Here is a 224660-nt window from a genome sequence, read left to right on the forward strand (position 1 = left end):
TGCAGAAGCAGCAGCGTAAACGGTGCGAAAAGAAGCTGCCCCATCACATTGCCAAACCACCATGAAAGCAGCGATTTCAGGAACTCTGCAGAATCTATGATTCCTCCCGCAAGCAGTGACAGGTTGCCGACAAGCGCACTGAAAGGCTGCAGCACCAAAACCACGATCAGCGTAAGCCCTGTCACATCCCTGAGTCTGCGAAGTTTCGTATCTATGCCGTAGAAATTGAAGAGCGATACAGCCATGACCGCTTCGATCGAATTGCCTGCCGAAATACCCAGTGCAGGGACCAGCCCAAGCCCGTTACTAAGCGCTACGGCAAGCTGTCCGAGAAAGATACCGGGCCATACTCTCTTGCCAAAATAGAGTACCGAACCCAGCGCTATACCTTCCGCTGCAAAAATGACGATTGTCACGACAGAGTGTTCCATAGAAACGGCAAAACTGAACTTGGCTGAGACAAGATAGAGCAGCGCTATCGAAAGTACAAGCAACCAATAGTGCATATGGGACAAGTTGTCACGCTTCATTGTGCCGATAATAGTTTTCATCATTTCAACCCTTCATGAGTACCGCTACCTAATCATACAATAGAAATCTCAACTAAATTACACTAAAATCTGTTAAATCTGTATTTTACCCTAAATGGCAATACAGCATCAATATCGGAGAATCACTAAGTATGCGAAAAATAAAAATACTTCTCATCGAAGATGATGAAGATGCAGCCAATATAATATGCGAATATTTCGAAAATTACGGTTTTAAGATAACGGCCGTTTTCAGTGTAAGTGACGGATTGTCTTATCTGAACAACGATGCATTCGATGTTTTGCTGCTTGATTTGAGCCTACCCGATTTCGACGGATATGAAGTGCTCAAAAACATCAAAGACCGTATCGCCGTACCGGTGATCGTGGTCAGTGCATACAGCGACAAACATACCAAACTGACAGCATTCAGATATGGTGCTTCCGACTATATGGTAAAACCGCTGGACCTGGACGAACTTGAAGCCAGAATATGGGTACACACAGGCAGAAGCAGAGGTATAGATATCGAAGAAAAAAAGAAGATATTCGAAATTAGGGAAAACAGCATACTGTACAAGGGTAAAAGACTAGATCTTACTTCGACTGAATACGGCATACTCTCCATGCTGGTGAAGAATATAAACACCACTGTCAGCAGAGAAAAACTGATGGCATCCGTCTCCGCTGTCAGTTCACACAGATCCCTCGACAACCACATCAAAAATATCAGAAAAAAGATTGAAGACAACGGGAATAGACCGAAATATTTGAAAACGGAATATGGTGTGGGATATAAACTGGCAGAAAATTAAAAATTAAAAGTTAGAAATTGTAGAAAATTTCTGATTTGCAGTAAATTTGAGGATTGTTGAGAGGGAGCATACGATCAAGTATACCCCACTTACGCTTTAGCGACAGGGGTATCGGCATTTAGTACCAGATGTGACCGAACAAACTCCCTCAAAGATGCGGTAAAGCAGGAGTTTTATGCCATTTGCTTGGCTACTTCAGCTGCGAAATCCTCTTCTTCAACCTCAATACCTTCACCCACTTCAAGTCTCACGAAGTGTACGATCTCAGCAGAACCGCCGGCTGCTTTTGCTTTCTCCTGAACATACTCAAGTACTGTCTTGCTGTCATCCATAACGAATTTCTGGTCAAGCAGACACTGTTCCTGATCCAGGGTAGTATTGTCAGAGATAAATCTTGCCAGTTTGCCGGGAAGGATCCTGTCCCAGATCTTTTCAGGTTTTCCTTCGGCAGCGAGTTCTGCTTTAAGCACCTCTTCGGCAGCAGCCATGACTTCATCAGTCAATTGACTCATAGAGATATACTGCGGAATATTCTTTTCTGTTTTACCCAAACGTCTAAGCTCTTCATTCTCTTTTTCAATCGCTACAATTCTTCCTTTGGTCTCTTCCTCTACAAATTGAGGATCAAAGTCTTTATAGGAAAGTGTACTTGGAGACATCGCAGCTGCATGCATTGCTATTTCTTTGAGTACAGGAGTCATCGCTTCCGCTGTTTTTTCCGAATCACACTTCGCTTCGATGATCACACCGTTCTGTGCGTTTGAGTGAACATAACCGTTTACCGCAGTCGTTTCATCTCCAACGAGAAGAGCTGCTCTTCTTACCACAAGTTTTTCACCGATAACCGCAATTTGCTGGGAAAGAAAATCAGCGAACGGCTCACCGTTGATCGTTGAATTGTTGATCGCTTCCGCATCAGCAAGATTGTTCTCGAACGCATGGTTTACAACGGTATCCATCAATGCTTTGAATTTGTCGTTCTGTGCAACGAAGTCCGTCTGTGAATTGATCTCGACGATTACGGCTTTATGCCCTTCGACTTTTACACCGATCGCACCTTCCGCCGCTACTTTTCCTGCTTTTTTAGCCGCAGCACCCATACCCTGGTCTCTCAACCATTCAACGGCTTTGTCCATATCGCCGTCCGCTTCGGTCAATGCCTTTTTACAGTCCATCATTCCTGCATCGGTCATTTCTCTGAGTTTTTTGATATCTTTAGGTCCAAAGTTTGCCATGATTACGCCTCCGCCAATTCTTTTGCAGATGCTACTGCATCTCTGAAGTTTCCTTTGAAACTGTACTTCTCTTCCATCACGTTGATCTGCTCATCCGTCATGTTCGCTACATCACTGAATGTGTAGAAACCTTCGTCATTGAGTTTGCCTGCATAGACTTTGCCGACACCTGCGATCTTGGTAAGATCATCACCTTTTTTTTCTGCCGCTTCTGCTTTGGGTGCTGCTTTCTCTTCAGCGAGTTTTTCTACTTCAGCTTCTGTCGCCGGTGCTGCTTTTTCTTCTGCCGCTGCTTCAGCCATGACTGCTTCCATCTCGCCTGCACTCACTTCTTCTGCTTCACCGCCGTTTGCTTCTGCGTATGCCGCTTTACCTTCAATGATCGCTTCAGCCATCTCTTTACAGAAAAGGTTGATAGATCTAATCGCATCGTCGTTTCCGGGGATAGGATAGTCGATCACATCAGGATCACAGTTCGTATCAAGCGGTGCAACCACTTTCATTCCCATTCTTTTTGCCTCTTTGACGGCAATATTTTCTTTAACAGCATCAATAACGAACATCATATCCGGAAGTTTTTTCATATGTCTGAAACCTTCGAGATATGAGCTCAGTTTTTCTTTCTTTCTCAAAAGCATCAATGCTTCTTTTTTAGTCAGCATATCAAGCTGGCCGTTCTCTTCCATTTGCTCGATGATCTCAAGTTTTCTGATAGACTTTTTCATAGTCGGGTAGTTTGTCAGCATACCGCCGAGCCATCTTGTCGCCACGTAAGGCATACCACATCTTTCGGCATGCTCTTTTACTGCCTGTCGCGCCTGTTTTTTGGTCCCCACGAAAAGAACTGTTTGTCCCTGGGCAGCTGCATCTCTTACTACATTGTATGTATATTTGAAATATCTAAGTGTTTTTTGAAGGTCGATAATATAAATGTTCTTTCTTGCACCGAAAATGAATTTCTTCATTTTTGGATTCCATCTTCTTGTCTGGTGTCCGAAGTGTACTCCACACTCCAATAAGTCTTTCATTGTTACCATTTTGTCTCCTTGGTATAATCATAATAGAATATTTACGCTGTAAATACTCAGTTAAAAGCATCGCTTCATCACTTGGTTTGATCCGCTGTAGTCCTCAATGTTCATCCTGAATGATCAGGATCACACAACCGTGCAAGGAATAACTACATGTGTTTTGCTTACCCTCATCAGAGAATAAGGAACGCGATTATACCGAAATGTTTTTGAAGATTGTTTGAAACGGGTGAAATTCGTTCTCTGATATGTGGTGCCGCCGGGAGACGGTCACCCTGTACGACATTCACTATGCACGGTAGGGTGCTGTACCCCTACAGCACCATTTTGCGTATGAAGAGCAATTAATGCTTCTGCAGTTCTTCAAGCTTCACTTTCACTTCATCTACATGCCCTTTAACCTTGACCTTCTCCCACTTTGCGGCTATCTTGCCGTCAGGATCGATAATAAATGTAGAACGGACCACGCCCATATACTCACGTCCGTAATTCTTTTTCAGCTGCCAGACACCAAATGTCTGGCAAAGTTCTTTCTCTTCATCGGAGAGAAGCGTGATCTTGAGATCTTTTTTCTCTATAAAATTTCTGTGTTTCCGGGGAGAATCCGGACTGACACCCAGAACAATGGCTTTCAGCCCTTCAAAATCAGGCAGGGCAGCGGTAAAATCACACGCTTCTGTTGTACAGCCCGGGGTATTGTCCTTCGGGTAAAAGTAAAGTACGATCCATCTTCCTTTGATATCTCTCAGACAAATCTCTTCTTCATCCTGGTTCGGCAGACAGAAATCAGGTACAGTATCACCAATATTTAACATGTTTTTCCTTTTATTTTTAATTTTTAACTGTTCACTTGTAATTCATCTGGTAGTATAACAAAAATGAAATGTAGGGTGGATTGTATGACCGCACCAGCCACATAACAAGGCAGCCAATGAACAAAACAAAAAAAGAACTGCTTGCAGAAATAGAAAAACTGATCGCATACGGCAAGGAAGACCCCGCCATCAACCCCGATCTGCTCGCCTACCTCTCTGAAGAAGACCTCATCTCCATCAAAAAAACACTTTTACAGCGCGTGGGGAACCTTTCTGAAGAAGACAAAACCTGGCTGGAGCAGTTCAGGAAGTATGAATAGCCGATACATCGTCCCATAATGCATGCTTCATGGCATCGATACTCTTTACATACATCTCATCTTCGTCAAACAGAGGGAACCCGGGCTGTTGCCTCAACTGGTGGTACAGTTTTTCTTCCGGAATATGCTCCAGAATGATTTCCTCCTTCAAATAAAGTTTTGAGAGAAACCACAGCATGACAAAACCGCTGCTGAGCGGTGCAAGACGATGCAGGGAAAACGCTTCAAAATCATTCTCCCCGCTGTTCTCAAACTCTTCAATGACCGCTTCGATCAGTCCCTTGAGATAAATCAGAGGAACTACAGGGAAAATAAGTCGCGCAGGTGATCCGCACCGGCTGTATATCCCGCCGATAAAAACCCTTGCCGCTTTCTGTGTCTCTCCAAATACATTGGTACGCAGCCCCACCAGCCCGATATCGGCATGATGATGTCTGCCGCAGCCTTTCAGACATCCGCTGAATCCGATCTGTATCTGGTATTTTTCTATCTTCTCCAGCGGAAGATATGAAACATCCGACTTGACATCCCACAGAGAAAGTGCACAGTAGTGGCTTCCTGCACATGCCGTTACGTTGGATGCACCCTTTATGGTTTCAAAAGGCACCCGTTTCTCTTTGAGTCCCAGAAGATACAGGTTCTGGTCCGTACCGATCCGCAATGCAAGTGCCTCTTTCTCTGCATAGGCCAGTACTGCCTTCAGTACCTTGATGTCAAGGACACCGAATCTGCTCTGACAGCAGTAGCCGTATGTGCCGTTTTTCAGTTCCCGGTAGGCAGAGGGTGCATTTTTCTGTATTTGAAGCGTACCGCCTTTGGAAATCTTTTTGGGATAAAATTCGGCGATACGGGCTGCAAATACTTCCAGGCCGATCTCTTCAAGCAGGTGGTAGAGCCTGGTCTTTGAACGGCTTCCCCTCAGTCCGTACTTCCTGTAGGCACGGGCAACAGCTTCAAACATCAGCGGGACATCTTCGGGCAGAACAAACATATCGGCATGCTGCGCCGTTTCAGAATTTTTGCCGCCAAGGTAAAGATTGAACCCCTGCATCCCGTCTTTTTCTGCAAGCCCGAAAAAAAGATCATTCGAAAAGAATGAAACATGTGTACTCTGTGTACCGCAAATAGCCGTATTGAATTTTCGGGGCAGCATCCCCATCCATTCCCGACGGTTCAGAAAGATATTCTGCATCTGCTCTATCATTGCATATGTCTCTATTTGGCTGTTTTTTTCCAGTCCGTCATAGGGATCGGTGACGATATTCCGAAAATTGTCTGTCAAAGTTTGCAACGTGGTGATATCGGCCTTTTGAAGCAACTCCCACACTTCCAGAACATTGTCGGCAGCAAGCCCGTGCAGTTCCAGCTGCGCCCGTGCGGTAATGAGAAGTTCCAGCTTATACCGCTCTGCCGTATCTGCAAGGACATGCAATACTTTCCGGCTGACCCTTCCTCCTGCAATACGCATACGCAACATAAATTTTTCAGGATTCAGTTTGATATTGTAGATCCCGTAGTTTTTGAGGTAAAACCGTGTTTCTTCATTTAAGTCTGAAAGATCAAGGCTTTCGAGTTTCTCGCGAAAATCATACGGCAAAAGAAGCGTTTTGGCTCTTTCTATTTTATTTTGTTTCATTTCGAAGGTCGATCGATCTGTCATACTCGATATTGTACTTTTGCAGTATATCTGCCTGTTTTTTCTGTGCATCTTCCCTGTCAATCACCATACGTACCCCGTCTTTGTCTTCGAGAATAATATATTTTCCCTGATCGGTACTGAGTCTTTCAAAAAAGGTTTGAAAGCTGTCAAAAGTCTCACCGTTGAGCTTCTCTATGGGCCACATGCCGACATTGTTGTTCCCGCGGCTGATATCCGAAGCAAGCACCTTTAGGAGTACTACCACTTCTTTTTTCTTTTTGGTGGGCCACTGTGTCGCAAAATAACTCAGGGCCAGCCTGTTCCTGTTGGTAGAAAGCAGCAGGTTCCTTGTCAAAGGAGAAAAGACATATCCTCCGTAAATATAATAGGTCGGCATCACATCATAACGGGTGGTCTTCACCAGGAGAATATCATCTGCCGTATGGGTCAAGTTGGCATCTATCTGCATTTTTTTTCCTTGACGCACAATATCGAGCTTTACTGTCTGAAACATTTGATCTCTATCCACATAATAGTTAAAGTCCGTATATTCATGCGGCCGGAAAGCGATTGTTCCGTCATTTTCAATTTTGTGACCGTCAATAGCCGTAAGGATGTCTCCCTTCCGGGCCACACCGTTAAGCGAGGAGTTGTAAACGATCTCTGCGATCAATTTGCCCGTTTCATTTTCATCCAGGTGATAATAGTGCCTGAGTGCCGGATTCTCCATATTTTGTGTTGTCAAACCAAGATCGGCAAATCCGTCACACTTCCCGTCTTTGACATCTTTCAGAAAATGTTTGACCATAATAACCGGTACCAGATAGCCAATATTCTGCGATCGCCTGATCACCTGCATGACCACACCGATGATCTTGCCGTTTGACAGTGCCGGTCCGCCGCTGTTGCCGGGGTTGACTGCCGCATCGACCTGGATCGCAAGGAACGATTCTCCGCTGTGTGCATACCGGTGGTGTTCTATGCGTGATACCACACCGATGGTCGCAGAGAGCGTACTGCCTCCCATCGGATAACCGTACACAACGATCTTCTGCTCTATATTGGGCAGTTTTCCGAACTGCAGCGGCGTCACTCCCTTGAAAAATGCTTCATCTTTCACCTCAAGCAGTGCAAGGTCCGCCTGATGTGACACAAATTTAACCTTGGCGATATAGCGCTTTCTCTGTCCGTAGCGCTCAACCTCTATAAAAGTATGGTTCTCTACGACATGGGCATTGGTTAAAATACGGTGACCCGAAATAATGGCACCTGAACCTGTTGAACTTCTGGTGGAACTGTTCCAGGGCTCCTGATAGTTGAGCACCTTGGAAACCGTATAAATTTTGACAATTGCCTGCTTGGTAATGTCTTCCTGTTGAAGACTGGCTGTCAGAGACAAGGTACTTAACAATACCGCTAAAATCATTTTTATCATTTTTTTTCCTTGCATGGGTGGGTGACAAATACTTCCGCATCAACGGATTCAATACCTCTTCTGAGTGCCTCTTTTGCCATAAGTCCCGCTTCTTTGTCACTGACAAGCACTTTGTCTCTGTTATAAAGCTTTGCAGAGCATACCCCGCAGCTCGGACTCCTGTCTTTTCCGACAAAAAGTGCAATATCGGGATGTTCATTGAAAAAATGTTCGGCATATGCTTCCACTTCACAGCCAAGATCCGTACCGTCTCTGTTGGAAAGTGCTTTTATCCCCCTGGGTGTCTCGGTCAGATCCATCGTTGGCCGGGGGCTTCCAAACGCAAAATCTTCGGGGCAGAAGGGTATGACTTCATCTCCTTCCAGTTTTTTGATAACGGCATCATTACGGTTGTCTGTCGCATCATAACGGCATTTTTTTCCCAGCAGACAGGCTGAAACGGCAACTTTTTTCATCGCTTAGAACACAAACAGCAGCAGGTAGACCCAGATTCCCGTGAGAGAAGTCAGGGAAATACCTATGAACGTACGTATACCGGCCCGTTTGTGCACATAGGAATCCACACCCGGAAGCAGCCCTCCGCGCCTGTAGCTTTTTTGTGCCGCAAGCAGTGTACTCGACCATATGCCCAGTGTCACTACAGCAATAACAATATGGAGCACCAGCACTGCCAGCAGATAATGATGTGACACATGTGTACCTTGTACCAGTGCTTCATATCCGCCTGCCAGACGCACACCATATTCAAAATATCCCACTACGATCAGAGAGAGCACAAAAATAGTACTCTGCATTATCCTGTGCAGCGTATAATGATGGTATCTGGCAACAAAGATTGCCAGACCGACAAGCAGTGGCAGAAGTGCCACGATCAGTGTAACAAAATCCATAAAGAAGGGAGCTCTGGTCCCTAAAAATCCGGGTTGAAACATATAGTCCATATCCATCCTTTAGCAAATCACAACGGATTTGATCTCTGTAAATTCTTCCAGGGCCCATTTCGGACCTTCGCGTCCCACACCGGAGAATTTGGATCCGCCGTAAGGCTGTACATCAAAACGCAGGGTCGGGATATCATTGATCACCACACCCCCGCACTGTGCCTCGTCAATAAAAGTCCGTGTCATTTTCAGGTCGTTCGTAAAAATGGAAAACTGCAGTCCGTAGGGAGAATCATTCATCTTCTCTACCGCTGTCTCATAATCGGGTACAGCCACCAGGCTGACGATAGGGGCAAACACTTCTTCGCAAATAATCTTCATCTCATCTGTTACATCTGCCATGACCGTGGGAGGGAAGAGACCGTCGACTTCTTTTCCTCCTGCAATGACCCTTGCCCCTTCCGCTTTGGCTGATGCTATCCAGTTCCCGGCTCTTTCTTTGGATTCACTGTCGATCAACGGCCCCATGAACGTATCCTCTTCATAAGGTGAGCCCACTTTGAGTTTTGCCGTCTCCTCTGCAATGAGCGTCGCGAACTCTCCATACACTTCCGCATTGACATATATCCTCTGCAGAGAAATACAGACCTGTCCGGAATTATAGAAAGCACCAAAGGCACAGCGCTGTGCTGCCAGTTTAAGATCGGCACTTTTATCAATATATGTCGCGGCATTCCCTCCCAGTTCAAGACTGACCTTTTTAATACCCGCCTGGGACATGATAATGTGGCCGACCGGTACAGAACCCGTAAAAGAAATAACCCGCGGAATACTGCTTTTCACCAGGGTGGAACCGACCTCTGCATCACCATAAACAACAGACAAAGCATCTTTGACCGCATAGGGTGATGTCACAAAAAGTCTGGCCAGCATATACGCAGTCATCGGTGCTTCAGGGGTAGGTTTGAGTACAACCGTGTTTCCCGCTCCCAATGCCGGTGCAATTTTGTGTGCGACAAGGTTCAAAGGGAAATTAAACGGAGTGATACAGGCAACAACGCCTACAGGTTCGCGTTTAAAATAGGCAAGTGTCTTCTTTCCGCTTGGCATAATATCTGTAGGAATGGTCTCTCCGGAAAGACCGGCAAGTTCAAGAACCGTCAGTTTGATCGTCTCGATACACCGATCTACTTCTATACGCGAAAAAGCAATGGGTTTTGCCACTTCTTTTGTCAGTGTCAAGGCAAAAGCCTCTTTGTTCTCGTGAAGTTTTTCTGCCACATCTTCCAGCCAGAGGATACGCTGTGAAAGCGGTGTTCCTGCTGCTGTTTTCGCTGCATTTCGGGCAATCTTCAGTGCCCGTGTCGTATCGTCTGCTGTACATGCCTGCGCGATGCTTACAACATTATTGTCATAGGGACTGCGGCGCTCTGTCTTGTCCGTTTTTGTCTCTTCCGTTGAACCGAAAAATATTTTTGCTTCATCAAACATTGCATCACCTCTAAGATAAATTAGTTTGATTATAGCAAAAAAAAATGTAGGGTCGATTGACAGATTGGGGATTACTTCTTTTTTGTCGTGTGACTGCAGGATGCACTGTCGCGGTAGCTCTTCTTCAGTACAAATTTGTGAATCATATCTTTGATCATCAGTAACAGACAGTAGACCCAGAGGATATCAATAATGATATTGTCTTTGTAGTCCAGTCCGAAACGGAGCACCGGCCATCCTATCAGGATAAGATACTTCATATAATAGAAGAAAAGGATGCCTACCCCGTAAATCTCCCTCAGAATCTTTAACATTTTACTCCTCCCAAAATGCGACCAGTCGCATGAGCTAACTGCTGAAGTTGACACAGTGTCAGCGTAGTCTTTTGGACTTTGTTCAAAAGGCGTCCTATTCAGATGAAAAGTTCGGTGTTCCGTCAGGCATATGGGCTTCACCGTCTTTTTGGGCTTCCTGTTCAGCTTCATAGGCATTCATCTGCATGCGCACCTCATTGATCTGCTCAGGAGTGACATTGTCGTCACTTGACCAGATCACTTCCACTGCACCGCCATACTCTTTGCCCAATTCTTCTATCTTGTCTGCATATTCATACACATCCAGACAGATCTCCGGTTCTGCATTTTCTTTCATGGTATCTGTCACTTCAATGTACCATCTTCCCAGGGGGCTTGTCCTGATCACCGATTCAAATATGCCTGCCATCTTAGAAGCCCAACTTTTTATGTCTCAGGTCACCGTGGTATTCAACATCTCTGACATCGATCTCTTCATCCTGAAGCACATCCGGTACCGGATTTTCCGCTTCGAGTTTTTTCACTTCCGCATCCAATTCATCTTCCTGGTATGTCATCATCATATCAGCTGCGATCACATACGCAAGCCGCTGTATCTTTATCAGCTTTTCAATCTCTTCTTCTACCCCTTTGCCTTCAACCGTGACAATGATCTTTCCCTTTTCTTTGTCGTGCAGATGATAGTCCGCATAATCCGCCTCCTTAAAAACCTCTACCAGGTCATCAATGTGTTTCGGCAGAGCTTGCACTACAATACTTGATACATTCATTTGTTCTCCTTTTTATTGCTTCATATCCCACACCATAACATGCGTATCATCACTGGCGGAATAAAGTCTGTTTTCATTTTGAAAAATAATAACATTAAGTGTACTCTTTTGACCTTTAAGCACAGCCAATTTTGACTTGCTGAAAGTGTTATATATGGAAATATCGTTATTTTCATCCATGGCAAAGGCCACTTTTCTTGCACTGGGGCTCAGTGCCGTAGCGTAGATAAAAAAATCTCCAAGAATATACGACCCTTTCCCTGTCTGCACATCATAAATGGCTCCTCTTCTGTCTTTGCCCGCTGCGGCAACCGTACCTTTTTTAAAAGCTACCTTATACACATTGTCAAGGTTTTGTCCCTGCAGGGTTTTTATTATTTTTCCGCTTTTGACATCAATGACTGTCAGTATTCCGCTCTCACAGGCAAAAACAGCCTTCGACCTGTCTTCATCCAATGCAAAGTCAGAAAATTTTGATTCACCAAGTACGACGCGATACAGTTCTTTGTTGCTTGTCGTATCCAACAGTGCCGCTTCATCTCCCAGGTATCCGAGTAAAATATGGGTTTTATCAACAAAACGGGCCTTAATAATGACTTTTTGATCCTTGGGAGAAAATAACTGTTTCAGTTTTCCGTCATAAAGAAACAGATTGGAATAACCGCCTTTTCCACTGTCACTAAGCAGCAGGTATTCATCACCGATACGATCTGCACTCAGAATCCTTGCAGGGATCACATCTCCCATAAAGTCTTTTATATCGGGAATAGAAATCTCTTTAATCTTTTTGTATTCCGGCACACTGTATACTTCAATATGGCCATTGTCAGTGGCAATAACCAGACTGTTCTCCGAAAGTACCATATCTTTTGCCAAACCGTTGATCTTGATCTCATGGACAGGTGTGAATGTCGGCACCGCCCATAGCGCCACTGCAATCAGCCATAGGAGCAGATGGCGTATCATACCATCCCCTCAACCATATCCAGTATCAATGCCGCGATCTCATCACCATTCAGGTTAGACTTGACTCCGTACAGGTCATGTTCGGAAGCCACAAAGTTTTCAAAAGCGTCATTTGCTTCAAGCTTTTCAATAAGGGGGGCCATCTTCTCTTCGCCCAAAGCATTCTGCACAGGTTCAGCAATATAGATAATAAAATTATAGTCTTCAAAATCAAACTCAAACTCTTCTGAATCATAATCTTCTTCATTTTCGTCAACATTTAACAAATGTCGTATCTCAATATCTTTATCTTCCAGTTTTTCAAATAATTTCGGGTATTGCTCTTCTAAATTCATACTAAATCCTCTTCATTTTTTAATGCATACACGCTATAACTTATTGCCTGTGTCGGACAACGCGATATACAGAACCCGCAGGCACTGCACTTTTCATTATCGATCACGGGATTGAATAATCCGTTAAATAAAATAGCATCATCAATACACGGTTCCTTGCAGGCATAGCAGATCACACCATCATGTGCCACACATGCTTCTGTAGAAATGCGAAATACCGCATTCAAATAGGCAGAGGTCCCTTCATTTTCCAATGAAAGAACCCCTGCATCACAGGCTTCGGCACACGCATCACAGAAAGTACAGCCATTCTGCCTGAATGTCAGCGCAGGTATACCGTCCTCCGCTATAAAAATGATCTTTTCATCACAGGAAGTAACACAGGCTTGGCTTTCGCAGCCAGGACACTCGCTCTGAAAAAGAGATTCACTGCTTCCATAAGGCGGCCGTACCCAAAGAGGAGTTTCCTCCCTGGTCTGCCGCAGCGGTTTGACAAAAGACTTAAAAAAATCTCTTCTGTCTGCCACTATTTTACACCTTCATCCATCATATTGGCAAGATTGGAATGTGATTTGAATTTACCGGTAAGTCCAGCCGGTTTAAATGTATTTCCTACAGCTGTTTTCACATCAGCCTGCGGTGCATGGCATTGAGTACAATTGTATCTTCCCTGATAAAGGTGGTTCAGTTTTTTGACTTTGGCCAGTTTGATATCTCCGACATTACCCATATCACCTTTTGCAATACCGACTACTTTGCCTTCTTTGACCAATTCTCCGTTTTTGTAGACAGTGGTCGGTCTGTAGTTCGTGAAGTGAGACGGAGGAATAGGCGTAGCCCCTACACTTTTGGCAACATCCGGCATATGACATCCAAGACACTGGTTATTTTTTCTGGTGATCGGAAGCATTCCGTCTACAGAGTGGGGAATCATTGGCGGTGCATTGACATAGGCCCGCTCAAACTTTGGTGCAGCACCCGGTGCAGGCCTGTCATATTTGATCTTTGCCGGTTCAATATTTTCATTGAACAGTGTAGATTTTCTCAAACCAAGAGTTGTAGTACTGACCACTTTCTTGTTGCCGAGATCTTCTTTTTTCAATCTTTGGGGAGTACATACTTTGGCATTAATGTCGATCACTTTTGCCTGTGCAACCGCTGCTGCCGATGCATGTGCTGTCGCTTTGTCCGTTGCTGTTCCGGCACCGCTTTTAATAGCATCGGCAATGGCTTTCATATCTGCATTGGATAAAGAAGCGACCTGCCCTTTCATAAGACCTTTCATCGCTCCGCCGTACGTACCGGCTTTATAGCCTTTCAAAGCAACCAGAATATCTGCCTTGCTCATATCTTTTACGATCTTTGATTTTCCCATTGCGTGTTTTTCAAAATGCTGTCCGTGACAGCCTGCACACGCTGCAGTACTTACTGCATAAGATGCAGAAGATGCAAGCAGTGAACCAAGCGCAATTACCTTTATAACTTTTGTCATTTCTTCTCCTTTAATGTTTCGTTTTATTTGTAAAACTTCTAATTCCAAATCCCAAAGCATCATCGTTACAGACATCGATGCACCGACCGCAGTTGGTACACTCACCGTCTGTGACTGAAATGCTCTCTTTGTTTATCATATGCAAAACCTGATTTTCGGGACAGACGATTTTACATTCCATGCATGCCGTACAGGCTTCATGGTCGTGTTTCACCCTGATAATGCTTGTTTTGCCTATGAGTGAATAGGTCGCTCCCAAAGGACACAGGTGTCCGCACCAGCCGTTCTTGACCCCGAAGAGGTCAAACAGGAAGATCGCAATCACCACTGAGATCCCTGCACCGAAACCAAAGATAATACCTCTTTGCATAATAGTGATAGGGCTCAGCACTTCAAATGCTGCAACACCCACTATGGCAGAAACGATCAATCCCAGCACCATGATCCAGTAGCGTGCCCGTCTTTTGAGGAAACGGTAGTTCACTTCTTCTTTATCTAAATTCAGTTTACGTCTAAGCCAGTTGGCCAGGTCCGTCACCATATTGATGGGACATACCCAGCTGCAAAAAGCTCTTCCTCCCACTACCATATAGAAAAGGGTAATGATCAATGCTCCCAAAAGCACATCGGACCCCAACACAAAACCTGTGGCTAAAACCTGCAGGGTCGTATAGGGATCAGCCAGAGGGATCACACCAAAAAGCAGAGAGGATCCGAACGTACCTTTCAAAATAGTCCAACCATAGGCATTTGCCCCAAAATAAAGCACCAAAAGCCCGATCTGAGTTACCCGTCTGAGGAGTAGATACTTTATATTTTTCATTAGTACTCTACTCCTTTGTTCAAATAATCCATTGGCGATTCTTCGCTTCGTTTTGTTTTAGTCTCTATTTTGTTCAGGTTGCGTTCACCTACCCGCTGCTGGTCTTTTTTGTCCCAGCCTTTGACATAGTGGTCACCCGCTCTTCCCATAGAGTACTCCCGGGGGAGTACAAAGATAGCCGGTTTTTCCGTCACGCATGCTTTTTCGCACAGTCCGCATCCCGTACAGACATCAGAATGAACGATCGGCAGCAAAAATGCATGTTTGCCCGTACGATCGTTTTTCTGATAATCCAGTGTCAGTGCCTCATCGAGCAATGGACAGGCTCTGTAGCAGGCATCGCACTGCAATCCCCAGTAGGCGATACAGGATTCTTTGTGCACTATGGCCAATCCCATCCTGGCTTTATTGATGTCAAGCTCTTTTTTCGCATTAAGCAGGCTCGGCATATCCAGTGCACCAGAGGGGCAGACAGGTACACACGGTATGTCATCGCACATATAGCAGGGGACATCTCTTGGCGCAAAAAAAGGCGTTCCGATCAGTTTGTTGTCACCGCCTTTTGCCATTTTCAATGTTCCCGGCCTCTGCTTGCCTGTCTCTTTGTCAATATTGGTATCACGGTTAACACATGCCTCGGCACACATACCACACTTGATACATGCCTTGAGGAAATCTTCTTCAGGCAGTGCTCCGGGCGGTCTGAGTATCAGTTTTGCCGCCTTTGCTTCATCAGTATATCCACTCCACAACAATCCACCAAGAGCTGTCAGGCCTACACTTTGAAGGGTTGTTGCCATGAACTTTCGTCTATTGTTGCTGGAGTTTGCCATCTAATTACGCCTTTGTGATTTTAACTGCACATTTTTTGTAGTCTGTCTGTTTGGACATTGGACATGTTGCATCCAGACATACTTTGTTGATAAAGACTTTTTCATCGAACCACGGTACAAATACCAGCCCTTGAGGCGGTCTGTTACGTCCACGAGTCTCAACTCTTGCTTTCACTTTACCTCTTCTTGATTCAACCCAGGCAAGCTCACCTCTTTTGAGACCTTTTGCTTTGGCATCCTTTGGATTCATGTAGCAAAGTGCTTCAGGAACCGCACGGTAGAGTTCAGGGACTCTCATCGTCATCGTACCAGAGTGCCAGTGCTCAAGTACACGTCCGGTACATAACCATGTGTCATACGTTTCATCCGGCATTTCCGGCGGATCCATATATGGTCTTGCAAAGATCTTCGCTTTATTAGGCAGCGGTTTTTTCTTTTTGTTCTTAATACCCATAAGGTCACCTTTTGGCAACGCTTTCGCCAATGGGCCGTAGAAGGCAAAATCACCACCCGGATTTGCTTTTGCCGCATACGGATCGTACTTGACATTATAACGCCACTGCGTCTCTTTGCCGTCAACCACCGGCCATTTGAGCCCTCTTACTCTCTGATACACTACGAACGGTGCCAGGTCGTGCCCGTGTCCTCTACCGAAGCTTGCATATTCTTCCCAGAGATACTGGTGGATCATGAAGCCATACCCTTTGAATACTTTTCCGTCTGAACCGACCACATTTCTGCTGTCCCCGAGACATTCAGAGTTATCATACCCTTTTTGCGGGAATTTATTGAGGTCGATCGGATATTTCTTCTTCGCTCTCGCATTGGCATAAAGGATCTCATACATCGTTGTATTGTCATTGTAACCGAGTTTTTTGGCATCTTTGCGGACATCAGGCAGTTTCTTTCCGTTTCTGAGTGTATATGGTCCCCACAGATCTTTGACGGTAAATCTTTTTGAGAACTCCACCCACTGCCAGGTATCTGACATTGCATGACCAACCGGCAGTACCTGCTGTCTCCAGTGCTGTGTACGTCTTTCGGCATTTCCGTACGCACCCCACTTCTCATAGATCATTGCTGAAGGAAGTACAAGGTCGGAAACCATTGCAGAAATACCCGGATATCCGTCAGAAGTAACGATAAAGTTGTCCATCTCACGCGCTGCTTTGATCCAGTGCTTTGCAGAAGCGGAATCCTGGTAGGCATTACAGACGTTGACCCATGCGAACTTGACGACACCGTCTTCGATATCTCTGTGGATCTTCATAATATGCTGGTTTCCTACAGGGTTAAGTGTTCCTGGAGGAACATGCCATGTTTTTTCTGCATGCGCTCTGTGTTTAGGGTTTTTCACCATCATATCCGCAGGCAGTCTGTGACAGAAAGTACCTACTTCTCTTGCTGTACCGCACGCTGAAGGCTGACCTGTCAGAGAGAAAGCTCCAGAACCCGGTTTCGCCTGTTTGTTCAGCATGAAGTGTACATTGTAAGAGAGTGTATTATCCCATGATCCTCTGGTATGCTGGTTCATACCCATCGTCCAGAAGGAAACAACCTTTCTGTCTTTTTCAAGGTAGAGGTCTGCCAGCATTTGAAGCTTTTTCTTAAAGCTTTCAAGTGATTCGTTCGGATCACCTTTGCAGATCTTGGCTACATAGTCAAGGGTATAGGGTTCAAGTGATTTCTTATAATCCTCAAATGAGATCTCCCAGTGTTTGAGGGTACCGGCAGTGTTTTTCATCACTTCACCCTCTTTTTTACCGTACGGTGCCAATGCAGGAGCTTCTTTTGCAGAGATTTTTTTCGCCATTTCTTTATTGATGGTCTGCATTTCAAGCGCACTGTATTTTCCGGCACTGCCGTCAGCTCTTACAGGTGTAAGTGATTTTTCACCCGCTCGCCTCATACCATAACCGATATTGACCGGTCCAACAGCAAAAACCATATGCTTATTGACAAAATCCCAATCAATAATATCTTCTGTTCCGCCACCTTTTTTATCGCGGTAGACGATCTCTCTGGCAAGATAGTTCCACAGAGCGAGGTCTGTGTTCGGAGAGAAAATAATATTGAAGTCACTAAGATCACAGCTTCGGTGTGTATACGTTTGGATATTGACTACTTTTACTTTGTCCGGGTTGGAAAGTTTTCTGTCCGTAACCCGTGACCAGAGGATCGGGTGCATTTCTGCCATGTTTGATCCCCATGCTACGATAGTATCTGTGATTTCGATATCGTCATAACATCCTGAAGGCTCATCCATACCGAAGGTTTGGTAGAACCCGACAACCGCTGATGCCATACAGTGACGTGCGTTCGGATCGATCGCGTTGGATCTGAATCCGCCTTTCATCATTTTCTGGGCTGCATATCCTTCCATGATCGTATATTGACCCGAAGCAAATACCGCTACACCCTCCGGACCTTTTTCTTTCAATGCTTTTTTGGCATATTTTTCCATTTCATCAAACGCACGTTTCCATGAAACAGGTCTGAATTTGCCGTGTTTGTCAAACTCACCTTTGTCATTCATTCTGAGAAGCGGTGTTTTCAGTCTGTCAGCACCATACATGATCTTTGCATTAAAATACCCCTTAATACAGTTAAGACCCCTGTTGACAGGCGCTGCCGGGTCACCCTTGACCGCTACGATTCTACCTTCTTTGGTTGCAAGCATGATCCCGCATCCTGTACCACAGAAACGACATGCTGCCTTATCCCATCTCCAATCCTTCTGCGCATCTGTCGCTGCAGCTTCAAGACTGGACGGAACAGCGATTCCAACAGCGCTGGCCGCAGATGCTGCCGCTGCACTTTTTAGAAATTCTCTTCTATTCAAAGCCATATTACTTCCTCCGTAAATTGATTTTTGGTTCTGCGTCAAAAACCCTCTCAATATCCCGGATTGCCGAAATATTAAGAGAGCTTTCACGCACAACTACGTATATAGTTTATCACAGCATCGTTGCGAAAAAAGATGATTTATATCAAGAGAAGTAAATAATGTGATAAATCTGACACATAAGTAACGATTTAATTGGGAGTAAAACTATCTTAGATAAATTATAAAGATGGAGTTTGAAATAAGTGTAAAATATATTGATGAAAACAGGAGAAAAAGACTCCTCTTTTCATGCGGCTAATCATGTCTACATCCCGCCCAGGGCCTGTTTGACATTGTCGTGTGCCATTGAAATATTCCATGCCGGTTCCCAGACAACTTCAACCTCAACTTCACCCACATCTTCTATGCGTTCTACCGCTTCTTTTACCCAGGTAGTGATCATTTGATGCAGGGGACATCCCTGCGTAGAAAGGGTCATGATGACATGTACGTTGCAATTCTCATCAATGATCGCATCATAAATAAGTCCCATTTCTACCAGGTTGAATCCCACTTCAGGGTCGATGACTGTAGAGATCGCATCAAAAACCACTTCTTTTGTAATACTGCACATATCTTTTTCCTTTGTTTCTTGAGGGAATCAAGTGATTTATCATTCATTGTCCTGCAACAAATTACAAATCATCAGACCCTTCTATATTATTAACTACCTGTAGGTTGGGGTGAGACACCCCGACCTACGCATTATTTTCCGTATGCCAGCATTTTTCTCATAGTTATGAAGAGAAAAATCGCTCCGGCAAAGAGGAAACTTGCTCCGCCTTTAAAAAGCATGTCACTTTCAAAAAGCAATCCAAGTCCTCCCAGTACCACACCTGAAGCCGTAAACCAGAACATCATGGATGCTCCCTCTTTGGAATACATTTCATGCAGCATAGGTACTTTTTCTTTTCCTACCAGAGGGGCAAAACGTTCAAACCAGACCAGGAACGGCACGATCTTGTAAAGATGCCCTGTGATCATAGAAGCAATGAAACCCAGCAGAATAAACCATACTGATGCATGCAGGATGCTCTCTTTTCCGCTCATAAAATAGACCAGCCCGAGCACAATGGAAACTATCAGTGTACCAAAAGCGAAGATCATTGACTTCGCCCAGATATCCATCTCTTTTCGTACGGTCAGTCTGGCAATGATATAAATTTGCCAGATATAGAAAAAAACACCCAGCATATTGAGAGCATAGCCAATATACATGAGCCACTCCTGAGCAAAGAGCGCCCCTGCGAAAACAATACCGACACCGGTAATGACCAGCTTGAATGCCCTGTTTATCGCTGTTTCTTCAAAACCGTGTGCCAGTGAGAACATAGGTATGAGGATCAGCGACAAGCCGATGATCGTCAGCACAACATAGCCCCCAAGTACGGCATAAACATGGGCTTTGAGCATCAGTGGCACATTGATGCCAAGGTCTCCGCTCAGGCCCAGTGCAATGGCAAAGCCGGTAAGAATACCCAGCAGCAGATAGCCGTTGCTCCAGGCAACTGTCTTGATCGTCAGTGTACGAATGGTTGTTTTCCTGAGCGTAGCTACATTCTCCACTGCAAAAATGATCATGGCAACGAGTACCAGCAACCCTCCGTAGGGAAGAATACCCGGCATAAGCCAGAAGCCCGCCACCATCAGCGAAGCACCGACCAGCAGCAGAGGAAAAATAACATAATAGACATCCACAACCGCGTGCCCCGCTTCAAGCACTACGGGAATAAGCTGCGCCATGGCACCAAAAATGATCATCATCACGAAACCCAGCAGAAAAAGATGGATCCACCCTGCTACATTCATTTGTGCATAAGAGAATGTCGGCTCAAAAAAGAGCAGTGCCAACATCGAGAGCAGATAAAAGATCACACCGGCACTGAAAAAGGGAGATATCAGCTTTAACGGCGGCGCAAAATCACTGGAAATAGCTTTCATCTAACCTACCCGTGACAAGCAGCATCATTGAGGTCTGCGTTTTCACTCTCTCCCGATTTATACGAAAAGATCAGTTTTACACGCCCATCGTCCATTTTTTCTGTTGCTATATCGTAATTCTCACCGATCTTGTCAAGCAGTCCCATTGGTTTTTTATGATTGATCATCACTACTTTTTTGTTGGGACCATCTATCATTTTAAGTCCTGCCATGGCATTGACCATCGGTTCAGGCGGTCCGCATTTGGAAGTATCGAATTCAAAATACTGTGTTTCACCTATGGTATAAGTAAAGAAAGGTACTGTTGCACCGGGTACTTCTATGGATTGTTTGTTTAATTCAGACATAATTACTCCTATTTGGTTTTTGTCATTGTAATGACTTATGTTTAAAATAATCTTGATTTATATCAAGATTATGTCAAATAATGTCAAAATCATTTAAAATTCTTTTTGAAGTATTCTTCCGCCAGTGTATCAAAATACTTCATGCGTTCTTTGCCCTTGGGCATCGTCTTGCGCAACGCTTTCATCTTTTTAAGAAAGTCACCGACAGAATCGGGAATGATCCTCTCAAAATGACGGCGGATATATTTGGCGAATGCCGGTGAAGCTCCCCCTGTCGAGAAAGCGATGGTCAGATCATCCTTCTTCACATAGGAAGGGAAAATAAAATCACAATAGTCCGTATTGTCCACGGAATTCACCAGTATTCTGCTGCCTCGAGACTCTTCGTAGACCGCTTTATGCAGATCTACCGTATCGGTCGCTACAATGACAATATCAAAACCCTGAATATCCCCTTCTTTATATGCCCGCGGGTAAAATGTCAGGCAGTGGTCCTTTATAAGAATGCTCGCCTCTGTACTGACCTCGGATGCGATCAGAGTGATCTCTTTGGTAAAATCCAGCAGTTTTTCAAGTTTTTCGACAGCGATAGTACCGCCGCCTACGACCAGAACTTTGAGATCCTGCATATCCATGAACATGGGGAAGTAAGACATTGTGTTCCTTTACGTCAATTGTGTATCATAATTTAACAGAAGTTTAGCACATTTGCTTTGATATGTATCAATCTTTGCTACACTAATACTCACTATATCTATATCCGGAGATTTTAACCCCTATGCAAGACGAATTACTATACCAAATGCAAAATGCTTTTCCCATGACACAGCAGCCTTTTAAAGAGATCGCAGCTGCCATGAATACGACTGAAGAAGAAGTGCTTTCCACTGTACAGAGACTCAAAGATGAAAAAATCATCCGCCAGACTTCCGCTATTTTCGATACCAAGCGTCTCGGATACAAGTCATCACTGGTTGCTTTCAAAGTCGCTGAAGAAAAAATAGATGAAGCCGCACAGACCATCAATGCCCACCCCGGGGTCAGCCACAATTACCTCAGGAACCATGACTACAATATCTGGTTCACCATGGCCGTCGCACCCGACAGCACACTGGGGCTGGAGAAGACCATCGAGATCCTCAAAGAGCAGACAGGGGCGGACGATGCCATCATTCTGCCGACGCTGAAGATGTTCAAGATCTCAGTCAAGATGGACACCACGGGGAAACGCGCCAAGAAAGAAAAGGTCAAAAAAACGGCACACAAAGCCATTGAACTGACACCCCGGCACATCGCCGTCATCAAAGAACTGCAAAAAGATATTGCCGTCACTTCCGAACCCTACAAAGAGGCAACGGAAAAACTGGATTTGAGCTATGACGAGTTCTTCGGGATCGCCAACGAGCTGAAAGAGAGTGGTGTCATGCGCCGTTTCGCCACCATTCTCAACCACAGAAAAGCCGGTTTCGGCGCCAACGCCATGTCCGTCTGGTCCGTACCAGAGGAGAAAGGAGAGGAGATCGGCCGGCAAATGGCGGAATTCTCGGCCGTCAGCCATTGCTACCTCCGCCCCTCCTACCCCGACTGGCCCTACAACCTCTTCGCCATGGTTCATGCCAAAACACAGGAAGAGTGCGACACCCTCATAGAAGAAATGGCCAAAGAGAGCGGCCTGAGCGAGTACGGAAAACTCTATTCAACGGTAGAATTCAAAAAACAGCGTCTGGTCTATTTTGACGATGCGTTCAGGGAGTGGGAAGAAAGCGTGTGATCTAATATTTATATTGGATTCGTAGGTTTGGCCATGCCAAACGTCAAAAGAAAATCCAAATCTATATCTCAATATTCAATCATCAAGCATTCAAACCGGGATTTGACGTTTGGTGAGACCAAACCTACAAAAAACCGATACAACGGAAAGGAAATAGGCATTCCCGCGCAGGGTGCGTAGTCACGCACCCTGCGAAAACACAAAAGGTTAGCGATGTTATCTCCCCCGATAACACCAAAACAGTCAACCTCTGTTCTACTCTTTATACCCTATCTGCTCTTTAAAATGTGCAATACAGTTCGTACAATCTTTGATCGTATTGGTTTCAACGATAGTATAGAGTGCTTCCTCATGTTCAACAATGACCTTCTGGTCTTTCACGCTGATGATTCCCTCTTTTTTAAACTTGGTCAAAATACGCGAAAAGGTTTCAGGGGTCAGGTTGAGCATCGAAGCGATCTCATTGTTTTTCAGTCTGTGAAAAAGCGGAAGCTTCTGCATCATCAGATCAGCCACTTTTGCTTCTGAGGAGAGTACGGTCTCTTTATGTACCAAAGCAGAAAGCAGTGCCACTTTCCCGGTAAGCGATTTGATGATCTCAAGGGAAAAAGCCGGATTGTTCAAGTGTTTGTAGACAAAGTCAAAGGGTAAAAGCCCCATCGTGCCATCGGTAAGGAATTCACAGGTTGCAGGAAAAGGCTGGTTTTCAAAACAGGCATATTCACCGATCATTGCAGGAGCACTCAGACGGTTTATCTGTATTTGCGTTCCTTTGGGTGTCGTTTTGTAGAGTTTGATACTCCCGTCCAATAAAATATGCAGATACTTGCTTTCATCCCCTTCATAAAAAACAATACTGTCTTTGGAGTATTGTTTCATATGTGTCTGATCATAGAGCTCTTTGAGGTTAGACTCAGACAGGGATGCAAACATCTCTATCTCTTCAAGTTTATACATATTATGTACCTCTTTCGTTTCACTTAGAGGCTACTATACTGTAAAAAGATAAAATTTGTCCCATATAAAAAATATACTGTAGAAAAAATGCCCGCCTATGCCTTTTCGAACCAGCTGAGCTGTTCACGCAGTTTGACGACCTCGCCTACGACTATGAGTGCCGGGGTAGGAAGGTCTTTGGCTTTTTCATAAATGTCTTCCAGTGTTCCGACCACCGTTTTCGCCTCTGCTGTCGTTCCCTTGCTGATGACTGCCACAGGATATTCTTTGGGTTTTCCGATACCGATGAGTTTTCTGCAGATCACTTTGAGCCGGTGCAGTCCCATAAGAAAGATGATCGTATCGTCACTTTTGTAATTTTCCCAGGGGATCTGTGACTGATCTTTGTTTTTTGACTCATGTCCCGTCACTACCCTGAACGAAACCGTAATACCGCGGTGTGTGACCGGGATGCCGGCATATTCCGGTACAGCGATCGCCGATGTCACTCCCGGAATGAACTCGAACCTGATGTTCCTTTCCCGCAGATATATTCCCTCTTCACCGCCGCGTCCGAATACAAAAGGGTCTCCGCCCTTCAAGCGTACGACATTTTCATACTTGAGCGCCGCCTGATAGATCGCTTCGTTGATCTCTTCCTGGGGAAGCGTATGATGGGAATCTTCTTTCCCCACATAAATGAATTCACATCCGTTTTTTGCCTCTTTGAGAATTTCAGGATTGGCCAGTCTGTCATAAATGATCACATCCGCTTCTTTCACCACACGAAGCGCTTTGACAGTCAATAATTCAATATCGCCCGGACCTGCTCCCGTTAAATAGACTTTACCCATCTTCATCCTTTTCGGTGCGTGATGACGCACCCTGCCTGTTTATTTTTCATCTTCATCCTTCGTCAATTGTCAACTGCTGTCTGTTCTTCAGTCAAATAGCACGACGGGTCTTCCGCCCACATGTCTCCGTATATTGCGTAGGCACGGCTTCGTGAGCCACCGTTGCAAATATCGATATAGCGGCATTCAGCACATTTCCCGCCAAGCTCCCTGGGGTGGATACGCAGTTTTTGCAGCAGTTCCGTCGGTTCGTTCGTCCAGATATCCGAGAAATCCTGCGTGAGGATATTGCCGATCTTCAGAGGGAAGAAAGGATCAGGTTTTACAAAACCTTCAGAGTCGATATTCAGCAGCTTTCGTCCCGCAGAATTGCCTCCCCATGCGATCAGCCTTTGTTTCATCTCATCTGCATACTGCGGATATTTTTGGGCGAACCTGTCGTAAAACAGAATCGCATCCATTTCCATGTTGCCTGTCACAATTTCAATATCTCTGCCGCTTTCGTGGTATTCAAACGCTTTGTCCAAAATATAATTGACTGCTGTGATACGCTGCTCTTTACTGAGGTCCATTTCGAGGTTTTCGAGTCCACGTCCGCTGTAAACCAGGTGCGAAATATACACTTTGGGAATATTGTGCTGTTCGGCAAGTTCAAAAATGAACGGCAGGTCATCATAGGTATCTTTGGTAATGGTGAACCGGATACCCACTTTGGTCTTGCCAAAGGAATTGAGCAGATCGACCGCTTTCATCGATTCGACAAAAGAACCTTTAAGTCCTCTGAAAGTGTCATGTACCTCCGGCGAACCGTCAATACTGATACCCACATAATCGAATGTATCGAGGATTTTTTCTGCATTGCTCTGTTTGACATACAGCCCGTTTGTCGACAAATAAGTCACGATACCCAGTTCTTTACAGCGTGCGGCAATGTCAAACAAGTCTTTTCTCGTCAGAGGCTCACCCCCGGAAAAAATAAGAAATTTGACGCCATTGGCTTTCAGTTTTGGCAGCGTCTCCATAATATTCCCGGTGGTCAAAGTATCTACGGCATCAAGATCCGCCTTGGAATAGCAGTGCAGACAGGAGAGATTGCATCGGTTGGTAAAGTTCCAGATGGCAATACTGCCGTCAAGCACCCGTGCAGGTTTCTCTTCGGTAACAGACTTCAGCAGGTTGGATAGTCTAAACATTATTTGCTCTCTTTGTGGCTAGGTTTGTAGGACAAAATATACGCTGTGATCGCTTTGAGTTCTTCGGGAGTCAGTTTGAAGGGAGGCATTGCATTGCGTTTGTATCCGAATATTTTGGAAACCGCTGCGGGGTCGGCGATCATTGCCTGGATCTCTTCGGCATTCCTTTTGGAAGCAATTTCTGCAAACGGCGGCCCGAAAGCCACGGCAGTCTGGTGATGGCATCCCCAGCAGTATGTTTCAAAAACTTTTTTACCGCTCTGTGCATATGCAGAAGAAGAGAGCGCCAGGACGGTTAAAAATACTATGATGCTTTTTGTCATCTTTTTATCCTTCATTCATGTGATAGAATCATAAGATAATAACAGTTTTTTAATGCTTAAAAGTTGATTTAACGCAAGAAGTATCAGTGATTATTGTCATCATCCATCACAAAGCCGACAACAAGCAGTCCTATCACAAAAGCGATCACCAGTCCAATATACAAATATGCCATTTGCTATTCTGCCATTTTGCGGTGTGCTTTTGCCATTTTTTTAAACCGGCTTTTATCTTCAATAGAATGAAAACCACTGTCGGGAATATAGTGAAAATAGGGATATTTGTAAAGCATCATGGCATTATCCAGTACAATGATTTCATCGATCTCGTCCCAGGGCCACTGTACGCGCCCTTCTTTTCCTTTGATCTCAAAGCCCTCATCACTGACATCAATAAAGATCGTTTTGTCTCTGAAAGAAGATGTTTCAAAAGCGCTTTCGGCCCGTTTTCTGGCAATGATCTTTTTACCGTAATACCAGTATACAAGTACGATAGAAGAGAACAACAGAAGAGAAAAATCGCCTTTTTTGAGTGCGGCTACCACACCAAACTGCAATATAGCGATAAACAGCCATCCGATATAGCGTTTGGCAGAGTGCTCAAACTGGTATTTGTAGGAAGATTCAAACAGTTTTTTGACATTTTCCCTGTTCCAGGTATAGCGTATGTGTATCGGTTCAGACATGTTCGTCACACTCCTCTATGAGAAGATCGGACTTTCGGATACATCCTTCTTTTTCCAGGCGGGAGAGCATCTCCAGGGTCTCTTCATACATTTTTTCATAGATCGCTTTGTTTCTGGCGAATTTTTTCTGTTCTTTCTTCCCGTACCAGTACGCCACGGCAACAGAAGAAGCGAATATGCCGTAGATCAGCCCCTGCCAGGCTTTAAGATTTAGCAGTACGATGAAGTACTGTACGGAAAAGAGTACAAAGAATTCGATTGAAAAGATGATCACAAGTATGGCGCTTTGTTCAAAATCAAGGGTGTATTTTTCCAGCTCTCTGAGTTGTGCCAGATTGGTATTGATCTTGTCTGCCGTGTTCATGCACTCATCTTTTAAATCACCGGTCTCTATATCTCTGAGGTGAATATTGCTTAAATTGTATTCGACATTGGTCTGCATATAATCCTGAAGGAGTTGGGGGTGTGTTCCGAGAATATCAAGGATCTCTGTTTCGCTGACCCTGTTTTTGCCTGCGATCTTCTGAACGTCCTGCAGTACAAGGTCGTAAAGACCTACCGTTCTGATTTCGCGGGCAACTCTGTCTAAATGTATCAACTGCTTTTCCCTTATTGCTCACAGCAGAAAAGTTCTGCTGTGGTTTTTTACCTTAATTGTTTGCAAAGGCAGGATCGTCTGCCGGTTCAAGCTCTTCCTCAATGCCGTAAGAGGCTGTCGGGTCTTTTGCCGGAGAAAAGATGCCTATCAAGCCTTTGAGACCGACACTCATGATAATATTGTACAGGAAGAGTGCCCAGGCAAGCAGCAGCATGGAACCGAAGATAGCTGCAAACACCATGTCCGGGTTAAACTGTCCGTTTACATAAAGGTGACGTCTTAACATTCCGTCAAGCCCTGCCATCCCCATAAAGGCACCCATACCGATACCACCGATGAGATGAAGCCAGAAGTGTGCATTTGAGAGTTTATGCGAATAGAGCTTCGTATTGTTTGTCACCAGCGGCCACAGGACATATACGGCACTGTAAAGTGTCATATACAGTCCGACGATCAGAGCAATGTGCACATGTGCACCGATGATCCACTGGGTATTGTGCAGTACCCTGTTCATTCCCATATCTGCCTGAATGATAGCTGCCGGAACAGCCAGACCAAAACCGACCATACCGCCAAGCAGATACTTGAGTTCCATTGTCATTTTAAGCGGCCTTGCTTTCCAGAGTGTTACCAGAGTAATGAAAAGTGCCAATCCCTGCGTCAGCAATTCAAAAGCAGTCACCATTTCACCGGAGATCAGTTTCATCATTTCCGGCTGTCCCTGGTCTCCCAGCAGGTGGTGGGACCAGACCATCCAGGAGACGAGCAGTTCAAGCATCAGCGCCGCTCTTGCCACGTTCTCCATAAAGAGCTTCTGCCCTGTGATCAGCATCGCAAGCAAATACCATGAACCCGCTACATAAATAAGTACCAGACCGTCGGCGACAAGGTCAAGCCCCCACCAGAAAAAGTTCTTGTAGAGCAGTGCATCGATTGCAGTGACATCAAGCGCATGTCCGCTGGCATCAAAAACCAGATAGATCAAAATCAGAATACCTGCCCCCAGGATCACCAGGGCATCAAGGAAGGTATCGACCGTACCGCGGAAGATCGCCACAACAGGAAGTGCCAGGGCCGGCTCTTTGCTGTACGGCTGTTTCCCGCGTAACTTGTTGACCAGGTTGAGCATACCGTCAATACCGAAACCGGAGATAAGCAGTTCTTTGAGTGTTTTGTTCTTATGAATACCGACACGGGCAAAAATCGTCGCATAAATATTGTAGATAAACCCTAAAGTTCCTACCATGATCAAAGCAACACCGATGATAAATACGATCCCTCCGACTACTTTGAACTGGTGGGTATCTGCAGGAAGCGGCCAGTAGAGTGTATAGAGCGGTGCATATTGCCATACGAAGGCTGCAATCCAGGCAAGTGCTGTTCCGATCGTGATCAGAAGCCAGACAAAATTGGCAAGCTTAATGCTGTAAAGCGGCTTCTTTGTCAGATACGGCACTAGGAACATGAAAGCCCCGAAAACAAGCTGATACGTCGAACCGAAGATACCGACGATCGGGTGTACGGTCATGATGGAAAAGAAATGCTCCGGATGGAAAAACTGTCCCGGCAGCGGGTTGAGCGGTACCTTCCCTACTTCCACCATTCTCATGATCATCCCTTCAAGTGCAACCAGACCATAAAAGAGGAATGCCATAACTACTGAACGAAGTGTCACTTTTTGGAGTGCATTCAGACTGTTATGGTCAAAATTCGTCCCCTCTTTAAGATTATGCATAAAACTCATTTCCCACCTCCTTTTTTACAGCCTACAACTTGAACAAGATTTTTTACCAGCATCAAGTCCTTTCCGTCTTCCGTATATTGTTTAGGCCCGGAATATTCTGTAGATGTCAGATCAAATGAACCGTTATGGTTAAAGGTCCATAGAATATCATTTGAATCCAGAATTCCATTGACGTCCGTTCCCGGATTGACCTGCATTTGCATCACCATGGAACCATCCTGCCTGAAAAGTCCGAAACCGTACACCAGGTCCCTGCTGTGCACATCGAATCTGATCGTCTGTCCACACTGTACTACGATCTTTTTGGGCAGACCGATCCACTTGTGGTTTTCTACCTCAAATTCATACTTGGCATCCGCTTTGATGTTTTGCCTGTCTATATCCTGTGAAACCCACGGAATAGTATTGTATGTAAAAATATGGTGTCCGACACCGCCTGCGACCAAAAATGCCATATACCAGTAAAACGGTATTCTAAAGACTGATTTTGCTTCTTTTCTGGTCAGGTTGTACCCGAACCATGCCACAACAGAAATAATCATTGCTGCATAGATCGTATATGCTACCCAGTGAAAAGACAATAACTCAGCCGAGTTTGTAAATGTCATTTTTCCCCTCCTCTTGTATTTTTATCTGTAATGCTAATTATAGTAAGCTCTTATAGGAAAAAATTGATTCAAATCAAGTATCTATACAGGATATTGATTATTTTTTATACAATTAGTGGATTTATTATTAATCTAAATTATGATTATGGTTAAAAATTGACCATGCCTGTTTTTACGTTCTATTGATACAGTTTATTTTTATTGTGCTGTTTTTGCTGTCCGCGACTGCACAGTATCCAGACAAGGGTGGTCCAGAAAATTCCGAGTCCCGCCCCGCCAAGGACATCACTGAGCCAATGTATATTCAGGTAGATACGCGTAAAGGCAATGGTCACAGGCCAGAGAATACAGGCAAACAAAAGAAATATACGCGGCAATCCCGTATCGACTCTGTTGACAAAAACAACATAAAGGGAAAAAGCCAGTACCGTTGCCATAGTCGCATGTCCGGAAGGGAACGAATACGTCATCAGGTCAAGAAGTCTTGTATCGGGACGGGCCCTCTGAACACTGAATTTAAAGACATTGAACAGCAGTACGGCACCGGCAAAGGAGTACAGAAAGAAACGAAGCTCACTATACCATTTTCTGTACCACAGAAAGGTACTGACAGCTGCAAAAACAATTGTACTTGCAAACAAGCCGTTAAGATCGGTCACAAAGATGATAAGCTTTGTCCATGCAGGGGTTTGCAGTTCAGACATATGCAGACTGACCCATTTGTCCGCCTTGAGTATCGGACCGTTGTTAAGGACATTCGTCAGCATGTACACAAAAAGGACAAATCCTGACAGGCTGAAAAGTATGCGCCATCTGTTTTTGTGCAGGAATGCTTTTCGCTCTGTTTTCATTTCAGCGCTTTTCCAAATGCTCTCTGGCGATCAGCCTTCCCAGCTGTATCAGTTCATATGCTTTGTTGAATTCGTAAAAACCGCAGGCATTGTTCGGAATGCCGATGATGATATCGGGGGCATAGCCTGCCATTTTGCTTTCCATAATGGCATTCTGCATAATATCGATCGTATGTCCCATTATGTCAAACATATCCATTTCATCAAAATCATTGGTCTTCTCTCTGGCGAACAGCTCTTCCGCCTTTCTGGCCATCTGTAAAAAAATATCCTGCATGCCGCTTGCTTTTTCCTGTTCTTTCTCGGGAATATCGAGCTGGTACTTTTTGGAGATATTGGCGGAAAGGTTCACCGCAATGGTCATCTGGGTATCATCCGCTACCGTAGGGGCAATAGGCAGAGGATTGAGTATCCCGCCGTCTACCAGATGACGCGCACCGATCTGCTTGGGAGTAAAGATCGTCGGAATGGCGATCGAAGCTCTGAGTGCTTCTACGAGTTTCCCTTTCTGCAGCCAGACTTCTTTCTGCCTGATAAGATCTGTCGCTACCGCGGTAAAAGGGATGGGAAGCTCTTCTATAAGTACATCTCCCACCATCTCTTCGATCACGTCAAATACTTTCTCTCCCTGTATGATACCTGTTCCCGTGAAAGAAAAATCAACCAGTTTCGCCACATCGAACAGATCAAGTCCCAATACCCACTTTTTGTAGGCATCCAGCTTGCCGCAGGCATACAGCCCGCCGATAAGCGCTCCCATGGAAGAACCCGAAACCGACTTGATATTGTAACCGTATTTGAGCAGTTCCTCTATGACACCTATGTGCGCATACCCCCTCGCACCGCCGCTTCCAAGGACCAGTGATATTGTTTCTTTTTTTGACATATACTTTTTCCTTTTTAAACCCGGGTTTAAGTATTGTATCACAATATACTGTACTGAAAACTGCCCTTCAAATGAAAATTGTTTAAAACAGTTTCCCGATCTTTCTGAACCCGTACCAGTATAAAAGCACTCCCAAAACCAAAACACCGCCAAAATAGGGAAGAAGATCTACAAATGCCGTACCTCTGAAAAAGATGCTCTCACTCCCTTCAATATAGTAGCGCAGCGGTGAAAACAGGGAAAGGAACTGCAATATCGGATGCATGGCATAGATCGGAGTCCAGGCACCGCTGAGGAAGATCAGGGGCATCATGATGATAATGGAGAGCTGTGCGACCTGCATCGTGCTTTTGGAGACCGCTGCAACGAAAAGACCGATACCTGCACTGGAAAAAGAGTAGAAGAAGGTCAGCAGTATAAATGCCCAGAACGAACCGTTCATCGGCGTATTGAAAGCACCGAATATCACAAAACCGAGTGCCAGAATCACACCGGCCATTACGATCATCACCTGTGAGAGCGATTTGGCCAGAATGATCAGCTTGGGGTCTACCGGCATCAGCAGCATAATATCCCAGGTTCCCTCTTCTTTCTCGCGGACAAAGACCACCGCTGTGAGTATGACGATCAGCAGGGTCGTGACAGAGAGCATTTCGGTCAGAGCCATAAAAGTATGGTTATCCGCATTTTGATTAAAGAGTTTATGGGACTTGATGACGACGGGAAAATTCGGTTTGGAAAAATCCATCACGATATTTTGAAGATAACCGAGCGTTGTAAAGCTTTGGCTTGCCGCTGTCGCATCGAGCAGAAGATTGAGCTGTGCCTTCCTGCCCTGGCGGAAATCTTTTTCAAAATCCTGGTCGAAGAGTATACCGACCAGAATTTCCTTGTTGAAGATGGCCCGGCTGAGCGCTTTCTGTGAATTGAAACGCCGGGGCTTGAGAAACTCAGGTCTGTGCAGGTGCGAGAGTATCTTCCGGCTGATACCTCCTCCGGTATCATCCACATACCCTATTTTCACGTTTCGGGGTTTGATCTGGATCCCTTTTCCTGCAATATAGATATCTGCTGTAAAGGCATAGAGCACCACTGCTACCAGTCCGGCAGAACGCAAAAAGCCAAAGATCTCTTTGCCGAAGACCACCCAGAAAACACGGTTCATTTCAGCTCCTTTTTCAGCAAAGCAGTTCCCAGAAGAAGCAGGATCACGGCATAAAGGATAAGAATTCCCAGATATTCAGCCGTTTTGGCGGAAGCAAGCCCTTTCCCGGCCAGAAAGCAGTCATAGACGATATGGTTGAAATACATGACCGGAAAGAGATGCGCTTCGATATAGGATCCGCCTGCCATGGAAGAGATCGGCATCAGGATACCCGAATAGAGAAACCCCGGAATGATCGTAATAATGATCGTCAGTACCACGGCAACGATCTGCCGGCTGGTAATAACCGAGATCAGCATACCGATAGAAAGGCTGATCAGGATATAAATCTCGGCTGCGAACCAATAGAGCGAAAAACTTCCCCGAAAAGGTACATCAAAAACTTCTGTCGCCCAGAGAAAAAGAATGAAGATATTGAGCGAATGCAGCAGAAATGCTGGTATCAGTTTTGCTGCGAGAAATTCGCTCCTGCTCAGCGGTGAAGCATAAAAATTGAATATCGTACCCCGTTCTTTCTCTTTGACGATCATCAGTGCTGAAAGTATCGCCGGCGCCACCAGCAATACCAGGCCTATCAGACCGGGAACAATGGCATTCTCGTCACGCATCGCCTGATTGAACAGGTTGCGGCTGTTGATACTGATCAGTCCGCCATGGCTGCCCAGCGATCCGGCCACACTCTGTGCGGCATTGAGAACGACTCCTTGAACATAATTTTCCATCGTCATTCCTCTGTTTGGAAATGCCCCGTCAACAAAAACACCGATCTCGCTCTTCTGTCCATGCAGCAGGCGTTTTTCGAACGACGCAGGGATAATGACGATAATATCCGTTTTAGCCTGCTTGATGCGGTGCAGAGCTTCAGCTTCGCTCATCTGTGTAACCGTTGTATCGAAGTATTTCGAATGCTCGAATTTGGCTGTCAGCATCCTCGAAAAATGGCTCTGGTCGTTATCGATGACTAAGGTACGGGCATGAGTCACTTCCATGCGGATCCCGTACCCGAAAAGCAGCAGGATCATACTGGGAAGCAGATAGACCATTATAATCATCTTCGTCCGGAGCAATTCCGTGAACTCTTTGAGCATATAAGCTTTGACGACAGAAAGGTTCATGTTTCGCTCCTGTAGTAGCTCAGAAAAATATCTTCAAAATTTTTCGCATCCGGGTGCCCGGCATAGAGCGCTTCGACTGTATCATCCGCGATCTTCCTGCCCTGGCGCATGAGAACAACACGGTCACAGTACTCTGCTTCACTCATATAATGCGTCGTGATCAAAATGGAAATACCCCAGGACGCTTTGAGCCTGTGCAGCATTTCCCAGAACTGGGCTCGCGCGATCGTATCGACACCCGATGTCGGCTCATCCAAAAAAAGAACGACCGGCTCATGCAGCAGTGCCGCTGCTACGGAAAAACGCTGGTTGATCCCCAACGGCAGTTCATTCGGCGAATGGTCCATGTAGTCATTGAAACCAAGTTCACGCGCATATCGGTTGATACGTTTGATCGCTGTGGAGAGGGGAATACGGTGCATATTGGCAAAATAGATCAGGTTTTCCCTGACTGTCATATCTTTGTAAAGGGCGAAATGCTGGCTGACATACCCTATCTTAGCTTTGAGTGCCTGGCGGTCATCACTGCTGCGGATGCTTTTTCCCAGCAGTGTCAGCCCACCTTCATCTATGGGATAGAGCCCCAGAAGCATCTTGATAAAAGTCGTTTTGCCCGCACCGTTGGCCCCCAGAAGTCCCACGATTTCTCCGCCTTTGAGTCTCATATCGATATGATCGTTCGCCGTAAAATCACCAAAACGTTTTGTCAGCCCTCTGGCCTCCATCACCGTTTCCGGAATTTCGGTTTTGCTTTCCCGTGCCTCTATCTCCAGCCTGGGCAGTGTGCGCTTTTTTCTGAGTGCATTGACAAAAAAGAGAGCTTCGAGCGTCGGTTCAACATGGGGAGAGGGCAGAGGATCAAGACTGTAGCTTCGTTTATCGAAACTGAAGCAGGCTGTATCTGAACTGCTTTTTTCAGGACACTTTCCCGCTTCGAAGGTATACTCCCTGACTGAATCTATCAGTGTCTCTCCCGTTCCCATGGCGATGATCTCCCCCTCGTCAAAAAGCAGTATCCGGTCCATTTTGGCCGCCTCCTGCATATAGGCTGTACTGACCAGAGCGATCGTCCCTTCCTCTTTGCGTATGCTGTCGAGAATATCCCACAGCTCCAGACGGCTAAGCGGATCGACCCCGGTGGTAGGCTCGTCAAGTATCAGCAGTTTCGGACGGTGCAGCAGGGTACAAATGAGGGAAAGTTTCTGCATCATTCCACCGCTGAGTTTGCCTGCCTGACGGTCAGCAAAATCCGAAAGTCCCGCCATATGCAGCAATTTCTGACGATAGTCCCTGAATGCCGCATCCTGCCGGAGACTTCGTATGTGGGCAAAAAAGTCCAGGTGTTCAGCCACGGTAAGCGTCTCATAGAGTACCAGACCGATCCCCTGCGGCATAAGACCGAATTCTGTTTTAAGGGCTTCTGCTTCTTTGGGAGAACGATAAACCCTGCCCCCGTAGCTGACTTCCCCTTCAAAACGAAGCACTCCGGCAACAGCATGCATCAAAGAGCTTTTCCCCGCACCGTCCGCACCGATCATTCCAATGATCTCACCGGCTTTGGCGTCAAAGGAAACTTTTCTGATCGCCACCTTTTTTTTGTAGGAGACGGTAACATCCCGTACTTCAAGACCGGCCATAGCGGCTCCCTATGAAGATCAAAGCCAAAAGCGAAGTCCCTGTCAGAGAAAAAAGCAGGGCTGCCTGCATACTGAAATGTTCCCAGATCAGCCCGCTCAGATAGGCACCTGCTGCACCAAAAAGCGCCACACCTGCATAGAAAACACCATAAACTGATCCTCGGTTGTCAGCCTGCTGTGAAATAAAAGCACGGTTGGCATTGAGAGAAGCAACAGTAAATAGTCCGAGAAAAGCGTAGGCGACCCAGGTGAAAACGGGGTCTTGAAAGTACAACAGACCCTGTGCGACCACCCCACAGGTATAGGCAAATGCCAGCACACGTTTCGCACCTGTTTTGTCAATAAAAACACCGAAAGTATAGCTGGTCAGGGTCTGTGTCGCAGTCGAAACGACAAAGAGCAGCGGAATCACAGTTGTTGCTATGCCTATCTCTTTTGCCTGCATCGTAAAAAATGCATCACTGAAAGCAAAAAGCAGAAAAAGAAAATAGAAAAGCAGAGAGCCAATGGTTTTCCTGTCTTTCTGTGTCAGGGTGAATGCCTGCGTCGAAAACGACTCGGATCGGGGGATATCCCGCACGAAGAATGCTACCAGCACAAGCCCTATGAGTCCCGGTATCAGAGTCGCGTAGAAGATGGTCCGCATCACTGTTTCACTCTGGCCAAAATACCACAGGAGGCTAAAAAGGATCAGTGTTCCGCTGAGTTCACCGGCAATATCCATCGTTTTGTGAAACCCGAAAGTCTTGCCTGAAGCATTGGCTTTGCTGTAGCTTGAGATCATCAGGTCTTTGGGAGCGGAACGAAGTCCTTTGCCCACTCTTTCAAATGCCTTGAGCAAAGCAATACTTTTATAGCCGTGTGTCGCTCCGATGAGCGGTTTGCTCACAGCCGAAAGGGCATACCCTCCGACAACCAGCGGTTTGACGATACCATACCTGTCCGAGACATAACCCGAAACGAGACGCAGCGCATAGGAAACAAAAGTCGCAATGGCAACGATCAGCCCCAGTTTGTCCATCCCTTCATGCAGCACTACTACGACAAAAATAGGCAAAATAGGATTGATCATGGCCGATGCCATGTCGGTAAAGAAACTTACCCATCCCAGCATCACCACATTTTTGTCGATGTTTTTCATAAGACCGGTATCTCATCCAGTGATTTCGGCAACCCTTTGCCGTCTATGGTGACGACACCGATAGCGGGTATCCCCAGTTTCAGAAGCGGATCGACTTTCAGCGGCTTGAGATGGACGGCAAAAACCCGCTGTATGCGGTCTGAACGCACGCTTACCTCTTTGGGTGTGAACTCCGCCTGCTGTGCCACATTGACCACACTGGCTTCGATGGGTCTGTCAGGGTAGGCATCGAGGAAGATCACCGCTTTGTCGCCCAGCTTGATCCGGCCGTTCTGCAGGGTATCGACAAAGATCTTCAGATAGAGCGAATGCGGGTCGATCAGCGTCGCTACCGGCATCCCTGCACCGACCACTTCTCCCACGCTGGCGATCTTCTCTACCGTAAAACCGTCTATCGGCGATCGGAGTGTCAACGAGGCGATAATGGCATCCACCTGTGCTTTCGATGCTTCTTCTGCCTTGATCGTATCTTTGAATGCCTCAATGGAAGATTCAAGGGAAAATATCTTCTTTTGCGATGCTTCTGCTTCTGCTACAGCACTTTGGGCAACCGCAATCGCTGCTGTAAGCTCATTGCGCTCCAGCAGCAGCGCTTTGTATTTGTCATGTTCGGTATCGACTTTGAGTTTGGAAATTTCAAAGGCATGGGGATCGATCGCCTTGCTTTTGTAAAGAAAAACCGAACGTTTATGGTCTTTTTCGGCCTGGGCCAGTACTTTCTGCTGTGCTTTGATGTTCTCTTCAAGGACTTTCTGCTTCGTTTGTGCAGATTTCAACTGTTCCTTTGCTTTTTTGAGCCCGGCAGGTACAGCTGTTCTGGCGATCTCCAATTCGATCTTTTTGGCTTCAAGTGTTTTTTTCAGTGCTTCTATCTGTGCCTCTATTTGTGCTTTTTGCGCTTGATATTCTTTGCTCGAAAGTATGGCTATGACCATTCCCTTTGTCACGGCCACCCCGTCACTGACATAAATCTTTTCGATGCGGCCGGGATACTTGGTATTGAGATTGATCAAATCACCATCGATCCGCCCGGTACCCTCCACCAGATTTGAAGGCAGTACTTTGGGATGCAGCTTCTGATAGATCATCACTGCGGCAACAGCAATGAGCGCAACAGCCAAAAACCCTATCCAGTATTTTTTAATGATTTGCATTTTGGTCCTTCTTAGAGTATGGGCTCTTCCATCGTGTACAATGTTTCTTTCATAGCCTCAGTCTGCAACTCGATGACCCTGGCTGCATCCTGCAACCCCTGGTTGTAGTAGTATGCACCGATCTCGCTGCCGAAGAATTCCAGGAGGAACTCTGCATCGAACTGGCCTATCTCTTCTCCGAGTTCACGGTTGAAATAGGCTTTGATCCTGCCGACAAGCACTTTTTTCTCTTCCGGGCCGAATACTCTCTGTTCCATCTAATCTACCTTTCCTACTTCATAGAATTTTCTAAACCACCTGTCCAGAGGGATAATCATTCTGTACATGACCGGTACGACCAGCAGGGTCAGAAGCATCGAACTTAAAAGTCCGCCGATAATGGCGATGGACATCGGTGCTTTGGTTTCACTCCCCAAGCCGTTTCCGAGTGCCAGAGGCAGCATGGCGAAAACCATGGCGATCGTGGTCATAAGGATCGGCCGGAGTCTCTTTTCTCCTGCCTCGATCAGAGCATTGTCTGCATCTTTTCCGTGCTGCATGGCATGGTTGGCAAAATCGACCAGCAATACAGCGTTTTTTCCTACCATACCCATCAGGAGCATAAACCCTATCATAACAAAAAGACTGAACTGCAATCCGCTAAGATAGAGTGCCAGCATTACCCCGATGATACTCAAGGGCAGAGCTATCATAATAATAACCGGCTGGATCAAAGATTCATACAGGATTGCCAGGATGATGAACATCAGGATGACAGAAAGTCCTATGGCCATACCAAATGCCTTGCCTGTTTTTTCCATTTCTTCGGCAAATCCGGTAAAGCGGTAGCTTACACCCTGCGGCAGCAGTTTTTGGATACCTGCACGGGTATAGTTCACTGCACCGCCAAGATCCAGTCCGAAAAGATCGGAGAACACGGTCACCTGACGCTGACGGTCGTAGTGGTTGATCGTCGCCAGTGATTTTGACTTGGTGAACTTCACCAGTCCGTCAAGGTAGACCAGCTTGCCGTTGGCTGCACGAAGCTGTATCTTTTTGATATCAGCAAGAGAAACACGTTCTTTGTCTGGAAAACGCAATGTAATGTTATACTGCTTTCCTTTCTGTTCAAAGTAGGAGATCTCCAGATCACTTGAAAAAGCTGTGGCAATGGCATTGGCGATCTGTGAAGCAGAGATACCCAGTCTGTTGGCATTTTCTCTGAGTATATTGATATCTATTTCAGGTTTTCCGCTATCCAGGTTGGTATCGATATCTACAAAACCTTTTTTCTTTGCCAGATAGTCCGTCAGGTTCTTCGCTGCTGTTTTGAGCTCTTTGAAAGAATCCGATTTCAGAACGATCTGATACGGCACCGTTACCCCGGCCCCTTTGATGGAAGGGATGGCCGCAGCGGTAATGAACATCTTTTTTTTGTAAGGTTCCAGTTTTTTTCTAAACTGCTGAATGATCTCTTCCTGGTTAAGCTTTCTTTTGCTCTTGTCTGTCAGTTTCACATAGATTTTTGCTTTATTTTTTTCCTGTGCCGTGTTGTAGCCCACACTCAGTGTAGTGTAAACAACATTCGGATTTTTTTTGACCAGGTTTTCTATTTCTTTTGACTCCCTGATCATCTGTGCCAGACTGATACCCGCATCTGCCTTCATTTTGATTTCAAATTCCGATTTGTCTTCTTTGGGAATGAAATCCATACCGATCTTCGGAAAAAGTGCCAGTGAGGCAAAAAAGATAAGAAATACTAATAGGAGTGTCACTGTTTTGAAACGCAGTACCAAACGCAGAATACGCTCATAAATCCGTTCCATTGCTTTAAAGAACGGCTCGGTAATATCATAGAATCTGCTCTCTCCCTTTTTCAGGGTACGCGCACTCAGACTCGGAATGAAGCTCAATGCGACAGAATAGGAGATAATGATCGCAAAACCGACGGTCATCGCAAAACTTTCAAAGAATTTACCCACGATACCACTCATGAAGGAGACCGGGATGAAAACAGCCAGAAGCATTGCGGAAATCGCCATAATGGTAAAGGCCATCTCTTTGGTCCCTTCATATGCTGCCTGGAATTTGCCCATGCCGGCTTCCATCTTCTTATAAATATTTTCAATGACAACGATGGCATCATCAATAATGATACCGATTGCAAGCGTCAGCCCGATCAGTGTCATTTTGTTCAGATCGAATCCCATATAGTCCATCAGTGCAAACGTACCGAAGATAGATGTGGGAATAGAAAGTGCCGAAACAAAAGTGATGGTGAAGTTACGCAGGAAAAGAAAGATGATAAGCACGGCAAGAATAGAACCGTAGATAAGGTCGAACTTGACATCTTCAAGCGAATTGATAATAAAAGGCGAAGTATCGTTCAGCACTTTTACTTCAAAATTATCCCCGGCCATTTTTCTGAGTTCAGGTACTGTTTCTTTCACTTTTTTGGTAATGTCAATGGTATTGGTACCCGATATTTTCTGTACTTCGAGCATGACACCCTGTTTGCCGTTGTAGGAGGCATAACTCTTTGCGTCACTGAGCGTATCAACCACTTTCGCAATATCTTTCAGTCTGATATTGTCTTTAATGAAAATATTTTTCAGCTGCTCCACGCTCAAAGCATCCGCTTTAGTCTTGAGTACATACTCCCTGGTCTTTGTGATCAGCTTTCCGCCTCCGACTTTTACATTCTCACGTTTGACGATCGCATTGAGCTCGCTGACAGTGATACCGAATTTGTTCAGCAGGTCAGGATTGGGAAAGATTTTGATCTCACGGTCTTTGTACCCGATGATATTAATGGCACCCACGCCGTTGATCTTCTGCAGTTCGGGTTTGACTTTCTCATCGGCAAAACGCATGACTTCTCTGATGTTGTGCTTTTTGGCAGCCACAAAGATATTGATGATAGGAGCCCCGCCAATATCGAGCTTGCTTACCAGAGGCATCTTGGCATCCATAGGCAGAAGTACTGCGGCTACTTTATCCCGTACATCGTTGGTCGCTTCATTAATGTCACGTTCCAGAAAAAACTTTACCATAACCACGGAAACACCTTCCGAACTGGTAGAGGTAATGCTGTCAATCCCCCCGATACGGGAAATGGCTTCTTCTATCTTATCTGTAACCTGTGACTCAATAGTGCTTGATTCTGCACCCGGATAGACCGTTTTAATGGTGACAATGGGAAAATCGATATTGGGGAAGAGTGCCGAAGGCATCGATTTGAAACTCATCCATCCAAATATGATCAGAGTCGCCACATACATCAGTGTGGTAATGGGTCTGTTGATGGCTAATTTATACATCTGCCTGCCCTATTTTGCATCGGGAAGGATAATGTATCCGTCCCCAAACAGTCCCGGGGTGAAATCTTTCGCTTCTATTTCCGCCCTGATCTTTCTATTCGCATTGTCCGCATACGGATACACCTTGCTGATCTTGCCTGTATAGACAGTTGCATCACCATCTACACTGTACCTGAACGTCAGGCCCGGTTTCAACACTCTCCAGTATTTCTGGTCGACAGAAAGTATCAGTTTTCTCTCCCTGAGACTTTGTATTTTCATAACCGTTCTGATCATTGCACCGCTGACTGCATCTCCGGCTTCCACACTTTTTGCATAGATCACGCCGTCGAAAGGTGCCCTCAGAAGAGTCTTCTCATAAAGTGCCTGATGATAATCAAGCTGTGCCTTGGCCTGTTCGTATTTAAAAGCATACTGGTCGAACTTTGCTGCATCAACCAGTTTCCTTACTTCAACCTGACGACCATAATCACGTTTGGCATACTTAAGTACCGTCCGGGCAATGGCAAGCGATGCTTTAAAATCACTGTTTTCCAGGGAAACCAGTACATCCCCCTTTTTCACCACTGAAGCTACATCCGCATTTACTTTATCGACAATACCTGTTGCCGTAAATGCCAGATCGGCATGATGTTTGGCTTCCACATTGAATGTCGCATAGATCTCTTTTGCCTGAAGGCTCAAGGCCAGCAACATTAGACTCAACAGTATTTTTGTCATCGTATAAACTCCCTGGGATCTTTCCCTGCATAATAGTAATAGATTGATTTCTTGACTTCGTAATCATAGACTGTATCTTTGTAGCGTGCCTCTGCCAGTGTTTTGGTAGCAAGAGCATCCAAAAAGGCGATATCATCGGCCAGCCCGACTTCAAATTTCTCTTTCAAAACGCTATAAGTGCTTGTCGCTGCCTTGAGAGCAGATTTGGCACTTTTCATTTTTTCTTTGGTTGTATTCATGCCTTTTCGCGCCAGTCTGAAATTCATCTTCTGTTCCCGTTTGGCCTGATCCAGCTGTGAAAGCAGTGCCATTTTTCTGTACTTGACCGCTTCACTCTCTTTTGACATTTTACCCTTGTCAAAAAGTCGCATATTCACCGATACGCCTATCTTGTTCTGATGATCCACCAAAAATCCGTCTCCGCTGAATCCGGGCAGCGGAATATTGACCTGGTCATCAAAATGCGACCGGTGATATGTGTCTGAAAGATTGACCTGCGGCAGATAGCCCGCATCGATGGCTTTGGCATTTTCACCGACAGCATTGGCATTTGCCTGAAGTATTTTAATGGTTTCAAACCATTCAAAATGCACTTTTCCCGGTTCAAGAAAATAATTTCGTTTCAAATGCCTGGCGGGTAGGCCGCTGATCAGCTTCAGGTTCTCTTCGCTGGTCTCGATGGAGAGTTTTGTATTTTCAATGCTATACTGGTTGTTCTCGTAGACCGACTGGAGTTTGTCGACCTGTTCCTCTGTTGCCAAACCTGTCAGTTTGAATTTCTTGACACGGATGATCTGCGCTTTGAGCTCTCTGGAACGCTCTTGCAGGGCATGCAGTGTCGCCTTGAGACTCTTGATACCGTAGTAGTGCCGTGTTATTTCAAGCGTGATGCTTTTCTCAAATGCCGTTTTTTCAAACAGTGAAGCTTCATGTTCAAAACCCTTGCTTCTTAAAATAGCATCTTTCCTTCCGCCGTCATACAGGTTCAGGTTTGCAGAAATAAACGCATTTCCCGTCTGTCCCGGACTTACGATATAGTTGGGAGACAGGAAACTGTAGTCCGCCCCGATATCCACAGTAGGCCAGTAGGCACTTTTTGCCGCCTCTATCTCCTGTTCTTTTGATTTGACATTGAGGGCTTTGGCCTTGATCAGACCGTTGGTCCTTCCCGCCTGGTCGATAAAGTTCTTCAAGCCGTAACTTTGTGCCAGCACAAACAGCGGCAGGCACAGCAGTAATATGATTCTCATTTGCACTCCTTGACTATGATAATATCCAGTAAATGATCGATCTCCTGTTTCACATCGCAGGTCTTCAAACGTGAATCCACAATAACCCCTGTCGCGAACAGTACCAGCGAACCGGCAGAACCGGACATCTGGGCATTCAACTCCCCGGAACGTACACCGGCTTCAAGAATGTTGTTCAGTATGAACAAAAAGCGCTCTCTGCACGCTTCACTGAAATCCAGCATTGCTCTGGTCTCCTGCATCAGAGAAATGGCAAGAAACTCTTTATAGATGCCGAGGTGCTTCCGTGCTGTTTCATTCTCGAACAGCAAATAGAAAAAATGGAACAGTTTTTCTTTTGTGGACATTTCCGACCGGCTGATCTCTTCAAGTCTCTTTTCATGCTCAACGATAAAAGTCTGCATGATCTCAAAAACGATATCTTCCTTGTTCTCAAAATATTCGTAGATCGTTCCTTTGCCCACACCGGCGGTTTTGGCGATCTGTGAAATGGTCAGTTCGCCTATGCCGTGCTCAAGCAGCAGTGCCCTGCAGGAAAGTGCAATATTCCTGCGTTTTTCCTCTTTGTTTACAATAATTGCCATCTGTATCCTTTTGACTGACCGTCGGTCAATTTAAAAATTATAGTGACTTTTGCTTTAGAAAATCTGAAGTAAGATTTTAAATTTTCGGGGACTTATAGAGAAGAACGGGGGAAACAGGCATATCCGGAAGGTCAGAAACGCCAGCCCAGTGTCATACCGCCCCAGCGTTTATGACGCTGCCCGTTGACATGGGTGGACTTGATCGTATAGGCATAGATAAAAGAGCCGTACATCAAGTGGAAAGCCCCCTGCCATCCGGTACTTCCATGCATCGGTTTCAGGTGGTAGCCCTCATCGATCCCCTCATCAACAATGTAATAGTTATGTATAGCACTGGCAAAGACACCAAAAGAGATATCCCAGTTAAAACCTTCCGAACCGCCTTCATTCAGCAGATAACTCTCGTCGCCCACCGTAAAACTTCCTGCCGTCATAAAACTTTTTTGCACCACACTGCTCAGCCTCAGCGTTACCGAGGTCAATGCTCCCGTATAGAAATTGCCAAGTTCCCCCCGGACATTCCCAATGGCATCCCATTTGTATCCATACAACAGGTCGTAGGGATCTGTTTTGTAGGCGAACTGGTACGACACACCGGCCGTCACTTGATTGCCGAGCTGGGTATCCCAGCCTTTGAAAGGGTCATTTCCCCAGATATGGTGAAAAAATGTCTGAAGCTGCTCGGCATGTGTCACGGGCCCTACCGCACCGAAATTGATACCGAATTCATGAAAATAATTGTCCGTTGATTTATAGAGGAGAAAGTTGAATCTGGCATAGCCGGCATAGGGCAGATCATCCCATTGGGGTGTTGTGATCTCACCATTGACGGGGGTAAACATTTGATGGGTAAAAGAGACTGCCAGATTGCTTTGTTCTTCGGGGAAAAAAGTATCCAGAAAGTCTGTTGCATTGGCATCACTCATATAGGTCAGGAAGATCCCGTCTGTATAGTGGCTGTCCTCGTCTTTCGTGCCGAAAAAATCGTTTTCCAGGGTAAAAGCAAGCGTTCCGGCATAGAGCATATGTACAAATAACAGGCAGGTATAAAATATTTTTTTCAGCATGTACGATCCTCCATGACTTAAGATAAACCCAAATTATATCCCCGTCTGCTTAAACAGGCATGCTTTATTTGATCTTATACGGGACAGGATCCCCTTCAAGCGTCTTCAGAAAGGCCACCACATCATCTATCTGCTCGGGAGTGAATTCGTTGCCCAGCTGGTATTTGCTCATGATGCGCACCGCTTCTTCTATCTTGTCTACTGCACCATTATGAAAATAGGGGGCTGTCCGGGTGATATTCCGCAAAATGGGCACTCTGAACCTCAAATTGTCGTTACGTCCCAGAAAACCGCCTTTGTTCGCAAAAGGAAAAGGACTGGTCCGAATGGAAAGACGGGGTTCAAAAAGCAGCCCCAAATAGTCTCCTGCATAATGCCTGAGCGGAAATTTCTGTATGCTCTGCCCGCCGACGCTCATACCGGTATGGCATCCGCTGCACCCTTGGGTGACAAAAAGGGTCATTCCGCGTTTGGCTGCAGGGGAAATGGCCTGGTCATCACCTTCGAGAAAACGGTCGTAGGCACCGCGTGTCAGCAGCGTACGCTCATAGGCACCGATAGCTTTTCGCACATTCTCAAACGTAATATTGCTGTCACCAAAGACCGTTTCAAACTGCTGCCGCATTGCAGCATCGACATTGAGCCGTGCCTCTACCTCTCGGGGTGTCATATTCATCTCGAACGGGGCCTGCACCGGTCCGCCCGCCTGCTCCTCGACATCTTTGGCCCGACCATTCCAGAATTGTGCTTTTGCCAAGGCAGCATTGAACACGGTCGGGGAGTTCAGGTGATGCGGGTTTGCTCTGCCGTGATAACCGATAGCCGTCGGCAGATTGTCATCACCGCCTTCATTCAAAATGTGGCAGCTCGCACAGTTGATGGTATTGTCACGTGAAAGACGGGTATCGAAGAAAAGCTGTTTTCCCAGTGCGATTTTTGCTTTGCCCAAAGGGTTTTTCGGATTATCCGAAGCTTTCAGCATCCCTTCATACGTCTTGGGTACAGACACAAGGTTGTGGTTTGCCGCTGCCTTTCTGAGCTGTGCATCGGTCAGCCTGACAGTGTGTTTATGTAGCATAAACGGCAGAGATATAATGAACATCAGTACCAAAAACGTGATCGTCACCGGATGAAGTAATTTTTTCATAGTATATCCTCGTATCTAAATACCGAAAGTCTTTTTTACTTTCTGTTCAAATGCTTTGTCACTTAATTTTTTTCTTAACGGTACAAAATGCTCTGCTTCCGTACCAACCGGTACGAAGATATCCACATTTTCATCTTCTATAATTTTTTTGACTGCTTCAGCGATAGGCTGCGGATCCGGCCCGTCATTGATTGCCTGTGCTACTATAGGTACAAAATGTGTTACCAACTCTTTGTAGGGTGAATTTCCCGCTGTTGTAGCCACATTTGCAACCAGTCCTTCTTTAACGAAATTCGTACCAAAAAGTCCCGATTGGATAGAGTGTACCCTGACATTATAAGGCAAAGTCTCAAAACGCAAGGAATCTACAATCCCTTCCACAGCATATTTGCTTGCATTATAGTGTGACAGAAGAGGTAATCCCATTTTACCTAAAAATGAAGAGATATTAATCACAACACCCGATTTTGCTGTCCTCATGTGAGGCAACACTTCTCGTGTTGTCCTGAGAAGGCCAAAAACATTGACATTGAACTGGTCAAACATCTCTTCATCTGTACCATCCTCTACAGTTGAGAGCAGTCCATATCCTGCATTATTGACCAGTACATCAATTCTGCCTTCGTTTTCAATCATCATTTCAACTGCCTGTTTGATAGAATCTGTTTTTGTTACATCCAAATAGATTGGCTTCAAATTAGCTTTCGATCTTAGACTTTTAGCCTTTCTGCTGCCTGCATAAACAATATATCCATTCTCTGAAAGAAACTCCGATATACGTTTTCCCATCCCAGAACTTGATCCAGTTACCAACACTACTTTTGACATATGACATCCTTTTTTATCATTTTGATAAGTTCAGTATATAAAATGTGAGAATACAAATCAAGATGTTTTTAGCATAAAAAGAATTTTCTTTTAGCACAAAAAGATTTTTATGCTGATTTAGTGCATCAAATCCTTGGGATAAACACCATAATTTAAAAAAAAGAGTTTTGAGAAATATCCCTGATGCCTGTAGCCTACTTTTTTTGCAATTTCGCCAATGGTAAGGTCTTCTTCTTTTAAAAGAATATTTGCTTCCTCCAGCCGCAGTTTCTGTACATAGGCGTGGATAGTAGTATTGTATACTTTTTTAAAAACTTTTTTGAGTTTGGAGGCATTGGTTGCACAGAGATGCGCCAAGCCCTCGACCGTGGGAGGATCAATAAAATCTTTCAGCAATATTGACTTTGCTTTACGGGCCAATGCCAATGTCTCTTCCGTAACGTCATCAACAATATCAAGCAAAGAGAACCGGTGTATCATGAATTCGATCACCTGATGTTCAGCACGTATACTCTGCATCGTATCTTTGTGTGACACATGCAGTATTCTATTGATTCTGTAAAGTGCCAAAGCATCTATCGGTAGAGTATTGATACGCTCCAGAGAAACGTCATACTGCATTTTGTCATAAAGAAAATCAATCGGCTCCTGTCTGTTTCCGCTCAAATAGCGTTTTAGAAAAAAATCTGCAATAAACAGAATGAAAATATCCGATGTTTTCTGCTCTGCTATATAGAGAAGCATATCCTGTCTTGATGAAGAAAAGATGACAATATTTCCCTCTTTGACACTCTCCTGACGGTCAGACAAATGGTCTTCTATCATCAGTGTTCCCTGTTTGGCCATTACGATCATCACCATCCTGTCAAGGTTCTTCAGTCTCAGTACTTCTGTGCACTCTTCTGATCTGTTTTCAAGAAAAACAATCCCGTTGGAGATGTCTACCCTCTGTCTATAGGTATTTCTGCTTTTGCATATCTCTGTGACTTTATAGCGCCTTTCCGTAATATTAAAAAAGAAACTGTCCATCCATTTTTCCTAAAGGTTATAACAAGCTCTTACTCTGCGCTCAAAATCTTCATCGCTCAACTCTCTTTTCATAGGAATAAATTTTTTGGCTTTATCTCCTGCTGTTCTGCGCGCAGGAAAATCACTTTTTTCTATAATGTCCAAAATCATTTGCGCTATTTCCACTGTATTATTACCACTGTTTATCTGCTCTACGATCAAAGGAGCCAAAGTAGCTACCATGTGGGCATAAGGTGAATCTTCTTTAAAGGTCTCAGGGTTGGTCACAAGGTTATCTCTAGCAAAATTAGTATTAAAAAACCCGGGCATAATTGAATGTACACGAATATTGAAATCTTTCAATTCATACCTCAGAGAATCCGTTATCCCCTCTACTGCATATTTGCTGGCATTGTAAAAAGTGAAAAGGGGCAACCCGATCTTTCCCAAAAAAGAGCTGATATTGATAATTATCCCTTCATTTTGTATGCGCATTTTCGGAATGACTGCCTTGCAGACACGCAAAACACCAAAAACATTAACATTGAACTGATCAAACATTTCCTGCTCTGTAGCATCTTCCACCGTTGAGACCAGTCCATACCCTGCATTGTTCACAAGGACATCAATACGTTCTATAAATCCGATACTTTCGGCAATACTTTTTGGATCAGTGATATCCAAATGTACCGGACGTATCTTCTTCGACTGGATATCAAAAAGTTTGTGCGGTGTTCTTGAACCTGCATAGACAATAAAACCTTTTTTTGCCAAAGCAATCACTGATGCTCTTCCCATACCGCTGCTGGATCCTGTAACAAGAACTGTTTTTTGTTCATTTAACATAGATCGATTATAATCAAAAGCACACATTAAAGTCTTGATAAACATCAAACACGATCTTTTCGTACAATATGCTATCACTCTTTACATGCTTTGTGGCATAATTAGAATACTCTGATTATGGACATACTATTATGATACGAAAACACATCACAGAACAGACAGCTATTTTCTTCAGTGTTACCAAATGGGTATTTTTATCTTCCGTTGTCGGTGTCATCATTGGTGCCGTTGTGACACTTTTTCTCAATATTCTGGGGTATGCGGAAGACTCCCGTTCTTTTCTGCCGTTCCACTACTATTATGTACTTCCTTTTGCACTGCTGCTCACGGTATGGTTAGTGAATACTTTTGCCCCTTCTGCGGAAGGACACGGTACGGAAAAAGTGATTGAAGCCGTACATAAACAGGATGGAAAGATCAATTTAGCGGTGATCCCCATTAAGCTTTTTGCCACGGTGGTCAGTATTTTTGCCGGTGCCTCTGTCGGTAAAGAGGGTCCCGGAGCACAGATTGGTGCAGGTGTGGCCTCTGCACTTTCCGATCTTTTCAGGTTTACCAAACAGGACCGCAAAAAACTCGTCATCTGCGGTATCAGCGCAGGCTTTGCCACTGTTTTCGGTACCCCTGTGGCAGGAGCGATCTTCGGGGTGGAAGTACTCATTATCGGTGTGATCCTCTATGATGTACTGCTCCCTTCCTTCATTGCAGGTTTTGCCGCATTCACCACTGCACAGTTCCTCGGGATCAAATATACTTATTATAATCTGCACTTTTATCAGAATATCTCTCTTGATATGGGACTGATCGCCAAAGTTATTCTTGCCGCACTCTTTTTCGGTTTTGTTTCCGACCTTGTGATCACTTCCGTCTCCCTGACTGCCTCATATATCAAAAAGATCAAGGTCAGTGCCTATACAAAGGCATTTGTGGGAGGGGTGATCATTGTCGTGTTGACACTGATATTCGGTGAAGAATATATTGGCCTCGGGCTTGATACCATCAGCGATGTGATCAACCCTGACCCGCTTTTCGGCACAGATGTACACTGGTATACTTTTTTGCTCAAAACCGTATTCACTTCCCTCTCCCTGGGTGCCGGAGGAAGCGGCGGTATTATTACTCCCATATTCTACATCGGTGCGACCAGCGGCCATGCTTTCGGAGCACTGCTTGCCCCGGAACATGTTGTGCTCTTCTCTGCACTCGGATTTGTCAGTGTACTTTCTGCTACGACCAACACACCCATTGCATCAACGATCATGGCAGTTGAACTCTTTGGGATCGATATCGCGCACTATGCTGCACTCGGTGCCGTAATCAGCTTTTTGATCTCCGGGCATCGAAGTATCTTCTCTTCCCAGATACTGGCAATGAAAAAATCTGAAATGCTCTCGGTAAAAATCGGTGAGGAAGTGGAACACATCAATATAGACCTCGAAGACAGTGAAAGGCATAAGATCAGCAAACTCAAAGACAGGCTGCATATCAAACGGGAAATACTGAAAAACCGCAAACGGGCAAAAAAAGACTAAAACGGTTTTTTGCTAAAAACGCTTCTTCATATGCACGATGGGCTTCGTATCTTCAAGCAGGAGATTGGGCTCTATAAAAGGAGCCAGCTGCGCTATAAAATTCATCAGTGACATCACAGGACTGGCATAAAAGAATTTGATCTTGTTATTGTACTGCCAAAGCCGGTCGGCATACTGGTAGATACGATAGGGTGTATCACCGATATTATCTCCGTTTTTGTCAAATCCCTCATAGCGGTCCCAGTAATTGTATGCGATACGGTTTTCTCCGTTCCCTGTTCCCTTGATATCTTTGACCACATCATCTATATTCCCGAATATTCTGTTTCCTGTCATGGTATTGTTCCGGATGGTCGAGTGAAAATGAAATGCTTCTTTGTTGTAAGAGATGGTATTGTTCCGGAAATAACGCTTCATCCCTTTTTCATGTCCTTTGGTATCAATATAAAATGCTTTGGCATTGAAACTGACTTTATTATGTATGAACCTGACAGAACCGCCGCCCTGAATGACCACGGCTATACCGGCCACTCCTCTGCAGCTGAGTATTTCATTGTCTGAAATATTCGTCTCCTGTGAAGCTTCCAACATTATACCGGTTGCATTGTAGGCAAAATGGTTGTTTTCAATGGTTGTCCGTCTGCTTCTTTCTATCGCCAGTCCGTGTCTGCTTTGAGAGATACTGTTCCCGCTGAACAGTATCTCCTGCGAAAATGCCAGGGTGATATCTCTGCTCTTTTCAACAGTGTTGTTTCGGATTTCAATACGGCTGCTGTTCCATACTTTAAGTGCATTGCCCCGCAACGGAACGGGGTTGCCGTTGGATGTGATGAAATTGTAGGTAATATTGCTGTCTCTGACACTCTGCATATTGATCCCGTAGAGGCTGTTGCGTATTGTACATTTTGTGACATGGCAGTGATCGGCCTGCTTCAGGGTAATCGCAGCATCAAGTGTCGTCATCCGGGTACCGCTGTCGGTGACGGTAAGGTTGTCAAGTGTCACCTGTGACCCTGTAATGCTGATCACATTGCCCTGCTTGTCACCCTGAATGATGACACCAGGTTCTTTTCCCCGAAGGGTAAGAGGCTTGTCAATACTGATATTTCCCCGGTACGTGCCTGCCGCCAAGGTGATGGTTGCGTAAGGTGCAGTACGATCTATGGCGTCCTGGAGAACATTCGCATACACAGGACATACAGTAAAAAACAGCCCGGAAAGAAAAAATATCAAACTTTTTTGTATCATATAAAAGTATATTTATTTTGATATTTGATATGGTTGATTTCAAGCAAGCCGAACAGGAAAAAGTTTCGGCCTGTTCTAAATTTTTCTTAAAAATGCCAAAAATCCCCGGATAATATCAATCGGTTCCGGAGGACATCCCGGAATATGGTGTGCAATGGGGAGGTGCTCTCCTGCCGGTGCGTTAATGGCAAAAGTCTTTTCAAAAGGTGCCTCCATCACGGGACAGGCACCAAGAGAAATCACCCATTTGGGTTCAGGTATCTGCCTGTAGGCATCAAGGACATGAGGAGTCATATTGAACGTTGTGACACCGCTGAGCAGCATCACATCTGCATGCCTCGGACTGGCAACGAAGTAAATGCCCAGCCTCTCCAGATCATAGTAGGGATTGGAGAGCGCATTGCATTCGGCTTCGCAGGCATTGCAGCTGCCGCTGTCCACCATACGGATCGCCAGAGAGCCGGCAAACTTCTTCTTTACAAGATTTTTCATCTCTTTACGAATAATCCGGAGTTCTTTGTCGATCTCCGGGTTTTCTGTCAAAGTACCTGTTTTAAAGCGTCGGTTCCAAAATCGTATCATAAGTCATATTCCATTACAAGTCAATTTTCATTACAGGTCGTTCCCTGCATAACTGAGATCACAGCTCTTGTTGATAAGAGGAAAATCAGCAATAATGTTTCCCGGCATCATCAGATGAAGGGCCTGCCAGTTGACAAAGCTCGGGTCACGAACAAAGAAACGCTCGATCACTCCCTCTTTGATCTCTATACTCATGAAAAGCTCACCGATGGAACTCTCTGCAAAGCTGAAATACTCTCCGTCTGTTACCGTACCCACATTCATGCTTTCACATGTTTCCACGGTAAAATTCTGCATCATTTCCAGTGTATTCTTCATCTCTTCCAGTCTGATTTTGAACCGGGCTGAAACATCACCGCTTTTTTGCGTCTGCAACGCAAAACCGTGTTCAAGATAGAACGGCTCATTCCTTTGGTCAAGTGCAAGACCGGAAGCACGTGCCACAATGCCTACCGTATCGTACTTAACAGCTTTTTTAAGCTTGAGGATACCGGTAGTATCGAATCTGTCCCAGAGGGAAGGGATATCGATAATCCATGCTTCAAAGAATGCGATGGCTTCATTTAGCGTGTCAAGGTACGCTTTCATTGCTTCATTGTCAAGGCTGTGGCTTTCGAAGTCTATGGCACCAAAGCCGAAACGGTGTCCGGTGATTTTCTTGAGTTCGCGTCTTGCCTCTTCGGAAAGTTTGGAACCAAAGGCAAGTGCCGCACCGAAACCGGCATCATTGGGGATAAAACCAAGATCAGTCAAGTGGTGGACAGTACGTTCAAGCTCCAGCAGCAGGGCATGGTATTTTCTGTTGTCCAGGGGGAGTTCTCTGTCTGTCGCCTGAAGCACAATATCTCTCCAAGCCGTCTGGTAGGCAATGCTCTCATTGCCGCTGATACGTTCTATGACCGGTTTTGCCTCAAAAAGTGTCTTGCCCTCCAGCATTTTTTCGATAGCACGGTACTTGTAAAAATGCCGTACTTCCTGGTGAAGCATATCTTCCCCTGCCTGTGAAAACTGGAAATGGCCCGGCTCAATAATACCCGCATGAATGGGACCTACGGCCACTTCAAAAACGCCATCGCCGCCTATAGCTTCATATTTATAGGGTTTGTAGTCATCCGGCTCCAGGGTTCTCTCGCGAAAATCTTTCCGCATCGGGTAAATATCTCCGGGAAAGCGTTCCTGATGGACAAGCGGACGGTTGTCAAAGGCATCTTCGATAATGATGCCGTAGTCATCATGCATCTTACGCTCGAACCAGATGGCGGCAGGATGGGTTTTGGTAAGGGTTTTGATACGCGGATCACGTTTGGATACCTGTTCTCTATGTATTTCTTCATCCCATACGGTAACGATCTCAAAGTTATTTTCAGCTTCTTTGGCATAACGGGCGATCAGTCTCATGTGATACTCCTCAGGTAATCAAGTGATGACGGTAAAAGCAGGGCAGCAAGACAAAGTGCAAAAATGACCAGTGCAAAGAGTTCACTGGCATATACTTTTTTCTCCTCCTCTTTGCCTTCATATTTCATCGACTGATAGATCGCCACAAAGCGGTAGAAGATCACAGAAAGGAGGATCAGCAGCAACAGGATCGCTCCGATCATCGCCAACATATGGTCACTGTGCTTGGCTGTCTCGATCATGGCGCCAAATCCGTACAATTCACTGAAAAACATAGGGCTTGGCGGTAACGAAATGATTGCCAGCAAAAAAAGTGAAACAAGTACCCAGAAGAGCTGTCCTTTTTTACCTTTGTATCCCCTCAAAGCACCGGCAATACGGTATTTTCCATTGGATTCCAATACACCGGTAGAAAGAAAAAGTGCCGGTTTCAAAAAGGCATGCGCCCCAAAATGAAGCAGGGCGGCAAACGTACCGCCACTCACCCAGAAAAGTGCGATCAGTGCCATATGCTCAATACCCGAAAGAGAGAAAAGGCGCATGAAATCCTTGGCACGGAAAATGAGAAAGGAAACAATAAAAATAGTCAGAAGCGTATAGACAAAAACAAACCCGAAAAGATGTGTATAGTTAACTTCCATGGCAATTTGGCTGAAACGAAAAAATCCAATGATCACCGCAGATTCCAAAATACCGCTGAAAAGTGCTGCCACAGGGTAAAAAGAGGCACGTTCAATATTTGCCAGCCAGAGGTTCATAGGGAAAAAGCCCATTTTGACGAACATACCGACCGTTGCAATGGCAAAGCCCATTTCAAACAGAAACGGCGAGGGAATCTCTTTGGCATGGGAAAGCAGGAGATCGAACTGCATGGCATCTTCTCCTAAAATGGGTTTGGCACTTGCATACATAAGAATAATGCCGAAAAGTACCAGAGAAATGGCAATGGCACCGACGATCATATAATTCCACGCCTCTTTGTGGGCAGCACGGGTATGGTTGGTTTTGATCATATACACCGTTGAGAGCGTAGCAAGTTCCAGTCCTATCCAGTAGACACCCATATGGTTGGAGAGAATGGAAACCGTCAGCCCTACCCAGAAAATGGCAAAAAACCGGTAAAAGCGACGGTAGGCATTGGCTGAGACTTTCACATGCTTGTCCAGTGTCAAAAGAGCCAATGTCACTCCAATACCGACAATGGATGAAACCAGCAATATATACGTGTCCAGTTTGTCCGCAACCAGGTAACTGCCTATAAGTGCATAGGGTTTAGGCAGCATAAAGAGCTTGATGATCGGCAGCAGGATCGCAAAAGAGCTGACCGGCAACAGGAACTTCGCTTTTTTGTTTTTAAAAAAGCTGACGATGAACATAATCAGTGCAGGCAGCACAAGCAGCGTAAGCATCATGAGTGCATCTCCTCTCCATGGAACAACAGGTTGATGACCACGATCGCCATGAGCAGGTCAAAGAAAATACCCAGTTCGACCAGCATCGGCATACCGTCTGTAGCAGTAATCCCCAGTAGAAAAAGGGCATTTTCCATACTGAGAAAACCGATGATCTTGGGTGCGACATTGCGGTGTTCCATCATCAGCAGCAGAGAAAGGAAAAGCGAGGAGATACTGATGGCAACATAATTGGCATTGCCGTGGATCATATGCGTGATCGGTTCCGCAAGGTAAAAGGTAAAGACCAGGATCGCCGGAATCAGAATGATGGCATACTGTACTTTGATCTCCGGCTGTATCTGGCGGACAAAGTTGAATTTATGGCTGAGGTTCTTCAGCAGATAGGGAATACCGATCGACTTGATAAGAATGGTGACAGCACCGGTAATAAGCATCGCCCTGTCATCAAGTTCCTGTCCTATCAGCAAAGCGAGAATGCCAAGCATCAGTGAATTGAGCGAATACCAGAGTATGAGACGGTACAGCCTTGACGTAAACAGTGCAACGATCAGTGTTGCCAAAAAAAGTCCTATGAGAAAATCAACACTCATTCCTACGCTCCGAGTACATAAAAGGTGATCAGTGATAAAAAGGCAAAGACAATAGCAATGCCGAGCAGGTTGGGCACTTTAAAGAGCCTCAGTTTTGCCGTATTGACTTCGATAAGTGCTACTGCGGCAGCAATGGCAAAGAGTTTGAAAAAGAAAACAGCCACTGCTGCAGGTATACTGTACTGAAGCCCGAAAGGCAGGAACAAAGAAGCAAAAAGAGAGGCAAAGATCACAAATTTTACCGATGCCGCCGTTTCTATGATCGCCAGGTAAACCCCCGTAATGTCGAGGATCATCGCTTCATGTACCATGGTCAGTTCAAGATGCGTTTCCGGATTGTCCACAGGGATACGCCCGTTCTCGGCAATAAGCAGGATAAAAAAACTGATCGCGGCAAAAAGAAAACTTGCCATATGCTCTTTCGGAAAGTGTGCTGCCAGGTTGACCCCTGCTTGTCCGACACCCAAATCACCCGCCATCATCGAAACGCTGAAAACCGTCAATATCATAGCCGGTTCCACCAGTGCCGCAATGAAAGCTTCGCGGGAACTGCCCATACCGCCAAAAGCACTGGCACTGTCCAGTCCGAGCAGCATTAAAAAGAACGTTGACAGGGCAAGCAGACCTGTAATGGTAAAAGCATCGACAAAACTGACATAAAAAGCACCGTGAACAATGGGTGGCAGGAAAAAGAGTGTGACCAGCAGCGGCGAGAGTACCAAAAACGGAGCTACCCGCGTAATATTGCTTGCCTCCTGGGAAATCAGGGTCTCTTTCTGTATCAGTTTGGCAAAATTTCTGTACCCCTGAAAAAGAGAGACAGGTTTTTTATACAACAGTTGCATTTTTAATGCCTTGATAAAAGAAAGCAATATCGGTGCGATCAGCAGCAGCGCCGCAATGGTGAGCAGATAGGCAATCATTTTTTATCTCCTATAATCAGTACTTTGATTGAGATGATCATCACCGTTCCTTCCAGTACCAGCGTCGCCCAGGAGAATTCATGGGCAAAAATACGATAGCTGAACAATACAGTCAGCATCAGGTTGAAGATCATTGCTGCATAACGGGTCTGTTCAAAATGGGACAGACGGTAGACCCAGTAGCTGATGAGGTTTGCCGTTTTGGCCACACTGCTGTACAGGCTTGCTTCAAAAAGCGGTTTGACATGTACTTCATAGTGGGAATCACTGAATTTGCTGCTGTATCCCTCAATACTCTCTTTGGAAAAATGTTCATCTGGTTTGTAGAGCCAGTTGAAAAACCGTCTGATCGGCCCGGCAAAACCTGTAGCAGAGTACTGGGTACGTGCCGAGGTACGGTAGCCGCAGCTCCATGTGTGATGAATACGTTCTTTGACATTCAGTACCTTGTATCCGACCATCATAAGTACCGTTACCCCAAGGAGTGCTGCAAGCAGAATAAGCGGCGAGACAACACCGCCGTTAATGCCTGCGGAGTGCATATGCCAGATACCGTCCGGAAATATCTTTGCATAAACAGAAGCATGCCCCAAACCACTCAGTACTTTGTCAAACCAGCCAATGTAAAATGGCGTAAAGAGCATCAGGGAGATCACTACCAGGGCCATGAGTATCATGCCAAAACGCATAAGAAAATTGACTTCATGGGCATGTTTGGCATTGGTACTTCTATGAAGACCAAGAAAGGAAATGCCGTAAGCTTTGACAAAACAGGCGATCGCCAGTCCCCCGGTCATCGCCAGTGCAAAAACAGCAAAAGGGATTGCCAGTTTGAGCGAAGTGTTGTCCATGTGACTTGAGCTCAGCATGGACTGAAAGATCATCCATTCACTCAGAAAGCCGTTGGTAGGCGGCAGTGCGGAAATGGAAATGGAAGCAAGCAGAAACGTCAAAGCGGTCACCGGCATCGATTTGATAAGCCCACCGTACTTTTCGATGTTTTTGGTATGGGTCTGGTGCAGTACACTCCCTGCTCCCATAAAAAGCAGCGATTTGAAACTCATATGGTTAAAGGTATGGAAAAGTGCCGCAATAAAGGCAAAAGAACTCAACACCTTTAGCCCCATACTCTCAAAGATCATTCCCATCCCAAAACCGATCAGAATAATACCGATATTTTCAATGGAGTGATTGGCAAGCAGTGCTTTGATATCATGTTCACTCAGGGCATAGAGCACCCCGATGAGCGATGAAAGTGATCCGATAACAAGAATAAGCACGCCCCACTCCAGCGGCCAGGGATACAGCACATCAAACAAAAAGCGGAACATCCCGTAAATTGCCACCTTGAGCATCACCCCGCTCATCAAGGCAGAAACGGGGCTAGGTGCCGCAGGGTGGGCATAGGGCAGCCAGACATGCAGAGGTACGGCACCGGCTTTACTTAAAAAACCCAGTACCATAAAGAAAAACAGCAGTGTCGGATAGGCAAATTTCGCAGCCATATCGTGCATCGCTGAAAATCCGAGCTCCAGATCACCGTCTGTAATAATGAGAAAGAAGAGCAACAGAAAAACAAACCCAAAATGGGTCATAAAAAAGTAGAACCGTGCTGCATCAATGGTTTTTTTTTCTTTGGCTTCCGTCAATATCAGCTGCCAGCTGGTCAAACTCATCAACTCCCAGAAAAACAGGAATACCAATGCATTGGCAGAAACAACCACACCGAGCATGGAAAGAATAAACGTAAAATAATGCAGCTGATAATGTGCTTTACGTTCAATATGGGGAAGGTACCCGGAGGAGTAAAAAAGGTTGGGGACTGCACCCAACAGGATAAGCGCAACAAATACCAAAGAGAGGGTGTCAAACTGAAACATAAGGGTTCCGCTCCAAACAATGCAAATTAAACTATGGGTTCGGTGGGAGTACCATCGGACGGGGAGGGCTTTTGTGAGTCCTGAAAATTTGATGTATTATACCGGATAAGCGCTTAAAGAAATTCTTTTCACAAATAGGAGTAATTTTATCCTATTATTGATCCATATCAAGAAAACATACTTTCAATTCCGATATATTTCGAGAAATATTAACTAGGACTATATTTATCTTAATTAAACCAAATAGAAGGAATCTGTTTATGAAACGAATGCTGTTGCTACTCACATTTTTAATAAGTGTACACCTGCAAGCCAATGTAGAAAAAGGAAAAGCCGTCTATGCCGCGAATTGTGCGATCTGCCATACTGTAAACGGCGGACGGGCGTTGGGGCCGGACTTTAATATCGTCTCCTACACCAGAAGAAAAGCAGAGATAGCACAATATGCAAAAGACCCCTATTCGATGTATAAAAAATTCGGATACAGTGCCAATGCCATGCCCACACTTCCGCTGGAAGATAGCGAATTTAAAGATGTCGCTGACTATATCAGTTCTTTGCAGCCTTTTAAAAAATGGATGATAAAGAAAAAGAATTAATGCTTCGTAAGACTCTTGAATAGGGCGTAAACGGAACACACCTTCTGAAACTATGCCCGCCAAACTACGTTCAGCCCAGAAGAAAGCTGTGATCTGTCAAGGGAAGTTTTTTCTTCCTTCACTTTTCCTATTGTATGTTCCGTAAAAACGAATGGCTGCAGATAATATGTACCCCGGTATCCTCTTTTGAGCAAATCTTTGATGATCCTGTTGATCTCTGTTACTCTTAACAGATTACTGTGAACTGTTGTTCTCACCTCAAAATCAAACTGCTTTTGTATCAAAAGATTCAGTGTCTTTGAAAAACGGTCAAAATGTTTGTTTTTTGTTATCTCATAATATTTCTCTTTGGGTGCTTTATAATCAAGTGCAATATAATCCACCAGTTCGTTCTCTACCAATACTTTGACCATTTCGGGATTTAATCCATTGGTATCCAGCTTGATCTTGAAGTTTAACTGCTTGATCTTTTTGCAGAATTCTACGAGACCATCAAAAAGTGTAGCTTCTCCTCCGGAAAGGACCACTGCTTCCAAAAGCCCTATTCTGCTTTGCAAAAATGCTATAGCTTCCTCTTCAGTACGCTTCCCTTCACCCAATACAATCTCTTTATTGTAGCAATAGACACAGCGCATATTGCACCTGGCAAACCAGAAAATGGCTGCCAGATGATCCGGGTAGTCCAAAGCGGTAAAAGGTGTAATGTCATAAAGTGGTTTATGCGACATTGTTGTGTGATTTTTTTTCAAGAAAAAATTTTCTCTCCTGATGTTCACCTTTTTTGCCGATATTAAAACTCTCAACCGGTCTGTGGTAACCCATTACCCTCGTATAAACAATACATTTTGTTCGTTCTTCTCTGTGTTTGTCAAGTATTTCAATCTGTTTCATTGCTTCTCCTTAAAAATATATCTACGCATTTCTGTGCATGATCCACTAAAATATCGATCTCTTCTTTGCCGGCATGATCTATATGCATGCCGCAAACTACCGGAAGATCCTTCCCCTGCACTGATCATCAGCTTGCCTTTTGCAGAATTTCTTCATCACATTTGGGACAATACTCATATTCCCCCGAAAGGTAACCATGTTTTTCACAAATGGAAAATGTCGGTGTCACCGTAATATACGGCAATCTGAAATTGCTGATGACATTCCTCACCAGTTTTCTGGCTGCTTCCGGTGAGCTGATCTTTTCTCTCATATACAAATGCAGCACGGTTCCGCCTGTATATTTGCACTGCAGGTCATCCTGCAGCATCAATGCTTCAAAAGGATCATCCGTATAGAATACAGGAATTTGGGAAGAATTGGTATAGTAATTGTTCTCTCTGCTCCCAGCCTGAATGATATCCGGATACCTTTTGATGTCTTCTCTGGCAAAACGGTATGTCGTACCTTCTGCCGGTGTAGCTTCCAGATTATAAAGATTACCGGATCGTTCCTGGAACTCTTTGAGCTGATCTCTCATAAAATCAAGGATCCTCAGTGCCAGCTCTTCTCCAAAGGTATCGGCTATCGTATGCTTGTCATCAGAGAAATTTCGTATCATTTCATTCATCCCGTTGACCCCGATAGTAGAAAAGTGATTGTTAAACCCCGGAAGGTACCTTGCTGTATAGGGGTAAAGACCTCTATCGTACATTTCCTGGATGAATATCCTTTTTTTCTCAAGTGTTGAGTAGGCATATTCCATCAGTTTGGTGAGCTTTGCAAAAAGTTTCTCTTCATCTCCCGCATACAGATATCCCAGTCGTGCCATGTTGAGGGTCACAACACCGATACTCCCCGTCATTTCGGCACTCCCGAACAGGCCTCCGCCTCTTTTGAGCAATTCGCGAAGATCAAGCTGCAGCCTGCAGCACATACTTCGTACATGCCCGGGTTTATATGCCTCTTCATTGGGTATCAATGCTCCCTCTTCATTTCTCACATACTGACTGCCTATAAAGTTTTGAAAATAAGACGATCCTATCTTTGCTGTATTTTCAAAAAGAATATCGGTATTTTCTCCATACCAGTCAAACTCTTCAGTGATGTTTACGGTAGGAATAGGAAAGGTGAAAGGCTGTCCGCTCTTGTCTCCTTCAGTCATCACCTCATAATAGGCTTTGTTGACAAGATTCATCTCAGCTTGAAAATCTTTATAGGTCATACTTTCCAGAGAACTTATATTTTCATTTCTTTGTTTTGCACTCTGCAGCAAATCTTCATCCTCCAATCCATAAAAGAGATGCTTTTGGTTTCTTGTCGGTATTTGATCTTTCAGGTCAGAGGGAACTGTCCAGTCTATGGTAATATTGGTAAAAGGACTCTGCCCCCATCGTGCCGGAACATTGAGGTTGTACACAAAGCTTCTTATGGCTTTTTTGATCTCATCGTAAGTAAGCCTGTCTTTAAACACATAAGGTGCCAGATAAGTATCAAAGGAAGAAAAGGCCTGTGCCCCGGCCCATTCGCTCTGTAGAATACCCAGAAAATTTGCCATTTGTCCCAGTGCCTCCCTGAAATGGGAGGGGGCCCTGCTCTCTACTCTCCCCCGTACACCGTTAAATCCTTCATCCAAAAGCACTCGCAGGCTCCATCCTGCACAATATCCGGTCAGACAATCCAGGTCATGGATATGATAATCCCCGTCCCGGTGTGCATAACCCTCTTCTTTGGAGTAGATCGTGTCCAGCCAAAAATTGGCGATCACCTTGCCTGCCGTATTATTGACAAGTCCGGCATTGGAATAGCCTGTATTGGAGTTGGCATTGATCCTCCAGTCTGCTTTATCGATATACTCTTTGATCGTCTGTGTGGAGTTGACATAAGTCGTATCTTCATCCAGTCCCAGAATCTGTTCTCTTTGGATCTTGTGCATATGGCGGTAGAGCATAAATGATTTCATCACTTCAAAATACCCATGCTCATAAAGTACTTTTTCTATGTTGTCCTGAACCTCTTCGACAGAAATTTCATCTCTCTCTTTAATCCTATCCATTAATTCCGAAAAAACACTCTTGTCATACGCTTTTACTTCACTTTCAAATGCTTTTTTAATGGCATCCTCAATTTTGAAAGGTACGAATTTTTGAGAATTCCCATCCCTTTTTATAATTGTTTTTATCATATATACGGCTCCCGGCTTAACGTTCAGACATTATAATAGAAGCTGGGGAAAAAGGCTTTGACAATTGTCAATAAATGAAGGAATTTTATTTTAAACCTGTTGATTTTATTTTTTTTTGATTGAGATCAATCAATTTATTTGTATATTAGGCTATGGATTTTGCCATATCAACCAGTCTTTTGGCATATCCATACTCATTATCCTGCCATGCCGATACTCGCAGAAGGTCTTCTCCTGCCATAGCAGTAAAAGGGAGGTTGACCACTGCACTGTAGGGGTTCTGTATATAGCTGTCCGAACCGATAGGGCTATGTGTAGTACCTAGTATCGTTTCATAGCCTGACCTTGCCTCTGTCTCAAACCGCTGATTGACCTCATCTTCAGTAGAATGCCCCTCCAATCGGATACTCAAATCATAGAGTGTCACAGCCGGTATGGGAACACGTATGCTTTTAGCTTGCATTTTATCCCTTAAATGCGGAAAAAAATAAGCCGTTGCCCGGGCAGCACTGCTCATAAGGGGAATCGTATTTAGCGTAGCAGATCGTGTTCTGCGTATATCCCGGGAATAGTGTTTGTTGTCAAGCAGGTTTTGATAGCTCGTATAACTGTGATACATACTCATTATAGCCCCCTGTATCCCAAAATGTTTATCCACTATTTGAAACAGTGGGACAATAGCATTTGCAGAACAACTGGAGTTTGAGATTATGGATTCCCCGTTATAACGCTTATGGTTCACTCCGTAAATATAGGTTGGCATATCATCTGATGCAGGTGCAGACACGATCACTTTTTTTGCCCCATTTTTGATCAAAGGCATATTAGACTCTGCCGTTAAGAACATCCCGCTGCATTGCAGCACCACATCTACCTCGAGTGATCGCATGTCCATCTTCTCAGAATTTGATTCGGAAAAAAGTTTCACTTCTTTTTCATCCACAAAGAGTGTATTGTCCTCTACTTTTATCGTATATGGCAAGGTAGGGTAAATAGAGTCATATTTTAAAAGATATGCCATCTGTTCATAGCTGTAGAGATCATTAATACCAACCAGTTCCACACTGCTCTCTTCAAGTATGATACGTGCAGCACTTCTGCCTATTCGCCCAAATCCATTGATAAAAATCCGCACTTTCCTCTCATTCATTATCTCTTCCTTCCCTCTTCTTCACTGCTTTTCTCATAATTCGAGTATAGTCAACAATATTATTTTTGTTCTTGATACTTGTCAAAACTTGACACTTATCAACGGATTTAAAAATCTAACAGGATAAAATGATAGACTTACACATTACAGGAGAACTTCATGGATGTCAAACACTATTACAACCCCCACGGTGAAGAGATACTCGACGAAAAGATTTATGGCGGTTCCCCCACGGGATTTGTCGATTTCAACCGTTCCAAATACCGATGGGACAGCAATATTTATGACCTGATGAATGCCAACACCTGGTTCCCCAGCGAAGTCAATACTTCTACAGAAAAGAAGAACTTCGAAGGCCTTACAGAGAATGAACAGTCCATCTACAAAATGACCTTTGCACAGTTGAGCTTCAACGATTCGGCACAGGAGGAGTACCTCAGCGACTTCAGACGCCTGGCAAACAACCGTCTGGTTAAGTCGGTGATCTCCCTTCAGATCATGCAGGAGGTCAACCACTCCAAATCGTATGCGGTACTGCTCGATGCCTGCGGGAATTCCGAAGAAGTCTTCAACCTGTACAAATATGATGCCGCCCTTAACAAAAAGAACCAGCAGGTTGCCGAACAGTTTGCCAAATATATCGACGGGGGTTCTGCGGACAAGATGCTGCTCTCTGCTATGGCAAGTGTGAATCTCGAAGGAATCTACTTCCTGCTCGGTTTCTCCTATATCTACCTGCTGGGAGACAAAGTACCCGGTGCAAGAGATATGATCAAGTTCATCGCCCGGGACGAACTCAATACACACCTGCCCCTTTTTGCCAACATCTTCAAGACCATACAGAAAGAGAACAATATTGCGGCATCCACCATAGATGCAGCTTACAGGATGATCGGAGATGCCGTCAAGATCGAATTGGAATACGGACACTACCTTCTCGACCAGTTCCCCATTATGGGAGTGACGCATGAACTCATGGAGCAGACGGTATACAACTACGCCAATGACCGCCTTAAAAAAATAGGACTCGATCCTGTTTTTGATGAGAGTGCAACAACCTATCTTCAGAAACTGGTCACCAAACATCTGGAAATGAACGAAGTCAAAAGCAATTTCTTCGAAAGCAACGTATCGAACTATGCCAAATCAAGCATTGACCTGAACGACTTCTGATGATGACACCCGAAGCATTCCTTCCCTACCTCAAATGTGTAGGTACCGGCCCGAAACGAAATCGCGACTTGAGCAAAGAAGAGATGAAAACCGTTATCCGCGCTTTTCTGAAACAGGAGGTCATTCCCGAACAGATCGCTGCTTTCATGCTGGGCTGGAGGGTCAAAGGAGAAAGTATCGATGAGTTTGCAGGAGCCATCGAAGTCTTTGACGAATTCATCAAACATGACCCCCTGCCAAACACTATCGAATTTGGCTACCCCTATGACGGCAAAGTAAAGAACCCCTATCTGCTTCCGCTTACGGCAAAGTATCTCCAGGAACTCGACATCCCGATTTCACTGCATGGCGGATTGCTGCAGCCGGCCAAAGGCGGCATCACGCTCAAAGAGGTCTGCGACCGTGTCAGCCTGCCCTCCAATGTACATTTCTATGACAGGAAAACATACTTCCCGGAACTCTACACATTCAGTGACATCCGGGAAAAACTGGGGCTGCGTTCTTCCTTCAATACCATCGAAAAACTACTGGGCATCACCCAAAGCAATACTGCCATTATCGGAGCATTTCACAAACCTTTCATTGAAAAGTACATTGCACTCTACAAAGACCGCTATAAGAAACTGATCATCATCAAGGGCAATGAAGGCACACCGGAAATTTTCAGCAAATGCAGTATTACCATTGTACAGAACGATACAGTGGAAGAGATCAAAGTCGATCCCCGGGAGTTCGGTATTTCCTATCAGAAATCCAGGGAGCCGCTCTCCCTTGAAAAATCCCTGGAACGCATACAAAACCCCAGTGACGAACTTCTGAAACTGGCCAAACTCAATGCTGCGGTCATTCATTTTCTGCATCATTCCGACAAGAGTATAAAAGATGTCTATCATCGTTTAAAACCCTGAATTTCCATTTCGGGATTTAGCTTACAGCAAACTGTGAGCATTTTATTCTATAATACTTTAATCTCTGACCTCAAAGGAAACATCATGGAACAATTCAATCGTTACTTTTTAGACACCATTAAAAACAGGTATGCCCAATTTGGCGGCAGGGCTTCGCGCAGTGAATTTTGGTACTTTACACTTTTTTATTTCCTTGCCGACATTGTTGCTGCTGTCATCGATGCGTTTGTCCTGGGCCCTATACTGGGCATGACACCGGAACAAGTCTCGCAAGGCGGTTATTTACAAATGATTCTGGTACTGGGACTGTTCATTCCTTCCATTGCGTTAGCTGTCAGAAGGCTGCATGACATCGGTAAAAGCGGATGGTGGTACTTGCTTGTATTCATCCCTTTTATTGGATGGGTTGTACTGATTTACTTCTATGTACTGGACTCTCAGCCGGGAACAAACGAGTACGGAGAAAACCCTAAAGGGTTCTGATCCTTCCCTGCTCTTTGTCTTTGGAGAGCAGATCAATACATGCAGGCTGTTGCTTTCATCTGCTTCAATCCAAAATTTCATTCAAATATTTTTCCACTGCTTCCCCGTTGATCTCTTGGCCGTATAAAGGCTGTTTGAATATAATCTCTTTCCTGCTGTCAACAAAAAAAAGTGTAGGAAAAACCGTTGTGTAGTACATCTCTGACGGGTAGGAAGCTTCCCCTTCGTAAGTCACAATCACCGCAACCGTCTTCTTGTTGATAGTCTTCACATATTTCCGGTTCATAAAAACTGTTTTAATGATATGGTTTGAATCGGGTGAGTTTTGTTTCAGAACAAGTACAAGCAGGGGCTTATGTGCTTTTAACGCTCTTGCATGAGCCGTGTCGTAGTCACCCAGCCAATGTACAAAATCGGCTGACAGGAAAAGAGGGATCAGCCAAAGCCAAAGAAGCTTTAACGGCTGTATGTGCATATGCTATTTTTTCTTTTTGGACTCATAGAGGAAAATACCGGAAGGATGTTCTATCTGGAAGATATCGCGCTCAAGCTTCCAGTTCCGTGTATCGATCACGCTGACCTGATTGGCATCATTTACTGAAACGTAAAGATCAGGGTACTCTTTTGACCATCTCACATGCAGTACTTTTCCCGGGAAGGTGAATGTTTTGATGATCTTGAGTGTTTTGGTATCAATAATCTGGATCGTCGGAAAATTTTTGCCGGAAAACGTTACGGCAAGGTATTTCTGGTCAGGACTCAACGAGGTAAAGACAGGCAAACCTTTGACATCTATATTCTTGATGAAATGGAATTTCTTGTCATACACAAGTACTTTGTTGTCTCCTACTGCCGGAATGAATGTTTTGTCATGGCTGAGACTCCAGAAACCGAAATGCGGTACTTTCAGTACCGGCTTGTTGCCTTCGGCTGTTACTTTGATCAGTTTATATTTCATCGTATCAAGATTGATCACACCGAAGCCTTTTGTCAGAAAGAACCCTACGATGTAGGTATGCCCCTGTATCATAGCATCAAAAGGCATTTTTCCGACATTGAACTCTTTGAATATTTTGAATTTCGGCAAACCTTTTCCCTGGTTTTCATTTTTCAGGACAGCTACTTTGTCATTGTCCATCTCTGCAAAAATGATCATATTCTTATAGATTTTGATACCCACATTTTTTGAACCTGTCACGATCTTCTGTATCGGTTTGAGATCACGGGTAAGGATATCGACCGATTTGTCATCATAATTGGCCACAGCCACATAATTCTTCCCTATTACGAATCCGATGGCAGATTTGCTTGTTTTATACTCTGCTTCTTTCTTTTCCGTCTTGGGATCGAACTTTACCACATATCCGTCACGACTGATCAGATAGGCATCTTTGCCGGCAAACTTGATGATACCGTGGTTCATATTGTGCATGTGCCTCATATGCCGTTTGGCAAGTCCGTCTTCTATGACAGCCACAGACTCATTCTCCCGTTCCACCACAAAGTACTTCTCTTTCGCACTCAGTGTCATGGTAAAAAATGTTGTACCCAAAAGCAGCACAGACAGTAAAACTTTCATTCATTTATCCTTCATGTGTTATTTGGCACTATTGTACTCAAAAAGATATAACAGCTCGACATATGTCAAATTAAAACTTTTTCCAAAAGCTTCTGCTGAAGAGCAGAAAGACTGTATAGAATTCAAGTCTTCCGATGATCATGGCAAACGAAAGTATCACTTTGTCCACATCAGCAAAAAAAGCATAATTATGCGCCGGACCGGTCAGGGAAAACCCCGGACCGATATTCCCCACCGTTGCCAATGCCGTCGAGATCGCCGTCAAAGCATCAAATCCCCTGGCAAAGAGATAAAGTGTTACGAACATATTGGTCATGATAAAAAGAAAAATAAACCCTGTGGTCGAACTGATGATTTGCCCCGAAATCTTCTGTCCGTCAATAAAAACCCCTATAATAGCACTGGGGTGCAGGGTTTTTTTCATCTGCAGCGCAAGGTTTTTGAACAAAACAATATAACGGATCACTTTGACACCGCCCGCAGTCGAACCGGCATTGCCGCCTACAAGCATGGCTATAAAAATGATACTGACAGCAATAGGCCCCCACTGCTCATAATTGAGTGTGGCAAACCCCGTGGTCGTCAGTACCGAAGCGATCGTGAAAAACGAATGGGTGAAGCCGTGAAAAACCGTATCATGGTCAAAGAACATGTCTACACTGCTCAGAAGCAGAGAAAGCACCACAAAGATCAGCAGATACACCAGGACTTCTTCGCGTTTGTATCCCCCGCTGTCTCCCGTACTCAGAAATTTAAGATGTGCCAGAAAGTTGATGCCCGAAATCAGCATGAAAAAGGTGGTAATCCAAATGATCAGGTCGGAATGGTAATACCCCAAAGAAGCATTTTTGGTTGAAAAGCCCCCGGTAGAGATGGTTGAGAAGGCATGATTGACCGCATCAAACACTGTCATGCCCGACATTTTCAAGGCAATGGCATCAAGCACGGTAAAAAGCAGATAGACCCCCCAGAGTCTGAGAGCCGTATCTTTGACCTTGGGCGTGATCTTCTCCATTTTAATACCCGTGGATTCTGCTTTGAAAAGTGCCATCGAGCCACTCGGGTTGATAAGTGAAAAAAGCCCTACGCCAAGAACAATAATACCCATACCTCCCAGCCAGTGTGTAAGGCTTCTGAGATAGAGTATTGCTTTGGGCAGTGATTCTATATCAGTATAGATCGTTGCACCTGTTGTGGTAAAACCGCTGATCGATTCAAAAAAAGCATCTGCCGGCGTCACATGAGTATACAGCAGCAGCGGTATTGCACCGGCAACACCGAGCAGTATCCAGATAAGATTGACAGAGAGGATGCCCCCCTTGATGCTCAGCTTCATCGTATGCCCCCTCAGCAGTAAAAAAGGAATGGCATTAAAAAGGAACAAACCTGCGTCAAACATAAGAAATGCCGACATGTCTTCATGATAGATCCACCCGACAACAATGGCACTGAACAGGAACAGGCTCAGGGCAACCCCTATGACAGAGACAAATTTGACAATATTTTTTAAAGCGTGTATATCCACTGCTGTATCTCTTCTTTCTCTTCAATTTTTCCAAATACGACAAGAATATCACCCTGTTCGACCGTTTCTATTTCATTAAGCATGTACTGGGTTTCTTCTCTCAAAAGCATAGAAATGGTACGTATGGCATCCGGTGCTTTGATGCTACGCCCTATCAGTGCAGATGCAGCATAAATCTTGCGCATGAACAACACACCTCTCCCTCCGCAGAAATGTCTTTGTGTTACAATGGAACTTGAAGAAATATTTTCCAAAATGGCATAATGTGCTCCTGCTTTGCTTCCCCTGACCACCACTATACCCAGCTTATGCATCAAATTGTAGTAATCTTTGTCATTGTTCACCGCAACCACTTTTTCAACACCGTACTCTTTTGCTTCGATACATTTGACAATATTTTTTTCATCATTCTGTCCTGCCGCTATGATCATATCTGCACTTTTGAGCCCCTCCTCCTCGAAAAGACGATGATCTTCATACGCAGAATTGATCACCGTTACCTTTCCCTGCAGAAAGTTTGAAGCTGTTTGGCAGTGTGCAAGATCTTTTTCAATCATTTTGATTTCCAGATTCTTATCGAGCAATGCTTTGGCAATCTTCTGTGCCAGAGTATTGGCGCCGAAGATCACAACTCTTTTAATGGAAGTAGGCATTTTTGTATCAAATTTTTCAGAAAGCGCTTCAATGTCATCAACGCGGCCGAAAAGATAGACAAGGTCATCCTGGTGTATTTCATCATCCATAGAGGGAATAAAAAAAGCTTTTTCCCTTTCTATTCCGACGACAGAAACGTGTCCGTTGCTGAACTCACCTGCACGATACAGGACTTCGCTGTCATACTGTACCCTGATGGAAATCATTTTGTGTTTCGTCTGATGAAAAGTTTTCACATTGTTCGCCCGGGGGAAGGTAAAAAGCGATTTGATCTTGTTTGCTGTTGTGATATCGGGGAAAACAGCATAGTCAATGGCAAGTTTGTCGATCACCCGGCTTGTAAGAAAACCGTCATTTTTCAGCCTGATGATCTTTCGATCGACCTCTACCACATCTTCTACGATCAGTGTGGAAAGCAGATTCGCTTCATCCGAATCGGTCACAGCAATAAAAAGATCTACGCTGTCAAAGTTGAAAGACTGGTATGTTTTGGGATTTTCTATATCTCCATGCAGTACCATAATGTCTATATCTTCGTCCAGCTTGTTCAGTTTGCTGATATCTTTGTCTATAACGATCACATTGTGTTTGTAGGAAAGTGTCTGGGCAAGAGAATATCCTACCGTTCCCGCACCTGCTATCATAATATCCATAATATAGATTCCTTTGTTTAAAGACAGAGAAAAGATTACTCTTTTATAACTTTAATATTTCTTGTTTCATGAGCTGAGGCTCTACCAGTAATCTGTTTTTCAAATCGATCACCCTGGCACAGTCACTCTTTGCCAGGCGGACATAGAGTGACACGACAATCCTGTCTCCTTTTTTCAGGGGAGGCATATCGTAAATCAGTGTTTGCTTTTCTTTGCTGTCAAGGTTGTGTACACTGCCTTGCGTAGCCGTTGCCGGAATAACGATCTTTTTTCCGTTTTTTTTGAAACTGTAGGCAAAGTATCCCTGGGCATCTTCTTTCGGTGATTTCCTGTAGTTTTTCCAAATACATTTTCCGTCTCTCAAGACTTCTATTTTCAGAAATTTTGCCCGTGCTGGCTGGATGATGAGCGGGTGCCCCATTTTATTGGCAAGTACAACAGTGAGTTTTCGGTGTTTTACAGAAATATTGATATCAACCCCTGTTTTTCTGAATGCTTTGTCATGAATGCCGAGAAATTTGTGGCTGGCATGGTGCCCTCTGGCCCTTTTGTCCATTTTCTCCGCCCCGCCCTCCGTTTCCGGCATATGGCATTTGATACATCCCAGACTGTTCTGATTTTCTTTCATTGCCCGGAAAATAGTGACATTGTTGTCATTGAGTTTATGGGAGTGACACCCCATACAGACTTTTTTTGCATACACAGGGTTGGAAGCCGAAGAATGCTTATCGCTTTCGTCGGGATGATTCAGTCTTCCGTACAGTGTGGGTTTGTAATGTTCTGCCTGTCTCGCTTTGGTATTGATATTGAATTTGTGTGCTTTTTTAACATAGGCGATCGTATGACAAAAATAACAGCTTATCGCATCTGTCTGGGTCACATTGTTTTTGTCCGGCCTTGCCTTGCCTGACAGCAGTGCTTTCAAATTGTCAGCCATCGGCATATGGCAGGTGGCACATTCATACTTTTTCCTGCTGGCGGCATTAGCGACTTTCCTGTGCAGCTCATCGTTGAAATAACTTTTGGAATGCATGGAACCTTGGTATTCATTGTAAATACCTTCATGACACTCTTTACAGGAATGGTTGTCGAGGTATTTTGCCTCAAGCGTTGTAAAAAGGAGGGGAAACAGAAAAAAGAGTTGCAGATAAAATAAACGGTTCATAGTTTCTCTTTGGTAGCTTATGGGGATCATTTTTAAATGACCCCCATAAACAACCACCCTCTTCCAAAAAGGAAGAAGAGCGATATTCCCATTAAGCACCGGGGATATGCTGTCTGTGCTCAACAGAATAAGTAAATGTAGGTGTTGTCAAGTTTTCAATATACTTAACAAATTTACCAGTCTCAGATTCATAAATTCCAATACGTCCGGTTGTCCACTCAGAGATCATTGTCCACTTGCCGTGGTTCGCAGGCTCAGCGTGAAGCAGTCTCGGCTGTACAGGATGCTTCACTGCTTTACCAATGTGATCAGGTACCGGCATAATTTTTTCTTTGCCGAATTTTTTCTCATTGACAGGTACTCTTTTATGCTGTGTAGCATCCCATGTCTGGAGTACTTTTCCTGTCTTCGCATCGATCAGTTTACCCTCTTTTTTACCGACTTCAATAATACGGTCAGTCTCAAGTGTCTGCTTGTTGATAAGGTAGACTTTATTGTAATTCTTCGGTTTGCCGAGAACACAGTCAGACCAGATCCAAGGTGTATCTTCCCCGGTTCCTACAAACAGACCGCCACCGGCAGTTTTAACCTTTTTGATAACCTTCCAGCCCGGAGAATCCCAGATAACAACCGAACCAAAGTTCATAGAGTTCGTTGCATTCAGCTGTTTGTCAAGTTTTTTGTTGAACCAGCTTGAACCCTGTCCAGGGTGCGGTTTGGACTTTTCACCGGTATAGACTTTGGCTGCCAGTTTCTTTGTCTTGAAGTCAACGATACCCATCAGGTCAGACCCCTGGGAAGCGATCATAAAGTATCTACCGAAATTTTCGCCTTTGTTTTCATTTTCGAAACAGTCATGCAGAATCTTACCGATATTCGGTACATCGCCCACAATAGGGAAGTCAGGCTTGCTGTAATCAATAATATACACACGTCCTGCATCTTTCAGTGCCATAGCAAAATATGGTCCGTACGGTGTATCGGCAATACCTGCAACTCTTGACGGTCCGATCTGTCCGTCTATATCAATCACACGGCTGGTGTCATACACTTTGAGCGGCTCAAGTGTATGTGCATCACACAATACTGCACCACCCGGGTTGTAGTTACCGGCAAGGATGTATTTACCATCAGGAGAAACTGCAAGACCGCGTGATTCCTGACCTACCTGTACCGATGCCAGTGCCGGCTGTCCTGGAGCAGCAATGTCAAACATTGTCAATTTTCCTGAACGTGAAATAGAATACGCATATCTTGGTTCAAATTTATTGGTCACGGTTACGTGTACCGCAAATCCGGCTTTATGGCGAGACAGTACTTTACCTGTTGTTGAGTCAATAAAGTCAACCAGGGAAGCATCTCTTTCTGTGGCAAATGTAATATCTTTTACATTCTTGACAGCGCCGCCATCATATTTGAGTTTACCGTCTGCCGATACAGGGTATACTTTTGCCAAACCCTCTCTGTCAGCCAGCTTTGTCCATGACTTATGCACCTGATCAAAAGAAAGCGTCAGTTCAACTGTATTTTTCCAGTCCATCAGCCAATCAACCATACCCGTAGCATCATCTTTGCTGAATTTTGCTTTCCAGGAAGGCATTGCTGTATTTTCTCTACCGTTGAGAATTGTTTCCGCAAGGAATTCACGGTTTTTCTTTTTCAGTGCTTTTGGTCTGAGGTCTGACCCGACACCACCCTGGTGAATCGGCCCGTGACAGCCCTGACACTCTTTTTCGTACATTTTGGCAAAGTCCATCTTCGATGTCCCCGCTATTGCCAGTGTTGCTACAAGACTTGTTGCAGCGGCTAACCCTAAAATTCTATTTAGTTTCATTTTCTCTCCTTTTTTAAAAACGTCAAATCTTTCCCAAGATTTTCACAGGCAGGTACAGACACGGGGTCTGTCCTGCCACAGATTATACATATAAACAGTTTTTACTGCTCTTTCTGCAATCTTTTCTTTTCACTGAAATAAATCCAGAACATTGGCAATACAATAAGTGTATGCAAGAAAATAGTTAATGTCATCGGACCCTGGTTGAGCCATCCGAAGAAACTCGGTACCACATCTGTAAATGGCGTAAAGAGTTCAAAGTTCATTTTTTCTCCTTTAATTAAATATCATGCGGAAGAGCAAGCCCTCCTCGCATTTATTCTGCGGCAGCCTGCGCTGCTTTAGCGTGTTTTCCGATAGTCAAAAGATCCCATACAAGGTAAATGAACCCGACAAAGGTCACAACACCCATCATGGCTCTCCATACCTGTGCCTGGATATACCATGGCAGATCCTGTGCTGCAAAGAAGGCAGTCCATCCGCCGCCAAGCTCAGCTCTTTCAACAAGTACCTGCTCGTACCCTGCGATAGTCAGGGCAACCGTCATTCCCAGTACACCGAATACGATGAGGAAAATAGCCATTTTTGACTTGAATGTCGATGTAAGCTTTTTAACCCCATAGGCGTACTGCACACCCAAATACATCATCCCGATAAGGATTGTTGCATAGGCACCGAAGAATGCCAGGTGACCGTGTGCCGCTGTAAACTGTGTACCATGCGTATAAATGTTTACCTGAGGCAGGGTATGGAAGAATCCCCATATACCGGCTCCAAGGAAGTTTCCAAATGCGTTGGTCACGATCCATGCCATAGCCGGACCGTTGTTCATTACTGCACCTGGATGACCTTCGGCTTTTGCTTTTCCTTGTTCTTTACCCCAGTCATAGAGGACGTGAACGAACATCGCTACCAATGGTACCGGTTCCAATGCTGAGAATAGCGCACCGATCTCCCACCAGTACTCAGGTGTACCGATCCAGAAGTAGTGGTGACCCAGACCGAGAATACCTGAACCAAAAAGCATCAATACTTCGATCCACAGCCACATCTCGACAATTTCCCGTTTTGCACCGATGATCTTGATAAGTGCATAGGCGGCAAGGGCACCGACAAATACTTCCCAGGTTGCTTCAACCCACAGGTGTATGACCCACCACCACCAGAATTGATCCATAGAGATATTGTCCGTAAAGAACATACCTGCCAGATACAAACCTGCAAGGGCGAACAAGTCTGCAATAAGTACAGTCATGATACCTGTCTGCTTACCTTTCATATAGGTAGCGAACACGTTCCAGTAGAAAGTCAGAACAACCACAACAATACCGATATCGGCCCATCTTGGTGCTTCAAGGTATTCTCTACCTTCGTTGATCAGCCAGATCGATGTTTCTGTTCCTGAACCTACCTGAATAAAGATAAATACCAGTACAACGACTGTGACTGCGGCAGTGAGTACCCAGAAAGCCAGCTTTCCAAGCCCGATACCGACGGTTTCGACCCCTGTTTCATCAGGCAGCATAAAATAAACCGACCCGATCATCGCGTAAAGCATCCAGACAACCAGTGCATTGATGTGTACCATTCTCGCTACCGAGAAATCGAACAGTTCAAACAAGAATCCCGGTACGATGAACTGGATAGCTGCGATGAGTCCCATCAAAAGCTGTGCACCGAAGAGTATAAGTGCAACTCTAAAGTACATCATCCCCAATTCTTTGGATTTGTCTCCTCTAAATTCATTCGTTTTAATACTAGTGAGCATTTGTGTCTCCTGCTTTGAATTGAGCAACTGTTTTCGAGAAGTTTCTCGGGAAACCGTTGGTGTCGATACTACTCATATGCTTGAGGAACGCTACCAGTCCTTTTGCTTCTTCTGCAGTAATACCGAGATTTGGCATCATACGTGCATGAGTAGGGTACTGTGACGGATGCTGCAAGAATTCAGCCATAGCTTCTTCTACAGTATTTTTTCCTGTCATACCCTGCATAGGTCCGCCCTTCTGCCATGCCGGATCGAGCCATGCTTTGGTAAGATCCGGAGCATAATAGGCACCATTTCCCAAAAGTGTATGACAATCCATACAGTTCTTTGCCTGTTCTGTCAGCTTTCCGAGACGCAGCAGTGCTTCAGCATCTTTAGGGCTCCACTCTTTACCGAAGAATAGCTGTTTTTCACCGATGACCGGTACTTCATGCCCTCTTTTCTTGTTCATCTTGTAATCAATATGATAATTGATAACCGTTGCGGCCGGCACTCTTTTGTCAACCCCGTTCTTCAAATCTGCATTCGTACCCATTGTGATCTGTCCAATGGTATCGAATGAAAGCCAGATAAGCAGAATGGTTGCAAACCCTGTTACCCAGGCTGCTGAACGACGCCAAAATTGTATATCTGTCCAAACAGAAACTTTTTTGTTTGCCATGTATCCTCCTTTTATTTTGTATCCTGCATGCTTTCGTCATTGTCTTCGTAACGCTCATCCGCTGCACTTATCAGATAAAAATACAAATGCGGAACAAAGAGATACGCGATCATCGTAACCATCAGCACTTTCATCGTAAAGTGGTTACTGTGGATCAACATTGCGAAATCATACAGGAAGTAAGTTTGTAATGCCCAAAATAGATATCCTACAGGCATCCACTTTTTGGAAAAGTATCCCATTTTGGCAAGAGTGATGATTGCTGCATACCCTACACCGAAAACAAGTACCAGTGTCGACTCTATAAAAATCGGCAAGAATTGGTCTAACGCGATCTCAGGTCGAACGATTAACTGTTCCATCCATGTCTCCTGTTTGAATCTCTATTTACTGAAGGGGTCAAAGCCCTAGAGCATGAGGGTATTATGACAGTTTAACACTGAAATGGAATTGACATATATCAAGAAAAGAAGGAAAAGTCATTTAAATTGAAAGGCATGTTAAGTATAAATTATAGTTTCATTTAATAACTACAACTTATACTTTTGTGGAGTAGGTGCAGACTACTTGACGATGCACCGTGCAGAGAAAAAAGGCCGAACATAATTGGGTGAGACAAAATTATCGTCTTTCAAAGACCATTCGTTCGCTTTCTCCACATAAACCACCTGTGCTACTTTGCGCTGCATCCTGCTTTCGCACAAGATCGTTTTTCCGTTCTCAAAAGCTGCCTGAACCGTTTTCATTCTATGCGTAGTAAGCTTGTAGTGTGCCCCTATCAGCACGGCAAGGACGACAGAAACCCAGAAAAGTCCTTTTTTCCAAGCCCCTTTTGGCATGAACGGCCGCGTGGAAACAAACAGTGTAACAAGGAGAATAATCCCGCCGATAATCAGATAGGCGCCTTCAAGATAAAAAAAGTTTTTCATTGCAAAAATATCCATTTCATTATTTATTTTGACAATCATACCACAGTTTTTATGGCGGCAAGATTGATGTTTATCAATCGCTTTTCAAGTGAATAGGTCTATACTGTCACCATATGTTTGCCTGCAACCGATGCAGGACCCTAGAATCCCGCAAGGATATGACCTAATGGACAAAATAAGAAAATACCTTTTCCCTGCCCTTTTTCTGGGCTTTCTTATCGTAGGAATCAGTGCATTCCTGCAAAGCAGACCCAGTGCAAAAAACAAACGTGTCTACCAGACAGTCAGGCAGTTCAGCCCGTATGTGCTGGAAAAACGTTTCGGCGGTCTCGAGATCGTCAACAAGGAAAACCCGGACTTCAAAGAAAAACCCAACAATATGACTGTTTTTAAAGAATTCGAACGGCTTGAAAAAGCATGGGGGAAAAAACACTTGAAACTGAAGAACAATCAGCTGATCATTGAGAACAATAACGGAAAAACCATACATACACTCCTCCTGAAGACCAGAGAGGAAGCAGCGTTCGTTCACCGCTACTACGGGATATAGACTATGATGATAGATATCGTTCTTACACTGGTTTTTTCCATTGTTATGCTTGTCTTCATGGCTTTCCCTGCTATGAAAATCGTGGACTGGATTGAAACAAAAGTCCATATTCCCGAAAAATGGCATAATCCGCTGCTTCTGTCAACGGTCGTGATGCTTTCTTTATTCATCGGTCTTTTCCTCAAATTTGCATGACCGCTTATTAATAACAATTTAGCTAAAATTATCCATTAATTTTAACATCTGCCGCAGATGTCGTGGAGCATAACAATGAATGAAGCAAAATATATTTGGATGGATGGCGAGTTGATAGACTGGAAAGACGCCAAAGTGCATATTCTGACACATACAGTACATTACGGAAATGCTGTTTTTGAAGGTACAAGAGCCTATCAGACAGCAGACGGACTGGCAATTTTCAGGCTGGAAGACCACTGCAAAAGACTTTACAACTCGGCCAAAATTGTCGCAATCAAACCAAATATGGCGTATGAAACTGTCAAACAGGCACATATTGACGTACTCAGGAGCAATGATTTTACCAAAAATGTATATATGAGGCCTCTCATTTTTCTGGGCTACGGTCAAATGGGCGTTCACCATGTCAAAGCACCGGTAAGGACAGCCGTTGCCGCCTGGGAATGGGGAGCATATCTTGGTGATGAAGGTCTTGAAAAGGGTATCAAGGTCTGTACCTCTTCCATTACACGAAACCCGAACCGTTCCACTTTCGGAAAAGCCAAAGCAGCGGCGAATTACCTCAACAGCCAAATGGCCAAATATGAAGCCATTGAAAATGGTTTCGAAGAAGCATTGATGCTTGATGAAAACGGGTTTGCGGCAGAAGGGACCGGAGAATGCCTTTTTATCGTCAGAAACGGTGTTTTAATTTCACCGCCAAATGACAATTCTCTGGAGTCGATCACACAGGAAACGGTCCTGGAACTTGCCAGAGACAGCCATATTCCTATAGAGCGAAGAAATATTACCAGAGATGAGATATACATCTGCGATGAAGCCTTCTTCACCGGAACAGCAGCAGAAGTCACACCGATCAATTCACTCGATCACAGGGTGGTCGGCAATGGCAAAAGAGGACCAATGACAGAACAGCTTCAAAGCGCCTATTTTGATGTTGTTTTTGGAAGAAATGAAAAATACAAGCACTACCTGACCTACATTTAACAACAAGGCCCTTCTGCCTGCTTACAGCCTATGAGGACTGAAAGCGGGCAACTACATACACAGATACCAAATCAAAAGGAATGCAATGCCGGCAGACATGAACGACTATTTTAAGAAAAAAAGACCCAGCCAGAACAATCAATCAAACAATGATAACGGGAACGGCAGCCAGAATTTCACTAATCCATTCAACAATATGGGAGGCAAAGGTGCCTCATGGATATTTCTCGTCATCGCCGTTGTTTTTGGGATTTTCCTGCTCAAACCTTTTGCCATCATCAATTCCGGAGAGGTAGGAATCAAAATCAATACCGGTAAATTCGAATCTACGCCGCTGCAGCCCGGACTGCATTTCTATATTCCTATACTGCAAAAAATCGTACCGGTCAATACACGTATCAGGCTCATTACCTATTCGGATGTTTCAACCGGTTCACTTGGTGACGGATATAAGAATTACGAAGGCGGACTCAAGCGGAACCCTGCCATTACCGTCCTTGACAGACGCGGACTGACCGTCAACATCGACCTTGCTGTCCAATACCGTCTGCGTGCAGCTGCTGCACCGGAAACCATTGCAAAATGGGGTACAAGCTGGGAAGAAAAGATCATCAACTCCAAAGTACGCGAAGTGGTACGTGATGTTGTAGGCCAGTATACAGCAGAACAACTCCCGGAAATGCGTAACGAAATTGCTGCGGCCATTGAAAAAAAGATCAAACAGAGTGTACAGGAGCTGCCGGGCAAACCGGTTATCCTTACTTCTGTAGAGCTCAGGACGATCAACCTTCCCAAAAAGATCAAAGAACAGATCGAACGTGTACAGATTGCCAAGCAGGATGTGACGATTGCAGAGCAAAAAAAAGAGAAAGCGAAGCAGGAAGCCCAGCGCAAAGCAGAGATCGCACGAGGGGAAGCAGAAAAGAACCGTATCGAAGCCCAGGGAGAGGCAGACAAGATCCGTATTGAAGCGGAAGAACAGGCAAAAGCCAACCATCTTCTCTCCAGTTCCCTTACCCCTGAACTTCTCCAGCTTGAGCAGATCAAGACACAGGGAAAATTCAACGATGCGCTCAAAGTCAACAAAGACGCACAGATTTTCCTCACTCCCGGCGGTGCGGTACCGAACATCTGGGTCAATGCAAAAGGTAAAGAGCAGAGAGCCGTATCGGCACAACAATAAACGTAGGGTGTTGTGCCCTCACAACACCTTCACCATTGGTGCTGTAAGGGTACAGCACCCTACATTGGAGAAATCATGCAAATCGATTGGAACAAAACCCCCCTCATCCCCGCCATAGCCCAGGACAATGAAACAAACGACGTCCTGATGCTTGCCTATATGAATGAAGAAGCCTATAACCTAACCCTTTCTACAGGGTACGCCCACTACTTCAGCCGAAGCAGGCAGCGCATATGGAAAAAGGGTGAAAGCTCCGGACATACGCAGGAAGTGAAAGATGTACTGCTTGACTGTGATGCCGACACTGTTGTCCTCAAGATCAAACAGAACGGCGTAGCCTGTCACACAGGACGAAAAAGCTGTTTCTTCACCTCTGTCATGCAGGAGAGGGTCATTCTGGACAAAGAAGTGGATACTGATGCTATCTATGGTGTGGTCGACACCCTCTATCATACGATCCTTGAACGGAAAAATGCACCGGCAGAACAAAAGTCATGGACAAAAAAACTGCTGGATGACAAAACATTGATGCTTAGCAAAATACGTGAAGAGGCAGACGAGGTCTGCGTTGCCATCGATGAAGAGAGTGATGAACAGGTTATTTACGAAAGTGCCGATCTGCTCTACCATACCCTTGTAGGACTCGGATACAGGAACATCTCGCCGGACAGGGTCAAGCAGGAACTCGCACGTAGATTTGGTATGTCAGGGATTGTGGAAAAAGAAAGTAGAAAATCGTAAAGTGCTGCAAGGCACAGCACCCCATGCAGGAGAAGGTTAACACCCGCCGGCACACCCCGGACTTTCGGCACTTCCGCCTGCAAAATAATTCCCGTCAAAACTGACCAGTGAATAGGTTCTATCTTCTCCGAGAGACTCTGTAAGCCCTTTCACAGAGAGAAATCCCAAAGAGTCTGCACCCATATTTTCGGCGATCTCCTCAGCATTGTACCGGGTCGATACCAATTCTTCTTTTGTAGGGGTATCAATACCGTACCGGCAGGGATATTTTATTTCTGGTGCCGCGATACGCATGTGTACCTCTTTTGCCCCTGCTTCCTTAAGCATACGCACAATCTGACGTGATGTCGTACCTCTCACCAGCGAATCATCAATGATCGCAACCCGTTTGCCTTCAATAAGATGCTTTATCGGAGAGAGCTTCAGCTTGACCTTAAGATCACGTATCTCCTGTGTCGGCTCGATAAAGGTTCTGCCGACATAATGGTTACGCACGATCCCCATTTCAAACGGTACGCCCAAACCTTCCGCATAGCCTTTAGCCGCAGCAACACCGCTGTCAGGCACAGGCAGTACCAAGTCAACATCAGCAGGTGTCTCTTCTGCCAGCTTTCTGCCCATATTTAAACGCATTTGATACACATTTTTGCCGTCAATGATAGAGTCAGGTCTTGCAAAATAAATATATTCAAAAGCACAGGGATGATAATCCGGCTCAAATATCTGTTCCGAAACAGGCTCTCTGTCCTCTTCAAAAATAAGCATTTCTCCCGGCCTGACATCACGTATGAACTCAGCCCCTACCAGATCGAAAGCACATGTCTCTGACGCTACGATCCAGCCGCCGTCCTTGAGTTTTCCAAGGCTCAGCGGACGAATACCGAAACGGTCACGGATCACGAACATTTTGGAACGGCTCTGAATCGCCAGACAATAGGCACCTTCAATTTTTGTCAGCATATCTTTAATACGGTCCACCAAAGAATCGTTCTGTGATTTGGCAATAAGATGTATGATATTTTCCGTATCCATATCTGTCTGAAAAATGGCACCGCGGCCTATGAGTTCGTTACGGACTTCCAGCTTGTTGACAAGGTTTCCGTTATGCACTACAGAAATTTCACCCAGCTTGTATTTGGCAAACACGGGCTGTGCATCCCCCGCAGATTCACTTCCTGCCGTAGAGTAGCGGTTATGTCCTACGGCACATTCGCCTGCCAGTGCGTCAAGGGTTGGCTGAGAAAAGACATCTGCTACCATTCCGCGTTTTTTGTACACGGTAATATGCTCTTCATTGGCCGCAGAAATACCTGTTGCCTCCTGTCCTCTGTGCTGCATGGAAAAAAGAGAATAATACGCTATGGTGGAAGCTTTTTTTGCCCCGAATACTCCAACGATCGCACACATTAGACACCTCCCTGGAAAGTAAGTGAAGAATTTGTATATTTCATGTTAAATTCCCAGACAGTCATTGATGGTATAAAAACCGGCAGGCTGCTCTACCAGCCATTTGGCCGCCCTGATCGCACCTTTGGAAAATGTTTCTCTGCTCGTTGCAGTATGGTTGAGTTCAAGAAATTCACCGTCATTGTAAAAACCTACCGTATGACGGCCTACAATGTCTCCTCCGCGCAGTGCCATAATGGCAATTTCATCTTTGCTTCGGGCACCGACCTGCCCGTCTCTGCCGCTTACACGCACATCCTCAAGTTCCAGTCCGCGTCCTTTGGCAGCAAATTCGCCCAGTGTCAATGCCGTACCGCTTGGTGCATCCACTTTGTGCCGGTGATGCTGCTCAACGATTTCAATATCAAAATCTTTCAGAGTAGACGACACCTGCTCTACCAGTTGTTTGAGCAGCGCAATTCCCGCTGACATATTCGAAGAATAGAGGACCGGCATTTCTTTGGAAGCTTCCGTCAAAAGATTTTGCTGGTGTTCGGTGAAACCTGTTGTCGCAACGACAAGCGGTGTAGGGTTTTTCAATGCTGCTTCACACAGGGCTTCCGTCGCTACAGGTGCCGAAAAATCGATGATGACATCACAGGCTTCAAGCAGGGCATCCATACTGTTGGTAATGAGCACATCACCCGGTACATCCACTTTGAGCTCATCGAACACATGCAGTCCGGCCAATGTCAACGACTCATCCTCAAGTATATTTTTAATAAGGTGTTCCCCCATTCTTCCCGTGCTGCCTACAATACCTACTTTTACCATTTTATTATCCTTCTTATGCCTGTTCTTGTATATATGAAATAACCTGTAACGCTGCCGTAGCACCGTCACCTGCTGCCACAACCACCTGTTTGGGGGCCTCTATGCGAAGGTCGCCTGCGGCAAAAAGACCTTCCACCGATGTTCTCATGCTCAAATCGACCTTTACCTGGCCCCAGTCATTCATCTCGCAGATAAATCCGCTATTTACGTCTTTAAGTACCCCGTTATTGACATCATGTCCCACAAAAACGAAAAGTCCCGGTGTTTCAAGTATCTTCGTTTCATTGGTTTTGACATTTTTTACCCTGACCGAAGTCACGCCCATCGCATCTCCGAGTACTTCATCGACCACAGAGTCAAGTACCGGATGTATGTTCTCTTTCTTCATGACCCGCTCAACTGTTGAAGGTGCCGCCCTGAAAGTATCGCGCCGGTGTACCAGATAGACATCCGAAACGATATTGGAAAGATAGTACGCTTCTTCCAGTGCCGTATCCCCTCCGCCAAGTACCGTGACAGGTTTTCCTTTATAGAAGAATCCGTCACAGGTCGCACAGGTGCTCACACCTTTCCCGAAAAAGGCATCTTCTCCCTTGAAACCCGCTCTTTTGGGTGTGGAACCGGTACAGACGATTACTGTTTTGGCTTCGGCAGTCTCTCCGCCTTCGAGGGTAACCGTGAAATACTCACCTGTTTTGGCAACACGTTCCACCTTTTTCATCTCATGTTTGAGACCAAAGTGAAAACACTGTTTCTGCCATCCATCCATAAAATCCATCCCTGTTTTGTCATGCTCGAAAAAGCCCGGATAATTCTCTATCTCCGAACTCTGGGTGATCTGACCGCCGGGCATGCCCGTTTCAAACATAGTCACATTCCTAAGCCCGCCTCTGGTTGCATAAAGGCCTGCCGTAAGTCCCGCCGGTCCGCCGCCGATGATTGCACAGTCTAACATGATAAATCCTTAAAATTTTTAAACAAATAATTATTAGAATTATACACTTTAAATACTTGGTTAATAATTTTCAGGAGAAGGTTTAAAAAGAAGCGACCGGGAAGAGGAACTTCCGGCCGGTAAAATACAGCTTACAGCTGTGCGTTGATTTTTTCTGCAAATGCATCTTTGGAAGCTGCACCTACCATTTGGTCTACCACTTCGCCGTTCTTGAAGAAAAGGATCGCAGGGATAGATCTGATACCGTATTTTACAGCCAGTTCCTGCTGCTCGTCCGTATTTACTTTTGCGATAGTCGCTTTGCCTTCATACTCTTCTGCCAACTCTTCCACTACCGGAGCGATCATTCTGCAAGGTCCGCACCATGGGGCCCAGAAGTCTACCATTGTTACACCTTCTGCAACAGTTGCATCAAAGTTTTCATTTGTCAATTCTACATATTTTGCCATATTTAATTCCTTTTATTTGGGTTTTGATCTTAAGATTATATCTTAAATTCATTAATGAGTTATAGCTTATATTTATTATTTTGTCAACTTTTTTTTGATGTTTACCAAAATTTACACTTTTTAATCCAGAGGTACTTCCTCATAGGCTGTCGAGCGTGTTCCTTCTATCGCTTTATTGCTGCATCCTTTGACGGTATAGACAAAGGAGATCTTGGGTGCGTCCGTCATATTCCGGTTGGCCCGGTGCAGCAGCTTGCAGTGAAAAAGCACGACATCTCCTTTTCGCAGGGGATGGCTTACTCTTTTGGCAACGATCTCGCGGTTCTGCGGCAGGGTATCGGAAAAATATTCCTTCTCGTCAAACTGTGAAAGATCAAACGACATCTTGTGACTTCCGGGAATGAATTCCAGTACCCCGTTGTCACTGTTCTCTTCATCTAACGCCAGCCAGACACTGACCAGATTGTCATTTTCAAAACTCCAGTAACGAAAATCCTGATGCCATCTCGTTTCCGTGGAAGTATGCGGCATTTTGGTCATAATGGAATTATGATGGGCGATGGTAATGACCGGTGCCTCTCCCAGTACCTGCCTGAGTACAGGTCTGATCTTTTTATTTTCCATCCAGTGTCTAAACACAATATCCCGATGATATACCTGTCTGAGACGGCGTACGGTAATGCGTCCTTCGGCAAGATGGGCTTTGCCGTCTGTAATGTATTTGCGTTCTTCTTTGCTTTTTCCCACATATTCCGTCTCTGTTTCAACAGGGGGTACTTTATGCTTGAGGTGTGCATTGGCAATATCTTTAATCGTATTGCAGAGTTCATGCTCAGCAAATTCCGGTAAGAGCAAAAAGCCGTTCTCTTCAAACATTTGAAGCTGTTCTTCTGTCAGTGTCATAATGCACTCTTTTTATTTGGATTAGAAGTGATTATAGCGTAACATTCTCAATGAATTCAAGCTCATCACCACGTATCACAAGTGCATCCACAGAAAAAAGCACATCAATATTTTTACGCTTCATATAATAGTGTGCCGAGTTGATCACTTTTCTGAGTTTTGCCGGCGTCACATTGTATACGGGGTCGAAGTCAGCTTTCCCGGATTTCACTTCAATAAAATGAAGTACCTCATCCTTTTGTGCAATAATATCGATCTCCCCAAGTTTTCGGGCAAAATAGTTTCGTTCAATAACAAGGTAGCCTTCCTGCTCAAGGAACAGCGCAGCAAGATCTTCGCTCTGATCACCGAAAAGCTTTGGGAGTTCTCTCATTTTTAGTCTTTCTATATTTATATGTAGGGTGTTGTGCCCTCACAACACCATGAATTGAAGCATTTAGTGTTATGAGAATACAACACTACGAGAATCTATGTTTTCCAAGGTCACAAATTGTGACCTTAAAGAACCATATTCCTCACCAGTCAATTGAAATATAAAATCATCAGGAAATCTTTCATTGTTTCTTTTCACTGCTTGGTTAAAAACTTTTGTTTTCACTTCATACAACGATGCCAAATCTTCATCAAGCATGATTTGTTTACCATGCAGTGTGTAGATTTTATGGTGTATGGGGATGGTTAATTCATTCATAGGCGCTCCTCATGGATTATATTATGAAAGTATAGAATAGAAAAAACAGCAAAGAGGAAAATATGTCAGATTGTCATATTTTTACTTCAAATTCTTAAAATAAGAAACCTTATAAAGTTATATATTGTATAAGGTTTTGTATGTCTAAGATATTTGATCTTTTACGATCATATCAATTTTGTATCTACACTTTTTCAATCATGAAAAATCTAAAAGACTGTTCTGTCTCTTTAGGTGTAGTATGGATAACTTCCATACTTTCCACCAACTTCAAGTTATCTCCCAATTCTAATTTCAATTTTTTTTCATTGTACTGCACAATATCCAAACCACTACACTGAAGCGGTCCTTTTTCACTAAAGGTACCAATGAGAGCGGTACCGGACTCTTCCAATGAACGGTAGAGAACTTCAAAATACTTTTTTCTATCTTTCGCATCCAGTAAAAAATGGAAAACGGCTCTGTCATGCCAGAATTTATATTTTTTTGAAGTTTCAAAAGTAGTAATATCGGAACAGGCATAGTCTATTTTATCAGATGTATTGCCCAGCCTCTCTGTTACAATGTCCAATGCTGTTTGAGATACATCAAGCAGCGTGATATTACTATATCCCTCTTTAAGTAGTTCATCCACCAGAAATGAAGCACCACAACCGATGTCAATAATGGCATCCTCTTTTGATTCAGTATGCAATTTGATCTTCTTGAGTGAAAATTCAGGTGAGTTTTGATGCCATAAAACCTGGGTATAGTCCTTGGTCTCAAAGATCTTGTTCCAATGTTCTTTTCTTACGTTTTCTGCCGGTATTTTTATGGCTGAAAATGTAGCACCTTGTGTTGTATCGGCAGTGGAATAATGGGTCAGCCCGGTACAAACCACATCTGTAAAGCCAGCCTTTTTTATGATCTCTATGAACTCATCCTGACGAAGTGTCCCTGCAACACAGTTTGCCCAGTCTTCTTTCTCAGCATCACAACAGCTGCTTTTTTCTACAGCACAACAGGCACCTTCATCTACGGAGATGTCTATCATGTCAGCAAAATAGATCTTTCCGTTAGGTTTTAGTACCCTGTAAATTTCTGCAAAGACAGACTCTTTACAGGAAGTCAGGTTAATCGCACCATTTGAAATGACCACATCAACCGATTCATCCTCAATATCGATAGTATCGAAACTGCTCTCCAAAATTTCAATATTTGAAAATCCTGCAAGTGCTGCATGTTCTCTGGCTTTCTCAACCATTTTAGGTGTAATATCTACACCAATGACTTTCCCGCTCTCTCCTACAAGTAAACGCGATACCAGAACATCGACACCTGCACCACAGCCAAGGTCTAAAACAGTTGCCCCTTCAGGTATGTCTCCCACAGAAAAAGGATTGCCCACTGCTGCACAATATTCCCAGACTTTTGAGGGAAGTGCCTCTATCCATTCCTGCGTATAACCATGTGCTTTCGCATTCTCCAAACCCTTTTCCCAACCAAAATCTTTCTCTGGATTTTCTGCCAACTCCGAATAGAGTTCAATGATCTGTTTGTTGTCTGCCATTTTATTCATCCTCCACTTTTACTACAATACCCAGACCGGAATCAAAAGGCAAACCTGCTTTTGCCCAGGCTTTCAGACCGCCTTTGAGTGTATAGACATTGTTGTAGCCCATTTCTTTCAAAGTTTCTGCAGCCAAGAGCCCTCTCCCTCCTGTACGATCGTAAGTCACGATCACCGCATCTTTGTTTTTGATTTTGTTCATGATCATAAATTCAAGATCACCCCTTGTCATTTGCACGACATCATCGGCATAGATCTCACCTTCAGAGCGCTGTGCCACTTCTCTGACGTCAAGCAGGATGAATTCATCTTCATTGTCTATCATCTTTTTCAATACGATCGGAGACATCTCTTCCACTTTGCTTCTGGCATCAGCCATCATCCCGTCTATTTCCGGACGACCATAACCTGTACAGGCTTTTTGTTTATAGGGTGTAGGATGGAGTTTTTCATTCTGCATATACTTAAATACTGTCAATGCCTTTTCATCTGTCGGCTTTTTTGATTCAGGTCTTTTGATGGCATTTTTAAATGGTTTTGCATTGCAATCAGACTTTGTCTGACAACCTGCCCCCATTTTTGCAGAAGCAACTGCAGCAGTCTTGAACTTTGCCTCTTTTACTGTTGTTTTCTCTTGACCAACTGTACTCTCGCAGGCGCCACTTGCGCAACTTTCCGCACTGGGTGCAGTATCGAACACTTTATTGCCCCATTGAGGAAAGGAGAGCATGATGACAGAAAAAACTGTCACAATAGCCAGAAATTTTTTACTTGAGAAAAAACCTGTTTTTGCATCACAGTCACAGTCAATCTCTTTTGAAGGCTTCAATTTGTCATACCATGCATAGAGCAGTACCAAAACTGTGAACCAGACCAGATAACTATGGTAAGGTGCCAGCCATGAAAATGAAGAAGCCAAAGTACTCGAACCTGCAAGTACTGCCAACACAGGGGTAATACAACATAAGGATGCTGCAATGGTGGCAGTAATGACTGCCAGTATTTTTTTATTATTCAATAGATTTTCCTTTTTATTAGCAAATAAGCTAAATAGCTTTGTTATACTACATAGATATTTCTTAAACTGTAGTTAATTATCTAAATTGCTAAATAGATTTATTTTTGCTATAATTTATCAAAATTACTGTGGGGTGACACTATGTTAAATATGGAAGATAAAATTAAAATTTTTAAAGCCCTGGGAAATGAAACACGATTTAAGATATTCAAGAATATATTTACGGGCGGTTACGCCTGTTCCATAGACGACAGTCAGCCCAAAGACGATATTATCGCACAAGCCACCTGTGTGACCAGTATTGCCGAACAGTTTGATTTTGCCCTACCGACAATCTCACGACATCTCAAAGAGATGAAAGATGCCAAGATCATCACGATGACCAAAAGCAAGAACAAAATATATATTGAACCCAATATCAAAACGATGAAAGAAATAGCGGAGTGTTTTGGAAAGTTGGTTGAAGAATATGAATCAGGAGTTGTGTATCAGTTTGATAATACTAAACGTTGATATGCTAAAAGAGATAATTCGAATTAAAAACTAAAACCTTATAATCTAACATATTTTATAACGTTTATTGTTGTAGCGACGTTTATGGACCATAAATATGTAACATCCATTTCAAAACCTTATAAAATGTTCCATATGGAAGGTTTTATAAGGAAAATACTTAACTACACGCGATCTCGTCACCCACGGGGACAACATCCACCTTCACAGATTTGAATCTGGCGGTGAAGATCAGTTCGTCACATTCATCTCCGAAGAGAGCATTGATGCGGCTTTTGGCATGATGGAAGGTACAGAAAAGTGTTTTTGCCCTTACTTTGTTCGTATATTTGACTGTCAGGGCTTCGCTTTCGCCGTATTCACTCTTCAATATTACTTTGTCACCGAACTTCTCTTCATCTTCAAGCGGTGCGAGGAGAACATCTTCATCATATTTCGTATCGAGTTTGGAACTCCTTTTGGTCTGGGCTGCATTGTTGTAATGTGCCAGGGTGCGGCCTGTTGTCAGATAGTACCCTTCCAGTGAATCATTATAGAACTTCTTCTCCACTATCTCCTGCACCATACCTCTTGGCTCATACTGTTTGTAGACATATTTCCCCAATCCGTCTTCTGTACGAAAATCAAGCAGGTGCAGTACGGGAGTGTCTTCATGATAGATCGGCCATTGCATTCCTCTTTTTCTGTGGCGTGCCAAACGGTAATACGCTGCACCGGAAAAACGCCTCGGTGCCACTTCTCTGACTTCGTTCCATACATCTTCAGACGTCTTGAAATCGAAATTATCTTCATCTCCAAGTTTTTTGGCCATCTCTCTCAATACTTCCCAATCATCCGGAAGATCACTTTTGACCAAAGGCTGGGAAAGATGCAGTCTGCGCATGGCATTGACATACACTCCCGTCTTCTCATAGGCAGACCGTACCCCTATCACGATATCTGCTTTTTGTGCGATCTCTGTCATAAAGAGTTCCTGGCTCATAATAAATTCAAGCTGGGCAATGGCTTTTTCCGTTTTATTGACATTGGGATGAATATGTACAATGTCTTCTCCCATATTCAAGAGTGCCTTGATCTTTCCTTCCATCATGGCATCCATCAGCTGCGGTGTCATCAGACCCTCTGTTTTCGGCTTTTGATAATCGGGCGCAAAATACGGCAAACAGCCCATATCACAGGCTCCCTGTACATTGTTCTGTCCGCGAAGTGGCATCAGCCCTGCACCTGTTTTTCCAACATTCCCTGTCATCAAAGCAAGATGGGTAATAGCCATGACCGCATAGGAGCCGTCCAAATGTTCGGTAATACCCAGACCCCAGAAGATCATCGATTTTTTGACTGCGTATTCTCTGGCGATGTTGGGAATCATTTTGGCAAGATATTCATACCCTTCCACTTCTTTGAAGAAATCCGGATTGGCATAGGGATCATTCAATATATGGTCTTTGAACGCATCAAACCCTTTAGTCCGGTTATTAATGAAACTTTCATCATACAATTCTTCCTCAATGATCACATAAGCCATCATATTGAGCACAAGGAGATTTGCCTCGTAGGGGATCACACAATGATGTTTGGCCAGTCTTGCCATCTTTGTTTCACGTACATCGATCACTGCAAGATTGTTGTATTTTTTGGCCATATCTACGATGCGGTTTGCGATGATCGGGTGCGCTTCCATTGTATTGGAACCGATCACGATCATGAATTCTGCCTCATAAATATCGTTGTAGGGATTGGTCGCTGCCCCTTCGCCCATCGTTGCTCTCATACCCTTAAGACTGGGAGAGTGGCAAACTCTGGCACAGTTGTCTACATGGGGAGAGTCCATTGTCTCACGGCAGAATTTCTGAAATGCGTAGGCAGATTCACAGGAAGTTCTTGCCCCGCCGATGGCACAGAAACTGTCACCTCCATACTGTTTCTTGATCTCGGAGAGTTTCATCGCAGCAATGGTCGTAGCCGTATCAAGATCACAGGTCACATAGGCAGAGTCAAACTCTATTATTTTGTCAGCTACAGCTTTTTGAATAGCCGGATTTTTGTCTAAAAAAGTTTTTTTGATACGCGGTTCACGAATACGGTCTTTGGCATCGACGAAGTCATACCCGTACTTTCCTTTAATGCAGAGTTTACCCTCAGAGACCACACCGTCTTTTTGAGCAAAGATCTTAACAATCTTATTGTCCTCAACCACGCCTGTAATGTCACATCCTACACCACAATAGGTACATACACTCTCAATCTCTTCTCTCTCATGTTTCTTTGTCATATTGTGCCTTTTTGATCAAAATGCTTCTTTTTTACTAAATAGGAGTAAAGTTATCCTATTTAGGCTTAAAATCAAGTTTTCTTAAGCCCATCTCGTTATTGTTGAAGACAATTATATCAAAAAGGATAAATATGTTTACAATTAATATAGAAAAAGAGTGTGGATGTTTCAAAAAGAGTGATCTTGAAAACAACCAAAGTTTTGAGGATAAAGATGATGCGCTTATAGAAGCCATGAATATGGTGAATTTCATGAACGAAGCGTTTTGCCAGAAACATGATTTTATATTCAGTGAAGATGGCCACAACTTTCAAATAGCAGTCAATGAAAAAGCAAAAACGCATTCAGGGTGTTGCGGTGGTGGACACTGTTCGTAAAATATAGGGTGTTGTCCTGCGACAACACCCTGCAATACTACTTGAAGTTTCCGAAAACAAGCGGTGCTTTAAGATCAAGCGTCTTCACTTCAGCCATTACCGCCTGAAGATCATCTATCTTCTTTCCGCTTACACGTACTTCATCACCCTGAATGGAAGGGCTTACTTTTACTTTCATCGCTTTGATCGCCTTCACGATCTGCTTCGCCTCTTCTTTGTCTATGGTATCTACTATACGATAGACCACTTTTGTGTTACCGCCTGAGATACCTTCTGTCTTTACCTCTTCGAGTGATTTTCCCGCAATCCCTCTTTTAATAAGCTTGGAAATAAGAATATCTTTAAGTGCATCGATCTTCTGATCGCTTGAAGAACTCAGAGAGAGGGTTTTTGCCTGTTCATTCAAGTCAATTTCCGCCTTGACCCCTTTGAAGTCAAAACGTGTCGCGACCTCTTTCTGCGCCATGACGATCGCATTCTTCATCTCCATCATATCAAGCTTTGCCGTGATATCAAAATAATGGTCTTTTGCCATATTGTTTCCTTATTTCTCGATTCTCATCATCGCCACATTCCCATGCACCACCGCAAGCGCCTTGAGCGCTGTGATGGCATCCTGCATCTTGCTCTCCTGGGTCTTGTGTGTCGTAAAGAGCAGTTTGGCAATACGCTCGTCCCTGGTCGGTTTCTGCAGCATGGACTCTATGGAGATACCAAACTCACCGAGTGTCGAAGTAATAACAGCCAATACACCGCTCTGGTCATCGACTTCCAGTCTGATATAGTATTGTGTCACTATGGCATCTCTGCTCAGCAGCTTGAGCCCGCTTTCCAGCCCCCGTTTGTACCCGAGCATCGGACCGTTATTTCCCCGGACGATGTCTACGATATCGGCAATGACCGCTGAAGCTGTCGCATCCCCGCCTGCACCGGGACCGTAGTACATCGTTTCACCGACTCTGTCACCCACCACAGTCACGGCATTCATAACGCCGTCTACTTTGGCGATCATACTCTCCGAAGGTATCATCGTCGCATGCACACGAAGCTCTACCCCTTTTCCTACTTTTTTGGCGATACCCAGCAGTTTGATCTCATAGCCGAACTCTTTTGCGAATGCCACATCGGTCTGCGTAATATTTTCGATGCCTTCTATCAGAATATCTTCAGGTTTTGCATCCAGTCCGTAGGCAATAGAAGCAAGGATCAGCAATTTGTGCGAAGCATCAAAACCGCCGACATCAAAGGTAGGATCTGCTTCGGCATATCCCAGTTCCTGTGCCTCTTTGAGTATTTCGTCATACTGTGCGCCTTCATTGATCATCTTGGTAAGCATGTAGTTGCAGGTGCCGTTCATAATCCCCTGGATAGAGTCAATATGATTTGCGGAAAGACCGCTGCGCAGAGCACCGATCACAGGAATACCTCCTGCCGTACTCGCTTCATACATCAAAGGAATATCCCCTGCGATCTCCTGAAGTTCATAACGGTGATAGGCAAGCAGGGCTTTGTTCGCAGTGACGACCGCTTTACCATTCTCAAGCGCTCTTTTAACCAGCGCATAGGGCTCTTCCACCCCCCCCATCAGTTCAACCACAATATCGATTTCAGGATCATCTATTACATCATTCGGATTATCGCTTAAAAGAATCGAAACATCTCTTTTTTTACCGAGATTTTTAACGACACCTGATTTGACAACAATCTTTTTTCCTGCACGCGCTTCGATAATATCACCGTTCTCTTCAAGTATCTTTGCAACACTTGCTCCCACAGTTCCTACACCGAGAATTCCTATTTTTACCATATTATGACTCTTTCACTTTTTTTCCGGATTTCCAGTTTCAAGTTCTTTGAGGAACTTCTTTATGTTTCTTGCAGCCTGACGGATACGCTTCTCGTTTTCTATCAGGGCGATGCGTACATACTGGTCACCATATTTTCCGAATCCTATACCCGGACTCACTGCCACCCCTGCATGCAGAAGCAGTTGTTTCGAAAACTCCAGAGACCCCATTTCTCTTGCCACTTCGGGGATCTTTCCCCAAATAAACATCGAAGCATTTGGTTTTGCCAGAGGCCAGCCCGCATTGGTAAAGGCTTTGACCATAACATCACGTCTTTTTGCATAAAGAGGAATGATCTGTTCATCAGGCACGTTGTAATGCTCGTTCAGTGCTACGGTAGCTGCCACCTGAATAGGGGTGAACATACCGTAGTCAAGCCAGGATTTGATCGACTGGAGGGCACCGATAAGTTTTTTGTTTCCCACCACAAAACCGACTCTCCAGCCTGCCATATTGTAAGACTTTGAAAGTGTATAGGATTCAACTGCCACTTCTTTGGCACCTTTAACCGCCATGATGGAAGGTGTTCTGTATCCGTCAAAAGTAATATCCGCATAAGCAATATCAGAGATGATATAGAAACGCTTCTCTCTGGCCAGGGCTACCAGTCTTTCATAGAACTGAGGCGTTACCGTCGCCGTGGTCGGATTGTGCGGAAAATTCACTACAAGGAACTTTGCCTGAGGGACGGAATTGTCCAGGGCCTCTTCAAGATCTGAGAAGAAACGGTTTTCATCCACTTCAAATGTCTCCTCATCGAAGATCAGCTGCATTTTTTCGACATTTGCGCCTGCGAGAATAAATGCCTGTGAATGGATTGGATAGGTAGGGTCCGGTACGATGGCCACATCTCCGGGATTGGAAATAGCCTGTACCAGGTGGACATATCCTTCTTTGCTTCCCATGGTCGCAACGATCTCGGTATCCGGATCAAGATCTGCATTGTACTTTCTTTTATACCAGTCACTCATGGCCAGTCGCAGTTTATATATCCCTTTACTGGCGCTGTAGCCGTGCGTTTTGGAACGGTTTGCTACTTCGCAGAGTTTGTCAATGATAGGCTGCGGTGTATCTGCATCCGGATTTCCCATGGAAAAATCGATAATATCCTGCCCTTTCCGCCTCAAGTCCATTTTTAACTCATTGATCTCTGCAAAAAGATATTTCGGCAATCGGTTTATCTTTTCAAATTGTATTTCGTTAAACATTCTTTTCTCTCTTAATCATTTTTCTGAATTGTTTTGTTCATTCTCATGCTCAGGTACTGCAACGGTACTCTTTTCTGTATCTATTGCCTCTTTAATACTGAGTGGTTCATTTGTATTTACTGTGTTGTCAGGAGCTATACTGTCCATACTTTTGGATTCATTGAAAGGAAGCAGGCTTTTCAGCTGGGACTGATCAAACTGGGTAAGGAAATACCAGGATGCATAGCCTAAAAGAATTGCGACAAGCAGCCAAAGCCACTTGGATCTGCCGCTCTTTTCTTCCACAACTATAGGCAGACCGAGCGTCACATTCTCATTCTTATCATGCTCGGCATAGTAGGCAAGAGCATCCTCTCTCAACTTGCTCAGGTCTATATGGTATTCTCTTTCGAGAATAGAGATAAATCCCAAAGTCTTTACTTTTTTGATGGCACCGAAATCATTATTCATAAGATATTCAATATTATCTTCCGAGATTTTGGTTTTTTGACTTATCGTTTTTGTACTGTTTTCTTCAAGTAACTCATTTAACTGCATAACCCATCCTGTGTATTAAAATTGCGGCGGCGGCACTGACATTCAAAGAGTCAAATGCATGTTTCATTTCAATCGAAACCAAATGATCTATTTTCCCCTGTGCCTTTTTTGAAAGCCCTTTTCCTTCACTTCCCAGTATCAGTGCCCGTTTACGCTCGAACTCCATCGATTGTACCGCTTCGCCTTCCATCGCTGCGCCATACAGCTTGAAACCTACCTGGTGAAGTTCATTGCAGACATCAAGTATGTTGGGAATGATGAGGAACGGCATATCGAGAAGTGCCCCCGAACTGCTCCGTACTATTGCTTCCGCATTCAACTGCCTGACCCCTGTGGCGATTACGGCATCGGCCCCCAGGGCATAAGCACTGCGTACGATCGCACCCATGTTTCCTACATCTGTCAGTCCGTCAAATATAACAAGGAAATCTTCACGTTTCACTGCTGAAAGTGCAGGCTGTTCAAGCTCGCTGATCTCCAGAAGCAGCCCCTGGTGGTTTCCGCCCTTGCTCATGGACTGCGCCCATTTCTCTTCAAGAAACTTTATCTTGTCATGGAACTGATGAAAAAGCTTTTGCGGCAAGATGCCCTTTTTGGCAACATAAACAGTACTGACGGTCTCTGGGTGTTTCTCCAAAGCATAGAGGCACACCTGCTTTCCATAAATAATCATAAGGTAGATTTTATCCAATTTTTACTTGAAATCTGCGTGTACTATTTTTGGATTAAACTTTGATACCACTCTTTGACCGGCCTGTCGCTAAGCTGGGCCAACAACTTTGCCTTGATCTTGGGCGGCAGATCGAGGGTAAATACTTCATCGAAACTGAGAGATTTGTGCAGACTTTTTTTCGCTTTGATGACCACAACCCACTCACCCCGTATCGTTATGGTCTGAAACGCATCCCGCAGCGTTCCGGCACTTCCCCTGTAGTAATGCTGATATTTCTTACTGATCTCTTTTGCCATAAAAAGTTCACGTTCTTCATCTATTGAGACGATTTCATCCAACAATTTTTCCAAACGGTGGGGCGCTTCGTAAAGTACGGTATTGTACCCGTTGTTCATGGCTTCACTCAATGCACTGCTTCGCTCTTTGCCCTTGTGGGGCAAAAAGGCATAAAAAAGGAATTTTCCCTCTTCAAATCCCGATGCGGCATAGGCAGTAGTCACGGCGGAAGCACCCGGAAGCACATCATACATAATATTGTTTTGCTGACAGTATGCCACTAACAACTGCCCCGGATCGGAAATGACAGGCATACCGGCATCACTCACATACACTACTTCTCTGTCCGGCAGACTGTCTCCGAATTCATTCAGTCTTTCTCTGCCGTTATGTTCGTTGAAAGAATGAAATTCTGCCTCGGGATACACCATACCGAACCGCTCTTCAAGCAGTCTTAAAAGCCGTTTGGTCTGGCGTGTGTCTTCACACAGAAAAAGTTCTGCTTTTTCAAAAAGCTTCATAGCACGTACAGTGATATCCTGCGGATTTCCGATGGGGGTTGGAACAAATGTGAGCATTGTATTACTTTTAGGGGTTTAGGGGAAGGAAAGTTCAGGTTTTGTGCTCCGCGTTCCGCGGAGCAGTACATCAGAAAGAAATTAACCGAGGTTGTATTTTTTCTTAAACTTGTCGACTCTACCTGCCGCATCGAGGATCTTCTCAGAACCAGTAAAGAACGGGTGACATTCATTACAGATATCGATAGACATTTCCGGTTTGTTCGATCTTACTTCGAACTTGTTGCCGCATGCACATGTTACTTTACACTCCATATATTCAGGGTGAATACCTTTTCTCATTTTAACACCTTTTCATCGTTATTTTTAGACGCAATTGCTTGCGTGGGTTTCCCTCCGAGGGGGAACCATGCGTGACAGGCAACTAACCTGTTCCGGCCGTCAGACCCTTCCGTCATCGTGAAGATACGGGTCGCTGCAACGCTTCCTGGAGCGAGACAGCAGTTTTAAGAGCAGTATTATACCCAACTGCTTTTAAAAAAAAATTAAACAGGTACTCAGAGCAGCAGTTTTGACGCCGCGGCACATACAGCACTTTCACTCTTCAGAATTAAAGGCGTATCGAAACCGATAATATCATCTTGGTCAAAAAGTGCTGCTTCTTCTTCATGAAAACCGCCTTCACAGCCTATCACAATGGTGCCAGGGCCGCTATTTCCAATAAAGTTGTTCTCGGAAAAATGCAACATTTTACTTTGCGGATATTGCTCTTTGAACTCTTTCAGGTTCTCTGCCATCTCAAGCTGCATCATAACCGAACGCCCGGACTGCTGTGAAGAGTTCAAAAGTATTTTTTCCAAACGTTTAAAGTCCGGTTTGAAACTTTTCTGTGAACGCCGGCAGTAAATGAAGGTGATCTTTGCCACTCCCATTTCATTGAGGGAGGGAAGCACTTTTTCAATATTTTTGGGGTCAATGACACACCAGCCTATGTGCAGTACCCTGCGTGCTTTGACTTCAAGAGCAGTACTCTCTTCCAAAACCAGCAGGGCAGTCCGTTTATCCATAGATACAATGCGGTAACGGTACAGCAACCCGTCTTTCAGGTTGCGCAGATACAGCGTATCGTCCGTTTTGTGTCTGCGTACCCTGAAAATATAGCGATGATCATCACCCTCAAGTATCAGCTGCGGCGTACCTGCCGATTCATTATAAAGATATTGCACCTTTGGCTTCCATGATCTTAAAGACAACCATCACAACAATCAGAAAAACTTCTACCGCTGAAATTTTGTAAAAAAGGCTTTTAAGCAAAGCATGCTTGGCAGGATTTTCAACCTCTGTTGTTTTAATTACTTTGTACTTTTTGATCTCGATAAACATCAATGCCGCCCAGATAAGGATCATTAAAATAATACTGAGAGAAAAATCATATTTTCCTACAACCATAGCTACAATCCCGGTAAACGCGATCATAGTTGCGATGGCCTGAAAAATCATCGTATAGATAAAACTTGCTTTTCTAAACTTCAAAGGGTGTTTGGATGTCATTTTCGGAATAAAAAATCCTGCCAATATAAATACCAGAAAAACCTTGACTAAAATGCTGTGTGTTGCAATGATCTGTGCTACCATATAAAAACTCCTGTAATGTTAAATGTAAAGCGGATTATATCCTCTTTTATACTTTTTTGGGATTGACAAGCATTTGGTGTTTCAAAAGATGCTCCCAAAGCTCCGGATCACTCCACTCCGAGCGGATCTGCTCTGAAAAAACGATCTCTTCCAAAGCGATCTTTCCCATCAGTTCGCTGTGGGCATCTTCTTCAAACCCCTGCGCATACCCTGTTTCTGTTTCATGCACGATAATACTGTGCAGTTTCACCTCTTTCTCTCCGTTACGCATTTCCGTGCATGCCAGTACACGTTCCACCATCAGGTAGATCACACGGGAAAACTGTTCGGCGGAAGGGGAGACAGGCAATTCTATCCAGCGGCTGCTGTGTGCTTTCATCGCTTCAAGATACGTTCTTTCATCCTCTTTCCAAAGCGTGATCCCATGGTCAAAAGCATCTATAAGCTCCTTAATGTAGCGTTTGGTCAATCCAAAATCATACACCATCTGCCCGTCATCGAGATAGTTCGATTCGAGCAGCACTTCAACTTTATAGGAGTGCCCGTGAATATTTTCACTGCATCGCCTTGTTGAGCAGTCACGCACGATATGTGCATTCTCAAATTTAAAGAGTTTTCGTATTCTCATCTGTACCTCTTGTCTGGATCTATGGTTTTGATTTTAACGAAGATAGCTTAATCCCGCCTCTATTGTGCACCCTTGACAAAAATACCTTTGACCTTGTCCCAAAGGCTGGTCTCTGCAAGCTCTTCCTCCGTATCATTTTCATCAAAATAGTAAATTTCAGGCAAGGCATTCTCCGGTGTGCCGTCCACATTGACCACGACAAGTTCCGGATGGATCAATTCTCTGAGCTTCTTCTGAACGACCATTTTTGTCGTCATCAGACTCATGGCACAGCCATGGCATGTTCCGGTCAGTTCTATGTAAACCGTACCGTCTTTCACACCAAGCAGCCGGATAGCCCCTCCGTGGGATTCCACATACTCATTGACTGTCGGCAAATGATGTTTGACCGCTTCATAAATATCTTTGTCTGAAAATGTCATTTTTATCCTTCCTGTTATGTATTTATCTAAATCAGGGTATTGTCGGAGCTTCTATTTCCTCACCCAGAAAGGCATAACTCTTGCCTATACGAGCCACAGGGGAAAAAGAAATACTCAACTGTTCTTTGTCAGTGATAACGGCATCATCCACAAAGATCTGTTTGACATTCAAAACCAGAGGAATCGTTGTTCCTCCGCCAAGATCTATCTCCTGGTTCAGTTCGCAGACATAGGCACAGGGTACTCCTTTGATCATAGGGGGATACCCCTCTGCCAGTGTTTCGGTCTCGATGGAAAAAATTTCTGCCTCACTCACCTTTTTGTCCAGTCCTTTGGAAGAAAAATGCATTTTCTCAAGTGCTTTCTCTTCTACCATACAGATGGTACATTTTTTATGTTTACGTATATTGGCAAGCGTATCTTTAGGGCTGCCGTCAGGCTTATGCCCTACCGAAATAAGCACAGAAGCGGGGTCGGAGGACAAGCCTATGAAGTAGGAAAAAGGAGCAATATTCACTACCTCCTCATCTTCCGTCACCACCCATGCAACGGGTCGGGGAATAATGGTCTGCGCCATCAGTTTATATGTCTCATTTACCTCTTTGTCCTGTGTCAGATCAAATAACATGTTTCACCTTCCATGGGGTTTCTTTTATATTCTCGGCAGGTATTGCCTTTTGTATTTTGCTGCTGCATGTTCCTATCCACTTCTGCAGGGTATACAGATCTTTCTCTGTCATTCTGCTTTTAAACGCAGGCATCATGACATGAAAACCTTTCCATTTACCCTGACTTCCATTCTTAATAGTATCTCTTATTTCCTTGGCATCTCTTTTGGAAATCTGTGCAAAAGAAGGTGCTATCACAGATTTGTCCAGAGCATGACAGTTAAAACATCCGTTCCGTCGTGCCAGCTGTTCTCCTTTGGGAAGAGCATCAAAGGCAGCTTTTTTCTGCATCTGCTTTAACATTTTCTGCTTCGGTATAGTATGTATCGGGCAATATATTCTCCGGTGTACCATCGACATTAATCACCGACAGTTCCGGATGGATCAATTCTCTGAGCTTCTTCTGGACGACCATTTTGGTTGTCATCAAACTCATGGAACAGCCATGACAGGTACCGGTAAGTTCAATATAAACACCCCCGTCTTTGACACCAAGCAACCTGATATCACCGCCATGCGAATTGACATATTCTTTTACTGCGGGAAGATGATATTTTACAGCTTCATAAATATCCTGATCTGAAAAAGTCATTTTATAATCCTTAATAATCTATTGTATAAGCTATATCAATATAGTACTCTTTTACTTAAATAAGACTAAAATAGTCTTATTTAAGCCTTAGTGCTGGACGAATCTGTCATCAGATTTTTTTCTGCTCACCTCATCAAGGCTTGCCTGCATCCGTCCCGACCTTGCATCTGTCTCTACTTTATCAAAATTTTCTATATAGGGTTTAATATCCAGCAGCGGCGTAGCGATCTGCTTCAGGGTAAAATGCATTTTTACCCTTTGTTTTTAAAAAGTTTTCTTAAACACTCAAACTTGAAGGAAACCATAGGTACTTCTTTACGATACGATTTATATGCTTCACCAAATTTTCTCTTCACTTCCATCTCCTCAAAAATGATCACCATAAAAACGATAAAAAGCATCTCCGCAGGGGCAATCAGCCTAATGAAGGTAGGACTTCCAATCAGCAGTGCCCAGCCCAGGGGCAGAAGTGTCAGACCAAACAGCATAGGATGCCGCATACAGCTGTAAATTCCCGTGGTGACAAGCCGGTTGGTTTCCATACGGGGAATATTCCCTACACGACCTTTGGTCAATTCTCTTCCGCCATTTCCCGCTGCATTGAATGCCAGTTTGAGTATCACTATTCCGAACAGAGCACTGAAAATATGAAAAGAGATATTGGAAAAAAGCGGAGTACCCCAGTCTTTGAGCAGAGCATATACCGTACCTCCCACGATCATGACAAACCACAATATGAGACGGATTACAACAGAAAATGAGGTTTTTATCTGCATAATCTATTTTTTGATATAGGTGATAAAATGATTTGGTGCCACCTCCCGGGAGAAAACCTCATGTCCCGCCTTCAGCATTTCATCCATCAGCGGTTCCGGCTGAAAATCTGCTTCTATGGTGATCACCTCACCCTCGGCTATTGCTTTGAGTGCTTTATGCAGTTCGGCCAGGGGGTTGCGTTCTTCATCAAGTATCTCATTGGCATTGAGTGTCTGTTTTGATTCTTTCAATATCCATTCCGGTGCTTCTTCCGCTTCCACTTCCCCTTGGGGCGTTGTCATATCGACCGGTGTTTGTCCGACGGCCGTTCTGAGCTGATTGAGCAGATCAAGAGGGTCCATTCCACCGACAACTGCTGCCTGTCTGACTCCTGCAATTTTTGCCAGGGTACGTCTCAAAACGGGATTATTCAATTTTTTAAATTTGGGATTAATCTTAATGAGGATATCTTTCATCCCCTCATAATTATTTAAAAGATCCGCTATTTTTGTTTCAAGTGTGATCTCTTTCATTTTTCCGCACCTTCTTCTTTGAGAAATGCTTTGATATGTTCTTCATTGACTTCTTCCGCATCATATTTGATCACGATCAGACCTTCCGTTTCATTGACATAGAAATCTGTCACCCCATCAAGCGTTTTAAGTCCCTGGAGTTTTGTTTTGTCATAGGTATCGAAATCTAAAAAAAGATTGGCCCTGAGCCCCGGATTTCGCATACCGATGATCCAGAGTGTCCAAAATACCGAAAGAATAACAACAAAGACTGCGACACCTTCTGCACTGTAGTGTCCGTAGATCCAACCACCGATCGCACCGCCGAGGAAGACTCCTACATACGCAAAAGTATTTGCCACACCCAGAGCAGCACCTTTTTGGTGTACTTTGGCAAACTTGGCGACAAAACTCTGAAGCAAAGGTTCAAACATATTGAAACCGATGAAAAAGAAAGTAGCGCCGACTGCAAACCAAATGAACCTGCCTGCAAATCCCATTAAGAGAAAGGAGGCAACAATAAAGCCGATGGAAGTGAGGAAAACTTCTTTCCCTTTACTGTACTTTTCTCCGAAAATCGCAGCCGGAGCCATGGCAAGAATACCGAAAAATACGGCAGGCAGATACACTTTCCAGTAATCCATGGTGGTCATATCGAACTTCTCTTTCATCACAAGAGGAATAATAAAAAAGGCGATCGCCATCGTTCCGCTGTGAAAAAGGAACGTAATATACATTCTTACCAGATCTTTGTCTTTGAAAACATGTTTGATCTTTGCTTCTTCTTCACTGTAGTGATGAACGATCTTCGGTGGTTCCGGTACTGCTGTAAAAAGGATAACCAGCGCACTGATAGATAAAATAGCTGTCAGCCAGAACAGGGACGGTACACTGAAATACCCTGCCATGAGCGGCCCGATGATCATCGCAGCGGCAAAACTCATTGCGATTACCATACCCATGACCGCCATGGCATGGGCTCTCTGGTCTTCTCGAACCTGGTCTGCGATCATCGCTGTAACAACAGAACCTATCGCACCTGCCCCCTGGAGAAAACGTCCCAAAAGCAAGATATAGATATTGTCAGCCATTGCCGCGACAACCGAACCTGCCGCAAAAAGCAGCAAACCGAACAAAATAGTCTTTTTACGGCCGATCTTGTCACTCATTACACCAAAAGGTACCTGAAGCACTGCCTGGGTCAAAGCATAGCCACCCAGGGCAATACCCGCAAGAAATGCGGTTCCTCCCTGAATATCTTTGGCATACTGTGACAATACGGACAGGACAATAAACAACCCGAAAAACCTTAGGGCAACAATTAAACTTAACGGTAAAACTTTTCTAACGATCTCTTTCATTGATACTCCTGCAAATCAATTTAACCCAAACGTGTGTCATAAAATTACCGAATATCCGGTATTGTTGGGGTCAATAAAGATAATATTACTCCGATTTGAATATAATTTACCTTATATCATATTCACAGCTTATGTTTTTTATTATTTTATCTTATTTATGGAAACCGTTTGTAAATGAGCCGGATTAAAACCCCGGCATGGCTTCCGGGACAAATCTATATTTTTTTTCTGAAAGCGATAGGAATAAACTGAAGTTATAGTGTTACTACATTATCATACACCCTGAGTTGTATCAAATACCCGGATATGCAACCTATCACTGTACCGGAAATTGTGTTTCATACAGAACTCGAAGACCGCTCTGTCATTTCTCCATATCGTGTCTCTGCTTTCTCCTACAGGCATACAGAACACTTCCGGATCCGGCAGGATCTCTCTTATCTCACTGATCTCGTCAAAAGCACTTGTCTCAACCAGAGCTTTGTCAATAGTGAATTTCAGAAATGTCTCTTTGGAAGAGATTTGAATATTTTTAAGTGCCTGGGGCACAATACGCCGGGAAGCAGGCTCCCCGCTGTTAGCCAGTTTTATGGAAAGCGCAAAAATACAGGATTTGTACGCAGGGTACCGGTCAAAATTGATCTTCATGGTCCCGTTTGTCTCAAAGGTGATCTGAATACCTTCTTCCACCAGCCATGTGATTACTTCATAAAATGTTTTGTCACTATGGTACATCAAAGGTTCCCCTCCTGTAATAACAACATCCGGGTTGTACCCTATGGTTTTGAATTCCTGCTTCAGATGCTTTATCAGAACAGTACTTTCAAGTACTTTGCTCCATTGCCTGGCATAGGCACTGTCTACAGCAAAATAAGTATCACAGCCGTAACGTACTTCACCCTCCACTTCATAAGCGGCAGCAAAACCGGGACAGGAAAGGTTACATCCCCCGGTCCGTAGAAAATAGGAGGGCACACCGGCATATTTTCCTTCACCCTGAATAGAGAAAAATTGCTCCGTCAGATAAAACAAAAGGAGTCCTTTTGTTTTATCGTGCATCGTTTAAGTTTACATTGCTGCACGATGTTACTGTTTAAAAAAGCAGTATGAATATTTTGCTTTGTATAATTTAGCGCGGACAAAAGCTTTTCAAAGAAAAGATTACTGTAATTCCCCATTCCCCATTCCTCATTCCTCACTGATATCATCCGCCTGTTTCATAAAAAGCACGGCTGGAAACTTCCTGCCCTTCTTCAAGTTCACCTTCGATCCAGCGGTTTTCTTTAGGTTTGTCCTTGAGCACTGTGGCGAGGACTTGCGATGCACCTTCGATATCGCCTTTTTTCACGGCATCTGCAATACTGAGTGCCTCATCAAAATAGAGACAGGGGATCAGAAAACCTTCTGCTGTCAGTCTGATACGATTACAGCTTTCACAAAAATCGTGTTTATGGGGGTCAATAAGTCCGAATTCATAACCGGTTTCTTCAATGATATAGTTGAAAGAAGGACTTGCCCCCTCTCTTCCAAGTGCTCTGATCGTATATTTTTCTTTTACTTTTGAAAGAATTTCTTTGCCGTGCATACCTCTTAGACTTGCATTGGCATGACGGTTTTCCATATATTCGATAAAACGTACTTTAATTTGACGCTCCTGGCAATATGCCATAATATCGAGAATTTCACCATCGTTGATACCCTTGAGCGGTACCATATTGATTTTCACGCCCAGACCGACTTCCAGTGCTTTGTCTATTCCTTTGAGCACTTGTGCCAGAACATCTTTTTGTGCGATTTGATGTGCAATTTCAGGTTTAAGCGAATCCAGTGAAATATTCAACCGTTTTAAACCTGCATCTTTGAGCCTTTGTGCAGTCTGCGGCAGCAGATAGGCATTGGTGGTCAATGCCAGATCGATATCCGGCTTGTAGTCATGTATCATTTTGACAAACGAATCGAGATCTTCTCTCAACAGCGGTTCACCGCCGGTAATACGGATCTTGTTCACACCTTCATCCATGGCTACTTTCATGAACAGAAAAAGTTCTTCGAAACTCAGCAGGTTTTCTTTGGGTACCCAGGAGAAAGGTTTTTCCGGCATACAGTACTGGCATCTGAAATTACAACGCTCTGTCACTGAAACTCTCAAATAGTTAACGGTTCGACCGTGTCCGTCTATTAGCATAATTATCCAATATATTGTTTTTTGTTAGGGTATCCAAATGTAGATAAAAAGGGGATGATATACGTCAAGAAATAAAGGGGGTATAAATGCAGGGTGTTGCAGGAACACAACACCCACTTTCATAATTATATGCAGCTTGCAGGATGTTATCGGAAGACAGTACCCTGCGACATCTTTTTAATGATGCCCTTTCCACATAGATTTCTTCCATAGATACGCAAGTATCGAGAAGATAAAGAAGAACAGAAGTACCCATGGTCCGACGGCTTCTCTTTTTGGTTTGCTTGGATCACCTGTCTTTTCAAGGTAAGCCATGACTTTTTCCATACCTTCTTTGTCAAGACCTGTTCTCGGCATTGCAGTTCCCGGAAGTTCAGACTGAGGGTTTTCAACAAATACATGCATAAAGTGTTCATTTCTGGCTCTGATCATAATAGAGAGATCAGGAGGAAGTGTACCGAGATATTCAGCCAATGACGCCTGTTCCTCAGCTACTTTCTCTTTATACTTCAGTGCACCTATGTCTTGACCGGTTTTAATATTTGACTTGGTCTTAGGAATCTCACCCAGTTGAGTCAAATGACCATAACGGTTGGCATGACATCGGCTACATGCTTCAATATATGCTTCTTTGGGCGTTACTTCACCCGCTTTTTTCGCTTTTAGGTAAGCAACAACATTCGCGATATCCTGCGGTGCTGTAACCATTGTCATCACAGGTCCCATTGGGTGTGCAATAGTACCGCCTACAGGGTATTTATGTGCCACATTGGTAGCAAGCGCAGGGTCTTTGATCAACGCGATCAGGAAGTTCTTGTCATAGATCGCACCGGCATGGTCAAGGCTTGGTGGTGTTACACCGCCCATATTTGCCGCCCCTTTCATATGACAACCTGCACACATGGCAAAAGTTGCTTCACCCGCAACCGGGTCACCTTTGAGTTTGGAAATCTGTGCTACATCATTCCAAAATTTCTTTTCAATCTCTTTTCTGTCTTTTGAAGCTTCTTTAATGTCCGCTTTCCCGTCATATACCAGTCCATGTCCTTCGACATGTTTGTGCATTTGAGAATGTGCGAACGGTTCTACTCCCCAGTAAAGGATAAGAGTAAAGACTGCTACAATTCCAAATATTTTTAATTCTTTCATACTCTACCCCTTATAGTTTTTTTTCTTTTATCGTAATGATTGGAAGCAATATCCACAAACCGATAAACGTCAGTGCTGCAACAAAACCGACTGTACTCCAAATACCTTCCGGAGGCAATTTACCCATGAAGGTCAGTACAATCATATCGATCAGAAGTGCCCAGAACCAGAGGTTGAACAATCCTCTTCTCTTCGCCGGTGCCACATTTGGACTCCTGTCAAGGAACGGAAGGAAGAAAAAGATCATCTGTGCAAAAGCAAAGGCGATCAGACCAACATTGGTTGAGAACGGTCTCAGAATTTCATAACTCCACAGGAAGTACCACTCAGGATAAATATGTGTCGGTGTTTTCAGCCCGTTTGCAGGGTCGAAGTTCACCGGATCCATAGCAAATTCGAAATGGTAAAATACCAGGTAGAAGAAAATGATAAAGTAAATTCCCATGACAAAAATATCTTTGCTCAGGAAGACAGGACTGAACGGAATAACCTTTGAGTGTTTCACATCACCTGCTTTATACATCTCTGCAGATTCTTCAAAGTCAAATTCTTCACCTTCCTGGTTGTTTACGTGAGGGATTCTCAGTGTACCAAAGTGCAATACGATCACACCGATAATCGCCAACGGTACGAGAAGGACATGCAGCATGAAGAATCTGTTAAGGAACGCCTGTCCCGGTACATAGTCTCCTCTGATCCATTCAACCAAACCGTTCGCATGCAGTGATCCGCCTGAGAAAAGGTTGGTAATAACCATACCTGCCCAGTAACTCATCTGTCCCCATGGAAGCATGTATCCGGAGAATGCTTCAGCAGAGAAAAGAACAAAAAGAAGCATACCTGAAAGCCAGATCAGTTCTCTTCCTCTTTTGTACGAACCATAATAGATACCTGTAAACATGTGAATATAAATAATCAGGAATACAACAGATGCCCCGACCGCATGGACATGCCGCCACAGCCAGCCATAGCCCACTTCACTCATGATCGTATAGTTGACACTGTCAAAAGCCAAATGTGTATTTGGCTGGTAATACATCAAAAGGAAAATCCCCGAAATAAGCAATACTCCGAATGTAGCAGCGAGTACCATACCCATTGCCCACAGGAAGTTAATATTTTTGGGAATCCAATATTCAGTCGATAATACACGCTTGAGTGTATCTACAGCAAGTCTTTCGTTCATCCATTTATGGCTGAACGGTTTTGCATTTTCATCAAAATGTGCCATTTAACTCTCCTTATACCGGCATTGTAATGCCGTCAGCCAGCATTTTTTTGTATTCTGGACCTTCTTCACCCAGTACAAGCTTGGTTCCGTCAATTTTAAATGGAGGAATATCCAAACCTCTTGGCGGTGGAGATTTTGTTACCATGCCTGTATCGTCATACATACCGCCGTGGCATGCACAAAGAAAACTTTTATCTTCAGGTGTATATCCCGGAATACAACCCAGGTGGGTACAAAGTCCCACACATACCATATAATACGCATCACCAACTTTGATAAGTCGTTTCTTATCCATCGCTTCTGTCGTTTTTCCGGTCAGGAGACTCATATTTTTATTTTCAGTATCCAGCATCTCTTTGGACTGCTTTAAAACAAAGATGGGTTTTCCTCTCCATTTCTCCACTGCCAGTTCATTCTCTTTGTATATTGTCATATCCAAAGTTGTAAATCCAGCTGCTTTAACGCTGGGCAGAGGATCCCACGTACGCTTCATTGCATAGAGTGCACCAAGACCGCCCAAAGCCGTAAAACCACCCAGGGCCATGCCCATAAAGTCTCGACGTTTAGTATCATTAGCCATACTACTACCTTCCTTCTAATTTATTTTTAGCCATTAATTATAGGAGAAAAGTGCTTAAATCGGATTGATACAGATCAAATATATTACAATCTATTCTTATAATTATAATATCTGCCTATTTATATACACTGATCAAACGATTTAGGTCAAATTTTTCTACCGGTTTTTTGGTTTTATTGCTGTTTTGTTTCAGTAAATGCTTCAAAACTTCAGCATCAAACCCTTTCATACAGTCAATGCCGTACCGTTCAAGCAATGCCGCGGGATAGAGAGATACCTGCTGTATATCAATATAGATCACTTTTGCACCGGCTGCCCTGGCTTCCAGTGCGGTCTGTGCAGATGCCGTTATGACAGTCCTGCTGCTTTTAATCAGGTCCATATACTCTTCCGGTTCATGCAGAGCGGAGAAGCATTGTGCCAGGAGCCCCTCATACTTGACAAAGAAGTAATTGCCCAGCAGCAGTTCCATAGGAAAGGCTTCAAAGAAAGGTGCATGGCGCAGAATGGTCTTGTCATGGTCCATGTCCTGCAAAAAGAAAAGCACACGCTCCTCTTTTTCTTCTATGTCAAAGTAGGCATCATCCACGATCACTGCATTCAGACAATCCTCCTCCCTGCAGTCTGCCCTGAAGAGGGTTTCCCCGTGGATAGATCGGTCATCGGGATCATGCTCGAAACGCCATACGTGGGTAAAGTCCGAACAGTACTTTACCAGCCTGCCGTGTTCATCCTCATCCGAATCGATGATCACGGAATCCCCCCTTGCGGCAACCGCATCAATATCCTGTATCGTTTCTATCGTGACATATTCTTTGATTCCCAGGTCTCTGGCAGCCAGTCCTGCTCTGAAATCATTCAGAAGCAATCTGCATTCGATCCCCTCTCCGGCAAGCCGTTTTATGACTGCGGCTGCTCTTCTTAACCTGTCCAAACCTATCTTGTGCCCTGTATGGGCATAGTAATACAACATTATATTTTTCCTCGTTGAGTCATTTTTATATAGACATGGATGATCTCCAAAGCCGCCGGTGTCACTCCTGATATCTCGGAGGCTGCAAACAGTGTCGTCGGATTGGCTTTTTCAAGCTTTTCTACAATCTCATTGCTAAGCCCTGAAACATTTCTATAGGTGAAATCCTCAGGGATCTTTATTTTGAGCATATCTTTCATCTGATCGATCTGTATTTGCTGTTTCTCAATATAGCGGCTGTATTTGGCTTCTACGAGTATCTGCTCCATCACGGCATCGTCATATTTGTCAAATGCTGGAAGCAGTGAGACCAGTTTTTCCCTGTTAAAATCACCCCTGCCGATCACATCGATCCAGCAGGTTCTGTCATTGATCTTTACTGCCCCGATCTGTTCAAGTCTGGAAAGGAACGCTTTGGTCGGTGTAACATAGTTCTCCCGCAAATAACTCAGGGCCTCTTCAATATTTCTCTGCTTCTCTTCAAATGCGGCAATATATACATCATCCAAAAGCCCCAATACTTTTCCATATCTGGAAAGTCTCATATCTGCATTGTCTTCACGCAGCAGCAGCCTGTACTCTGCGCGGCTGGTAAACATACGATAGGGCTCTTTCGTCCCTTTGGTGACCAGGTCATCGATAAGCACACCGATGTAAGCTTCGTCACGTCTGAGGATAAGCGGTTCCCTGTCCTGTACGCTCAAAGCGGCATTGATACCGGCCATCAGCCCCTGCGCCGCAGCTTCTTCATAGCCGGTTGTCCCGTTGATCTGGCCTGCGGTATAGAGCCCTTTGATCTTTTTGGTTTCCAGTGTATGTTTCAACTCTGTAGGATCTACATAATCATATTCGATCGCGTACCCGTAGCGTACGATCCTGGCATTTTCCATCCCTTTGACCGAGCGTATCATTTCCAGCTGTACATCGATCGGCAGAGAAGTACTCATACCGTTAATGTAATATTCTGTCTCATCCATTGTTTGAGGTTCTACAAAGATCTGATGCCTCGGTCTGTCACGAAAACGGTTGATCTTGTCTTCGATACTCGGACAGTAGCGCGGTCCGACACCATCGATCTGGCCGGAAAAAAGCGGTGCTCTGTAAAAGTTGCTTTCAATGATCTCATGTGTTGTTTCATTGGTATAGGTCACGTAGCACGGCAGCTGTCTGGGGTGAAATGTTTTTCGGTCTGTCCTAAAAGAGAATGGCGGAGGCGGTGTATCACCGGGCTGGACCTCCATCACGGAAATATCAACCGATTTGGCATCTATGCGCGCGCAGGTACCTGTTTTAAGACGCCCGATATTCAGTCCCAGCCCTTTAAGATACTCCGCCAGTTCAACAGAAGCAAATTCTCCCTGCCTTCCTGCCGTCTGCTTTTTGTCTCCGATGTGGATCAGTCCATTCAGGAAAGTACCGGCTGTAATAATGACTTTTGATGCCGTATAACGGTTCCCAAGCTGTGTCGTCACCCCTTTCACTTCACCGTCTTCAACCATCAATCCGTCAGCGATCTCCTGCTTGACATCCAGGTTATCCGTGTTCAGCACCACATTGCGCATATAGATACGGTACCGGTCCATGTCTATCTGTGCTCTGCTTCCGCGTACGGCAGGCCCTTTGGATGCATTGAGTGTCCTGAACTGTATACCTGTCACATCGGTACAAAGTCCCATCTCACCGCCAAGAGCATCCACTTCCCGTACCAAATGTCCTTTGGCAAGGCCGCCAATGGCAGGATTGCAGGAACTTGCCCCTATCTGCTCCGCCAAAATTGTGATCATCAGTGTTTTGACACCCATACGTGCCGAAGCAAGTGAAGCTTCTATCCCTGCATGCCCGCCACCAATGACGATTACATCATAATTCATTCAAAACTCCGTTTTAAAAATGAAAAGCGAGAAATAAAAAATCTCTATTCCACACTCAATATTTTCTGTTATAATTAAGCGAATTATATCCAAAATAGATAAGGAGCCATCTCCCATGATAAACAGCAGCTTTTTGCAAAAAAGCATACCCGTACTATGCACCATTCACCCCAAGGGCACTTGTTCCTTCGGTCGGGCGCACTATGCACTATTCACTCAATCTCAAAGAGGTCATTGATGTTTACAGGTCTCATTCGTGAAATCGGTACGGTCAAAAGCTACAAAAACAATATTCTGAGCATCCGTTCAAAGCATAAAGCCAAACGGGGTGACTCCATTGCCGTCAATGGTGTCTGCCTGACTGTCATCAAAGTCAACAGTGACGGCTTCGACCTGGAAGTGGCGGATGAGACACGTTCCATTGTACCGCCTGAAAAATTTCAGGGCAAAGTCCACATTGAACCTGCTATGAAAATGGATGACCGTTTTGAGGGGCATATCGTGCAGGGGCATGTCGACTGCATCGGTGAAATAGTAAAAATCACCGAACGGGAGAACGGAACGGACTTTATCATCAAAGTGGATCCCAAAATTATCGCCCATATCATTCCCAAAGGGTCCATTACTATTGACGGTATCTCATTGACTGTGAATGATGTTTATGACGACAGTTTTCGTATTACTATCATCCCGCATACCTTGAAAAATACACTGATAAAGCATTATAAAGTGGGAACAAAGCTGAATATAGAGACCGATGTCTTTGCACGGTATATTGACCATATATTGGCACATCGAAGCGCTAAAAAATCCATGTCCTGGGAGGATGTTGACACTATGCAGATGACGTATTAACCGTTATGTATTCATGAGGCGTGCAGGTCGGGGAGAGGACACCCCGACCTACACGTAATTTTTATCTTTCATGCTTTCAGCTGTAGGGTTTCTCTTTTTTTTCAATTCCATATCAATATATTCCAGTCCATCCAGCATTTTCAAAGATGCAACGGTAGAGTAACGCATCATCTCTGCACGATGTACAAAGATAAAGAAACCGTTTTCATATAAGCCTAAACGTATCGCTGCCGCAGTTGAATAGGTTGTAAGCAGAGCATCCTCTCTACAAATAGCCCGTACATCAGAGAACCACTCTTTTGTCCATAGAAGAGGATTATGCGCCGGAGAGAAAGCATCCTGGTAGACCACATCGATCTTCTCTTTTATCTGGGGAATACTTTTACGGGCATCCCCCGGCAGTATCTCTATTTTAAACTGTTCATCTTCATATCTTAAATTCTCTGATACCGCTTCTATCATATGTTTTATCATGTCAAATTCAGGAGGAAACTCAAAAGTACGCAGTGAGTGTACAAGTTCCTCATCAAATTCGGGAGAGAGAATATGCACTTTGGTATTTAAACGATTCTTTTTGATGTAGTAGAGTGTGGCAAACGTATTATACCCCAGACCAAAACAGATATCCAGAATGATTAATGCTGTTTTTCCTCGGCTGAGAGATAAAGACGGTTTGACATGTTTTTCCAAAGATTCATGCAGGGCTCCGTCTTTGGTGGAGTGGTACGGTTCATCAAATTCTTTGGAGTAGAGGGTATTGGTGCCGTCTTCACAGAGAATAAGCTCTTTTTGAGATCTTAAAGTTTCATTGTACACTTTATAAACCGATTTCATCCAGTTCTTTGAATTTGAACGCTTCAATGATATCTTCAATACTCTCTTCTTCGCGTACGACCAAAACCATCATACCCTCGTTCATATAGTCCAGATAATTCTCATATTTGTTGGCAAGAATGATGAAATCCACCCATTCGCCACCCAACTCGTCTATGGTATTGTAAAACTTGACAGACTGTACTTCACCGGCATCAAAATCTACCAGTGCCCACTGTTTCACTTCCAGCTGCGGCACAACTTTGGAAGCTTTTGCGTCATTTCCATCCACCGGGATCCAGATGAGCATCCTACAGTCCTTTTAAAAGCTTTTTACTGAGTGTCAACTTTTTGTTGTTCATAATGCCGACACCTTTGTCCAGCACATTTTTCGCAATCTCTTTTGCCTCTTTGAGTGAATGCATCTTGTAGGAGCCGCACTGATATACGTTCAGTTCAGGAATATCTTTCTGTGATTTTACCTTCAGAACATCTTTCATCGATGCTTCCCATGCTTTGGCGACCCTCTTGGATTTTGGTGTACCCAAAAGCGACATATAGAACCCTGTTCGGCACCCCATAGGCGAAATATCGATGATTTCCACCTTTTTGGAGTTAAGATGTTCTCTCATAAAACCTGCAAAAAGATGCTCAAGTGTATGTATCCCTTTGGAAGGGAGTCGTTCTTCATTGGGTTTGCAGAAACGCAGATCAAAAACGGTAATATCATCTCCGCAGGGTGTTTTCATTTTTTTGGCAACTCGCACTGCCGGTGCGGTCATCCTGGTATGGTCAACGGTAAAACTGTCTAATAATGGCATTGTACTTTCCTTTTATTATTTTTCAAATTATAACGAAATAAATGGGGAATAAGGAGTTAAGAATTAGGAATGATTCAAAATGGGTAAAAAATTTATATTTTATACCTCTATTAAAAGCATAGAAATCTTTTGTAAGTTTATAGCAAATTGGGCTTAATGGGAGGATACAGGCCGGAGTACCCGCACCCCGACCTGCAAAAATAAAGAATCTGTAAAGATGAACGTTTAGATTCTTGCTTCTTCACGTCGCTGAAGCATTTCCCAGTTCTTGTCAATATCACTCTGAATACGCTCAATGACATGCTTGTTCTCTGGCTTGAAGAGATGTCTGTAACGTCCCTGTGCACCGAGGTAGTCTTCCACTTTCAGTATGTTCTTCGGTCTGTAAAGAATGTTGAGTTCGTGACCGTCAATAATTTCATAGATCGGGAACATCAGTGTATCCGTTGCAAGATCTGTAATGTGGATCGTGTCTTTCGGGTCAAATTTCCATTCCGTGGTACAGGCAGAAACCGTGTTGATAAAACAAGGACCTTCTGTTTCAAGGGCTTTCTGGAAACCTTTTGCCATGGATTTCCATTTGTTCGGTGCCAGTTGTGCCACATACGGTGCACCATGGGCTGCCATAATCGCTACAATATCTTTTTTCTTCTGTTTTTTACCATAAGAGTGGCTTCCGGCCTGCGCTGTTGACGTATTTGCGCCTATCGGTGTGGCTGAAGACCTCTGTCCGCCGGTATTGGCATAGTTTTCGTTGTCAAGACAAATATAGGTAAAGTCATGACCTCTCTCCATCGCACCGGAAAGCCACTGGAAACCAATATCGTAGGTAGAGCCGTCACCGCCGAAAGCAACAAATTTTACAGGTGCATCATTGTCTTTGAGTGTGCCTTTTCTCTTTCTTGCTTTGTACATGGATTCGGCACATGAAGCAGCCGTTGCCGCATTTTCAAAACCAATGTGTATCCAGGAAGTATCCCATGAAGTATAGGGGTATACTGCTGTTGATACTTCCAGACATCCCGTATTTGATGCGATAACCAGATTGTCATCCGTACAGTTCATCAGCTCTCTGACGATCATAGAGTGTGCACAGCCGGGACACAGTAAGTGTGAACCTTCGAACCTGTCATTGTTCGTTGAAAATTCTTTTAAGTTTTTAATTGATGTAATTGCCATTCTTAATCCCTTCTTGTCTGGAAGAATCCAAGTTTCGGACCTCTAAGTCCAGAGAACTGCTGGATATCTGTCGTAATATGTCCTGCATCGGCATGTGCCTTCTGCTCTTTAAAGATTCTTTTCGCTTCATCTACCGCAAAATCGCGTCCGCCAAGACCATAAATATAATTGGTCATCATTGGTCTTGCTTTGGTTGTATACACTGCGGCAGAAACTTCATTGAACAATGCTCCCATGGCACCGCCGGGAGCTGATTTGTCCAGACAGCTTACCGCTTTTAGCGTTGGAATATCCAACGCATCTCTTACCAGGTCATAAGGGAAAGGTCTGAAACATCGTGGTGAAACCACCCCTGCTTTGATCCCCTCTTCCTCTCTAAGCTGCTTGGCAGCAAGTACTGCAGTTTCTACAGAAGATCCCAGTACAACAATGGCTACTTCGGCATCATCCATCAGGTAGGATTCTACCCTTTTGTATTCTCTGCCTGTCAGTGCCTTAAAATCTGCAAATACCTCATCGATGACCGTTCTGGAATCCATCAAAGCTTTATGCTGTTTTGCTTTATGCTCATAGTGCCAGTCTTCTTCCGTCTGTGCACCATGGGTAACCGGTCTGCTAAAGTCAAGCATATCGTTCACCGGGACATAGTCACCGACAAAGGCATAAGCCACTTCATCTTTAAGCGGCGTAACATTCTGTGCTTTGTGCGAAGTGGTAAATCCGTCCTGGTGCACCATCACAGGGAGTCTTACATCCAAATGTTCTCCCATTCTGAAAGCACAGAGTGTCAGGTCATACGCTTCCTGCGGATTGAACGCATCGATCTGTATCCAGCCGCTGTCACGCCCGAGATACATATCGGAGTGGTCCCCGCGTACGTTAAGCGGAGAAGCCAGTGCCCTGTTTACAACAGTCAGAACGATAGGAAGTCTCATCCCTGACGCCTGGTAGAGAACTTCCACCATCAAAGCAAATCCCTGGGATGAAGTTGCCGTAGCAACACGTCCGCCTGAAGCGGCAGCACCTACACAACCGGACATCGCTCCATGTTCAGATTCTACCATTACAAATTCACCGTCAACATAGCCATTGGCTACATAGGAACCGTATCCTTCGACAATCGGTGTCGAAGGGGTAATAGGATATGCTGCAACAACATCAATCTGTGCTTGTCTCAATGCCTGGGAGGCAGCATAGTTGCCATCCCAAACTTCTACTTCATTTAAATCAAATTCTTTTGCCATAATTATCCTTTACCTACTTCGTTTTTTTCTCTTTTTCAGGCCACTCTTCCAATGCATCTTCATTCTCTTTTGCTTCAGAGAACATCAAAAGTGATTTTGGGTTGGTCGGACATACTTCTACGCATACACCGCACCCTTTACAGTGGTCATAGTCGATCCCGAGCATCTGCTTGTCTCTTGAAATGATCGAAGTATCCGGACACCAAACCCAGCAGTTCTGGCAGTCAATACAGATATCTCTGTTAAAAACGGGTTTGATGATCCTCCATGATGCAACTGTTGCTACATATGAATTGAAATCCGAATAGTCTCTCTCTTCCGCTTTTTTATGTGCAATATCTAACGCTTCACCGTCAAAAGAGTTAAGTACGACACCGCGTGTTACTTCATCCCAGCCTACTTTCTCTTCGGCACCTAATTCTCGTATCCCTCTTTTATCTGTTCCTAATACACCTGTACTCATAACTGTTTCTCCTACTTCACTTCATTATATGCTCTGGTAATCGCTTCCATATTGGCATCGATTATCTTTTGCGGGAATTTGGAAAGCACTTTTTTCATGTTTTCCAAAAAGAAATCAAGATCATACATCTTTGATACTTTCATAAATGCCCCCAAAATCGGTGTATTCGGCATTGCTCTGCCTATCGTATCGAGTGAGATCTGCATACAGTCAACCACATGCACTCTGTCTGCTTTATCCTGCAGCGCAGGAATCTGGGCAATCAATTCATCTTTTGAAAAATGTGTTGTAATGATATATTGCGTATCGGGCTTGTCATTTTTGGTAATATCATCCGTAAATGCCAATGCCGGATCGATCACAAAAACATAGTCAGGAAACATTTTAGTTTCCTGGTTGGTGATAGGCTCATCATCAATTCTATTGTATGCGTTCATTGCGGCTCCACGTTTTGCAGAACCGTACAGTGCATATGCCTGTACCTGTTTTCCTGTTGTAGCCACAACAGAACCTAATCCTTTTGCACCCGTTACGGCACCTTGACCTGCACGTGAGTGCCATCTAATTTCTACCATATTTTCTCCTCGATAGTATTATCAAACATGAAGTATTGTAATGTCCGCACTCTTAAAGTGTGTTGAAATTATAATTTTTTTAATCCCATACTATTTCTTTGCTATAAATGTAACGGCTTCAAGGGCATTGGCGCATATCTGCACACTGCATTCAGCTAACTGTTCCCTTGTAGCATATCCACAGCTTACAGCAATTCCCTTAATATCGGCTGACCTGGCAGCAAGCATATCCATACAGGTGTCTCCGATCATCCAGGCTTCACCGCTGACTTCCGGCAGTTCAGACAATGCCTTATAGATAGGTTCGGGATGGGGTTTGGGGTGTTCCACCTGCTCTCTTCCGATGAGAACCTCAAAATAGGACATGAGTCCCATATGCTCCAAAAGCTCTACGGAATACTCAGCTGTTTTCGTTGTCACTACCCCCAAAACGGCAAATTCTGCTGCTGCCTCTACTGCCGCCTTGGCATCCGGAAGCAACACCGTTTTAGCTTTGCTTATCTTTCTGTAATGTTTTTTGTAGGCTGCCACATAGTCCCAGATCTTTTCATCTGCAACACCGAGCTTCAAAAACATCCAGTCAAGCGGATGTCCTATCTGCGCTTTGATCTTGTCATCGGACGGAACGTCTTTGCCAAATGCATGAAAAGCCACGTCAAAACTTTCAAGGATCGCTTCGGTTGAGTCTATGAGTGTTCCATCCAGATCAAACAGTATAACGGTATTCATCATTCTTCCTTTGTCAAATCCGGCTGATACTCCGGGTGTCTAAAAATTTCTATTTTGGGTGCTGAAGCCAGCAGCAGTTTTGTATAGTCGTGCTGCGGATTTTTCAGGACCGATTCTACGCTTCCCTGTTCTACCAGTCTGCCTTCCTTCATTACAGCCACCCTGTCTGCAATCGCGGGAATAATGGAAAGATCATGCGTAATGAAAAGATAGGAAACACCTGTCTCTTCCTGAAGTTTTTTCAAAAGGGCCAGTACTTGCGCACGCACCGTTACATCGAGTGCAGAAGTCGGCTCATCGCAAATAATCAGTTCGGGTTCCACGGCCAGAGCCCGTGCAATACCGATACGCTGACGCTGTCCGCCCGAAAATTCATGCGGATACCGCGATCTGTATGTTCCCGGCAGTCCCACCTTTTCCAGCAGCGCGATGATCCGTTTATCCTGTACCGTTTTATCCTGTACCCCCACTTTCAGACTGACCATCCCCTCACGAATGATCTCTCCTACGGTCATACGGGGATTGAGTGCCGAATAGGGATCCTGAAACACTACCTGAATTTTGCTTCTGTAGGCTTTGAGCGACTTTTCTTTCAGTGCAGCAATGTTCACACCTCTGTAATCGATCTTGCCTCCGTTTGCATCAACAAGACGGAGGATCGCCTGCCCAATCGTACTTTTGCCGCTGCCGGACTCTCCAACCAGAGCAAGTGTTTTCCCTTTTGGAATACGAAAGGTCACTCCGTCAACTGCCTTGATATACCCCGCAGTTTTCTGAAAAAAACCTTTTTTCACCGGAAAATACACTTTCAAGTCTTTGACTTCAAGCAGTGTTTCCGCAGTCATATCATTTTTTTTCTCTCTTGCCTGCATAGCAGAAGCATCATTGAGAAGCTGCCGGCTGTAGGGATGTTCCGCTCCGCCGAAAAAGCGGTTCCGTTCCGCTGTTTCAAGCAGTGTACCCTCTTTCATTACGGCAACACGATCTGCCATTTGTGACACAACGCCCATATCATGTGTGATGAAGAGTATGGAAAGTCTGCGTTTCTTCCGGATGCGTTTCAAGAGTGTCAGTACCTGGGCCTGTATCGTGACATCGAGCGCCGTTGTCGGTTCATCGGCAATCAGCAGATCGGGTTCGCAGGCAAGTGCCATAGCGATCATCACACGCTGTTTCTGTCCCCCCGAAAGCTGATGCGGATAACGGCGGTAATGTTCTTCCGGGGTACCCAGTGACACTTCTTCAAAAAGCGAAATAACTTTGGCTTTCACTGCCTCTTTTTTCAGTCCGAGATGCAGCCTGATCACTTCTGCCACCTGCTCGCCTACAGTCATGACCGGGTTGAGTGCAGACATAGGCTCCTGGAAGATCATTGCAACAGATCGCCCCCGTATTTTTTGCATTTCAAACTCCGGCAGGACAAAAAGAGAACTGCCGTGCAGCACCACATCACCGCCGGTCACATGAACAGTCGGAGGCAGCAGACGCATGATCGCAAGTGAAGTCAGCGATTTTCCGCTTCCGGATTCCCCTACAAGTGCAAATATTTCACCTTTTCCTATTTCGAAGCTGATCTTGTCGAGCAGCACAGTACTCCCAGCCGACAAAGAGAGGTTCGTCACCTTTAGTATTCTGTTCATTCCTCGTTCCTTGGATCAAGTACTGTCTGTACTCTGTCGGAAAAAAGGTTGGCGGCCAGCACCAGAATGAACATGAAGATAAACGCGGAGAAGAGCGACCACCAGACCATTGGTTCTCGTGCCATTTCAAGCCTTGCCTGGTTGATCATGTTCCCCCAGCTGTACATCGTCGGATCGACGCCCACACCGACATAGGAAAGTACCGCTTCTGCCAATACCAGTGCACTGAAGTCAAGGACTACGGAAATAAGGATGATATGCATCAGATTAGGCATGATATGACGAAAAATGATCTTCCATTTGCTTACACCGAAAGCTCTTGCAGCAGTCACGAATTCCACCCGAGAAATCTTCAGCGTTTCTGCACGCAGCAGACGGCAAAGCCCTGTCCAGCTTGTCATTCCCAGTATCAGAATTAAAAAGAGCAGACGCAGATCGGAACGTTCCAGTGTTGTTTCGAACCATTGAGGATGGTTATCCATCATAACTTGCGTGACCAGCACCGCACCGGCGATCAGCAGTACACCGGGGATCGAATTGAGTGTCGTATAAATGTACTGTATGACATCATCAATCCGTCCGCCGAAGAATCCGGCAGAAATTCCGAGTGTGATCGACACCGGCAGCATCACCAGCGTGGTCAAAATACCGATCAGCACACCGGTACGAATACTTTTTACGCTTTGGTAAAAAACATCTCCCCCTACCTTATCTGTTCCGAGTACATGGTAATGATAGCTCAGCAGATACATCCATACAAATGTCATAAGCATCAGGGTAAAGGTCACATATGCCGTTCTCCAGGGAAGTGCCGTTTCTCCTCTGCGCAATACATTCAACTTGGAAACAAAGGTGCCCCGGCCTTTCAATGCCAAATGCACCGCGATAAGAAGCAGGCTTACAAGCAAACCGGCAAAAAGGGCAAAAAGCGATTTTTTAACGATGTCGCCTGCCACACTCTCCCCTTTTGGCACATGCACATATTTGAGCGGCAGATAGACCTGCCTGCTGACATTATTTTTGTCTACTACGATCGATTTGGCATATTCGTGCGTGGCGAACGGTGCAGAGTAGGTGCGCTCGGTATGGCTCAGAGTATGCTTAAAAAGCAGATCGAGCAGACTGACCATATCCCCCTCATAATGGATACTTTTGCTTGTTTCCCCGCCACCGGGATGGGTTTCGACGGTAAAGCGCATGTGTACCGAATCGAGCAGTGCAAAGAAAAGGTAAAAAAGCAGCACAATGGCCGATGCCATGGCAATACCCGATTTGAAAATACTGTGCCACTGCTTTCTGATCTGCGGTGAACGCGAAAGGATCCATCCCCAGACTGCCAATGCAGCGACAAGCAGCCATACCATCATATCTGTCCACAGAAGCGTAATGGTCATGAGAGTTTCACCCGCGGATCGAACAGTGTGTAGGAGATATCGGTCAGTATCAGTCCCGCGATATAGAGTACGGAGCCCAGAAAGACCATGGCCTTGACAATAGCAAAGTCCTGCGCATTGATCGCATCGATCGTATAGGAACCCAGACCGGGGATACCGAAGAAAGACTCCATAATAAGGCTGCCCATGAACAAAGAAGGGATCACCACCACAATTCCGGTCAGAATGGGCAGCATACCGTTCTTGAGTACATGCTTGAAAAGCACTGCGATCTCGGAGAGTCCTTTTGCCCTTGCCGTACGGACATAATCCTGATTGACCTGTTCGAGAAAGATACTCCGATACCATCGCATTCCCGCACCTAGACCGGCAAAGACACCGATCAGTACCGGAAGGATGACAAACTTGACTGCTCCCCATCCGGGTTCATAGCCGGAGATGGGTACCCAGTGCCAGATCTTTGAAAAGAGGACCTGCCCCGCAATAATATAAAAAAGCCCGGAAACGGACATAATCATTACCGCAATGACCATCATTCCCATATCGAGCGCTGAACCTCTAAAGAGCACCAGCAGCAGGGCAAGCGAAATATTGGTGACCAGTGCGATAAAAAATGTCGGCAGAGCAATTGCCAAACTCGGCCCCATACGTTCCTTAATATCTTCTGCGATGTCCCGGTTTGCGTCGGACACACCGAAATCAAAAGCGAAAAGCTTCAGCGATTCCTGCATAAACAGGGTATCTTCGATCTTCTCTATACCTGAAGCCTCCGGATTGAAAAAAAGCGGTTTGTCATATCCCTTTTCCACTTTCCATGCTTCTATCATTTGCGGTGTGGTCTGTTTGGCCCCCAACTGGGCCCTTGCCATATCATCAGGTGTGTTGATCATAAAAAAAAGCATGAAAGTGATCAGATTGACCCCGATCAGAATAGGAACAGCATAAAGCAGTCTGCGTATAATATAAGCCAGCATCTTATTTCTCCTCTCGCAGGATCACTGTTTTCTGTCTGCTGCTGTAGGCACGGTAGAGCAGCCAGCCCAACAGTATCACAGAAACGAAAAGCAGTATCAGAGGCAGAATCACAGGCTGATTCCATTCCTGCTGTTTTTTCACTCTGAGTGCCGCATTTATCTTTTTGTACTTGAGTGTGTTGTTCGCCATGGCATTTGGCTCTACATTGCCGAACCAGGCCTGGGAAAGTGCCAGTGATTTGGGGTGAAAGCCCCATACCCAGGGGGCATCTTCCCTTGCTATATTCAACATTTTTTGTATCTTTTCCAGACGTTCGGGCGTATTCTTCATTGTCTTGATCTCATTGAACAGTTTGTCAAATTCCGGATTTTTATAATTGGCACTGTTGATGCCTGCTCCGTTGGTATCAACGGAAGCATTGCCCCCATAGAGCAGAAAAAGAAAATTTTCCGGATCGGGATAATCTGCATTCCAGCCCCATGAAAAGAGCTGTGTTTTGCCTTTTCTGATTTTTGCCTGGAAGCGGTTATAGTCTGTTGCCCGGATCACAAGCTGTATGCCCAGTTTGGCGAACTGCTTGCGTCTCCAGTCCATCAGCGCCCTGTCATCCGGACCTGTTGCCGTCGAATCATAAAAAAGTTTGAGCTGTTTGCCTGTTTTAAGGGAAATACCGTCAGGATAGCCTGCTTCGGCAAGAAGTTTTTTGGCAACACTCAGCGGCTTTCTGACCCTTTTGCCGTTTATCCAGTCATACACCACTTTGTTCGTTCCCGCTTCTCCGGGTTCACAGCCGAATATTCCCGGAGGGATGGGCCCCTGCGCAGGAATACCGCGTTCATTCAAAAAGATGGAAATATATTCTTCTTCATCCTGTGCGATGCTGATCGCCTGACGCAGCTTTTTAGCCGACTCGGAATATCCGCCTACCACGGGATCGACCATATTGAAAGCCATATAAAAGATAGAAGGCTGCACTGAACTTTTCAGCACAATGCCTTTTTTACGCATTGTATCACTCAGGCCCATTGTTCCCGAAGAGGATATTTGCACTGCCTGGTCAAACGCTTCGGAAGAAATACCCGAAGCATCATAGTAGCCCTGCAGAAATTTGTTCCACAGCGGAATGTTCTCTTTTTCCAGAGAATAAATGACTTCATTGATAAAAGGCAGTTTCTTCCCGGCGTCTCTGCGCAGTGCAGAAGAAATACCGGCAGCTTTTGCCTCCCCGTCACTCAATACCGGATAATATTCTTTATGGAAATTGGGATTGGCTTTTAACCGTATCACACGGTTGGGATCATTCTGTGCCAGATAGTAGGCACCGGTACCTACCGGATACCAGTTCAAAGTAATATTTTTTGCCATGAGTCCTTTTTGCTGATAGAACAAATCTGCTTCCCAGGGGACCGGTGCGAAAAAATTCATGGAAAGCCAGTAGAGAAACTGCGGATAGCGCCCCTTTATTGTTATCACCAATGTCCTGTCGTCAAGTACTTTTACGCCTTTGATATGATAAGAACGAAGGTCAAGTATTTCTCCTTTTTTCTCTTTTTCCCGGGCAATATGGCTGATATGCTTTGAAAAGCTTTTTAACCCGACAATGTATGCCATCATGGTATCCAGCACGGGTGAGTGATTCTGTCTGACAGCCATACGTTTAATGGCATAGGCATAATCCTCCGCTTTCAGCGTACGGGTTGCCTGCTTTTTAAAATCTGCAAGAGAATCAATGGAAGACAATGCCTCCTCATCAAGCCTGCCGTAGAACAGCCGGCCTTTTTTATCTTTCACAAACGCAGGATGGTTCTGATAGCGGATATGCTTTTTCAATATCAGTTTGTATGCCGTATAGGCAACCCTGCTGCTGTTTTCATCTACCTCTGTATGGTTGGCATCGAGATAATGTACTATCGGCATCTGTGTCAGGGTCAGCGGCTCCAGTGTGTATGGACGTTTGAGATAATTGTATTGCAAAGGCGGTTCATAGATCTGTCCGATAAAAGCCCACTCATTGGCACTGTAGGAAATAACCGGATCAAGCCGTTTGGGCGGTAGGGAAAATGCAGCGAAAAGTATATTTTTTTTTGCCTCGCCGCTCTGGTGCGGACTGTTCCAGACAGCACTCTGCAACATCACTGTCAAACCGATCAACAGCAGGAAGGTATGAAAAATACGATTCATCCGAAACAAATATCCCTTGCACAAAATATAAATGAATTTTATCACAGAGGGACTTCTATAAACATATGGGATACTTTGTTTAAATAAGATAATTTTTATCCTATATTCATCAATTAATTTGATTATCATGTTTTATAAAATGACGTAATAAGCACTATTTTTTGCTAAACATAATTTAAACTATAAATTACGATTATAAAAATAATTAAATTATAAGATTTAATTTAGTTTTAAAAGAGGTTGGCCTAAAATGACTATGTCTAAAATTAATTTACGAAGGAAGGATATGGCACGATTAATAGTTATGGGCGGTGGTGTCTCAGGACACACTGCTGCAACATTTGCAAAAGATTGGCTGGGTGACGAACACGAAGTAGTGGTTGTTACTCCAAATTCACAATGGAACTGGATCCCATCAAATATATGGGTAGGTGTAGGCCAGATGACCAAAGAGGAAGTTGTCTTCTCTCTGGCACCTGTCTATGAAAAAGCAGGTATCGACTACAGACAGGCCAAAGCGGTATCGATCCATCCGAACGGCGGAGAGAACGGTGACAAAGAATATATCACTATCGAATATACTGGACAGGGCAAAGAGGGTCAGACCGAAGAGCTTACCTATGATTATCTCATCAATGCAACCGGTCCGAAACTGAACTTCGGTGCGACTCCGGGTCTTGACGAAGGTCATACGGTGTCTGTCTGTACCGCTGACCATGCCGTACATGCGAACCTTGAGCTCAAAAAAATCTTTGAGAAAGCAAAAACAGAAAAGCAGAAAATCCTTGTGGGTACCGGTCACGGTATGTGTACCTGCCAGGGGGCGGCATTCGAATACATTTTCAATATCGAACATGAAGCGAACAAAGCAGGTGTCAGAAACAACCTTGAAATCAAGTGGATCTCCAATGAATCCTTCCTTGGAGACTTCGGTATCGGCGGTCTTCATATGAAGCGCGGCGGTTATGCTGCCTCTTCAAGACTGTTTGCTGAATCTCTCTACTCTGAGAGAGGTATCCCCTGGATCATCGGGGCACATGTTTCAAAAGTAGAAGCAGGCAAAGCACATTATGAGCTTCTTGACGGTACAACAGGTGAAGAAGAGTTTGACTTTGCAATGCTTATCCCGCCATTTGCCGGTGTGGGACTTAAAGCCTACGACAAAGACGGTTCCGATATCACTGACACTATTTTTGCACCAAACGGATTTATGAAAGTCGATGCAAAATATGATGCCGGTGCCTATGAGAACTGGAAAGCATCTGACTGGCCGAGAACCTATCAGAACCCGACATACGCAAATATGTTCGCCTGTGGTATTGCTTTTGCACCGCCGCACCTGATCTCAAAACCAATGACTTCGCCAAACGGAACCCCGATCAACCCGACACCGCCAAGAACAGGTATGCCGTCAGGTATTATCGGTAAAGCCGTTGCACATTCCGTATGTGACCTTATCAGAGAAGGCAATAATGCCCATCTGCATGAAGCCTCTATGGCAGAAATGGGTGCAGCCTGTGTTGCCTCTGCAGGTAAAGGTCTTACAGACGGTACCGCTGCGGCATTGACCGTCTATCCTGTAGTTCCGGACTTCGAGAAATATCCGGGACTTGGACGTGACCTTGACTATACCTTCGGTGAGATCGGACTTGCAGGACACTGGATCAAGCATATCCTGCATCATATGTTCCTATACAAAGCAAAACTCAAGCCGGGCTGGACACTCATCCCTGAGTAAGAAAATATCATAGACAGGGACAAGTGTCTCTGTCTATCCATACAACTATAAAAATAAAGGAGATTTTATGCAAAGAATAGAAGAAACAGTAAAACCGTATGACCAAAACTTTACAACGATGGTCCCGACAGGTTTTGTAAAATTTATGAGAACATGCCTTATCTGGCAATTTATCAGATTTATCGCCATCAACATTAAAATGATCATTGTGGTAGGCAAAAGCCACTAACCCTTCATACAGATACCTTTTCAAACGGTATCTGTATCTCTTTCCGTTCATATAAATATTTTTAAAATTTCATAGATTTATTAACTTTTACAAGTATTTACAGGAGACAAAATGGTACAAAAACTGGTTATCTACCCTGACGACAGAATGAACTGCACTTCAACAGATGTACGCTCATTCAATCAAACGCTCTGGGATGTCATAGAAGATATGCGCGATACGATGCAGGCACATGATTTCAATGCCATGGCTGCTATGCAGATTGCCTACCCTTACAATATTATCCTCATCAAAGAGGGTGAAAATTATCACGAGTATATCAACCCGCGCATCATCAAAAATGAAGATCTTTTTGATTCAGAAGAGAGCAGTATCCATTATCCGGATGTCACAGTTTCCATACCGCGCTACGGAAAGATCAAACTGGTGTATGAAGACCGGAACGGACAGGTACACTACGAAGATATTGATGACCGGGAACTTGCCGCAACGCTGCAAAGAAAGATAGACATTACCTTTGGCGGGAATATCCTTGACAAGGTCAACAAAAATACCAGAGAGAAAATACTCAGTGCTCTTGCAGGCAAAGGGCTTATGCCCCAGACAGATGATGTATGTCCGACTTTTTCAAAAAAAGACTATTTTGTCAGTTTCACGGACAAACTGCTCATTCTGATGGGACTTTCTCTTTTCACACCTCTGTTCAAGTTTTCAAAGGAAACCGTAGAGAATATCTATACTTTCGACAAAATCGCCTTTCCCCTCATCATTGCCTTGATGATAAGCTTTTTCTTTTATGCACAGTACGAAGCCAAAAAGTACAAACAATGCAGTTCCTGCCAGATAGGGAATAATATCGGCGTGATGGTCAAACGCAGTGTCGCTGCCCTTGCCTTCGCCATAGGTGCTTACTTCCTGGTCAACCCCTATTAGGGTTTTATGGTCACCAGTATCGGCAGCATACCGAAATACGCCAGGGTACCATACGCCTGAACAACATTGATATCAGGCTTGATCTTTAGGATCATCCGCTTGATGCTCTCCTCATCCAGATCACCCATATACTCACCCTCGCCATGGTCTTCCTTATAGAGCTTCACCAACCGGTGCGTATCCTTACTCTCCTCATATTTCCAAATGGTCATAATCTATACCTTTCATTCCACTGTTTTACTTTGTTGTTTTGCTTACTTTTTTCTAAAAAAAGTAAAAAAGAAACCCCAATCATCAGGAGTATCACACATTAATAAAAAGTATATTAGCGCTTTTCTGTTGTATATAGTTTGAAAAAATATAAAAGAATAAAATAGGAAGGAGGTACAAGAGGGAAACCCTCTTGCGAAAGATAAGCTAAAGTACCGATTATCTTTTTGAGAACTGCGGAGATCTTCTCGCTTTTTTCTTACCTGGTTTCTTACGCTCAACTACTCTTGAGTCACGGGTAAGCAGTCCCATTGGCTTAAGGATCGCTCTGAAAGACGGTTCGAATTCTACCAATGCTTTGGTAATCCCGTGCTTCAATGCATCTGCCTGTGCAGAATAACCGCCACCAAGTGTAGTTGCTCTTACGTTCATAGACTCAAGCTGCTTTGTCGCTTCAAGAGGAAGTCTGACTTTCATTTTAAGTGTTTCGTGTCCACCCAGCCACTGGTCAAGTGTTTTACCGTTGATAAGTATTTCACCGTTACCCGGAGTCAACCAGACTTTAGCGATAGCCGCTTTTCTTTTTCCTGTTGCATAAATAGTTGCCATGATTACGCTTCCTTATTGATTTGTGCAGTATGTGGGTGTTCGGCACCGGCATATACTTTCAGTTTTTTAAGCATTTGTCTACCGAGAGTTGTCTTTGGAAGCATACCTCTTACCGCAAGCTTGTAAAGTTTCTCTGTATGGTTTTCAAGCATATCGCCCAGTTTTTTGCTCTTAGTCGAACCAAAGTAACCTGAGTGGGTGAAATATTCTTTATCCTCAAGTTTAACACCTGTGAATTTCGCTTTTTCCGCATTGATGATCACTACGTAATCACCACAGTCTACATTCGGTGTGAATGATGGCTTGTGTTTACCTCTGAGAAGTGTCGATACTTCAGTTAAGATACGACCGAAAGTTTTACCTTCAGCATCGATCAAAACCCAGTCACGCTGTACTTCGGAAGGTTTTAATACCTTTGTCATTTTCATGAGTTATCCTTAATATTTATAAGCTTTCGCTTTTCGTGGAGGAATAATACCCACTTAACCTTACATTTTATTTAAATTAAGTTTATTTTAAGAATATAACGGTAAATTTCTATTTTCTATTGAAAAACAACTTCTGATGTCAAGATAGTTTGGTATACACTTTAACACTCTTCACCTTCAATTTTTCCTACGGCACAGGAGACAAAACTTTTGACCTTGGCGGTAGTATTGTCCACGAATCCCAGTTCATCCGTACTTAACGGATAGCCAAGAGAACGCAATGCTGCCTGAAGCGCATCCAGCTGACTTTCTTCTATGTCCAGCGTGATCTCTCTTGGATGGGTATCGAGATTCACTTCGATCTCTCCAAACTCGGGGGCCAGTTTATTTTTAAGTGTCGCTGCACAAGCGCCGCATTTGACATTTTCTACCTGAAATGTTTTTTTCATGATAATCCTTCGTATGAGATTTTCTATTGTAGGACAATTTTGTGCAGATAGCGTGCAAGTTTTACTTGCATACCAGTGCATAGGCGCCGGCATACTGCCGACTAAATGAGGGAAGGACAAACAGCAGTCTTATTTAGCTCCGCATTTACCTGCAGCACATTTCATAGATTTCTGGCCTGCCTTCATTTGTTTCATTTTCTTCATTTTTTGCATCATATCCTGTTTACAGGCTTTCAAATCATCAGAATTTTTGGATGATTCAATACAGTTTTTCATTTTATCGAGACGTTTGAGCATCATAGACTTTTGTGTATCAAAATCACCAGCCATTGCCATTTTTCCCTGCATCTGCATGCCGTTTTTCATAGACATACCGCTTCCGCCCATTTCAGCATAAACAGCGGTTGTAAGCCCAAATGCCAATACTGCTGCGGCTGCAATTTTAAATAATTTCATATGTAATCCTTTGTATTATAAATTCATCGACCTCATCCAGCTGATATGATCGAATTACCCGCATTATAATTTTATTGCGTGCACGAATTGTGCACGCAATACAGATAGAATTGATCCAATACAAAAAATATTCAGGCACATAAAGGACAGGCACATGATAGATTTTATAGACGGTATGCTGATACTCTGGTACATACTTACAACCGGTTCAATGCTATTTTTGGTCTGGGATCTTTTTACCAATACACCTACCACCAGACTCATGAAACTTGCCTGGATACTGGTAGTCCTGTATACCGGTCCCATAGGACTGTTGATCTATCTGCTCTCCTGCCGGCAACCTATACCTCATATGCATGATGCTTTCATTAATGTTCACTGGAAACAGGCAGTAGGTTCCCTGCTGCACTGTGTTGCAGGGGATGCGACAGGTATCATTTTTTCTGCTGTTGTCGTGTATCATTTCGGATTGTCCAACGGTATCGATCTTTCTATTGAATATCTCTCGGCATTTATTGTAGGTCTTTTTATTTTTCAGGCACTTTTTATGCTGAGCATGTACAAAGGAAATTATTGGCTGGCCGTACGCAAAACATTTTTTGCAGAAACCGTTTCAATGAATATGGTCATGCTGGGAATGATACCGACCATGGTCATTTTGATGCATAAACTTCCCGGTGCGGACAATCCCAATCATATGTTGTTCTGGGGTGTGATGTCTCTGGCAACCATCACAGGGATGATCACTGCCTACCCCATCAATTCCTGGCTTGTCGCCAGGGGGCTGAAACACGGTATGATGTCAGCCATTCCGGAACCCAAAGGCACAGAAATGACAGGAATGAATATGCCATCAGACAGGAAAGAGAAAGCACATACTCATACAGCCGTTTTTCCGCTATGGGAAAGTACTTTGATCCTGACAGGAAGCTTTTTACTGTTACTGACTTCCCTCTGGATAACAAACTTGTTTGTACCTATCAGATTTATCTCCTGATACTATAACCTCAGCATTTCCGTTCTATCTTCCAGAAGATAGACTATCATTCCCTCGGTACGCTTTCTTGTGAGATGTGCGACGGCCCTCTGGTAATACTGTACCTGACTCTGGTGCTTCAGAGCATATTTCTTCGAACTCTTGTAGTCTATTACCAGCATATGGTCGCCATATTCCAGCAGCAGATCTACCTGCTTGAGTTCCCCTTCATAAGAGAGGGACTGCTCTTTCATGATCTTCACCCCGTTCAAAAGAGACAGGAACGTTTCATTGCCTATCAATGCGCTGACCCTTTGTTCTATCTCTGCCAACCCCTCACGTCCCAGAAGCTGCCCGTAGCGGTTCTGTACCGACACCAGGGCATGCTTCAAACTTTGCGTATCAAAATCTCCCATGATCTCCAAAGTGTAGTGCAGTGCCGTACCAAAAAGGATCGCCGCATAGTCCTTCTCTTCCTCCTCCTCTTGCGTACTGACCTCCTGCGTACCGTAATCTGAAATAGTGACCGATTCAACTTCGATATCTTCACTCTTCGTTCTGCACGCTTCATGCTTCACTTCCAATGTGCCTACGCACATTGGAACCATATTGATCTCATCAAAAATAGACCCTTCCGGTTTCTTAATGACGATCAACCCTTCCGCCGCACGGGTCAAAGCCACATAGAGCACATTCTTCCTGTCCTTGAGCGAAGAGGCTTTCCTCTCCTCCATGATCCTCGCATAGTGGTCGTCAAAATGCTCTCTGTTCTGTGTCCGGTAGAGCACCTGGTCTATGGTCAGGTCATCGTTGTAATGGAAGATCAGAGGGGCTTTGTCACTGTTGGGGCGGGTCAGCTTGTCCAGTACGATCACATATTCAAATTCCAGCCCTTTGGAGCCGTGTATCGTCATGATATTCGCACCGTGGACGGAGTGGGCCGCCACAGAAATACTCGACGTCCTGAACTCTTCCATGAAGGTAGGGATGTCCGAAAAGGAGGAAGCGAACTCAAGCAGTTTGAGCATATTGCGGTCGTTGTCGAAATAGCCGAATTCCCGGATCAGTCTGTCAACGATCTGAAGCGGGCTCATAAAAACAGAGAACCAGGAGAGGTCGACCTGGTCGAATCTCTTGCCCACTTTCAGGAGCATCGCTTCTGCATCGATCTTCTCTCCGCCGAAAAGGTAGGAGACCATCGCAACCAGCGCTGCGACCTTCGGCAGGTTCTTCAAAGAGGAGGAAGTCTTCAGCAGTGTGGCGATGCCCGCCTTTTCACAGGCTTCCTGCAGGTTCTGTCCATCCTTGTTCGTACTGACCAAAAAGGCGATATCATCCACATCGACCCCAAGATTCAGAAGCTTTTGTGCCTGTGCGACCGCATCGTCTATGATCTCTTCGGATTCAAAAACTTCCACATACCCCTCACTGGCGTCCGGTCCGCTTTTCTGGGGAACGTACCCCTCCATGGTATGCTCGAACCAGCGATTCACCTGCGCCACAACCTCTCTGCTGCTGCGGTAGTTGGTATCCATCTGTTCGATCTGCACACCGTACCGTTCTGCTATTTTGTCAAAAAGCTCTTCCACCCCGCCGCGGAAACGGTAGAGCGACTGCTTGGTATCTCCCACATAGAAGAAAGATTTGAAATCACTCTGTCCCTGTCCTGAAAATATCTCGTCTATGAGCGGCTTTAGCAGCAGGAACTGCAGTGTAGATGTATCCTGGAACTCATCAAGAAGAATATGTTTGAACTTAGCGTCTATCTTGAAGTAGAGGAATTCTTTGGAGATGCTCTCGTGCAGCAGACGGTAGGTGAAGTAGGTCAGATCATCGAAGGTCAGTACACCGGAATTCCGGGCATTGGTGATCGTCGCATTTCTGTAGTAGTCGTAGATCCCGAAGATATGATGCAGTACCACCATCTCTTTGGCTCTGGCCCAAAGCAGCAACCTCTGTTTCAAGGCGGCATAGACAGCCTCTATCTCACCGTTGACGGTCTTTTTATACCAGGAGTGCTCCCCCAGGGTTGTTTTTTCAAAGAGCTTCTTTCCAAAGAGCTCTTTGGTACTCTTCGTGTCGAACTGCTTCAGACAGCGGTCCGGTGCACCGGCACTTTCAAGTGCTTTGAGCATCTCCATGCGCAGTATCTCGCAGGCTTCTTCCTCTTTGCTGACGGAGAGTGTCACTTTTGGCTGCTCCGGCAGCAGAGGATCGACCTTATAGAAGTTCTGCATCAGGTCAAATATCTTCCTGAAGCGTTTGTCCTCAATGTCCATAGCCAGTTTCACCAGCTCGAAGAGCAAGCCGTTCGCATCTACTTCCTCGAGGAAATGTTTCTCCAGCTCCTCTTCCGGCTGCTCCTTGGTCACGAAATCAGGTTCAAGCCCGAGCTCCAGAGAAGCGGAACGCAAAATCCTTGAGAAAAAGCTGTCCAGCGTGACGATGTGCACATCAGAGGAGAGGAAGCGTTTCAAGACCTCCGGCTGCTTTTGGAACAACTCTTTTTTATGCATCCCTGTCTCCACGACAATGGCATTGAGAAAGGCTTCGTTCTCCCCAAGATGACGCAGCGAATCCACTACTCTCTGCCGCATCTCCGCTGCCGCTTTGTTCGTAAAGGTCGCCGCCAGTATGCTTCCTGCCGACTCCCCCATAAAAAGCAGTGAAATATACCGCACAGAGAGTGCAAAGGTCTTACCGCTTCCCGCTGAGGCAGAATAGGCCAAAAAAGGTTTGAAACTCATAAGTACTCCCCTCTCCCGCACATCAGGGCGAATTCACAATAGGTACACTTCTGCAAGTCGTCGCATTTTTCAGCCACAAAGCTTTTTGTCTGTTTGAGTTTCACAATATGTTCTCCCAGCAGCTCATTGCGTTCTTCAAGCAGCGTGACCTGCTGTTTCTCTCCCTTTTCAAGTATCTTGACAAAGGCCAGCGAGATATTCTGATAGCGCTTCTGCAGCAGCTGATGGTAGATGCTCATCTGGAAATCACTTATCTTCTCGGGGTTGAGTCTTTTGGGTTCTTTCTCCACCCTCCCGCTTTTGTAGTCGAGCACCAGGGTATCCGTTGCATTCTGGTCGATCCGGTCGATGCGTCCTTTGAACTTCAAGCCGCCTATTTCTCCCGAAACTTCAAGCTCCCTCTCCGCCACATACCACTCCGCTTTGAAATGCGCTATCTCTTTTTCAACAAATCCTTTGAGCTTTTCCCTCCAGAGCAGTTTTCTGTAGCGGCTCTTCGCATCTTCATCAGGCAAGAGTGTATCCATCAGGGCATGCAGCCTCCTAGTCAGGTCTGCTTCACTTGCATAACTGCTCTGCTCCCTATAAAGTTCTTCGAGGAGAGCATGCAGAAAAGCCCCTTCATTGAGTTCATCCTCTTCTTTCGCTTTGATCTTTTTGATATAGCGGTAGTAGTACTTTCGTTTACACTCCAGGTAAGTCTTCAGTCTCGAAGCGGACCAGGTCTGGGCATAGGCATCGAAGTTTTCTACCATCGGATCTTCCTCTTCTCTCAGCTGGGAGGGATGGTCGTACAGCAGACTGAGTGGAACTTTGGGCCGCTGTACGTCCTCCAGTCCCAGCTCGTAGAGGAATTTCGAGGGCAGGCTGCTCTGCGAAGTACTGTAAATAATGGCTGCGCTTTCCGCCTGCTGCAGCAGACGGTTGTAATACTGCTTTTGTAAAGACTCCCTGTCCAAACGTGTCGGCAGTCCGGCAAAAGTCCTGACTGCCGAATTGAGAAAGAGATCTTTGCTCGAAGTTGCCGGCACGATACCTTCGTTGAAATCCACGATCACCACGCCTCTAAAGGAAACTCCTCTTGTCTCCAGTACACCCATGATGGTTACTTTGCCTCCCCGTACATCATCCAATGTGATCTTTGAGAGTGTTTTAAGCCACAGGAACAGCCACTCTTTGTAGCTGAGGGTCGCCTTGTGAAAGAGTGTCAGGAAATGCCGGTATTTTTCTTCGACACGCTCCTGCTTTTCTGCATCGAGCAGATTAATTTCCTGTACGAAACGAAAGAACCTTTCTACACGGACCTGTGCGTCGGCATTAAGTACGTTTATCTCCTCTTTCATGAGGCCGTAGCGTTCCATCAATGCGATACTCTCTTTGTCATGCTTTTGCCAGTAGCGGTACAGCGCATCGAGAGAGCGGTAGATCCGTCCGTTCGCATAGTCGTAGCCCATGGCAAAGTTCAGGTTGTTGTGTGTATCAAAAAGCATAAAGTGTTTTTTGAAATCCTCATCCGGAAGCACCAGTACGATCTCTTCGGGTGCCATACCGGACTGGACCATTTCTTCTATTTTCATAAAGGCCAGAGCGACCTGTTCGTCACGCTCTTCGACACTGTACACAACAGCGTCAATAGATTCCGTATTGGGGTGATCATTCACAATTTTTTGGCTGCCAAGATCAAAGCTAACTGCCCTATTGGCTTGCAGGCCAATACCGCAGGCTTCAAAACGCTCCAGCATTTTCCGGTTGAAAGCGCTGGTAGTGTAGTGGATGATCAGCGTTGTATGTGCTGCTGCTTTCTCCAGGAGTTCGAGTTCGAAATGGCTCAAGTATCCTTCAAGAAATATTTCTATTTTCTCATACCCTTTCACAAACCCTTCATTCAATGTATAGGTCTGCGGAATGAACATGCGGTCTGTCCAGCCTCCTGCCTCAAGCAGTACTTTGTAGCGCTCCTGCAACTGCTCAAGGATTTGAAGATGCCTGTCAAATTCTGCATAGGCATCTGCCTGGGCCAACATATCAAAATCAACTTGTTCTGCAGCAAGTTCTTCAAAAAATTTAAACAGGGCTTCACTTTTGGTAAAAAAACGGATAAGCTCACGGTCAACACGAAGCATTTCAAATGCTTCAAATCCGGCTGCCTCTTTCAGCAGCAATATCCGCTGCAGCGGATCGACCAGCATTTTCCCCTTCATCAGTACGATCCGCTGTTCAAATTCGTCCATACGCATGAGCGTAGGTAAAAATCCTTCTGAAACGGTAAAGGAACGACTGATGCTTCTAAGGGCTCTTGAGGTTGGGTAGATATGTAATTGCTTCATGGAAAAGAGTATAACACAGAGTGACTATAAAGTATGGAAATCTGTCAAAATGACAGAAAATATTGAATACAGACCGGAATATGTTCCGGTTCTGGGTTGTTTATTCAGGCTTGAGATATGCCGGGATATCGGAATAACCGACTTTATCACCAATCTTTGCCCTTAAACGCAGAATATAGCGTCCGGGCTTTTGAATATTGATATTTTCCACGACATATTTGTCTCCCTGAAAAGGTACCTTCGCGATGCTAATATCATCCATGTCAGTATGGGGACGGGTGAGGAGGAATGTCACATTTGCATCAGGAACCGGGTTCCCTTCTTTGTCCTTGACTTCATACACAAAACGGTTTACGCCTTTTGCAAGTACAATATGCGGTTTTTGTTTGCGATGCAAAATTTCATTTTTCGCCGGTACTTGCATTTCAACGTTTGTGATCTGTATCAGATATGCTTTGTCAAAAGCAATTTTTTTGTCCATGATCTGATTGATGTTCGTATCCGCTTTCTGATATTTCAGCATATACTCATTTTCTTCCTGGACAGGTACAGAAGTAGCAGACTTCACAGTCCAGTACCCCAAAGTGATCCCTACCAGCAAAAATCCCAGTATCATATGGGGCCAGTAAGTTTTATTTTTATTTTCTTTTGCCATGTCTTATCCTCATATATATCGGTCTGAACAGAAACATCCAAAATACCAATATCGCACCAATGATCACAACCACCTGCAGAGCACGGATGACATACCGTGTGTCATTGGGGATCGTTGTTGTCATTTTTACATTTTTTGCGCTTGCTATCTGGTCTGCCAATTCAGAAAAACCCTGGACTATGCCCACATTAAATTTGTCTTCTTTGGTATTCTTGTCTTTGGATGCTACTACATCTATCGTCGCATCTATGACATCACCTTTGTCATACAGTTTGCCCACTTCAGTGCTGGACGGGATCAGTGCGATCCTGCCTCGATGTGTGGACTTCTCCGTAAGACGTGCATTGGCTGCGAATATCAATACGACATACGGCTTGCTCATGTTATCTTCATACTTTTTACTGTAGGTAACCAAATTGAATTTTACAGGAAAATTCTCATTAGTTGCAATCACATAACCATGAATATCTGTTTTTTCAGCGAGTTCATTGCCCATATCTTCAATGAGTTTTGAAGCTTGAGGATTTAAAAGGTCATTTTTGAGAATATGTGATGCATTCAGAAGAAGTGGTAGTAACAAAGCAAGCAAGGAAAACCTTACTTTTGCTTTGATCATATATTTATCCTACGTACAAGTGGTTTGGTGTAAGTACAGCCCATGCTGTATATACCGCAGTAATAACCATGGCCCAACCCAGTACTTTATCCATAATTGTAATCATTTTTTATCCTTTATGAATTACTTGGCATTTTGAAATGCAAATTTTGCATTGTCTTTGCTGATCGTCTTCACGTTATCCAAACTGTCTACAATCGGTGCAGGATTGTATGGATTGGTTGCTGACTTCTGCTGCACATCAAGTCCCCAGACAGTAAGGAACACAAGAATACTCAAAAGGAGTACCGTTGCGATCAACATTCCTGTCACGCCGCTTAGACTAAATACGTTTCTGTTTGTATTTTCTGCCATCTTATCTCCTTAGTTTGACAAAGACTGAATATATACAGCCAATGCTTTATCTTGAATTGGGGTAAGCATGGTTTTAAATGACGGCATTCTGCCGATTTCACCTGTTTTACCATGATCAAGCACATGTTTGACCAGTGTCTCGTTGTATCCGGCAAGATCCGGTGCCATACCGTTCATACCTTTACCGTCAGGCCCATGACAAGAGGCACATGTTGCAAATGCCGCAGGCTGCTTGCCTTTCATGCCGCCGGCGATCCATGCGGCTATCTCTTCAGCATCTTTCCCCTGTGCCATCATCGGAGGCATTGCACCCATTTGGAAACCAAGCTGGTTTGAACCGTGCTTGATCGTGTAGAGAACCTGTTCTTTTGTCATTCTGCTTCCGAAATCCTGTGCTTTGCCTGAAAGGCCGTCCCCTGTTACACCGTGGCATGAGGCACACTGCACAAGGAAAATAGACTCACCCATTTGCTGAAGTGTTGCTTTGTCTGCATTTTTGTGCATCTCTTCAAACTTCTGGTTATACGTTTTTACCTCTGCGTTGTATTGGCCTATCTGACTGAAGGCATTGACAGGATATCCCATCGTCCAATACCAGAGTGCCCAAATGATTGTTCCTAAAAATGAGTATGCCCAACCGCTTGGGAGTTCATTTTTATATTCGCCGATACCGTCCCAGTTCTCATCTGTAAGTTCTCCGCTCGCAGTATCTGTCTTCATCTGATTGATGTACTTAATAGAGACACCTACTGTCAGTACTGCAATCGCTATCGCACCGATCATTGTTATTAAGTTGATTGGATCACTCAGATCGATGTGCATCGATTCAACTACAAAGATCGTAGCGCCGATAAGCACTGCCGCAAAGAGTAGCCCCTTTATCATTAATGCATTCATTTATTTCGCTCCTTTTTTTCATCGCTGATAGGATCACTCGAGTTTATAGGCGTACTGTCGATCTCGTCATCGAGAGCGATGTTGCCAAACTTTTCGTAATCTTTCTCACCTTTTTTTTCACTTCTATAAAGGTACACTATATACCCATATAATGCCACTACAAATAAAATGGTCATCAAAAAACTGGCATAGCCTTGAAGTTCTCTAATACCCATCTATTTTACTTTATTCGCCTCATAACGGCTTGATCCCAAACTGTTAAGATATGCTATCAGTGCAACGATCTCAGGAACTTTTCCTGCATTAACTGCATCTTTCACATCTTTGTTCTTCATGTTGGCAGCGATCTTTTTTGCTTCAGCCAAAACTTTTGGTCTGTATGCTTCCCACGCTTTTTTACCTGCTTTGATATCATCACCATATGGTGTATGGAATACATTTTTTACGGTTACTGCTTCAGCATAGGCTGTTGCAATATCAGCAGCGTTGCTGAACATATGTTTATAGGCAGGCATGATAGACCCTGGTACTACCGAAGTCGGATCCCACATATGGTTTTCATGCCATTCAGTTGTTCTGTAGTTTCCTACACGGTGAAGGTCTGGACCGGTTCTTTTGGAACCCCAAAGGAATGGTCTGTCATAGGCATACTCACCGGAAAGTGAATACTGGCCGTATCTGTCTGTTTCTGCTTTGAACGGACGGATCAACTGTGAATGACAAGCGATACACTGGTCTTTCATATAGACATTTTTACCGGCCAGTTGAAGCACGGTATAGGGCTTAAGACCAACGACCGGTCTTGAAGCCTCTGCAAAGTTAGGCAGGATCTCAACGAGACCTGCAAACGCGATAACCAAAAATACTCCTACTGCGAAGAAGAACGGATTTTTTTCCAACCAATGAAACATAACCTACCTCCCTTATGCCATAGGTGATTTGAACTGAGGTTCTTCTGTCAATACTTTAGAAGAAGTCATAGTTTTAATCATGTTGTAAGCGAACATTACAAAACCGGTTACATAAAGTACGCCGGCCAATGCTCTGATCGCATAGTATGGGTGAAGTACAGTAACAGTATCGATGAATGAATACATCAGGTTACCATACTCATCAACTGCTCTCCACATCATACCCTGTGTAATACCTGCGATCCACATAGAAGTAAAGTAGAGAACAACCGCTGTTGTCTGAATCCAGAATTGTGCTTCAATAAGCTTTCTGGAGTAAATCTCTCTTTTAAACATACGCGGAGCCATGTGGAACAATGCAGCCATAATCATGAATGCAACCCAACCGAGTACACCATCGTGAACGTGTCCCGGGATCCAGTCTGTGAAGTGTGCAATCGCATTGACTGATTTAATAGCCTGAATCGGTCCTTCAAGAGTAGAAAGCATATAGAATGTAGATGCCAGTACCATGAATTTGATCAATGGGTTTTCAGTCAACTGGTTCCACTCACCTTTCATGGTAAGGAGCATGTTGATCGCTGAACCCCAAGACGGGAGAATAAGTACTACAGAGAATACGGAACCCATTGTCTGCATCCAGTCAGGAACGGTTGACCACAGAAGGTGGTGAGAACCTGCCCAAAGGTAAACGAACATAAGACCCCAGAAAGAGAGAAGAGACAATTTATAGGAATATACTGCCTGTCCGGATTCTTTTGGCAGGAAGTAGTAGATCATTGCTACGATAGGCACAGTAAAGACGAATGCCACCGCATTGTGACCCCACCACCATTGTACCAGTGCATCGTTTGTACCGGAGTACATAGATACTGAGTGCCACATACTGCCGATTCCGCCTGATGCGAAATAAGTCGGTACTTCCATGTTGTTGAACAGGTAAAGCATCGCTACCCCGAGGAAACAAGCGATGTAATACCACATAGAGATATACAATGCTTTCTCCCGTCTGATACCGATCAATGCGAACATTGCTACGCCCCAGAGTACCCAGATCAGAACAATCAGTATATCCAGTGGCCATTCCATCTGAGCATATTCTTTTGTCGTTGTAATTCCAAGAAGAAGTGTTACAACCATACCGGTTGCCGCGATCAGATAAAGTCCAAACTGCAATTTACCAACAAACATGATAAATTTGGACTCAGCCATAGATACTTTCAAGACCCTTTGTGCTGAGTAATAGAATGTGGCAAAGACCCCACTCACTGTAAACCCGTAAATAACCACATTCGTGTGTAAAGGTCTCAATCTGGAAAAAGTTCCATACTGCCCAAATAAGTAGTTTAATTCAGGAAATGCCATTTGTGCCGCGATGAGCGTACCAAGTAACATACCTACCAATCCAAACAAAATTGCTGTATAAGTAAACAATTTCGCTACGGAATAATCATATTCCAATGCTGCGTTTGACTGCATGCATACCCCCTTGTGTAAATTTATGTTGCATAGAATGCCAACATTCGCATCAATTATAGGTTGTTTTTTCACATAAAATGCTTAATTTGCCGGGAGAAAAGGAAGAAATGTTAACTAATGTTTAACAAAATGTATAAAATTGTAGCAAATGCCACGTTTCAGGGGAGGAGAAGGAATTAAATAAGAGTTTTTAAGTCCTATTTAATGCTGTTTTTTGACGATTTAAGCCTTCCCTTTTGCACTTTGGATCGAATGGATATAGGTGTAATCCACATGTATGGTTTTTTCTTTGGGAAGTGCCTTTGAAAGACGCTCGACCATCCCTTCAAAATCAGGAAAAAGATAGTTCGCCATTGAACCCGGGATAGGATTGATCTCGTTCAAAAAGATCTCGTCATTGACAACGAAAAAATCACACCGGATGATACTGCCTCTGAAAAGAGGATCATATATCGTTTTGAACGTGTGCTGAATACCGGTTTTCAACTCCTCTGTGATATCGGCAGAAAGTACCTGGGAATCACGTGAAAAATCCATATATTTTTTCTCAAAATCCAGGAATTCCTCTTTTTGCGGCTCTTCTACGATGGAAAGTTCCCAGTTACCGGTATGACACCCGGCCTGATTATATTCTTTTACACCGTCTATGAACGGTTCTACAATCACATCATTGTCAAATTCAAAGGCAACATCCAGTGCATAATCCAATTCGTTCTCATTTTTGACAATGCTCACTCCGATACTGCTTCCCAGACGTACCGGTTTGATAATGACCGGATAGTCCATCATGATTTTGCGTTCACTGTTTTTGGAAAGATGCTCATAGGCAAGTGTTTTGACACCGAGACTCTCTGCAAGAAATTTCGTGTAAAGCTTGTTGTAGGAGAGTGCCGATGCTTCAAGGCGGGGAGAGATGAAGGGTACAGAAAAAAAGGTCAGCAGTGAAGCAGCTTTTCCGTCTTCCCCGTCTCTGCCGTGGATAAGGTTCAAGACAACATCAAAATCCACTTTCTTGCTGCCAAACATTCCTTCTGTGAAAAATCCGCCTTTTTTCAAAATAAGCGGTTTACTTTTCTTATAGTCCCCCGAAGAAAACAGTTTTGAATTGATCTTGGCAGTGTCTATCAGGTAGAATTCTCTGTCTGCATCGACAAAGATATAGGTCAAAGTACTTTTTTTAAGTACTTTTTTCATGGTGATGGCAGAAACGATACTGATTTCATGTTCGTAGCTTGATCCGCCAAATAGGATTGCAATATTCATTTAATATCCTTCTTTTTCGTAGGTCCGGGTGAGGGCACCCCAACACAAATTTTACATCATAGTCATTGTCGGGGTGAGAACACCCCGACCTGCGAACGCTATCCAAGCATCTTTCTAAAATCTGAAAAGATGTATGCACTTTCATGCGGTCCGGGACTTGCTTCGGGGTGATGCTGTACCGACATCGTCGGTGAATCATTGTATTTGAGGCCTTCGATCGTATTGTCAAAAAGATTCACATGTGTCACTGCAGCCACCTCTGTAATGTTATCGGGCACATTGTAGTTATGGTTCTGTGCCGTAATCTCTACTGCTCCTGTGGCCGTATTTTTTACGGGATGATTACCGCCATGATGCCCAAATTTCAGTTTATAGGTATCATATCCATGAGAAATGGAAAGCAGCTGATGCCCGAGACAGATACCGAACAACGGTACTTTTGCAGCAATTAGTTTTTTGATCTTCTCCTGTTCCCCTTTGAGGATCAGCGGATCTCCAGGACCGTTGGAGAGGAATACACCATCAATCTCTTTTGCATCCATTTTGGCAATAATTTCTTCCGCAGTCATGGAGTTCGGCACCACGGTCACTTCCATACCCGCATGGGTCAGTTCATTGAGGATATTTCTTTTAATTCCAAAATCAAGCGCAATAATCTTCCTGTTTGTCTGCGGTGCTTCATATGCAAATGTCTGGGCATTGTAACGTGATTCATGATGTACATAACTCTCTTTGGTACTCACTTGCTCGATATAGTTAATCTCTTCGATCCGGGGAGATGATGCCAATATCTTTTTAAGTTCATCCAATTCATGTATTTCTGTAGAAGCCACCATCATCATGGCACCTTCATTTCTCAACATTTTTGTTAAAAAACGTGTATCGATCTCTGAAATACCCAGAACATTCTCTCTTTTAAGCAATTCTGACAATGTTTCTTCACATCTAAAATTAGAGGGCCTGTCCTGATAAGTACGAACGATGATACCCTTGCAATAAGCACCTTTGCTTTCCATATCTTGTGCATTACATCCTACATTACCAATTTCAGGCATAGTAAATGTTACGAACTGCCCTGCATAAGAAGGATCTGTAACGATCTCCTGGTAGCCTGTAAGAGACGTATTGAACACGATCTCTCCTACTGATGTACCTTCTGCACCGAAGCTTTTGGCTTCAAGCATCAATCCGTTTTCAAAATATAAAGAAATTTTCTGCATTACAACATTCCTCTTTTGGCAAGTTCTTCCTGGTACAGTCTTTCATACAGCAACTCATAATCCTGTGAACCGGGGATCACTTCTTTTTCCATATTTCTGATCTTGTTGTACACGATATCGTCTATCTCGTCATAGGCATCGGCAAATGTCTTAAAAGATTTGAAAATAACATTCTTCACCTGGTTTTCATTGACGGTGTACTCTGCCAGATAATTCTCATAGAGTTCGTCAAGAATAAGGTGGGCAAGGTCATTGTAACGGTCATCATAATTCATGATTACGCCGAATTCCGGTGCCATTTTCTTTTTGATCATGAAAAAGAGCTGTCTTTCATCGGCATGCTGGAATTCGATCTCATCGTAGTTCTCATCAAGAATATGTTTGACTTTCTCATCAAGAGCATGCTCTTTTGCCAGATTTTCGTCAATAATCCTTTTTGCCGCTTCAACCACTGCCTCTTTTCCTTTGGGAAGGGTAATAAAGGGAGCTTTTGCCAGATCGATCCCTATCTTGGTCGCTACATATCCTGTCTGTTGTGGTTTCAATCTCATGGCTTGATACTCCTTGTGTTTAATTATACTTTATTGAACTTTTTTACACCTAAAATGCGACTGCTCGCATGAACACCCCGAAAGAAGACTTCTTGGGTACCCCGCTGTTGAAGCGGTCATGGCGACAGCACAGTCATTGAACTTTGCTCCAATGACGTTATCTGATAATGGTATCTTCGCGTTCCGGACTGGTTGAAATGATACCGATTTTTGTACCGATCATTTCTTCAAGCGCCAAAATATAGGATTTTGCTGTTTTGGGAAGTGCATCAAAGGTTCTTGCACCTTCCGTTTTTTCCCATCCCGGAAAACTTTTGTACACCGGCTTGACATCTTCAAGGTCATAGGGAACATAGTCGATCTCTCTGCCTTCGAATTCATAGGCTACACAGACTTTGATCTCATCAAAACCGTCAAGAACATCAAGTTTCATCAGCGCAACCTGATCGGCACCATTGACACGTACGGCATGGCGCATTGCCACGGCATCGAACCATCCGCAGCGTCTCGGTCTTCCTGTTGTCGTACCGAACTCATGTCCGTTTTTACGAAGTCTGTCTCCTTCTTCCCCGAGATCCTCGCTCGGGAAGGGACCGTTACCCACTCTGGTGCAATAGGCTTTGGCGATCCCTGTCACTTTTCCTATATCTTTCGGGTTGATCCCCAGTCCGGAACAGGCGCCGGCACTTACTGTTGTAGAAGAAGTTACATACGGATAGGTACCATGGTCGATGTCAAGCATGGTGCCCTGGGCACCTTCGAGCAGGATCTTTTTGTTTTCATCGATGATCTTCCACATCAGCTGTGTCGTATCGCAGATGAACGGAGAGAGTACCCTTTTGTACTCTCTGAGATCAGCAAGGAGTTCTTTTTCTTCGGGCATCGGTACGCCCATGGCATCAAAAACCGGTTTATTCATGGTAAAGAATGCAATGATCTTGGATGTCAGTTTCTCAGGATGCAGCAGCTCTCCGAGCCTGTGTCCGACGCGTGCTACCTTGTCACCGTAGGCAGGTCCGATACCTTTTCCTGTCGTTCCGATGGCTTTGTCACCTTTCATCCGTTCTCTTGCCTGGTCTATGTCAGCATGATACGGCAGCAGAATATGTGCTTTGTCAGAAAGGTACAGTCTGCCTTCAAGGTTGTCAAACTGCTCCATTTCTTTAATGAAATCTACAGGAGAAAGCACCACACCGTTCCCTACGATATTCTTTGCCTCAGGGTTGAGTACACCGGAAGGAATAAGGTGCAGAGCATATGTATTATCGCCGATGACAATCGTATGCCCTGCATTGTGTCCACCTGCAAAACGGCACACATAGTCATGGGTCTGTGCCATATGGTCAACGATCTTTCCTTTGCCTTCATCTCCCCACTGGAGTCCTACGATCAAATCTGCTTTACTGCCCATCTTGCTCTGCCTTATTTCTGTTCATTTTGGAGACGATACACTCATCTGTATAAAGTGCAAATCCCGCTGCTTCCACGCCGTCTATCGTGTAGATACCGCCTGTCGCCAGGAGACTGTTCTCTTCAAACATTCGGAATGTCAGAGAATCATAGTAGCGCATTTTGGCATAGAAAAGCGGTGAGACCACCATCTTTTCATAGGATACATTCTGTGTTGCGGCTTTGATCTTTTCAAGTTCTTCCCTGATGTCTGAGGGGAAGGCTTCAAGTGATTCAAGGTCTGCAACCGTATTGATACGTACCAGCTGATCTATCCAGGGAAGATCCGCCTGCATGATCTGTTCGACATGCATGGATTTCAATATCCCGAGCGAGACACCGTATTTTTCGTTCAGCAGCTGAGGAATCCTGATATTGGCGATCTGCATTACCGGTTCAATACCTATTTCCCCAAGCAGCATGGTTGCCGACCTGACAATTTCTCCAAAATCACCACCCATGATCTCCGCACCTATCTGATACTGTTCCCTTGTCGGGAAAGTCACTGTCGGCTGAATGTAGAACCATTTTTTGGAACCGGTGCTGCGTCCCAGCCTTTTGGTGACGATGCGCACCACATCTGCTGTCGAATCCGCACGCAGCGTCACTTCATGATTGGATTCATCATTGAGTCTGACCAACGGTTTCTTGTCCTCAAAACACTCATGCTGATGGTAGGAAAAAAGCGGTGTCACAATTTCTTCAAACCCGAGGTTTTCAAGCATTTCGGCAGAAACGAATTCAATCTCGCGTTTTAGTTTGGCACTGGTACCGAAATAAAGCCGGCTGCCGCTGGGGATTTCGTGTTCAAATATCATTATTTCTCTTCTTTGTTCGAGGATGGGTTCAGTGTCGACTTAAAGAACTCTTTGTTAAATACACGGCTGGCCGTTCCGTCAAAGTCTCTGCGTCCGAGTTTTGCGAGCGCCAGTTCAACCGCATTGACCACCCATACCATTTCATACGGTGCGATAAGCCCCATCTGGTTGATACGGAAGATCTTTCCTTTGAGATGATCCTGTCCGCCGGCAACATTGACACCGAAATCGGTTTTAAGCAGATCTCTGATCTCTGAGGCATTGACATCATCAATGGTCGTCATGGAGCGCGCAGGTATCTGCGGGTAAGAATGCAGTCCGAGCGCTTCAAGTGCGAAACGTGTCGCTTTGGCACGGCGTGCCGTATCGCAGTAGAGTTTTCCGAAACCACCCTCCGCTTTTATTTGTCTGAGTACGGCACCCAGACCGATGACCAGTGTCGTTGCCGCAGTATATGCTGTCGTGTTCTGCCGCTGTTTTTTGATCTCGGAAGCGAGGTTGAAGTAGTACCCCTTTCCCGCACCGGTCTTCTCAACCGCCGCATGGCTCAAACCGAGTATTGCCAGCCCGGGAGGCAGCATCAGCGCTTTCTGGCTTCCTGCGATCAGACAGTCTATATGGCTTACATCGATACGTTCAACACCTACGGCAGTGATGCCGTCTGCAATGATCATCACGTCCGGTCTGATCTCCTTGACCGCTTTGGCGATCTCTTCGACCGGGTGCCGCAAACCGCCGGCAGATTCAGAGACCTGAACGGCAATGGCATCAACGGACGGGTTGGCGGCGAGTGTTCCCACCACTTCCTCGACCGCCACAGGCGTATCCCATTCATGTTTGATCTCGATATTACTCAGCCCGTGCGCCTGGGCGATTTTTCCGAAACGCTCACCGAATTTGCCCGAATTGATATTGAGCAGTGTGTCCCGGCAGAGATTCGTCACTGCCGCTTCCATCGCACCGGTTCCGGTACTGGCGAGCATGACTACTTCATCTGTGGCAAAAAGTTCAAAAAGCAATTCCCGTGTTTCTTTGAAAATCGCTTCAAATTCGGGGGTTCTGTGGTGTAGTGTCGGTTCTGCCATCGCAAGTCTTACAGACTCGGGTACGGGCGTCGGTCCTGGGGTAAAAAGTAGCATATTTATCCTCGCAATCGCCATCATGACGACGGCGTAATTGATGGGATTATATCCAAAATGAAGTTAGAAACGGGTGAAGGCGGGAAAACCGGATTCTATTTAATGCAAAATAAATGGACATACGGTACTGAAAAGATGTATAATTAATAAAAGAATCCTACAAAAGGCGAAACCATGAAAAAACAGAAACTTTTTGAAACGATCGAGCAGATCAACAGCCGGGTGACAGAGATACGGCATGATTTGCATGCCCACCCTGAACTTTCCGGACACGAGGAGCATACCAAGTATCTGGTGAAGGGTATTTTGGAAGCCAGCGGATACAAAATCACGGAGAGCAATGCACATTACGGACTGATCGCAGATCTGGTCACGGACGAAGCCGCCCGGACCGTAGCCATACGCGCAGACATGGACGCGCTTCCCATCGAAGAACAGACGGGGAAGCCCTACAGTTCGAGAGAAGCGGGGGTCATGCATGCCTGCGGCCATGACAGCCATACTGCCATTGCCCTGGGTACCGCGATCGCTCTGGCGGAATTCAAAACATCTCTGCCGGGGAATGTACGCTTCATTTTCCAGCCCTCCGAAGAGAGCAAAGAAGGAGGAAGTATCGAAATGATCCGGGAGGGTGCCCTCGCAGGTGTGGACGGTATTTTCGGTCTGCATGCCTATCCGTATCTGCATACCGGCGAGATCGGCTACAAATACGGCGTCATGATGGCATCCGCAGATATTTTCACCATTGAAATCTTCGGCAGATCAGCACATGGAGCACGCCCGCATGAAGGGGTAGATGCCATACTGGTAACCGCGATGATCATCAATTCGCTCAATCATATCGTTTCACGCCGTATCGACCCGCTGCACCCGGCAGTCATTTCTCTCGGCACGATCGAAGGGGGAAAAGCCTCCAATATCATCTGTGACCACGTCATTCTCAGGGGAACGGTGCGAACCATCAACGAAGAGGTACGCAATGCGATCCCCGAAATGATGGAAGCTTCTATCAAAGGCATCTGCACCTCCATGGATGCCACATACAATTTTGACTATGAATTCGGGCAGCCGGAACTGATCAACGATAACAAGATGGTTGACATTGTTGTCAAGGAAGCCAAAAAGATCATCGGAGAGGAACATTGTATAGACCTGGAGAGTCCTGTCATGGGAGGAGAGGATTTTTCCGAGTATCTCAAAATCGTTCCGGGTGCTTTTTTCAGACTGGGCACCTGCAATGAAGCCAAAGAAACCTGTGTTTCACAGCACAACAGCCGTTTTGATGTCGATGATGATGCCCTGGCCGTCGGAATGAAAATCATGGGTGCCGCTGCACTCGAATTTCTGGAACAAAAGAAACCATAATGTCTCAAAGTATTGTGCTGAAAATACCGAGTGATCTGCAATGTATGAAAATGATGAAAGATGTTATTACAGATGCAGGTTTTACCTTTGCATTGCCGCAGGCAGATCTTGATGCCCTCATCAAAAGTACGGAAGAACTGGTACAAAATGCCATCATACATGCCTATCCGGGAGAAAAAGGATCTATAGAGATATCTGTGCATCCGTTCAGAACAGGTATGCGTATCGATGTGAGAGACTGGGGGATTCCTATGTCCTACACAAAGCACAGAAGCGTGCCGCTGGACAAAAATGCATCGGCAGGATTCAATCGTATCTATGAACTGGTGGATACATTCGAGTACTACAATCTCGGAAAAGAGGGCAAAAAATTCGTGATCATCAAATTTGCCTCCCATCCAGTACATCACAATGCCGAAGATACCGTTACACCGTCGAAGACGGACAAAACGGTGACACCTCCCAAAAACATTTCCGTAAAAATACGCAATTTCAGAGAAGGAGACGAAGAAGGGATCGCACGTCTTATCTATAAGAACTACGGTCACAGCTACATCAAGGATATTTTCTATTATCCGCAGAAAATTTCCGAACTGCACGGCAAGAAATTCTATTCGGTCATCGCGGAGAGTGGCGGACATATTGTAGGACATTTTGCTTTTATCCTCGTTCCGAAATCCACCATAGCAGAGATAGGTATCGTTGTGGTAGACCCGCTTTTCAAAGGCAGAGGCATTATGAACCGGATGATCGAAAAAGTATTGAAAAAAGCCGAAGATATCGGCCTGGATGCTGTTTTTGGCGAAGCGATCATGTACCATGTATTCAGCCAGAAAAGCAATCTTGCACATGGTTTTACGGAGAGTGCGCTGCTGTTGGGCAAAACACCGGTCAATATCAGTCTGGAACACAATGAACTGGCCAAAATAGAAAAACGGGGAGCCGTACTTATCGGATACCGTTTTTTTCATACCTCCCCCAAATCACTTTACCTGCCGAAAGTGTACGGAAAACAAATCAGAAAAAGCTACAAAAAAGCACAGATTCCTTTTAAAAAGAGGGAAAAGCAGGTTTCACCATCTCCGAAGCATATCTTTCTTGCCTACGAATTCGACCCTCCGACCAATATCGCGACTATCAGAATCGACCATTACGGCAAAGATTTTAAGCATAAATTTCTTTTGCTCGTTTCCCAGCTCAGGGCCAAGCACTGTGACATGGTCTATGCCGATGTTTCGCTGGAAAATATCCCGCAGATCGACAAAGTTATCAAGATCATGAACAAGCGCGGTTTTTTCTATGCCGGTATCATGTTCCTCTACCATGAAAGAGGGGACTATCTGCGCCTGCAGCTCAAACACAGTGACAGGGTCGGAAGCAAGAATTATGTCTGCTATTCCGACTTCTGCAAATCTCTTTCGCACTATATCAAGGAAGATGAGAAGAGAGTTGCCTACCTTTAGTCAGACAGTGTTGCCGTTTGCTGTCCGATCTCTTTGTAGCGGGCATAGTAGTGCTCGACAAAAAGGCGGATATCTTCTTTGACAGGCAGGTAAACCCCACCTGTTTTCCGGGCATATCGGTTCAAATATTCTCCGGCATCCACTTTGTCGAGATAACACTTCGCCAAATGTGTATAAGCTTCCGTATAGGCTGCTTTCATCGTATCATAGCGCCCATAGTCAATGATGATCCGGCCATCATAACGGACCACTCCCGAACCAAAGAGAATATCGAGGTGGATCAATCCTTCACAATAGTACGGCAGCACTTCTCCTACTTCACGCCAAGCCATCAGTCCTACAGCACGGGCAACAAGATCATCTACGATATGTTTTTTGAGTGCTGTCTTCTCGTGGCGGAAAAAAGCCATCAGACCGCCGGCCGTTGCCTTGAACTCTTCAATATTTTTAAACTGTCCTGATGTATTCATTTTCATTTCGGTATCGGAATCGATCCACAGAATATGCCCGTATTCGTGTCCAATGGTGGAAATATCATAAATTTCGTGCCAGAGCTCCGGCTCGTCTTCTGCCAGACTGCGCTGTTTTTTGACAAAATCAGTACCCATCACTTCAACCGAAAGCTTCATGACGGGCTTGCTTTTTTTGCTTGCCAATACAAAGTCCGCATAGGCAAAGATCTTCTTGCCAAGCTCTGCGGACACTTTCTCGTCATTGGGGACCACCTGTGCAGAAAAAAGACCGTTAAATTCGGCAGCGTAATACGTCATGGGCTGCCCGATGTAAAGCTGTGTTCCATCGACCTGAAGCAGGTTTTTCTTCATTGTATGCAAGGCTTCTTCCCCAAATGCCTGTGCCATTTCATACGCAAAAAGTTTAATATTCTCACGGGTATGCGACCCTTCCTGAAGCCGGGGATTGACAATGCGCAAATCCCACTCCAGCGCAACTGCTTTACGGTAGTGGTCTTCATAGTACTCCAGAGGATGTCCTACCTGAAGCGGTGTCGTGACCGCCATCCAGCGTCTGTCCACCTCCGCCCACATTTTGATGAGTTCATCTGTCTTTTTATGCGCAAAAGCTTCTTTGACCGCGCTAAAGTAAGCGATCCATTCCTGTTTCTGTCCGAATACATCATCTTCATGCTGCCCCAGCAGAGCAATGAGTTGTTCCAGCGCGATACAAACCTGTCCGACTTCTTCAGGAAATGCTTCGGCATAGGCGATGCTTTTGTACTGTGGCGTCATACCTTCTGCTTTTTGCAATACAGAGTAACATCTGTCACCGACACATCCGCTTTCATCTGTATCGAGCAGAGATTCATCCTGCAGCAGTTCAAAGACTTTTGCCTCATCGCCGTTGAACATTTCCGAGAGTTCAAGGTTGACACTGTTGATAATATGGTGTGTCCAGTGGCTCTGCCATTCACTCATACGAATACCCACAAAATGCACTCCGAAGATCAGCCCGCGGTAGAAGGGAGTAAGCAGTTTGTTCTTTTCTATCCAGCCGATCAGACTTTCATGCCGGGCAATATGCATCATGCTGACAAAGCCGTATGCCAGCTCTTTTTTAACCCGTATTTCTTCATCGCTGAGCTTCTGTTTTTGAAGTACCTGCTCCAGTGCATCTTCCCGAAGATTTACGATACGCGTCAGCGCTGCCATGACCGTATCATCGTTTTTGGGGATAGCGAGCAGCGCAAGAAAAGCGTCTACAGCCTGTGCCGCCTTTTCGTGTTCACCGTTTAAAAGATCATAAAACCCGTTGAGTTCTGTCTGTCTGTCCTGCAATTCAAGATACACAGCCTGCAAATCGTTCATAAATTGTTGTTTTTTCATTTTATTCTCTCGTCATGATTTATTCTTCAGCATTCTGATAATAGGTTTTGCCAAAGCCAATGCCTTGCTGCGGTGTGAAATTTCAGCCTTGACATCAGCGTCAAGTTCACCAAGGGTTTTGTCAAAACCTTTTGGGATGAATATCGGATCATATCCGAAACCTTTGTCTCCACGGGGCGCATCGATGACATCTCCATGCATCCATCCATGAACCACGTATTCACCGTAACGCGAAACAATGGCAATAGCAGCAGTGTAGTAGGCCGGGGTCGATTTCAGTCCTTTTTCTCTGAGTACCTCAATCAGTTTGTACAGATTCTCTTTGTCGCTTGCTTCTTCTCCTGCATAACGTGCAGAATAAATACCCGGTGCACCGTCAAGTACCGGCAGCGAAATACCCGAATCATCTGAAATCACCAGGAAGTCATCTCCGAGTTTTTCGTAAATCGTACGTGCCTTAATGAGTGCATTCTGTGCAAAAGTGATACCGTCTTCTACAATGTCCAATGTGCCGAGAAGCTCCGAAAATGCCGTGACCTCATCTTCGCACATTTGTCTGAATTCACGCAGTTTGCCCTTGTTTCCCGTTGCTAAAACCAGTTTCATCCGTAATTAACCTTGTTTGTCTATAATGATAATCAAAAATAATGTGGCCGAACATCTGTTCAGCTGTACATACCGGGGTGCATTCCATCCCCTCTATTCTGAATGAAAAGCCATTTTACCCTATTGGAGATATTAAGATGATTAAACAGATTATGCCTTTGAGCCTTATTGTAGCACTGCGTTTCTTCGGGCTTTTCATTGTCCTTCCTGTGCTTTCCATTTATGCACTTCATATGGAAGGAGCGACACCCTTTCTTGCCGGACTGGTCGTCGGAGGATATGCTCTGACACAGGCACTTTTTCAAGTACCTTTCGGCTTGATGAGCGACAAGATAGGCCGTAAGAAAACCCTGCTTTTCGGACTTCTTATCTTCATTGCCGGTTCAGTTATCGCCGCAATGAGCCATACTATCTATATGCTGCTTGCCGGCCGTTTTCTCCAGGGTGCCGGAGCCATCGGGTCCGTTGTCTCTGCCATGATTGCCGACCTCGTAAAGGAAGAGCAGCGGGCACATGCTATGGCTGTTATGGGCGGAACGATCGCCATAAGTTTTGCTGCCGCAATGATCATTGCCCCTGTTGTCGGCGGACACTGGGGTATCGATACACTTTTCTGGCTGACCGCTATTCTCTCTGTTATGGCAATAGGCATTCTTTTCACAGCAGTTCCCCAGCCGCCCAAGATCGTACACAGTTATGCCGAAGAGGAATCAAAAATGCTTGATGTGTTTAAAGACAAAGCTCTGACACGAATGTACATCACGTTTCTTTTTCACTCTTCCATCATGACAATGGCATTTTTCATCATTCCTCTTGTCATGACGCAAAGTGTACAGGACGGAGGTTTCGGCTGGGACAAAGCAGCACTCTGGAAAGTGTACCTGCCTGCCATGGTCTTCGGACTGCTTGCCATGGGTCCGGCCGCAGTTTTCGGAGAAAAGTATGGCAAGGGACGGGAAGTTTTTATGATCTCAGTCGGCATTATTCTGCTGGGCTTCCTTGCCATGGGATTTGCTTCGACACCGTGGGTTTTCATTCTGGGGGTAGTATGCTTCTTCATCGGATTCAATATGTTTGAACCGCTGCTGCAAAGTTTTGTCGCCAAATTTGCCAAAGTACACCAGAAAGGGGCTGCACTGGGGGTAGCCAATACTTTCGCCTATGTGGGCATCTTTTTCGGCGGCCTGCTTGCCGGGTACCTGATGCAGCATTTCGACAGAGCCGTCCTTGCCGTTGCGGTGGCACTGATCGCTGCTGTCTGGTTTATTTGGGTTGCCACCATGCCCAACCCCAATAACCGGGGGAATGTCTATCTTCCGCTGGATATTTTCGACAGAGAAAAAGTTGCCTCACTGACGGACCATCCGGCCATCGTCGAAAGTTATATCAATGAAACCGAAAATATTGCTGTAGTCAAGTATGAAAAAGAAGTGATCGATGAAGATGAAGTACGAGGGCTTTTAAGCTGACTGCTACAGACTATCCTGCCAAGAGACAGTCTGCTGCATGAAGTGGCAGAGCGTTATACCTTACAGACACCCAGCTCTATGTATCTGTATTCTGCACCTACAAGTCCACAGGCTCTTTTTGTAATATTCTGCACCGTAAATCCGAATTTTTCGAAAAGCAGGTCGGCAGGTGCGGAGGCACCAAAACTTTCCATCCCGAGTACATCATCTGCATACCGGTAGTATTCTGTTGCGGTAGCCGCTTCGACTGCAAGTACTGTTGTGGCAGGGTCTATGACAGTTTCTCTGTATGTGTTATCCTGCTCGTTGAAGAGATCGAGGCAGGGAACAGAGACGACATTGGCTTTGACACCCAGTGCATCGAGGTGACAGGCTGCCTGCAGGCACGGCATCAGTTCCGAACCCGAAGCCATCAGTGTCACGGTCGCTCCTTCTCTCTTTTTGACAATGTAGGCACCTCTGCTCACTTCGCCAAAATCTCTTTTTGGTTTGAGCGTCTTAAGCTTCTGGCGGGAAAGTACGAATCCGTGCGGTGCTTTCATGGTCAGCGCTGTCTTCCATGCTTCCACATTCTCTGTCGCATCTGCCGGTCTCCAGACATAGAAGTTCGGCAGGGCCCTGAACTGGCTTAAATGCTCTATGGGTTCGTGTGTCGGGCCGTCTTCTCCCACACCGATGCTGTCATGCGTCCAGACAAAGAAGTTCTGAATACTAGTCAGTGCCGCTATACGTGCCGCAGGCTTGAGGTAGTCGGAAAAGACAAAGAAGGTGGCATTGAACGGCATGGTCGTACCGTAAAGTGCCATTGCATTGGTAATAGCCGCCATAGAGTGCTCACGTATACCGAAATGCAGATTCTTGCCTTTGGGGAAATTACCCATCTCTTTAAGTTCTGTCTTGTTTGAAGGTGCAAGATCTGCCGAACCTCCAAGAAAGGAAGGTACAGCTTTGGCAATGGCATTAAGGATCTTGCCGTTTGAATCTCTTGTTGCTACCGCCTTGTCTTCGGAAAAATCCGGGTACTCAATGGCAGAAATATCCGGATTCAGCAATCTTTCCAAGGCTTTATTCTGTTCGATAAGCGGTGCCTCTTTCTGTCTGTGTATCCATTCTTTTTCAGCCAGTTCACCCTGTTCGACGGCACATCTGAACCGCAAAAGCACATCTTCGGGAATCTGGAAAGTCTTATCGGGATCAAACCCTTCTCTGGCCTTGGATTCCGCAATGATCTTTTCGCCAAGCGGTGCCCCGTGTGTATGATGTGTTCCTTCAAGTTCGCACGCACCTTTGCCAATGATCGTATTGGCAATAATGATCGTCGGTCTGTCCGCGGATCGTACTTCGGTCAGTGCCTTGTCAATGTCATCGTAGCAGTGTCCGTTGACTTTCATAACGTTCCAGTTCTGCGCTTCAAAACGTTTGGCTACATTTTCACTCCAGGCAAGAGACGTATCACCTTCGATCGTAATTTCATTTGAATCATAAATAAGTACCAGGTCTTTTAATCCCAGGTGCCCGGCCAAGGCACACGCTTCATAGGAAATCCCTTCTTCCAGATCACCGTCACCGCAGAGGCAGTACACTTTGTGGTCGATGAGCTCGCAGGTTTCGGAGTTGACCTGGTTTGCCGTATAGGCTTCCGCCATGGCGAAACCAACAGCATTGGCAACACCCTGTCCCAACGGACCCGTTGTGATCTCTATACCGTCCGTATGCCCGTACTCAGGATGCCCCGGTGTGTTGGAACCCAGTTGGCGGAACGCCTTCAGATCATCGAGACTTACCTTATATCCCCAGAGGTGAAGAAGAGAGTAAATGAGTCCCGTGGCATGTCCTCCCGAAAAGACCAGACGGTCACGGTTCAGCCATTTCGGATTTTTAGGGTTGTGGGAAAGGTGTTCCGAGAGCACCACTGCAACATCTGCCAGTCCCATGGGGGCACCCGGGTGTCCTGAGTTTGCTTTTTGTACCATATCTGCTGCCAGAAAACGGATAGTATTCGCCATTTTTTTGCGCATTTGATTCTGCTCGGTCATTGCCATAAGGTTATCCTTTGTGTCTATATAAATATTTGTTCATCAATGGTTGTAAGGCTATTTGCAGCTTCTCATCAAAGTCTTCAAATCGTCTTTGCAAATCTTTTGCCAGAGTGTCTGCCTGAACAACAGTCTCTTCCAGTCCCAAAAGATTGACAAAGCTATTTTTGTCGGTATCGTTTCCCGTGGTCTTTCCCGCTTCTTCTTCACTCTGTGTTTCGTCTATGATGTCATCCTGAATTTGGAAAAGAAGACCGAGATCGATACCGAAAGCATAAAGCTTGTCCTGTATTTCCCTGTCAAGCCCGGCGATCACTGCCCCCATTTGCAGACTGACCGCTATCAACTTGGCTGTTTTATTGGTATGCAGCATTTTGATCTGCCCAATGTCAAGCGGTTTATTTTCAAAATAGCAGTCGATCGCCTGCCCGAGTACCATACCCCTGCTTCCCCCGTCACGGGCAAGCAGTTCAACCAGCCTGATCTTTACATCATCCCGCAGCGGAGCCTTGGCTATGAGGTAAAAGGCATCGGAATTGAGGGCATCTCCTGCCAGGATGGCTGTCACTTCGTCAAAACGTTTATGCAGGGTTTGATGTCCGCGGCGGAGGTCGGCATTGTCCATGGCGGGGAGGTCATCGTGTATCAGAGAATAAGTATGGAACATTTCAAGTGCGAGTGCCGCAGGAAGTGCAGAATCGTAGAGCATGGGTTCATACACATCGACAATACTCAGCAGCAGCATGGGACGGAAACGTTTGCCGCCCGCCTGAAGCATGGCACCCAGTGCTTTTTCATACACCGGGTGAAACGTGCTTACTTGGGGTAGGTTACGGGATAGATAGGCTTCAAATCTCTGCATTGATTCTCTTAAAATTTAATTGATAAAATTATATCTAATTTCGATAAAATAAGCCTATGGAAAACAAACAATTGCTTATAATGATAAAATGGATGAAGCGTATCTTGGCGGTAACCGCTGTAGGTACCTGGCTCTATGTAATGCTCACCTTTCTGAAAGACCCGGCACCATTTTCCGAACTTGTCCCCTATTGTATGGGGAGTACCATGCTGATCTTCGGTATACTGACCGGTCTTTTCAAAGGACTTGAATATTGGGAAGCACACACCCTGAAAAAGGATACTATCAATGAAAAAAAAGACAGTTAAACACACAACGATGCTGAATATGAAAGGGGTTTTGATCCTGGTTTCTTTTGGCATATGGGTTACACTGATGATGGAGATCAAAGAGAATTTCAATTCTCTCAAAGACACGATCATCGCTTACGGCAGCAATACACTCTTTGTCATTATCGGTGCCTATATCGCACTTGTTGTTCTTGGACTGTTTGTAGAAGGAAATTCTGCGGAATAGAGGGACGCAACAAGCGTCCGGAAAAAGAAAACAGGCCTATATTTTGCATTTCCCGGCGATCTTTTCAAGCTGCTCATCCAACGTAAGCGTAGCCACATCTATGATTACATCTGCCACTTTTTTGTAAGCTTTTTCTCTCTCTTTGTAAAGTGCTTTTGCTTGTTTCACATCAGAAAAGAGCGGTCGTTTGGCCAGCTTTGACTTGGCGTTCTTTGCTGTTTTCAAACGGTTGTGTATCCATTCAAAGGACGCATCCAGCAATACAACGGTACCCAGCTTCTTCAGATTGTTCACTTTGTAAAAGCCGCCTCCGCAGGAAATGAGCGTACCCGTCACACACTGCTCTATCCAGTCTGCCGTCTGCTGCTCGCATTTACGGAAGTATGCTTCGCCTTTCTTTTCAAAGATCTTTTTGACTTCTTTGTTCTCTTTGGACTCTATGAGATCATCCGTATCGATGTTGTAAACTCCGTATTTTCTGGCAAAAGCACGGGCTGTTGTACCCTTGCCTACTCCCATAAATCCTATTAAAATAATATTTTTTTTCATATTTTCTTCAATGATTTGTTTTTGCTGCTGCAAGGACGGCGAAAAGAAGTGCCTGTGGTGCACGACACCCTCTCCCCTTCATTGCTATACCATGTTATAGCGGTCAATGATCTTTTTAAGTCGTTTTCGCAGATTTTTGATTGCATCTTCCGCACTTTCCCCCTCGGCGATCAATGATTCAAATTCGTCAAACTGAATCTTGGCTACCCAGCCGATCTTTGTATGTTTTTTGATGCCGACGAAACGTACTTCCCCAAAATGTTCTTTTGCCATCCTGTAGACACGTTCGATCCGCTCATCAAGACTTTTTACTTCTTTTCTCATAGGCTGTTCCTTTATAAGTTTGTAATTAAGGGGACCTCTAATAATAGGTGATGTTGTGGGTATCACCTATTATTAGATGCCCCTTAAAATGCAATTATAGCACAGGTAAAACACAAAAACCGTTACCTGCAGCAAAAAATTGCAGCATAAACCGGTCTGTACTATACTTTGACCTTTTGCCATTCTCCCTTTTCAAATGTCTTCCAAAGCCAGACAGCCCGGACAAAAGTATCGAAGATCACAGCAAAGTAGACAAAAAGAATACTGTGAAAATACCAGCTGAGCAAAAACCCGGGAATGATTCGTACCAGCCAGAGCGAAACCAGGTTGATCTTCAGGGTTTTTTTACTGTCTCCCGCACCCCTGAGTGCACCGGAGAGCACAAAGTTAAATGCCAGAGGGATTTGTGATACCCCAACGATCCGCAGGTAAAGACTCGCTTCTTTTATGGTTGCCTGGTCATTGGTGAAGAGCCAGACGATCTTTTCGGGCATAAATATCATGAAAAAAGAAAGTATGAACATAAAACCTGAGGTATATTTGAGCACAAGCAGTACATCTTCTTTCGCCTGTTGCGGATTTTTGGCTCCCAGTCCCTGCCCCATCAGAGCCATCGCTGCGATCGTAAAACCGATACCGGGCATAAAAGCCAAACCTTCTACCCTCAGCCCTATCTGGTAACCGGCAAGTACTGCGGTACCGTAATGGGCAATGATCACGGTAAAGAGCATGAAAGACCCGAAGGTCAAAGCACGTTCTACAGATGCGGGGAAACCTACTTTCAAGGCACGCATCAGCAGAGCTCTCGAATGGTACCACAGCGGAATATACGGTGTTTTGTGGCGCCAGTACAACACGACATAGACACAAAACTCGATCATGTTGACAATGACTGTACCCACAGCCGCTCCGAGTACACCAAGTTCCGGGAAACCGTATTTACCGAAGATCAGGAGGTAGTTTAATATCACATTCAGCAAAATAGAGGAAATTTTGACATACATCGGCGTTTTGGTATCGCCTGCCGAATTGAGCGCCGCAACGAATACGAGTTTCATAAAAACAAAAGGCATCATCCAGGTCAGTGTCTGCACATAATCTTTTCCCAAGGTAACCACTTCGGGTGCGGTACCGAACCAGACATAAATGTGCGATGCCAGGAAATACCAGAGCACCATGACAGGCAGACTCAGAAAAAAGGCAAAGCGCAGCAGGGTTGAAAGGCCTATGGAGGCACGCTTCATGCGTCGGGCACCTACAAAACGCGACAGAAGTGCGGATGTACCCACGTTCAGCAGTGTAAGCACGGCAAAAACAAACATCAGCGACTGCAAACCAAGCCCTACTGCCGCTACCGCAAAAGCAGAAATACGCCCTACCATGATCAAGTCTGTGATCACTTGAAGCATATCAAGCAGCGAGTTAATGGCCGCAGGAATGGAAAGTCTGAGTATTTTCTGATGCCTGGAAGGAAAATATCGTAACAAGACAGCTCTTTTTGGCGAATTATACTCTTATCAACTGAGAAAGGAAAGCGTACAATGCCACGATGATCACAGAAGCCCAACCCAGCATCCAGCCTGTCGCACGCAGCCTTTTCCCCGCACGGAACATTTTGCGGGTTTTGTAAAGAACGACAGGATAGACGATCAGGGCAAGTACCACAGGCATATAGGCCATGAAGGTCAGATGATACCGGGCGACCGCCAGTTTCACTGCGACCAGCGAAGTGTAGACAAATCCATACACGATCAGAAGCAGGAAGAGCTGTACGGCAACAAAGGCAAAATAGGTACCCTGCCTGTTGGTTTTATCGTTGTAGTACTGCATGGCTACAACACTCTTCTGATCGCTTCGACAAGTGCCTCTTTTTCAGTCTGGCGTATCTTCCTGTCGTACGCTTCGAGAGTCAAACCTTCTTTAGAAATTTCTTTCTGCAGAATGATCTCACCGGCATCCAGTTCAGAGGTGACCCAGTGGACTGAAACCCCGCCGGTATCGTGTGCATCATGGTAGCTTTTTTCTATGGCATGAAGTCCTTTGTGTCTCGGGAGCAGGGACGGATGCAGGTTGACAGCCTTGACATTTTCTGTAAACACCGGTGTCAAGATACGCATAAACCCTGCCAACACGGTAAGATCGGGAGCATAGCGCTGCAGCCGCTCCACAACCTCCCTGTCGAATGCTTTTCTGCTGTCATAGACTTTTGAATCGACGATCTCCAGAGGAATACCTGCTTCCTTTGCCACTTCAATGCCTCCGGCAGCTGGGTTGTTTGTCAGAGCTACGACAACTTCCGCTTCATCCGGGTGTAAAGCTTTGACAATATGGGAAAAGTTCGATCCTTTTCCACTGAAAAGCACCGCTATTCTTTTACACTCTTTCATCTATCTGCCTGTTGTATGTTTTTAGAGATAGATGCCAGGTGACAATGACAACTCATCCTATACTCCTCTTAATCACGCCATATATTGCCTGTTGTGATATTCCCAACACTTTAGCAATGCTGTGCTGAGAGTAGCCTTTGTTTATGGTTTTGAGTATCTGTTGTTGCGTGCTTTTATGTCAACCGTGTTTTCAAACATTTTTTCAAGTCTTTGTATCACCGTTGGGTGCGCCTATGGGTGAAAAAGCTTTTCTACAACTCTTGAAGCTCTGTGCAGTGTCAACAGGACGAGTCAGGAAGGCATCTTTGTCTTCGTTGTAATGTTCCACTATCCATGCATGCTATAGACAATGGATTCTATTTATTTTACTTTATGTAACGCATGAGTTTATAGGAAGTACGCATTATCTGTGACATACCACGACTTAAACTTTCCCTGCCACAAATAATCTCTATACATTTATTCTTTTTGTTACAGTAGATAGAGTAGCCTATATTGAGTTCTATGCCTGGTCTTTTTGCCATCATGTACTCCTTAGGTGGAGTATGACATCACAGATTAAGTTATCATTGTTACCTGAGCCCTATCCTCTTTTCTTTGCCCCCCTTTTCTTCTTTTTTCTTTAGTATTTGATTACTGATTCTCTTGAACATGTATCTCTATGAAATCTCTATTTCGAGATTTGGGAAATGGAAGCCGAAGTTGCAAAGGAGGTTTAGGGTAAAATATCATAAAAAACAGGTGCTTTTTTATGATTGAACCTCATAGTCTCACTCATCTCAAACAGCTCGAAGCCGAGTCGGTCCATATTTTGCGCGAAGTCGCCGCCGAATTCTCCAATCCCGTGATGATGTACTCCATGGGCAAGGATTCATCGGTGATGCTGCACCTGGCTATGAAAGCGTTTGCACCGGGGAAACCGCCGTTTCCAATGCTGCATGTCGATACGCTCTGGAAATTCAATGAGATGATCGAATTTCGTGACTACCGGGCACAAGAGCTTGGGTTCGACCTTGTCGTGCACTCGAATCCCAACGGCATTGAAATGGACATCAGCCCTTTTGCTCACGGCAGCAAGGTGCACACGGATATCATGAAGACCGAAGCGCTCAAACAGGCATTGAAGCTAGGCGGCTACGATGCTGTGATCGGCGGGGCGCGCCGTGACGAGGAGAAATCGCGCGCCAAGGAGCGTATCTTTTCGTTTCGCGACAAGCAGCACCGCTGGGACCCGAAAAATCAGCGTCCCGAACTGTGGAACGTCTACAACACCCAGATCAAGAAAGGCGAAAGCGTAAGGGTCTTCCCTATCTCCAACTGGACCGAACTCGATATCTGGCAGTATATTTACTTGGAGCATATCCCCATCCCATCACTCTATTTCGCCAAAGAACGCCCGGTCATCGAATACGAAGGTACCAAGATTATGGTCGATGATGACCGTGTGCCCGAGGAACTGAGAGCCAAGGCAAAGAACGAGATGGTGCGTTTCAGAACATTGGGCTGCTACCCACTCACGGGTGCTATTAACTCGACCGCAAGCACCCTGCCCGAGATCATTCGCGAGATGATGCTTTCCAGCAGCAGCGAACGCGAAGGCCGCCTGATCGACAAGGATCAAGAAGGCGCGATGGAGAAGAAAAAAATCGAAGGATATTTTTAAAATGTTGGATCTTGAATGAAAGAGGTGCCGTATGTCTGTAGACAATAAGACCTCTACTGATATAGAGGTTTATCTCAAAGAACACGAAAATAAAGACATGCTCCGCTTTCTGACCTGCGGATCGGTCGACGATGGCAAAAGTACATTGATCGGACGGCTGCTGTATGACAGCAAGGTGATCTTCGAGGACCAGCTGGCGGCTGCCGAGAGTGAGAGCAAGAAGTACGGTACAACCGGAGAGAAGATCGATATGGCCCTGCTGGTCGATGGGCTTCAGAGCGAGCGGGAGCAGGGGATCACCATTGATGTCGCTTACCGTTTTTTCGCCACCGACAAGCGTAAGTACATCATTGCCGATACCCCCGGCCATGAGCAATATACCCGTAATATGGTCACAGGTGCCAGCACCTCCGATGTTGCTATTATTTTGATCGATGCATGCAAGGGGATCCTCACCCAGACCCGCCGCCATACCTATATCGTCAACCTGCTGGGTATCCGCCACATTATTGTCGCTGTCAACAAGATGGATCTTGTCGATTTCGACGAGTCACGCTTCAACGAGATCGAAACCGCCTACGCGCAAGAAGTACTCGACCGGTTACCAACGGCCAATAATCAAGGACCAACGACCTATTATATCCCCATGAGTGCCCTCGATGGCGACAATGTTGTTGACAAAAGCAACCGCACTCCGTGGTACAAGGGAAAACCTCTCCTTGAACTTCTGGATACTATCGACCTTTGGAGCATGGAGCCTAGGGTACGGAACACGGAACACTTCCGCTTCCCTGTCCAGTACGTCAACCGCCCCAATCTCGATTTCCGTGGCTTCTGTGGTACGATTGCTTTGGGAAGCGTCGGCGTCGGCGATGAGATCACGGTGCTGCCGTCAGGGAAAATGACTAAAGTCAAAAGTATCATCAACGCCGGTAATATCACTGAAGCCAATCGCAATGTTATGAGCAAAGAAGCTTTTGCCCCAATGGCTGTAACGATTACCACCGAGGACGAAGTCGATATCAGCCGTGGCGATATAATCGTGCACAGCCGCGATCTGCCGCGCGTCTCAAATGCGCTCAAGGCGATGGTCGTCTGGATGGACGAAAAGCCGATGCAGCCGGGGCAGACATTTGACATCAAGTATGCTACAAGCATGATGCCGGGTCATTTTGAGCATATCAACTACAAGGTTGATGTCAATACATACGAACGAGAAACGGTGAGCGAATTGCATCTAAACGATATCGCTTCATGCAAGCTTGTACTTTCTCGCCCTGTCGCTGCCGACCGCTACATCGATAACCGCCAAACCGGTAGCTTCATTATCATCGACCGTATCACGAACAATACCGTGGGGGCGGGGATGATCGTCGATGTCGCGGCACGCGATGGTGAAACGATTACCGCGGGTACGCGCGAATATACCAAGGCGGAAAAGGCACTTAATGCCTATATTCGCGAGCACTTTCCGGAATGGAGGTGCAGGCCGTGTTGAGATCAGGGCTCAGGGTCCCGGATTCAGGATTCAGGCAAAGGAACATTGTCATTTTCCCGAACCCTAATTCAAAAGTCCTTTGAATGTTTAAAGAGACGAACACCCGCTCCATCGTCAAGGGCATCAGCTGGCGTATTGTCGAAATGACGATGACGACGATTATCATCGTCTATGTCTTTTTCGGTCGGCTCGATCTGGCGATTGCGGCGGGATTGCTTGAGATGGTACTCAAAGTGGGATTGTACTGGAGGAAAAAAAGGATCGAGCCGTTCAATTTTTGGTTCACTGGGCTGCCGCTCTCGGGCAAGACGACTATCACAGACAAGGTCTACGCTGAACTAGGAAAACTGCATATCCCCCTCGAGCGGATCGGCTCCAAGGATATCCGAGAACTGATCCCCGGCATTGGGTTCAGCCGCAAAGAGCGCAACCGTCATATGCACCGCATCGGCAACCTGATCCGAACCCTGCAAAAAAACTCTATCTCTACCGTCGCTTCATTCGTTTCTCCCTACCGTGAATCACCTAAGGCGATCCGAGAGATGGTCAAAAACAACATTATCGTCTATGTCAAAGCCGATATCGAAACCTGCAAGGCCCGTGATTACAAAGGGCTTTACGCCAAAGCCATGGCGGGCGAACTGCAGAATTTTTCAGACATTAACGATGTTTACGAAGAGCCGCAGCACACCGAGATCGTGATGGATACGGATAGGATCAGCGCCAATGAAGCAGTGCAGATTATCGTCCAATATGTAGTAAAGAGGCATTATGTCAAATAAGAATATCGTCTGGCATGACCATCATGTCAGCAAACAGGAGCGCTCGACAATCAAAGGTCAACAACCATGCATTCTCTGGTTTACGGGACTGAGCGGATCGGGCAAAAGTACCGTTGCCAACGCGGTCGAAACGAAACTTTTGCAGTTACAAAAGCACACCTACCTGCTTGACGGCGACAATATTCGCCATGGACTGAACAAAGGACTCGGTTTTTCCAAGGAAGACCGCATTGAGAATATCCGTCGTATCGGGGAAGTGGCCAAGCTTTTTGTCGATGCCGGGACGATCGTGCTGACAGCGTTTATTGCGCCGTTTCAAAGCAACCGAAATTGGGTACGAAAGCTTCTAAAAGACGGCGAGTTTATCGAGATCTTTGTCGATACACCGCTGGCAATCTGCGAGCAGCGCGACCCAAAAGGACTCTACAAAAAAGCCCGCGCCGGCGAGATACTGAACTTCACGGGAATCGATTCGCCCTACGAAGTGCCGAAAAACCCCGAGATCCATATCGTTAACCATGACATCTCTGTCGAAAATGCCGCACAACAGGTCATGGATTACTTAAAAACAAAAGGATATCTCAATGCTTGAAAAGATCGATATCTTACTGCCGGTATACGATAGAAAACAGACAGACCGTGCAACAATACTGCATGTTTTCAATGAAACAATACACTTATCATACGCCTGCTGCACCCGTTTCAAATTTTCCGTATCAAGTGTAATTTCGACATAATCACTTTTCCCCCGCTCAACTTTCCCCAAGCGGATTTTGTCAGAAGGGTCGCCATAACCTTTTCCCCCATATACTTAAAAAGATGATATTCGGATGAAAAAGACTGATCCAAACCCAGAAACTACTGTACAGACTGAAGAACTGTTTCCGAATCATCCATGATTAAATTTGCATCGACAAATAGTGCACGCTTTTCTAACATTTGTGCTATTCCTACAAGATGGTGAAGCTGATCGCAGTAATAATCAACCACCTCATCCTCACACATGGGCTTCTTTGTTTTTGTTAGGTTTTTTCCCATATGTAAGATACTTCGGATCGTTGCTTCCGGAGATCTAACGATAATAATGACATACACATCCGGCCGAAACAGTATTTTTTTGCCACTACAACAATACGGATAATACAGCACTTTGTTTAGCAAAAATTGGTGCTGTTCAGGACAGAGTCCTTCCTGTTCAAGACGCAAAAACAGATGCCACAGGTCTATCTATCCAGTATAGGCCTGTGCATTTCCGCATATTGCTTTATGCGAACCGAGCAAATGTGAAAAAAGTGTCGAGTAACTACGCATATGCCCTAGAAGCAAAAGGTATTTTTTTCTTTTCCACATTGCCGGTTTCATTGCAAACTTTATTGCCGTTCCAAAAGTTCTCATCATCACTTTTCTCTGTATTACAACAAACATTTGAACCCTCTGAAAAATCCAAAGAATTCATCTAACTTCAAATATTATAGCATCTAACTCAACTTTCGCACATAGATTCCAATAAAATAATGAAGGCTTTTTTATAGAACTTGACAATGATACTGAATATGCACTAAAAAATATATAAAAAACCAATTCTCTCAGTTCTTAGAGAGATTAAGGTTGAAACTATTCTCAAGCAAAGTAATTTTTGTCCAGCTCTTTTATTCTCCATATGTTGTGCTCCGCTCTAAAGCCCAAAAGTGACAGCATCTGAATTTCTACACTGTTTCCACTACATCCCATCCACTCTAACATCCCCGTTTCAATTCAACATTGTTGAAAAACTGTTCATCCTTTTGTATCCAGCTAACCTGCTTATGATAAGTGCGATAGGGAAGAAGTACTTTCTGAATATTGGCAAATGTATGCGAAAGAATATCTTCAATCGCCTCGGCAACATGCGCTTCCACATTGTATACTGGTATGACAACAGAGATGGCAGGAGTATTTTTTATCAGTACTTCCCCAAACATCGGTCGATTTTCTGAAGCAGTATCGCTGATGACTCTTCATCGAATTTTCGTGCGAACAATGCCTCAGAGCGGTAAAGTTTTTCATAATCATCTTCTGTCAATATCTTTGGCGATCTTCCGTCATTGGAACATAAACACCAATCAATATAATGAGCACCGAACAGGGTCGGATCCATCAGTTGCCTGGCTTCAAAATCATGTGAAATCCTATCGGCGAAAGGAGTACTTTTAAGCATAGAAGCAAAAAAAATCTCATCCGGGCAATTAACATAACGATGGAACTGCGTATATGCCGGATTTTTTTCAAGAAAATCCAATATAAAACTTATGGCCCTACGCGAGAGCGCCCACCACTGCGAACCATGATACAAAGCGATGCCGTCATATGGCCTGCGATGGAACCTTCCTGAAAGACGAAACGATTTCAATATAGGATTGTCCGGAAAGAAAAAATGCTCTATATTATGCGAGTGCGTGTCGCTTTGATGATCTGAAAGCATACGGTCAATACGTATGTATTCAATATCTTCTGCCAAAGCAGTACGCATATCTGCTTGCGATTTTAACAGATAATCCGACCCGCTCAACAGGCAAAAACGTCCGAACTGCAGAGGAGATTGCCATGCCGTTTCGACCAGCCGCAATGTCGCTTTAAGCATATTGAAGCCACCCCAATTGATCTTGAACCGATTCCTGTCTGTCAAAAAGTGAACGTTTTCACCTTTAACAGTTGCTTTTTTTCGAAACCAACTGAGGTCAGTCTGTTTATCGACATGGATGAAAAAATGGTGGCGGGGATCATCCAGCATCCGAACTAGACGTCCTGTGTGTTCCGGCTGATGATGCGCCAAAAGCAAAAACGCGATCGTCATTTCATTATTGGTCATGGCAACGCTTTTCGAACAGGATCCGAAGCATTTCGGAATGTGGCAGGCCATTGGCATCATAAAGTTCATCTAGACCAAACGTTTCTAAAATGTGACGGCCTTTTTCCAGTACGTCCGGCTGTATCTCGTTTTTCCAACTCTCAATAGGCGACATTCCACGCATAAAAGTACTTGTTTTACCAGACACTTTGCTTAGCTTTTTTAGCTGCTGCATAACGGTGTCAGCTATTTCCGTCACAGGCTCATCCTGCAAAAAGGTGAAAAGGTTTTTCAACTCCGTCTCTGGATGCATATAAAGCTCTTCATAAAAGACAATATAAACATCTTTTTCCTGAAACTGCCGAAAAAAGACATAGTGGACAATAGACCATATCAGAATCTGTTTCAATATATAATCGTCTTCACATGCTTCAATTATCGCCACGAAAGGGGACAGATGATCTTCGACTAATTCTCTGTTCTCCAAAAATGCTGTGGGCTCTGTCATCCAGTGCCAACCGCGCTTGTGGTATTTCGACAATGCAACAGCAAATGGATTGCGTATCAGCAGAACGACTTTAATATCAGGCCGGTCATGTTTGACTTTCGCTGCAAGCAGCGTTGCAAAAATATCTTTCACTAACAGTCCACGATACCAATACCCTGTATTATCCTCATTAACCCGGTCATCCAGTACCCGTCCACTGAACACCTTATCGATCACCGAATCCAATGGATTCTTTTCATCATGGCAGCGAATATAATGATGCATTTGAAAAGGTGGCCTCAGTCTCCACGGATGAAACGGTTCGAACAGCTCACGATATCGTTTATCCCAGTTGATCAGGTTTGACACCCATGTTGTTCCGCTTCTACCATCACCGATTAACCAGACAGTGCGACAATAATTTCCGAAAATTCCATTGAGCAAAAATGTTACTTTTCTCAAATGCTTTCTTAGTGAAAAAACATTCATGCCGGATAATGGGAACAGGCTACTTTTATCCATCTTTCCTAGATCTTCCTCTCTGATTTAGTATAAATAGCATACCATATTTGATGGCAATTTCTACTTGCCACTTCTCATTACCTAGTGGAGTCTGTCTATTAACTGAGTTACGTATAATGTGTAACTCTCTTTCTATCAACGAACCATAATCCCAGTCTCGAGCATGTTTTACACGTTTTGCTCTTAAAGCATTGGCTTCTATATATCATAATAAGTGCGAGATAGTAACCCTCTTTTTCTACCATGAAGCTTTTATTATATCCTCCTTGCCAGCTATGTCCTGAGGTTTTATTTTTCTTATGATAGTAACGTACATGCGAAATCATCACTCATTGCATCAGTCTACTGATTAGACTATTTACTTCTTTAGATATACGGCAGTAGGCATGTATCTTTACATTTTCTCTTTTACTTGCTTTTTCAAGCAATTCAAGAAAATATTCATAATCTTCCCTATCATCAAAGACTTGCATTCACATATTTCCTCTATTGACACTATGGTAAACACCTCCTGCTGTCTCTCCTCTTGGTATACGTAGCATTTTGCATCCTTTACTTTGGGGGGGGAACACCATAGCAAAAGTTAAAGAAAAAGTAGCCTGTCCCCTTTATTTTTGTCCCCTTTATTTTCCTTTATTTTTTGACAATATAGGCAAAGTTCGAACCTTTGCCGCTGAACAGTACGGCTATTTTTTTCATGATGCTATTGTATCCAATCCCCGGTTACAGCGTCCCTACAGCGCTTCAAGTTTTTCTATTTCTGCCATAATATCTGTCGGAAGCATTGCATAGGAAGCACCCGGATATCTCTCTGAGGCGATCGTCAGTGCCAAGGAAGCCTGTATGGCAGCATCTACTCCGGTATAACCCTGGGCAAGCAGAGAAACAATCAGACCCGAGAGTACATCTCCGCTGCCTCCTTTGCTCAGTTTTGCATTGCCAAGAGGATTGATATAGCATTTTTCCTCCTGCATGACAAGCGTATTGGCACCTTTTAGAAGGAGCGTGACATGGGGGTACTTTGCATTGAATTTTTGTACGGTGCCGAAACGGTCTCTCTGAATTTGGGAAACCGTTAACACTTCTCCCGTCAGCCGCTCCCATAACGCACTGAATTCTTTGGGATGCGGCGTAATGACGATCTCCCTCTCTTTTTGTTCCAGGATCGACAACAGTACTGTCGAATAGAAACTGTCTGCATCCAAAACAATGGGAAGATGGCTCTGCACCACACAGTCTTGAAGGAATTCACCCTCAAAATGATTCCCCAGGCCCATACCTACGGCAAGTGCCGTACAGTTTTTCGGCACGACCGTGGCATGCATAAGATATGGAGGAGGCGTGACCTTCTGATGTACTATCAGTGTTGTCAGCCCTGCGCCGAATCTGCTGGCTGCGGTACCCGCAATAATCCCGGCACCTTCTTTTTCTCCGCAGAAAATACCTGCATGGCCAAAATCTCCTTTATGGGCAGCACGTACTGTTCTCGTTGGCAGTTTCATATCGGAAGCTTCAAGCACAAAGGTATTGCTCTCATCTTCATAGTGTTCGGAACTCACACCAAGATCGACACGCAGCACTTCACCTATATCATCTTTGCTTTCATCTACGTAGAGCAATGCTTTCAGTGCACCCATGGTCACAGTCAGATCTGCATGAAAAGCAAAAGGAGACAGCAAGCCGTTCTTATCTACTCCGGTCGGAATGTCACAGGCGATCTTGAAACCTTTCAGGCTGTTCATTTTATGCACTGTTTTCTGTGTCTTTTCATCCATCGCCCTATTCAGCCCTGCCCCGAAAATGGCATCGACGATCACATCGGCATCCCGCAGCTCCTTCGTTACCGTCAGTCCCAGGGCTTCTGCTCTTTGAAGCTGCAGTTTTGCCATTTCGGACTTGACAGCAAAAGGCAAAGCCAAGGTGACAGCATAGGCACCGTAAAGCTGGCGTCCAAGAGCGATACCGTCCGCTCCGTTGTTCCCCGCACCTGAAACGATCAGCACGGAAGCACCCTTTTCAAAATGCCTTTTAATGTAAGCGGCCATACCTTCCGCCGCATGTTCCATCAAAATATCTTCCGTCAGTCCATACTGTTCATAACAGCGCTTGTCCAACGCGTAACAAGAGTTAAATACTTTCTGCATTGCTGATTCCTCCACTAAGGTTTTCTTTTTTTATCTTACCATAAATTTATTTCGATATAATCCGCTTCATATTTATTGACTCACTCTACACGAAGAACATTCTGAGCCGGATCGGCGAAGCTTCAGTGAGAGGAATTGTAACGGGACTTGGTTCCGGTGCAAGGAGAATTTACAATAAGAGAGGGGGTGCTTTTCGATGCCAGGAATTAAACTGACTCCACGTGACTCTTTTGATGATGCTTACAGAAAATTCAAAAGACAAAGTGACAGAAACCTTATCGTAACTGAAGCGAGAGCTAGACAGCATTACGAGACTAAGACTGAAAAGAGAAAGAAAGAGAAGATCGCAACTCGCAAGAAGATCCTCAAGAAACTCTTCATGCTTAGAAGATACGAGTCCAGACTGTAACCGGTCTTCGGCAGAGCTTCGGCTCTGTCACTCACTACTGCTTTTTAACACAAACCGCATAAAACATTTCACAACTCATTACATCTTATCTAACTTTTCGCTAAAATAAACCCAATTATTTTTCAAAAGGTTTTCCTATGACATTTACAGCCCCTCTCCAAAAAGACTCCATCAAGATCATGCTGCTTGGTTCGGGTGAACTGGGTAAAGAAGTGACCATCGAAGCCCAGAGGCTCGGTATCGAAGTCGTCACTGTCGACAAATATGAGAATGCACCGGCCCATCTCGTTGCCAACCGTTCTTATGCTATTGATATGCAGGATGAAGCCTCGGTCATTGAAATTATTGAAAAAGAACAGCCGACGTACATTCTTCCCGAAGTAGAAGCCATTTCAATCTCTGCACTTTTTGAAGCAGAAAAAAGAGGGTACCGCGTGATCCCCAATGCAGAAGCGGTCAATAAAACGATGAACCGCAAAAACATTCGTGTCTTTGCGGCGGAAGAACTCTGTCTTAAAACCAGCGGCTATGAATTCGTCACTACCCTGGAAGGCTTGGAAGCGGCAGCGGAACGCATCGGTTTTCCCTGTGTTGTCAAGCCGGTAATGAGTTCTTCCGGACACGGACAGAGTATCGCCCGGACACCGGACGACATAGAGAAATCCTGGGAGATCGCCAAGGAAGCCAGAGGAGATGCCAGCGAACTGATCGTGGAAGAGTTCGTTCCTTTTGATTACGAGATCACACTTTTAACCATACGCAACGAAACGGGAACCGTCTTCTGTGAACCCATAGGACACGTACAGAAAGACGGTGATTTCATTCTTTCCTGGCAGCCTATGCAGATGACTCCCTCAGCACTCAAAAAAGCACAGGAGATCGCCAAAGCGGTCACAGACGGTCTCGGTGGCCGCGGTATCTTCGGTGTGGAATTCTTCGTTAAAGATGACGAGGTCTACTTCTCCGAACTTTCACCCCGCCCGCACGATACAGGAATGGTGACACTGATCACACAGAGCCAGAGCGAATTTGCCCTGCATGTCAGGGCCGTACTCGGCCTTCCGCTTGACTTCACTTTCTACGGTGCCGGTGCCTGCGGTGCTTACAAAGCAAAAAATGAAAGTCACAAGCCGGTGCTTGATATTCCGGATGATGCCTTTAGCCAAAACAGCTTTGTCAGGGTTTTCGGCAAGCCGGAATCCCATGTGGGAAGACGTATGGCCGTCAGTCTTGTCCTTGACAGCGATGTGGAAAGAGCCAAAACCAGAGCTGCACAGATCGTTTCACAGATCGATGACCACTAAACAGTATGCACTCACCCTTCCGCCTTCAGGCAGGGGGATGCACCTTATCACCCAAAAGATAGACGATCTGCTCGACGGGTCCGTTCAGGCAGGGCTTGTCCATCTTTTTTTACAGCATACCTCGGCCAGTTTATGCCTCAGCGAAAATGCGGACCCGAGTGTACGCAGTGACGCAGAGCATTTCCTCAACGACCTTGTCCCCGAAACATATCCGAAATTCCGCCATACCTATGAAGGTGCCGACGATATGCCGTCCCATTTGAAAAATATGCTGCTTGGCACTTCTCTTACCATTCCCGTAGGGAACGGAAGACTGTTGCTCGGAACCTGGCAGGGCATTTACCTTTTTGAACACAGGGACAATGCCAGAAGCAGAACCATTATCATGACATTACAAGGAGAATAGGCATGCCAAAACAGATCGTTATACTGGACACTGAAACCTTAGGAAGAGATCTTGACCTCAGCGTACTCGAACAGTTCGGAGAGGTAACCGCCTACACCACCACTACCGCAGATGAAACACTTTCCCGCATTCAGAATGCCGATATCGTCATCAGCAACAAAGTGGTACTCACAGAAGAAACGATGCGGCAGTGCCCCTCTCTGGAACTCATCTGCATCGCTGCAACCGGCACGAACAATGTCGACCTTGATGGGGCCAAAAAACTAAATATCGCAGTCAAAAATGTTGCAGGATACTCCACACAGTCGGTTGTCCAGCACACTTTTGCCATGCTTTTCTACCTCCTTGAGCATATGGATTATTATCATCATGTCGTACAAAGCGGCCTGTGGAGTATGTCCGGCCTCTTTACCGATGTTTCACGTCCTTTTCATGAGCTCTCCGGCAAAAAATGGGGTATCATCGGAATGGGCAGTATCGGACAGGAGGTTGCCAGGGTCGCAACGGCTTTTGGCGCACATGTAGGGTACTACTCGACCAGCGGGCAGAACACAGAACATCCCTACCTGAACCAGCCGCTTGATGTCCTGCTCTCCACCAGTGATATTATTTCCATACATGCCCCGCTCAACGACAAAACCTATGCACTTGTCAACGAAACAAACCTGCCGCTTCTCAGAGACAAAGCGATCCTTCTCAACCTTGGCCGGGGAGGGATCATCAATGAAACAGACCTGGCATATGAACTGGACAGAAGAGAGATTTACGCAGGCCTGGACGTACTGGAGAAAGAACCGTTCGATCCCGACAACAGACTGAACGGCGTAGTACACAAAGAGCGTCTGCTGATCACACCGCATATTGCATGGAGCAGTATTGAAGCACGGCGTAAGCTTTTAGCAGGTATTGTCAGCAATATTGAAACATATTTAAACAAGGGTTAATAGATGATTGATGTACTTATCATAGGTTCCGGAGGGGCAGGACTTTCTGCCGCGCTTGCCGCCAAAGAGGCAGGTGCTTCCGTACTGGTCGCAGGGAAGATGTACCCGACGAATTCACAGACTTCCATGGCGCAGGGAGGCATGAATGCCGCACTCGGCAACGTAGAAGAGGACCATATCGCCCTGCATATACAGGACACCGTCAAGTCCGCCCATGGACTCTGCGATGAAGATATGGTACGGCAGATGTGCGGGGACGCACCCCGGACCGTAGAGTGGCTGGAGAGCATCGGTGTACCTTTCTCCCGACTGAATAGCGATACACAGGGTATCAAAACCATTGCACAGAGACAGATGGGCGGCGCATCGGCCAAACGTGCCTGCTATGCCCAGGATTATACCGGACTGAAGATCCTGCACACCCTTTACGATACCTGCCTGAAAGAAGGGATTAAATTTATAGATGAGCACTATCTGCTGAACCTCATCGTTGACGGGGGTCTGACTCCCGACCAGACCGCCAAAGGTGCCACTTTCCTCAACATACGTACCGGCAGGGTCAGGCAAATCGATGCCAAATCCGTTGTCATGGCGACGGGAGGCTACGGCAGTATTTACCACGGTTTCACCACCAACATGTACGGTGCTACCGGTGATGGGATCGCTGCGGTATTACGGGCCGGCGGTGCACTCAGCGATATGGAGTTCATACAGTTTCACCCTACCGCGCTCAAGCACTCCTGTATACTCATTTCAGAGAGTGCAAGAGGGGAAGGCGGATACCTGCTCAATGAGGACGGTGAACGTTTTATCGATGAGCTCAAGCCGCGCGACGAAGTGGCACGGGCGATATTCGCACAAATGAAAGAAGGCAGGAGGGTTTTCCTTGATGTACGACATCTCGGAGAAAAGAAACTGATGGAACTGCTTCCCCAGGAAGTCGAATTATGCAAAATGCACGAGCATGTTGACCCTTCACGCGAGCTCATTCCCATTAAACCGGTCGCGCACTATTCTATGGGCGGGATCGATGTCGATTATGCACTGGAAGTGAATGGTATCAAAGGATGTTTTGCCGCAGGAGAATGTTCCAATGCCAAAGTACACGGGGCAAACCGCCTTGGGGGGAACTCTCTGCTTGAAATTACCGCTTTTGGGCGCTTTGCCGGCGAGAATGCTTCCAAACATGCGCTCTATGCCAGTTCCAAACCGGCAGACGATTCACAGCGGAAAAGAGACGAAGCAGAAATCGAATCGCTTTTCACACAGGAGAGCAGTGAGAGTTTTTACACCTATAGAGAAATGCTTGGTGAACTCTTCTATGAGAAAGTGGGTATCGTCAGGAACAATGTACAGCTGAATGAAGCGCTTGAAGAGGTCATCGCCATGCAGGTAGCCCAAAAGAGAATGGGCATCAGCGACAAAAGCAGAAGCAACAACCAGAACCTCATCGAATTCCTCGAATTCAAAAGTGCCCTGCTTCTGGCACCTGCCGTCATTTCAGCGGCCATTGCCCGTGATGAAAGCCGCGGGGCCCACTACAAAATCGGGTTTGAAGAAGAGAATGATGCGTTCAAGAAACATCTTGTGATGCAATGGAAGAAGGAGGTATGATGATCACTTTTTTACCGCCGCGTAGGGTGCTGTCCCCCGACAGCACCGATCAAACAATCTACCAAAGGGTGGTGGACAGCACCCTACAAAAGAATCAGGAGTCCCTATGCAAATAAGTATCTTTCGTTCCGAAACCAACACCCATCAGAACTACAGGCTTCCTGCGGGAGAGATACCCCTTCTGAGTGCACTCGTTTACATTAAAGAGACACTGGATGCCACCCTGACCTTTTCCGCGGGATGCCGTGCATCTGTCTGCGGTACCTGTGCGGTACGGGTGAACGGCAGAGAGGAACTTGCCTGCTCCTACAAGGTCAAGCCGGGTGATGTCATCGAACCGTTGCAGTACCATCCGGTCCTGCGTGACCTGAAAGTGGACAAAGAGCGTGCCATGGCCACCCTCAAACAAGGTACCACATGGCTGCAGGAGTTCAGGGAAGCCTCCCTATCACATCAAGATGAGAAACGTACAGAGAAACAGACAGACTGCATACTCTGTGATGCCTGCTACTCCGCCTGCCCGGTCTTTGCCGTCAACCCTGAGTTTTTGGGGCCCTTTGCCCTGACCCGTGCCTTCCGCTACACCGAAGACGGACGTGAAGGCGATGCCAAAAGCATCATAGACACTATCCAGACAAACGGCGTGTGGGATTGTACCCTATGCGGAGAATGTACGGCAGTCTGCCCCAAAGGCATCGACCCGAAAATGGACATTACGATGCTCAGAGGCGAGTCGGTCAAGCACGGGCATGCCGACCCCTCCTTTGCCACACAGAGTTTCGGTACACCGGATTTTGGAGGGGGAGGATTCGGGTTCGATCCAAATGCAGGGTTTTAAGCTTTAATGGTTTTGATTAGAGTAAGTGGTTTATTTTCTTGATAGAATGCCCATTATGTAAACCACCAAAGCCCTAAAACACGGCACTTTAAGGTTAGATCCATTTTGGTGAACCTTAATCCAAAAGTTTAAAGCCCTTATTTACGGGGTTTTCTGGTTTAAGGTTTGTATTATTTGAGAGAAAACTTAAATGTTCCACTTTAAGCATTTTTAAACCCCTTAATAACCCCTTCTGGAATCTTCATAGGTCTCATATTTTTAGCATTTACAAAAACCCATTCTGTTTTTCCTTCCAAAATAACCGCACCGTCATCTGGACGTGTAATCTCATAGCGACGGGTCGACATGATCTTCCCGATCTCTTCTATCCAAGTCTTCATCTGCAGTTCATCGTTCTCAAAAGCAGGTTTTTTGTATTCGATAGCGTGGGATTTCGCCACCCAGGTTCCGCCCAGTTCCAGACACTTTTCATAGCCGGAACCGACAGCCTGGGAATGCTTCGTTGCAGCATCGATCATCCAGGAGAGGTAGGTAACGTTGTTGACGTGACCGTTGAAGTCAATGTCTTCTTTGGTTACCTTGAAGGTATAGCTGAATTTTTTCATAATTCGCCTACAATTGGCTCAAAACGATACGCTATGGTAGCGATGGCATTGTTTATTTGAAGAAAAATCTCTTTGACCAAAGGATCATTATGCACTTATAGCCTCTTGCTCTATTTGTTTTTTGAGGTAAGTGTTCATTCTCTCCCGTATCTGAACAATATCTGTAGAAATACCCAAAAGCTCTTCCAGCTCTATGCGGATACGCGAGAGAAGAAAAAGATTGGAATGCCTGAGAGAGATAAAGACATCGACGTCACTCTCTTCTGTAGCCCTGTCTTTTGCATATGAGCCAAAAAGACCTATCTGTTCTATGCCATATTGTTCTTTATGCATCTCTTTGTAGGCATGAAGTGTTTCCAGAATTTTATCTTTACTTAACATCTTCTGCTCCTCTCTTTGTATCATTATAGCATATTAGATATCTCTCGGGTCGACAATCTTCCCGGCGATGGCACTTGCCGCGGCCACGGCCGAGTTGGCCAGGTAGATCTCGGAGGTTCTCGCACCCATACGTCCCACGAAGTTACGGTTGGTCGTGGCAACACAGCGTTCACCGTCTCCCAGAATCCCCATATAGCCGCCAAGGCAGGCCCCGCAGGTCGGGTTGGAAACCACGGCCCCCGCTTCGATGAGGATATCCATCAAACCTTCATGCTGTGCCTGAAGAAAGATTTTCTGTGTGGCAGGAGTGACGATCATACGTGTATGTTTAGCCACTTTCTGCCCCTTCATAATCTCAGCAGCAATACGCAAGTCTTCAATACGACCGTTGGTACAGGAGCCGATCATCACCTGATCGATCTTCAAGTCATCTTCTACGGCCTGCTCTACCGGCTTGCCGTTCGACGGGAGGAAAGGGTAGGCGATTACCGGTGAAAGGTTTGCCATGTCGATAGTGATCTCCTGACAGTAAACAGCATCGTCATCCGAATAGTGTATTTTCGGTTCAGACCGTAAGCCGCCATTGGCTTCTTTTCTCTCTTCAAGATACTGTCGAGAAACAGCATCCACAGCAAAAATACCATTTTTGGCACCCGCTTCAATGGCCATGTTGCACATAGAAAACCTGTCTGCCATACCAAGATGTGCTACACCGTCTCCTGTAAACTCAATGGCTTTATACAAGGCACCGTCCACACCCAAAATACGAATAAGCTCCAAAATGATGTCTTTTCCGTAAATATGCTCACCCGGTTTACCCACAAGATTTACCTTGATCGTCTCCGGCACTTTAAACCAGTTGCCGCCGGTGATAATAGAGAAGGAAATATCTGTCGAACCCATCCCTGTTGAAAAAGCACCAAGTGCTCCATGTGTACAGGTATGCGAGTCTGCACCGATGATGACATCACCGGGAATGACCAGCCCTTTTTCGGGAAGCAGGGCATGCTCTATCCCCATATCTTTCTCATCAAAAAAGTATTTCAGGTCATGCTTGTAGGCAAACTCTCGTGATATTTTTGCCTGATTTGCAGACGCGATGTCTTTTGCGGGAATATAGTGATCCATCACAATGGCAAAGCCATCCGGGTTGGCAAGTTTTTCTGCACCGCTTTCCTCAAATGCCTTAATGGAAATGGGTGTCGTAATGTCATTGCCGATCGTCATATCGATCGGCACTCTTACGATCTCTCCTGCATGAACTTCTTTCCCGGCATGCTCTGAAAAGATCTTTTCTGTAATTGTTTGTCCCATAGGATTTTCCTTAACTTTATAATCATTCAATTACGCGAATTATAGCGAAATATATTTATGGTAGAATTGCACCCACATATACCCATTTGGCATGGGTTTAATTTTACAATTCCTTCTCGCCACGGCAACGCTTTTACGAGAAATCATTTAGTGATTTCCTGCATTACGATTTAGCGTTAAAAGTGAGAGGAATTCTAAAGGGGCTTTGCTCCTTTAAAAGGAGACCTTTTTTAATGAAACTCTATGAACTCAAAGCCATTGCCGAACGTCTGAGCGATTTCAGCTATCTCTCCCGTGCAAGACGCATCGAAGACAATACACTCGAACTCGTATTTGACAAATCAGACAGTTACTTTTTCAATATGACCCGTGGCCACAGTTTCATTTACAAAGCTCCCAGCCAGCGTCCTCTCCAGGGCTACAATGCCCCTTTTGACACCCTGCTCCACTCCCTGCTCAGCGGAAGCAGACTTCTGAAAGTCGAAGTACCCAACGGTGACCGCATGCTGCGTTTTACTATCGCTCCGAAAAGCTCATACAAAGACAAGATCATCTGCCTGCAGCTTGAATTTACCGGGAAAAATACCAATGCCATTCTTCTGGACGAAAATGAAGTGATCATCGAAGCCCTCAGGCATATCGATGCGGAGAGTTCCTTCAGAGTAGTCCGTCCGGGGGTGGAACTGCTGCCCATTCCTCGTAGGGTGTTGTCTCCGGACAACACCTTGGATAATAAAAATAATCAAGAAGGTGCCGTGAGGGCACAGCACCCTACGGACATCGATGCCGTTTTGGAAGAACGCTACCATGTCATGCAGCAGAAACGTCTTGAGGAGATGAAAAAGCAGAAACTCTCTTCCGTCTCCAAGAAGATCAAAAAACTCTCGCAGCTGCTGGCAAAACTTCCTGACGAGAAGAAACTGGCAGAGGAGGAGAAGAAGCAGAAAGCGTACGGCAACCTCATTCTTGCCAACCTCTACCAGATCAAACCCTATGACACAAAACTGAAAACCTATGATTTCGAAGGCAAGGAGATCACGATCCCCCTTCCCAAAAACATCAAAGTGAACCGTATGAGCGACTACTTCTTCAACCTTTCCAAACGCGCCAAGAGTAAGGCGAAGAACATCCATATCGAAAAAGAGAACCTGGAGAGCAAAAAAGCCTTTTACGAAAATATCCATTATGCTCTCGAACAGGCCAGAGAGCCCTACGAACTTGAACTTCTGGTCCCCAGGCGCGGGAAATCACAGCGCAAGAAAGAAAAACTCAAAGAGGGGGAACTCTTCTGGATAGAAGATTACAAGGTCATGGTCGGACGCAACAGCAAAGAGAACCAGGCACTGCTCAGAAAGGCCAAAGCGAATGATATCTGGATGCACACGAGAGAGATCCCCGGTTCCCATGTCATCATCCGTACCGACAAACAGAACCTCCCCGACTCCGTACTTCAGGCTGCCGCCAAACTCTGTGTGGATTTCTCGACCGACCAGCCGGGAAACTATCTGGTGGACTACACCAAACGAAAGTTCGTCAAGGTCCAGGAGGGCTCCCATGTCGAATATGACAAATACCAAACCGTCGCGGTACTCAAAGAGGGCGTGGAGATCAGAATATAAACTAAGGTTTTGGAACAGCGACTTTAGTCGCTGATATGCGACTAAAGTCGCATCCCCATAGTGCATAACTTAATAGCATTATAGAGGCTTCTAATCGAAGTCGTGCTATAATCATTGCTAATATACTACAGGACAGGATATGACACGGATTTTTACAGACTATCAGGAACGCTGGCTTACAGGGATCGGGCTGCTTGCTCTGGTTGGATTCATTGGCTGGATAGACAGTTTTTTTGTCATGTGGCTTTTTTTGGGAGCCATCTACATCTTCGCCTTTTACGAAGCGATGAAACTGTTCAAACTGGTAGGGCCCGCTGCATATTTCTGGGCGGTACTGCTATGGCTGTTCGCTTACGTCTACCCCAATCCGGATGACCTATTCTACTTTGTCGCCATCATTTTTGGCGCATCTATTGCGTATCTCCACAACTTCGACAAACGGCTCATTCTGCCTTTTCTCTATCCGGTCAGCGGTATTTTCTTTTTCCTTATCCTCTATGAAGATTTCGGCATCTCTTCCATGTTCTGGCTGCTGGTAACGGTCGCCCTCACAGATGTAGGAGCCTTCTTTACCGGCAAGGCCATAGGGAAAACGAAATTTTCCGACACGTCTCCGAACAAAACGCTTGAAGGTGTCATCGGCGGCATACTTGTCGCTACGGCCGTGGGTACCTACATAGGACTTTATGTTGCTCCGCTCTGGATCGCCTTTGCCGTGACACTGCTGACCTCGATCGCCTCTGTTTTCGGTGATCTTTTCGAGTCCTACCTCAAACGTGAAGCCGGGGTAAAAGACTCGGGAGACCTGCTTCCCGGACACGGCGGCATACTCGACAGGATCGACGGCTACCTTTTCGGTGCGCCTATGATGGTCATTGCCCTAAGAGCATTTTTATAAGCTATGTCCATCGTTATTCTCGGTTCCACCGGCTCTATCGGGGTCAATACTCTCATTGTCGCCAAACGCTACAACATTGCCATTGAAGCTCTCGTCGCAGGGACCAACATTGACCTGCTCAATCAGCAGATCGCTGAACATAAACCCAAACGTGTCGCCATTGCCAACGAAGCTGACAGAAAGAGGGTCAGGCATCCCCACGTACTCTGCGGAAGCGAAGGCATACTGGAACTCATAGAAAGTACACAAAGCACCACGATAGTCAATGCCCTTGTCGGTTATGCCGGCCTGGCACCGACACGCAAGGCTGTTTCGCTGGGAAAACGCGTTGCTCTGGCAAATAAGGAATCACTTGTCGTGGCCGGGGAGTTTATTGACATGTCATTCATCACACCCATCGATTCGGAGCATTTCGGCCTATGGTACCTGATGAACGAACGCCCCTTCTCCAAACTCTACATTACGGCAAGCGGAGGTGCTTTCAGGGACTGGGAACTCGGCAAAATGAAAGAGGCGACATTCTCTGATGCCCTCAAGCATCCCAACTGGTCGATGGGGAACAAGATCACTATCGACTCGGCGACGATGACCAACAAACTCTTCGAGCTGCTTGAAGCCAAATGGCTCTTTGGCACTTCAAATATTGATGCTGTGATTGAAAAAAGATCGATGATCCATGCACTCGTCGAATTTGTAGACGGATCCACAACCGCCCACTTTGCAGGGGTGGACATGAAACTGCCCATTGCGTTCGCTCTCAAGGGCGAAATAACGGACGAAATACTCCCACCTACAGACCTTCTCGGTATCGGGACAATGGAATTCCTGCCCATAGAGGCCGACCGCTACCCCATCTGGAACATCAAAGAGCATATCCTTCAGAACCCGCATCTTGGCGTCGTGGTCAACGCTGCCAACGAAGTCGCCATCCAGGCGTTCCAGGAAGAGCGATGCTCCTTTTTCGGAATGAGCGATATGGTTTTGGATGCCTATGAGAAATTTGGAGATGTCAGAGCAGCAAACATAGATGAAATTATTAAAATTGATAAAGAGGTAAGAGCATATGTTGGTTCATTCAAATCTATGTAGGGGTGCCCTTTATGGGTACCCACAAGGGATAGCACTACAGTTAAAGAAGGTACCTCTATGAAAATCCTTATCCTCCATGGCTGGGGCGGTTCGGATGCACCGCACTGGCAGGCGGAACTTGCCTGCGAAACGGCAAAGAATTACGGAACGGTCAGTTTCCCTCTGCTGGACAACTGTCATTTCCCCAGCAGGAACCGCTGGATAAAACAGGCGAAAGCTGTTCTTGAAGATTTCAAACCCGACACTGTGGTCTGCCATTCTCTGGCCAACACCCTCTGGTTCTGGCTCTGCGAAGAAGAGATGGCAACGGTGGAAAGGCTTTTCATGGTCTCTCCTCCAAGTCTGACAACAACCGAGAGTACCATCAAAACGTTTTTTCCCTGTCCCCTGCCGGACACCCTTCATGCCAAGAAGGTACAGATGATCGTTTCAGACAATGACCCCTGGATCTCGGTTAAAGAAGCTTCCCGGATCGCGAAGCATTACGATATCCCTCTAACCGTTATCGAAAAGGCAGGTCATATCAACGCAGACAGCGGATACGGTAAATGGCCGCTGATAGAACAATTGGTGATGGAGAAAAAACAGTGATCGTTTCAAACATAAAGGATGATAGTTGATTTTAAGCATAGAGTCCAGCTGCGACGACAGTTCTATCGCCGTCACCGAGATCGCCACCCAAAAGATCGTTTACCACAAAAAGATTTCCCAGGAAGCGGAGCACTCCTGTTACGGCGGTGTGGTACCGGAGCTGGCTTCAAGGCTGCATGCGGTAACCCTGCCCAGGATACTTGCAGAGACAAAACCATGGTTCGGAGAGCTCAAGGCGGTCGCGGTCACCAATCAGCCCGGGCTGGGCGTGACACTCCTTGAGGGGATCGCCATGGCCAAAACACTGGCGGTGCTGGAAGATATCCCTCTGATCCCCGTTCATCATCTTAAAGGGCATATCTATTCGCTCTTCATAGAGAAAGAAACACGTTTCCCTCTTTTGGTACTCTTGATCTCCGGCGGACATACACAAATAATTCGGGTTAAAGATTTTGGACATATGGAAATACTTGCAAGCAGTATGGATGATTCCGTAGGCGAAAGTTTTGACAAATGTGCCAAAATGATGGGTCTTGGTTATCCCGGAGGGCCGCTCATTGAGGCACTCGCGATCAAAGGGGATGAAAGCCGCTTTAACCTGCCCGTACCCCTGCGTAATTCACCGCTTATAGCCTTTTCCCTCTCTGGATTGAAGAATGCCGTACGGCTTGTCGTAGAAAAACTTGGAGGGGCAGAGAAGATGACAGAACAGGACAAAGCAGACCTCTCCGCTTCCTTTCAGAAAGCAGTCAAGCTGCATCTGCTGCAAAAAAGCAAAAAGATCTTTGCCAAAGAGCCCATCAAAGATTTTGCCATCGTGGGAGGTGCTTCGGCCAACCAGTACCTGAGAGATGCTTACGAAGGTCTCTGCCGGGAATTTGGGAAGACCCTGCACGTCGCCCCCCTCCAATACTGTTCGGACAACGCAGCCATGATAGGAAGGTATGCCATCGACGCCTATGAACGCAAACAATTTATCGATCCTAATGCAATAGACATCGTGAGTACGAAGAAACAGCAGGCGGGAATGTTGCTGTAGCATTCAGCGTTCTTGTATGGAACGATGACATAAAATACTTCTACTGTCAAGACTTTTCATGCTTTATACCCATAACAGTTCATGTCGCTCATGTTTTTCTTTCTTTGGTTCGTTCTCTTTCTTTTCGTCATGAGACAAAAGAAAGAAATGAACGGGGAGTATAAACAAAAACCGTTTAATCACAGCGTGATATCAGGACACTGCAGCCTTAAAAAACCCTAAATAATTTCCTCATTGGAAGCAGACCCAAAAATACAAAAAACGATATTCGGCAAAAAGCCGTCAAATCCCGGCTGTATCACGCTTTCCCTAAGTTTATTTCGATAAAATATATAGTAATAATACCCCAAAAAACGGAGTTTCAATATGGCAGAATATGGTGCAAGCAACATTAAGGTCCTCAAGGGACTTGAAGCGGTCAGGAAAAGACCCGGAATGTATATCGGTGATACTTCCACAAAAGGGCTTCACCATCTGGTCTACGAAGTAGTTGACAACTCTATCGATGAAGCAATGGCCGGCTTCTGTGATACGATCAAAGTGACACTGACCAAAGCAGGTTCAGCGATCATTGAAGATAACGGGCGCGGTATTCCGGTAGCAGAACACCCGACAGAAAAGATATCGGCTGCGACTGTCGTACTGACAGTGCTGCATGCCGGCGGTAAATTTGACAAAGATACCTACAAAGTATCAGGCGGACTTCACGGAGTGGGGGTCTCCGTTGTCAACGCACTTTCAAAAGATTTGCATCTGTCAGTATACAAGGATGGAGAGATTTATGAACAATCTTTCAAAAAGGGCATTCCGCAGGAACCGCTTAAAGCAACAGGGACCACACGAAAGAAAGGTACCAAGATCGAATTCTGGCCGGATGATTCCATTTTCACGGAGGGCGTAACATTCCAGAAAGAGATCCTGATGAAGCGCTTCAAAGAGCTTTGCTATCTCAATCCGAGTATTACCATTGACTTTAAAGATGAGCGGGACAGTACCAGGGAAAAGTATCATTTCGAAGGGGGCATCAAGCAGTTCGTTGAAGATATGAACACAAGACCGCCCCTTACCAAAGCACAGTTCTTCCAAGGTAAAGCAGATGATATCGAAATCGATATTGCACTCATGTACTGCGACGCCGACTCGGAAAAGTCGCTCTCTTTCGTCAATAATATCAAAACACCGGACGGCGGGACCCATGAAGCCGGATTTAGAGCCGGGCTGACACGTTCGCTCGCAAGCTACATTGCCAAAAATGCCAATGCCAAAGAAAAAGGTGTCAAGATCACCGGGGATGACTGCAAGGAAGGATTGATAGCCATCGTTTCCGTACGGGTACCCGAACCCCAGTTTGAGGGACAGACCAAAGGAAAACTCGGTTCATCCTATGTGCGTCCACTGGTGCAGAAGTTCTTTTCGGAAAATTTTAATAAATACCTTGAAGAGAACCCCATAGAGGCAAAAGCCATTATGGCACAGGTACTGCTTGCCGCACGGGGAAGAGATGCCGCAAAAAGAGCCAAAGACCTCGTTAAACGCAAAGATTCCATGAGCATCGGAACCCTTCCCGGAAAATTGGCCGACTGCCAGAGCAAAGATCCTGAAATCTCAGAAATCTATCTGGTGGAAGGGGATTCTGCCGGCGGTTCGGCAAAACAGGGCCGGGACAGGGTCTTTCAGGCGATCCTGCCGCTCAAAGGAAAGATCCTCAACGTTGAGAAGGCCAGACTGGAAAAGATCCTCAAATCAGACGAGATCAAGAACATGATCACAGCACTGGGGTGCGGTATCGGTGACGAATTCAACGAAGAGAAACTCCGATACCACAAGATCATCATCATGACCGATGCCGACGTCGACGGTTCACACATACAAACCCTGCTGATGACCTTCTTCTTCCGCTTCCTGCAGCCGGTAGTGGAAAAAGGATACCTTTATCTTGCACAGCCACCGCTTTACCGCTACAAAAAGGGAAAGAACGAAACCTATTTGAAAGACGACAAAGCACTCAACGATTTTCTTATCGAAAACGGTATCTCTGTCATTCAGAGCGAGACCATGGGAGAGAAGGACCTGGTCGATCTCTTCAAGCTTGTAGCCTACTACAGAATGACTCTCAAAGAGATTGAAAAACGTTTTGCCCTGCCTGAAGTACTGCGATATATGATCGAAAATCCGGATATCATCGGTACATCCAACAAAGAACTGGCAAAAACACTTGAAAAATATATTGCCGATCTTGGATACAATATTTTGAACAAGACGATTACCGAAGACAGGCTGCATTATTTCGTACAAACCAACGACGGACTGGAAGAACTGATAGTGGATGAGACACTCTTTACCAACCCGCACTACAATGAGGCGATCCATATTCACCAGAAGATCAAAGAACACATTACGGACGAGTTTAAAGACAAAGACCTTCTGGCACTCTTTGCAGAAGTGGAAGCATCGGCCAAGAAAGGGGCCTATATACAGCGCTACAAAGGTTTGGGAGAGATGAACCCCGAACAGCTCTGGGAAACGACTATGACCCCGGAGAACAGAAGACTGCTTCAAGTCAGGATCAACGACAGCCAAGAGGCAAGCGACACCTTTACGCTTTTCATGGGCGATGAAGTCGAACCAAGAAGAAACTACATCGAAAGTCATGCCAAAGATGTAAAACACCTGGATGTTTAAGACGTATGCTTCTTTCAGAACGCGAAGAACGGGAACGGCGCTTTAAGCTTGCCCTTCGGGCAGGGATCCCTATACTCCTTCTGGTTTCTCTGGTATTTTACAGTCTCTTTTTCCGGGGCAGCCATATACACTTCAACCTTGAGACTACGTTCATTATGATGAGCATTCTCTTTATTACAGTCTATTTTATCTATTTTCTAATAGACTTGAGTGTCAAAGAGACCCTCATCGACCAGACCACACAGGGCTTTAACCAAAAAGCCTTTATCACAAAGCTGCAAAAATACAGACCAAAAACACTGGTACTGCTTATTGTCAAAAACCTCTCAACCATTAATGAGAACTACAGTGCAGAACAGGTGGACCTGCTACTCTACAACATTATTCACAAACTCAACCAGGAATTCAGGAAATACGGACTGAACAAAGTACTTATTGCAAGACGGTACGGTGCAGAATTTCTTATTGCCATAGACCGGGACAGTGATGACATCGAAACTATTCTGGAAAATTTTATTACCAAGTATCGCAATATTGACGACATAGAACTGGACTATACCTATGCTGCCGTTACCAATACAGGCAAAGAACTGGAAAAAGATATCATTTATCTGAAAGACCTTATCGCCATCGAAGAGAAAAGCTTTAATATACCTGCGGACAACCATAAGATCCAGGATGCAACAGAACTCTCCAAAATTGAGCAGAGTATTCTTTTTGCGCTCAAACACGAAAAACTCTACCTGTCTTTCAGACCTATTCTCAATACAGGAAGCAATCAGATCGACATGTATGAAATTTCCGCCAAACTTCATGACCAGAAAGGTGCCGATATCCTGCCAAGGGTTTATCTGCCTATCATTAACCGTATAGGTCTCGGCAGAGAATATGACATGGTACTGCTTAAACACATTATTTCACTGCTTCCGCTTGTGGATGCACATATCTCTTTCTCCTTTAACCTTTCGCCTTTTTCCCTGAGGGATGAAAGTTTCCAAAAACAGTTTTTCTCTTTATTGGAACAGCAGGTTGACCAACCCTCACGGCTAATCATTGAACTGTATGAGAGAAAGACCCACCATAACCTCAGCGGATATCTCAAGACGCTGAAAAAGTTCAGAGCACAGGGTATCCGTATCGCCATTGACAACTTCGGTTCATCCAATGCTTCAATGGAATATATGAAACACTTCAATTTCGACCTTGTACAGTTCGACCGGGATTATGTAACCAAACTGGATGACACCACTACGTACGCTATGTTAAGCTCATTGGTTTCCATGTCAAAGGAACTGGGAATAGTGACTGTGGCCAAATGGGTAGACAATACTGTGCAAAAAGAAAAGCTCATTGCGCTCGGCATTGACTACCTTCAGGGGTTTGGTATCGGAAAACCCATCAACGAAACCAAACTGCTGAAACAATACAATTAAAAGGAACCCTATGAAATACGGTGAAAAAGAGATACAGGAATTTAATATTGATGCAGAAGAAAACTTCTGGCCCAATGAACATGCAAAGCACTATACGATCAACATAGAACTCCCCGAGTTCATGTGCCTTTGCCCCCGTTCGGGCTATCCTGATTTTGCTACGATGAAGCTCTCCTATGTCCCCGACAAAAAAGTCATCGAACTCAAAGCACTCAAACTTTACATCAACTCATTTATGTACAGACATATTTCACATGAAAATTCTGCCAATGAAATCTTTGATGCTCTCTACAGCAGACTGGAACCAAGATCAATGCAGCTCATTGCAGACTTCAATCCAAGAGGGAATGTCCATACGGTCATAGAGATCGACAGTGAGAAGTTCTGATATCCAAACGGTTTTATGACAATATGACATATATTTAGTCACTGATCCAAAAATCCATTATCATTCCTTTTATTACCGCACCAAGTAAATACCTAAGAAGGATGATAATGATGGATTTCAGAACTGTCATGCAGCGTATCAGAGAGATACTCATCGCACAGAAAAAGAAAAAAAAGATACTGGACAGAGAGATTGCCTCCGCACTGCATCTGCAGCCGCAATATTTTGCAGTTATCAAAAAACGCAACAAAATTCCGTACGAGGCGATTGCCTATTTTGCACAAGAACATCAAATAAATATGAACTGGATATTACTTGCGCAAAAACCGCAATATTTGACCTAATCGCCAAGAATAGCTATAATCTATATATCCCAATACGATATAAAGGAATATTCATGAGCACATTAGAAGAGAAAATAGCCCATTACACTGCCGTCAACAGTGATCTTGGCCTTGGTCTGGAAAAAGACCTTATTGCCAAAGTCACCAAAGGACTTGGTCCGTCTATCTACAAAAGCGACTCGGAACTTGTTTCCTGCAGCAATAAAGAAGAATTGGCAAGAGTCAGAGAAAATTTCCTGAAAAAAAAGCTTGGATTCAAAGGACACGAAGATGATCTTGACCATGCGGTCAAAGAAGCCTGTGAAGCCATGGGGACTTCCAACCCCAAAAAATACAGAGCACTTTTTTATGCCCTGCTCGTCAGACGCCTGGGGAGAGAAGACGTTTACGACTAAAGCGTTAGATCCTGATAAAGAGGAGATACTTTTTCCTCTCCTCATTCTTCCCGAAACCCACTATCTCCATATCATTGTACTGGGCATTCACATCCATTCTAAGCTCGTACATCATCGTATCCATATCAGATATCAAGAGCAGAGGCATAAGTTCGCCTACGGTAACCCGGGAGTCACTTTTGTCTATGTGAAAGACAAGTTGTCTGCGTACCGGATCGAGGTCATATGTGTTCAGAGGTGCTTCGCCGGCATAGGTCAGTTTGGCGGGATCATTTGCTTCTTCTTTCAAAAGCCCGGCAGTCAGTACATAATCTTCCGCATTGGCAATGGATTCACGTATGTCTTCTATGAGGTCTATGATGACTTTCATGGATTGCTTCCTTGCGTTAAAATTAAGAAATTATAGTATAAATGTTTGAATATATAGGGAAACACGTAAGGTGAAATCATTAAGATCTCTGTTGAGTTGTATCCAGATATGAATGTTTGGGTAAAGGGGCTTACGTAGGGTAAGTGACCGAACGAAGCAAAGCCCGTTCGGTCAAATATACGGTAAAGAAATCCGAAATTAGCTATTACGCTTTTCGATGATTTCCTTCGCCACATTCTGAGGAACTTCCTCGTAATGATCGAATTCCATAGCATAGGTTGCACGGCCCTGAGTCATAGATCTCAGGTCTGTGGAGTAACCGAACATTTCTGAAAGAGGAACGAACGCATTCACGATTTTGTTACCCGCTCTATCATCCATACCGTTCACCTGCCCACGTCTTTTTGCAACGTCACCGATGACATCACCCATGAACTCTTCAGGTACTTCCACTTCCACTTTCATCATTGGCTCAAGAATAACAGGGTTGGCTTCTCTACAACCGTCTCTGAATCCCATAGAACCTGCAAGTTTAAACGCCATTTCAGAGGAGTCGACATCGTGGTAAGACCCATCATAAAGTGTTACTTTCACGTCTTCAACCGGATACCCTGCCTGGATACCTCTTGCCATTGCTTCCTGTACACCTTTGTTCACCGGCTGGATAAATTCTTTAGGAACAACCCCGCCTTTGACTTCATCAACAAATTCATACCCGAAACCTGGTTCCTGCGGCTCGATCTTGAGGAATACGTGACCATACTGTCCGCGTCCACCGGATTGTTTCGCGTACTTGTACTCTTTGTTGACCGCTTTACGGATGGTTTCACGGTAAGCAACCTGCGGTGCACCCACTTCAGCCTCAACATTAAACTCTCTCTTCATTCGGTCTACAAGGATCTCCAGGTGAAGCTCACCCATTCCCGAAATAATTGTCTGACCGGATTCTTCGTCTGTATTGACACGGAACGACGGATCTTCCGCAGCAAGCTTGGAGAGTGCGATACCCATTTTTTCCTGGTCAGCTTTTGTTTTAGGCTCAACCGCAACAGAGATAACCGGATCCGGGAAGTCCATTCTTTCAAGAACCACTTTGTCTTTGTCTGAACAAAGGGTATCTCCGGTCGTTGTATTCTTAAGACCAACAACCGCACCGATCTCACCTGCATAGATCTCAGAGACTTCTTCTCTTTTGATCGCATGCATTTTCATGATACGGCCGACTCTTTCCTTCTTCTCTTTGGTAGAGTTCAGTACATAAGAACCGGACTCAAGCGAACCTCTGTAGACACGGATGAACGTCAACTGTCCCACGAACGGGTCAGTCATGATCTTGAATGCCAATGAAGCGAATGGGCCATCATCAGTAGACTCAACAATGACTTCTTTGGTCTCGTCATCCATTTCAGTACCTCTGATCGGTGGTGCTTCAACCGGAGACGGAAGGTAGGCAACAACAGCGTCAAGCAGTGTCTGAACACCTTTGTTTTTAAAAGCAGTTCCCGGAAGCATAGGCACAACGTGCATACCGATAGTCGCCGCCTTGATACCAGCTACGATCTCTTCTTCAGTAAGTTCTTCGCCTTCCATATATTTTTCCATCAGCGTTTCATTACCGTCAACTTCAGAGATACCTTCAATCAGTTTTTCTCTCCACTCATCAGCTTGATCTTGAAGTTCAGCACGGATTGGCTGTACATGGTAGTTAGAACCCATTTCAGCGTCCTGATCCCAAACAACTTCTTGCATTTTAACAAGATCAACCACGCCTTCGAAGTTCTCTTCCGCACCGATAGGAAGCTGGATCACCAGCGGATTCCCTTTAAGTCTGTCTCTGATCTGTCTTTCAACTTCCAGGAAATCAGCACCGGTTCTGTCCATTTTGTTGACAAATACAAGTGAAGGTACACCGTAACGGTTTCTCTGTCTCCATACTGTCTCTGATTGCGGTTGAACCCCACCTACAGCACAAAATACAGATACAGCACCGTCAAGTACTCTCATCGATCTTTCAACTTCGATTGTAAAGTCAACGTGGCCCGGAGTGTCAATAATATTGATCTGTTTGCCCAACCACTCACATGTTGTTGCAGCAGAAGTAATCGTAATACCTCTTTCCTGCTCCTGCTCCATCCAGTCCATTGTTGCTGCACCGTCGTGAACTTCACCGATCTTGTGTTCAACACCCGTATAAAAAAGGATTCTTTCCGTTGTTGTTGTTTTACCTGCATCAATGTGCGCGGCAATACCGATGTTTCTTACGTCTTCAAGTTTGTGCGTTCTTGCCATAACTTAGTTCCTTACCATCTATAGTGGGCAAATGCTTTATTCGCTTCTGCCATTTTGTATGTATCTTCTTTCTTCTTGAAAGCAGAACCTTTTTCAGTTGCAGCATCCATCAATTCATTGGACAGACGCTCCATCATAGTTCTTTCATTTCTTTTTCTTGCTGCATCAACGATCCATCTGATCCCGAGTGACTGCTGTCTTACAGGTCTTACTTCAATAGGTACCTGGTATGTTGCACCACCTACTCTTCTTGATTTTACTTCCATGACAGGCTTGACGTTATCCATCGCTTTGTTGAATATTTCAATACCTTTTTCGCCCGTTTTTGATTCAATTCTTTCTAACGCTGCATACATCACTTTTTGTGCTGTACTCTTTTTGCCATCAAGCATAACCGCATTGATAAATTTTGTTAATACTTTAGAACCGTATACTGGATCTGGCAGTACCGGTCTAACAGGAGCTTTTCTTCTTCTCATTAAGATTCCTTCAATTTATATAATTTACTCAAGTCTTGTCCCCTAAGGATATATGACAACACCTGTCTCAAGCTCATCTCTAAGCTAAACTTTTATTTTTCTGCCTGTCAATAATCAGAGATTATTTTTTAGGTTTTTTCGTACCGTACTTAGAACGTGCAACCGTTCTGCCATTTACACCTGATGCATCCAGAGCACCACGAACAATGTGATACTTCACACCAGGTAAATCTTTAATCCTTCCTCCACGTACGAGTACGATAGAGTGCTCTTGAAGGTTGTGACCTTCACCACCGATATATGAGATCACTTCAAATCCTGATGTGAGTCTGACTTTTGCCACTTTTCTAAGTGCTGAGTTAGGTTTTTTTGGAGTTGTTGTGTAAACTCTTGTACATACGCCTCTTCTCTGAGGACATTTTACGAGCGCAGGTGATTTTGATTTTTTCACTTGCTTTTTACGTTCTTTACGAATCAATTGGTTAATTGTAGGCAAATCGTTTCCTTTCTTTGTTAGTTTGAATTGAATCTGGCTGTTACACCATAATTAAAGACTCAAAAAGCCCTTATCTATGGTCTACAGAGATAAAAATGGAGGCATATTATATCGAAAAATTCTTTGTTTTTTCTTATGTTTAAGTAATGAACTGTGCGGGAGGTATTCATGCCACGCAAAAAGTGACATGAATGGGGGAAATACTGCTTATTTGTCCATAGAAAATTTGATCTCGTCAGAATCGACCATACCTGTACCTACAGGGATGAGTCGGCCGATAACGACATTCTCTTTCAAGTCTTCGAGCATATCTACCGTACCTGCGATAGACGCGGAAGTCAATACTTTCGTCGTATCCTGGAAGGATGCCGCAGAAATGATGGAGTCCGCCCCGACCGCTGCACGGGTAATACCCACGAGCATCGGCTCGGCAATTGAAGGTTCACCGCCAAGCGCAAGAACTCTCTGATTCTCTTCCTGGAACTTGCGGCGGGAGATGATATCTCCGGCGATGAAGTTTGAGTCACCGCTTTCCACCACTTTTACCTGTCTCATCATTTGGGAAGTGACGATCTCAATGTGTTTGTCAGAGATGTTAACCCCTTGTCTGCGATAGACCATCTGTACTTCGGAAACGATATATTCATACAGCGCTTTTTCTCCAAGCGCAGCAAGGATGTCATGGCTTGAGACAATACCGTCAGTCAGTTTTTCGCCGGCATGGACATATTCACCCGTATGCACAAGTGCCACTTTGTTCTTGTCAATGAACTGCTCGGTGATCTGGCCATTGTCTCCGGAAATGATCAGTCTCTCTTTTCCTCTGAGCGGCTTACCAAAGCTTACCACACCGTCAATCTGTGCAATCAGAGCAATATCTTTCGGGCGTCTTGCTTCAAAGAGTTCGGAAACCCTTGGAAGACCCCCGGTAATATCTTTTGACTTGATCGCCGCCTTCGGTGTTTTTGCCAGAATATCGGCGATATTCACTTCCTCTCCGTCCTTCACAAAAAGGATCGTTTTAGGATCAAGCTGATAGCGGATCAACTCTCCGGACTCTGTCGCCAGTGTGATCGCCGGCTTGTAGGCTGCCGGGATATATTCGTTCAGTTCCAGTCTGGTATCACCGGTCACTTCATCGAACTGCTCGACCACGGTCACACCAGGAATAATATCTTCGAACTTCAACGTACCCTTCTGCTCGGCAATGATCGGTTCAGAGTACGGATCCCACTCAGCGATCACTACCTGTGTCATTTTCACTGGTGCGGAAAGTGTCTCTCCCCTCTCTACTGTTGCATTATTGTCCACATGCACCACAGAACCTCTTGAAATATAATGCCTTCCCGCTTCTCTGTTGTTATCATCGACAACAACGGCAAAGAGACCTTTTTCTTCTACTTTGTCTCCTGATTTCACACCATCATGCGCTTCAAGGTAGTCGCCTTTGAGCAGGAAGAATTTCACGGTACCTTTGGCTTCAGAAAGTACTTCCTGTGTTACAGGCGCACCATCTTCAACCTTCAGTTCGGAAGCAAAAGGAATTCGGCTAGGAATAGACCAGCCCTCTTTGATCACTTCTACAATAGAGTCACCCTCTTCCACCAACTCTCCGTCTTTAAGCGGCAGGAAGAGTTTCCCTTCGATCTTGCCGGCAACACCTGCAAGCTCATTCGACTTGGCAACATCCGATTTTCTCAAAGTATACTTGACTTCGTCATCTCCGTTGTTCTCTACAGAAATAACCACTTCATCGTGTGTAACCGCGATGGAGACTTTTCCTTTATGTACTGCTTTGATCTTCGGTTCAACCAGAAGCACCCCGGCATTTCTTCTGTTCGCAACGATCAGGTTGCCGTCCGTGTTACGATAGACAGAAAGGTTGTAGTACCTTACAAAACCTTCCTTGGTCGCGACAACCGAACGTTCTTCTTTACCTGCTGTTGCCGTACCACCCGTGTGGAACGTTCTCAGTGTCAGCTGTGTTCCCGGCTCACCAATGGACTGTGCGGCAATAACACCGACCGCTTCACCACGTTTGACGATCTTGTTGTCCGCCATATTGAGACCGTAGCATTTCGCACAGATACCTTTAGGTGCTTTACAGCTTGAAGGTGCTCTCATAACGACAGATCTCACTCCCGCTTCCTGTACTCTTGCGGCTGTCTCTTCATCGATCATCGTGCCCTCGGAGACCAATACTTCAGCTGTGATCGGATCAATAATATCTTCCGCCAACACTCTTCCGTAAATTCTGTCTGCCAGAGGTTCGATCATTTCGTTACCTACAACGATATCGGAAACTTCCACACCTTCATGCGTACCACAGTCCGTCATGGAAATCTTTACATTCTGTGCAACATCGATCAGCTTTCTTGTCAGATAACCCGCATTCGCTGTTTTAAGCGCAGTATCGGCAAGACCTTTTCTCGCACCGTGAGTAGAAATAAAGTATTCAAGTACATTCAGACCTTCACGGAAATTTGAGGTAATCGGTGTCTCAATGATCGACCCGTCCGATTTTGCCATCAGACCCCTCATACCGGAAAGCTGTCTGATCTGTGCAGCAGAACCTCTTGCCCCGGAGTCAGCCATCATATGCACCGAGTTAAATCCGTCCTTGTCCTGTCTGATAAGACTCATAAGACTCTCTGCGATCGAATTGTTCGCATCTGTCCAGATATCAATAATCTTGTTATAGCGCTCCTGATCTGTCAAAAGACCCGCAGCATACTGTCTCTGGATCTCTTTAACTTCCTCTTTGGCAGAAGCAACACGGGCCCCTTTGATCTCAGGGATTTTAATATCATCTATAGAGATGGAAACCCCTACTTTTGTCGCATATTTGAAACCCATATCCTTAAGATCATCAAGGAAACCGGCTGTTTCCGACACACCGCCGATCTTGTAAATGTAGTCGACCAGCGTCCCGATATCTTTTTTCTTCAAAATTTTATTCCAGTACTTTTCCGGTACATAGTCAGGAATAATCGACTTGAGGATCAGTCTTCCCGCTGTACTTGTTGCAATACGTCCGTCAAGTACCGTTCTGATACGGGCATTCAAGTCAAGTGCATTCTGCTCGAATGCAATCTCGACCTCTTCCACATTGGCAAAGAGTTTGTGCTGTCCTTTGACATCTTTCTTTTCCAGCGTCAGATAATACAGGCCCAGAATCATATCCTGTGAAGGTACCGCAATCGCTTTACCGGAAGCAGGAAGCAGGATGTTCATGGAAGCCAGCATCAAGACTTTCGCTTCAGCGATCGCCTCATCCGAAAGGGGTACGTGTACCGCCATCTGGTCACCATCGAAGTCAGCGTTGAAGGCAGAACACACAAGCGGATGCAGCTGTATTGCCTTACCCTCAATGAGTCTTGGGTGGAATGCCTGGATGGACAACTTGTGAAGTGTCGGTGCACGGTTCAAAAGAATAGGATAATTCTCAACAACCTCTTCGAGACATTCCCAGACTTCATTCTCCTGCTTCTCGATCATTTTCTTGGCCTGCTTCAAGGTCGTTGCATAGCCCTTGTCTTCAAGTTTTGCCATCAAATGGGGCTTAAAGAGTTCGATCGCCATTTTCTTTGGAAGACCGCACTGGTCCATTCTCAAGTCAGGACCGACAACGATAACCGAACGTCCGGAGAAGTCAACACGTTTACCCAGGAGGTTTTGTCTGAAACGTCCCTGCTTACCTTTGATCACTTCTGACAGTGACTTGAGCGGTCTTTTGTTGGCACCTTTTACTGCATTTCCGCGTCTTCCGTTGTCAAACAATGCATCTACCGCTTCCTGCAGCATACGCTTTTCGTTTCTGACAATGATTTCCGGTGCATCAAGTTCTACCAGTCTTTTCAGCCGCTGGTTCCTGTTAATCACCCTTCTGTAAAGGTCATTGACGTCTGAAACCGCAAATTTTCCGCCGTCAAGACTTACCAACGGTCTCAAGTCCGGCGGGAGGACAGGAAGCTGGGTCAGCATCATCCATTCAGGTCTGTTTCCCGAGTGAAGGAACGCTTCAATGACTTTGAGTCTTTTAACGATCGTCTTTCTTTTTGCTTCGGATTTGGTTGCCTGTATCTCCTCTTTGAGCTGAGCGAACATATCGACAAGATCAAGCTCTGCGAGCAGTTCCTGTACGATTTCACCACCCATCCTGGCATCAAGGCCTGTATCGCCGAAACGTGAAACGATCTGCTGATACTGTTCTTCGTTCAGGACATCATATTTTTGAAGCGGATTAAGACCTTCATTGTCGTAACTTGCCTCACCCGGTGTTTTGACGATATATGCTTCATAATAGAGTACACGCTCGAGGTCTTTCATTTTCACACCCAGAAGTGTACCGATCCGTGACGGGAGAGAAGAAACATACCAGATATGCGCCACAGGTGCAATAAGATCGATGTGCCCCATTCTGTTTCTTCTTACTTTTGAAGAAGTGACTTCAACACCACACTTTTCACAGACAACACCTTTATAGCGCATCTTTTTGTATTTTCCGCACAGACATTCATAATCCCTGATCGGTCCGAATATCTTCGCACAGAAAAGTCCGTCACGTTCCGGTTTAAGGGTTCTATAGTTAATGGTTTCAGGCTTTTTGACTTCACCGTAACTCCAGGAAAGTACTTTTTCCGGACTTGCCACTCTCAACTGAAGTGCTGCAATATCCTGCGGTCTGTCATCGCTGTTCAGGTCAATCGGTGTTAAATTCTCTAAAAACTTACTCATCTTCACTCTCCACTTCTTTTTTACTCTCATATAGCTCTGCATCAAGTCCAAGTGCCTGAAGCTCTTTGGTCAATACGAACATCGTTTCAGGCACACCCGAAGCCGGTACAGATTCACCTTTTGTCAATGCCCTGTACGCTTTTGCCCTGCCTTCCACATCATCTGATTTGATCGTCAGCATCTCTTTCAGCACATGTGCTGCACCATATGCTTCAAGTGCCCATACTTCCATCTCTCCGAATCTCTGTCCGCCAAACAGTGCTTTACCGCCGACCGGCTGCTGTGTAACGAGCGAGTATGGTCCGGTGGAACGTGCGTGTACTTTCTCATCAACGAGGTGGTGAAGTTTAAGCATATACATATATCCCACGTTGACACGTTCGATCATCTTCTCTCCGGTTTTACCGTCATAGAGTACTGTTTTGCCGTCAGTGTCGATCTTCGCCAGTTCAAAGAGTTTGTCAAACTCAGCCTGGTTTGTACCTTCAAAAACCGGTGCGGCAAATTTGACGCCTCTTGACCAGTCTCTACCATAGGCAAGAAGTTCTTCATCGCTCATATTGCCCAGTATTTCTTTGGCATTCATCAGCTTGGCGACATCGGCAATTTCAATCATCTTCGCCCTGAGCTCTTTAATGAAATCTTCTGTTTTATTCTCAAACATTGCCTCGATCTGTTCCCCCAGTCTCTTACCGACGAGACCAAGGTGAACTTCAAGGATCTGCCCGATGTTCATACGGGACGGTACCCCAAGCGGGTTGAGGATGATCTCCACCGGTCTTCCGTCTTCCATGTACGGCATATCGATTTCACGGACGATGTTGGAAACGATACCTTTGTTTCCGTGACGACCCGCCATCTTGTCTCCGACCTTGAGTTTTCTCTTTGTCGCAATATATATCTTGACCAGTTTCGTCACACCGGAAGGAAGGATGTCATCTTTTTCAAGAATATTCAACTTCTCTTCATGCTCTCCCTTCAGTCTCTTTTTCTGCTTCAAGAAATAATTTTTCAGTGACTCATATTCATTTTGTACTGCATCAGAGTAAGACTGCACCACACCCCTGAGTGCAAATCTGTTCACCCCTTTGATCGTTTCTTCATCGATTTTCGTTCCCGCTTTGAACTCAACGTCACCGACAGTCACATCTTTCGCAAGATCCTGTGTTGAAAGATAGCTTGCAATTCTGAGGATCTCTTCTCTGTCTATCATCAGAAGCTGATCATGGTGGTCAGAATCAAGGATCGCTTTTTCCTCTTCATAGGCTTGGATCGCTCTTGCATCTTTTTCATACCCTTTTTTGGTAAAGACTTTAATGTCAACAACTACCCCTTCCATTGAAGCAGGACAGTAGAGGGACTTGTTCACCACATGACCCGCTTTTTCACCGAAGATCGCTCTTAGCAGTCTTTCTTCCGGTGTCGGCTTGATCTCGCCTTTTGGAGAGACTTTCCCTACAAGGATCATTCCCGGTTTCACATAGGTTCCCAGCTGGACAATACCGCTTTCGTCAAGGTGAAGCAGTTCATCTTCACGGATATTTGGAATATCTCTGGTGATCTCTTCTGTTCCGTGCTTCAACTCTCTGGCTTCCACTTCTTTTTCATACGTATGGACGGAAGTAAAAGTATCTTCACGAATGATCTTTTCCGAAACAATGATCGCATCCTCATAGTTGTATCCGTACCACGGCATAAAGGCAACCATAATATTTTTTCCGATGGCAAGTTCACCCTGGTCCATATTGGCACCATCCGCTATGATCTGCCCCTTCTCTATCCTGTCACCGAGATGAACGATCGGCGTCTGGGTAAAAGTAGTATTCTGGTTGGTTCTCATATTTTTTTCAAGCGGATAACGGTCGATGAACACACCTGTCTCATCTTCACCCATGATGTAGACATTCTTTGCATCTACTTTTTCCACTTTACCGGTACGTTTCGCTTTCACTGCTTCCCAGGCATCACGGGAAACGATTGCTTCCATACCGGTACCGACTACAGGTGCTTCTGTTTTCAGAAGAGGGACTGCCTGACGCTGCATGTTCGATCCCATAAGCGCACGGTTCGCATCATCGTGCTCAAGGAACGGGATCAGTGCCGCAGCAGAACCGGAGATCATTAAGGGAGAAATATCGATCAGATCCACTCTCTTTGCTTCATTCAGCTCGATGTTCCCGTTCAGTCTTGTTTCAATAAGATCTTCAGCAATACGGCCGTCTTCTGTCAATACCGTTGAAGCAGGCGCAATACATTTGTCCTCTTCCTGCGTTGCAGTAATGTAAATGATCTCATCCGTGACCTGACAGTCTTTCACTACTTTATACGGCGCTTCTATGAATCCGTGTTCATTCACTTTGGAGTACGTTGCCAGGGTGTTGATCAAACCGATGTTCTGACCTTCCGGCGTCTCGATCGGACAGATACGTCCATAGTGTGTCGGGTGTACATCCCTGACTTCAAATCCTGCTCTTTCTTTGACAAGACCGCCCTCGCCCAGTGCAGAAAGACGTCTTTTGTGTGTCACTTCGGAGAGCGGGTTGGTCTGGTCCATGAACTGTGACAACTGTCCGCTTGAAAAGAATTCAAGGATCGTGTTTGTGATCATTTTTGAATTCACGAGATCATGCGGCATCAACTCGTCCAGTGTACCCGAAATCGTTGTCATTTTGTCCTTGATCGCTTTTTGCATCTTGACAAGACCGTTGTGCAGCTCGTTACCGAGCAATTCGCCGATCGCACGAATACGTCTGTTCCCCAAGTGATCCCTGTCGTCAATGTGTCCGTGTCCGTTTTTGACTTTGATCAGGTATTTCACCGTGTTGATAAGATCTTCCGCCGTCAATACTGTAGCATACTCGGGAATATCAAGCCCCAGTTTATGGTTCATTTTCATACGCCCGACTTTTGTAAGATCATATCTTTCAGGATCAAAGAAAAGTTGTCTTAGGAAAGATTTGGCCGCTTCAGGGGTTACAGGCTCTCCCGGTCTCATCACTTTATAGATACGTATTGCGGAGAGCACATTTTCATCATCGATCTCTTCTGTCTGTTTGAGCAGTCTAAGACTCTCATTGTCAGCGATAAAAGCATTGATGATCGATCTGTCCGTACCTTCTGCAAGGTCATTGATGATCTCTATACTGTCAATACCCTGCTCGATCATCTTTTTGAGTTTTGTTTCATCGAGCGGAGCAACCACATCATAAAGCACCTCGCCGCTTTCCTGGTCGATTACGGCTGTAGCCAAATGTCTTTCCATAAGCATTTCAAGCGGATACTCTATCCATTCGAGCCCTTCTTCAATGAGCTTCTGCGCTTTTTTCTTTGTCAGTCTCTTTCCTGCATTGACAATCGTATTGCCATTCATGTCTTTGACATCATATTCAGCACGTCCGCCAAAGTCATTCGGGTCGAATTTGGTCAGAAATCTGTTGTCTTTGATGGAAATCTCTTTTGTCGGATAGAACAGTTTTACGATATCCTCTTTGGTATAGTCAAGCGCTCTAAAGAGAATGGTTACCGGAATTTTTCTTCTTTTGTTGATTCGGGCATACAGGATATCTTTTGAATCATATTCGAAATACAGCCAGGAACCCCTGTCCGGAATGATCTGCGCAGAATAAAGCAGTTTGTGCCCCGCCGTTGTACTTTCCTCTTCTTTAAAGATAACCCCAGGTGACCGGTGAAGCTGGTTGACGATAACTCTCTCAACACCGTTCACGACAAAGGATGTACGGTCTGTCATCAAAGGAATGTCACGGACAAATACTGCCTGTTCTTTGATCTCTTTGGGGTCAAGTTTTTCACCGGTCTTTTCATCTCTGTTCCAGATGGTAAGGGCAATGTTCATTTTCAGTGATACTGAATATGTCAATCCTCTTTCCATGCATTCTCTGACGGTATATTTCGGTCTGATGATCTCTGAGTTCTTGTAGGTCAGGGTGAGTCTGTTCTGCTGGTCGTGGATGGGGAAAGCAGACCTGAATACACGCTCAAGTGTAGATTGCTTTCTGTCTCTCTCTCCCAGCATTAAAAAGTTTTCATAACTTTTTTGCTGAAGCTGCAATAGATTGGGAATTTCGATCTCTCTTGGGGTTTTGGAAAAATCGACGCGGAGTCTGTTACCGGAATGTAAAGAATTTAACATGGTTATCCTTATGTTTCATTGTTAAGAACGCTTGTAGAGCAAAGCCTAAAAATATTCAAAAGCCAGATAAAGTGCCCAGAGTATGCCATAGGGAGCACCTTAACTGGCTCTTGTGTCACGAATACCGTCTACGATGGAAGCAATTTTGGTAATCGTATTTTAGATTTTGTCAATAAGGTTTAATAGTATTTGTTAATGTATTAGATACACAAAGAAACTATTAGAGGAGGGTATGAAATGTCTCCGAATAGTTTATCGCTGTATCCAAGTAGGTTACACGCGCTGATGCTCAGGCAGACAGCCTGAACACCGCTCAATAATCGGAAGGATTATTTAAGCTCACAAGAAGCACCCGCTTCTTCAATTTGCTTTTTAAGCTCTTCAGCTTCTTCTTTTGAAACACCCTCTTTAAGTACAGATGGAGTCTCTTCTACCGCAGCTTTCGCTTCTTTAAGACCAAGACCTGTGATCGCTCTTACCACTTTGATCGCGTTGATCTTCTTAGCACCTGCATCGGTAAGCACTACGTCAAATTCTGTTTGCTCTTCAGCAGCCTCACCGCCTGCAGCAGCTCCGCCGGCAGCTACGACTGTAGCCTGTGCAGTTACGCCGAATTTTTCTTCGAATTCTTTTACAAGCTCTGAGAGCTCAAGAACAGACAAGTTTGAGATAAACTCTAATACATCTTCTTTAGTTGTTGCCATTTTTATTTCCTTAAAAATATTTTTTAACCATAATAAATGAGAAATAGTCTATTTCCCAACAAAGAGCCACGCGGCTCTCACCACGCATTACGCCTCTGATTCTTTTTTATCAGCAAGTGCTTTCAAGCCGATTGTGAAGTTCTGTACCGGAGCATTCCAAACATTAAGAAGCATACCGATAAGTTCGTCTCTTGTAGGAAGTTTAGCCATCGCATTGATGGTTTCCATAGAAGCGACTTCACCTGCGATCAGACCTGTCTTTATTTTAAAGTTGTCTGCGAACTGTGTTGCCGCTTTGTCAGCGATTTTACAAGGAAGTACTTGTGTATCACCCCAGATTACAAGGTTTGTGTCTTTAAAGTCTACGGCTTCACATCCCGCATTTTGCAATGCGATCGCTGCAAGTCTGTTTTTAATAACTTTGACATTGGTATCTTCCTCTTTGGCAAGATTTCTTACGATCTCAAGATTTTCAACCGTCATACCTTTGTAATCACAAACGATAATGGCACCAGCGTCTTTAAACGCTTCTGTCATTTCTGCGACCAATTCTTCTTTTCTGGTTCTTGTCATATTTTCTCCTTCCGATCTACAAAAGGGTATGGTTACCCACACATACAGCTTTTCAGCTCTATTAATTAAGCTTTCGCCCCTCTTGTCTTTGACCTAAGATGCGAGAAATCACCGCTTTGGTATTTCATCGAAAACGACTCACGGTTACTCTCAAAAAAACCCTACATATAGCGCTCTTTTGAAAATAGGACTCCGGCCAAAGCCGGAGTAGAGAAAAATTATTTTATTTCCATTACTTCAGAGGCATCCAGCGTGATCGCCGGGCTCATGGTCAATGATACCGCTGTATTTGTAATATATCTTCCTTTTGCAGAAGCCGGCTTCATTCTGTTGATCTTTTCAATCAGTGTGATGAAGTTCTCTTTGATCTTGTCTCCATCAAAAGAAATTTTACCGATGCCAGCGTGGATATTGCCTTTTTTATCCACTCTGAAGTTTACCTGGCCGCCTTTGGCATTTTCAACTGCTTTGGCTACATCCATAGTTACTGTACCGGTTTTAGGGTTTGGCATCAGACCTTTTGGTCCAAGTACTCTTGCTACTTTACCAAGTACACCCATCATGTCCGGTGTAGAGATAACGATATCGAAATCGATCTTCCCTGCCTGGATGTCTTCGATAAGATCCGCTGCACCGACAAGATCGGCACCTGCTGCTTTCGCTTCATCCGCTTTTGCATCTTTGGCAAATACGGCTACTCTTACTTTTTTACCTGTACCATGAGGAAGAACAACTGATCCTCTAACCATCTGGTCTGCATGTCTCGGGTCAACATTGAGGTTCAACGCCACTTCAACAGTTTCATCGAACTTTGCAGACTTGAGTTCTTTAAGCGTTGCCATTGCTTCATCAACGCTGTACTCTTTTGTTGCATCCACTTTCTTCAGCAGTGCTTCTCTTCTTTTACTTAATTTTTTTGCCATTTTTTTCTCCGCTCTAATTGCTCCCACATATTTTAAATCATGTGGTTCAGATTTTATTTTTTATCTCAGTACGGTCAAGTTGCAGACTTTAGTCTACGATTTCGATTCCCATACTTCTGCAAGAACCTGCAATGATCTTTGCCGCAGCTTCCCTGTCGTTTGTGTTAAGGTCGGCGATCTTCTGGTCAATGACTTCATCAAGTTTTGCTTTGCTGATGGATCCTACTTTGTTCAAAATCGGATTGTCTGTACCTTTCTTGATACCCGCAGCCTTAAGGATAAGGTCGCTTGCAGGAGGCTGTTTTGTTTCAAATGTAAAACTTCTATCTGCATATACTGTTACAATAACAGGTATTTTGAATCCCATTTTATCTTTCGTCTTCTCATTGAAAGCTTTACAAAACTCCATAATATTGACACCACGCTGTCCAAGCGCCGGACCTACCGGTGGTGACGGGTTAGCTGATCCCGCAGGGATCATCATTTTAAACTTCTCAGTTATTTTTTTTGCCATCTGTTCTTCCTTTGTATGATTTAACCGCTAAGGGTTATATAATTTTTTCTACCTGGGTGTAGAGGATCTCAACCGGTGTATTCCTGCCGAAGATCGAAACATTCAACTTTAATTTGCCATGGTCGAGATCGTATTCTTCTACCATACCGGTAAAGTTTGCGAACGGACCGTCTACGATACGAACCATTTCACCTGTTTCAAAATCAACTTTCGGTCTCGGTGCACTCTTCTGTTCCATCTTGTCCAGAATCACTTTGATATCCGCTTCAGTCAGAGCTGTAGGTGTCTTTTGTTCACCGATAAATCTAGATACTCTTGGCAGAGACTGTATCTTGTGCCAAAGGTCAGTATCCAGGTCTATATGTGCGAAAGCATACCCTGGGTACAGCGTTCTTTCCGTTATCTTTTTTTCGCCGTTCTTAACTTCAATAACTTCTTCTGTAGGAACCACGATACGTTCAACTTTATCTTCGATACCATAATCGACCACAAGCTGCTCAATTGCTCTTTTTACAGAGAGTTCGCTACCTGAATATGTTTGAATTGCATACCATTGAAAAGCCATTTTCTATTTACCTTATAAAACTGATGAAATGATTGATGACATCAAAAGGTCAACCAATGCTAAAAATATTGATATTACAGTCACTACGAGGAGTACTGCCAAAAATGCTTGTCTAACTTGTACTTTAGTTGGAAATATTACTTTATGGAGCTCCGCTTTCGCGTTTGCAATAAATGTTGAAATTTTTCCCATTTTGTGTTACCTTTGTTATGGCAGGCCAAGAGGGACTCGAACCCCCGGCACCTGGTTTTGGAGACCAGTGCTCTACCAACTGAGCTATTGGCCTAAATACTATTTAGGTTGCCATTCGGACCAGAAGTCCAAATGACGGTTTTAGCAGAATAAAACTGATTACAGTTTCATCTCTTTGTGTACTGTGTGCTCTTTGCACCACTTGCAGTATTTTTTAAGTGCAAGCTTTTCCGTTGTCGTTTTTTTATTCTTTGTTGTGTGATAGTTACGTCTTGTACACTTCTCACAACCAAGGTGAACTGTTTCTCTCATTATTATCTCCTATGATAAGTTTGCAGGAAGAAGTCTTCCTGCAAGTGTTTTCTTAAGCAATAATCTTAGAAACAACACCGGCACCAACAGTTCTACCACCCTCACGGATAGCGAATCTTGTACCTTCGTCAAGTGCAACCGGAGCAATCAGTTCAACATTGATCTTGACATTGTCCCCTGGCATAACCATTTCAGTACCTTCCTGCAGCTTCACAGAACCTGTTACGTCAGTTGTACGTACATAGAACTGAGGTCTGTAGTTGTCAAAGAATGGAGTGTGTCTACCACCTTCCTCTTTAGTCAGTACATAGACTTCGGCTTCGAACTGAGTATGAGGAGTGATTGAACCCGGTTTACAAAGAACCATACCTCTTTGTACATCTTCTTTGGCAATACCACGGATAAGAACACCACAGTTATCACCTGCAATACCGCAATCCATTTCCTTACGGAACATTTCAACACCTGTAACAGTTGTTTTCTGTGTATCTTTAAGACCAACGATTTCAACTTCGTCACCGACACATACCTGACCTCTGTCAACTTTACCGGTTACAACCGTACCACGACCCTGAATAGTAAAGATATCTTCGATCGCCATTAGGAAATCTTTGTCAGTTTCTCTTTTTGGCTCTGGGATATATGTATCAACTTCAGCCATAAGGTTTGTAATTTTTTCTGACCACTCACCGAGTGTACCGGTTTTTGCTTCTTCAAGTGCCTGGAATGCAGAACCGGCTACGATTGGCGTATCGTCACCCGGGAAGTCATATTCAGAAAGAAGTTCACGTACTTCCATCTCTACAAGCTCAAGCATCTCTTCTTTGTCTTCATCATCAAGCTGATCTTCTTTGTTCAGGAATACAACGATGTATGGTACACCTACCTGCTTGGAGAGAAGGATGTGCTCTCTGGTTTGAGCCATTGGACCGTCAGTTGCAGCAATAACAAGAATCGCACCGTCCATTTGAGCAGCACCTGTAATCATGTTTTTAACGTAGTCAGCGTGACCTGGACAGTCTACGTGAGCATAGTGTCTGTTTGCCGTTTCATACTCTACGTGAGAAGTAGCAATTGTAATTCCTCTTTCTCTCTCTTCTGGTGCGTTATCGATTGCATCGTAATCCATAAGCTCAGTATCACCTGCTACAGCGAGTACCGCTGTAATTGCAGCTGTCAATGTAGTTTTACCGTGGTCAACGTGACCGATAGTACCGATGTTAACATGCGGTTTTGTTCGTTCGAATTTTTCTTTAGCCATGCTTTTCTCCTAGCGTAAAATGTTTTAAAGGCAATATTATACCTAAAATTTCTTATGACCCCATACCGATATGGACAAAACTATTACACCACTGTAACACTTTTGTCCATATTTCTTATGGAACGTGGAGCCCATAGTGAGACTTGAACTCACGACCTCTTCCTTACCAAGGAAGTGCTCTACCCCTGAGCCATATGGGCAACTCTATAGTTAATAACGTTTAATATTAAATCAATTTTGTCTGAGATTATTAGTAGCATAAGGATAAACAAGCAAGTTGCCTGAACCGATCTGCTGAAGTTAATAATAGTATGTGAAGTACATAATTCACACAGCTCCCAGTTATTTGGAGCGGGAAACGAGACTCGAACTCGCGACCCTCAGCTTGGAAGGCTGACGCTCTAGCCAACTGAGCTATTCCCGCGTCTTTATGTGACTTAACATATGGTGGTGAGTGAAGGATTCGAACCTTCGAAGACATAGTCAGCAGATTTACAGTCTGCCCTCGTTGGCCACTTGAGTAACTCACCACGTAATATTTCATTTGTCGTATTACTGGTACAAACACTGATAATTATTGTTTTAAATGGAGCTGGTAAAGGGACTCGAACCCCCGACCTGCTGATTACAAATCAGCTGCTCTACCAGCTGAGCTACACCAGCACCATCACATTCTGAAAAGTTATTCCAATCAAAATGGACGGGAATTATAGACAAAAAAATTTTAAAAGTCAAGCTTTTTTGAAAAAAAACACTTAATTTCTCTTTTTTTAAGTAATTTCAATAGAATACAGTCACAAAATAATGACCAAGGAACCTATCTGTCATGAAAATACTACTGGCACCCAGCGAAACAAAAAGATGCGGAGGGGAAGCAGCTTTTCGGCTTGACAACCTGCTTTTTCCTGAACTTCTGCCTTATCGGACCAAACTGCTGCATAGCTATATGAATATTCTTCAAAAAGGAGATATTCAGGTACTTTCCAACATGTTCGGTCTGAAAAAAGAGACAGATATCCGTTCCCATATTAGAGACATCATCCATGAACCTGCCATGAAGGCCGTGGAGCGCTATACCGGTGTTGCCTTTGACCATCTGGACTACAATACCCTCGATATAAAAGCACAGACCTATATTGACAGCCATGTGATCCTTAATTCCAATCTCTTCGGCTTTCTCAGAGCCGATGACCTCATCCCCGAGTACCGCCTCAAACAGGGAGCACCTGTCGGAGAGATAAAAGTAGAAAAATTCTATCATGAACATGGTGCCCCGCTGATGGAGGAATATCTGAAATCAGAAGAGATCCTCGACCTGCGTGCAGGCTTTTATGACAAATTCTATAAACCTGCCAAACCCTATACTGCACTCAAATTCGTCAAAAACGGTAAAGTGGTCAGCCACTGGGCAAAAGCCTACCGGGGTATTGTTCTGCGTGAAATCGCCAAGGCAGGCATTGAAAGTCTCGATGGCTTTATGAAGCTTCCCATAGACGGTCTCTCTGTGCAAGAAATACAGACAAAGAAAAACAAAACTGAAATTATTTACGCTATAGAGTATTGAAAATGAAACTCCCAAGCGAAGAGATACTCTACAGAATAATGGTTGCTCTGCTTTTTCTCGGTGTCATACTCGGTATTCTTTTTGATACCAACTACGGCTAAAAGAAACCCTAATCAAGATTTTGTTATGCTCTACTTTATTATAAAGAGGAGAAACCTATGACTATTACCAAACGCGTGACATTCATCGCCAAAGAGGGAAGCGAGGAGAAGATGAAAGAACTTCTTTCTGCCATGGTGGTACCCAGCAAAGCGGAGGAAGGATGCATTTTCTACGAAATCTTCCAGTATGAGAACCATCCCCGCAAATTCATGGCGGTAGAAACCTGGAGGGATGAAGCGTCGCTCGACGGGCACAAAGCTTCTGCACACTATGCGGTTTACAAATCAAGTTATGCGCCCTACTGTGCAGACAAATATACCGATGAGCTCATCGTTTTAGGATAACTTGTGAAAAATCTATGGGACGATACACAAGCATCTGTCTGCAAAAATGACCTGGCCCTGAGGGTGTACACTTCCAACCTGCTGGGAGAAGATGATGCACTGGTACTGCATGGAGGAGGCAATACTTCTGTCAAGATCAGAGAGAACGGAGAAGATATTCTCTATGTCAAAGGAAGCGGATGGGATCTTGTCTCTATCAAAGAAGAAGGCTTTGCACCGGTCAGACTCTCTGCACTGCTGGAGATGGCAAAACTTGAATCGCTGAGCGATACCGACATGGTCTTGGGACAAAAAGCTGCCATGACCAACCCTGAAGCACCCAATCCTTCGGTCGAAGCAATACTGCATGCGCTGATCCCGTTCAAATTTGTGGACCATACCCATGCCGATGCCATTGTGACTCTCTCCAACTCCAAAGAAGGCGAAGCCCTCATAGCAGAGCTTTTCCCGGATTTTCTCATCATTCCCTATGTCATGCCCGGGTTCATCCTGGCACATACCATTCATAAAATGACGAAAGATTTCGACTGGCAAAAATGCAGAGGGATCATTCTGCATCACCACGGTATCTTCACTTTCGATGATGATGCCCGGCGATCCTACGAAAAGATGATAGAGGCGGTCACTGCTGCCGAAACTTTTTTGGACAGCAGAACCACACTTTCTCTCAATATTTCTGAGCCGAAAGCACATCTTGACACCGACACGCTCAAAGCGCTGATAGAAAAAGCCAAAGGACAGAAAGTAGTCATGGCAATAGACCAGAGCCCTCTTGCCCTGAAGTACGCTTCTCAGACACACTTGAAAGCATTTGCAACCAGGGGTGTTTTGACACCGGAGCATATCATCCGGACCAAAAGAATACCGCTTGTCATCAAAGACCGGGATATGGCAGGGGCCATTACAGAGTATCTCGCTGCCTACATGGCCTACTTCAATCATTATGCCGAAAACGAGACCATGCTGAACCCTGCACCCAACTATGCTGTCGTTAAAGAATACGGTGTGGTACTGTTCGGGAAGAATGAGAAAGAGACACATATTCTCAGAGATATCGTTACACACACTATGCAAGCCGTACTCAGGGCAGACCAGCTCGGAGGCTACCGAAGCATCAGCGAAAAGGACAGTTTCGAAATGGAATACTGGGAACTGGAGCAGGCAAAGATCAAAGCATAGGATGCGTCATAGCCACGCCCCGGTTTTGGCATAGGCCTACTATAAAAAAATGCCCCAAGGCATAAACAGCAAAGGAAGCAGACAGATGCAGTATCTCATGGCGATCGATGCGGGAACGGGAAGTATCAGAGCCGTTATCTTTGACAGCAACGGCAGGCAAATCTCCGCTTCGCAGCAGGAGTGGACCCACATAGAAGAGGAAGGCATCCCCCACAGCATGACTTTCGATACGAAACATAACTGGACACTGGCCGCTGTCTGCATAAAAGATGCGCTTTGTCAGGCACAGCTTCAGGGCAGTGACATCGCTGCGGTGAGTGCCACCAGTATGCGGGAAGGAATCATTCTCTATGATGAAACAGGAGAAGCCATCTGGGGTGTGGCCAATGTCGATGCCCGGGCTGCCGAAGAAGTACACTATCTCAAAGAACAGTTTCCTGACATCGAAGAGACATTCTATGCCCAGTCCGGACAAACCTTTGCACTGGGGGCACTGCCCAGGATACTGTGGCTGAAGAACCACCGTCCCGACCTTTATGAAAAAACCGCTTCCGTATCGATGATAGGAGACTGGATACTGTCAAAACTTTCCGGCCTTATAGCCACAGACCCAAGTAACGGGGGGACCACCGGTATCTTTTCTCTCAAAAAGAGAACGTGGGTACCGCAAATGGCCCAAAAGACCGGGCTGAAAGACACTATCTTCCCGCCGGTACTCGAACCCGGTACGGTCATAGGTACGGTTACGGAAGATGCCGCAAGAGAAACCGGACTTTCTGCCGATACAAAAGTAGTGATGGGCGGAGGGGATGTGCAGCTGGGTTCAGCCGGGCTGGGTGTGGTCAGAGAGGGACAGGTCGCCATCCTCGGCGGTTCCTTCTGGCAGCAGGTCGTAAATATCAAAAGCGATACCTGTCCCCCCGAAGAGAGGGATATCCGCGTCAACCCCCACGTTGTTCCGGGCCTATCGCAGGCGGAGGGGATCACTTTTTTCAGCGGACTGATCATGCGCTGGTTCAGGGATGCATTTTGTGAGCTGGAAAAACAGGAAGCCAAGAAAAGCGGCAGGGATACCTATGGGATTCTTGAAGAAAAAGCTAAAGCTGTACCGGTCGGTTCATACGGTATCATGCCGATCTTCTCGGACAGCATGAAGTACGGCAAATGGTATCATGCGGCACCTTCTTTCATTAATCTCTCCATCGACCCCCGCATTTGCAACAAAGCTTCCATGTTCAGAAGCCTCGAAGAGAATGCCTGCATTGTCTCTGCGCTTAACCTGGAGAAAATCAAAGCCTTTACAGGATTGGATTTTGACGAAATCGTTTTTGCCGGCGGGGCAAGCAAAGGAGAACTCTGGTGCCAGATACTTGCGGATGTTACCGGATGCCGTATCAGAATACCCCGGGTAACCGAAGCAAGCGCACTGGGTGCGGCTATGGCCGCAGGGGTAGGCATAGGACTTTATGAAAGTATTCCCCGGGCGGCAGAGCATCTGGTCAAATGGGATCGCAGCTATACCCCTGACAGGAACGCACACAGACGCTACAGAGAGATCGCCCACACATGGGAGGCGGTCTATGCTGCCCAGCTTGAACTGGTCGACAGAGGCTTGACGCATTCCATGTGGAAAGCACCGGGAATTTAACATGGCAAAAGAGAAAAAGAATCTTTTTGAAATCAATACGGATTTTGATGAGGGCTGGCAGGCGGATAATAAAAAGAAAAAAGAGGCAGAAGAGCCCTCCGAAATCAAAATACCCGAAAAACACCGACTCTGCTTTGCCAAGGAGAAACGCAGGGGAAAAACCGTAACGATCGTCAAACCCTTTTACCTGGAAACAGGCGCCATAAAACAGTTGCTGAAACAACTCAAGTCAAAGCTGGGAACAGGAGGAACAGTCAAAGACAACAGCCTTGAATTCCAGGGGGAGCTTCAGGAAAAACTGCGCAGTGTACTGAAACAGCTGGGCTATGGCCTGCGATAACCGTTTCTTAGCCTATTCATGGTAGTATCTGAATCATCTTCTCAGAAAAGGGGTACAGCAAATGAATGCCATACAGAAATTTATGAAGCAGGAATCCTCTGCCGGGATACTTCTTATAGCAGTCACCGTTTTGGCACTCTTTCTGCAGAACAGTTTTCTCAGCGGATTCTATACCAGTTTTCTGCATACACCGGTCGAAATACGTTTTGGTGACCTGCATATAGCAAAACCGCTTCTTTTGTGGGTCAATGACGGACTGATGGCTGTTTTTTTCTTTCTCATAGGACTGGAGGTCAAAAGTGAAGTCATGGAAGGCCATCTCTCTTCTGTACAGCAAATCACGCTTCCCGGTATTGCTGCGGTGGGAGGAATGGCCGTCCCGGCACTCATCTTCATTCTTTTCAATAGAGGCGAATCCTTTGCCATGAACGGATGGGCTATCCCCACTGCGACAGATATTGCCTTTGCACTGGGTATTTTATCTCTCCTTGGAAACCGGGTCCCGGTTTCACTGAAAATCTTTTTAATGGCTTTGGCCATTATTGACGATCTTGGCGCCATTGTCATTATAGCCCTCTTCTACACTTCGGAACTTTCTTTACTTTCCATCAGTATTGCTGCCCTCTCGCTTGCGGTACTTTTTGTCATGAACCGTTTGAATGTGGCTATCAAATCAGCTTATATTATTGTAGGTATCATTTTATGGGTATCTGTACTGAAATCAGGGGTTCATGCTACACTCGCAGGGGTTGCGCTTGCCTTTATGATCCCCCTTTCCTCTACCGATATTCGGGGAAAACATTTTTCCATGGCAAAAGAGATGGAACATGACCTGCATAACTGGGTTGCCTTTATGATCCTGCCGCTTTTCGCCTTTGTCAATGCCGGGGTCGATCTTCAAGGTATTTCTCTGGCCGATATGGCCGAGCCTGTACCTCTTGGAATCATGCTCGGGCTTTTTATCGGGAAACAGGCCGGGGTTTTTCTCTTCTCCTGGGCAGCCATAAAAGCAGGGATCGCCTCTCTTCCTAAAGAGAGCAGTTGGGCCATGCTCTATGGGGTCAGCGTATTGACAGGTATCGGTTTTACCATGAGCCTTTTTATTGATTCGCTTGCCTATGATGATACACAGATTTATCATTATGCCGACAAACTCGCCATCCTGCTGGGATCTTTTTTCTCTGCTGCCGCGGGGTATCTGATATTGCGTCTATACAGCAGAAAATAATCCTGTATGCACAGCATTGCTACCTTCCTACGGCAAGCGCATATAGCACCATTTCGTCATTTTCAAGAAACGTATTGACCTCGTCATCATAATAGGCACCGATACCGCTGCATCCCAGTCCCAGATAAAGCGCAGCAATATAGAGCCTGTGCCCGATCAGGCCCGCTTTTTGGTACAGCGCCTGATAATTCTTTCCGTTTGAAGTCAAAAAGAAGGTCAATGCTCCCTGGGCAGCCAGTCCATACTGCTCGAGACACAGGTAGCCTGCCTTCTGTGAAAAATCACCATACTTCAGATAGCTGCCGTCCCGGTAGAGGCCCAAAGGCATATCAAGTACCCGATTGATCACCACATAGACAGAAATATCTTCGTCGCAGTCACTTAATATCGGCTGGGAGAGCATTTCCATAATATAACCGAACTGTCCTTTTGTCATCGCTTCTGCATCAAAATCTCTTTGTGACCTGCGATGGAAGATCGTTTCGCGCAACTTGTCAGTACGGTAAGCAAACCTGGGTGCCCGGACCATCCGACGGCAGCCCTGCAGTAAATGGGTCTCTTCATACGCCTCTTCGATCACACTGCTCTGTTCAAAACTGCCGCTTCCCTCTGCATAAGGCAGAGAAAAAGAGACTGCCTGCACACTTTGTTCCTTCATCGGGACGGCAACAGCGGCACCTGAAAGAAACCATTCTCTGTTCCCGAAACCGAACATCCGGTTCAGTGTTTCCCGCTCAAGCACATAGTACATCTGTGTCGCATGCGGTTTGAGGAGGGCACTGGCTTCAATGCACCCCAACACATGCCCGGCATCCAGCAGGCAGTAGCGGAAGGCCCGCTGTTTGTATTTCCAGCTCGAACGCCAGTAAATGGCTGAAACCAAAAAAAGGTACCCCTTCATCGCCCGGGTATATCCCAGGTAGGGTTCTATGCCTTCTTCTTTACTGATCGGATACAGAAGTACCAATGCACTCTCCGCAACACTGAAATGATATATACCGTCTTTTTTACCCTTCACTCCCCGTATCTGCATATAGAGTTCGTTGGGGTAAAGTGCTCCTGCACTGGGGTTGATACGCAAATAGTATTCACCTCCGGCATAGCTCTTTTTTGCCGTAAGTCCTGCAATATGAAAAAGAAACCGATCTTCCTCTTCCTGCATATCAAGAGGAAACCGCTCAAAAGAACGGTCATACTGTTTATAGACCCCAGGCTGATCCTCCCAGGAGAGGAGGTTTGGGTTTTGCCGTATCGAGAGGTAGGAATGTTTGGTCAGTTCATGGTACCAGAACATCAAAGACCCCTGCATGTTTTTGTTTCAGTGTTTCAGCTTTTTGACACGCCGCGGCAAAAAGGATATAGTGTTCGATCCCCTCTTTGCAAAGCAGATGATGCCGGTCAAAGGAAGCCATTACCTTTCTGGCCTTCTGTGCATAGTCATTCCTCTGTCGCCGGATATGCTCAAAACCGACAGCCGCATTGATCAGCCCTTTGACAAGATTGGCCAGCGGATCTTTTTTCAGGCGCAGAGGGTGCCAGGCTTCTTCAAGCACCTCATGCGCCTCAAAATATGCCGCCTCATCCATCAACACCAGATATCTCTGCAGTGCCCCTTTTAAATCATCGTTCATCGTCAGCATGCTATCGTACCGCCTTTTCTATCTTTTTTATGAGCCGGGTAATGTTTTTATCATGGGCAAAACAACTGTTGATCCTGCAGGCAAGATATACCTTGCTCTGTTCAGGTTTGCTTAAAACAAACGGATATTGCATACCATCGATCTGCTTCTGTACGTTGAGTAACAGCTTCTTGTCTGCATGGATAATGACATCTCCTTTTTGGAGACGCAGATAGAGCCTAGTCAGTTTAGGCGCTTTTGCAGGGTATTGCTGTAAAATACTGCCCTCTTCTCTGACTGTTTGGTTTACCACTTGGAGATAATGCATCTCTTCGCTTAAGGCAGCAAGCTTCAACAGACTTTCAAGCATCACACTCAGGGCAGACGTATAGTAACGGTCATCAAAATCCGCCACTGTACCGATGGCATCATCGCTCATATACCAGATACCGTTTCTGTAAAATTTTCCCAAGGCTTCATTTGCTATCCCTTCAGCACGCTTCAGGTACTGCCCGTCATAGGTACGTTCATAGCCTTCCAGCAGCGCATCACATAAAAAAGCATAGTCTTCCAAAAGAGCTTTTTGCTCAGGTTTTCTGCCGTAGAGAACCTGGTGGTACAGCACGTTCTTCTTTCTCATCGTCTGCCATAGTACAGCCATGCTTCTTTGCGCATCTTTCAGGTAGGAAGGATCGATGCGTGATGCCGTAAAAAGTGCTTTGACCATCATGGCATTCCAGGCTGTGATAATCTTTGTATCGACAAACGGGAATGTGCGCATTTTGCGTAATTTTTTCAAATACTGCTTTACCTTGCCAAGCAGTTTGGGTACTTTCTCTCCGACAATATGCGGCTGAGAGAGTTCACCGTCTATGTTCCCGTCCTCTTCGATACCAAGGTAGCCAAGTGCCGCCTCAACCTTTTTGGCATCCATACCGGACTTCACAAGCATCTTTTTTACTTCGTCATGACCATAAATGAAGTAGCCGCCCTCTTCTGCATTGCTGTCCGCATCACTCGCTGAAAAATAGAGCCTGTGCTGCATATAATGTGCGTTGAACTGTGCAATGGTTTCCGACACAATTCTCCTGTAAAGCAAATTCCCGGTCCGTTCATACATTTCCACATACAAAGGAATAAGCTCTGCATTGGTATAGAGCATTTTTTCAAAATGCGGGCTTTGCCAGAGGGCATCGGTCGTATAGCGGAAAAAACCTCCTCCTATCTGGTCATAAATACCACCGTTTGCCATTTTGTTCAAAGTAGTTTCTGCCATCCTGTATGCTTCCGGCTCTCCGCCAAGCCGCCAAAGCGTTAACAGAAGTTCAATTTTTGATGCTTCCGGAAATTTGGGGTGCAGCGCAAATCCGCCATTTTCTTTGTCAAATGACTCTTCAAGCTCGGAAAGCACTTTTTTCTGCAAGGTTTTGCCAATCTTCGCTGTCAGTTTTTTTCTGCCTTGTCTCTGCTTCAGTGCCTCGGCATAAAGTGCTGTCCACTTCCTTAACGCTTCCGGATGCTCTCTAAGTGCCGCAAAACGGGGAAGCATTTGCAGTAAACCTTTGGAACCGTACCCTTCCTCTTTCGGAATGTAGGTTCCCAGATAAAAAACCTTTCCCTGCGGTGTCATAAAGACACTCAGCGGCCAGCCTCCGCGCTTTTTGTAAAAGGCCAGATAAAGATACTGGTATTTTTTGTCGATCTGAGGATACTGCTCCCTGTCCACTTTAATGGAAACAAACGACGCATTCAGGAGTTTTGCTATCTTTTTATCGGTAAAACTTTCTTCTTCCATAACATGACACCAGTGACAGGTGCTGTAGCCAATGGAAAGAAAAATAAATTTATGCTCTTTTTTCGCTTTTTCAAACGCTTTTGGACCCCAGGGGTACCAGTTGACAGGATTGTGTGCATGCTGCCGGAGATAGGGGGAAGATTCATGGACAAGTGCATTGGTATATGTCTGTTCTGCCAAAAGCCCGATCGTCACCATACACCACAGTAAAATATTTTTCATTTCTACTCCATGCTACCTTTTTGCTATAATCACAGCCAACTATACCATAAAGAAACACAAATGACACAAACAGAAAAAGAAACCCTGCGAAAAAAGATAGAAGAAGATATCCTTACACTCAAAGAACAGATCAAAATACTCGAAGAGAAGGTCAAGCCCATCGCTCCAGACTGCTCACTGGGCAGGTTGACACGTCTTGAAGCGATGGGAGAACAGCACGTCAACCACAAAATACTCGATGAATCAAATGTCCGGCTTACCAGACTCAAAAATGCCCTCCTGCGCATAGACAAACCGATGTTCGGTATTTGCATAGAATGCGAAGAAGAGATCGGTACAGGACGAATGTCTGTACGTCCCGAAAGCGTCAGGTGTGTAGCCTGCGCAAACAATGCATAGGGTACTGTGTCCCACAGCACCGCACAGGAGCATGTTACATACAGTCACACTCTCTTGCCCAGAGGCTTCACCGGCCCACACATTTTAAAGACGTATGGTTACGCACCCTACAGAGACTCGATATTGCCTACCACTTTGCCGACAATACTCACTTCATCCGGAGCAAGTACCTCGGGGGAATAAGTCTTATTGTCCGAAATAAGCTCAATCATACCATCCGCTCTCTGGCGGATACGTTTAATAAAAAGTCCTGCCGTGGTCGCAGCAATGAAGATACCGTCTTTATTGATATTGGTCTGATTTCTGTCTACAAAAACAATAGAACCGTCGTGCAGGGTAGGCTCCATAGATTCACCATCTACATGAATTGCTTCAAGTTCAGTGTTTCCCATTCCTACCATATTGTGCATGACTTTCTCATCGATGGTGATCGTTTCATAATTTTCATCAAAAACTTCAGCTCCGCCGCCGGCACTTGCACGTATATCAGAAAAGTACCGCACCTGAAAAAACTTGTCTGTTTCTGCCTTGAGCATATCGATTGCCTGATCAAAAAAGAGCCAGTTGACTGATATTTTCTTCAACGCGCAAAATTCCAATATCTCCGCATAGGGAATAGAATTGCGTTTTTTCATCGTGGCGAATGTTGCCTGCGGAATATTAAGCGCCTGTGCTACATCCTTGTCAAATACCTTTCCCCCGATCTTTGTTTCAGAAACCACATCTTTCAGTTTTTCTATAATGTCATTAAAGTTCATCATTTTCACAACTCCTTTTGCTATTCAAATATTTCATATTATAGACTATTTTTTATAAAAGTATGACAATTTGACATACTTTTTATCTAATATTCTACTTTTATATACAATTTGACAGTTACCACGCCGATTTAAACCCGGACAAATAAAAAGGAGTTAAAAAATGGATTTCAAAAGAAACAGAAACCTCTTGAACGAAGCGATCAACTCAGGATGCAGAACCGCGGCAGAACTTGCACTCTTTTTAAGGATCAGGGCAAAGCTGATATAGAAGACCGGTAGAAATATCCTGTATCACCCAAAGAGGAGTACAGTCACCTCATCTCCCGCCTCTTTGGAAGTTTCGTCTTCCGAAGTGACAAGGAGTGCTGTATTTCCGAGCATGTTGGTCAAAATAGCGGAGGTACCGAGCTTCTTGCCTTTGAAGTCAACATAGTATTTGCCGTCTACCAGAGAAATATTACAGGCAGTGAATTCTTCTTTTTTGGCACGTTTGACAAACGGTTCTGTCAGTTTGGCTTTCACGGTATGCATGGTACTTTTGCCCTGCTGCAGCTTTTCAAGAAGCGGCACCACATAAACCAGCGCCATGACTGTTGCTGAATAGGCAAAACCCGGCAAACCGACAATGAACCTGTCGCCTTTACGCGCGACCATAATGTGCTGTCCCGGTTTGACACGTACCCCTTTAAAAATAACTTCACAGCCCAGTTCACGGATCACATCTTTTACAAAATCAAAATCTCCGACACTCACGCCACCGGTCGTTACAACAACATCACTCTTTTCAAGGGCTTCTGAGATGGCCGTAGTAATACTCTTTTTATCATCTTTGATACACCCCAGCTGCATGGGGATACCGTCGTATTTCCGGACAATTGCTTCAACAACATAATTGTTGGAAGAACGGATCTGTGCATCATTGGTCTGCATTTCACCCAGATCAAGCAGTTCCGAACCTGTCGAGAGAATAGCAACTGTCGGTTTCAGATAGACTGAGACATGTACAATATTTAAACTTGCCAGGACCCCGATATGGGAAAAATCAATTTTTGTGCCTGCTTCAATAAGTTTCTGCCCTTTGGCATAGTTTTCACCGACTTCCCTTACCGAAAATCCGTGCGGTACCGCTTCATTGATCAGGATGTCATTTCCTTCAACGGTCACATTTTCAATGGGGATGAGCGTATCTGCACCTTCCGGCATTAGCGAACCGGTAAACGTTTTGATACAGATGCCCCCCCTTACTTTATCGCTCAGTGCAGAGCCGGCAGGATTGATACTCGCAATCTTCAGCCGTCCGATCTTTTGGTCTTCTCCTCTTATCGCATAACCATCCATCGCTGAAGTAGGGAACTCCGGAGAGTTGTGGTCCGCAATGATATCTTCTGCCAGAACATGCCCTACGGCATCCGTGATATAAAGTTTTTTTGTCTTATACTGCCCTATTTCTAAGCTCTCTATGAGTGCCATCGATTCGTCAAAATGCATCATATTACAACATTCCTTTTAATGCTTTACGCCAGTAATCCACTGCCGTCCATCGGCGTGCTCCGGTCTTCCGCATAAATACGTTCACCGTTCTTCACGTCATATTTCCAAATTGGAGCATTGGCTTTGAAATCTTCTACGAATTCATCGATCAACTCCAGTGCAACACGGCGTTTGGGAGAGAATACAGCAGAGACATACGAAGAAGTATGCACAGGTACATCACCGATAGCATGTGCCATTCTGACCACCGCTCCTCGTGCTTTCGCTCTCTCCTGCCACTCATCGAACCATTTTTGCAGTACCGGTTCATAGATATCAAAACTGAGTGCTTCTATCTCTTCTTCGGCACGTATGGTTCCTACAAAAGGGATGTATGCACCGTAGTTGGACTCAGCCTCTTCATCCAGCCATCTGCCAAAGATCTCTTTGACATCAAGCGGCCCGTTATAAAGCTCCATTGATCAGCCGCCGCATACAGGAGGAAGAATGGAGATACGGTCACCGTCATTCAATACGGTATCCAAATCTTTTACCATAGTATCATTCAATGCCACCGCACATTTTTCAAGCCAGGGAACAAGCATTTCATCCTCTTTCAGTTTTGCAGCGACATCTGCCAGTGTGGCAGCTTCCATTTCTACCGCTGCTTTTCCGATGGGACCTAAAAATTCTACTTTTATCATCAAAAAGCCTTTATCCGAATGCGGTATTGGAGATCATCAATCTTCCGCACATTCCGGGTTTATTCAATCTGAGCCGATTATAATTCTTGTTTGGTATAATTACGCTTAAATCTACCATGGAGGAGATATACACATGCAGTTTGGCTCTATCTCTTACCTCAACCTCCTTCCTTTTCAGGTCTATCTCAAACGCTACCTCAAAAGCTCTTCGGAAAAGATGTCTTTCCGCTATAAACGTGCCGTTCCTTCACAGATCAACAGATCACTGAAACGAAGAGAAGTCAATGCCGCCTTTATTTCGTCGGTCGAATCCCAAAAATATACCTGTACCGACCTGGGGATCATTGCCTACCAAAAAGTCTACAGCGTTCTGCTGTTACCCGGCTCCGAAGAAAGCGATCCTGCATCCGCCACCTCGAACCGCCTGGCAAAAGTACTGGACCTGCACGGAAAAGTACTCATAGGAGATGCCGCTCTCAAATATTATCTGGACGGGGGGAAGGGCATCGATCTGGCAGAAGCCTGGTACGAAAAAACCGGCCTGCCTTTTGTCTTTGCCCGGCTCTGCTATAACAGACACGGGAAACAGATACAAAAACTGGCAAGGGAGTTTAGCCGCACAAAAGTACGGATCCCGCAATATATTTTAAAAAAAGAAGCAGCGCAAAGAGGTATTTCGGCCAAGCAGCTGACCTGGTATCTGGATCATATTTATTATAAGATGGATTGGAGAGCGAAACACGCATTGAAAAAATTCCTGGGTGCGTAAATATTCTGCTTTATGCGGGGTCTTTTGGCAAAACTTTGCTTGATGCGGGTTTGCCTATAGGGTGCATGTTCTGCACCCTACGCAATGGTAGAAACTGCTCTCTCTATGCGTAAAATCGTCTCATCTACACCAAGAATCGCCATAATCTCATCCATACCTGAACCCGTCATACTTCCAAGCAGACTGACCCGCAGCGGCATCCCTATTTTTCCAAAACCGATCTCTTTGTCTGCCACGAATTTTTCCATGGCTTCATGGTAGTCCGAGGGCAGATGTAAAGGTTTTTCCCAAGTCTGCAGCACAGCAATAAAATCAGTCAGTATCTCTTTTGCTGCACCCTTAAATGCTTTTTTTACCGCTTTGTCATCATAGCTTTCCGGTGCATTAAGTATTAGTTTGATCTGCTCTGCCAGTTCAAGCAGTGTTTTTCCTCTCTCTTTGGTCGCATCCAGCAGCATTTCAAGTTTATCATGGCCCGAAATATCTACATCGAACTCTTTCAGCAATTCTGCTAGTTCACTGTTGGATTTGTTCTTGATATAATGGGCATTCAGCCAGAGCAGCTTGTCCATATTGAAATTGGAAGAGGACTTATTGATATCACGAGGATCAAACAGTGCAATCATCTCTTCAATCGAAAATATCTCCTGATCTCCGTGACTCCAGCCGAGACGTACCAGAAAGTTCAAAAGTGCTTCAGGCAGAAAGCCCTGTGCTTTGTATTCCATGACATCAGTTGCTCCGTCACGTTTGGAAAGTTTTTTTCCCTGTTCGTTATTGATCATTGCAACATGGTAGAATTTTGGTATTTTGAACCCCAGCGCATCATAAACCACGATTTGTTTGGGCGTATTGTAAAGGTGGTCATCTCCGCGTATCACATCAGTCAGCCCCATTAAAGCATCATCAATAGCCACTACAAAGTTATAGGTAGGCGATCCGTCCGCTCTGGCGATAATAAAATCATCCACTTCATCCGCGGCAATATTGATCTCGCCTTTGACCCCGTCCGAAAAAGAGATCATCCCCTCCTGCGGTGCTTTGATACGGATAACCGGAGCTACTCCGACAGGGGGTGTTCCTGTAAAATCACGATAACGTCCGTCATATCGGGGACGTTCTTTTTTAGCCATCTGTGCTTCTCTGAGGACATCAAGTTCTTCTTTGGTCATATAGCATTTATAGGCTTTTCCTTCATCGAGAAGCCTGTCAATATATTTTTGATACAGATCAAACCTCTTTGACTGATACACCACTTCACCGTCATGACTCATCCCCACCCATTCAAATGCTTTGAGGATCGCATCTTTTGCTTCCTCCGAATTTCGTGCCATATCCGTATCTTCGATACGAAGCAGGAATTTTCCGTCATTGTGCCTGGCTGTCAGCCATGAAAAAAGTGCGGTCCGGAGCCCGCCGATATGCAAATAGCCGGTAGGAGATGGTGCGAAACGTGTCACTGTCATAATAATACCTTCAAATAAATTACGTGATTGTAGCAAAAATGTGGTTAAGGAGGCTCTTACTTGTCTATTGCTGTACCCAAGCAGAGGGAAAACAATGATAATAAAGAGATACAGAAGTACTGAAGCGCGGTACTTCTGTACTATTTAATGTTTCTTTTTGGATTTTGTTTGTTTTTTTGTCTTTTTTTTGATTTTAGATGCTTTGGCATTGGACTTTTTCATTTTACTTTTGTCCTCATGCTTATGCATTTTCTTTTTCTCAGCTTTTTTATCCTTTTTGGACACTTTATGTTTTTTGGAAGCTTTTGTCTTTTGAGTGACTTTTTTCACATCTGCTGCTGACTTTACATCATTTTTCACATTGGCCGCGGTCTGCATACCAATCCCCTCTACCCTCTGAAAATCCTCAAACGATTTGAACTTTCCTTTTCTTCTTTCTTTAATAATTGCATCTGCTTTTTTCTCCCCAATACCGTTAATCTGCATCAATTCAGCTTTGCTTGCTGTGTTTAATTGGTTCAAACTCATACCGAACAGTGCCGATGCAGCCAGTATCAAAAATCCTGCTGTCATTTTTTGTAACATACTTCTTCCTTTTGTTTAGCGATAAAGGGCTCTTCTAAAAATAGGTCCCTTCAAGATTATAGCCAATCTTCTCTTGTAAATTCAGGTACGATTTTTCGTAATGCTTCTACCTTGTTTTCTGCCATCAACAGTGCTTCAATATCATCCGTCAACTGTCCAATATCATACCGTGTAGGTCTGGCAATGAAAACAGAGCTGTATTGTGTTTTCTGCTCGCTTTCGTCCAAAAGCAATTCCTCATAGAGTTTTTCACCCGGACGCAGCCCGCTAAAGACAATATCGATCATTTCCTCTTTCCCGTAAAGGCGTATCATCTGTTTCGCAAGATCGATGATCTTGACAGGTTCTCCCATATCAAGGATGAAAAGCTCACCGCCTTTCGCCATGGCTGCAGTCTGGAGTACAAGCTGGCACGCTTCAGGAATAAGCATGAAATACCGGGTCATGTCGGGATGTGTCACGGTGACCGGACCGCCGTTTTCGATCTGCTTCTTAAATTTGGGAATGACAGAACCGCTTGAACCAAGTACATTGCCGAACCGCACTGCCACGATCTCGGTCTGTCTGCTTTCTACATTCTGCGCATACAGTTCTGTAACACGTTTGGTCGCACCCATGACACTGGTGGGGCGCACTGCCTTGTCCGTAGAGATGATCACCAGTTTTTCAACTGCATGTGCTATGCTGGCATCAATGACACACTTCGTTCCTTTTACATTGTTCCACACCGCCGGTTTCGGATTATGCTCACAGATCGGTACATGTTTGTATGCTGCCGCATGAATAACGATCTCGGGTTTAACAGATGCCATAAGGCTATCCATCGTTTTTTCATCCGTCACATCGATCAGTCTCAGGTCTGCTGAGGGAACTTCCTCTCCAATACGGTACAGATTGTACTCGCCATTGTCCACCAGCACAAGCGAAGCGGCACCGAACAGGAAACACTGCCGTACGATCTCCGAACCGATACTTCCCCCTGCCCCGGTGATCAATACGGTTTTGTCTTGAATAAAATGTTCAATGACATCCAGATCAAGGTCTTTCGGATGTCTTGCAAGCAAGTCCTCGATCGAAAGGTCTTCAAGCTTTTCATGTTCGGAACCCAGCAGTTTGACCTGCTTGATCTCTTTGATCTCCAAAGCATTCAACCGGTCAACAAGAGCACGCAGTTCTGCCTGCTTGACAGTCTCTGTCAAAATCGCAGAAACAATCTGCTTTTCCTTGACAACCTCTGCTATACGCTCTATGTCATATATCCTGACATTATGGATATAGGCATCCCGAATATTCCCGTCATTTTCCAGGGCAGCGATCGCAACAGGATAATAGTCGATCTCATCTTTCAGGGCACTCTGTATGATCGTTCCGGTTTTACTGTTTGCTCCGACAAGCAATGTCGGTTTTACAGCATGTTCCCTGAAACTTTCATTCCAGAACCGTTTACTCGCCCGCAGCAAGCCGATGAATAGGATAGAAAGAAAAAAATCTATCAGAATGACCGATCGTGGAAACGGCTGAAAAACAGGGGAGAACAGCAGATAGATCACTACAAATAACCCATAGGCTGCAATATGTGCTTTCACAATGTTGGCAGCATCCCCAAAACCGAAAAAACGCCAAATAATAAAATAGCTTTTAAAAAAGAACATCGCGCCAATTTTAAAAAAAACCAGCAGAGCCCACACTGACCAAAAATGGACAAAGTAGCGTTCGGGAATATGAAAATTGAAACGCAGAAGATAGGCCATATAGAAAGAGAGCAGGGAAAGTACGATATCGACAAGCAGAAAAAAAAGTATCCGCTTGGAAACTGTGGGACGGAATAATGCTGTCACAGCAAAACCTTTTCGATGACACTGCACACCCTGTCGACATCCCTGTCTGTCATACTCGACCCGCTCGGAAGGCAAAGTCCTTTGCTGAAAAGCTTTTCCGAAGTACCGTTTGCTGCCACCAGCGCATTTTTAAACAGGGGCTGAAGATGCATGGGCTTCCAAAGCGGACGGCTTTCAATCTTTTCAGCGGAAAGTGCCGTCATGACGGTATACGGATCCGTGTATTCCAGCGTCAATGTCGTTAACCATCTGTTTCCCCTGCTCCCCGCTATCTCCGGCATAAAAGTGACTTCCTCATATTTCTCCAAGGCTGCGGTATACCGGGCAAATATCTCTCTGCGTCTGCCGACCCGTGCCCCAAGTACTTCCATCTGCGCCACACCGATCGCCGCCAGGACATTGGACATACGGTAGTTGTACCCATAGGTTTCATGTTCATAATAGGGAGCATCTTCTTTTGCCTGGGTAGCGAAAAATCTGGCTCGCTCTATCCATGCGGCATTGTTACTTACAAGCATGCCTCCTCCGGAAGTTGTCAATATCTTGTTCCCGTTAAAGGAAAATACACCCATATCTCCAAACGTACCGCTCTCTTTTCCCCGATAACTTGCACCAAGAGACTCTGCAGCATCTTCTATCAGGAAAATTCCTTCTTCATGACAGATCGATGCAATTTCTTCAATCCGGCTCATCTGTCCGTACAGGTGGGTTACAATGAGGGCTTTGGGTTTTTTCGGACTTTTCCTGATAGCAGACTTGAGAAGTTCGGGAGAAAGGTTCCAGCTTTCATCACTGTCTACAAATACCGGTATAGCATGTTGGTACAAAACAGCACTGACAGAACCGATAAACGTAAAACTTGAAGCAAGTACATAATCACCTTTCTCTACACCAAGCACACGCAGCGCCAAATGCAGCGCCGCAGTAGCCGTATTGGTCGCCACGGCATATCGGCTGCCGGTAAAGGTGCAGATACTCTCTTCAAAACGATCTACAAATGCTCCAAGCGGCGCAAGGTAATTACTCTTGAATACTTCGGAAATATAGGCTTCTTCTTTACCGCTCATATGCGGAGGAGAAAGAAATATTTTTTTCATCATATTATCCTAAAACTGTTTGTATAATATAGCCTATATCTTTCTTCAAAGACCATGTCTGCATATAGGCTTTATTGATGGCCACTTTGTCCGGCCAGATCACTTCCCGGTTATAGGCTTCCGGATCATCCTGCATTGACAGGATCTTTTCCTCATCCTTGTATTTCAACGATGCCGGTCCGGTTATCCCCGGACGCAATTGTAAAATCATCCTGTCTTCCCCCTCAAGTTCGTCTGCAAACCCAGGAACATCCGGCCGGGGTCCCACAAAGCTCATCTCTCCCGACAGTACATTAAAAAGCTGGGGAAGTTCATCGATCTTGGTACGCCTGAAGAACGCACCGCTTCGTGTGATCCTCCGGTCTCTGCTCGTTGTAACGGTTGTCCGTACGCCTTGTACCGCGTTCATGGTTTTGATCTTGAAAACATTGAACCGCCTGCCGTCTTTACCAATGCGCGTCTGCATGAAAAGTCCATTGCTTTTTGTTTCTGCTGACGCTACGACCCAGGCAAGCAGCATCAGCCATCCTGTCAGGCATATACCTGTCGTTGCAGCCACTACATCGAACAGGCGTTTTTTTCTTTGCTGGGAAGCAGTCAACATTTACTTTTTCAATTTATATATTTTACTGTACGGTGATGAAACAACCAGTTCAAAGAGGTTTTTATCGTATTTCCCCAGTATGAACATTTGGACATACATAGAAT

The 224660-nt window shown here is 45.0% G+C and carries 233 protein-coding genes, 5 tRNA genes and 1 pseudogene; 53 read left to right on the top strand and 186 right to left on the bottom strand.

Annotated elements, in window-relative coordinates:
* On the bottom strand, nucleotides 1–554 hold a 554-nt coding region (locus F8L24_RS04585), incomplete at its 3' end, for an MASE1 domain-containing protein (protein WP_294952386.1).
* 128 nt (nucleotides 555–682) lie between these two features.
* Between F8L24_RS04585 and F8L24_RS04590 the strand changes: the two genes are divergently transcribed.
* The gene (locus F8L24_RS04590) at nucleotides 683–1345 is read left to right on the top strand and encodes a response regulator transcription factor (RefSeq protein ID WP_294952388.1); all 663 of its coding nucleotides are present in this window, start codon (nucleotides 683–685) and stop codon (nucleotides 1343–1345) included.
* A 173-nt stretch (nucleotides 1346–1518) separates the two neighbouring features.
* Here F8L24_RS04590 and tsf read toward each other — a convergent pair whose 3' ends face one another.
* The 3 genes and pseudogenes from tsf to bcp form a co-directional block, all read right to left on the bottom strand.
* Nucleotides 1519–2580 carry a translation elongation factor Ts gene (tsf, locus tag F8L24_RS04595; protein WP_294952391.1) on the bottom strand — a complete coding sequence of 354 codons (1062 nt, stop codon included), beginning with the start codon at nucleotides 2578–2580 and terminating at the stop codon, nucleotides 1519–1521.
* A gap of 281 nt (nucleotides 2581–2861) precedes the next feature.
* Nucleotides 2862–3617: pseudogene (gene rpsB / locus F8L24_RS04600) on the bottom strand (30S ribosomal protein S2); the annotation flags it as partial.
* Between the two features lie 338 nt (nucleotides 3618–3955).
* Entirely contained in the window at nucleotides 3956–4426 is a 471-nt protein-coding gene (gene bcp, locus F8L24_RS04605; RefSeq protein ID WP_294952394.1) for a thioredoxin-dependent thiol peroxidase, read from the bottom strand.
* Between the two features lie 116 nt (nucleotides 4427–4542).
* Here bcp and F8L24_RS04610 point away from each other — a divergent pair, with 116 nt between their 5' ends.
* A complete protein-coding gene (locus F8L24_RS04610) occupies nucleotides 4543–4746 on the top strand; it encodes a hypothetical protein (RefSeq protein ID WP_294952397.1) in 204 nt (67 codons plus the stop codon).
* Here the strand turns inward: F8L24_RS04610 and F8L24_RS04615 are convergent.
* The 19 genes from F8L24_RS04615 to F8L24_RS04710 all read right to left on the bottom strand — a co-directional run bounded on the left by F8L24_RS04615 (nucleotide 4730) and on the right by F8L24_RS04710 (nucleotide 21556).
* Nucleotides 4730–6406 (bottom strand): nitrite/sulfite reductase, encoded by a 1677-nt coding sequence (locus F8L24_RS04615; RefSeq protein WP_294952400.1) that lies wholly within the window; start codon nucleotides 6404–6406, stop codon nucleotides 4730–4732. The two genes, F8L24_RS04610 and F8L24_RS04615, sit on opposite strands and share 17 nt — an antisense overlap.
* Nucleotides 6369–7820, bottom strand: a complete 1452-nt coding sequence (locus tag F8L24_RS04620) for a trypsin-like peptidase domain-containing protein (protein WP_294952403.1) — start codon at nucleotides 7818–7820, stop codon at nucleotides 6369–6371. The genes F8L24_RS04615 and F8L24_RS04620 overlap by 38 nt, the downstream gene beginning before the upstream one ends.
* Nucleotides 7817–8275 carry a DUF523 domain-containing protein gene (locus tag F8L24_RS04625; RefSeq protein WP_294952406.1) on the bottom strand — a complete coding sequence of 153 codons (459 nt, stop codon included), beginning with the start codon at nucleotides 8273–8275 and terminating at the stop codon, nucleotides 7817–7819. Before F8L24_RS04625 ends, F8L24_RS04620 begins: the two co-directional genes overlap by 4 nt.
* Nucleotides 8276–8278: 3 nt before the next feature.
* Nucleotides 8279–8761, bottom strand: a complete 483-nt coding sequence (locus F8L24_RS04630) for a DUF420 domain-containing protein (protein WP_294952409.1) — start codon at nucleotides 8759–8761, stop codon at nucleotides 8279–8281.
* A gap of 9 nt (nucleotides 8762–8770) precedes the next feature.
* On the bottom strand, nucleotides 8771–10192 hold the full coding sequence (locus tag F8L24_RS04635; RefSeq protein WP_294952412.1) for an aldehyde dehydrogenase family protein: 1422 nt from the start codon (nucleotides 10190–10192) through the stop codon (nucleotides 8771–8773).
* A 71-nt stretch (nucleotides 10193–10263) separates the two neighbouring features.
* Nucleotides 10264–10506, bottom strand: coding sequence for a hypothetical protein (locus F8L24_RS04640; RefSeq protein WP_294952416.1), 243 nt, complete (start codon nucleotides 10504–10506; stop codon nucleotides 10264–10266).
* Nucleotides 10507–10600: 94 nt separating this feature from the next.
* Nucleotides 10601–10915 carry a hypothetical protein gene (locus tag F8L24_RS04645; protein ID WP_294952419.1) on the bottom strand — a complete coding sequence of 105 codons (315 nt, stop codon included), beginning with the start codon at nucleotides 10913–10915 and terminating at the stop codon, nucleotides 10601–10603.
* Between the two features lies 1 nt (nucleotide 10916).
* Nucleotides 10917–11276, bottom strand: a complete 360-nt coding sequence (locus F8L24_RS04650; protein WP_294952422.1) for a chaperone NapD — start codon at nucleotides 11274–11276, stop codon at nucleotides 10917–10919.
* 12 nt (nucleotides 11277–11288) lie between these two features.
* Complete coding sequence (locus tag F8L24_RS04655; protein WP_294952424.1) at nucleotides 11289–12242, bottom strand: WD40 repeat domain-containing protein; 954 nt, start codon at nucleotides 12240–12242, stop codon at nucleotides 11289–11291.
* Entirely contained in the window at nucleotides 12239–12577 is a 339-nt protein-coding gene (locus F8L24_RS04660; protein ID WP_294952426.1) for a hypothetical protein, read from the bottom strand. The genes F8L24_RS04655 and F8L24_RS04660 overlap by 4 nt, the downstream gene beginning before the upstream one ends.
* Complete coding sequence (locus F8L24_RS04665; RefSeq protein WP_294952429.1) at nucleotides 12574–13104, bottom strand: ferredoxin-type protein NapF; 531 nt, start codon at nucleotides 13102–13104, stop codon at nucleotides 12574–12576. Before F8L24_RS04665 ends, F8L24_RS04660 begins: the two co-directional genes overlap by 4 nt.
* Entirely contained in the window at nucleotides 13104–14069 is a 966-nt protein-coding gene (locus F8L24_RS04670) for a nitrate reductase cytochrome c-type subunit (protein ID WP_365937966.1), read from the bottom strand. The genes F8L24_RS04665 and F8L24_RS04670 overlap by 1 nt, the downstream gene beginning before the upstream one ends.
* A 10-nt stretch (nucleotides 14070–14079) precedes the next feature.
* Entirely contained in the window at nucleotides 14080–14892 is an 813-nt protein-coding gene (napH, locus tag F8L24_RS04680; RefSeq protein ID WP_294952432.1) for a quinol dehydrogenase ferredoxin subunit NapH, read from the bottom strand.
* On the bottom strand, nucleotides 14892–15725 hold the full coding sequence (gene napG / locus F8L24_RS04685) for a ferredoxin-type protein NapG (protein WP_294952435.1): 834 nt from the start codon (nucleotides 15723–15725) through the stop codon (nucleotides 14892–14894). Before napG ends, napH begins: the two co-directional genes overlap by 1 nt.
* 4 nt (nucleotides 15726–15729) lie before the next feature.
* Nucleotides 15730–18573 carry a nitrate reductase catalytic subunit NapA gene (gene napA / locus F8L24_RS04690; protein ID WP_294952437.1) on the bottom strand — a complete coding sequence of 948 codons (2844 nt, stop codon included), beginning with the start codon at nucleotides 18571–18573 and terminating at the stop codon, nucleotides 15730–15732.
* Nucleotides 18574–18877: 304 nt separating this feature from the next.
* A complete protein-coding gene (locus F8L24_RS04695) occupies nucleotides 18878–19186 on the bottom strand; it encodes a metal-sulfur cluster assembly factor (protein WP_294952440.1) in 309 nt (102 codons plus the stop codon).
* A gap of 131 nt (nucleotides 19187–19317) precedes the next feature.
* On the bottom strand, nucleotides 19318–20553 hold the full coding sequence (locus F8L24_RS04700; RefSeq protein ID WP_294952442.1) for a hypothetical protein: 1236 nt from the start codon (nucleotides 20551–20553) through the stop codon (nucleotides 19318–19320).
* Nucleotides 20554–20558: 5 nt separating this feature from the next.
* A complete protein-coding gene (locus F8L24_RS04705; RefSeq protein ID WP_294952446.1) occupies nucleotides 20559–20900 on the bottom strand; it encodes a hypothetical protein in 342 nt (113 codons plus the stop codon).
* Nucleotides 20901–20989: 89 nt separating this feature from the next.
* Nucleotides 20990–21556 (bottom strand): bifunctional precorrin-2 dehydrogenase/sirohydrochlorin ferrochelatase, encoded by a 567-nt coding sequence (locus tag F8L24_RS04710; protein WP_294952448.1) that lies wholly within the window; start codon nucleotides 21554–21556, stop codon nucleotides 20990–20992.
* A 122-nt stretch (nucleotides 21557–21678) separates the two neighbouring features.
* Between F8L24_RS04710 and F8L24_RS04715 the strand changes: the two genes are divergently transcribed.
* Nucleotides 21679–22671 carry an Lrp/AsnC family transcriptional regulator gene (locus tag F8L24_RS04715; RefSeq protein WP_294952451.1) on the top strand — a complete coding sequence of 331 codons (993 nt, stop codon included), beginning with the start codon at nucleotides 21679–21681 and terminating at the stop codon, nucleotides 22669–22671.
* Nucleotides 22672–22926: 255 nt separating this feature from the next.
* Here F8L24_RS04715 and F8L24_RS04720 read toward each other — a convergent pair whose 3' ends face one another.
* The 25 genes from F8L24_RS04720 to F8L24_RS04840 all read right to left on the bottom strand — a co-directional run bounded on the left by F8L24_RS04720 (nucleotide 22927) and on the right by F8L24_RS04840 (nucleotide 48353).
* On the bottom strand, nucleotides 22927–23628 hold the full coding sequence (locus F8L24_RS04720) for a Crp/Fnr family transcriptional regulator (protein WP_294952453.1): 702 nt from the start codon (nucleotides 23626–23628) through the stop codon (nucleotides 22927–22929).
* Nucleotides 23629–23723: 95 nt separating this feature from the next.
* Nucleotides 23724–24461 carry a uroporphyrinogen-III C-methyltransferase gene (cobA, locus tag F8L24_RS04725; RefSeq protein ID WP_294952455.1) on the bottom strand — a complete coding sequence of 246 codons (738 nt, stop codon included), beginning with the start codon at nucleotides 24459–24461 and terminating at the stop codon, nucleotides 23724–23726.
* A 62-nt stretch (nucleotides 24462–24523) separates the two neighbouring features.
* Nucleotides 24524–25654: a radical SAM protein gene (locus F8L24_RS04730; protein ID WP_294952458.1), complete on the bottom strand. Its 1131-nt coding sequence runs from the start codon at nucleotides 25652–25654 to the stop codon at nucleotides 24524–24526.
* Nucleotides 25654–25977 (bottom strand): cytochrome c, encoded by a 324-nt coding sequence (locus F8L24_RS04735; RefSeq protein ID WP_294952460.1) that lies wholly within the window; start codon nucleotides 25975–25977, stop codon nucleotides 25654–25656. Before F8L24_RS04735 ends, F8L24_RS04730 begins: the two co-directional genes overlap by 1 nt.
* Before the next feature lie 176 nt (nucleotides 25978–26153).
* Nucleotides 26154–26660 carry a YcxB family protein gene (locus tag F8L24_RS04740; protein ID WP_294952462.1) on the bottom strand — a complete coding sequence of 169 codons (507 nt, stop codon included), beginning with the start codon at nucleotides 26658–26660 and terminating at the stop codon, nucleotides 26154–26156.
* Entirely contained in the window at nucleotides 26653–27258 is a 606-nt protein-coding gene (locus F8L24_RS04745; protein ID WP_294952464.1) for a hypothetical protein, read from the bottom strand. The genes F8L24_RS04740 and F8L24_RS04745 overlap by 8 nt, the downstream gene beginning before the upstream one ends.
* 52 nt (nucleotides 27259–27310) lie before the next feature.
* Nucleotides 27311–29002, bottom strand: coding sequence for a cbb3-type cytochrome c oxidase subunit I (locus F8L24_RS04750; RefSeq protein WP_294952467.1), 1692 nt, complete (start codon nucleotides 29000–29002; stop codon nucleotides 27311–27313).
* Nucleotides 28999–29610 carry a hypothetical protein gene (locus F8L24_RS04755; RefSeq protein WP_294952470.1) on the bottom strand — a complete coding sequence of 204 codons (612 nt, stop codon included), beginning with the start codon at nucleotides 29608–29610 and terminating at the stop codon, nucleotides 28999–29001. The genes F8L24_RS04750 and F8L24_RS04755 overlap by 4 nt, the downstream gene beginning before the upstream one ends.
* A 179-nt stretch (nucleotides 29611–29789) precedes the next feature.
* Nucleotides 29790–30461, bottom strand: coding sequence for a phosphatase PAP2 family protein (locus tag F8L24_RS04760; protein ID WP_294952473.1), 672 nt, complete (start codon nucleotides 30459–30461; stop codon nucleotides 29790–29792).
* 1 nt (nucleotide 30462) lies between these two features.
* A complete protein-coding gene (locus F8L24_RS04765) occupies nucleotides 30463–31347 on the bottom strand; it encodes a patatin-like phospholipase family protein (protein ID WP_294952476.1) in 885 nt (294 codons plus the stop codon).
* 82 nt (nucleotides 31348–31429) lie between these two features.
* Entirely contained in the window at nucleotides 31430–32512 is a 1083-nt protein-coding gene (locus F8L24_RS04770) for an ABC transporter permease (protein WP_294952480.1), read from the bottom strand.
* Nucleotides 32509–33627: an ABC transporter permease gene (locus F8L24_RS04775; protein ID WP_294952482.1), complete on the bottom strand. Its 1119-nt coding sequence runs from the start codon at nucleotides 33625–33627 to the stop codon at nucleotides 32509–32511. The genes F8L24_RS04770 and F8L24_RS04775 overlap by 4 nt, the downstream gene beginning before the upstream one ends.
* Entirely contained in the window at nucleotides 33624–35264 is a 1641-nt protein-coding gene (locus tag F8L24_RS04780) for an ATP-binding cassette domain-containing protein (protein WP_294952486.1), read from the bottom strand. The genes F8L24_RS04775 and F8L24_RS04780 overlap by 4 nt, the downstream gene beginning before the upstream one ends.
* On the bottom strand, nucleotides 35251–36405 hold the full coding sequence (locus tag F8L24_RS04785; protein WP_294952489.1) for an MFS transporter: 1155 nt from the start codon (nucleotides 36403–36405) through the stop codon (nucleotides 35251–35253). The genes F8L24_RS04780 and F8L24_RS04785 overlap by 14 nt, the downstream gene beginning before the upstream one ends.
* Entirely contained in the window at nucleotides 36402–37559 is a 1158-nt protein-coding gene (locus F8L24_RS04790; protein WP_294952492.1) for an HlyD family efflux transporter periplasmic adaptor subunit, read from the bottom strand. Before F8L24_RS04790 ends, F8L24_RS04785 begins: the two co-directional genes overlap by 4 nt.
* An 11-nt stretch (nucleotides 37560–37570) precedes the next feature.
* Nucleotides 37571–37816 carry a DUF2164 domain-containing protein gene (locus tag F8L24_RS04795; RefSeq protein ID WP_294952494.1) on the bottom strand — a complete coding sequence of 82 codons (246 nt, stop codon included), beginning with the start codon at nucleotides 37814–37816 and terminating at the stop codon, nucleotides 37571–37573.
* On the bottom strand, nucleotides 37817–40858 hold the full coding sequence (locus tag F8L24_RS04800; RefSeq protein WP_294952497.1) for an efflux RND transporter permease subunit: 3042 nt from the start codon (nucleotides 40856–40858) through the stop codon (nucleotides 37817–37819).
* Nucleotides 40859–40867: 9 nt separating this feature from the next.
* The gene (locus tag F8L24_RS04805) at nucleotides 40868–41578 is read right to left on the bottom strand and encodes an efflux RND transporter periplasmic adaptor subunit (RefSeq protein WP_294952498.1); all 711 of its coding nucleotides are present in this window, start codon (nucleotides 41576–41578) and stop codon (nucleotides 40868–40870) included.
* Nucleotides 41575–42828, bottom strand: coding sequence for a TolC family protein (locus F8L24_RS04810; protein ID WP_294952499.1), 1254 nt, complete (start codon nucleotides 42826–42828; stop codon nucleotides 41575–41577). The genes F8L24_RS04805 and F8L24_RS04810 overlap by 4 nt, the downstream gene beginning before the upstream one ends.
* Nucleotides 42825–43412 (bottom strand): TetR/AcrR family transcriptional regulator, encoded by a 588-nt coding sequence (locus tag F8L24_RS04815; protein WP_294952500.1) that lies wholly within the window; start codon nucleotides 43410–43412, stop codon nucleotides 42825–42827. Before F8L24_RS04815 ends, F8L24_RS04810 begins: the two co-directional genes overlap by 4 nt.
* A gap of 131 nt (nucleotides 43413–43543) precedes the next feature.
* Nucleotides 43544–44479 carry a lipid A deacylase LpxR family protein gene (locus F8L24_RS04820; protein WP_294952501.1) on the bottom strand — a complete coding sequence of 312 codons (936 nt, stop codon included), beginning with the start codon at nucleotides 44477–44479 and terminating at the stop codon, nucleotides 43544–43546.
* Nucleotides 44480–44543: 64 nt separating this feature from the next.
* The gene (locus tag F8L24_RS04825) at nucleotides 44544–45626 is read right to left on the bottom strand and encodes a cytochrome c peroxidase (RefSeq protein WP_294952502.1); all 1083 of its coding nucleotides are present in this window, start codon (nucleotides 45624–45626) and stop codon (nucleotides 44544–44546) included.
* Between the two features lie 15 nt (nucleotides 45627–45641).
* Complete coding sequence (locus tag F8L24_RS04830; protein WP_294952503.1) at nucleotides 45642–46454, bottom strand: SDR family oxidoreductase; 813 nt, start codon at nucleotides 46452–46454, stop codon at nucleotides 45642–45644.
* 117 nt (nucleotides 46455–46571) lie between these two features.
* Nucleotides 46572–47483, bottom strand: a complete 912-nt coding sequence (locus F8L24_RS04835; RefSeq protein WP_294952504.1) for an AraC family transcriptional regulator — start codon at nucleotides 47481–47483, stop codon at nucleotides 46572–46574.
* 9 nt (nucleotides 47484–47492) lie between these two features.
* Nucleotides 47493–48353, bottom strand: coding sequence for an SDR family oxidoreductase (locus F8L24_RS04840; protein WP_365937967.1), 861 nt, complete (start codon nucleotides 48351–48353; stop codon nucleotides 47493–47495).
* A gap of 86 nt (nucleotides 48354–48439) precedes the next feature.
* Here F8L24_RS04840 and F8L24_RS04845 point away from each other — a divergent pair, with 86 nt between their 5' ends.
* Nucleotides 48440–49840, top strand: coding sequence for a chloride channel protein (locus tag F8L24_RS04845; protein WP_294952506.1), 1401 nt, complete (start codon nucleotides 48440–48442; stop codon nucleotides 49838–49840).
* A gap of 12 nt (nucleotides 49841–49852) precedes the next feature.
* Here F8L24_RS04845 and nosD read toward each other — a convergent pair whose 3' ends face one another.
* The 7 genes from nosD to F8L24_RS04880 form a co-directional block, all read right to left on the bottom strand.
* A complete protein-coding gene (gene nosD / locus F8L24_RS04850; protein ID WP_294952508.1) occupies nucleotides 49853–51088 on the bottom strand; it encodes a nitrous oxide reductase family maturation protein NosD in 1236 nt (411 codons plus the stop codon).
* Nucleotides 51089–51163: 75 nt separating this feature from the next.
* Nucleotides 51164–51670 (bottom strand): hydrogenase, encoded by a 507-nt coding sequence (locus F8L24_RS04855; RefSeq protein WP_294952510.1) that lies wholly within the window; start codon nucleotides 51668–51670, stop codon nucleotides 51164–51166.
* 30 nt (nucleotides 51671–51700) lie between these two features.
* A complete protein-coding gene (locus tag F8L24_RS04860) occupies nucleotides 51701–53068 on the bottom strand; it encodes an NADH-quinone oxidoreductase subunit C (RefSeq protein ID WP_294952512.1) in 1368 nt (455 codons plus the stop codon).
* Nucleotides 53065–54480: a proton-conducting transporter membrane subunit gene (locus F8L24_RS04865; RefSeq protein WP_294952514.1), complete on the bottom strand. Its 1416-nt coding sequence runs from the start codon at nucleotides 54478–54480 to the stop codon at nucleotides 53065–53067. Before F8L24_RS04865 ends, F8L24_RS04860 begins: the two co-directional genes overlap by 4 nt.
* Nucleotides 54477–55073: a hydrogenase gene (locus F8L24_RS04870; protein WP_294952516.1), complete on the bottom strand. Its 597-nt coding sequence runs from the start codon at nucleotides 55071–55073 to the stop codon at nucleotides 54477–54479. Before F8L24_RS04870 ends, F8L24_RS04865 begins: the two co-directional genes overlap by 4 nt.
* Nucleotides 55074–55075: 2 nt before the next feature.
* A complete protein-coding gene (locus F8L24_RS04875) occupies nucleotides 55076–55996 on the bottom strand; it encodes an NADH-quinone oxidoreductase subunit H (protein ID WP_294952518.1) in 921 nt (306 codons plus the stop codon).
* On the bottom strand, nucleotides 55993–57876 hold the full coding sequence (locus tag F8L24_RS04880) for a proton-conducting transporter membrane subunit (RefSeq protein WP_294952519.1): 1884 nt from the start codon (nucleotides 57874–57876) through the stop codon (nucleotides 55993–55995). The genes F8L24_RS04875 and F8L24_RS04880 overlap by 4 nt, the downstream gene beginning before the upstream one ends.
* A 260-nt stretch (nucleotides 57877–58136) precedes the next feature.
* On the opposite strand from F8L24_RS04880, the gene F8L24_RS04885 reads away from it, so the two are divergent.
* Complete coding sequence (locus F8L24_RS04885) at nucleotides 58137–58475, top strand: cytochrome c (protein WP_294952521.1); 339 nt, start codon at nucleotides 58137–58139, stop codon at nucleotides 58473–58475.
* A 50-nt stretch (nucleotides 58476–58525) separates the two neighbouring features.
* Here F8L24_RS04885 and F8L24_RS04890 read toward each other — a convergent pair whose 3' ends face one another.
* The 5 genes from F8L24_RS04890 to F8L24_RS04905 all read right to left on the bottom strand — a co-directional run bounded on the left by F8L24_RS04890 (nucleotide 58526) and on the right by F8L24_RS04905 (nucleotide 62740).
* Nucleotides 58526–59224 carry an anaerobic ribonucleoside-triphosphate reductase activating protein gene (locus F8L24_RS04890; RefSeq protein ID WP_365937969.1) on the bottom strand — a complete coding sequence of 233 codons (699 nt, stop codon included), beginning with the start codon at nucleotides 59222–59224 and terminating at the stop codon, nucleotides 58526–58528.
* Complete coding sequence (nrdD, locus tag F8L24_RS04895; RefSeq protein WP_294952523.1) at nucleotides 59193–59366, bottom strand: anaerobic ribonucleoside-triphosphate reductase; 174 nt, start codon at nucleotides 59364–59366, stop codon at nucleotides 59193–59195. The genes F8L24_RS04890 and nrdD overlap by 32 nt, the downstream gene beginning before the upstream one ends.
* Entirely contained in the window at nucleotides 59353–59487 is a 135-nt protein-coding gene (locus F8L24_RS11195) for a hypothetical protein (protein WP_365937970.1), read from the bottom strand. The genes nrdD and F8L24_RS11195 overlap by 14 nt, the downstream gene beginning before the upstream one ends.
* A gap of 6 nt (nucleotides 59488–59493) precedes the next feature.
* Entirely contained in the window at nucleotides 59494–61590 is a 2097-nt protein-coding gene (locus F8L24_RS04900) for a ribonucleoside triphosphate reductase (RefSeq protein WP_294952526.1), read from the bottom strand.
* 145 nt (nucleotides 61591–61735) lie between these two features.
* On the bottom strand, nucleotides 61736–62740 hold the full coding sequence (locus F8L24_RS04905) for a glyceraldehyde 3-phosphate dehydrogenase NAD-binding domain-containing protein (protein ID WP_294952527.1): 1005 nt from the start codon (nucleotides 62738–62740) through the stop codon (nucleotides 61736–61738).
* Between the two features lie 159 nt (nucleotides 62741–62899).
* On the opposite strand from F8L24_RS04905, the gene F8L24_RS04910 reads away from it, so the two are divergent.
* The 3 genes from F8L24_RS04910 (at nucleotide 62900) to F8L24_RS04920 (ending at nucleotide 65304) form a co-directional block, all read left to right on the top strand.
* Nucleotides 62900–63913: a ribonucleotide-diphosphate reductase subunit beta gene (locus tag F8L24_RS04910; RefSeq protein WP_294952530.1), complete on the top strand. Its 1014-nt coding sequence runs from the start codon at nucleotides 62900–62902 to the stop codon at nucleotides 63911–63913.
* Nucleotides 63913–64821, top strand: coding sequence for a glycosyl transferase (locus F8L24_RS04915; RefSeq protein ID WP_294952533.1), 909 nt, complete (start codon nucleotides 63913–63915; stop codon nucleotides 64819–64821). Before F8L24_RS04910 ends, F8L24_RS04915 begins: the two co-directional genes overlap by 1 nt.
* An 84-nt stretch (nucleotides 64822–64905) precedes the next feature.
* Nucleotides 64906–65304 carry a DUF805 domain-containing protein gene (locus F8L24_RS04920; RefSeq protein ID WP_294952536.1) on the top strand — a complete coding sequence of 133 codons (399 nt, stop codon included), beginning with the start codon at nucleotides 64906–64908 and terminating at the stop codon, nucleotides 65302–65304.
* Nucleotides 65305–65368: 64 nt separating this feature from the next.
* Here the strand turns inward: F8L24_RS04920 and F8L24_RS04925 are convergent, their stop codons facing one another.
* The 11 genes from F8L24_RS04925 to F8L24_RS04975 form a co-directional block, all read right to left on the bottom strand.
* Entirely contained in the window at nucleotides 65369–65779 is a 411-nt protein-coding gene (locus F8L24_RS04925; protein WP_294952538.1) for a hypothetical protein, read from the bottom strand.
* Nucleotides 65780–65782: 3 nt separating this feature from the next.
* A complete protein-coding gene (locus F8L24_RS04930; RefSeq protein ID WP_294952541.1) occupies nucleotides 65783–66883 on the bottom strand; it encodes a cytochrome D1 domain-containing protein in 1101 nt (366 codons plus the stop codon).
* A 70-nt stretch (nucleotides 66884–66953) separates the two neighbouring features.
* A complete protein-coding gene (locus tag F8L24_RS04935; protein ID WP_294952544.1) occupies nucleotides 66954–68408 on the bottom strand; it encodes a TrkH family potassium uptake protein in 1455 nt (484 codons plus the stop codon).
* Nucleotides 68390–69715: an NAD-binding protein gene (locus F8L24_RS04940; RefSeq protein WP_294952547.1), complete on the bottom strand. Its 1326-nt coding sequence runs from the start codon at nucleotides 69713–69715 to the stop codon at nucleotides 68390–68392. Before F8L24_RS04940 ends, F8L24_RS04935 begins: the two co-directional genes overlap by 19 nt.
* Before the next feature lie 43 nt (nucleotides 69716–69758).
* The gene (locus tag F8L24_RS04945) at nucleotides 69759–70880 is read right to left on the bottom strand and encodes a multiheme c-type cytochrome (protein WP_294952550.1); all 1122 of its coding nucleotides are present in this window, start codon (nucleotides 70878–70880) and stop codon (nucleotides 69759–69761) included.
* Nucleotides 70881–70971: 91 nt separating this feature from the next.
* Nucleotides 70972–72714: a nitrite reductase gene (locus F8L24_RS04950; RefSeq protein WP_294952553.1), complete on the bottom strand. Its 1743-nt coding sequence runs from the start codon at nucleotides 72712–72714 to the stop codon at nucleotides 70972–70974.
* Nucleotides 72715–72815: 101 nt separating this feature from the next.
* Entirely contained in the window at nucleotides 72816–72980 is a 165-nt protein-coding gene (locus tag F8L24_RS04955; RefSeq protein ID WP_294952556.1) for a hypothetical protein, read from the bottom strand.
* 50 nt (nucleotides 72981–73030) lie between these two features.
* Complete coding sequence (locus F8L24_RS04960; RefSeq protein ID WP_294952559.1) at nucleotides 73031–74482, bottom strand: cbb3-type cytochrome c oxidase subunit I; 1452 nt, start codon at nucleotides 74480–74482, stop codon at nucleotides 73031–73033.
* Nucleotides 74472–75143, bottom strand: coding sequence for a c-type cytochrome (locus F8L24_RS04965; protein WP_294952562.1), 672 nt, complete (start codon nucleotides 75141–75143; stop codon nucleotides 74472–74474). Before F8L24_RS04965 ends, F8L24_RS04960 begins: the two co-directional genes overlap by 11 nt.
* Nucleotides 75144–75154: 11 nt before the next feature.
* Nucleotides 75155–75505, bottom strand: coding sequence for a hypothetical protein (locus F8L24_RS04970; protein ID WP_294952565.1), 351 nt, complete (start codon nucleotides 75503–75505; stop codon nucleotides 75155–75157).
* Between the two features lie 201 nt (nucleotides 75506–75706).
* The gene (locus F8L24_RS04975) at nucleotides 75707–76072 is read right to left on the bottom strand and encodes a hypothetical protein (protein ID WP_294952568.1); all 366 of its coding nucleotides are present in this window, start codon (nucleotides 76070–76072) and stop codon (nucleotides 75707–75709) included.
* A 166-nt stretch (nucleotides 76073–76238) separates the two neighbouring features.
* Between F8L24_RS04975 and F8L24_RS04980 the strand changes: the two genes are divergently transcribed.
* From F8L24_RS04980 to hisIE, 5 genes are all read left to right on the top strand, one after another.
* Nucleotides 76239–76622 (top strand): hypothetical protein, encoded by a 384-nt coding sequence (locus F8L24_RS04980; RefSeq protein WP_294952571.1) that lies wholly within the window; start codon nucleotides 76239–76241, stop codon nucleotides 76620–76622.
* A 3-nt stretch (nucleotides 76623–76625) separates the two neighbouring features.
* On the top strand, nucleotides 76626–76817 hold the full coding sequence (locus tag F8L24_RS04985) for a hypothetical protein (protein ID WP_294952573.1): 192 nt from the start codon (nucleotides 76626–76628) through the stop codon (nucleotides 76815–76817).
* 75 nt (nucleotides 76818–76892) lie between these two features.
* Complete coding sequence (locus F8L24_RS04990) at nucleotides 76893–77807, top strand: branched-chain amino acid transaminase (protein ID WP_294952576.1); 915 nt, start codon at nucleotides 76893–76895, stop codon at nucleotides 77805–77807.
* An 85-nt stretch (nucleotides 77808–77892) separates the two neighbouring features.
* Nucleotides 77893–78990: an SPFH domain-containing protein gene (locus F8L24_RS04995; RefSeq protein WP_294952579.1), complete on the top strand. Its 1098-nt coding sequence runs from the start codon at nucleotides 77893–77895 to the stop codon at nucleotides 78988–78990.
* 75 nt (nucleotides 78991–79065) lie between these two features.
* Nucleotides 79066–79731: a bifunctional phosphoribosyl-AMP cyclohydrolase/phosphoribosyl-ATP diphosphatase HisIE gene (gene hisIE / locus F8L24_RS05000; RefSeq protein WP_294952581.1), complete on the top strand. Its 666-nt coding sequence runs from the start codon at nucleotides 79066–79068 to the stop codon at nucleotides 79729–79731.
* A 36-nt stretch (nucleotides 79732–79767) separates the two neighbouring features.
* On the opposite strand, the gene purF is transcribed toward hisIE, so the two are convergent.
* From purF to F8L24_RS05045, 9 genes are all read right to left on the bottom strand, one after another.
* Nucleotides 79768–81138: an amidophosphoribosyltransferase gene (gene purF / locus F8L24_RS05005; protein WP_294952584.1), complete on the bottom strand. Its 1371-nt coding sequence runs from the start codon at nucleotides 81136–81138 to the stop codon at nucleotides 79768–79770.
* Between the two features lie 45 nt (nucleotides 81139–81183).
* Nucleotides 81184–81951 carry a 4-hydroxy-tetrahydrodipicolinate reductase gene (gene dapB / locus F8L24_RS05010; protein ID WP_294952586.1) on the bottom strand — a complete coding sequence of 256 codons (768 nt, stop codon included), beginning with the start codon at nucleotides 81949–81951 and terminating at the stop codon, nucleotides 81184–81186.
* Nucleotides 81952–81964: 13 nt separating this feature from the next.
* Nucleotides 81965–82906 (bottom strand): thioredoxin-disulfide reductase, encoded by a 942-nt coding sequence (gene trxB / locus F8L24_RS05015; protein WP_294952589.1) that lies wholly within the window; start codon nucleotides 82904–82906, stop codon nucleotides 81965–81967.
* Between the two features lie 131 nt (nucleotides 82907–83037).
* Entirely contained in the window at nucleotides 83038–83355 is a 318-nt protein-coding gene (gene trxA / locus F8L24_RS05020) for a thioredoxin (protein WP_294952592.1), read from the bottom strand.
* A 120-nt stretch (nucleotides 83356–83475) separates the two neighbouring features.
* Nucleotides 83476–84258 (bottom strand): phytanoyl-CoA dioxygenase family protein, encoded by a 783-nt coding sequence (locus F8L24_RS05025; RefSeq protein WP_294952594.1) that lies wholly within the window; start codon nucleotides 84256–84258, stop codon nucleotides 83476–83478.
* Nucleotides 84259–84289: 31 nt separating this feature from the next.
* The gene (locus tag F8L24_RS05030) at nucleotides 84290–84631 is read right to left on the bottom strand and encodes a YraN family protein (RefSeq protein ID WP_294952597.1); all 342 of its coding nucleotides are present in this window, start codon (nucleotides 84629–84631) and stop codon (nucleotides 84290–84292) included.
* A gap of 69 nt (nucleotides 84632–84700) precedes the next feature.
* Complete coding sequence (locus tag F8L24_RS05035) at nucleotides 84701–84949, bottom strand: ORF6N domain-containing protein (protein WP_294952600.1); 249 nt, start codon at nucleotides 84947–84949, stop codon at nucleotides 84701–84703.
* Nucleotides 84950–85133: 184 nt separating this feature from the next.
* Entirely contained in the window at nucleotides 85134–86498 is a 1365-nt protein-coding gene (locus F8L24_RS05040) for a class I SAM-dependent methyltransferase (RefSeq protein ID WP_294952603.1), read from the bottom strand.
* A gap of 1 nt (nucleotide 86499) precedes the next feature.
* Complete coding sequence (locus F8L24_RS05045) at nucleotides 86500–87516, bottom strand: rhodanese-like domain-containing protein (protein ID WP_294952606.1); 1017 nt, start codon at nucleotides 87514–87516, stop codon at nucleotides 86500–86502.
* Nucleotides 87517–87657: 141 nt separating this feature from the next.
* On the opposite strand from F8L24_RS05045, the gene F8L24_RS05050 reads away from it, so the two are divergent.
* Nucleotides 87658–88029 carry an ArsR family transcriptional regulator gene (locus tag F8L24_RS05050; RefSeq protein WP_294952609.1) on the top strand — a complete coding sequence of 124 codons (372 nt, stop codon included), beginning with the start codon at nucleotides 87658–87660 and terminating at the stop codon, nucleotides 88027–88029.
* Between the two features lie 160 nt (nucleotides 88030–88189).
* Here the strand turns inward: F8L24_RS05050 and F8L24_RS05055 are convergent, their stop codons facing one another.
* Complete coding sequence (locus tag F8L24_RS05055) at nucleotides 88190–90301, bottom strand: molybdopterin-dependent oxidoreductase (RefSeq protein WP_294952612.1); 2112 nt, start codon at nucleotides 90299–90301, stop codon at nucleotides 88190–88192.
* Nucleotides 90302–90432: 131 nt separating this feature from the next.
* On the opposite strand from F8L24_RS05055, the gene F8L24_RS05060 reads away from it, so the two are divergent.
* Nucleotides 90433–90678: a hypothetical protein gene (locus F8L24_RS05060; protein ID WP_294952615.1), complete on the top strand. Its 246-nt coding sequence runs from the start codon at nucleotides 90433–90435 to the stop codon at nucleotides 90676–90678.
* Nucleotides 90679–90715: 37 nt separating this feature from the next.
* Here F8L24_RS05060 and F8L24_RS05065 read toward each other — a convergent pair whose 3' ends face one another.
* From F8L24_RS05065 to mnmG, 25 genes are all read right to left on the bottom strand, one after another.
* Nucleotides 90716–91213 carry a YajQ family cyclic di-GMP-binding protein gene (locus F8L24_RS05065; RefSeq protein WP_294952618.1) on the bottom strand — a complete coding sequence of 166 codons (498 nt, stop codon included), beginning with the start codon at nucleotides 91211–91213 and terminating at the stop codon, nucleotides 90716–90718.
* A gap of 9 nt (nucleotides 91214–91222) precedes the next feature.
* Nucleotides 91223–92485, bottom strand: a complete 1263-nt coding sequence (locus F8L24_RS05070; RefSeq protein WP_294952621.1) for a homoserine dehydrogenase — start codon at nucleotides 92483–92485, stop codon at nucleotides 91223–91225.
* 12 nt (nucleotides 92486–92497) lie between these two features.
* Nucleotides 92498–93733, bottom strand: coding sequence for an LL-diaminopimelate aminotransferase (locus F8L24_RS05075; RefSeq protein ID WP_294952624.1), 1236 nt, complete (start codon nucleotides 93731–93733; stop codon nucleotides 92498–92500).
* A 15-nt stretch (nucleotides 93734–93748) separates the two neighbouring features.
* Entirely contained in the window at nucleotides 93749–94270 is a 522-nt protein-coding gene (locus tag F8L24_RS05080; RefSeq protein ID WP_294952627.1) for a hypothetical protein, read from the bottom strand.
* The gene (gene rlmB / locus F8L24_RS05085) at nucleotides 94257–94943 is read right to left on the bottom strand and encodes a 23S rRNA (guanosine(2251)-2'-O)-methyltransferase RlmB (RefSeq protein WP_294953003.1); all 687 of its coding nucleotides are present in this window, start codon (nucleotides 94941–94943) and stop codon (nucleotides 94257–94259) included. Before rlmB ends, F8L24_RS05080 begins: the two co-directional genes overlap by 14 nt.
* Before the next feature lie 41 nt (nucleotides 94944–94984).
* A complete protein-coding gene (gene rsmI / locus F8L24_RS05090) occupies nucleotides 94985–95797 on the bottom strand; it encodes a 16S rRNA (cytidine(1402)-2'-O)-methyltransferase (RefSeq protein ID WP_294952630.1) in 813 nt (270 codons plus the stop codon).
* A gap of 81 nt (nucleotides 95798–95878) precedes the next feature.
* Nucleotides 95879–96079 (bottom strand): 50S ribosomal protein L31, encoded by a 201-nt coding sequence (rpmE, locus tag F8L24_RS05095; RefSeq protein ID WP_011979913.1) that lies wholly within the window; start codon nucleotides 96077–96079, stop codon nucleotides 95879–95881.
* A 215-nt stretch (nucleotides 96080–96294) separates the two neighbouring features.
* A complete protein-coding gene (locus F8L24_RS05100) occupies nucleotides 96295–96963 on the bottom strand; it encodes a 16S rRNA (uracil(1498)-N(3))-methyltransferase (RefSeq protein ID WP_294952636.1) in 669 nt (222 codons plus the stop codon).
* Complete coding sequence (locus F8L24_RS05105) at nucleotides 96947–97372, bottom strand: hypothetical protein (RefSeq protein WP_294952638.1); 426 nt, start codon at nucleotides 97370–97372, stop codon at nucleotides 96947–96949. Before F8L24_RS05105 ends, F8L24_RS05100 begins: the two co-directional genes overlap by 17 nt.
* A 46-nt stretch (nucleotides 97373–97418) precedes the next feature.
* Nucleotides 97419–98000: a 6-pyruvoyl tetrahydropterin synthase family protein gene (locus F8L24_RS05110; RefSeq protein ID WP_294952640.1), complete on the bottom strand. Its 582-nt coding sequence runs from the start codon at nucleotides 97998–98000 to the stop codon at nucleotides 97419–97421.
* A gap of 59 nt (nucleotides 98001–98059) precedes the next feature.
* Nucleotides 98060–98422 carry a NifU family protein gene (locus F8L24_RS05115; protein WP_294952642.1) on the bottom strand — a complete coding sequence of 121 codons (363 nt, stop codon included), beginning with the start codon at nucleotides 98420–98422 and terminating at the stop codon, nucleotides 98060–98062.
* A gap of 31 nt (nucleotides 98423–98453) precedes the next feature.
* Nucleotides 98454–99050, bottom strand: coding sequence for a flavin reductase family protein (locus tag F8L24_RS05120; RefSeq protein ID WP_294952644.1), 597 nt, complete (start codon nucleotides 99048–99050; stop codon nucleotides 98454–98456).
* Nucleotides 99040–99393 (bottom strand): cytochrome c, encoded by a 354-nt coding sequence (locus F8L24_RS05125; RefSeq protein WP_294952647.1) that lies wholly within the window; start codon nucleotides 99391–99393, stop codon nucleotides 99040–99042. The genes F8L24_RS05120 and F8L24_RS05125 overlap by 11 nt, the downstream gene beginning before the upstream one ends.
* Entirely contained in the window at nucleotides 99359–99682 is a 324-nt protein-coding gene (locus tag F8L24_RS05130; protein ID WP_294952650.1) for a NifU family protein, read from the bottom strand. Before F8L24_RS05130 ends, F8L24_RS05125 begins: the two co-directional genes overlap by 35 nt.
* A gap of 87 nt (nucleotides 99683–99769) precedes the next feature.
* On the bottom strand, nucleotides 99770–99931 hold the full coding sequence (locus F8L24_RS05135; RefSeq protein WP_294952653.1) for a hypothetical protein: 162 nt from the start codon (nucleotides 99929–99931) through the stop codon (nucleotides 99770–99772).
* A 2-nt stretch (nucleotides 99932–99933) separates the two neighbouring features.
* Nucleotides 99934–100458, bottom strand: a complete 525-nt coding sequence (locus F8L24_RS05140; protein ID WP_294952656.1) for an isoprenylcysteine carboxylmethyltransferase family protein — start codon at nucleotides 100456–100458, stop codon at nucleotides 99934–99936.
* 3 nt (nucleotides 100459–100461) lie between these two features.
* On the bottom strand, nucleotides 100462–100971 hold the full coding sequence (locus F8L24_RS05145; protein WP_294952659.1) for a DUF1858 domain-containing protein: 510 nt from the start codon (nucleotides 100969–100971) through the stop codon (nucleotides 100462–100464).
* Entirely contained in the window at nucleotides 100968–102311 is a 1344-nt protein-coding gene (locus F8L24_RS05150; RefSeq protein ID WP_365937972.1) for an MFS transporter, read from the bottom strand. The genes F8L24_RS05145 and F8L24_RS05150 overlap by 4 nt, the downstream gene beginning before the upstream one ends.
* 273 nt (nucleotides 102312–102584) lie before the next feature.
* Nucleotides 102585–103343 (bottom strand): 7-carboxy-7-deazaguanine synthase QueE, encoded by a 759-nt coding sequence (locus F8L24_RS05155; protein WP_294952662.1) that lies wholly within the window; start codon nucleotides 103341–103343, stop codon nucleotides 102585–102587.
* Nucleotides 103344–103515: 172 nt separating this feature from the next.
* The gene (gene moaA, locus F8L24_RS05160; protein WP_294952665.1) at nucleotides 103516–104496 is read right to left on the bottom strand and encodes a GTP 3',8-cyclase MoaA; all 981 of its coding nucleotides are present in this window, start codon (nucleotides 104494–104496) and stop codon (nucleotides 103516–103518) included.
* Between the two features lie 177 nt (nucleotides 104497–104673).
* A complete protein-coding gene (locus tag F8L24_RS05165) occupies nucleotides 104674–105645 on the bottom strand; it encodes a c-type cytochrome (protein ID WP_294952668.1) in 972 nt (323 codons plus the stop codon).
* Nucleotides 105646–105655: 10 nt separating this feature from the next.
* Nucleotides 105656–106876 carry a cytochrome bc complex cytochrome b subunit gene (locus F8L24_RS05170; protein ID WP_294952671.1) on the bottom strand — a complete coding sequence of 407 codons (1221 nt, stop codon included), beginning with the start codon at nucleotides 106874–106876 and terminating at the stop codon, nucleotides 105656–105658.
* 10 nt (nucleotides 106877–106886) lie between these two features.
* Nucleotides 106887–107456: a ubiquinol-cytochrome c reductase iron-sulfur subunit gene (petA, locus tag F8L24_RS05175; RefSeq protein ID WP_294952673.1), complete on the bottom strand. Its 570-nt coding sequence runs from the start codon at nucleotides 107454–107456 to the stop codon at nucleotides 106887–106889.
* Between the two features lie 115 nt (nucleotides 107457–107571).
* The gene (locus F8L24_RS05180; RefSeq protein WP_294952676.1) at nucleotides 107572–108429 is read right to left on the bottom strand and encodes a hypothetical protein; all 858 of its coding nucleotides are present in this window, start codon (nucleotides 108427–108429) and stop codon (nucleotides 107572–107574) included.
* Complete coding sequence (gene mnmG, locus F8L24_RS05185) at nucleotides 108429–110300, bottom strand: tRNA uridine-5-carboxymethylaminomethyl(34) synthesis enzyme MnmG (RefSeq protein ID WP_294952679.1); 1872 nt, start codon at nucleotides 110298–110300, stop codon at nucleotides 108429–108431. The genes F8L24_RS05180 and mnmG overlap by 1 nt, the downstream gene beginning before the upstream one ends.
* 237 nt (nucleotides 110301–110537) lie before the next feature.
* Here mnmG and ribE point away from each other — a divergent pair, with 237 nt between their 5' ends.
* Entirely contained in the window at nucleotides 110538–111155 is a 618-nt protein-coding gene (gene ribE / locus F8L24_RS05190; protein ID WP_294952682.1) for a riboflavin synthase, read from the top strand.
* Between the two features lie 48 nt (nucleotides 111156–111203).
* Here ribE and F8L24_RS05195 read toward each other — a convergent pair whose 3' ends face one another.
* The 12 genes from F8L24_RS05195 to F8L24_RS05250 form a co-directional block, all read right to left on the bottom strand.
* A complete protein-coding gene (locus F8L24_RS05195) occupies nucleotides 111204–111989 on the bottom strand; it encodes an MnmC family methyltransferase (RefSeq protein WP_294952685.1) in 786 nt (261 codons plus the stop codon).
* Nucleotides 111973–112278: a hypothetical protein gene (locus F8L24_RS05200; protein WP_294952687.1), complete on the bottom strand. Its 306-nt coding sequence runs from the start codon at nucleotides 112276–112278 to the stop codon at nucleotides 111973–111975. The genes F8L24_RS05195 and F8L24_RS05200 overlap by 17 nt, the downstream gene beginning before the upstream one ends.
* Before the next feature lies 1 nt (nucleotide 112279).
* Nucleotides 112280–112789, bottom strand: a complete 510-nt coding sequence (gene luxS, locus F8L24_RS05205) for an S-ribosylhomocysteine lyase (protein WP_294952689.1) — start codon at nucleotides 112787–112789, stop codon at nucleotides 112280–112282.
* 225 nt (nucleotides 112790–113014) lie between these two features.
* Nucleotides 113015–113968 (bottom strand): thiamine pyrophosphate-dependent enzyme, encoded by a 954-nt coding sequence (locus tag F8L24_RS05210; RefSeq protein ID WP_294952692.1) that lies wholly within the window; start codon nucleotides 113966–113968, stop codon nucleotides 113015–113017.
* A 2-nt stretch (nucleotides 113969–113970) separates the two neighbouring features.
* Nucleotides 113971–115212 (bottom strand): 2-oxoacid:ferredoxin oxidoreductase subunit alpha, encoded by a 1242-nt coding sequence (locus tag F8L24_RS05215; RefSeq protein WP_294952695.1) that lies wholly within the window; start codon nucleotides 115210–115212, stop codon nucleotides 113971–113973.
* Between the two features lie 13 nt (nucleotides 115213–115225).
* Entirely contained in the window at nucleotides 115226–115675 is a 450-nt protein-coding gene (locus tag F8L24_RS05220; RefSeq protein ID WP_294952698.1) for a 4Fe-4S dicluster domain-containing protein, read from the bottom strand.
* An 11-nt stretch (nucleotides 115676–115686) separates the two neighbouring features.
* On the bottom strand, nucleotides 115687–116250 hold the full coding sequence (locus F8L24_RS05225) for a pyruvate flavodoxin oxidoreductase subunit gamma (protein ID WP_294952700.1): 564 nt from the start codon (nucleotides 116248–116250) through the stop codon (nucleotides 115687–115689).
* Nucleotides 116251–116340: 90 nt separating this feature from the next.
* The gene (locus F8L24_RS05230) at nucleotides 116341–116979 is read right to left on the bottom strand and encodes an HAD-IA family hydrolase (protein ID WP_294952703.1); all 639 of its coding nucleotides are present in this window, start codon (nucleotides 116977–116979) and stop codon (nucleotides 116341–116343) included.
* Nucleotides 116979–118619 (bottom strand): dipeptide ABC transporter ATP-binding protein, encoded by a 1641-nt coding sequence (locus F8L24_RS05235; RefSeq protein ID WP_294952706.1) that lies wholly within the window; start codon nucleotides 118617–118619, stop codon nucleotides 116979–116981. Before F8L24_RS05235 ends, F8L24_RS05230 begins: the two co-directional genes overlap by 1 nt.
* Nucleotides 118616–120013 (bottom strand): ABC transporter permease, encoded by a 1398-nt coding sequence (locus F8L24_RS05240; RefSeq protein ID WP_294952708.1) that lies wholly within the window; start codon nucleotides 120011–120013, stop codon nucleotides 118616–118618. The genes F8L24_RS05235 and F8L24_RS05240 overlap by 4 nt, the downstream gene beginning before the upstream one ends.
* Nucleotides 120010–120987, bottom strand: coding sequence for an ABC transporter permease (locus tag F8L24_RS05245; RefSeq protein WP_294952711.1), 978 nt, complete (start codon nucleotides 120985–120987; stop codon nucleotides 120010–120012). The genes F8L24_RS05240 and F8L24_RS05245 overlap by 4 nt, the downstream gene beginning before the upstream one ends.
* A gap of 1 nt (nucleotide 120988) precedes the next feature.
* Nucleotides 120989–123169, bottom strand: coding sequence for an ABC transporter substrate-binding protein (locus F8L24_RS05250; RefSeq protein WP_294952714.1), 2181 nt, complete (start codon nucleotides 123167–123169; stop codon nucleotides 120989–120991).
* Between the two features lie 286 nt (nucleotides 123170–123455).
* Between F8L24_RS05250 and F8L24_RS05255 the strand changes: the two genes are divergently transcribed.
* The 3 genes from F8L24_RS05255 (at nucleotide 123456) to F8L24_RS05265 (ending at nucleotide 126069) form a co-directional block, all read left to right on the top strand.
* Entirely contained in the window at nucleotides 123456–124907 is a 1452-nt protein-coding gene (locus tag F8L24_RS05255) for an FAD-dependent oxidoreductase (protein ID WP_294952717.1), read from the top strand.
* Nucleotides 124908–124974: 67 nt separating this feature from the next.
* Nucleotides 124975–125136, top strand: a complete 162-nt coding sequence (locus F8L24_RS05260; RefSeq protein WP_294952720.1) for a hypothetical protein — start codon at nucleotides 124975–124977, stop codon at nucleotides 125134–125136.
* 111 nt (nucleotides 125137–125247) lie between these two features.
* Nucleotides 125248–126069, top strand: coding sequence for a peptide deformylase (locus tag F8L24_RS05265; RefSeq protein ID WP_294952723.1), 822 nt, complete (start codon nucleotides 125248–125250; stop codon nucleotides 126067–126069).
* On the opposite strand, the gene F8L24_RS05270 is transcribed toward F8L24_RS05265, so the two are convergent.
* From F8L24_RS05270 to F8L24_RS05290, 5 genes are all read right to left on the bottom strand, one after another.
* A complete protein-coding gene (locus F8L24_RS05270) occupies nucleotides 126066–126281 on the bottom strand; it encodes a hypothetical protein (RefSeq protein ID WP_294952725.1) in 216 nt (71 codons plus the stop codon). The genes F8L24_RS05265 and F8L24_RS05270 overlap by 4 nt on opposite strands.
* A 217-nt stretch (nucleotides 126282–126498) precedes the next feature.
* Nucleotides 126499–126888 carry a 30S ribosomal protein S9 gene (rpsI, locus tag F8L24_RS05275; RefSeq protein WP_294952727.1) on the bottom strand — a complete coding sequence of 130 codons (390 nt, stop codon included), beginning with the start codon at nucleotides 126886–126888 and terminating at the stop codon, nucleotides 126499–126501.
* Between the two features lie 2 nt (nucleotides 126889–126890).
* The gene (rplM, locus tag F8L24_RS05280) at nucleotides 126891–127310 is read right to left on the bottom strand and encodes a 50S ribosomal protein L13 (protein ID WP_294952729.1); all 420 of its coding nucleotides are present in this window, start codon (nucleotides 127308–127310) and stop codon (nucleotides 126891–126893) included.
* A gap of 167 nt (nucleotides 127311–127477) precedes the next feature.
* Complete coding sequence (locus F8L24_RS05285; protein ID WP_294952732.1) at nucleotides 127478–127765, bottom strand: heavy-metal-associated domain-containing protein; 288 nt, start codon at nucleotides 127763–127765, stop codon at nucleotides 127478–127480.
* Between the two features lie 129 nt (nucleotides 127766–127894).
* Nucleotides 127895–128221 carry a hypothetical protein gene (locus F8L24_RS05290; RefSeq protein ID WP_294952735.1) on the bottom strand — a complete coding sequence of 109 codons (327 nt, stop codon included), beginning with the start codon at nucleotides 128219–128221 and terminating at the stop codon, nucleotides 127895–127897.
* A 154-nt stretch (nucleotides 128222–128375) separates the two neighbouring features.
* On the opposite strand from F8L24_RS05290, the gene F8L24_RS05295 reads away from it, so the two are divergent.
* Entirely contained in the window at nucleotides 128376–129218 is an 843-nt protein-coding gene (locus F8L24_RS05295; RefSeq protein WP_294952738.1) for a DUF4396 domain-containing protein, read from the top strand.
* Nucleotides 129219–129220: 2 nt separating this feature from the next.
* Here F8L24_RS05295 and F8L24_RS05300 read toward each other — a convergent pair whose 3' ends face one another.
* The 15 genes from F8L24_RS05300 to F8L24_RS05370 form a co-directional block, all read right to left on the bottom strand.
* Nucleotides 129221–131944, bottom strand: a complete 2724-nt coding sequence (locus F8L24_RS05300) for a RecB-like helicase (protein WP_294952741.1) — start codon at nucleotides 131942–131944, stop codon at nucleotides 129221–129223.
* The gene (locus F8L24_RS05305) at nucleotides 131941–134181 is read right to left on the bottom strand and encodes a PD-(D/E)XK nuclease family protein (RefSeq protein WP_294952743.1); all 2241 of its coding nucleotides are present in this window, start codon (nucleotides 134179–134181) and stop codon (nucleotides 131941–131943) included. Before F8L24_RS05305 ends, F8L24_RS05300 begins: the two co-directional genes overlap by 4 nt.
* 190 nt (nucleotides 134182–134371) lie before the next feature.
* Nucleotides 134372–134926, bottom strand: a complete 555-nt coding sequence (locus F8L24_RS05310; protein WP_294952746.1) for a FixH family protein — start codon at nucleotides 134924–134926, stop codon at nucleotides 134372–134374.
* Entirely contained in the window at nucleotides 134910–135506 is a 597-nt protein-coding gene (locus F8L24_RS05315) for a hypothetical protein (RefSeq protein ID WP_294952749.1), read from the bottom strand. The genes F8L24_RS05310 and F8L24_RS05315 overlap by 17 nt, the downstream gene beginning before the upstream one ends.
* A gap of 159 nt (nucleotides 135507–135665) precedes the next feature.
* On the bottom strand, nucleotides 135666–135896 hold the full coding sequence (locus tag F8L24_RS05320; protein WP_294952753.1) for a DUF4006 family protein: 231 nt from the start codon (nucleotides 135894–135896) through the stop codon (nucleotides 135666–135668).
* Between the two features lie 9 nt (nucleotides 135897–135905).
* Nucleotides 135906–136793, bottom strand: coding sequence for a c-type cytochrome (locus F8L24_RS05325; RefSeq protein ID WP_294952756.1), 888 nt, complete (start codon nucleotides 136791–136793; stop codon nucleotides 135906–135908).
* A complete protein-coding gene (locus F8L24_RS05330; protein ID WP_294952759.1) occupies nucleotides 136790–137008 on the bottom strand; it encodes a cytochrome c oxidase, cbb3-type, CcoQ subunit in 219 nt (72 codons plus the stop codon). The genes F8L24_RS05325 and F8L24_RS05330 overlap by 4 nt, the downstream gene beginning before the upstream one ends.
* Entirely contained in the window at nucleotides 137009–137704 is a 696-nt protein-coding gene (gene ccoO / locus F8L24_RS05335; RefSeq protein ID WP_294952763.1) for a cytochrome-c oxidase, cbb3-type subunit II, read from the bottom strand.
* A gap of 12 nt (nucleotides 137705–137716) precedes the next feature.
* A complete protein-coding gene (gene ccoN, locus F8L24_RS05340; RefSeq protein WP_294952767.1) occupies nucleotides 137717–139183 on the bottom strand; it encodes a cytochrome-c oxidase, cbb3-type subunit I in 1467 nt (488 codons plus the stop codon).
* A gap of 222 nt (nucleotides 139184–139405) precedes the next feature.
* The gene (locus F8L24_RS05345) at nucleotides 139406–140446 is read right to left on the bottom strand and encodes a D-alanine--D-alanine ligase (protein ID WP_294952770.1); all 1041 of its coding nucleotides are present in this window, start codon (nucleotides 140444–140446) and stop codon (nucleotides 139406–139408) included.
* Between the two features lie 98 nt (nucleotides 140447–140544).
* The gene (gene carA, locus F8L24_RS05350) at nucleotides 140545–141666 is read right to left on the bottom strand and encodes a glutamine-hydrolyzing carbamoyl-phosphate synthase small subunit (RefSeq protein WP_294952773.1); all 1122 of its coding nucleotides are present in this window, start codon (nucleotides 141664–141666) and stop codon (nucleotides 140545–140547) included.
* Nucleotides 141666–142217, bottom strand: coding sequence for a DUF507 family protein (locus F8L24_RS05355; RefSeq protein WP_294952776.1), 552 nt, complete (start codon nucleotides 142215–142217; stop codon nucleotides 141666–141668). The genes carA and F8L24_RS05355 overlap by 1 nt, the downstream gene beginning before the upstream one ends.
* A 157-nt stretch (nucleotides 142218–142374) precedes the next feature.
* Nucleotides 142375–143628 (bottom strand): adenylosuccinate synthase, encoded by a 1254-nt coding sequence (locus F8L24_RS05360; protein WP_294952779.1) that lies wholly within the window; start codon nucleotides 143626–143628, stop codon nucleotides 142375–142377.
* Nucleotides 143618–144484: an ATP phosphoribosyltransferase regulatory subunit gene (locus tag F8L24_RS05365; RefSeq protein WP_294952782.1), complete on the bottom strand. Its 867-nt coding sequence runs from the start codon at nucleotides 144482–144484 to the stop codon at nucleotides 143618–143620. Before F8L24_RS05365 ends, F8L24_RS05360 begins: the two co-directional genes overlap by 11 nt.
* Complete coding sequence (locus F8L24_RS05370; protein ID WP_294952785.1) at nucleotides 144484–145623, bottom strand: alanine--glyoxylate aminotransferase family protein; 1140 nt, start codon at nucleotides 145621–145623, stop codon at nucleotides 144484–144486. The genes F8L24_RS05365 and F8L24_RS05370 overlap by 1 nt, the downstream gene beginning before the upstream one ends.
* A 174-nt stretch (nucleotides 145624–145797) precedes the next feature.
* On the opposite strand from F8L24_RS05370, the gene F8L24_RS05375 reads away from it, so the two are divergent.
* Both F8L24_RS05375 and F8L24_RS05380 read left to right on the top strand, forming a co-directional pair.
* Complete coding sequence (locus F8L24_RS05375; protein ID WP_294952787.1) at nucleotides 145798–146988, top strand: amidohydrolase; 1191 nt, start codon at nucleotides 145798–145800, stop codon at nucleotides 146986–146988.
* Complete coding sequence (locus tag F8L24_RS05380; protein WP_294952791.1) at nucleotides 146988–148451, top strand: GNAT family N-acetyltransferase; 1464 nt, start codon at nucleotides 146988–146990, stop codon at nucleotides 148449–148451. Before F8L24_RS05375 ends, F8L24_RS05380 begins: the two co-directional genes overlap by 1 nt.
* On the opposite strand, the gene ciaB is transcribed toward F8L24_RS05380, so the two are convergent.
* The gene (gene ciaB / locus F8L24_RS05385) at nucleotides 148448–150292 is read right to left on the bottom strand and encodes an invasion protein CiaB (protein ID WP_294952794.1); all 1845 of its coding nucleotides are present in this window, start codon (nucleotides 150290–150292) and stop codon (nucleotides 148448–148450) included. The genes F8L24_RS05380 and ciaB overlap by 4 nt on opposite strands.
* A gap of 12 nt (nucleotides 150293–150304) precedes the next feature.
* Nucleotides 150305–150898: an RdgB/HAM1 family non-canonical purine NTP pyrophosphatase gene (gene rdgB / locus F8L24_RS05390; protein ID WP_294952797.1), complete on the bottom strand. Its 594-nt coding sequence runs from the start codon at nucleotides 150896–150898 to the stop codon at nucleotides 150305–150307.
* A 137-nt stretch (nucleotides 150899–151035) separates the two neighbouring features.
* Between rdgB and F8L24_RS05395 the strand changes: the two genes are divergently transcribed.
* On the top strand, nucleotides 151036–152367 hold the full coding sequence (locus F8L24_RS05395) for an MFS transporter (protein WP_294952800.1): 1332 nt from the start codon (nucleotides 151036–151038) through the stop codon (nucleotides 152365–152367).
* Nucleotides 152368–152420: 53 nt separating this feature from the next.
* Here F8L24_RS05395 and tkt read toward each other — a convergent pair whose 3' ends face one another.
* Nucleotides 152421–154409 (bottom strand): transketolase, encoded by a 1989-nt coding sequence (gene tkt / locus F8L24_RS05400; RefSeq protein ID WP_294952802.1) that lies wholly within the window; start codon nucleotides 154407–154409, stop codon nucleotides 152421–152423.
* A gap of 4 nt (nucleotides 154410–154413) precedes the next feature.
* Complete coding sequence (locus F8L24_RS05405) at nucleotides 154414–155265, bottom strand: polyprenyl synthetase family protein (protein ID WP_294952805.1); 852 nt, start codon at nucleotides 155263–155265, stop codon at nucleotides 154414–154416.
* Between the two features lie 92 nt (nucleotides 155266–155357).
* Between F8L24_RS05405 and F8L24_RS05410 the strand changes: the two genes are divergently transcribed.
* Nucleotides 155358–155573 (top strand): hypothetical protein, encoded by a 216-nt coding sequence (locus F8L24_RS05410; protein WP_294952808.1) that lies wholly within the window; start codon nucleotides 155358–155360, stop codon nucleotides 155571–155573.
* The gene (locus F8L24_RS05415; RefSeq protein WP_294952811.1) at nucleotides 155554–155781 is read left to right on the top strand and encodes a hypothetical protein; all 228 of its coding nucleotides are present in this window, start codon (nucleotides 155554–155556) and stop codon (nucleotides 155779–155781) included. The genes F8L24_RS05410 and F8L24_RS05415 overlap by 20 nt, the downstream gene beginning before the upstream one ends.
* A gap of 36 nt (nucleotides 155782–155817) precedes the next feature.
* Here F8L24_RS05415 and F8L24_RS05420 read toward each other — a convergent pair whose 3' ends face one another.
* The 5 genes from F8L24_RS05420 to purN form a co-directional block, all read right to left on the bottom strand.
* The gene (locus F8L24_RS05420) at nucleotides 155818–156330 is read right to left on the bottom strand and encodes a shikimate kinase (protein ID WP_294952814.1); all 513 of its coding nucleotides are present in this window, start codon (nucleotides 156328–156330) and stop codon (nucleotides 155818–155820) included.
* A gap of 84 nt (nucleotides 156331–156414) precedes the next feature.
* On the bottom strand, nucleotides 156415–156654 hold the full coding sequence (locus F8L24_RS05425) for a hypothetical protein (RefSeq protein ID WP_294952817.1): 240 nt from the start codon (nucleotides 156652–156654) through the stop codon (nucleotides 156415–156417).
* Nucleotides 156655–156815: 161 nt separating this feature from the next.
* Nucleotides 156816–158141 carry an MATE family efflux transporter gene (locus F8L24_RS05430; protein ID WP_294952820.1) on the bottom strand — a complete coding sequence of 442 codons (1326 nt, stop codon included), beginning with the start codon at nucleotides 158139–158141 and terminating at the stop codon, nucleotides 156816–156818.
* 19 nt (nucleotides 158142–158160) lie between these two features.
* A complete protein-coding gene (locus F8L24_RS05435; protein WP_294952822.1) occupies nucleotides 158161–158484 on the bottom strand; it encodes a hypothetical protein in 324 nt (107 codons plus the stop codon).
* Between the two features lie 2 nt (nucleotides 158485–158486).
* On the bottom strand, nucleotides 158487–159041 hold the full coding sequence (gene purN / locus F8L24_RS05440) for a phosphoribosylglycinamide formyltransferase (protein WP_294952825.1): 555 nt from the start codon (nucleotides 159039–159041) through the stop codon (nucleotides 158487–158489).
* Nucleotides 159042–159792: 751 nt separating this feature from the next.
* On the opposite strand from purN, the gene cysD reads away from it, so the two are divergent.
* The 4 genes from cysD to cysC (F8L24_RS05460) all read left to right on the top strand — a co-directional run bounded on the left by cysD (nucleotide 159793) and on the right by cysC (F8L24_RS05460) (nucleotide 163576).
* Entirely contained in the window at nucleotides 159793–160704 is a 912-nt protein-coding gene (gene cysD, locus F8L24_RS05445) for a sulfate adenylyltransferase subunit CysD (RefSeq protein ID WP_294952828.1), read from the top strand.
* Nucleotides 160705–160735: 31 nt separating this feature from the next.
* Nucleotides 160736–162202 (top strand): sulfate adenylyltransferase subunit CysN, encoded by a 1467-nt coding sequence (gene cysN, locus F8L24_RS05450; protein ID WP_294952829.1) that lies wholly within the window; start codon nucleotides 160736–160738, stop codon nucleotides 162200–162202.
* Nucleotides 162203–162285: 83 nt separating this feature from the next.
* Nucleotides 162286–162984: an adenylyl-sulfate kinase gene (gene cysC, locus F8L24_RS05455; protein ID WP_294952831.1), complete on the top strand. Its 699-nt coding sequence runs from the start codon at nucleotides 162286–162288 to the stop codon at nucleotides 162982–162984.
* Nucleotides 162974–163576 (top strand): adenylyl-sulfate kinase, encoded by a 603-nt coding sequence (gene cysC / locus F8L24_RS05460; RefSeq protein ID WP_294952834.1) that lies wholly within the window; start codon nucleotides 162974–162976, stop codon nucleotides 163574–163576. Before cysC (F8L24_RS05455) ends, cysC (F8L24_RS05460) begins: the two co-directional genes overlap by 11 nt.
* Nucleotides 163577–164211: 635 nt before the next feature.
* Here cysC (F8L24_RS05460) and F8L24_RS05465 read toward each other — a convergent pair.
* The 5 genes from F8L24_RS05465 to F8L24_RS05485 all read right to left on the bottom strand — a co-directional run bounded on the left by F8L24_RS05465 (nucleotide 164212) and on the right by F8L24_RS05485 (nucleotide 168964).
* Nucleotides 164212–164409, bottom strand: coding sequence for a hypothetical protein (locus tag F8L24_RS05465; protein ID WP_294952837.1), 198 nt, complete (start codon nucleotides 164407–164409; stop codon nucleotides 164212–164214).
* A gap of 311 nt (nucleotides 164410–164720) precedes the next feature.
* Nucleotides 164721–164945 carry a hypothetical protein gene (locus F8L24_RS05470; protein ID WP_294952839.1) on the bottom strand — a complete coding sequence of 75 codons (225 nt, stop codon included), beginning with the start codon at nucleotides 164943–164945 and terminating at the stop codon, nucleotides 164721–164723.
* On the bottom strand, nucleotides 164927–165832 hold the full coding sequence (locus F8L24_RS05475; RefSeq protein ID WP_294952842.1) for a beta-1,6-N-acetylglucosaminyltransferase: 906 nt from the start codon (nucleotides 165830–165832) through the stop codon (nucleotides 164927–164929). Before F8L24_RS05475 ends, F8L24_RS05470 begins: the two co-directional genes overlap by 19 nt.
* Nucleotides 165822–166820 (bottom strand): sulfotransferase domain-containing protein, encoded by a 999-nt coding sequence (locus F8L24_RS05480; RefSeq protein ID WP_294952845.1) that lies wholly within the window; start codon nucleotides 166818–166820, stop codon nucleotides 165822–165824. Before F8L24_RS05480 ends, F8L24_RS05475 begins: the two co-directional genes overlap by 11 nt.
* Before the next feature lie 734 nt (nucleotides 166821–167554).
* Nucleotides 167555–168964: an NAD(P)H-hydrate dehydratase gene (locus F8L24_RS05485; RefSeq protein ID WP_294952848.1), complete on the bottom strand. Its 1410-nt coding sequence runs from the start codon at nucleotides 168962–168964 to the stop codon at nucleotides 167555–167557.
* Between the two features lie 196 nt (nucleotides 168965–169160).
* Between F8L24_RS05485 and rpsU the strand changes: the two genes are divergently transcribed.
* The 6 genes from rpsU (at nucleotide 169161) to F8L24_RS05515 (ending at nucleotide 174479) form a co-directional block, all read left to right on the top strand.
* A complete protein-coding gene (gene rpsU, locus F8L24_RS05490) occupies nucleotides 169161–169373 on the top strand; it encodes a 30S ribosomal protein S21 (RefSeq protein WP_011979849.1) in 213 nt (70 codons plus the stop codon).
* A 137-nt stretch (nucleotides 169374–169510) separates the two neighbouring features.
* A complete protein-coding gene (purT, locus tag F8L24_RS05495; protein WP_294952851.1) occupies nucleotides 169511–170677 on the top strand; it encodes a formate-dependent phosphoribosylglycinamide formyltransferase in 1167 nt (388 codons plus the stop codon).
* A 37-nt stretch (nucleotides 170678–170714) separates the two neighbouring features.
* Complete coding sequence (locus tag F8L24_RS05500; protein WP_294952854.1) at nucleotides 170715–171083, top strand: secondary thiamine-phosphate synthase enzyme YjbQ; 369 nt, start codon at nucleotides 170715–170717, stop codon at nucleotides 171081–171083.
* A 2-nt stretch (nucleotides 171084–171085) separates the two neighbouring features.
* On the top strand, nucleotides 171086–172027 hold the full coding sequence (locus F8L24_RS05505; RefSeq protein WP_294952857.1) for a D-2-hydroxyacid dehydrogenase: 942 nt from the start codon (nucleotides 171086–171088) through the stop codon (nucleotides 172025–172027).
* Between the two features lie 3 nt (nucleotides 172028–172030).
* Nucleotides 172031–173641: an FAD-dependent oxidoreductase gene (locus tag F8L24_RS05510; RefSeq protein ID WP_294952860.1), complete on the top strand. Its 1611-nt coding sequence runs from the start codon at nucleotides 172031–172033 to the stop codon at nucleotides 173639–173641.
* Between the two features lie 106 nt (nucleotides 173642–173747).
* Complete coding sequence (locus F8L24_RS05515; protein WP_294952863.1) at nucleotides 173748–174479, top strand: 2Fe-2S iron-sulfur cluster-binding protein; 732 nt, start codon at nucleotides 173748–173750, stop codon at nucleotides 174477–174479.
* Nucleotides 174480–174679: 200 nt separating this feature from the next.
* Here the strand turns inward: F8L24_RS05515 and F8L24_RS05520 are convergent, their stop codons facing one another.
* The 3 genes from F8L24_RS05520 to F8L24_RS05530 form a co-directional block, all read right to left on the bottom strand.
* Nucleotides 174680–175084 (bottom strand): acyl-CoA thioesterase, encoded by a 405-nt coding sequence (locus F8L24_RS05520; RefSeq protein WP_294952866.1) that lies wholly within the window; start codon nucleotides 175082–175084, stop codon nucleotides 174680–174682.
* Nucleotides 175085–175171: 87 nt separating this feature from the next.
* Complete coding sequence (locus F8L24_RS05525; protein WP_294952869.1) at nucleotides 175172–175465, bottom strand: nucleotidyltransferase domain-containing protein; 294 nt, start codon at nucleotides 175463–175465, stop codon at nucleotides 175172–175174.
* 33 nt (nucleotides 175466–175498) lie between these two features.
* Nucleotides 175499–176779, bottom strand: coding sequence for a 3-isopropylmalate dehydratase large subunit (locus tag F8L24_RS05530; protein ID WP_294952872.1), 1281 nt, complete (start codon nucleotides 176777–176779; stop codon nucleotides 175499–175501).
* Nucleotides 176780–177012: 233 nt separating this feature from the next.
* Between F8L24_RS05530 and F8L24_RS05535 the strand changes: the two genes are divergently transcribed.
* From F8L24_RS05535 to F8L24_RS05580, 10 genes are all read left to right on the top strand, one after another.
* On the top strand, nucleotides 177013–178398 hold the full coding sequence (locus F8L24_RS05535; protein WP_294952876.1) for an NFACT RNA binding domain-containing protein: 1386 nt from the start codon (nucleotides 177013–177015) through the stop codon (nucleotides 178396–178398).
* 139 nt (nucleotides 178399–178537) lie between these two features.
* Entirely contained in the window at nucleotides 178538–179296 is a 759-nt protein-coding gene (locus F8L24_RS05540; RefSeq protein ID WP_294952878.1) for a phosphatidate cytidylyltransferase, read from the top strand.
* A 3-nt stretch (nucleotides 179297–179299) separates the two neighbouring features.
* On the top strand, nucleotides 179300–180385 hold the full coding sequence (gene dxr / locus F8L24_RS05545) for a 1-deoxy-D-xylulose-5-phosphate reductoisomerase (protein WP_294952881.1): 1086 nt from the start codon (nucleotides 179300–179302) through the stop codon (nucleotides 180383–180385).
* 57 nt (nucleotides 180386–180442) lie between these two features.
* Nucleotides 180443–180976, top strand: coding sequence for an alpha/beta hydrolase (locus tag F8L24_RS05550; RefSeq protein WP_294952884.1), 534 nt, complete (start codon nucleotides 180443–180445; stop codon nucleotides 180974–180976).
* 25 nt (nucleotides 180977–181001) lie between these two features.
* Nucleotides 181002–182015, top strand: a complete 1014-nt coding sequence (gene tsaD / locus F8L24_RS05555; protein ID WP_294952887.1) for a tRNA (adenosine(37)-N6)-threonylcarbamoyltransferase complex transferase subunit TsaD — start codon at nucleotides 181002–181004, stop codon at nucleotides 182013–182015.
* 366 nt (nucleotides 182016–182381) lie between these two features.
* Entirely contained in the window at nucleotides 182382–184697 is a 2316-nt protein-coding gene (gyrB, locus tag F8L24_RS05560; protein WP_294952890.1) for a DNA topoisomerase (ATP-hydrolyzing) subunit B, read from the top strand.
* Nucleotides 184698–184702: 5 nt separating this feature from the next.
* Entirely contained in the window at nucleotides 184703–186130 is a 1428-nt protein-coding gene (locus tag F8L24_RS05565) for an EAL domain-containing protein (protein WP_294952893.1), read from the top strand.
* 10 nt (nucleotides 186131–186140) lie between these two features.
* On the top strand, nucleotides 186141–186518 hold the full coding sequence (gene queF / locus F8L24_RS05570) for a preQ(1) synthase (protein ID WP_294952896.1): 378 nt from the start codon (nucleotides 186141–186143) through the stop codon (nucleotides 186516–186518).
* A gap of 107 nt (nucleotides 186519–186625) precedes the next feature.
* Nucleotides 186626–186862, top strand: a complete 237-nt coding sequence (locus F8L24_RS05575; protein WP_294952899.1) for a helix-turn-helix domain-containing protein — start codon at nucleotides 186626–186628, stop codon at nucleotides 186860–186862.
* Between the two features lie 53 nt (nucleotides 186863–186915).
* Nucleotides 186916–187257: a DUF2853 family protein gene (locus F8L24_RS05580; RefSeq protein ID WP_294952902.1), complete on the top strand. Its 342-nt coding sequence runs from the start codon at nucleotides 186916–186918 to the stop codon at nucleotides 187255–187257.
* Between the two features lie 4 nt (nucleotides 187258–187261).
* Here F8L24_RS05580 and F8L24_RS05585 read toward each other — a convergent pair whose 3' ends face one another.
* The 19 genes from F8L24_RS05585 to F8L24_RS05675 form a co-directional block, all read right to left on the bottom strand.
* On the bottom strand, nucleotides 187262–187627 hold the full coding sequence (locus F8L24_RS05585) for a hypothetical protein (protein WP_294952905.1): 366 nt from the start codon (nucleotides 187625–187627) through the stop codon (nucleotides 187262–187264).
* Nucleotides 187628–187825: 198 nt separating this feature from the next.
* A complete protein-coding gene (gene fusA, locus F8L24_RS05590; protein WP_294952908.1) occupies nucleotides 187826–189916 on the bottom strand; it encodes an elongation factor G in 2091 nt (696 codons plus the stop codon).
* An 11-nt stretch (nucleotides 189917–189927) separates the two neighbouring features.
* A complete protein-coding gene (gene rpsG / locus F8L24_RS05595) occupies nucleotides 189928–190395 on the bottom strand; it encodes a 30S ribosomal protein S7 (protein WP_294952911.1) in 468 nt (155 codons plus the stop codon).
* Between the two features lie 121 nt (nucleotides 190396–190516).
* Nucleotides 190517–190891 carry a 30S ribosomal protein S12 gene (gene rpsL / locus F8L24_RS05600; RefSeq protein ID WP_294952914.1) on the bottom strand — a complete coding sequence of 125 codons (375 nt, stop codon included), beginning with the start codon at nucleotides 190889–190891 and terminating at the stop codon, nucleotides 190517–190519.
* Between the two features lie 207 nt (nucleotides 190892–191098).
* Nucleotides 191099–195628 (bottom strand): DNA-directed RNA polymerase subunit beta', encoded by a 4530-nt coding sequence (rpoC, locus tag F8L24_RS05605; protein ID WP_294952917.1) that lies wholly within the window; start codon nucleotides 195626–195628, stop codon nucleotides 191099–191101.
* Nucleotides 195621–199778, bottom strand: a complete 4158-nt coding sequence (gene rpoB, locus F8L24_RS05610) for a DNA-directed RNA polymerase subunit beta (RefSeq protein WP_294952919.1) — start codon at nucleotides 199776–199778, stop codon at nucleotides 195621–195623. The genes rpoC and rpoB overlap by 8 nt, the downstream gene beginning before the upstream one ends.
* 329 nt (nucleotides 199779–200107) lie before the next feature.
* Nucleotides 200108–200482 (bottom strand): 50S ribosomal protein L7/L12, encoded by a 375-nt coding sequence (gene rplL / locus F8L24_RS05615; RefSeq protein ID WP_294952921.1) that lies wholly within the window; start codon nucleotides 200480–200482, stop codon nucleotides 200108–200110.
* Nucleotides 200483–200569: 87 nt separating this feature from the next.
* Nucleotides 200570–201055, bottom strand: a complete 486-nt coding sequence (gene rplJ, locus F8L24_RS05620) for a 50S ribosomal protein L10 (protein ID WP_294952925.1) — start codon at nucleotides 201053–201055, stop codon at nucleotides 200570–200572.
* Nucleotides 201056–201273: 218 nt separating this feature from the next.
* On the bottom strand, nucleotides 201274–201978 hold the full coding sequence (gene rplA, locus F8L24_RS05625; protein ID WP_294952927.1) for a 50S ribosomal protein L1: 705 nt from the start codon (nucleotides 201976–201978) through the stop codon (nucleotides 201274–201276).
* Nucleotides 201979–202066: 88 nt separating this feature from the next.
* Nucleotides 202067–202492: a 50S ribosomal protein L11 gene (gene rplK / locus F8L24_RS05630; protein WP_294952929.1), complete on the bottom strand. Its 426-nt coding sequence runs from the start codon at nucleotides 202490–202492 to the stop codon at nucleotides 202067–202069.
* Between the two features lie 34 nt (nucleotides 202493–202526).
* Nucleotides 202527–203057 (bottom strand): transcription termination/antitermination protein NusG, encoded by a 531-nt coding sequence (nusG, locus tag F8L24_RS05635; RefSeq protein ID WP_294952931.1) that lies wholly within the window; start codon nucleotides 203055–203057, stop codon nucleotides 202527–202529.
* Between the two features lie 12 nt (nucleotides 203058–203069).
* Complete coding sequence (gene secE / locus F8L24_RS05640; RefSeq protein WP_011979818.1) at nucleotides 203070–203249, bottom strand: preprotein translocase subunit SecE; 180 nt, start codon at nucleotides 203247–203249, stop codon at nucleotides 203070–203072.
* Nucleotides 203250–203267: 18 nt separating this feature from the next.
* Nucleotides 203268–203343, bottom strand: a tRNA-Trp gene (locus tag F8L24_RS05645).
* Nucleotides 203344–203408: 65 nt separating this feature from the next.
* On the bottom strand, nucleotides 203409–203561 hold the full coding sequence (gene rpmG / locus F8L24_RS05650) for a 50S ribosomal protein L33 (RefSeq protein ID WP_011979817.1): 153 nt from the start codon (nucleotides 203559–203561) through the stop codon (nucleotides 203409–203411).
* Nucleotides 203562–203613: 52 nt separating this feature from the next.
* Entirely contained in the window at nucleotides 203614–204822 is a 1209-nt protein-coding gene (gene tuf / locus F8L24_RS05655) for an elongation factor Tu (RefSeq protein WP_294952936.1), read from the bottom strand.
* Between the two features lie 125 nt (nucleotides 204823–204947).
* Nucleotides 204948–205022: transfer RNA gene (locus F8L24_RS05660), tRNA-Thr, on the bottom strand.
* Between the two features lie 147 nt (nucleotides 205023–205169).
* Nucleotides 205170–205246, bottom strand: a tRNA-Gly gene (locus F8L24_RS05665).
* A gap of 21 nt (nucleotides 205247–205267) precedes the next feature.
* Nucleotides 205268–205352 (bottom strand) — tRNA-Tyr (locus F8L24_RS05670).
* Nucleotides 205353–205409: 57 nt separating this feature from the next.
* Nucleotides 205410–205485: transfer RNA gene (locus tag F8L24_RS05675), tRNA-Thr, on the bottom strand.
* A 163-nt stretch (nucleotides 205486–205648) separates the two neighbouring features.
* Between F8L24_RS05675 and F8L24_RS05680 the strand changes: the two genes are divergently transcribed.
* The 6 genes from F8L24_RS05680 to nhaA all read left to right on the top strand — a co-directional run bounded on the left by F8L24_RS05680 (nucleotide 205649) and on the right by nhaA (nucleotide 211227).
* Nucleotides 205649–206386, top strand: a complete 738-nt coding sequence (locus tag F8L24_RS05680; protein WP_294952939.1) for a YaaA family protein — start codon at nucleotides 205649–205651, stop codon at nucleotides 206384–206386.
* 158 nt (nucleotides 206387–206544) lie between these two features.
* On the top strand, nucleotides 206545–206832 hold the full coding sequence (locus F8L24_RS05685) for a putative quinol monooxygenase (RefSeq protein WP_294952942.1): 288 nt from the start codon (nucleotides 206545–206547) through the stop codon (nucleotides 206830–206832).
* 3 nt (nucleotides 206833–206835) lie between these two features.
* Nucleotides 206836–208011: a class II aldolase/adducin family protein gene (locus F8L24_RS05690; protein WP_294952945.1), complete on the top strand. Its 1176-nt coding sequence runs from the start codon at nucleotides 206836–206838 to the stop codon at nucleotides 208009–208011.
* Between the two features lie 85 nt (nucleotides 208012–208096).
* A complete protein-coding gene (lsrK, locus tag F8L24_RS05695; RefSeq protein WP_294952948.1) occupies nucleotides 208097–209659 on the top strand; it encodes an autoinducer-2 kinase in 1563 nt (520 codons plus the stop codon).
* 1 nt (nucleotide 209660) lies between these two features.
* Entirely contained in the window at nucleotides 209661–209999 is a 339-nt protein-coding gene (locus F8L24_RS05700) for a translation initiation factor (protein ID WP_294952950.1), read from the top strand.
* 61 nt (nucleotides 210000–210060) lie between these two features.
* Nucleotides 210061–211227 carry a Na+/H+ antiporter NhaA gene (nhaA, locus tag F8L24_RS05705; protein WP_294952953.1) on the top strand — a complete coding sequence of 389 codons (1167 nt, stop codon included), beginning with the start codon at nucleotides 210061–210063 and terminating at the stop codon, nucleotides 211225–211227.
* Between the two features lie 19 nt (nucleotides 211228–211246).
* Here the strand turns inward: nhaA and F8L24_RS05710 are convergent, their stop codons facing one another.
* The 3 genes from F8L24_RS05710 to F8L24_RS05720 are packed head-to-tail and all read right to left on the bottom strand — an operon-like array spanning nucleotide 211247 to nucleotide 214863.
* Nucleotides 211247–212521 (bottom strand): nitroreductase family protein, encoded by a 1275-nt coding sequence (locus F8L24_RS05710; RefSeq protein ID WP_294952956.1) that lies wholly within the window; start codon nucleotides 212519–212521, stop codon nucleotides 211247–211249.
* The gene (locus F8L24_RS05715; protein ID WP_294952959.1) at nucleotides 212505–212867 is read right to left on the bottom strand and encodes a DUF309 domain-containing protein; all 363 of its coding nucleotides are present in this window, start codon (nucleotides 212865–212867) and stop codon (nucleotides 212505–212507) included. Before F8L24_RS05715 ends, F8L24_RS05710 begins: the two co-directional genes overlap by 17 nt.
* Nucleotide 212868: 1 nt before the next feature.
* Nucleotides 212869–214863, bottom strand: coding sequence for a thioredoxin domain-containing protein (locus F8L24_RS05720; RefSeq protein ID WP_294952962.1), 1995 nt, complete (start codon nucleotides 214861–214863; stop codon nucleotides 212869–212871).
* Nucleotides 214864–214923: 60 nt separating this feature from the next.
* Between F8L24_RS05720 and F8L24_RS05725 the strand changes: the two genes are divergently transcribed.
* A complete protein-coding gene (locus F8L24_RS05725; protein WP_294952965.1) occupies nucleotides 214924–215262 on the top strand; it encodes a TraR/DksA C4-type zinc finger protein in 339 nt (112 codons plus the stop codon).
* A 107-nt stretch (nucleotides 215263–215369) separates the two neighbouring features.
* Here F8L24_RS05725 and F8L24_RS05730 read toward each other — a convergent pair whose 3' ends face one another.
* The 4 genes from F8L24_RS05730 to F8L24_RS05745 all read right to left on the bottom strand — a co-directional run bounded on the left by F8L24_RS05730 (nucleotide 215370) and on the right by F8L24_RS05745 (nucleotide 218197).
* On the bottom strand, nucleotides 215370–216023 hold the full coding sequence (locus tag F8L24_RS05730) for a LexA family transcriptional regulator (RefSeq protein ID WP_294952968.1): 654 nt from the start codon (nucleotides 216021–216023) through the stop codon (nucleotides 215370–215372).
* Nucleotides 216024–216314: 291 nt separating this feature from the next.
* Nucleotides 216315–217514, bottom strand: a complete 1200-nt coding sequence (locus F8L24_RS05735; protein ID WP_294952970.1) for a molybdopterin molybdotransferase MoeA — start codon at nucleotides 217512–217514, stop codon at nucleotides 216315–216317.
* Between the two features lie 23 nt (nucleotides 217515–217537).
* Complete coding sequence (locus F8L24_RS05740) at nucleotides 217538–217972, bottom strand: molybdenum cofactor biosynthesis protein MoaE (RefSeq protein WP_294952973.1); 435 nt, start codon at nucleotides 217970–217972, stop codon at nucleotides 217538–217540.
* A gap of 3 nt (nucleotides 217973–217975) precedes the next feature.
* Complete coding sequence (locus tag F8L24_RS05745) at nucleotides 217976–218197, bottom strand: MoaD/ThiS family protein (RefSeq protein ID WP_294952976.1); 222 nt, start codon at nucleotides 218195–218197, stop codon at nucleotides 217976–217978.
* A gap of 133 nt (nucleotides 218198–218330) precedes the next feature.
* Between F8L24_RS05745 and F8L24_RS05750 the strand changes: the two genes are divergently transcribed.
* Nucleotides 218331–218966 carry an MqnA/MqnD/SBP family protein gene (locus tag F8L24_RS05750; RefSeq protein WP_294952978.1) on the top strand — a complete coding sequence of 212 codons (636 nt, stop codon included), beginning with the start codon at nucleotides 218331–218333 and terminating at the stop codon, nucleotides 218964–218966.
* 77 nt (nucleotides 218967–219043) lie between these two features.
* Here F8L24_RS05750 and gltX read toward each other — a convergent pair whose 3' ends face one another.
* From gltX to F8L24_RS05775, 5 genes are all read right to left on the bottom strand, one after another.
* On the bottom strand, nucleotides 219044–220432 hold the full coding sequence (gltX, locus tag F8L24_RS05755; RefSeq protein ID WP_294952981.1) for a glutamate--tRNA ligase: 1389 nt from the start codon (nucleotides 220430–220432) through the stop codon (nucleotides 219044–219046).
* Nucleotides 220433–220576: 144 nt separating this feature from the next.
* Nucleotides 220577–221017: a helix-hairpin-helix domain-containing protein gene (locus tag F8L24_RS05760; RefSeq protein ID WP_294952984.1), complete on the bottom strand. Its 441-nt coding sequence runs from the start codon at nucleotides 221015–221017 to the stop codon at nucleotides 220577–220579.
* Nucleotides 221018–221073: 56 nt separating this feature from the next.
* Nucleotides 221074–222855: a nucleoside-diphosphate sugar epimerase/dehydratase gene (locus F8L24_RS05765; protein WP_294952987.1), complete on the bottom strand. Its 1782-nt coding sequence runs from the start codon at nucleotides 222853–222855 to the stop codon at nucleotides 221074–221076.
* Nucleotides 222852–223952: an aminotransferase class V-fold PLP-dependent enzyme gene (locus tag F8L24_RS05770; protein WP_294952990.1), complete on the bottom strand. Its 1101-nt coding sequence runs from the start codon at nucleotides 223950–223952 to the stop codon at nucleotides 222852–222854. The genes F8L24_RS05765 and F8L24_RS05770 overlap by 4 nt, the downstream gene beginning before the upstream one ends.
* Before the next feature lie 4 nt (nucleotides 223953–223956).
* Nucleotides 223957–224556: a sugar transferase gene (locus F8L24_RS05775; RefSeq protein WP_294952994.1), complete on the bottom strand. Its 600-nt coding sequence runs from the start codon at nucleotides 224554–224556 to the stop codon at nucleotides 223957–223959.
* Between the last annotated feature and the right edge of the window lie 104 nt (nucleotides 224557–224660).

Origin of the sequence: Sulfurovum sp. (assembly GCF_015493435.1) — a bacterium.
Lineage (GTDB): Bacteria > Campylobacterota > Campylobacteria > Campylobacterales > Sulfurovaceae > Sulfurovum.

What these genes read in the sequence shown, in the direction of transcription:
- F8L24_RS04950 (WP_294952553.1), bottom strand. Translation starts at nt 72,714, where the DNA reads ATGAAACTAAATAGAATTTTAGGGTTAGCCGCTGCAACAAGTCTTGTA.
- F8L24_RS04615 (WP_294952400.1), bottom strand. Translation starts at nt 6,406, where the DNA reads ATGACAGATCGATCGACCTTCGAAATGAAACAAAATAAAATAGAAAGA.
- F8L24_RS04975 (WP_294952568.1), bottom strand. Translation starts at nt 76,072, where the DNA reads ATGAAAAACTTTTTTTATCTTGAAGGCGCCTATCTGATTATCGGCGGG.
- F8L24_RS04705 (WP_294952446.1), bottom strand. Translation starts at nt 20,900, where the DNA reads ATGTCTGAATTAAACAAACAATCCATAGAAGTACCCGGTGCAACAGTA.
- F8L24_RS05255 (WP_294952717.1), top strand. Translation starts at nt 123,456, where the DNA reads ATGGCACGATTAATAGTTATGGGCGGTGGTGTCTCAGGACACACTGCT.
- F8L24_RS05745 (WP_294952976.1), bottom strand. Translation starts at nt 218,197, where the DNA reads ATGATAAAAGTAGAATTTTTAGGTCCCATCGGAAAAGCAGCGGTAGAA.
- F8L24_RS05265 (WP_294952723.1), top strand. Translation starts at nt 125,248, where the DNA reads ATGGTACAAAAACTGGTTATCTACCCTGACGACAGAATGAACTGCACT.
- F8L24_RS04990 (WP_294952576.1), top strand. Translation starts at nt 76,893, where the DNA reads ATGAATGAAGCAAAATATATTTGGATGGATGGCGAGTTGATAGACTGG.
- F8L24_RS04815 (WP_294952500.1), bottom strand. Translation starts at nt 43,412, where the DNA reads ATGGCAATTATTGTAAACAAAGAGGAAAAACGCAGGAATATTGCACTT.
- F8L24_RS05220 (WP_294952698.1), bottom strand. Translation starts at nt 115,675, where the DNA reads ATGAGTACAGGTGTATTAGGAACAGATAAAAGAGGGATACGAGAATTA.
- F8L24_RS05750 (WP_294952978.1), top strand. Translation starts at nt 218,331, where the DNA reads ATGCAGTTTGGCTCTATCTCTTACCTCAACCTCCTTCCTTTTCAGGTC.
- F8L24_RS04995 (WP_294952579.1), top strand. Translation starts at nt 77,893, where the DNA reads ATGCCGGCAGACATGAACGACTATTTTAAGAAAAAAAGACCCAGCCAG.
- F8L24_RS04655 (WP_294952424.1), bottom strand. Translation starts at nt 12,242, where the DNA reads ATGATACGCCATCTGCTCCTATGGCTGATTGCAGTGGCGCTATGGGCG.
- F8L24_RS05710 (WP_294952956.1), bottom strand. Translation starts at nt 212,521, where the DNA reads ATGTTCTGGTACCATGAACTGACCAAACATTCCTACCTCTCGATACGG.
- rpmG (WP_011979817.1), bottom strand. Translation starts at nt 203,561, where the DNA reads ATGAGAGAAACAGTTCACCTTGGTTGTGAGAAGTGTACAAGACGTAAC.
- F8L24_RS05140 (WP_294952656.1), bottom strand. Translation starts at nt 100,458, where the DNA reads ATGCAGATAAAAACCTCATTTTCTGTTGTAATCCGTCTCATATTGTGG.
- F8L24_RS04730 (WP_294952458.1), bottom strand. Translation starts at nt 25,654, where the DNA reads ATGTTTAGACTATCCAACCTGCTGAAGTCTGTTACCGAAGAGAAACCT.
- F8L24_RS05125 (WP_294952647.1), bottom strand. Translation starts at nt 99,393, where the DNA reads ATGTTAAAGCAGATGCAGAAAAAAGCTGCCTTTGATGCTCTTCCCAAA.
- F8L24_RS05165 (WP_294952668.1), bottom strand. Translation starts at nt 105,645, where the DNA reads ATGAAAGAATTAAAAATATTTGGAATTGTAGCAGTCTTTACTCTTATC.
- rplL (WP_294952921.1), bottom strand. Translation starts at nt 200,482, where the DNA reads ATGGCAACAACTAAAGAAGATGTATTAGAGTTTATCTCAAACTTGTCT.
- F8L24_RS05360 (WP_294952779.1), bottom strand. Translation starts at nt 143,628, where the DNA reads ATGGGCAGTAAAGCAGATTTGATCGTAGGACTCCAGTGGGGAGATGAA.
- F8L24_RS05230 (WP_294952703.1), bottom strand. Translation starts at nt 116,979, where the DNA reads ATGAATACCGTTATACTGTTTGATCTGGATGGAACACTCATAGACTCA.
- rpsG (WP_294952911.1), bottom strand. Translation starts at nt 190,395, where the DNA reads ATGAGAAGAAGAAAAGCTCCTGTTAGACCGGTACTGCCAGATCCAGTA.
- F8L24_RS05720 (WP_294952962.1), bottom strand. Translation starts at nt 214,863, where the DNA reads ATGAAAAATATTTTACTGTGGTGTATGGTGACGATCGGGCTTTTGGCA.
- F8L24_RS04875 (WP_294952518.1), bottom strand. Translation starts at nt 55,996, where the DNA reads ATGATTGCCTATCTGCTCACCATTGCGGCGCTGCTGCTGATCGCACCG.
- purF (WP_294952584.1), bottom strand. Translation starts at nt 81,138, where the DNA reads ATGTGTGCGATCGTTGGAGTATTCGGGGCAAAAAAAGCTTCCACCATA.
- F8L24_RS04670 (WP_365937966.1), bottom strand. Translation starts at nt 14,069, where the DNA reads ATGACAAAAGTTATAAAGGTAATTGCGCTTGGTTCACTGCTTGCATCT.
- F8L24_RS04870 (WP_294952516.1), bottom strand. Translation starts at nt 55,073, where the DNA reads ATGAGTGTTGATTTTCTCATAGGACTTTTTTTGGCAACACTGATCGTT.
- dapB (WP_294952586.1), bottom strand. Translation starts at nt 81,951, where the DNA reads ATGGTAAAAGTAGGTATTGTAGGCAGCACGGGAAGAATGGGGGAACAC.
- F8L24_RS05725 (WP_294952965.1), top strand. Translation starts at nt 214,924, where the DNA reads ATGACACAAACAGAAAAAGAAACCCTGCGAAAAAAGATAGAAGAAGAT.
- F8L24_RS04715 (WP_294952451.1), top strand. Translation starts at nt 21,679, where the DNA reads ATGCAAGACGAATTACTATACCAAATGCAAAATGCTTTTCCCATGACA.
- F8L24_RS04700 (WP_294952442.1), bottom strand. Translation starts at nt 20,553, where the DNA reads ATGAAAGCTATTTCCAGTGATTTTGCGCCGCCGTTAAAGCTGATATCT.
- F8L24_RS04620 (WP_294952403.1), bottom strand. Translation starts at nt 7,820, where the DNA reads ATGATAAAAATGATTTTAGCGGTATTGTTAAGTACCTTGTCTCTGACA.
- F8L24_RS04960 (WP_294952559.1), bottom strand. Translation starts at nt 74,482, where the DNA reads ATGCTCACTAGTATTAAAACGAATGAATTTAGAGGAGACAAATCCAAA.
- F8L24_RS04650 (WP_294952422.1), bottom strand. Translation starts at nt 11,276, where the DNA reads ATGAATGTATCAAGTATTGTAGTGCAAGCTCTGCCGAAACACATTGAT.
- F8L24_RS05320 (WP_294952753.1), bottom strand. Translation starts at nt 135,896, where the DNA reads ATGGCAGAAAATACAAACAGAAACGTATTTAGTCTAAGCGGCGTGACA.
- cobA (WP_294952455.1), bottom strand. Translation starts at nt 24,461, where the DNA reads ATGGGTAAAGTCTATTTAACGGGAGCAGGTCCGGGCGATATTGAATTA.
- F8L24_RS05365 (WP_294952782.1), bottom strand. Translation starts at nt 144,484, where the DNA reads ATGATATTTGAACACGAAATCCCCAGCGGCAGCCGGCTTTATTTCGGT.
- F8L24_RS05680 (WP_294952939.1), top strand. Translation starts at nt 205,649, where the DNA reads ATGAAAATACTACTGGCACCCAGCGAAACAAAAAGATGCGGAGGGGAA.
- F8L24_RS05375 (WP_294952787.1), top strand. Translation starts at nt 145,798, where the DNA reads ATGAAAAAACAGAAACTTTTTGAAACGATCGAGCAGATCAACAGCCGG.
- F8L24_RS04930 (WP_294952541.1), bottom strand. Translation starts at nt 66,883, where the DNA reads ATGAAAGTTTTACTGTCTGTGCTGCTTTTGGGTACAACATTTTTTACC.
- F8L24_RS04820 (WP_294952501.1), bottom strand. Translation starts at nt 44,479, where the DNA reads ATGCTGAAAAAAATATTTTATACCTGCCTGTTATTTGTACATATGCTC.
- nhaA (WP_294952953.1), top strand. Translation starts at nt 210,061, where the DNA reads ATGAATGCCATACAGAAATTTATGAAGCAGGAATCCTCTGCCGGGATA.
- moaA (WP_294952665.1), bottom strand. Translation starts at nt 104,496, where the DNA reads ATGCTAATAGACGGACACGGTCGAACCGTTAACTATTTGAGAGTTTCA.
- F8L24_RS04980 (WP_294952571.1), top strand. Translation starts at nt 76,239, where the DNA reads ATGGACAAAATAAGAAAATACCTTTTCCCTGCCCTTTTTCTGGGCTTT.
- F8L24_RS04785 (WP_294952489.1), bottom strand. Translation starts at nt 36,405, where the DNA reads ATGAAAAACATCGACAAAAATGTGGTGATGCTGGGATGGGTAAGTTTC.
- F8L24_RS04710 (WP_294952448.1), bottom strand. Translation starts at nt 21,556, where the DNA reads ATGTCTTACTTCCCCATGTTCATGGATATGCAGGATCTCAAAGTTCTG.
- F8L24_RS05310 (WP_294952746.1), bottom strand. Translation starts at nt 134,926, where the DNA reads ATGGCAAAAGAAAATAAAAATAAAACTTACTGGCCCCATATGATACTG.
- rpsU (WP_011979849.1), top strand. Translation starts at nt 169,161, where the DNA reads ATGCCAGGAATTAAACTGACTCCACGTGACTCTTTTGATGATGCTTAC.
- F8L24_RS05040 (WP_294952603.1), bottom strand. Translation starts at nt 86,498, where the DNA reads ATGGCAGACAACAAACAGATCATTGAACTCTATTCGGAGTTGGCAGAA.
- F8L24_RS04720 (WP_294952453.1), bottom strand. Translation starts at nt 23,628, where the DNA reads ATGTATAAACTTGAAGAGATAGAGATGTTTGCATCCCTGTCTGAGTCT.
- F8L24_RS05535 (WP_294952876.1), top strand. Translation starts at nt 177,013, where the DNA reads ATGAAACTCTATGAACTCAAAGCCATTGCCGAACGTCTGAGCGATTTC.
- F8L24_RS05285 (WP_294952732.1), bottom strand. Translation starts at nt 127,765, where the DNA reads ATGAAAAAAACATTTCAGGTAGAAAATGTCAAATGCGGCGCTTGTGCA.
- F8L24_RS05715 (WP_294952959.1), bottom strand. Translation starts at nt 212,867, where the DNA reads ATGCTGACGATGAACGATGATTTAAAAGGGGCACTGCAGAGATATCTG.
- F8L24_RS04805 (WP_294952498.1), bottom strand. Translation starts at nt 41,578, where the DNA reads ATGACAAAAATACTGTTGAGTCTAATGTTGCTGGCCTTGAGCCTTCAG.
- rsmI (WP_294952630.1), bottom strand. Translation starts at nt 95,797, where the DNA reads ATGCTCACATTTGTTCCAACCCCCATCGGAAATCCGCAGGATATCACT.
- F8L24_RS04905 (WP_294952527.1), bottom strand. Translation starts at nt 62,740, where the DNA reads ATGAATGAGAGGAAAGTGCGGATTTTTATCAATGGATTTGGGCGAATA.
- rpoC (WP_294952917.1), bottom strand. Translation starts at nt 195,628, where the DNA reads ATGAGTAAGTTTTTAGAGAATTTAACACCGATTGACCTGAACAGCGAT.
- F8L24_RS05485 (WP_294952848.1), bottom strand. Translation starts at nt 168,964, where the DNA reads ATGCAGAAAGTATTTAACTCTTGTTACGCGTTGGACAAGCGCTGTTAT.
- ccoO (WP_294952763.1), bottom strand. Translation starts at nt 137,704, where the DNA reads ATGTTTCATTGGTTGGAAAAAAATCCGTTCTTCTTCGCAGTAGGAGTA.
- napA (WP_294952437.1), bottom strand. Translation starts at nt 18,573, where the DNA reads ATGGCTTTGAATAGAAGAGAATTTCTAAAAAGTGCAGCGGCAGCATCT.
- F8L24_RS05080 (WP_294952627.1), bottom strand. Translation starts at nt 94,270, where the DNA reads ATGCAGTTAAATGAGTTACTTGAAGAAAACAGTACAAAAACGATAAGT.
- rdgB (WP_294952797.1), bottom strand. Translation starts at nt 150,898, where the DNA reads ATGAAACTGGTTTTAGCAACGGGAAACAAGGGCAAACTGCGTGAATTC.
- trxA (WP_294952592.1), bottom strand. Translation starts at nt 83,355, where the DNA reads ATGGCAAAATATGTAGAATTGACAAATGAAAACTTTGATGCAACTGTT.
- F8L24_RS04920 (WP_294952536.1), top strand. Translation starts at nt 64,906, where the DNA reads ATGGAACAATTCAATCGTTACTTTTTAGACACCATTAAAAACAGGTAT.
- F8L24_RS04640 (WP_294952416.1), bottom strand. Translation starts at nt 10,506, where the DNA reads ATGTTAAAGATTCTGAGGGAGATTTACGGGGTAGGCATCCTTTTCTTC.
- F8L24_RS05405 (WP_294952805.1), bottom strand. Translation starts at nt 155,265, where the DNA reads ATGCAGAGATTTGAAGCCTATCTATCCCGTAACCTACCCCAAGTAAGC.
- F8L24_RS05035 (WP_294952600.1), bottom strand. Translation starts at nt 84,949, where the DNA reads ATGAATGAATTAACCATCCCCATACACCATAAAATCTACACACTGCAT.
- F8L24_RS04880 (WP_294952519.1), bottom strand. Translation starts at nt 57,876, where the DNA reads ATGTTTCAGTTTGACACCCTCTCTTTGGTATTTGTTGCGCTTATCCTG.
- F8L24_RS04840 (WP_365937967.1), bottom strand. Translation starts at nt 48,353, where the DNA reads ATGTTTATCAAGACTTTAATGTGTGCTTTTGATTATAATCGATCTATG.
- F8L24_RS04765 (WP_294952476.1), bottom strand. Translation starts at nt 31,347, where the DNA reads ATGTCAAAAAAAGAAACAATATCACTGGTCCTTGGAAGCGGCGGTGCG.
- F8L24_RS04635 (WP_294952412.1), bottom strand. Translation starts at nt 10,192, where the DNA reads ATGTTTGATGAAGCAAAAATATTTTTCGGTTCAACGGAAGAGACAAAA.
- F8L24_RS05435 (WP_294952822.1), bottom strand. Translation starts at nt 158,484, where the DNA reads ATGCAGTACTACAACGATAAAACCAACAGGCAGGGTACCTATTTTGCC.
- F8L24_RS05235 (WP_294952706.1), bottom strand. Translation starts at nt 118,619, where the DNA reads ATGAACAGAATACTAAAGGTGACGAACCTCTCTTTGTCGGCTGGGAGT.
- cysC (WP_294952831.1), top strand. Translation starts at nt 162,286, where the DNA reads ATGTTTAAAGAGACGAACACCCGCTCCATCGTCAAGGGCATCAGCTGG.
- nusG (WP_294952931.1), bottom strand. Translation starts at nt 203,057, where the DNA reads ATGGCTTTTCAATGGTATGCAATTCAAACATATTCAGGTAGCGAACTC.
- F8L24_RS05075 (WP_294952624.1), bottom strand. Translation starts at nt 93,733, where the DNA reads ATGTTTAACGAAATACAATTTGAAAAGATAAACCGATTGCCGAAATAT.
- F8L24_RS05110 (WP_294952640.1), bottom strand. Translation starts at nt 98,000, where the DNA reads ATGAGAATACGAAAACTCTTTAAATTTGAGAATGCACATATCGTGCGT.
- F8L24_RS05465 (WP_294952837.1), bottom strand. Translation starts at nt 164,409, where the DNA reads ATGTTTGTTGTAATACAGAGAAAAGTGATGATGAGAACTTTTGGAACG.
- F8L24_RS05195 (WP_294952685.1), bottom strand. Translation starts at nt 111,989, where the DNA reads ATGAAATCGGTTTATAAAGTGTACAATGAAACTTTAAGATCTCAAAAA.
- F8L24_RS04775 (WP_294952482.1), bottom strand. Translation starts at nt 33,627, where the DNA reads ATGAACCTTTCTGTCGTCAAAGCTTATATGCTCAAAGAGTTCACGGAA.
- nosD (WP_294952508.1), bottom strand. Translation starts at nt 51,088, where the DNA reads ATGATACAAAAAAGTTTGATATTTTTTCTTTCCGGGCTGTTTTTTACT.
- F8L24_RS05730 (WP_294952968.1), bottom strand. Translation starts at nt 216,023, where the DNA reads ATGATGAACTTTAATGACATTATAGAAAAACTGAAAGATGTGGTTTCT.
- F8L24_RS04780 (WP_294952486.1), bottom strand. Translation starts at nt 35,264, where the DNA reads ATGGCCGGTCTTGAAGTACGGGATGTTACCGTCTCCTACAAAAAAAAG.
- F8L24_RS04610 (WP_294952397.1), top strand. Translation starts at nt 4,543, where the DNA reads ATGAACAAAACAAAAAAAGAACTGCTTGCAGAAATAGAAAAACTGATC.
- F8L24_RS05150 (WP_365937972.1), bottom strand. Translation starts at nt 102,311, where the DNA reads ATGAAAGAGATCGTTAGAAAAGTTTTACCGTTAAGTTTAATTGTTGCC.
- F8L24_RS05270 (WP_294952725.1), bottom strand. Translation starts at nt 126,281, where the DNA reads ATGACCATTTGGAAATATGAGGAGAGTAAGGATACGCACCGGTTGGTG.
- bcp (WP_294952394.1), bottom strand. Translation starts at nt 4,426, where the DNA reads ATGTTAAATATTGGTGATACTGTACCTGATTTCTGTCTGCCGAACCAG.
- F8L24_RS05770 (WP_294952990.1), bottom strand. Translation starts at nt 223,952, where the DNA reads ATGAAAAAAATATTTCTTTCTCCTCCGCATATGAGCGGTAAAGAAGAA.
- queF (WP_294952896.1), top strand. Translation starts at nt 186,141, where the DNA reads ATGAAATACGGTGAAAAAGAGATACAGGAATTTAATATTGATGCAGAA.
- F8L24_RS05700 (WP_294952950.1), top strand. Translation starts at nt 209,661, where the DNA reads ATGGCAAAAGAGAAAAAGAATCTTTTTGAAATCAATACGGATTTTGAT.
- F8L24_RS04645 (WP_294952419.1), bottom strand. Translation starts at nt 10,915, where the DNA reads ATGGCAGGCATATTTGAATCGGTGATCAGGACAAGCCCCCTGGGAAGA.
- F8L24_RS05225 (WP_294952700.1), bottom strand. Translation starts at nt 116,250, where the DNA reads ATGGTAGAAATTAGATGGCACTCACGTGCAGGTCAAGGTGCCGTAACG.
- F8L24_RS05540 (WP_294952878.1), top strand. Translation starts at nt 178,538, where the DNA reads ATGACACGGATTTTTACAGACTATCAGGAACGCTGGCTTACAGGGATC.
- F8L24_RS04860 (WP_294952512.1), bottom strand. Translation starts at nt 53,068, where the DNA reads ATGAGACTGATCGCCCGTTATGCCAAAGAAGCTGAAAATAACTTTGAG.
- rplK (WP_294952929.1), bottom strand. Translation starts at nt 202,492, where the DNA reads ATGGCAAAAAAAATAACTGAGAAGTTTAAAATGATGATCCCTGCGGGA.
- rplA (WP_294952927.1), bottom strand. Translation starts at nt 201,978, where the DNA reads ATGGCAAAAAAATTAAGTAAAAGAAGAGAAGCACTGCTGAAGAAAGTG.
- F8L24_RS05370 (WP_294952785.1), bottom strand. Translation starts at nt 145,623, where the DNA reads ATGCTACTTTTTACCCCAGGACCGACGCCCGTACCCGAGTCTGTAAGA.
- F8L24_RS04970 (WP_294952565.1), bottom strand. Translation starts at nt 75,505, where the DNA reads ATGGAACAGTTAATCGTTCGACCTGAGATCGCGTTAGACCAATTCTTG.
- F8L24_RS05410 (WP_294952808.1), top strand. Translation starts at nt 155,358, where the DNA reads ATGAAGCGTATCTTGGCGGTAACCGCTGTAGGTACCTGGCTCTATGTA.
- F8L24_RS04770 (WP_294952480.1), bottom strand. Translation starts at nt 32,512, where the DNA reads ATGAACCGTGTTTTCTGGGTGGTCTTCGGCAAAGAGATCTTTGGCTTT.
- napG (WP_294952435.1), bottom strand. Translation starts at nt 15,725, where the DNA reads ATGGCAAACTCCAGCAACAATAGACGAAAGTTCATGGCAACAACCCTT.
- F8L24_RS04750 (WP_294952467.1), bottom strand. Translation starts at nt 29,002, where the DNA reads ATGAGTTTTATGCATAATCTTAAAGAGGGGACGAATTTTGACCATAAC.
- F8L24_RS04945 (WP_294952550.1), bottom strand. Translation starts at nt 70,880, where the DNA reads ATGAACCGTTTATTTTATCTGCAACTCTTTTTTCTGTTTCCCCTCCTT.
- F8L24_RS05065 (WP_294952618.1), bottom strand. Translation starts at nt 91,213, where the DNA reads ATGGCAAAAGACCATTATTTTGATATCACGGCAAAGCTTGATATGATG.
- F8L24_RS05200 (WP_294952687.1), bottom strand. Translation starts at nt 112,278, where the DNA reads ATGCTCATCTGGATCCCGGTGGATGGAAATGACGCAAAAGCTTCCAAA.
- F8L24_RS05305 (WP_294952743.1), bottom strand. Translation starts at nt 134,181, where the DNA reads ATGCGTATGGACGAATTTGAACAGCGGATCGTACTGATGAAGGGGAAA.
- tkt (WP_294952802.1), bottom strand. Translation starts at nt 154,409, where the DNA reads ATGGCAATGACCGAGCAGAATCAAATGCGCAAAAAAATGGCGAATACT.
- F8L24_RS05515 (WP_294952863.1), top strand. Translation starts at nt 173,748, where the DNA reads ATGCAAATAAGTATCTTTCGTTCCGAAACCAACACCCATCAGAACTAC.
- ribE (WP_294952682.1), top strand. Translation starts at nt 110,538, where the DNA reads ATGTTTACAGGTCTCATTCGTGAAATCGGTACGGTCAAAAGCTACAAA.
- F8L24_RS05295 (WP_294952738.1), top strand. Translation starts at nt 128,376, where the DNA reads ATGATAGATTTTATAGACGGTATGCTGATACTCTGGTACATACTTACA.
- F8L24_RS05575 (WP_294952899.1), top strand. Translation starts at nt 186,626, where the DNA reads ATGATGGATTTCAGAACTGTCATGCAGCGTATCAGAGAGATACTCATC.
- F8L24_RS05325 (WP_294952756.1), bottom strand. Translation starts at nt 136,793, where the DNA reads ATGAATGCATTAATGATAAAGGGGCTACTCTTTGCGGCAGTGCTTATC.
- F8L24_RS05475 (WP_294952842.1), bottom strand. Translation starts at nt 165,832, where the DNA reads ATGACCAATAATGAAATGACGATCGCGTTTTTGCTTTTGGCGCATCAT.
- lsrK (WP_294952948.1), top strand. Translation starts at nt 208,097, where the DNA reads ATGCAGTATCTCATGGCGATCGATGCGGGAACGGGAAGTATCAGAGCC.
- F8L24_RS05245 (WP_294952711.1), bottom strand. Translation starts at nt 120,987, where the DNA reads ATGCTGGCTTATATTATACGCAGACTGCTTTATGCTGTTCCTATTCTG.
- rplJ (WP_294952925.1), bottom strand. Translation starts at nt 201,055, where the DNA reads ATGACAAGAACCAGAAAAGAAGAATTGGTCGCAGAAATGACAGAAGCG.
- F8L24_RS04910 (WP_294952530.1), top strand. Translation starts at nt 62,900, where the DNA reads ATGGATGTCAAACACTATTACAACCCCCACGGTGAAGAGATACTCGAC.
- F8L24_RS05775 (WP_294952994.1), bottom strand. Translation starts at nt 224,556, where the DNA reads ATGTTGACTGCTTCCCAGCAAAGAAAAAAACGCCTGTTCGATGTAGTG.
- napH (WP_294952432.1), bottom strand. Translation starts at nt 14,892, where the DNA reads ATGAAAAATATAAAGTATCTACTCCTCAGACGGGTAACTCAGATCGGG.
- rpoB (WP_294952919.1), bottom strand. Translation starts at nt 199,778, where the DNA reads ATGTTAAATTCTTTACATTCCGGTAACAGACTCCGCGTCGATTTTTCC.
- F8L24_RS05530 (WP_294952872.1), bottom strand. Translation starts at nt 176,779, where the DNA reads ATGGGACAAACAATTACAGAAAAGATCTTTTCAGAGCATGCCGGGAAA.
- rpsI (WP_294952727.1), bottom strand. Translation starts at nt 126,888, where the DNA reads ATGGCAACTATTTATGCAACAGGAAAAAGAAAAGCGGCTATCGCTAAA.
- F8L24_RS04835 (WP_294952504.1), bottom strand. Translation starts at nt 47,483, where the DNA reads ATGGACAGTTTCTTTTTTAATATTACGGAAAGGCGCTATAAAGTCACA.
- rplM (WP_294952729.1), bottom strand. Translation starts at nt 127,310, where the DNA reads ATGACAAAGGTATTAAAACCTTCCGAAGTACAGCGTGACTGGGTTTTG.
- F8L24_RS05510 (WP_294952860.1), top strand. Translation starts at nt 172,031, where the DNA reads ATGATTGATGTACTTATCATAGGTTCCGGAGGGGCAGGACTTTCTGCC.
- fusA (WP_294952908.1), bottom strand. Translation starts at nt 189,916, where the DNA reads ATGGCAAGAACGCACAAACTTGAAGACGTAAGAAACATCGGTATTGCC.
- F8L24_RS05760 (WP_294952984.1), bottom strand. Translation starts at nt 221,017, where the DNA reads ATGTTACAAAAAATGACAGCAGGATTTTTGATACTGGCTGCATCGGCA.
- F8L24_RS04985 (WP_294952573.1), top strand. Translation starts at nt 76,626, where the DNA reads ATGATGATAGATATCGTTCTTACACTGGTTTTTTCCATTGTTATGCTT.
- F8L24_RS04900 (WP_294952526.1), bottom strand. Translation starts at nt 61,590, where the DNA reads ATGATAAAAACAATTATAAAAAGGGATGGGAATTCTCAAAAATTCGTA.
- F8L24_RS05260 (WP_294952720.1), top strand. Translation starts at nt 124,975, where the DNA reads ATGCAAAGAATAGAAGAAACAGTAAAACCGTATGACCAAAACTTTACA.
- F8L24_RS05380 (WP_294952791.1), top strand. Translation starts at nt 146,988, where the DNA reads ATGTCTCAAAGTATTGTGCTGAAAATACCGAGTGATCTGCAATGTATG.
- F8L24_RS05060 (WP_294952615.1), top strand. Translation starts at nt 90,433, where the DNA reads ATGTTTACAATTAATATAGAAAAAGAGTGTGGATGTTTCAAAAAGAGT.
- F8L24_RS04855 (WP_294952510.1), bottom strand. Translation starts at nt 51,670, where the DNA reads ATGATACGATTTTGGAACCGACGCTTTAAAACAGGTACTTTGACAGAA.
- F8L24_RS04845 (WP_294952506.1), top strand. Translation starts at nt 48,440, where the DNA reads ATGATACGAAAACACATCACAGAACAGACAGCTATTTTCTTCAGTGTT.
- F8L24_RS05425 (WP_294952817.1), bottom strand. Translation starts at nt 156,654, where the DNA reads ATGAGAAAAGAAGTAAAAAGTCTTGATGAGCGGATCGAACGTGTCTAC.
- F8L24_RS04660 (WP_294952426.1), bottom strand. Translation starts at nt 12,577, where the DNA reads ATGAATTTAGAAGAGCAATACCCGAAATTATTTGAAAAACTGGAAGAT.
- F8L24_RS04800 (WP_294952497.1), bottom strand. Translation starts at nt 40,858, where the DNA reads ATGTATAAATTAGCCATCAACAGACCCATTACCACACTGATGTATGTG.
- petA (WP_294952673.1), bottom strand. Translation starts at nt 107,456, where the DNA reads ATGGCTAATGATACTAAACGTCGAGACTTTATGGGCATGGCCCTGGGT.
- F8L24_RS04790 (WP_294952492.1), bottom strand. Translation starts at nt 37,559, where the DNA reads ATGCAAATCATTAAAAAATACTGGATAGGGTTTTTGGCTGTTGCGCTC.
- F8L24_RS05115 (WP_294952642.1), bottom strand. Translation starts at nt 98,422, where the DNA reads ATGACATTTTCAGACAAAGATATTTATGAAGCGGTCAAACATCATTTG.
- F8L24_RS05505 (WP_294952857.1), top strand. Translation starts at nt 171,086, where the DNA reads ATGCCAAAACAGATCGTTATACTGGACACTGAAACCTTAGGAAGAGAT.
- F8L24_RS04825 (WP_294952502.1), bottom strand. Translation starts at nt 45,626, where the DNA reads ATGAAAAAATTACTTCATCCGGTGACGATCACGTTTTTGGTACTGATG.
- F8L24_RS05415 (WP_294952811.1), top strand. Translation starts at nt 155,554, where the DNA reads ATGAAAAAAAAGACAGTTAAACACACAACGATGCTGAATATGAAAGGG.
- F8L24_RS05135 (WP_294952653.1), bottom strand. Translation starts at nt 99,931, where the DNA reads ATGCATTTTACCCTGAAGCAGATCGCTACGCCGCTGCTGGATATTAAA.
- mnmG (WP_294952679.1), bottom strand. Translation starts at nt 110,300, where the DNA reads ATGAATTATGATGTAATCGTCATTGGTGGCGGGCATGCAGGGATAGAA.
- F8L24_RS04865 (WP_294952514.1), bottom strand. Translation starts at nt 54,480, where the DNA reads ATGATGCTTACGCTGCTTGTGCTGCCTGCACTGATTATGTTCATCGTC.
- F8L24_RS05170 (WP_294952671.1), bottom strand. Translation starts at nt 106,876, where the DNA reads ATGGCACATTTTGATGAAAATGCAAAACCGTTCAGCCATAAATGGATG.
- F8L24_RS05565 (WP_294952893.1), top strand. Translation starts at nt 184,703, where the DNA reads ATGCTTCTTTCAGAACGCGAAGAACGGGAACGGCGCTTTAAGCTTGCC.
- F8L24_RS04735 (WP_294952460.1), bottom strand. Translation starts at nt 25,977, where the DNA reads ATGACAAAAAGCATCATAGTATTTTTAACCGTCCTGGCGCTCTCTTCT.
- F8L24_RS04940 (WP_294952547.1), bottom strand. Translation starts at nt 69,715, where the DNA reads ATGGATATTATGATAGCAGGTGCGGGAACGGTAGGATATTCTCTTGCC.
- F8L24_RS04965 (WP_294952562.1), bottom strand. Translation starts at nt 75,143, where the DNA reads ATGGCAAACAAAAAAGTTTCTGTTTGGACAGATATACAATTTTGGCGT.
- F8L24_RS05470 (WP_294952839.1), bottom strand. Translation starts at nt 164,945, where the DNA reads ATGTTTGGGGAAGTACTGATAAAAAATACTCCTGCCATCTCTGTTGTC.
- F8L24_RS04740 (WP_294952462.1), bottom strand. Translation starts at nt 26,660, where the DNA reads ATGTCTGAACCGATACACATACGCTATACCTGGAACAGGGAAAATGTC.
- F8L24_RS05735 (WP_294952970.1), bottom strand. Translation starts at nt 217,514, where the DNA reads ATGATGCATTTTGACGAATCGATGGCACTCATAGAGAGCTTAGAAATA.
- F8L24_RS05210 (WP_294952692.1), bottom strand. Translation starts at nt 113,968, where the DNA reads ATGGCAATTACATCAATTAAAAACTTAAAAGAATTTTCAACGAACAAT.
- cysC (WP_294952834.1), top strand. Translation starts at nt 162,974, where the DNA reads ATGTCAAATAAGAATATCGTCTGGCATGACCATCATGTCAGCAAACAG.
- F8L24_RS05050 (WP_294952609.1), top strand. Translation starts at nt 87,658, where the DNA reads ATGTTAAATATGGAAGATAAAATTAAAATTTTTAAAGCCCTGGGAAAT.
- F8L24_RS04695 (WP_294952440.1), bottom strand. Translation starts at nt 19,186, where the DNA reads ATGTGCAGTATTACAAAAGAAGTGGTTTTTGATGCGATCTCTACAGTC.
- cysD (WP_294952828.1), top strand. Translation starts at nt 159,793, where the DNA reads ATGATTGAACCTCATAGTCTCACTCATCTCAAACAGCTCGAAGCCGAG.
- F8L24_RS05105 (WP_294952638.1), bottom strand. Translation starts at nt 97,372, where the DNA reads ATGGTAGCACAGATCATTGCAACACACAGCATTTTAGTCAAGGTTTTT.
- F8L24_RS05055 (WP_294952612.1), bottom strand. Translation starts at nt 90,301, where the DNA reads ATGACAAAGAAACATGAGAGAGAAGAGATTGAGAGTGTATGTACCTAT.
- tuf (WP_294952936.1), bottom strand. Translation starts at nt 204,822, where the DNA reads ATGGCTAAAGAAAAATTCGAACGAACAAAACCGCATGTTAACATCGGT.
- F8L24_RS04830 (WP_294952503.1), bottom strand. Translation starts at nt 46,454, where the DNA reads ATGTCAAAAGTAGTGTTGGTAACTGGATCAAGTTCTGGGATGGGAAAA.
- F8L24_RS04915 (WP_294952533.1), top strand. Translation starts at nt 63,913, where the DNA reads ATGATGACACCCGAAGCATTCCTTCCCTACCTCAAATGTGTAGGTACC.
- F8L24_RS04885 (WP_294952521.1), top strand. Translation starts at nt 58,137, where the DNA reads ATGAAACGAATGCTGTTGCTACTCACATTTTTAATAAGTGTACACCTG.
- F8L24_RS05240 (WP_294952708.1), bottom strand. Translation starts at nt 120,013, where the DNA reads ATGACCATTACGCTTCTGTGGACAGATATGATGGTATGGCTGCTTGTC.
- secE (WP_011979818.1), bottom strand. Translation starts at nt 203,249, where the DNA reads ATGGGAAAAATTTCAACATTTATTGCAAACGCGAAAGCGGAGCTCCAT.
- F8L24_RS05480 (WP_294952845.1), bottom strand. Translation starts at nt 166,820, where the DNA reads ATGGATAAAAGTAGCCTGTTCCCATTATCCGGCATGAATGTTTTTTCA.
- rpmE (WP_011979913.1), bottom strand. Translation starts at nt 96,079, where the DNA reads ATGAGAAAAGGTATTCACCCTGAATATATGGAGTGTAAAGTAACATGT.
- F8L24_RS05550 (WP_294952884.1), top strand. Translation starts at nt 180,443, where the DNA reads ATGAAAATCCTTATCCTCCATGGCTGGGGCGGTTCGGATGCACCGCAC.
- tsf (WP_294952391.1), bottom strand. Translation starts at nt 2,580, where the DNA reads ATGGCAAACTTTGGACCTAAAGATATCAAAAAACTCAGAGAAATGACC.
- F8L24_RS05070 (WP_294952621.1), bottom strand. Translation starts at nt 92,485, where the DNA reads ATGGTAAAAATAGGAATTCTCGGTGTAGGAACTGTGGGAGCAAGTGTT.
- ccoN (WP_294952767.1), bottom strand. Translation starts at nt 139,183, where the DNA reads ATGCAGTCAAACGCAGCATTGGAATATGATTATTCCGTAGCGAAATTG.
- F8L24_RS05355 (WP_294952776.1), bottom strand. Translation starts at nt 142,217, where the DNA reads ATGAGATTGAAACCACAACAGACAGGATATGTAGCGACCAAGATAGGG.
- F8L24_RS04925 (WP_294952538.1), bottom strand. Translation starts at nt 65,779, where the DNA reads ATGCACATACAGCCGTTAAAGCTTCTTTGGCTTTGGCTGATCCCTCTT.
- ciaB (WP_294952794.1), bottom strand. Translation starts at nt 150,292, where the DNA reads ATGAAAAAACAACAATTTATGAACGATTTGCAGGCTGTGTATCTTGAA.
- F8L24_RS04810 (WP_294952499.1), bottom strand. Translation starts at nt 42,828, where the DNA reads ATGAGAATCATATTACTGCTGTGCCTGCCGCTGTTTGTGCTGGCACAA.
- purN (WP_294952825.1), bottom strand. Translation starts at nt 159,041, where the DNA reads ATGAAAGAGTGTAAAAGAATAGCGGTGCTTTTCAGTGGAAAAGGATCG.
- F8L24_RS05215 (WP_294952695.1), bottom strand. Translation starts at nt 115,212, where the DNA reads ATGGCAAAAGAATTTGATTTAAATGAAGTAGAAGTTTGGGATGGCAAC.
- F8L24_RS05330 (WP_294952759.1), bottom strand. Translation starts at nt 137,008, where the DNA reads ATGGGTATTAGAGAACTTCAAGGCTATGCCAGTTTTTTGATGACCATT.
- hisIE (WP_294952581.1), top strand. Translation starts at nt 79,066, where the DNA reads ATGCAAATCGATTGGAACAAAACCCCCCTCATCCCCGCCATAGCCCAG.
- F8L24_RS05520 (WP_294952866.1), bottom strand. Translation starts at nt 175,084, where the DNA reads ATGAAAAAATTCAGCTATACCTTCAAGGTAACCAAAGAAGACATTGAC.
- F8L24_RS05120 (WP_294952644.1), bottom strand. Translation starts at nt 99,050, where the DNA reads ATGTTATTTGATCTGACACAGGACAAAGAGGTAAATGAGACATATAAA.
- F8L24_RS05290 (WP_294952735.1), bottom strand. Translation starts at nt 128,221, where the DNA reads ATGAAATTATTTAAAATTGCAGCCGCAGCAGTATTGGCATTTGGGCTT.
- F8L24_RS05420 (WP_294952814.1), bottom strand. Translation starts at nt 156,330, where the DNA reads ATGAAAAAAAATATTATTTTAATAGGATTTATGGGAGTAGGCAAGGGT.
- F8L24_RS05740 (WP_294952973.1), bottom strand. Translation starts at nt 217,972, where the DNA reads ATGGAGCTTTATAACGGGCCGCTTGATGTCAAAGAGATCTTTGGCAGA.
- F8L24_RS04630 (WP_294952409.1), bottom strand. Translation starts at nt 8,761, where the DNA reads ATGGACTATATGTTTCAACCCGGATTTTTAGGGACCAGAGCTCCCTTC.
- F8L24_RS05685 (WP_294952942.1), top strand. Translation starts at nt 206,545, where the DNA reads ATGACTATTACCAAACGCGTGACATTCATCGCCAAAGAGGGAAGCGAG.
- F8L24_RS05130 (WP_294952650.1), bottom strand. Translation starts at nt 99,682, where the DNA reads ATGACTTTTTCAGATCAGGATATTTATGAAGCTGTAAAATATCATCTT.
- F8L24_RS05180 (WP_294952676.1), bottom strand. Translation starts at nt 108,429, where the DNA reads ATGTTGTATTACTATGCCCATACAGGGCACAAGATAGGTTTGGACAGG.
- luxS (WP_294952689.1), bottom strand. Translation starts at nt 112,789, where the DNA reads ATGCCATTATTAGACAGTTTTACCGTTGACCATACCAGGATGACCGCA.
- F8L24_RS05030 (WP_294952597.1), bottom strand. Translation starts at nt 84,631, where the DNA reads ATGAGAGAACTCCCAAAGCTTTTCGGTGATCAGAGCGAAGATCTTGCT.
- F8L24_RS05500 (WP_294952854.1), top strand. Translation starts at nt 170,715, where the DNA reads ATGCACCTTATCACCCAAAAGATAGACGATCTGCTCGACGGGTCCGTT.
- F8L24_RS04955 (WP_294952556.1), bottom strand. Translation starts at nt 72,980, where the DNA reads ATGAACTTTGAACTCTTTACGCCATTTACAGATGTGGTACCGAGTTTC.
- F8L24_RS05025 (WP_294952594.1), bottom strand. Translation starts at nt 84,258, where the DNA reads ATGACACTGACAGAAGAACAGCTTCAAATGTTTGAAGAGAACGGCTTT.
- gyrB (WP_294952890.1), top strand. Translation starts at nt 182,382, where the DNA reads ATGGCAGAATATGGTGCAAGCAACATTAAGGTCCTCAAGGGACTTGAA.
- F8L24_RS04590 (WP_294952388.1), top strand. Translation starts at nt 683, where the DNA reads ATGCGAAAAATAAAAATACTTCTCATCGAAGATGATGAAGATGCAGCC.
- trxB (WP_294952589.1), bottom strand. Translation starts at nt 82,906, where the DNA reads ATGTTAGACTGTGCAATCATCGGCGGCGGACCGGCGGGACTTACGGCA.
- F8L24_RS05585 (WP_294952905.1), bottom strand. Translation starts at nt 187,627, where the DNA reads ATGAAAGTCATCATAGACCTCATAGAAGACATACGTGAATCCATTGCC.
- purT (WP_294952851.1), top strand. Translation starts at nt 169,511, where the DNA reads ATGACATTTACAGCCCCTCTCCAAAAAGACTCCATCAAGATCATGCTG.
- F8L24_RS05395 (WP_294952800.1), top strand. Translation starts at nt 151,036, where the DNA reads ATGATTAAACAGATTATGCCTTTGAGCCTTATTGTAGCACTGCGTTTC.
- dxr (WP_294952881.1), top strand. Translation starts at nt 179,300, where the DNA reads ATGTCCATCGTTATTCTCGGTTCCACCGGCTCTATCGGGGTCAATACT.
- F8L24_RS05300 (WP_294952741.1), bottom strand. Translation starts at nt 131,944, where the DNA reads ATGAGTTTCAAACCTTTTTTGGCCTATTCTGCCTCAGCGGGAAGCGGT.
- cysN (WP_294952829.1), top strand. Translation starts at nt 160,736, where the DNA reads ATGTCTGTAGACAATAAGACCTCTACTGATATAGAGGTTTATCTCAAA.
- F8L24_RS04755 (WP_294952470.1), bottom strand. Translation starts at nt 29,610, where the DNA reads ATGACATTTACAAACTCGGCTGAGTTATTGTCTTTTCACTGGGTAGCA.
- F8L24_RS05345 (WP_294952770.1), bottom strand. Translation starts at nt 140,446, where the DNA reads ATGAATATTGCAATCCTATTTGGCGGATCAAGCTACGAACATGAAATC.
- carA (WP_294952773.1), bottom strand. Translation starts at nt 141,666, where the DNA reads ATGCAGAAAATTTCTTTATATTTTGAAAACGGATTGATGCTTGAAGCC.
- F8L24_RS04795 (WP_294952494.1), bottom strand. Translation starts at nt 37,816, where the DNA reads ATGGAACAGAGAGTATTCGGCCCGGAAGAGAAAAAAGTGCTTGTCGGC.
- rlmB (WP_294953003.1), bottom strand. Translation starts at nt 94,943, where the DNA reads ATGATTATTTATGGAAAGCAGGTGTGCCTCTATGCTTTGGAGAAACAC.
- F8L24_RS04625 (WP_294952406.1), bottom strand. Translation starts at nt 8,275, where the DNA reads ATGAAAAAAGTTGCCGTTTCAGCCTGTCTGCTGGGAAAAAAATGCCGT.
- F8L24_RS05580 (WP_294952902.1), top strand. Translation starts at nt 186,916, where the DNA reads ATGAGCACATTAGAAGAGAAAATAGCCCATTACACTGCCGTCAACAGT.
- F8L24_RS05250 (WP_294952714.1), bottom strand. Translation starts at nt 123,169, where the DNA reads ATGAATCGTATTTTTCATACCTTCCTGCTGTTGATCGGTTTGACAGTG.
- F8L24_RS04760 (WP_294952473.1), bottom strand. Translation starts at nt 30,461, where the DNA reads ATGAAAACAGAGCGAAAAGCATTCCTGCACAAAAACAGATGGCGCATA.
- F8L24_RS05145 (WP_294952659.1), bottom strand. Translation starts at nt 100,971, where the DNA reads ATGAAAGAGATCACACTTGAAACAAAAATAGCGGATCTTTTAAATAAT.
- gltX (WP_294952981.1), bottom strand. Translation starts at nt 220,432, where the DNA reads ATGACAGTGACACGTTTCGCACCATCTCCTACCGGCTATTTGCATATC.
- F8L24_RS05525 (WP_294952869.1), bottom strand. Translation starts at nt 175,465, where the DNA reads ATGTTAAGTAAAGATAAAATTCTGGAAACACTTCATGCCTACAAAGAG.
- nrdD (WP_294952523.1), bottom strand. Translation starts at nt 59,366, where the DNA reads ATGAAACAGATTGAAATACTTGACAAACACAGAGAAGAACGAACAAAA.